The 230686-nt window shown below is 46.5% G+C and carries 169 protein-coding genes and 2 pseudogenes (2 of these 171 running past the window's edge); 34 read left to right on the forward strand and 137 right to left on the reverse strand.

The window, feature by feature from the left end:
* A protein-coding gene (locus GUA98_RS07825) for a methyl-accepting chemotaxis protein (protein ID WP_193722634.1) crosses the window boundary here: on the forward strand, window positions 1-1430 show its 3' portion. It extends 331 nt beyond the left edge of the window; the window shows 1430 of its 1761 coding nt (coding positions 332-1761); its start codon lies beyond the left edge, outside the window; the stop codon is at window positions 1428-1430.
* A gap of 115 nt (window positions 1431-1545) precedes the next feature.
* Here GUA98_RS07825 and GUA98_RS07830 read toward each other — a convergent pair whose 3' ends face one another.
* From GUA98_RS07830 to GUA98_RS07870, 9 genes are all read right to left on the reverse strand, one after another.
* Entirely contained in the window at window positions 1546-2433 is an 888-nt protein-coding gene (locus GUA98_RS07830; RefSeq protein ID WP_193722635.1) for an aldo/keto reductase, read from the reverse strand.
* Window positions 2434-2735: 302 nt separating this feature from the next.
* Window positions 2736-4409 carry a glycoside hydrolase family 13 protein gene (locus GUA98_RS07835; protein ID WP_193722636.1) on the reverse strand — a complete coding sequence of 558 codons (1674 nt, stop codon included), beginning with the start codon at window positions 4407-4409 and terminating at the stop codon, window positions 2736-2738.
* A 278-nt stretch (window positions 4410-4687) separates the two neighbouring features.
* Entirely contained in the window at window positions 4688-6316 is a 1629-nt protein-coding gene (locus GUA98_RS07840) for a glycoside hydrolase family 13 protein (protein ID WP_193722637.1), read from the reverse strand.
* A gap of 67 nt (window positions 6317-6383) precedes the next feature.
* Window positions 6384-7277: a carbohydrate ABC transporter permease gene (locus tag GUA98_RS07845; RefSeq protein WP_193722638.1), complete on the reverse strand. Its 894-nt coding sequence runs from the start codon at window positions 7275-7277 to the stop codon at window positions 6384-6386.
* A 13-nt stretch (window positions 7278-7290) separates the two neighbouring features.
* Window positions 7291-8205: an ABC transporter permease gene (locus GUA98_RS07850; protein WP_095357662.1), complete on the reverse strand. Its 915-nt coding sequence runs from the start codon at window positions 8203-8205 to the stop codon at window positions 7291-7293.
* A gap of 62 nt (window positions 8206-8267) precedes the next feature.
* Window positions 8268-10004 carry an extracellular solute-binding protein gene (locus GUA98_RS07855; protein ID WP_193722639.1) on the reverse strand — a complete coding sequence of 579 codons (1737 nt, stop codon included), beginning with the start codon at window positions 10002-10004 and terminating at the stop codon, window positions 8268-8270.
* A gap of 372 nt (window positions 10005-10376) precedes the next feature.
* Window positions 10377-11783: a response regulator gene (locus tag GUA98_RS07860; protein ID WP_193722640.1), complete on the reverse strand. Its 1407-nt coding sequence runs from the start codon at window positions 11781-11783 to the stop codon at window positions 10377-10379.
* Window positions 11780-13492: a sensor histidine kinase gene (locus GUA98_RS07865; RefSeq protein WP_127536956.1), complete on the reverse strand. Its 1713-nt coding sequence runs from the start codon at window positions 13490-13492 to the stop codon at window positions 11780-11782. Before GUA98_RS07865 ends, GUA98_RS07860 begins: the two co-directional genes overlap by 4 nt.
* A gap of 469 nt (window positions 13493-13961) precedes the next feature.
* Complete coding sequence (locus GUA98_RS07870; protein WP_193722641.1) at window positions 13962-14516, reverse strand: class I SAM-dependent methyltransferase; 555 nt, start codon at window positions 14514-14516, stop codon at window positions 13962-13964.
* Between the two features lie 458 nt (window positions 14517-14974).
* Here GUA98_RS07870 and rsgA point away from each other — a divergent pair, with 458 nt between their 5' ends.
* Complete coding sequence (gene rsgA / locus GUA98_RS07875) at window positions 14975-16048, forward strand: ribosome small subunit-dependent GTPase A (protein WP_193722642.1); 1074 nt, start codon at window positions 14975-14977, stop codon at window positions 16046-16048.
* Entirely contained in the window at window positions 16045-17055 is a 1011-nt protein-coding gene (locus GUA98_RS07880; RefSeq protein WP_193722643.1) for an aminoglycoside phosphotransferase family protein, read from the forward strand. Before rsgA ends, GUA98_RS07880 begins: the two co-directional genes overlap by 4 nt.
* Before the next feature lie 103 nt (window positions 17056-17158).
* Here GUA98_RS07880 and GUA98_RS07885 read toward each other — a convergent pair.
* The 4 genes and pseudogenes from GUA98_RS07885 to GUA98_RS07900 all read right to left on the reverse strand — a co-directional run bounded on the left by GUA98_RS07885 (window position 17159) and on the right by GUA98_RS07900 (window position 29411).
* Window positions 17159-19444 (reverse strand): annotated as a pseudogene (locus GUA98_RS07885) (DEAD/DEAH box helicase).
* A 168-nt stretch (window positions 19445-19612) separates the two neighbouring features.
* Window positions 19613-21610 (reverse strand): FUSC family protein, encoded by a 1998-nt coding sequence (locus GUA98_RS07890; protein WP_193722644.1) that lies wholly within the window; start codon window positions 21608-21610, stop codon window positions 19613-19615.
* A 407-nt stretch (window positions 21611-22017) separates the two neighbouring features.
* On the reverse strand, window positions 22018-22779 hold the full coding sequence (locus GUA98_RS07895) for a kanamycin nucleotidyltransferase C-terminal domain-containing protein (protein ID WP_193722645.1): 762 nt from the start codon (window positions 22777-22779) through the stop codon (window positions 22018-22020).
* A 248-nt stretch (window positions 22780-23027) separates the two neighbouring features.
* Window positions 23028-29411 (reverse strand): GDSL-type esterase/lipase family protein, encoded by a 6384-nt coding sequence (locus tag GUA98_RS07900; RefSeq protein ID WP_193722646.1) that lies wholly within the window; start codon window positions 29409-29411, stop codon window positions 23028-23030.
* A 321-nt stretch (window positions 29412-29732) separates the two neighbouring features.
* Here GUA98_RS07900 and GUA98_RS07905 point away from each other — a divergent pair, with 321 nt between their 5' ends.
* A complete protein-coding gene (locus tag GUA98_RS07905) occupies window positions 29733-30605 on the forward strand; it encodes a helix-turn-helix transcriptional regulator (RefSeq protein WP_193722647.1) in 873 nt (290 codons plus the stop codon).
* Here GUA98_RS07905 and GUA98_RS30270 read toward each other — a convergent pair.
* From GUA98_RS30270 to GUA98_RS07925, 4 genes are all read right to left on the reverse strand, one after another.
* A complete protein-coding gene (locus tag GUA98_RS30270; protein ID WP_415753003.1) occupies window positions 30570-30968 on the reverse strand; it encodes a DUF3888 domain-containing protein in 399 nt (132 codons plus the stop codon). The genes GUA98_RS07905 and GUA98_RS30270 overlap by 36 nt on opposite strands.
* A gap of 12 nt (window positions 30969-30980) precedes the next feature.
* On the reverse strand, window positions 30981-31214 hold the full coding sequence (locus GUA98_RS07915) for an XRE family transcriptional regulator (RefSeq protein WP_193722649.1): 234 nt from the start codon (window positions 31212-31214) through the stop codon (window positions 30981-30983).
* 102 nt (window positions 31215-31316) lie between these two features.
* Window positions 31317-31901 (reverse strand): hypothetical protein, encoded by a 585-nt coding sequence (locus tag GUA98_RS07920; protein WP_193722650.1) that lies wholly within the window; start codon window positions 31899-31901, stop codon window positions 31317-31319.
* A gap of 183 nt (window positions 31902-32084) precedes the next feature.
* Complete coding sequence (locus GUA98_RS07925; protein WP_153978798.1) at window positions 32085-32753, reverse strand: hypothetical protein; 669 nt, start codon at window positions 32751-32753, stop codon at window positions 32085-32087.
* 281 nt (window positions 32754-33034) lie between these two features.
* On the opposite strand from GUA98_RS07925, the gene GUA98_RS07930 reads away from it, so the two are divergent.
* The 3 genes from GUA98_RS07930 to GUA98_RS07940 all read left to right on the forward strand — a co-directional run bounded on the left by GUA98_RS07930 (window position 33035) and on the right by GUA98_RS07940 (window position 36305).
* Complete coding sequence (locus GUA98_RS07930; protein WP_153978799.1) at window positions 33035-33709, forward strand: response regulator transcription factor; 675 nt, start codon at window positions 33035-33037, stop codon at window positions 33707-33709.
* Window positions 33694-34791: a sensor histidine kinase gene (locus GUA98_RS07935; RefSeq protein WP_153978800.1), complete on the forward strand. Its 1098-nt coding sequence runs from the start codon at window positions 33694-33696 to the stop codon at window positions 34789-34791. Before GUA98_RS07930 ends, GUA98_RS07935 begins: the two co-directional genes overlap by 16 nt.
* A 68-nt stretch (window positions 34792-34859) precedes the next feature.
* Window positions 34860-36305: a serine hydrolase domain-containing protein gene (locus GUA98_RS07940; RefSeq protein ID WP_227779484.1), complete on the forward strand. Its 1446-nt coding sequence runs from the start codon at window positions 34860-34862 to the stop codon at window positions 36303-36305.
* A gap of 183 nt (window positions 36306-36488) precedes the next feature.
* Here GUA98_RS07940 and GUA98_RS07945 read toward each other — a convergent pair whose 3' ends face one another.
* From GUA98_RS07945 to GUA98_RS07975, 7 genes are all read right to left on the reverse strand, one after another.
* Window positions 36489-36788, reverse strand: a complete 300-nt coding sequence (locus tag GUA98_RS07945; RefSeq protein ID WP_153978801.1) for a hypothetical protein — start codon at window positions 36786-36788, stop codon at window positions 36489-36491.
* Between the two features lie 148 nt (window positions 36789-36936).
* Window positions 36937-38043 carry a peptidylprolyl isomerase gene (locus GUA98_RS07950; protein WP_193722652.1) on the reverse strand — a complete coding sequence of 369 codons (1107 nt, stop codon included), beginning with the start codon at window positions 38041-38043 and terminating at the stop codon, window positions 36937-36939.
* Between the two features lie 277 nt (window positions 38044-38320).
* Window positions 38321-39040: a GntR family transcriptional regulator gene (locus tag GUA98_RS07955; RefSeq protein ID WP_193722653.1), complete on the reverse strand. Its 720-nt coding sequence runs from the start codon at window positions 39038-39040 to the stop codon at window positions 38321-38323.
* 9 nt (window positions 39041-39049) lie between these two features.
* Window positions 39050-40063 carry a sugar kinase gene (locus GUA98_RS07960; RefSeq protein ID WP_153978804.1) on the reverse strand — a complete coding sequence of 338 codons (1014 nt, stop codon included), beginning with the start codon at window positions 40061-40063 and terminating at the stop codon, window positions 39050-39052.
* Window positions 40056-40811 carry a 2-dehydro-3-deoxy-phosphogluconate aldolase gene (gene dagF / locus GUA98_RS07965; protein ID WP_193722654.1) on the reverse strand — a complete coding sequence of 252 codons (756 nt, stop codon included), beginning with the start codon at window positions 40809-40811 and terminating at the stop codon, window positions 40056-40058. Before dagF ends, GUA98_RS07960 begins: the two co-directional genes overlap by 8 nt.
* Window positions 40808-41917 carry a DgaE family pyridoxal phosphate-dependent ammonia lyase gene (locus GUA98_RS07970; protein ID WP_193722655.1) on the reverse strand — a complete coding sequence of 370 codons (1110 nt, stop codon included), beginning with the start codon at window positions 41915-41917 and terminating at the stop codon, window positions 40808-40810. The genes dagF and GUA98_RS07970 overlap by 4 nt, the downstream gene beginning before the upstream one ends.
* Entirely contained in the window at window positions 41895-42947 is a 1053-nt protein-coding gene (locus GUA98_RS07975) for an amidohydrolase/deacetylase family metallohydrolase (RefSeq protein ID WP_265333580.1), read from the reverse strand. The genes GUA98_RS07970 and GUA98_RS07975 overlap by 23 nt, the downstream gene beginning before the upstream one ends.
* A 279-nt stretch (window positions 42948-43226) precedes the next feature.
* On the opposite strand from GUA98_RS07975, the gene GUA98_RS07980 reads away from it, so the two are divergent.
* Window positions 43227-45563, forward strand: coding sequence for a helix-turn-helix domain-containing protein (locus tag GUA98_RS07980; RefSeq protein ID WP_193722657.1), 2337 nt, complete (start codon window positions 43227-43229; stop codon window positions 45561-45563).
* Window positions 45564-45622: 59 nt separating this feature from the next.
* Here GUA98_RS07980 and GUA98_RS07985 read toward each other — a convergent pair whose 3' ends face one another.
* Genes GUA98_RS07985 through GUA98_RS08000 form a run of 4 tightly spaced genes read right to left on the reverse strand, consistent with a single transcriptional unit; the run spans window position 45623 to window position 50218 of the window.
* On the reverse strand, window positions 45623-46639 hold the full coding sequence (locus tag GUA98_RS07985; RefSeq protein WP_153978809.1) for a glycosidase: 1017 nt from the start codon (window positions 46637-46639) through the stop codon (window positions 45623-45625).
* Between the two features lie 52 nt (window positions 46640-46691).
* Window positions 46692-48302 (reverse strand): extracellular solute-binding protein, encoded by a 1611-nt coding sequence (locus GUA98_RS07990; RefSeq protein WP_153978810.1) that lies wholly within the window; start codon window positions 48300-48302, stop codon window positions 46692-46694.
* A gap of 37 nt (window positions 48303-48339) precedes the next feature.
* Window positions 48340-49251, reverse strand: coding sequence for a carbohydrate ABC transporter permease (locus GUA98_RS07995; protein ID WP_095357638.1), 912 nt, complete (start codon window positions 49249-49251; stop codon window positions 48340-48342).
* Between the two features lie 16 nt (window positions 49252-49267).
* Entirely contained in the window at window positions 49268-50218 is a 951-nt protein-coding gene (locus GUA98_RS08000) for an ABC transporter permease (protein WP_095357637.1), read from the reverse strand.
* Window positions 50219-50626: 408 nt separating this feature from the next.
* Here GUA98_RS08000 and GUA98_RS08005 point away from each other — a divergent pair, with 408 nt between their 5' ends.
* Window positions 50627-51907 carry a glycoside hydrolase family 125 protein gene (locus GUA98_RS08005; RefSeq protein ID WP_193722658.1) on the forward strand — a complete coding sequence of 427 codons (1281 nt, stop codon included), beginning with the start codon at window positions 50627-50629 and terminating at the stop codon, window positions 51905-51907.
* 289 nt (window positions 51908-52196) lie between these two features.
* Here GUA98_RS08005 and GUA98_RS08010 read toward each other — a convergent pair whose 3' ends face one another.
* Complete coding sequence (locus tag GUA98_RS08010; RefSeq protein ID WP_193722659.1) at window positions 52197-52652, reverse strand: DinB family protein; 456 nt, start codon at window positions 52650-52652, stop codon at window positions 52197-52199.
* A gap of 246 nt (window positions 52653-52898) precedes the next feature.
* Here GUA98_RS08010 and GUA98_RS08015 point away from each other — a divergent pair, with 246 nt between their 5' ends.
* Window positions 52899-53537, forward strand: a complete 639-nt coding sequence (locus tag GUA98_RS08015; RefSeq protein ID WP_193722660.1) for a nitroreductase family protein — start codon at window positions 52899-52901, stop codon at window positions 53535-53537.
* A 145-nt stretch (window positions 53538-53682) separates the two neighbouring features.
* Window positions 53683-54108: a MarR family winged helix-turn-helix transcriptional regulator gene (locus GUA98_RS08020; RefSeq protein ID WP_110823002.1), complete on the forward strand. Its 426-nt coding sequence runs from the start codon at window positions 53683-53685 to the stop codon at window positions 54106-54108.
* 625 nt (window positions 54109-54733) lie between these two features.
* Here GUA98_RS08020 and GUA98_RS08025 read toward each other — a convergent pair.
* From GUA98_RS08025 to rarD, 16 genes are all read right to left on the reverse strand, one after another.
* Window positions 54734-54925: a hypothetical protein gene (locus GUA98_RS08025; protein WP_153978816.1), complete on the reverse strand. Its 192-nt coding sequence runs from the start codon at window positions 54923-54925 to the stop codon at window positions 54734-54736.
* Between the two features lie 23 nt (window positions 54926-54948).
* Entirely contained in the window at window positions 54949-55311 is a 363-nt protein-coding gene (locus GUA98_RS08030; protein WP_193722661.1) for a hypothetical protein, read from the reverse strand.
* Window positions 55312-55465: 154 nt separating this feature from the next.
* On the reverse strand, window positions 55466-57778 hold the full coding sequence (locus GUA98_RS08035; protein WP_193722662.1) for a stalk domain-containing protein: 2313 nt from the start codon (window positions 57776-57778) through the stop codon (window positions 55466-55468).
* 209 nt (window positions 57779-57987) lie between these two features.
* On the reverse strand, window positions 57988-58392 hold the full coding sequence (locus GUA98_RS08040; protein ID WP_193722663.1) for a VOC family protein: 405 nt from the start codon (window positions 58390-58392) through the stop codon (window positions 57988-57990).
* Window positions 58393-58651: 259 nt separating this feature from the next.
* Complete coding sequence (locus tag GUA98_RS08045; protein WP_193722664.1) at window positions 58652-59932, reverse strand: MFS transporter; 1281 nt, start codon at window positions 59930-59932, stop codon at window positions 58652-58654.
* A gap of 435 nt (window positions 59933-60367) precedes the next feature.
* Window positions 60368-61159, reverse strand: a complete 792-nt coding sequence (locus GUA98_RS08050; protein WP_193722665.1) for an SDR family NAD(P)-dependent oxidoreductase — start codon at window positions 61157-61159, stop codon at window positions 60368-60370.
* A 383-nt stretch (window positions 61160-61542) separates the two neighbouring features.
* A complete protein-coding gene (locus GUA98_RS08055; RefSeq protein ID WP_415753010.1) occupies window positions 61543-62751 on the reverse strand; it encodes an MFS transporter in 1209 nt (402 codons plus the stop codon).
* A 72-nt stretch (window positions 62752-62823) separates the two neighbouring features.
* Complete coding sequence (locus GUA98_RS08060; RefSeq protein WP_193722667.1) at window positions 62824-64038, reverse strand: M24 family metallopeptidase; 1215 nt, start codon at window positions 64036-64038, stop codon at window positions 62824-62826.
* A gap of 18 nt (window positions 64039-64056) precedes the next feature.
* A complete protein-coding gene (locus GUA98_RS08065; RefSeq protein ID WP_193722668.1) occupies window positions 64057-64878 on the reverse strand; it encodes an ABC transporter permease in 822 nt (273 codons plus the stop codon).
* A gap of 64 nt (window positions 64879-64942) precedes the next feature.
* The gene (locus GUA98_RS08070) at window positions 64943-65788 is read right to left on the reverse strand and encodes an ABC transporter permease (RefSeq protein ID WP_227779486.1); all 846 of its coding nucleotides are present in this window, start codon (window positions 65786-65788) and stop codon (window positions 64943-64945) included.
* Window positions 65785-66903 carry an ABC transporter ATP-binding protein gene (locus GUA98_RS08075; protein ID WP_193722669.1) on the reverse strand — a complete coding sequence of 373 codons (1119 nt, stop codon included), beginning with the start codon at window positions 66901-66903 and terminating at the stop codon, window positions 65785-65787. Before GUA98_RS08075 ends, GUA98_RS08070 begins: the two co-directional genes overlap by 4 nt.
* A gap of 57 nt (window positions 66904-66960) precedes the next feature.
* Window positions 66961-68097: an ABC transporter substrate-binding protein gene (locus tag GUA98_RS08080; protein ID WP_193722670.1), complete on the reverse strand. Its 1137-nt coding sequence runs from the start codon at window positions 68095-68097 to the stop codon at window positions 66961-66963.
* A gap of 59 nt (window positions 68098-68156) precedes the next feature.
* Window positions 68157-70145, reverse strand: a complete 1989-nt coding sequence (locus tag GUA98_RS08085; RefSeq protein ID WP_193722671.1) for a hydantoinase B/oxoprolinase family protein — start codon at window positions 70143-70145, stop codon at window positions 68157-68159.
* The gene (locus GUA98_RS08090) at window positions 70142-72187 is read right to left on the reverse strand and encodes a hydantoinase/oxoprolinase family protein (RefSeq protein WP_193722672.1); all 2046 of its coding nucleotides are present in this window, start codon (window positions 72185-72187) and stop codon (window positions 70142-70144) included. The genes GUA98_RS08085 and GUA98_RS08090 overlap by 4 nt, the downstream gene beginning before the upstream one ends.
* A gap of 15 nt (window positions 72188-72202) precedes the next feature.
* Entirely contained in the window at window positions 72203-72955 is a 753-nt protein-coding gene (locus GUA98_RS08095) for an FCD domain-containing protein (RefSeq protein WP_193722673.1), read from the reverse strand.
* A gap of 371 nt (window positions 72956-73326) precedes the next feature.
* On the reverse strand, window positions 73327-74205 hold the full coding sequence (gene rarD, locus GUA98_RS08100; protein ID WP_193722674.1) for an EamA family transporter RarD: 879 nt from the start codon (window positions 74203-74205) through the stop codon (window positions 73327-73329).
* 178 nt (window positions 74206-74383) lie between these two features.
* On the opposite strand from rarD, the gene GUA98_RS08105 reads away from it, so the two are divergent.
* Window positions 74384-74785, forward strand: a complete 402-nt coding sequence (locus GUA98_RS08105; protein WP_193722675.1) for a VOC family protein — start codon at window positions 74384-74386, stop codon at window positions 74783-74785.
* Window positions 74786-74858: 73 nt separating this feature from the next.
* On the opposite strand, the gene GUA98_RS08110 is transcribed toward GUA98_RS08105, so the two are convergent.
* The gene (locus GUA98_RS08110; RefSeq protein WP_154894378.1) at window positions 74859-75509 is read right to left on the reverse strand and encodes a GntR family transcriptional regulator; all 651 of its coding nucleotides are present in this window, start codon (window positions 75507-75509) and stop codon (window positions 74859-74861) included.
* A gap of 292 nt (window positions 75510-75801) precedes the next feature.
* Between GUA98_RS08110 and garR the strand changes: the two genes are divergently transcribed.
* The 4 genes from garR to GUA98_RS08130 all read left to right on the forward strand — a co-directional run bounded on the left by garR (window position 75802) and on the right by GUA98_RS08130 (window position 81119).
* Window positions 75802-76710, forward strand: a complete 909-nt coding sequence (gene garR, locus GUA98_RS08115) for a 2-hydroxy-3-oxopropionate reductase (RefSeq protein ID WP_193722676.1) — start codon at window positions 75802-75804, stop codon at window positions 76708-76710.
* Entirely contained in the window at window positions 76697-78130 is a 1434-nt protein-coding gene (locus tag GUA98_RS08120; RefSeq protein ID WP_193722677.1) for a four-carbon acid sugar kinase family protein, read from the forward strand. The genes garR and GUA98_RS08120 overlap by 14 nt, the downstream gene beginning before the upstream one ends.
* A gap of 131 nt (window positions 78131-78261) precedes the next feature.
* Window positions 78262-79581 carry a gluconate:H+ symporter gene (locus GUA98_RS08125; RefSeq protein ID WP_193722678.1) on the forward strand — a complete coding sequence of 440 codons (1320 nt, stop codon included), beginning with the start codon at window positions 78262-78264 and terminating at the stop codon, window positions 79579-79581.
* Window positions 79582-79757: 176 nt separating this feature from the next.
* The gene (locus tag GUA98_RS08130; RefSeq protein WP_193722679.1) at window positions 79758-81119 is read left to right on the forward strand and encodes a PD40 domain-containing protein; all 1362 of its coding nucleotides are present in this window, start codon (window positions 79758-79760) and stop codon (window positions 81117-81119) included.
* Window positions 81120-81526: 407 nt separating this feature from the next.
* Here GUA98_RS08130 and GUA98_RS08135 read toward each other — a convergent pair whose 3' ends face one another.
* Window positions 81527-82297, reverse strand: a complete 771-nt coding sequence (locus GUA98_RS08135; RefSeq protein WP_153978839.1) for an alpha/beta hydrolase — start codon at window positions 82295-82297, stop codon at window positions 81527-81529.
* A gap of 123 nt (window positions 82298-82420) precedes the next feature.
* Between GUA98_RS08135 and GUA98_RS08140 the strand changes: the two genes are divergently transcribed.
* Window positions 82421-83038, forward strand: a complete 618-nt coding sequence (locus tag GUA98_RS08140; protein WP_193722680.1) for a TetR/AcrR family transcriptional regulator — start codon at window positions 82421-82423, stop codon at window positions 83036-83038.
* Between the two features lie 347 nt (window positions 83039-83385).
* On the opposite strand, the gene GUA98_RS08145 is transcribed toward GUA98_RS08140, so the two are convergent.
* Entirely contained in the window at window positions 83386-84612 is a 1227-nt protein-coding gene (locus tag GUA98_RS08145) for a multidrug effflux MFS transporter (protein WP_153978841.1), read from the reverse strand.
* 95 nt (window positions 84613-84707) lie between these two features.
* Window positions 84708-85001: a hypothetical protein gene (locus tag GUA98_RS08150; protein ID WP_227779488.1), complete on the reverse strand. Its 294-nt coding sequence runs from the start codon at window positions 84999-85001 to the stop codon at window positions 84708-84710.
* Between the two features lie 740 nt (window positions 85002-85741).
* Between GUA98_RS08150 and GUA98_RS08155 the strand changes: the two genes are divergently transcribed.
* The 3 genes from GUA98_RS08155 (at window position 85742) to GUA98_RS08165 (ending at window position 89235) form a co-directional block, all read left to right on the forward strand.
* Window positions 85742-87346, forward strand: a complete 1605-nt coding sequence (locus GUA98_RS08155) for an extracellular solute-binding protein (protein WP_193722682.1) — start codon at window positions 85742-85744, stop codon at window positions 87344-87346.
* Between the two features lie 93 nt (window positions 87347-87439).
* Window positions 87440-88330: an ABC transporter permease gene (locus tag GUA98_RS08160; protein ID WP_095357605.1), complete on the forward strand. Its 891-nt coding sequence runs from the start codon at window positions 87440-87442 to the stop codon at window positions 88328-88330.
* A 14-nt stretch (window positions 88331-88344) separates the two neighbouring features.
* Window positions 88345-89235 carry a carbohydrate ABC transporter permease gene (locus GUA98_RS08165; RefSeq protein WP_153978844.1) on the forward strand — a complete coding sequence of 297 codons (891 nt, stop codon included), beginning with the start codon at window positions 88345-88347 and terminating at the stop codon, window positions 89233-89235.
* Window positions 89236-89275: 40 nt separating this feature from the next.
* Here GUA98_RS08165 and GUA98_RS08170 read toward each other — a convergent pair whose 3' ends face one another.
* From GUA98_RS08170 to GUA98_RS30275, 3 genes and pseudogenes are all read right to left on the reverse strand, one after another.
* A complete protein-coding gene (locus GUA98_RS08170) occupies window positions 89276-90973 on the reverse strand; it encodes a sensor histidine kinase (RefSeq protein ID WP_227779489.1) in 1698 nt (565 codons plus the stop codon).
* Between the two features lie 62 nt (window positions 90974-91035).
* Entirely contained in the window at window positions 91036-92670 is a 1635-nt protein-coding gene (locus GUA98_RS08175) for a helix-turn-helix domain-containing protein (RefSeq protein ID WP_153978846.1), read from the reverse strand.
* A 907-nt stretch (window positions 92671-93577) separates the two neighbouring features.
* Window positions 93578-94444: pseudogene (locus tag GUA98_RS30275) on the reverse strand (collagen-like protein); the annotation flags it as partial.
* 574 nt (window positions 94445-95018) lie between these two features.
* Between GUA98_RS30275 and GUA98_RS08185 the strand changes: the two are divergent.
* Complete coding sequence (locus GUA98_RS08185) at window positions 95019-95393, forward strand: MerR family transcriptional regulator (protein WP_153978847.1); 375 nt, start codon at window positions 95019-95021, stop codon at window positions 95391-95393.
* Window positions 95394-95459: 66 nt separating this feature from the next.
* A complete protein-coding gene (locus GUA98_RS08190; RefSeq protein ID WP_153978848.1) occupies window positions 95460-96428 on the forward strand; it encodes an SDR family NAD(P)-dependent oxidoreductase in 969 nt (322 codons plus the stop codon).
* Between the two features lie 63 nt (window positions 96429-96491).
* Here GUA98_RS08190 and GUA98_RS08195 read toward each other — a convergent pair whose 3' ends face one another.
* The 23 genes from GUA98_RS08195 to GUA98_RS08305 form a co-directional block, all read right to left on the reverse strand.
* Entirely contained in the window at window positions 96492-97478 is a 987-nt protein-coding gene (locus GUA98_RS08195; RefSeq protein ID WP_153978849.1) for an alpha/beta fold hydrolase, read from the reverse strand.
* 310 nt (window positions 97479-97788) lie between these two features.
* A complete protein-coding gene (locus tag GUA98_RS08200) occupies window positions 97789-98661 on the reverse strand; it encodes a serine/threonine protein kinase (RefSeq protein WP_153978850.1) in 873 nt (290 codons plus the stop codon).
* Window positions 98662-98968: 307 nt separating this feature from the next.
* Window positions 98969-99574, reverse strand: a complete 606-nt coding sequence (locus GUA98_RS08205) for an acetylglutamate kinase (protein ID WP_153978851.1) — start codon at window positions 99572-99574, stop codon at window positions 98969-98971.
* A 158-nt stretch (window positions 99575-99732) separates the two neighbouring features.
* A complete protein-coding gene (locus GUA98_RS08210; protein WP_095286659.1) occupies window positions 99733-100620 on the reverse strand; it encodes a cation diffusion facilitator family transporter in 888 nt (295 codons plus the stop codon).
* Window positions 100621-100871: 251 nt separating this feature from the next.
* A complete protein-coding gene (locus GUA98_RS08215) occupies window positions 100872-101156 on the reverse strand; it encodes a hypothetical protein (RefSeq protein ID WP_153980727.1) in 285 nt (94 codons plus the stop codon).
* Window positions 101156-101455 (reverse strand): DUF2089 family protein, encoded by a 300-nt coding sequence (locus GUA98_RS08220; protein ID WP_095286658.1) that lies wholly within the window; start codon window positions 101453-101455, stop codon window positions 101156-101158. The genes GUA98_RS08215 and GUA98_RS08220 overlap by 1 nt, the downstream gene beginning before the upstream one ends.
* A gap of 173 nt (window positions 101456-101628) precedes the next feature.
* On the reverse strand, window positions 101629-103056 hold the full coding sequence (locus GUA98_RS08225) for a VanZ family protein (protein ID WP_162009950.1): 1428 nt from the start codon (window positions 103054-103056) through the stop codon (window positions 101629-101631).
* A 235-nt stretch (window positions 103057-103291) separates the two neighbouring features.
* The gene (locus GUA98_RS08230; RefSeq protein WP_153978853.1) at window positions 103292-104590 is read right to left on the reverse strand and encodes an NCS2 family permease; all 1299 of its coding nucleotides are present in this window, start codon (window positions 104588-104590) and stop codon (window positions 103292-103294) included.
* Window positions 104591-104960: 370 nt separating this feature from the next.
* Window positions 104961-105950: an alpha/beta hydrolase gene (locus GUA98_RS08235; protein WP_167301700.1), complete on the reverse strand. Its 990-nt coding sequence runs from the start codon at window positions 105948-105950 to the stop codon at window positions 104961-104963.
* Between the two features lie 283 nt (window positions 105951-106233).
* On the reverse strand, window positions 106234-107547 hold the full coding sequence (locus tag GUA98_RS08240) for an ABC transporter substrate-binding protein (RefSeq protein WP_153978855.1): 1314 nt from the start codon (window positions 107545-107547) through the stop codon (window positions 106234-106236).
* Window positions 107548-107578: 31 nt separating this feature from the next.
* Window positions 107579-108403, reverse strand: a complete 825-nt coding sequence (locus GUA98_RS08245) for a carbohydrate ABC transporter permease (protein WP_153978856.1) — start codon at window positions 108401-108403, stop codon at window positions 107579-107581.
* Between the two features lie 19 nt (window positions 108404-108422).
* Window positions 108423-109295: a carbohydrate ABC transporter permease gene (locus GUA98_RS08250; RefSeq protein ID WP_153978857.1), complete on the reverse strand. Its 873-nt coding sequence runs from the start codon at window positions 109293-109295 to the stop codon at window positions 108423-108425.
* The gene (locus GUA98_RS08255; protein ID WP_193722685.1) at window positions 109292-110380 is read right to left on the reverse strand and encodes an ABC transporter ATP-binding protein; all 1089 of its coding nucleotides are present in this window, start codon (window positions 110378-110380) and stop codon (window positions 109292-109294) included. Before GUA98_RS08255 ends, GUA98_RS08250 begins: the two co-directional genes overlap by 4 nt.
* Before the next feature lie 20 nt (window positions 110381-110400).
* On the reverse strand, window positions 110401-111237 hold the full coding sequence (locus GUA98_RS08260) for a metallophosphoesterase family protein (protein ID WP_193722686.1): 837 nt from the start codon (window positions 111235-111237) through the stop codon (window positions 110401-110403).
* 38 nt (window positions 111238-111275) lie between these two features.
* Entirely contained in the window at window positions 111276-112109 is an 834-nt protein-coding gene (locus tag GUA98_RS08265) for an HAD-IIA family hydrolase (RefSeq protein WP_193722687.1), read from the reverse strand.
* A gap of 18 nt (window positions 112110-112127) precedes the next feature.
* Window positions 112128-112841, reverse strand: a complete 714-nt coding sequence (locus GUA98_RS08270; RefSeq protein WP_193722688.1) for a glycerophosphodiester phosphodiesterase — start codon at window positions 112839-112841, stop codon at window positions 112128-112130.
* A 139-nt stretch (window positions 112842-112980) separates the two neighbouring features.
* The gene (locus GUA98_RS08275) at window positions 112981-113520 is read right to left on the reverse strand and encodes a glycerol-3-phosphate responsive antiterminator (protein ID WP_153978862.1); all 540 of its coding nucleotides are present in this window, start codon (window positions 113518-113520) and stop codon (window positions 112981-112983) included.
* 261 nt (window positions 113521-113781) lie between these two features.
* Window positions 113782-114666: a carbohydrate ABC transporter permease gene (locus tag GUA98_RS08280; RefSeq protein WP_193722689.1), complete on the reverse strand. Its 885-nt coding sequence runs from the start codon at window positions 114664-114666 to the stop codon at window positions 113782-113784.
* Window positions 114667-114688: 22 nt separating this feature from the next.
* Entirely contained in the window at window positions 114689-115579 is an 891-nt protein-coding gene (locus tag GUA98_RS08285) for an ABC transporter permease (RefSeq protein WP_153978864.1), read from the reverse strand.
* Window positions 115580-115664: 85 nt separating this feature from the next.
* A complete protein-coding gene (locus GUA98_RS08290) occupies window positions 115665-117344 on the reverse strand; it encodes an extracellular solute-binding protein (RefSeq protein ID WP_193722868.1) in 1680 nt (559 codons plus the stop codon).
* A 174-nt stretch (window positions 117345-117518) separates the two neighbouring features.
* Entirely contained in the window at window positions 117519-118655 is a 1137-nt protein-coding gene (locus GUA98_RS08295) for a response regulator transcription factor (RefSeq protein WP_193722690.1), read from the reverse strand.
* Complete coding sequence (locus GUA98_RS08300; RefSeq protein WP_193722691.1) at window positions 118652-120412, reverse strand: sensor histidine kinase; 1761 nt, start codon at window positions 120410-120412, stop codon at window positions 118652-118654. Before GUA98_RS08300 ends, GUA98_RS08295 begins: the two co-directional genes overlap by 4 nt.
* A gap of 161 nt (window positions 120413-120573) precedes the next feature.
* Window positions 120574-122517, reverse strand: coding sequence for a glycoside hydrolase family 127 protein (locus GUA98_RS08305; protein WP_193722692.1), 1944 nt, complete (start codon window positions 122515-122517; stop codon window positions 120574-120576).
* Between the two features lie 141 nt (window positions 122518-122658).
* Here GUA98_RS08305 and GUA98_RS08310 point away from each other — a divergent pair, with 141 nt between their 5' ends.
* On the forward strand, window positions 122659-123504 hold the full coding sequence (locus tag GUA98_RS08310; protein ID WP_193722693.1) for an AraC family transcriptional regulator: 846 nt from the start codon (window positions 122659-122661) through the stop codon (window positions 123502-123504).
* A 16-nt stretch (window positions 123505-123520) separates the two neighbouring features.
* Here the strand turns inward: GUA98_RS08310 and GUA98_RS08315 are convergent, their stop codons facing one another.
* The 19 genes from GUA98_RS08315 to GUA98_RS08405 form a co-directional block, all read right to left on the reverse strand.
* A complete protein-coding gene (locus GUA98_RS08315; protein ID WP_193722694.1) occupies window positions 123521-123979 on the reverse strand; it encodes an EVE domain-containing protein in 459 nt (152 codons plus the stop codon).
* Window positions 123979-124536, reverse strand: a complete 558-nt coding sequence (locus tag GUA98_RS08320; RefSeq protein ID WP_193722695.1) for a DinB family protein — start codon at window positions 124534-124536, stop codon at window positions 123979-123981. Before GUA98_RS08320 ends, GUA98_RS08315 begins: the two co-directional genes overlap by 1 nt.
* A 68-nt stretch (window positions 124537-124604) precedes the next feature.
* A complete protein-coding gene (locus GUA98_RS08325) occupies window positions 124605-125552 on the reverse strand; it encodes a helix-turn-helix transcriptional regulator (protein ID WP_193722696.1) in 948 nt (315 codons plus the stop codon).
* A gap of 75 nt (window positions 125553-125627) precedes the next feature.
* Window positions 125628-126641 carry an alpha/beta hydrolase family protein gene (locus tag GUA98_RS08330; RefSeq protein WP_153978871.1) on the reverse strand — a complete coding sequence of 338 codons (1014 nt, stop codon included), beginning with the start codon at window positions 126639-126641 and terminating at the stop codon, window positions 125628-125630.
* A gap of 34 nt (window positions 126642-126675) precedes the next feature.
* Window positions 126676-127311 carry a GNAT family N-acetyltransferase gene (locus GUA98_RS08335; protein ID WP_193722697.1) on the reverse strand — a complete coding sequence of 212 codons (636 nt, stop codon included), beginning with the start codon at window positions 127309-127311 and terminating at the stop codon, window positions 126676-126678.
* Window positions 127308-128108, reverse strand: a complete 801-nt coding sequence (locus GUA98_RS08340) for a MerR family transcriptional regulator (RefSeq protein ID WP_153978873.1) — start codon at window positions 128106-128108, stop codon at window positions 127308-127310. Before GUA98_RS08340 ends, GUA98_RS08335 begins: the two co-directional genes overlap by 4 nt.
* Before the next feature lie 207 nt (window positions 128109-128315).
* Window positions 128316-128777 (reverse strand): GNAT family N-acetyltransferase, encoded by a 462-nt coding sequence (locus GUA98_RS08345; protein ID WP_153978874.1) that lies wholly within the window; start codon window positions 128775-128777, stop codon window positions 128316-128318.
* Window positions 128778-128846: 69 nt separating this feature from the next.
* Entirely contained in the window at window positions 128847-129200 is a 354-nt protein-coding gene (locus GUA98_RS08350; protein ID WP_153978875.1) for a hypothetical protein, read from the reverse strand.
* A 354-nt stretch (window positions 129201-129554) separates the two neighbouring features.
* Complete coding sequence (locus GUA98_RS08355) at window positions 129555-130466, reverse strand: putative RNA methyltransferase (protein ID WP_193722869.1); 912 nt, start codon at window positions 130464-130466, stop codon at window positions 129555-129557.
* Window positions 130467-130714: 248 nt separating this feature from the next.
* Window positions 130715-132505, reverse strand: coding sequence for an L-fucose isomerase (locus GUA98_RS08360; RefSeq protein WP_193722698.1), 1791 nt, complete (start codon window positions 132503-132505; stop codon window positions 130715-130717).
* Window positions 132505-135309, reverse strand: a complete 2805-nt coding sequence (locus tag GUA98_RS08365; RefSeq protein ID WP_193722699.1) for an alpha-L-rhamnosidase — start codon at window positions 135307-135309, stop codon at window positions 132505-132507. The genes GUA98_RS08360 and GUA98_RS08365 overlap by 1 nt, the downstream gene beginning before the upstream one ends.
* A gap of 20 nt (window positions 135310-135329) precedes the next feature.
* Window positions 135330-138362: a glycoside hydrolase family 2 protein gene (locus GUA98_RS08370; protein ID WP_193722700.1), complete on the reverse strand. Its 3033-nt coding sequence runs from the start codon at window positions 138360-138362 to the stop codon at window positions 135330-135332.
* 28 nt (window positions 138363-138390) lie between these two features.
* Complete coding sequence (locus tag GUA98_RS08375) at window positions 138391-141432, reverse strand: family 78 glycoside hydrolase catalytic domain (protein WP_227779493.1); 3042 nt, start codon at window positions 141430-141432, stop codon at window positions 138391-138393.
* A 104-nt stretch (window positions 141433-141536) separates the two neighbouring features.
* Window positions 141537-143285: an extracellular solute-binding protein gene (locus tag GUA98_RS08380; RefSeq protein WP_227779494.1), complete on the reverse strand. Its 1749-nt coding sequence runs from the start codon at window positions 143283-143285 to the stop codon at window positions 141537-141539.
* A gap of 82 nt (window positions 143286-143367) precedes the next feature.
* The gene (locus GUA98_RS08385; RefSeq protein WP_227779495.1) at window positions 143368-144288 is read right to left on the reverse strand and encodes a carbohydrate ABC transporter permease; all 921 of its coding nucleotides are present in this window, start codon (window positions 144286-144288) and stop codon (window positions 143368-143370) included.
* 26 nt (window positions 144289-144314) lie between these two features.
* Complete coding sequence (locus GUA98_RS08390; protein WP_095286627.1) at window positions 144315-145256, reverse strand: ABC transporter permease; 942 nt, start codon at window positions 145254-145256, stop codon at window positions 144315-144317.
* Between the two features lie 278 nt (window positions 145257-145534).
* Window positions 145535-147358 (reverse strand): sensor histidine kinase, encoded by a 1824-nt coding sequence (locus tag GUA98_RS08395; RefSeq protein WP_193722701.1) that lies wholly within the window; start codon window positions 147356-147358, stop codon window positions 145535-145537.
* A complete protein-coding gene (locus GUA98_RS08400; protein WP_193722702.1) occupies window positions 147358-148977 on the reverse strand; it encodes a response regulator in 1620 nt (539 codons plus the stop codon). The genes GUA98_RS08395 and GUA98_RS08400 overlap by 1 nt, the downstream gene beginning before the upstream one ends.
* Before the next feature lie 3 nt (window positions 148978-148980).
* Window positions 148981-150375 carry a glycoside hydrolase family 140 protein gene (locus GUA98_RS08405; RefSeq protein ID WP_193722703.1) on the reverse strand — a complete coding sequence of 465 codons (1395 nt, stop codon included), beginning with the start codon at window positions 150373-150375 and terminating at the stop codon, window positions 148981-148983.
* Window positions 150376-150655: 280 nt separating this feature from the next.
* On the opposite strand from GUA98_RS08405, the gene GUA98_RS08410 reads away from it, so the two are divergent.
* On the forward strand, window positions 150656-154261 hold the full coding sequence (locus GUA98_RS08410) for a chitobiase/beta-hexosaminidase C-terminal domain-containing protein (RefSeq protein ID WP_193722704.1): 3606 nt from the start codon (window positions 150656-150658) through the stop codon (window positions 154259-154261).
* Between the two features lie 229 nt (window positions 154262-154490).
* On the forward strand, window positions 154491-155708 hold the full coding sequence (locus GUA98_RS08415; RefSeq protein WP_153978883.1) for an NAD(P)/FAD-dependent oxidoreductase: 1218 nt from the start codon (window positions 154491-154493) through the stop codon (window positions 155706-155708).
* A gap of 150 nt (window positions 155709-155858) precedes the next feature.
* On the opposite strand, the gene map is transcribed toward GUA98_RS08415, so the two are convergent.
* On the reverse strand, window positions 155859-156599 hold the full coding sequence (map, locus tag GUA98_RS08420) for a type I methionyl aminopeptidase (RefSeq protein WP_095286620.1): 741 nt from the start codon (window positions 156597-156599) through the stop codon (window positions 155859-155861).
* Window positions 156600-157174: 575 nt separating this feature from the next.
* Between map and GUA98_RS08425 the strand changes: the two genes are divergently transcribed.
* Window positions 157175-157630, forward strand: coding sequence for a hypothetical protein (locus GUA98_RS08425; protein ID WP_193722705.1), 456 nt, complete (start codon window positions 157175-157177; stop codon window positions 157628-157630).
* A 114-nt stretch (window positions 157631-157744) separates the two neighbouring features.
* On the opposite strand, the gene GUA98_RS08430 is transcribed toward GUA98_RS08425, so the two are convergent.
* The gene (locus GUA98_RS08430) at window positions 157745-158278 is read right to left on the reverse strand and encodes a hypothetical protein (RefSeq protein ID WP_193722706.1); all 534 of its coding nucleotides are present in this window, start codon (window positions 158276-158278) and stop codon (window positions 157745-157747) included.
* A 163-nt stretch (window positions 158279-158441) separates the two neighbouring features.
* On the reverse strand, window positions 158442-159413 hold the full coding sequence (locus tag GUA98_RS08435) for an aldo/keto reductase family protein (RefSeq protein ID WP_193722707.1): 972 nt from the start codon (window positions 159411-159413) through the stop codon (window positions 158442-158444).
* A gap of 135 nt (window positions 159414-159548) precedes the next feature.
* On the opposite strand from GUA98_RS08435, the gene GUA98_RS08440 reads away from it, so the two are divergent.
* On the forward strand, window positions 159549-159926 hold the full coding sequence (locus GUA98_RS08440) for a MerR family transcriptional regulator (RefSeq protein ID WP_095286613.1): 378 nt from the start codon (window positions 159549-159551) through the stop codon (window positions 159924-159926).
* Between the two features lie 72 nt (window positions 159927-159998).
* Here the strand turns inward: GUA98_RS08440 and GUA98_RS08445 are convergent, their stop codons facing one another.
* Both GUA98_RS08445 and GUA98_RS30280 read right to left on the reverse strand, forming a co-directional pair.
* Window positions 159999-160397, reverse strand: a complete 399-nt coding sequence (locus GUA98_RS08445) for a YkvA family protein (protein ID WP_193722708.1) — start codon at window positions 160395-160397, stop codon at window positions 159999-160001.
* Between the two features lie 411 nt (window positions 160398-160808).
* Entirely contained in the window at window positions 160809-160880 is a 72-nt protein-coding gene (locus GUA98_RS30280) for a lipoprotein (RefSeq protein WP_353057529.1), read from the reverse strand.
* On the opposite strand from GUA98_RS30280, the gene GUA98_RS08450 reads away from it, so the two are divergent.
* A complete protein-coding gene (locus tag GUA98_RS08450) occupies window positions 160858-162084 on the forward strand; it encodes an alkaline phosphatase (RefSeq protein WP_415753011.1) in 1227 nt (408 codons plus the stop codon). The two genes, GUA98_RS30280 and GUA98_RS08450, sit on opposite strands and share 23 nt — an antisense overlap.
* A gap of 122 nt (window positions 162085-162206) precedes the next feature.
* Here the strand turns inward: GUA98_RS08450 and GUA98_RS08455 are convergent, their stop codons facing one another.
* The 4 genes from GUA98_RS08455 to GUA98_RS08470 form a co-directional block, all read right to left on the reverse strand.
* Entirely contained in the window at window positions 162207-162395 is a 189-nt protein-coding gene (locus GUA98_RS08455; protein ID WP_153978892.1) for a hypothetical protein, read from the reverse strand.
* 475 nt (window positions 162396-162870) lie between these two features.
* A complete protein-coding gene (locus tag GUA98_RS08460; RefSeq protein ID WP_193722709.1) occupies window positions 162871-168963 on the reverse strand; it encodes an S-layer homology domain-containing protein in 6093 nt (2030 codons plus the stop codon).
* Window positions 168964-169198: 235 nt separating this feature from the next.
* Window positions 169199-170224, reverse strand: a complete 1026-nt coding sequence (locus GUA98_RS08465; RefSeq protein ID WP_193722710.1) for a ketopantoate reductase family protein — start codon at window positions 170222-170224, stop codon at window positions 169199-169201.
* 13 nt (window positions 170225-170237) lie between these two features.
* Window positions 170238-170984, reverse strand: coding sequence for an acetoacetate decarboxylase (locus GUA98_RS08470; protein WP_193722711.1), 747 nt, complete (start codon window positions 170982-170984; stop codon window positions 170238-170240).
* Between the two features lie 132 nt (window positions 170985-171116).
* Between GUA98_RS08470 and GUA98_RS08475 the strand changes: the two genes are divergently transcribed.
* The gene (locus tag GUA98_RS08475) at window positions 171117-172022 is read left to right on the forward strand and encodes a LysR family transcriptional regulator (protein WP_193722712.1); all 906 of its coding nucleotides are present in this window, start codon (window positions 171117-171119) and stop codon (window positions 172020-172022) included.
* Between the two features lie 66 nt (window positions 172023-172088).
* Here the strand turns inward: GUA98_RS08475 and GUA98_RS08480 are convergent, their stop codons facing one another.
* From GUA98_RS08480 to GUA98_RS08490, 3 genes are read right to left on the reverse strand one after another with little or no spacing between them, the layout of a single operon-like run.
* Complete coding sequence (locus GUA98_RS08480; RefSeq protein WP_193722713.1) at window positions 172089-176579, reverse strand: carbohydrate binding domain-containing protein; 4491 nt, start codon at window positions 176577-176579, stop codon at window positions 172089-172091.
* A gap of 42 nt (window positions 176580-176621) precedes the next feature.
* The gene (locus GUA98_RS08485; protein ID WP_193722714.1) at window positions 176622-177500 is read right to left on the reverse strand and encodes a carbohydrate ABC transporter permease; all 879 of its coding nucleotides are present in this window, start codon (window positions 177498-177500) and stop codon (window positions 176622-176624) included.
* A gap of 18 nt (window positions 177501-177518) precedes the next feature.
* The gene (locus GUA98_RS08490) at window positions 177519-178469 is read right to left on the reverse strand and encodes an ABC transporter permease (RefSeq protein ID WP_415753004.1); all 951 of its coding nucleotides are present in this window, start codon (window positions 178467-178469) and stop codon (window positions 177519-177521) included.
* A gap of 146 nt (window positions 178470-178615) precedes the next feature.
* On the opposite strand from GUA98_RS08490, the gene GUA98_RS08495 reads away from it, so the two are divergent.
* On the forward strand, window positions 178616-180325 hold the full coding sequence (locus GUA98_RS08495; RefSeq protein ID WP_153978899.1) for a sensor histidine kinase: 1710 nt from the start codon (window positions 178616-178618) through the stop codon (window positions 180323-180325).
* A gap of 9 nt (window positions 180326-180334) precedes the next feature.
* The gene (locus tag GUA98_RS08500; RefSeq protein ID WP_193722716.1) at window positions 180335-181975 is read left to right on the forward strand and encodes a response regulator; all 1641 of its coding nucleotides are present in this window, start codon (window positions 180335-180337) and stop codon (window positions 181973-181975) included.
* Window positions 181976-182093: 118 nt separating this feature from the next.
* Here the strand turns inward: GUA98_RS08500 and GUA98_RS08505 are convergent, their stop codons facing one another.
* The 6 genes from GUA98_RS08505 to GUA98_RS08530 all read right to left on the reverse strand — a co-directional run bounded on the left by GUA98_RS08505 (window position 182094) and on the right by GUA98_RS08530 (window position 188879).
* Entirely contained in the window at window positions 182094-183731 is a 1638-nt protein-coding gene (locus tag GUA98_RS08505) for an extracellular solute-binding protein (protein ID WP_415753012.1), read from the reverse strand.
* A gap of 397 nt (window positions 183732-184128) precedes the next feature.
* Window positions 184129-184842: a beta-glucanase gene (bglS, locus tag GUA98_RS08510; protein ID WP_095286599.1), complete on the reverse strand. Its 714-nt coding sequence runs from the start codon at window positions 184840-184842 to the stop codon at window positions 184129-184131.
* Window positions 184843-185092: 250 nt separating this feature from the next.
* A complete protein-coding gene (locus GUA98_RS08515; protein WP_193722717.1) occupies window positions 185093-185935 on the reverse strand; it encodes a formylglycine-generating enzyme family protein in 843 nt (280 codons plus the stop codon).
* A gap of 94 nt (window positions 185936-186029) precedes the next feature.
* Window positions 186030-186662, reverse strand: a complete 633-nt coding sequence (locus tag GUA98_RS08520) for a glycoside hydrolase family 11 protein (protein WP_095286597.1) — start codon at window positions 186660-186662, stop codon at window positions 186030-186032.
* Between the two features lie 85 nt (window positions 186663-186747).
* The gene (locus GUA98_RS08525) at window positions 186748-187515 is read right to left on the reverse strand and encodes an alpha/beta hydrolase (RefSeq protein WP_193722718.1); all 768 of its coding nucleotides are present in this window, start codon (window positions 187513-187515) and stop codon (window positions 186748-186750) included.
* Window positions 187516-187574: 59 nt separating this feature from the next.
* On the reverse strand, window positions 187575-188879 hold the full coding sequence (locus GUA98_RS08530; protein WP_227779496.1) for an SGNH/GDSL hydrolase family protein: 1305 nt from the start codon (window positions 188877-188879) through the stop codon (window positions 187575-187577).
* Between the two features lie 270 nt (window positions 188880-189149).
* Between GUA98_RS08530 and GUA98_RS08535 the strand changes: the two genes are divergently transcribed.
* Complete coding sequence (locus GUA98_RS08535; protein ID WP_193722719.1) at window positions 189150-190292, forward strand: glycosyl hydrolase family 8; 1143 nt, start codon at window positions 189150-189152, stop codon at window positions 190290-190292.
* 127 nt (window positions 190293-190419) lie between these two features.
* Here the strand turns inward: GUA98_RS08535 and GUA98_RS08540 are convergent, their stop codons facing one another.
* From GUA98_RS08540 to GUA98_RS08585, 10 genes are all read right to left on the reverse strand, one after another.
* The gene (locus tag GUA98_RS08540) at window positions 190420-192114 is read right to left on the reverse strand and encodes an RICIN domain-containing protein (RefSeq protein ID WP_227779542.1); all 1695 of its coding nucleotides are present in this window, start codon (window positions 192112-192114) and stop codon (window positions 190420-190422) included.
* A gap of 209 nt (window positions 192115-192323) precedes the next feature.
* Entirely contained in the window at window positions 192324-193268 is a 945-nt protein-coding gene (locus GUA98_RS08545; RefSeq protein ID WP_153978909.1) for a carbohydrate ABC transporter permease, read from the reverse strand.
* A 17-nt stretch (window positions 193269-193285) separates the two neighbouring features.
* On the reverse strand, window positions 193286-194131 hold the full coding sequence (locus GUA98_RS08550) for a carbohydrate ABC transporter permease (protein WP_193722721.1): 846 nt from the start codon (window positions 194129-194131) through the stop codon (window positions 193286-193288).
* Window positions 194132-194184: 53 nt separating this feature from the next.
* Window positions 194185-196767, reverse strand: coding sequence for a DUF5696 domain-containing protein (locus tag GUA98_RS08555; RefSeq protein WP_193722722.1), 2583 nt, complete (start codon window positions 196765-196767; stop codon window positions 194185-194187).
* 16 nt (window positions 196768-196783) lie between these two features.
* Complete coding sequence (locus GUA98_RS08560) at window positions 196784-197419, reverse strand: Yip1 family protein (protein ID WP_095286590.1); 636 nt, start codon at window positions 197417-197419, stop codon at window positions 196784-196786.
* On the reverse strand, window positions 197403-198866 hold the full coding sequence (locus GUA98_RS08565) for a hypothetical protein (protein ID WP_415753005.1): 1464 nt from the start codon (window positions 198864-198866) through the stop codon (window positions 197403-197405). The genes GUA98_RS08560 and GUA98_RS08565 overlap by 17 nt, the downstream gene beginning before the upstream one ends.
* Before the next feature lie 15 nt (window positions 198867-198881).
* The gene (locus GUA98_RS08570) at window positions 198882-199757 is read right to left on the reverse strand and encodes a carbohydrate ABC transporter permease (RefSeq protein WP_076288847.1); all 876 of its coding nucleotides are present in this window, start codon (window positions 199755-199757) and stop codon (window positions 198882-198884) included.
* Between the two features lie 2 nt (window positions 199758-199759).
* Window positions 199760-200677, reverse strand: a complete 918-nt coding sequence (locus GUA98_RS08575) for a carbohydrate ABC transporter permease (RefSeq protein WP_376035425.1) — start codon at window positions 200675-200677, stop codon at window positions 199760-199762.
* Window positions 200678-200735: 58 nt separating this feature from the next.
* Window positions 200736-203633, reverse strand: coding sequence for an extracellular solute-binding protein (locus GUA98_RS08580; protein WP_193722723.1), 2898 nt, complete (start codon window positions 203631-203633; stop codon window positions 200736-200738).
* Window positions 203634-203745: 112 nt separating this feature from the next.
* Window positions 203746-205101, reverse strand: coding sequence for an extracellular solute-binding protein (locus GUA98_RS08585; protein WP_193722724.1), 1356 nt, complete (start codon window positions 205099-205101; stop codon window positions 203746-203748).
* Window positions 205102-205384: 283 nt separating this feature from the next.
* On the opposite strand from GUA98_RS08585, the gene GUA98_RS08590 reads away from it, so the two are divergent.
* Entirely contained in the window at window positions 205385-206140 is a 756-nt protein-coding gene (locus tag GUA98_RS08590; RefSeq protein ID WP_227779497.1) for a helix-turn-helix transcriptional regulator, read from the forward strand.
* A gap of 197 nt (window positions 206141-206337) precedes the next feature.
* On the opposite strand, the gene GUA98_RS08595 is transcribed toward GUA98_RS08590, so the two are convergent.
* The 13 genes from GUA98_RS08595 to GUA98_RS08655 form a co-directional block, all read right to left on the reverse strand.
* Window positions 206338-207960 (reverse strand): response regulator, encoded by a 1623-nt coding sequence (locus tag GUA98_RS08595; protein ID WP_193722726.1) that lies wholly within the window; start codon window positions 207958-207960, stop codon window positions 206338-206340.
* A 3-nt stretch (window positions 207961-207963) separates the two neighbouring features.
* The gene (locus GUA98_RS08600; protein ID WP_321573846.1) at window positions 207964-209706 is read right to left on the reverse strand and encodes a sensor histidine kinase; all 1743 of its coding nucleotides are present in this window, start codon (window positions 209704-209706) and stop codon (window positions 207964-207966) included.
* Between the two features lie 43 nt (window positions 209707-209749).
* Window positions 209750-211450 carry an extracellular solute-binding protein gene (locus GUA98_RS08605; RefSeq protein WP_321573847.1) on the reverse strand — a complete coding sequence of 567 codons (1701 nt, stop codon included), beginning with the start codon at window positions 211448-211450 and terminating at the stop codon, window positions 209750-209752.
* Between the two features lie 144 nt (window positions 211451-211594).
* A complete protein-coding gene (locus GUA98_RS08610; protein ID WP_193722727.1) occupies window positions 211595-213130 on the reverse strand; it encodes a glycoside hydrolase 43 family protein in 1536 nt (511 codons plus the stop codon).
* A gap of 298 nt (window positions 213131-213428) precedes the next feature.
* The gene (locus GUA98_RS08615) at window positions 213429-214415 is read right to left on the reverse strand and encodes a glycoside hydrolase family 43 protein (protein WP_153978916.1); all 987 of its coding nucleotides are present in this window, start codon (window positions 214413-214415) and stop codon (window positions 213429-213431) included.
* Window positions 214416-214485: 70 nt separating this feature from the next.
* Entirely contained in the window at window positions 214486-215520 is a 1035-nt protein-coding gene (locus tag GUA98_RS08620; protein WP_227779498.1) for an endo-1,4-beta-xylanase, read from the reverse strand.
* 60 nt (window positions 215521-215580) lie between these two features.
* Window positions 215581-217137, reverse strand: coding sequence for a glycoside hydrolase family 43 protein (locus tag GUA98_RS08625; RefSeq protein WP_193722728.1), 1557 nt, complete (start codon window positions 217135-217137; stop codon window positions 215581-215583).
* Window positions 217138-217977 (reverse strand): carbohydrate ABC transporter permease, encoded by an 840-nt coding sequence (locus GUA98_RS08630; protein ID WP_227779547.1) that lies wholly within the window; start codon window positions 217975-217977, stop codon window positions 217138-217140.
* 112 nt (window positions 217978-218089) lie between these two features.
* A complete protein-coding gene (locus tag GUA98_RS08635) occupies window positions 218090-219055 on the reverse strand; it encodes an ABC transporter permease (protein ID WP_095286681.1) in 966 nt (321 codons plus the stop codon).
* 128 nt (window positions 219056-219183) lie between these two features.
* Window positions 219184-220860: an extracellular solute-binding protein gene (locus GUA98_RS08640; RefSeq protein ID WP_193722729.1), complete on the reverse strand. Its 1677-nt coding sequence runs from the start codon at window positions 220858-220860 to the stop codon at window positions 219184-219186.
* Window positions 220861-221036: 176 nt separating this feature from the next.
* Complete coding sequence (locus tag GUA98_RS08645; protein ID WP_193722730.1) at window positions 221037-222578, reverse strand: response regulator; 1542 nt, start codon at window positions 222576-222578, stop codon at window positions 221037-221039.
* Window positions 222568-224391: a sensor histidine kinase gene (locus tag GUA98_RS08650; protein ID WP_193722731.1), complete on the reverse strand. Its 1824-nt coding sequence runs from the start codon at window positions 224389-224391 to the stop codon at window positions 222568-222570. Before GUA98_RS08650 ends, GUA98_RS08645 begins: the two co-directional genes overlap by 11 nt.
* A 47-nt stretch (window positions 224392-224438) precedes the next feature.
* On the reverse strand, window positions 224439-225962 hold the full coding sequence (locus tag GUA98_RS08655; RefSeq protein WP_227779499.1) for a helix-turn-helix domain-containing protein: 1524 nt from the start codon (window positions 225960-225962) through the stop codon (window positions 224439-224441).
* Window positions 225963-226499: 537 nt separating this feature from the next.
* On the opposite strand from GUA98_RS08655, the gene GUA98_RS08660 reads away from it, so the two are divergent.
* A complete protein-coding gene (locus GUA98_RS08660; protein ID WP_193722733.1) occupies window positions 226500-227654 on the forward strand; it encodes a glycosyltransferase family 61 protein in 1155 nt (384 codons plus the stop codon).
* Between the two features lie 159 nt (window positions 227655-227813).
* Here the strand turns inward: GUA98_RS08660 and atzF are convergent, their stop codons facing one another.
* Window positions 227814-229568 carry an allophanate hydrolase gene (atzF, locus tag GUA98_RS08665; RefSeq protein ID WP_227779500.1) on the reverse strand — a complete coding sequence of 585 codons (1755 nt, stop codon included), beginning with the start codon at window positions 229566-229568 and terminating at the stop codon, window positions 227814-227816.
* 31 nt (window positions 229569-229599) lie between these two features.
* A protein-coding gene (locus tag GUA98_RS08670; protein ID WP_153978925.1) for a PucR family transcriptional regulator crosses the window boundary here: on the reverse strand, window positions 229600-230686 show its 3' portion. The gene runs 521 nt beyond the window's last position; 1087 of the gene's 1608 nt are visible here — the last part of the coding sequence; its start codon lies beyond the right edge, outside the window — the gene reads right to left on this strand; the stop codon is at window positions 229600-229602.

Below are 230686 nucleotides of genomic sequence, written 5' to 3' on the forward strand. Positions count from 1 at the left end.
GATATCCATGGGCTGTTGGCAAGGATGCGCGTTCCGTAATGAACCCTTCAAATGAAGGGCAGGATTTGACAGATGTCGTTACAGAAGACGGCGTATATTTGGGGAAAGAGCTCGTTAGTGTTGGTACAGCCGGAGGCGGATTTGTCACCTACAAGTGGGCTCTACCTGGTACAGGTGAGGTAGAAACGAAAGTTTCATATGTTGAAATGGACCCGCATTGGGGATGGATCATCGGTTCGGGTGCCTACTTAAGTGAGTTTAACAGTGGGGCCACACAAGTTCTGTATCTTGTTCTTATAATTATGGCTGTGGCGGTTGTTCTAGGTTCCATTATCGTTAGCATCATCTCAGGACGTCTAACGAAGCCGATCCTTATGGTCGCTAAGCGATTGAAATCCGTTGCGGACGGGGACCTAACTGTTGAAGAAGTTAAGATGAAATCCAAGGATGAGATTGGTGAGCTTTCTCAGGACTTTAACCATATGATCAAAAACATGAGAACACTTATTAGTCAAGTTGATCTCTCTACCAAACAGGTAGCCTCATCTTCCAAAGAGTTGACTCTTGGTGCGGAGCACACCAGTCAGGCAACGGAGAATATCACCATCTCGATCCAAGAATCTGCAGCAGGTGCACAAGAGCAGCAAATGATGCTTCAACGGACAACCAACTCACTCGAGGAAATATCGATCGGGATCCAGCGAATAGCGGAAAGCTCATCAACCATTGCCGATTCTTCTGTTGATGCGATGGAACTCGCGAACATAGGTGGTACAGCCGTAGAACATACGGCGAAGCAAATGAAGCTGATCAACAAGTCGGTTAATGAAACGGATGTTGTCATGAGAATGCTGGATGAACGCAGCCAGCAGATTGGTACCATGCTGCATGCCATTACGGATATTGCGAAGCAGACGAATCTTCTTGCTCTGAATGCCTCGATTGAAGCAGCCCGCGCAGGCGAAGAAGGCCGCGGTTTCTCGGTCGTTGCTGCTGAGGTGAGAAAACTTGCTGAACAATCGAACCAGTCATCTGGCCAGATTTCGACGCTGATTCAAGATATGCGTACAGATATCGAACAATCGCTCCAAACGTTGAATCGAGTTAAACAGGACGTCGACTCCGGCTTACAGATTGCTAATGAGACGGAACAACAGTTTAACAAAATCGTAGGGTCTACCAACTTTATCGCTCAACAAACAGAGGAACTTGCCAGCGTTACACAGCAGATCACGGCAAGCGTCCAGGAAATCACAGCGGGTCAAGAGCAAGTCTCCAATCTTGCACTTCAAGCTGCAGACAACTCCCAAAACATAGCTGCTTCTTCAGAAGAACAACTGGCTTCAATGGAACAAATTACGAGCCTAGCCACAACCTTGTCCGATATGTCTCAAAAGTTAGAGCGTTTGACGATTCAATTTAAGTATTAATTTTAATTCTTCTAGATCAAAAAAAGCAGCCGACCCCTTCTACTTTGGGCGGCTGCTTTCTCCGTTTTAAACTACGATTGTATAGTCCTCTGCAAACTACACTGATCAAGCTCGCTTATAATTCCAGATCTGCAGCCCGGGCATTCGCTTCAACCTGCTCTGGACTTTTACAACCTGGAATGACGCAGCTAACGGCTGGGTGCTTCAGACACCAGGCAAGAGCCCACGAGGCCATGTCGACACCTTCAGGGACTTCGTTCTTCTGGATTTCAGTGACCAGCTGCAGTTTCTCATCAATCTCTTGACGCTCGCGTCCCTTTCTGACATTGTCATCGAACACAGCGCCCGGCTTGTACTTGCCGCTCAGATAGCCGCTGGCCAGTGGGACTCTTGCGAGCACACCAAGGTCCTGCTCCTGACATGACGGGAATACCCTCTCCTCGGGCTTCTGGTCCAGACGGTTATATACGACCTGTATGGCCTTCGCGTTTAACTCGCTAGCCTTGCTCGTCTGATGCAGATTATCGTTGCTGCCAATGGAGATACCAAGATTTCGAATTTTACCGGCCTGTACCTGCTTGTCCAGCATGGTCCACAGCTCGTCGTTATCAAACACCTCATCTGATCCGGAATGGAACTGATACAGATCGATATAATCTGTTCTTAGGGCTTTCAGGGATTCTTCCAATTGAACACGGATCTGATCCACGCTCCAGGCATTGGTCCAGTGATCATGCCACTGATGACCAAACTTCGATGCGATCACCCAATCCTCACGCCGGTCACGGGATATAAAATCGCCGATAAAGCTTTCCGACATATGGTGAGGTCCGTAACATTCTGCTGTATCAATCAAATTAATACCAAGTTCTTTGGCACGGTAAAGAATATCATCGACTTCTTTCTGGGTATAGTCTTTACCCCAGTCCCCGCCAAACTGCCAGGTGCCCACACCTACGACGGATACATCCAGCTCGGTCTTGCCCAATCTTCTATACTTCACTCTACTCACCTCGAGGTTTAATATGTTGGTCAAGTGACCGAATGGTACAATAGGAATTCAATTTACGATAACGCTTTCATAATAAAGGATAATTAACAAATTATCAATCTGAAGTGTGTTCGTTTGTATACGCAGGAAGGACCCTCTCCAATGGATAGATTGAAGGCATAACAAATAGCCCCTTAGAAGTTCATTGGATAAACGGTACTTATTCCAATACCTTTTCTAAGGGGTTCACTTGTTTGATATCAGAAATTAGAAAGTAAAATCTCTGTTTGCTTCATTGGATACCTGTAGGAACATCAGACGTATTCTTTATCGCTTAAACCAACGATCGTTTCATACGGCCGCAGCACCCTTGGCAGCTTGCTATCCTCATAGTTGGTCAGCCAGATCTCGGAGAAGTTAAGGCTACGCTCTTCTTCCTTAAGCTCTACGGCTTGATCAGAGAGATTGACTACGACCAGCACCTGCTCTTCTGCCAGAGTACGTGTATAAGCAAATACACTAGGATGTTCCGGCATAAGCAGCTCATAGATACCATATGTCAGCGTGTCGTGTTCTTTTCGCAGCTGAATCATTCGTTTATAAAAGTGAAGGATGGAACGTGGGTCCTGCAGCTGTTTCTCTACATTAATATGAACGTAATTATCATTCACCTTAAGCCACGGCGTACCATTGGTAAACCCGGCTTGTTCTGCAGAAGACCACTGCATCGGCGTTCTGGAGTTATCGCGACTCGATGCCCAGATGATGTTCATGATTTCCTCATGCGACATCCCTTCTTCACGTTTAATCTGATATAGATTCCGGTCAGCTACGTCGTTATAGTCCTCTATGGAAGGATAAGCCACATTCGTCATACCTATTTCTTGTCCTTGGTATATGAACGGAGTGCCCTGCATGAAAAAGTACATGGCTCCAAGAGCTGTTGAACTTTCATACCAATACTCCGCATCATTTCCCCAGGATGAAACTTTACGTGGCTGATCGTGATTTTCAATAAACAGTGCATTCCAACCGATGCCTTCCAGCGATTTTTGCCACTTGGTCAAGACGGTTTTCAGTTTGGGAACATCGAGCTGCCGGTCAGTGCTGTTTTTCCACAGGTCAAGGTGTTCGAATTGGAAGACCATATTAAATTTGCCTCTGACTTCACAGATCCAATCGTACAGATCTTCCTGGTCCTCTACTTTTACCCCATTGGCTTCCCCAACGGTGACCACGTCATATTTGGATAACGTTTCTTCTTTCATTTCCTGCAAGTAACGCTGAATTCCTTTGACATTCATGTGCTTCTCAAACGAAGAGATGTATTTAAAGCCTTCTTTGACTGGCATATCCAGCAGGCCCTCTTCTTTGTGGATATGGCTGATTGCATCGACACGGAAACCATCAATACCTTTATCCAGCCACCAGTTCATCATTTCATATATGGATTTCCGTACGTTTTCGTTTGCCCAATTCAAATCCGGTTGTTTTTTGGAGAACAGATGAAGATAGTACTGTCCGGAGACCTCATCATATTCCCAAGCAGAACCTCCGAAGATGCTTTCCCAGTTATTCGGTTCTTCTCCGTTCTTCCCATCTCTCCAGATGTACCAGTCCCGTTTCGGACTATCCTGCGAAGATCTCGATTCGATAAACCACGGATGTTCGTCACTGGTATGATTGATCACCAAGTCCATGATGAGTTTCATGCCACGGTGATGTACTTCTTTTAATAATTGATCAAATTCAGCCATCGTGCCAAATTCATCCATAATGGAACAGTAATCACTGATATCATAACCATTATCGTCGTTAGGAGACTTATACATCGGGCAGATCCATATCAGATCAATACCGAGGTCTTGAATATAATCCAGTTTTGAAATGATTCCCTTGATGTCGCCAATACCATCCCCATTGGAATCCATAAAGCTTCTCGGATAGATTTGATAAGCTACTGCTTCTTTCCACCATACTCTTTTCATTTGATGCAATCCTTCTTTCTCAACCACGATATAAACTGCACTAATCGATCACACAAGGGCACTACGAGCACAGTACCATCTTCCGATCGCTGTTATCCCCAGATTTTTTGAATCCCCTTCTCTAAGGGGAAAATCCGGTGATAAGCGTATGCTTCCGATGCAGCTTTCCTTCAGAAAGCTTTTAGGCGAACGCTTCGCTTCTCCAGATTGGTTCTGCCTCTCCGTTAACGTGTGTCTGTTTAAGTAGTTTATATAGACTTTATTTATAGTATTATTCTTTATGCATGCATAAGGTACATTCTCGCTTCATATGGACGCAGTTCGTTCAGAGGCAGTTCACCTGCATAATTCGATATCAGCAGCTGATTCGTCTCTGCCAAGTGTTCCTGAAGCGAGAGCTCGACCATATTTCCTTTAAAATTACATACAACAAGGACTTTTGTTCCGTTCAGCGTTCGGGTATAAGCATACACCTCTGGATCATCCGGGAAAACCAGCTCATAATCTCCATACACAATCACTTCATGATCTTTTCTTAATTGGATTAACTTCCGATAGTGATGAAATATGGATTCAGGGTTATTTAAATTGTCCTGGGCATGGATATCGGTATAGTTCGGATTCACCTTGATCCAAGGTTCACCACTTGTAAACCCAGCGTTATCGGAAGAATCCCACTGCATCGGTGTTCGCGCGTTATCGCGTCCCTTGGCGAAGATCGACTCCATCACGCTGCTTTCAGGATATCCTTTCCCCATTCTTTCTTTATAGAGATTGAGCAATTCAATATCCCGATAGTCTTCAATCGCATATTGAACATTCGTCATGCCTAGTTCTTCACCCTGATAAATATAAGGTGTGCCTTGCATGCCATGAAGAAGGGTAGCCAGCATTTTAGCCGATTCAATTCTGTATTTTCCGTCATTTCCCCAACGGGAGACGATTCGAGGCAAGTCGTGGTTGTTCCAGAACAAGCTGTTCCAGGCATCGCCTTTGAGCTCTGTCTGCCATTTAGACAGCACTTTTTTCAATTCCAGCACATCCAACGGCTTGAGATCCCACTTTCCTTTGCCTTCTTGTTCATCCAAGCCGATGTGTTCAAACTGGAACACCATTGAAAACTCGCTGCCGTCCGGGTTGCTGTACAGTTTGGCAATCTCAGGAGTAGCGCCCCATGTTTCTCCAACCGTTAGCAGATCTTCTGCTTTTTGAAACGTTTCCTTGCTAAGTTCCCTGATATATTTATGCAAATTGGGCCCATTCCCCGTAATCTTCGCATCCGGCTCTTTACCGATTAAGTCGATTACATCAAGTCTAAACCCGCCGACTCCCTTGTCGATCCACCAATTGATCATATCGTAAATCTCCTGGCGAACTTTGGGATTTTCCCAGTTCAGATCTGGCTGTTTTACGGAAAAGAGATGCAAATAATATTGCCCAATTTCAGGAACCCATTGCCAGGCTGAGCCACCAAATGTGGATCCTAAATCGTTCGGAGGCGTTCCTTCCACACCATCTCTCCAGACGTAGTAGTCATGGTACGGATTGTCCTTGCCTTTTTTGGCTTCTTGAAACCAAGGATGTTCATCTGATGTGTGGTTCAATACCAGATCCATAATGATCCGAATATCTCGTTTCCCGGCTTCATGAATTAACGATTCCATATCATCCAGAGACCCGAACATTGGATCGATATCCTGATAATCGGAAATGTCATACCCAAAGTCATCTTGAGGTGACTTGCAAACAGGTGACAACCAGATCGCACCAATGCCGAGTTCCTGCAAATAATCGAGCCTTGACACAATACCCTTCAAGTCGCCGATTCCGTCTCCGTTACTATCTTGAAAACTCCGTGGATAGATTTGATATACAACGGTTTCTTTCCACCATTTTTTATTCTCCATGTCTTACAACCTTTCTACCTTCTCCAGATTGGTGTGCCTCTCCGTTAAGGTGTGGTATAACCTCTCATTATTCTTTGACTGATCCAACGACAATACCTGTTACAAAGTATTTTTGCAGCAGCGGATAAATCAACAGCAGCGGAATGACCGCGACTACAATTTTAGCCGCATTCAGGTTTTTATTCGAAATCTCAGTCAGGTTGCTGAGCTCACTGGAATTCGTTCCGGCCTGCAGCAGATCGGCAATATTTACGTTAAGGGACTGAATATAAGTCATAAGCGGATAGTTGCTGACCTTGGTCATATAGATCAAACCGCTGAAGAAGTCGTTCCATGTACCCACGATACTGAATAAGGCAACGGTCGCCAGCGCAGGTATGGACACGGGAACATACACTTGGAACAAAACTTGAAGCGGATTCGCCCCATCGATAAACGCCGCTTCTTCCAGTGCTTTAGGAACTGCAGAGAAGAAGTTCATCACAAGGATGACACTGAAAATCGGGACAGCGCCTGGCAGAACAAGTGCCCATATCGTATTGAGCATATCCAGGTTTTTGATCAGCAGGTAACTCGGAATCATGCCTCCACTGAACAACATGGCAAAAATCATGATATTCATATAGATGTTTCTGCCTTTGAATTCCCTTTTCGACTTGGATAGCGGATAAGCCATCAAAATAATCAGAATCATGTTAAGCACAAGGGCCAGCGCAACGCGCAGAACAGATATACCAAAGGAGCGCCAGAACTGTGCATCATCAATAATTTTTGAATACGCGGCTGTCGTAAAATTGACCGGAACGAGACCTACGGCATTCGCCGATACAGCCTCGCTGCTGCTGAATGAAATGGCAACAATATTCCATAATGGAAGAAGGCAAGCCAATGCCAGCATGATTACGATGGCATAGATGACAAACCGGCCAATTCGTTCTTTAACGTTTGCAGAATAGGACACGGACGTTGCCTCCTTAGAAAATTTTTCTGTCAGTATATTTTTTGGCGAGTTGATTCGCAGACAAGAGCAGCACAATGCCGATCACGGATTTGAACAATCCAACTGCCGTACCGAAGCTGTACTGTCGTCCAACGAGACCAATGCGGTACACGTAAGTATCCAGAATATCGCCCGTTTCATACACTACCGGGTTATAGAGGTTATAGATTTGATCGAAGCCCGCACTCAAAATGTTGGTCAGGCTCATTACACCCATGAGCAGAATAATAGGCAGCATACCCGGCAGCGTAATATGCCATACTTTTCTCCACCAACTGGCTCCATCCATTCCTGCCGCTTCATATAGACCGGGATCAATCGACGTAATAGCAGCCAAATAAACGATGGAACTATAACCAAATTCCTTCCAGACGTCTGTTCCTATAATCAGTGGCTGGAACCACGTGTTGCTGCCCAGGAAATTGATATGATCCAGGCCAAAGAACGCGAGCATTTGGTTCACGATTCCATCCAAACTGAACATGTTGACCACGACGGATGCGAGTACAACCCAGGATAGAAAGTGCGGCAGATAAACAATCGTCTGCACGGATTTTTTAACGTATTTAATACGAATTTCATTCAACAATACGGAAAATATGATCGCCATTAATGTTCCGAGCAGAATCTTGGCAATGGCAATGACTAGCGTATTGCTGATGACCTGAGCGATATCCGGGAGTTTGAACATATAAATAAAATGCTTCAACCCGACAAATTCGGAGCCGAACATGCCCTTGGCTGGTACATAGTCCTGAAAAGCCGTAATGACACCGACCATTGGTATATAGCTGAATACAAGCAAAAACAAAATACCCGGCAGCATCATCATATGGTACATGGCACCTGTGCCGAGCCGTCCTCTTGCTTTTAATTTCCCCTGTTTCATGGATGAACCCCTTTCCTGAAAGAAAGGCTGCATATCGCAGCCCTGCTACTGTTCATGGATGTCTATTGTTTCGATGCGATCTCGTCTTCGATTTCCTGAATGACTTGATCACCGCCTTGTTTCTTCCAGTTGCTGACGAATGTATCGAAGTAATCCAGCGGTTCGGAACCCGTTACAATTTTGATGAACGATTCCTGCTCGAGCTTCGTCAGATTGGCCCACGTTTGTTTCATGCTCGATGTCGTTCCAGAGAAAGCAGGAGTCATCCAAACGAATTTATTCTCCTGTGTCAGCTTGTCGATCAGTCCAACGCCGTTAATCCGTGAATGGTATTTGGACCAAGCAGTTACGTCATCCGTATCCATGTCGCTCAAATACGTTTTAATGCTTCCGATATTGTTCTTCGACTCGGTTGTACGAACCTCATCCAGACCAATTTCCCCTTTAATTCCACGAACGACATCAGAGTAATCATCCAGCAGCGATGTAGCGGAATTGACTTCAATGTTAAACGGTCTCGTAGAACCGTCTACCCCAGTCTCCTGATACTTGGCAGCTTCCGGCATGGTTGTTGCCACATCTTTATCATTTGCCAGTTTGTCGTAGAACAGGTTTACAATCTTCACTGCCAGTTCAGGGTGCTCATACCCTTTTCTTACCACGATAAACTGATTGGATGGATTAGCATGTGCCACGTTCACATTACCTTCTGCATCTTCCAACGTATACGCCGAAAACTTCGCATTTTTATCCATCTGCTTCACGCTGATCAATCCCCAGTCCGGGATATGCCAAGGTCCAAAAGCGATACCACTTTGACCATTGGTATAGAGTGCAGTAATGTCATCAAACGTCCGGGTTCCGAATTGCGGATCAATGATGCCGTTCTTGAACCAATCCGCCATGATTCCCAGCATTTGCTTGGTCTCTTCTGTCGTGGAACCATACACAATTTTGCCGTTTTCCCCATTCATCCAATATTGTGGGAACGCCCCCTGGGTTGAGGCAACACCAAGCATGGTATAGGCTGAGGCATTGTAATCTGTGGTATTCAGTGTGTTGACAAAAGGGATACCGACCGGATTACCGGTTTGACCAGGATCTCTTTTCAGGAATTCCTGTGCTGTCTTCTCTACTTCTTCGAGCGAGATGGCGCCATCTCCGTCTGGATCGAGTTGGATCCCCAGCAGATCCAGCCAATCTTGACGTACCCAAACCATCGTTGGTGCGGAATCCAGGGACGTCGCCGGAAGACCCATCAAACGACCATCAATCGTTGCATTATCTAAGGCACGCCCATCATAGGAATCGTAAATCTGCTTGATGTTATCTGTAGTATATTGATCGTAAATGGTTGTCAGATCCTCAATCAGGTCATTGTCCACCAGTTCTTTCAGTTCGTCTTTGGAGTCGACACGCATCATGTCAGGCAATTCCCCAGAGGCGATGGCAAGCGATACCTGGCGGCTGTAATCTTCACCATTAGCTTCAAATTGATCTGTGATTTGAGCGTTAAATGTATCTTTAACCAGTCGCGTATATGCGTTGTTCTCATAGGTATCTCCAGCCGGCAGTTTCGGATTGGCTGTAGTCACACGTCCCATGGTTACGGTGATTTCGTCTTTGTAGGCACTGAACGGATCCCCCGGAGTTACCTCATACTTACCTGCTTCCTCAGCAGTAGGAGGAGTGGATGCGCCTCCACATGCCGCGAGAGCTGTAACCATCAGCGCAGACATCGACAACACGGCCAGACGTTTCGTGAGCGGTTTGCTTTTCATGGACCATTTTGTTCTCATCTAATTCGATTCCCCTTATTCTGTTTATCATTTTTTGTTTACGCTTTCATTATAAAATGGAGTGTAGATCCACTGAGATAGGGATTGCACGTTCGTTTGGATAGAGAAATGATTACAGTTTTCGACCGCAATCGTAGAGCATTGGTTAGATCGTAAACATTTATCCTACCTGCTGACTTACATTCATCTATCTATCCTTATTTCCACTTGAAAACAAAGGCCGGCAGCTCCTCAAACCGGAAACTGTCAGCCTTCAATTTATCCATAATCGATAAAATGTCTCTTGGACCACTTCCATGACGGCCTCCAACGATCATCATGGAAACGGTCACTTTCCCTATGATGGGTGTTTGTTCAATAGGAACACATCTGCTATTTGACTCCTCTGCCTTGCTGCCGATATTCGCTTGGCAGAAGGCCTGTCGTTTCACGGAAAATCCGGCTGAAATATTTTTCATCCGTATATCCCACTCGCTCGGCAATCCAGAAAATGGTGTTGTTTGTATTGAGTAAATACTCCTTCGACTTCTCTACCCGGATGAACCTGGAATACTCATTAAAGGTTTTCCCCATCAGATCTTTGAAGCATTGACTGAAATAACTTCGGCTGATGTTGAGTTGTTGGGAAAGACCTGAAGCGGTATACGCCTGCTCCAAGTCATCCTGCATGATCATCACTGCTTTTTTCACGGCATGGATGATTTCCTGGGAATACGAAGTCTGTTCGTCGGCCTTACGAATAACTACAGCAGTCTGTTTAATCCATCTCTCAACCTCGTACCAGGAATCGAAACCATGAATCATCGAGATCCTTCCAAGCGTTGTTTGGGCAAAAAGGTGATTCCATTCCATAACGAGGGAGTATAGTAACCCCATCAACTGGCCCTTGTTTAATCGTAATGAGGTAAACTGTTCAATGAGTTGGTCGTAGTACGTGTCATGATGAGTCCATGGGGTTTGGAACCAACTGTGCTTAATCCGGTCTATGTCCTCATCCTGCGGTTCTTTTAAAAATGTCTCTTCCTCGTTCATCGAAACGGCAAGGACTCGGTGTTCGGGGTTGTACGCATAGAATAGAGATGCCTCTGTATAATTCATAATCCAGTTTTTGATTTGAGACCATGTTCTCTCTTGTACATCGGACAACAACAATAACGTACTATGAGGAACTTGATTCATGGATGCCTTCAGCTGAAGGAACAGCGGGTCCTGCTCGTCATAGGAAGCTGCCCACATCCAGCTATTCCGTTCAACCTCCCACCGGATCACATCACCATCGGTGGTCAGCTCCACTGGCCACTTCTGTTCGGATTTGCGATCTTGGGAAACGAGTGCATACACATTCGGGTAATGGACATTGATTTCATTGGTAGAAGGCATCTTTCGGATAGAACTCGTCAACCCCGTAATACGAGTATGAATCCGGTGCAGAACATGTTCGAATTGCTCTTTCTCCAGCTGGACTTTGGCTATATAATCAATGGCGCCCAGCCTCAGCGCTTCCTGGATATAATCGAAATCCTGATGCAAGGTTAACACGACAATATGAAGCTCCGGATAGAGCTGTTTTGTGGCTCGCATCAGTTCTATCCCTGACATTACCGGCATCGCAAGATCCGTCAACATGAGATCGACTGGTTGGGATTTCAGGAAATCCAATGCTTTCGCTCCGTTACTTGCTTCTCCTACAACCTCCATATTGAATTCGTTCCATGGCATCGCTGAGCTTATGCCTTTGCGTACCAGCTTATCGTCATCCACAATCAATACCTTAATCATGCTGAGATATCTTCTCCTTTAATGGGCAGTATGAGCAGAATGCTTGTCCCCGTTCCCAATTCACTCTCGATGACCAATTGTGCTTGGTCCCCATATTGTGACTTCAACATGCGATGAACGTAATTGAGTCCAATGCCCATTCCTACTTTTTGTTGTTCAGCTACACGGTTGTTCAGCAGTTTATGAATGGTTTCCTCGCTCATGCCTGCACCATTATCCTGTATCATAATGTTCAATGTTGTATTACATGTCACTTCAATTTGAATAAAACCTTCGTCACTCAATCCATGATAGAGCGAATTTTCAACCAGCGGTTGCAGAATAAAACGAGGCACAGGAATTTGAAGCACTTGTTCGTCAGCAGTAATACGGACGTCGAATTCAAAGTCATACCGAATTTGCTGCAAAATCAGATACTGTCTTAATGCATCAATCTCCTCTTCCATCGTGGATACTTGCCCTAATTTGCCCAAGTTGTAATAGAGCAGCTTGTTCAATGACTGTACCAGCTTGTCGATCTCCCCTTGTCCGTTCATGACGGCGAGCCAGTGTACCGTATCCAGTGTATTCATCAGAAAATGCGGGTTAATCTGATAGAGCAGCTTTTCCACTTCCAGGTCTGCACGAATTTTTTCTTTCTGCTGTACTTCCTTGAAGAGATCGCCAATTTGATGCTGCATGTTCGAAAATTCACCGAGTAGAAAATCAAATTCGGGTATCTGGGTGCGAGCTCGGCTCCCCGTCGTTTGTGGGTTTTTGGACATCCCGTTGATTTCCGAATGGAACAAACCAAGTGGTTTGTACACCATCTTCCACAGGAGCCAAGCCAGAAATACGGTAAAGCCGAGGAAAAATAATGCGACCAGCAATATTTGAAGTAACCACTGGTTTTTCTCCTGCTGATATTGAGCCTGCGAAATGACTGAAACGACGCTCCATTTCTGTGATGAATCCTCCTTGAACCAGTGATACCCCCGGGATATCCCGTCCTTGGCAGGATCGGCTGTCAAGCTGGAGAAATTCTCCCCGACCTTCATCGCTTCCGGTATTTCACTGTACACAATGTTGCCTTCACCATCCAGGATCAGATGAGACAGAGCCCCGTTGTACTGACTGTATCCCAAGTTATCCTGTGTGAGGCGAAAGCCTGACTCAACGTAAATGTACACGTCGTCCCTTTCAGGCAGTTGTACTCTTCGCAGAGCAGACAGAACGAGTTGGTCATCGAATCGGTTCATGCTGATATGCGGACCATAGTACTTAATGCCATAGGTCTGGAAGAGCACAGGCAGTGACTCCGGAGAAAAACGATCCTTAATCGGAAAGTTGCCAAACTGTGTAGTTCCATCCTTCTGGAAGTAATATAAGGTCAAACCAATATTCGGATTGGTAAACGTGACCACACTTAACTCACTTTTTAATTCGTCTCTCGCCTCCATCAATAGGAAGATATCCGAGGAAGGCTTCAGGAATTGATCCAGCTTTTTGCCAATGGTTCCACGGTAGGACAATTGCTGTGTAACGTGATTCAGATTGGTGATTGAATTCTCCAATGAGGATGTCACCTGCTGTAAATTGCTGCGGATGCCGTCATCGATTTTATTTGCGAAAATGGAGTCAATGGTATAGTAGGAAATCGCAAATATGCTGATAAAAGGGATAAACGCACTGAGGAAGAACAATAAAAAGATCCTTTTTTTAAGTGTCATTCTGACCTAGTCTCCTTCTGAAAATAAAAACAGCAAGCCTCCTGGTTATGGAAGCTTGCTGTGAGTATACATACAGCTATACCGAATATCGTTATCCCCATAGGCTGAGGCCTACTTTGAAGCTCGTCGGCATTTCGATCCATTCAGGCGGACACATATCAGGACACTTCGTCAGTTCCCGTCCTCGTCCAATTTCCTTCATAATTATAGATCGATATTCGAATAAGTCAAACGCTTTCATACTTCTCGCCACCAAAACCAGTGGCAGGACAAGGGGAAGTTAATACACACCCCTTCTTACATGAAGGTGAAGAATTCATATAAGTTATATCTTTCCATATCATGCAGGAGCAACAGGATACAAGCGTAAATTCATCTGAAGATTAACGAGGCTGCCGATGATATCGAAAGCCCCGCGTTCATTCATATTAAGCTTTGTTTATATTTCAGCAGAATATAAGTGCCCTTTTTACTTTTGAGCAAGGATTATATAGACAGATTGGTTGGCAATTTGGGTCGACGGGTAGATCTTATTAACAATGGTGAAGCCAGCATCAAGCATTTCCACTTCCATATCTTTGGAAGAAACTCTCGGACCCGTTGAAGTCTCTGACTTTTCTAATTCGATACATAAGAACAAGCCTCTGTCTTTCAATATTCTGTTGACCTCTTTCAAAACTGTTGCAAGAGGCTTAACCTCGTGTAAAGAAATGGATGCAATAGCTATATCAACAACCTGGTTACCTAACGGGATTTCTCTGAAGTCACCTACAACAGAGTTAATATTCGTAATACCTCTCTCCGTCGCTTGGTTTTCCAAATATTCAAGAACATCCTTATCATTGTCCAATGCAAATACGGTGTTCACTCGATCAGCAATGGACATGGAAATATAGCCAGTGCCCGCCCCAAGGTCCAATACATTGTCGGTTTTCTTGATGGGCAGCAGCTCCAATAGTTCCTCTGCAGGAAATCTTTCGATATTTTCTAAGTTGTTAATTTTCTTTTGTAATTTTGGATTCATGTTGATCTCCCCTTTAATTACAGATAAAATAACTCTTTAATAACTATAATATACTTTCTCTGTAATGTAAACGCTAATGTTCCTTAAGATTAGAGGAAGCATCGTTTTCGGTAAGTTGCATTTTTCAATTGATTTTTCTGGAAGAAAAGGGTATTTTATAAAGAGCTTAGTGATAAGCTAGTTCCTTACACGAAGGGAGATGTTTTTAATGGCAGCTACTTATATGGTGGTTTCGTCTTAAAACTGAATAGTTGGCATACATGAAAAAAGCGGGAAAACGCCCGCATTATTTGGTATGCCATCCAAAGTAACCTTTCGTGAATATTGCTGTTTGCAGATACGATGAAGGTCGTATCTTTTTTGCGTCCTGATGCCGCGCGACAGCAGCTTCTTAAGAGGCTGCTTGTCCGTGGCATTTTTGCGTCCAAAAAACAACATTAAAGGAGCTACCCAATAACATGATTGATTTGAAAACCTATGGATATACAGAGATAGATGCAGTGCAAGGCGGGTTATTGCCCGGCAGGGTGACAGAGCTTAGGCGCGAGCGCTTCACGGTCATGACCGAGCGCGGGGAAGTAACAGCGGTTCTTAAAGGAACCTTTTATCACGGCGCGGCAACACGTGTGGACTTTCCATGCGTCGGGGATTTTGTCTTGCTGCACTACAACGAGAGCGGAGACTCGCTCATCGCTACAGTACTGCCCCGCCGCTCCAAATTCTCACGCGCGGATTACTCCGGTCATGCCACGGGTTATACCAAAACCGTGTTGGAACAGGTCGTTGCAACCAACTTTGACTATGTGTTTATCCTTTCATCGCTGAATGGAGATTTCAACGTTTCCCGCATCATGCGGTACCTGACACAAGCCAGGCAGAGCGGCGGTCAGCCGGTCATCATTCTGACCAAGGCTGATCTCGCCCCAGATTATACTATCCCACTCTCCGAAGTCACAGAAAGTATTCCTGGTGTGCCGGTTCACGCAATCTGCAGTCGTACAGCCATGGGACTGAACGAACTCAATTCCTATTTCATGCCTGGCAAAACAATTGTCTTTCTCGGTATGTCTGGCGTTGGTAAATCGTCTCTCCTCAATGCATTAATGGAACAGAACGTAATGAAGGTTCAGGAGATCCGGGAGGTCGACTGCCGGGGGCGGCATACAACAACCCATCGTCAGCTGTTCATGCTTCCCTCCGGAAGTATGGTCATCGACACCCCGGGTATGCGGGAGCTTGGTCTTTTTGATGCCGATGAAGGCTTACGCACAAGTTTTACCGATGTGGAGGCATGGTTCCCTCAATGCCGATTCGCGGATTGCCGCCATCAGACCGAGCCCGGTTGTGCTGTTCTTACCGCGATTGCCGACGGTTCGTTGTATCGTGAGCGGTGGGAACATTATCTCGCCCAACTCCATGAGAACAGGTATGTCCAGGATAAAACGAGTTACCTCATGAACAAGAGGGCGAGAAGCAAAACGCTCGCCATGTATAGCAAGAACATGAAAAAAAACGGGGGTAAAAAGATATGAATATCAAATCCGAAACGCTGAACGCTGTCTTACACAGAATATTTGAGAGAGAGATCATCTCGGCCAATTACCAAACCACGCCATTACATGGCGGTACGGTGGGAAATGTAAACTTGGTGACGGGGGTTGCCGAAACACCCGAGAGCGAAAAATTGTCATACCGCATCGTGCTAAAAATTCAGAAGCAATGGAATCGTTACAATGATCCAGGCTCATGGCGCCGGGAATATGACCTCTATGCATCTGAATTGGGTGAAACCTTCTCCAATGCCTTGCGCTGGCCAACATGTTATTACGCCGAGATGAATACCGAAGAAGATGAATTCCATCTATGGCTTGAATATATTGATGGCGTATCCGGTTTAGACTTAACCGGTGACATGTATGAACAGGCCGCGCTGGAACTGGGACGCTTTCAAGGTAAACTGTATGCCAAACAACCTGCTGTGCTGCAGAGCCTGACTAACCTGAGCCATGCAAACCTCATGAAAAACACCTATCTGCACTACCGGTCATGGCCGGTTGTCTACGACTATATACGTTCAGAGGACTGCGCATTCCCGAAGCATGTGCGGCAAATGCTGATCGACATTGATGAGCACGCAGGCGAAATATTTGACCGCATCGAAAAACTCCCCCTTGTGCTATGCCATAGGGACTTCTGGGTGACCAACTTGATCTATGCTGATGGGAAAATTGCGCTCATTGATTGGGATACATCGGGATGGGGCTACTTGGGCGAAGATTTAGCAAGTCTGATTGCGGATGAAGCGGATGTTCATTCCATGGTCGATTACTACAAGCGGTGTGTTCCCGCGTATTACCAGGGATTTTCTGAATATGCAGATGCACCCCCTGTTGCAGACCATTGCGTCTATGAAATGATCCTGCTCGTCTTTGGATACAGGTTTGTGGAGAGTTATCTCCACACAGAGGATGATGAAGAGAAGATAATACTTGTTCAAATGCTCCAAAAAATCCATGAAATGAAGAGCATCACTATTTAATCTGTCCTGACAGAGAAACTCCGAAACCCTGAATGTCGTGGGCTTCGGAGTTTTTTTTGCAGCATCAATTGATTCAAATAAAATGAAATACTACTTTTAATCATTATTTTGACTTCTTATACACCGGCCATAGTGCCCATCTCAAAATTTGGCTGCCCCAAAAAGCAAAGACGGTCGTTCCAGTCCATAAGCTGCGTCTGTTTTCGCTGTACTGATCGTTGATAATATAAGTCCTTGTAGATGCAGGGCTTTTCAGACCGAGCTTTTCCCACTCCGATGGATCATTTGAATCTCCAAGTCTTAGAAGCATCTTCTGAGATGCCTGATCGATTTTAACCGAAATTTGCTCGTAGGCCTGGGTGATTTGCATATGAAATTGGTCGATTGGATTGCTGCTGGCTATGCTCTCCAAGTGGATGCTTTCGCGAAGGTAAGAAACATATGCCAGATGTTCCGCCCAGAACTCATCGATATAAAAAAGACGTATCCTCTGTTCCGAGGGGCTCATCGGTATATCGCCTTTTAAAATCTTAAGTCGTTCGGCGTATAGGATTCGCCTCTGATCTTCCACCATATCCGAATAACTGTTCAGTTCCAGATGAATATCGAAGTTCTGACCCATAATAACGCGCTGAATATGCTCGATTTTACTGAGAAGCACCGTATCATCGATAGCCTCATCCTGCCTAGGTACGTGAACCAATTTATGGATGCCGAACTGAACCATTAACTCATCTTCCAAACTTACGAAAAATACGGAGGATCCCGGGTCGCCCTGGCGGCCAGAACGCCCGCGTAGTTGATCGTCAATCCGCACGCTTTCATTCACATATGTACTGATTACGTATAAGCCTCCCAGTTTGGCGACCAATCCTGCCTGCTCAGGATTTCCGCCTCCGAGCCGAATGTCTACGCCTCGTCCTGCCATATTTGTAGAAACAGTTACGGCACCCATTTCTCCTGCTTTAGCGATAATTTCGGCTTCTTTTGCGTCGTTTTTTGCATTTAAAACATGGCAATGTACATTTACCTTCGCCAGCGCTTCCGCTAAGTCATCGGACTCCTCAACACTGGATGTACCAATGAGAATCGGACGTCCCGTCTCATGGACAGACGAAATTTCCTGTACAAGCGCTTTTCGTTTGGCTTCTATATGAGTATAAATTCGGTGCGGGTGGTCAATCCGTATATTCGGTTGGTACGGCGGAATTCGCATGACCTGCAGTGCATAGATATGTTCAAATTCCATTGCAGAAGCATGCGCTGTAGCCGTCATTCCGCAAATACCCGGATACAGGCTAATGAAGTGTTGAATAGTAATCGTGCCGAGAATTTTCCCGCCTACCGTCCACTGCAGCCCTTCTTTGGCTACAAGCGCGGCTTGCAGTCCGTCAGGTAAAAACCTGTTTTCAGCCACTCGGCCCGTATATTCGTCAATCAACTCGATTCCACCGTCTCGGACGATGTAATCGACGTCTCTTTTTAGTAACGTTTCCACATGCAGCGCACAATTTAATGACGTTAACAAATGTGTATTGTGGCTATCATACAGATTGCCGCATCTGAGCAGTGACTCTACCTTCGCTGAGCCTGCTTCATTCAAGTAAACGTTCCGTTGGAATTCATCGAATTCGTAATGCTCTCCTTGTTTGAGCTGCTAAGCCACTTTTGCGAAACGTATGTCGTCATTCTTGGAAGAGCCCGACTCTCCACTAATAACTAGCGGCACCCGTGCTTCATCAAGAAGCAGCGAATCCGCCTCGTCGACGATGACGAAGTGGAACGGACGATGAACCAGATCAACTTCGTTGAGCGCGATCGTATCGCGTAAGTAATCAAATCCTGCTTCTTTAGCTGTCACATAGGTGATATCGCTAGCGTAGGCTTTCTTTTTCTCATATAGATTCATGCCCGCTTGAACTGAGTTTACACTTAACCCAAGAAAGCGATAGATCGGTCCCATCCACTCGGCATCTCGGTTGGCCAAATAATCGTTGAACGTCAGCACATGCACGCCTTTGCCTGTCAATGCATTTAGATAAGCAGGCATAACAGCGGAGAGTGTCTTTCCTTCACCCGTGTGCTGCTCGATTAGAAATCTCTCATGCAGAGCGATGGCTGCCATGATCTGTACATCGTACGGGTTTAATCCGAGCTTTCTCTTCGCCACCTCGCAGACTAAAGCGTAAGCATCGACAAGCAGCTCATCCAGAGCTCTGCCTCCTAACGCTTCCTCTTTCAGTCGATGTGATTCCTCTTGAAGTCGTTCATCGTCCCAGGCCTCCAAATTCCTCTTTCTGATGAGTTTCACTTGGTCTCGATAACCTTTCAACTGCTGCCGGCTATCGCGATCTTTGAGTTCACTCATCAACTTGGTGACTACATTCACGGGTTGATCCCTCCTCAGTGGAAGTGCACTTCCTTTGCTCAATGAAGTGCACTTGGATTGGACAACATGAATTCTAAAAACTACTCACTATCAAAGGAATTATTGTATTCTTTTCACAAATGAGAATGTGAATGTTGGGTTACTTTCCAATTCGTTCTAATAAATATTCTAGCCGTGCAATTCCATCCCCTTCTTAAGGGATTCATTACGTATAGAATCGTGTAATTGAGCAAGATCTTCATGGATTAAAGGGTATTCAGGCAGACTTGGCACGTCCGGCACGTCAATACAGAGGTTCTCATTATCTTTGATGGAGTGTCTAAGCCTCTCGAAATAGACCTTGTACTCATGCACCCGCTCTTCCGCTACTTCTCTTGAAGGATGGCGGTACGCTGCGAGTAACATGTAACCCAGGTGCAAGCAATCCCCCACTGCAGGCCAAAGACTTGTAACCTTTACATCCCTGCGAAGGGATTCCGCTAATGCACTGTCATATACTATACGGAGCTGAAGCAATTCATGTTGGAGCTCCTGTTGTTTGAAGGCTTGAATTGGCGTATGTTCACTCTCTAACATGGAAATCAACACTTCCCCTTCTTTTTCAACAGCATCAGAAAAAACGGTAAGCAACCGTTTAGAAGAAAGCTTCCTCCATAACAACGCCGTCCCGACAATGGCCACGATGCTTCCAATAATGATATCGACGAGCCTGGCGGATATGAAATACCCGCTAGTCAGAGCTGGATTGATTGTCGTTCCAATCAGAAGGGTACTGGGAGTAATGAACATAACTGCGAGCGAATAATTTCGGGCGTAGATTAATTCCACGATAAACTGCAATCCGGCAAGTGTTAACGAAACAAACAAGCCAGCAGGTTTTAGCCATAGCAAGGCTGCCCCTATCCAAATCCCAATGATCGTGCCCACCGAACGTTGTATGCCGCGATGCAGATTACTGACATATGTCCCGCCTCCCATAACTGCAGCCGAGGATAACGGAACCCAATACGAACGGTTCAAATGGAAACCATACGCAATAGCTGCTGAAATAAAAATTATGGTTCCGTAACGGAGAGCGATAAAAGGGATAGGAGAATCCCTGCTGAACAATTTTTTAAATAGATCCGTACCACTTACATTTTTCTTCTCTTCGGCACCAGACGACGCTGGAGTAGGGCTCAAATTAACTGTCCCAGAATGTATCTCATATGCGAACATAACGTCTTCATAGAGATTTCTTAGAAAAGTACTGCTTCCTTCTTCCGATATTTGAATGTTTACATGTTTTTCCTTGTCCTTATCACGAAACTGATTGCTCATGGTGTGCAGTGATTCGGCGAGCTGATCTTCCATCTCATGCTTTTTCTCTTGCGAGACATCGAGTATAGAAAGAAATATTGCTTCAGCTTGTACGTTTAATCGTATCAATTTTGCCAAAACATCATTGTTCCGATTCCGTTCTCCGAACAACTTGGCATGGGATAATGTTCGCTCTGCCTGCTTGATGAGAAACGCCGTTTGATGCTGCCGTTCTGCATACGTATCCATTCCGATCGATGACAGAAGACTCGCCAAGCTCTGGTATACCGCCGAAACGGCCTTGTTCTCGTTACGGTGCGGATTTACAAGCACTCCTGTCATAGCAACGATCCAGGCAAAAATGGCACCCAGCAATACGCATAGCACTTTGGATCCGAGCACAGCCGGTTCATGCTGCATGGAAGTGCCAATCGCATAAGCAAGGACGATAAACAAGCCTCCAGGGCCGGCTATTTCAAAAAGCTTAAACAGCATGGTGCTCAGAAACCCAACAACTCCAAACATAAGCACCATAAGTACACCGTTATAAGAGCTTAACGCACCGAGTGCAAATGAAGCAGTTAATCCAAGCGCAATCCAGAATAATCTTACAGCACGCTGGGAATACGGTTCATTCGATACATAGAGAAAAGTAAAACCTCCGACGGAAGCTAGTATGCCAAGAGCCGGATCTCCGATCAAAAAACCGATTAAAGAAGGAATTCCCACACTGATCGCCGAGCCAATTCCCTTGAACCAATTGAGCGGAAGCGGTTTGATACGGAAGGCTTCTCTATACGTTGCTTTCTTCGGAAACGGATGTTTAGGACGTCGTCTGTTGTCATGAGTAAATTGAGTATGATCCATCTTACAAACCTCTATTTCATCCTAGTTTTGTGTATAAGCTCTTGCATTGTTCTCGATACGGGATAACAGACTGCTGAACATCGCAAACTCTTCCTTCGTAATATCTTCCAATATTTTGGCCTAAGTAGCGTGTTCCTTAACCGTAATGGTGCAGGCTCTTTTTTGAGAACAGTCTTCATGTTCTTACATCCGCTACGATCCACTTTCGAATCAGCAGTCACGTTGTAGTTAGCATAGTAAAAAAAGGACGTCCTGTTTAGGAACGTCCTTCTTTGTAGTCTAACCATAAATGTATGTAGATTTACATATTCGTGACCGAGCATGAAGAGATTTCAACTTGAAAACAAGAATTTGGGTTGTTCGTTTCCCCATCATTGAAGAAGGAATCAGAGATGCATAACAGACTGTCAGAGTTCCAGTTTTTCGCTTCGATACTCAATCCCTAACTCCTGAATTAGACGGTTCAGCCCAGACCAGAGATTTTCACAGAGCTGATAAAGCTCTTCCTTTTCAGTTAAATCTCCACTGATTACTTTTCTCGCGAGCTCAACATATCCTTCTGGCTTAATTGGTCTAGATAAAGATTCTTCGAGAGTTACCGCTCTACTGGTATAGTATTGCATGTTCAACAGACCAATTAATTTTGCATTTTGCCATGTGAAATCAAAAACAGCACGGGGTAGATAAGATAGATTATTCGTAACTCGCATATTTCGTATTTTGCCCATCGTTTCGTACGGCTCCCAAATGATAAATTCTGCGATCACTTCTCTAAATGCTTCTTCAGGTACGGAAAGTGCAGCTTCTTTCGCCCGTTCAAATATCCCTTTCGGATCATACAAAGAGGTGATGTGTAATAAGCTTCCCGCTTTAACTGCCCACCCATCGTCTACTGAACACGCTTGATCCAACCATTCCGATGTCTGCTTTGTAGAAATCTCCAATTTGAATGGATGATAGATTAATTCATGGCTAGGTATGTTCGCTCCATCTCGACAAATAACATGTAATTCTATATCTGAATAAGGGCCGTCTTTTCCTTGAGCAAGCGAACCATAGATGCCAATAGCTTCAATGTCCTCATCATATTTATCCATCAACTTGTCCTTTATCTCATACACAAAATCCAATTTTTCTTTTCGACTTGTACCGGCTGGAAAAGGCAGCATATGAACCCTCCTGTTCGATGTTATCATGGTCTCATATATTTTAACATTCACGGAACTAAGCTGCCCGTTGGATTAGATGGTTCATTGTTAATTATCCTCGGCTTAGTAAAAGATCACGTATTTTTTACGATTTCTGAAAATTAAAGAAGTGCTACTCCTCAGATGGATGAGGAATAGCACTTTTAATATACCTAATCTACTTCAGTTCTAAATCACTTGTGGTAAAGGAATACCTTAAACATTTCAGCCTACTTTTGTACGGTTACATTTAACTTGAAAGATCTGGTTTCCCCTGAAGAATTACGAAGTACAGCTTCATACTCATAGATACCAGGTGTCCTTCCAGTAATTTCCGTAACCGCAGATTGTGCATTAGGCGTATTCGATTGCAGCGACTGTGTGTCGATCAACTTACCATTTTCGTAAAGTTCGTATTCGGTTGCGTTCGTTCCCCACCACAGATTCATGCTGATATTATAGTTGCCGTCACCGTCCCAGTTGTCGTTTGATAGAACGGCTTGCCCCGGAGAAGCATCGGTAACAGTGACTGTCAGCGGAACACTCATCGTTGTGCCCAGTGAATTGATCAACTCTCCGGTATAAATGTAGGTGCCATTTTTCTTTCCGGTAATATCAACTTGAACAGACTGAGCGGATGGTGATTGATCGACCAGTGCAATTTCCTTGATCAATTCTCCATTCTCATACAGTTTGAACTGATTGCCGTTATTGCCCCACCACAAATTCATCGTGACCGTGTAGTCCCCATCTTTAAGACCCGTGTCGTAACCGTTATTGTCAGATAACACAGGCGTTCCAGGGGCCCCGTTCGCTAGTGGAGTTGCTTGATTGATCCATTCCTCCCACTTAAGCAGCACATTGGCCTGCTCATCCGTAAATACGGTTCCTCTGGCAGCTTGAACATCATTACCGTAAGATGCAAGAAGTTGACGTGCTTTTGCTCCTTCATGATTGATAGCTGCCTGGTTGGCCTGCTGTAATGTGTTCGCAAGCTGCTCAGCAAGAGCACTTGCATTAGGATCGATCGATTCATTCGCAAAGGAATTAGTCAGATGAATCAGGCTATCGAATGTAGCAATAACTCCAAAGCTATATTCTACCGTCTGTTCCCAGCCAGCCAAATCGGAGACGGTTGCCGTCACCTTGTTCAGGCCGGGTTCCAGTGTATAAGCAGGAGTGTCCAGGAGCACACCCGTCGGTTCTGCCACGCCGGATATTGAATCAGCGGCTGTATAGCCAATTTCCACCTGCTGATCAATGGTGTACTCGGTTTGACCTTGAATTTCAATGGTTGGTGGTACGAGATCAATAGACAGGGTCAGAGACTGTTCACTCTCTTGATTACCACCCACATCGACGCTCCAGTAGGTGATGGTGTGTGTACCTTCTTCACTTAGAGTCAACTGTGTGCCACTCACCGTTTCGCCACCATTGATTTGATAATAGGTTCCTTCGATCTCGGAATCTTCATCATTCGCTGTAAAGGTTACTTGTACTGGTGAAGTATACCACCCGTCATGCTCATCTCCATCCACGGATACCGTGGTATGGGGGGCAGTCTGTTCCGGTGATTCCCCATCCAGTGTGACAAAGGCTGACAGCGGTATATTCAATTCTTTCACAAGACGTGCCACAAGTTCAGATACCTTGATTGCACCGTTCATCTGTAAATGTGTATTGTCTTCCGTTGTTCCTACCCACATGAAAATCGATTTGGTTCCTTCCGTGCCAAGCTTCTGGAAATATTCCCAGCTTGCCTGGTTCAGATCGATGATGAGCGTTTCCGTCTCGTTTGCCGTTTCTTTCATCGCCTTAACATATTCCGGGAAGCTTTTGTTCAGGGTCTCTCCAGTAAAATCACGACGGTTCACTGGTGTGACCAGAACTGGAATCGCGCCTCTTTGCCGAGCTCCATCAATGTATTCTTTCAAGTATACCTTGAACTGCTCAGGCGTAAGATAACGCTCCGGACGGGACGGTGTGGAATCGTTATGAGACCACTGCATAAACAGATAATCGCCTTCATGGATGTCGAGCAGTAAATCGTTGAGATATCCACCAACCAGGAAGGTTTTACTGCTGAGACCACCGACTGCCCGGTTATCAATGCTGACTTCATCTTGATCAAAATATCCGCCCAGCGTTTCGCCCCAGCCTGCTTGAGGACGATAGTTCTCCGCGTAATTGGCTACGGTGGAATCGCTCGCTAAATAAATAACAGGCTTATCCCCCGCCCCGTTTTCAGGCAGACGTTCAATCTTCAGTGCATTAATCTTCGGTGTATTTCCAGAGAAATCAAAGTTAAATACGCCGTCAATCAGTGCAATATCCGTTGTGATTTCTTTAAAATCGCCCTTGGCAATGGTTGTGAGCGGTAGCTTCGTCATCTGCTCCACAATGACACTTGCGCTGGTCGTTTCCTCTGCATCCCCAACGGTCATCGTTACCCGATAATTGGCTGGTTCCATTTCCACCAGGAAGGAAGTTCCGTTTACCCGCGTAAAATCCTCCTTCAGCGCATCTCCGGTTTCCCGGTTTATATCTTCGGTCAGCGCAGTATCGGCAAAGCCATACCCATTGCCTTCGATGTACGCTCTCTTGGCATCTACCTTGATGTATCCATCAGCAGCGCTGCCGGAACCAAAATCAAACTTGTACTCAGTTACCTCTTCTGCTGCCTCTTTGGTCAATGAATTCTTGGCGACGGTTAACATGTTAAACGCGTGGTCAACTTGAGCCTGAGTGGCTTCGGAATTGAATATGGCCTCCGCAGCTGCCAAAGCCCGATTCACCACAGCTTTCGATGCGTCTGTATATTCCGACAGATCCAATTCTTTGATCTCATCATACAGAGCAATCAAGGCCGTTTGATCGCCACCTTCGGAAGGGAGCTGTGTGCCTTCAATTCGCACGTTATCGATCTGAGTGGTCCAGTTCAACGTGCCTCCACCGCCTTTTCTCGTACCCAAGAACCGAAGGGCTCTGACGTTGTCCGCGTAGGCACCGGAACTCATTTGGATACCTTCAATTGTCTGCGTAACTGTCGGATCCGCTAGGTTCGTTATCGTCAGATCCAGCGTTTTCTTGGCAAAATGAACGGTTGCATCGACATTGACCCACTGGTTCTTGGAGATTTCTGTAGCCGTTCCCCCTTCAGGTATCGCTGTATCGCCTGTGCCGTAGTCCGGATTATAAGCACCGACATAATAATGAATTTTGGAACTTCCGGTTTTCGTATACAGTGTGAAAAGCGCATTTTCGTTAGAATCCATGATGGTAAGATGCCCCTCTGACGGATAGGCACTTACGTTGCCCGATTGCCAATCAAACTTCACGTTTACCTGATCGCCGTTTACGGCATCGAACATACGGAACACTTTAGCCCGATGTCCTGATCCAGATCCCGTGACGGATAGTACTTTATTTCCGCTTTGTTCAACAACTGTTCCCGCCATCGTTCCTGCAATACCCGTAGCATTAACCATCGCATACTGGTAGCCTGCAGCGTCGCCTTCAAAATCCTCTTCATAGAGCTGAACTTCCGGCTCCGGTTCCGGCTCGGACATATCAGGGTCGATAACTAGAGAAGAAATACTCAACTCCATGTCCTTGACCGCACTAGCAACCAGTCCGGCAATTTTCTGCGCGCCATAACGACTGAAGTGGGTATTATCGTTGATTCCATTCGGGTATTTCGGATATTCACCCGGATTAGCGTAAAGGAACACTTTCTCCGTTGCAGCATTACCGATTTTGTCGTAGTACGCAATGCTCAGCTTACTGAGATCAATCAGCGGCACATCCAGCTCCTCCGCTACCTCTTTGGCAGCCTGCACATACGCCGGGAAGCTGACATTGAATTCCTGAGTTACGGTATTGAAATCTCTGCGTCCAACCGGAGTAAGCAATACCGGTGTTGCACCGCGCTGTTTGGCACCGTTTACATATCGAGCCAGGTATATCTTATAATCTTCAGGTGATGCATAACGGTCCGGTATACCTGCACTGGCATCATTATGACCGAAGGAAATGAAGAAGAAGTCTCCCGGCTTGATTCGCTGCAGTATCGTATCCAGACGACCATCTACCATAAACGATTTGCTGCTTCGGCCGCCGATCGCATCATTCACGATCACTGCCCCATTTGAGAAATAACGACCGAATTGCTGACCCCACCCTTCTTGTGGTGCCTGCATCTCACTGTAAGATTGCATGGTTGAATCACCGGCCATATAGATCGTCGTTGCGGCACCGGCCGATTTATTCGGATATTTCTCTATGATAATGTCTTGGATATCTATGGCTGTTCCCGTAAAGAGGAAATCAAGCTGACCATCCACCAGGGCAATGTCATAGGAATACTCCAGCGGTTCGCCCGCTTTTACATTGGTCATTGCTAGCTTCTGGACATATTCGGATTTGACGCCAACGTTGGAGTCACGCCCGTCATTACCCAGCCGCAAGGTCACCTTATAGTTGGCATCCGGCAGGTCAACAGCAAATGTCGTTCCGGTCTCGACGGAAACCTGGTCTGCCCCTACCGTAACACCACTTGTTTCTATGAATCCGTATCCCGGATCTGGTGCGTAAAGCGTATCCTGTACTGCCGTATTCCCTGACGCTGTCTCGGTACCGAAGTCAAAACGATAGACAGGATCCAGCATTTCTGCTTCTCGCGTCAGTGACAGATTGGCTTTAGGGAATGCTGTAGCTTCCGCTCCAAGATAGAAGCCGGTATGAGGCGGCTGGTTATAGGCAACATTTTGCCAGGCCACGCCAAGTCGATACACAGGATCCTGCATCAGCGTTGGGATTCGATAATCTGATGGAATGGTCGTCGTGTAGAGACGATATTCCGAGCTATCTTCGCTTCGCAGTAGAATTTCCTCACGCCAGTCACCCAAAATATCGGCCAGTAGCGCTGGATTTCCTTTGGTATGGTTGTTCGTTAACGTACCAGTTGCCCGGAAGATTTCATTCAGCTTTTTATTTTCGTAATCCCATTTGTAAATGAGTGGAATTCCTTTGGCGGTACTGTTATCCCACTGATGGTCAAACAGCTCTCGCTGAAGATCTCCGTCCCACCAGATGGCGAAGTTGGCAGTTTTGGGTCCTTCGTCCACCGTGTAGATCGCCTCTCCTGCAGCCGAATAGGTATTGGTTACAGGTACACTTTGACCGTTGGTAACGGTCGTGGCCCATGATTCGTAGCCCGGATAGTTCGGATCAATGTCCGCTGACATCCCGCGACCGGTGTCAAAACCAGTTTTCTCACCCCAGAGAATTTCACCAGTTTCTGCATCGCGCATCTCCAATCCGTATGCCGCATCCGAATGCTCGTGCACGCTTACCACCTGGTAACCATCCCGGTTCGGGTCAAGCTGGCCAGCGTGCATTGCATCACCGTGTCCAAGTCCGGTGCTGTACATAAGGCTGCCGTCATCATCGATGGCCAAGGCGCCAAACATGATCTCGTCCTTGCCGTCATTGTCGGCATCCAGCACACTTAGATTATGGTTGCCCTGTGCTTGATATTGTGAGCCTGCTTCGTTGGTGTCGAACGTCCAACGCTTGACGAGTTCCCCGCCTACATAGTCATAAGCAACAATCACAGTGCGGGTATAATAACCCCTGCTCATCACGACACTCGGTTTCGTGCCGTCCAGATAAGCAATCGCGCCAAGGAAACGGTCTACACGGTTACCATAGCCGTCACCCCAATCACTGACGTTTCCTCTTGGGGGATCATAATTAACGGTCGATATAGCCGCGCCAGTCTCACCGTCAAAAAGTGTGAGATATTCCGGCCCTGACAGTATGTATCCGCCGTCATTGCGATAATCCTTTGTCCCGTCACCAATGATCGTGCCTTGTCCGCCTTTTGTGCCATCAGCTGTTTTCACAACGACTTCGGCTTTTCCATTGCCATCCAGATCGTATACCATGAGCTGCGTATAATGGGCTCCGGCACGGATGTTGACTCCAAGGTCAATCCTCCATAGCTTCGTGCCGTCCAGTTTGATGGCGTCGATATAGACATTGCCGGTGTAACCTGCCTGAGAATTGTCCTTAGAATTGCTCGGACTCCACAGGAAGACAATTTCATATTCACCATCACCGTCCAAGTCCGCAACAGAAGCATCTCCAGCATAATAAGAGTAAGTTCCGCCGTCCTTGGTCCGACCGTCGGCCGGCTTATCAAGTGGAATAGGCAGATAATCGTTATGCCAGACCGATACAACCTCTGGCTGTATCTGCTCCTTGCCCTCAATGATGGTGGATATCTGATATTGCGAGCTGTCGAAGCCGGTTGTGTCCACATAGTTCGTCACTTCGCTGATCGGTGACGCGTTCACTTTGGTTCCATTTTTGTATATATTGAAAGCGATCCCATCAGGATCATTGTTTAAATACCTCCAGCTTAAAAAAACGCCATTGTCTACGAGAACTGCAACCAGCCCTCGGTTAAGATATTCTCCCTGGCGGCCCGTCAGGATGTCGGATGACTCTGCGCGTGCCGGAGCCGGAGGTACAGCCAATGAAATAACCATAAGGAATGCTAGAAAAGATACAAATATCGATTTCTGGATGGAAACAGTTCTTCGGTCCATTGGATTAGCTCCTCCTTTATCCAAAAATTGTTACTTCAAATCTGGGGTCAAATCTGGGGAAAGAAGTCCTTCTGTTTTAAGACAGCCCCAGGAATTCAGTTCAATCCGCCCTGCATGATGTTGTCATTCGCTGCACTTGTGCAGCACTATTCCTTTGTTGCAGGAAAACTTCTTTCGCTAACCAAAGGAACACAAACGATAGTCACCCCCTCCTTATGTTACCGCTTACAATTATCTTACAGGTGTAAAAAAAGGCAGACAATCTAAAAAATGTGACGTATTATATAAGAAAATTGACTTTTTTAGGCAGGGGATAAAAGTATGGTCCATACGGTCTCGTATGCTTTTCGTAACGACGATACATCAATCATGACACTGGACTCTATTGGATGGCAGATCGTCTCCAGCGAGCAATATCGCTGTCCAAGTGACGATAGACCAGACCCCGGCCACGTTGTTTTTCAATACACCCTTAATGGACAGGGTTATCTGGACATTGATAATCAAACGCTTCCCTTACCGAAGGGACATGCGCTGCTCGTTAAAATCTCTGGAGAGCATTGCTATTACTATAAACAAGAGAATAATGAACCTTGGGAATTTATCTGGATAAACATTCGCGGGGATGAAGCGAACCGAATCTGGGATATGATTCATGATAACGAAGGTCATGTCATTCAACGAAACGCGGATTCTCCCTTGATTCAGGAGTTATGGCAAATCATTCATTTAATTCATCAGGAGAAAGTAACGGACAAGTATCGCTTATCCATGCAAGTCTATCAGTGGCTGCTTATCTTGGTTCAGACGAGTCGGGATGCGGAGAGGGATATCGGCGTCCTTTCGATTACTACGATCGAGAAATGCAAAAAGTTCATCCGGGAGAATTATGCTGCTCCATTGACGCTGGATGTGCTGGCCAGCCACTGTGATATCAATAAGCATTACTTGTGCAGATTATTTCAGAAATCAGAGAAAACTTCACCGCTAGCCTATCTCAAAGACAGACGGATTGAAGTTGCAGTCCGACTACTCCGCACTACTGAGCTTCCAATTTCCCAAATTGGCCAACAATGCGGCTTTGAGAGTCCCAGCTATTTTGGCAAAGTTTTTCGGCAATATATGTCCATGTCACCCAAAGAATATCGCTTGAATAAGTTAGCGTTTCCTTACGAGGCCATCTATTATGAGTAGCCAAACGTCTATATGGAATGTAATCAGATCCTGACCAACACTTAAGTGAGGACCAACGTAAGGTTCAACCTTGACGCGGGCAATAATATGAGACACATGGTATTCTAACTTTAGGTCATTCCCACCCAGAAAAGGAGCAAACATAGGCTTCTCTTTCAATCGATCTATATAAAAGAGAGTTAGTTGTTCTTCTATTTTTGGACTTAAAAGAGTTAGAATCAGTCTTTGTTCCTTACAATTTGTATCGGTTTCAGCATAGGTTTTAGTAGGTTCTAATATAAGGGTCAGACAGAGAAGCGATACAAGTAATCTTCTTATCACGCTTCCAAACAAGGACTTCACCTCCGGATTGAGATAGCGCACGTCAACATTCCATCATTCTCCCTTTACTTCGAGATCACCCGGAATTAATTCATACAACGCACGAACATCACAACCGATAGAGTCGGCGATCGATATAGCAATTTTAAGCGGCATTACTCTTTTGTTTTCCATAAAGTCGTAGACACGTTCCGGTTTAAAAAGCAATTCCTTTGCCAGCCACTCTGCTGACTTTCCGGCTTCCATCAAGCGTTCATTCAGTAAGCAGCGCCCTAGTTCGAATTTCAAGAAACGATAACCTCCTGTGTAACATTATATTTTAACCTTATGCGCCCGTTTGTCAGCTTGGGTCTTTCCTTACGTATGTTTGTCTCATATGTCCAGCAAGTTTTATGGTGTATTATCGTTTTTCATCATCGAAAAGTGACTAGCCCAATCCATCATTTCCTCTTTGGTAAAGACTTTACTGTCGATTTCAATATAAGTATCGTCCTGAATCCATCGTAGGTATCCTCCTGGCATTCGGTTAGCCCACCTTTCAAATCGCCCTTCGGTTCCGTCAATGTTAATTTTCTCTCCACGTTCACTAAACTTAAAATCTTCAACAAAAGTTCTGGTAACACTTGTCTGATTTCGAAGGTCTACGTTAGTGACTTGACGTTCTGTTTTGTAGCCAACTGCTTTGTGTTCTTCTACTGCCAACAAATATGTCTGTCCGGTATCATCAAAGAAATGAAGTCTAATTTCGGAAACAGGTTGACCAGGTACATATGGATACGGATTCTTTATTTCAACCTTAACTTTCCGGTCTAAGTTATATGGTACTAGCAGTTTAAAATCGGCAGCGCGTTGTAACTCTTGCATTTCAATATCTAAAGAAACACCCTTAGAGTTAGCAGCTGCAACTAGTGGCTCCGCATTGAGCCCGAGCGATACAGTCCAAATTAAAATCAATGAAACAACCTGTTTAAACAAAGAGCACCCCCATCGTTTTTGTAGTATTGTACCCTTCGTTGAATTCAACTATCCCGTTCGTTCGCATATTGAATTTTGTTATTCTTCCACAACTAAAAAAAGTCTAATGAACGAGTTGATCACTCATTCACTAGACACTTCACTTTTCTCCCTACTACATATCAGCTCGTATGAATGGAAACTTTATCGCCTCTGTGAATCTAAAGCTTTTGAAGTGGTGATCCAGATGGACACCATGAGGATCAATTCAAATATATTGGTTACAGCTGTGCTTGCTACAGGTATTGGGAGCGCTTGACCTACAAACAATAGCAAGGTACCAACAAACAGCCATACCCATTTTTGTTTTACTAGGACGATTATACCTATTAACAACAGCAGAAAACCAACGATGATCACCATGAATGGCGGACCTGCCAGACTTTCTGACGTATACCTCAAAACCCCATATTCTTCTATGGGTATAAGGCTTTTTACTTCCTGTAAGGTTGAACTTACAATTTGGTAAATGATAAGGCCCACTGTTATTACCCACGCCGCAATATGTGTAATGATGTGTTTTGAAAACTTGACTTGCGAGCTGCGCAGGATGTAGTAGCCTACAAGTACCAACGTGGGTGTAGCAAAGGCATGAAGCCAAAATCGAACACTGCTAAGTCCCTTGAGCAGCTCTCCTTCACCTATGAAGCGACCTGCTGCAATAATTCCGTTATCGTACGCAAGACTGAACAATACAAAAATCTGGAAGATGGCGTAATTGAGCCATTGTCTTTTTCCAGATAATTGAGCAGCAATCCTGACCACAAGAAACAAATAAATTAGTGCCAGTGCCGAATAAATGACAAGATCCAAAAAGAATCACCTTCCCTTATACTTTTTTTGTGTAGCTGCTTACATTTATCAGAATTGTCAATTCCCCCGTTATTAACCCACTTATCAACATTCTTATTCAAATAAGTTAAATAGCCTTCCCTTTATATAAGCTATGGTGGAAAGGTTATTTCCAGTATGACTTTGTATTTAGAGTTCATTCTAAGATGATCCGTTTAGCGCCCACTATTCGATGGAGATTTTATTATGTATAGTTTTTTGCTATGCTGATTTAAAAATGGTTGACGGGAGACTGAGCATTGATGAACAAAATTCTAATCGTGGACGATGAAGCCGATCTTCGAAAGCTGCTGACCGATTATTTCGAAATCAATGGATATCATGTCCTAACGGCCAAGGATAGCAGTGAAGCGCTGCGGAAAGTCGAACAACAGCCCGACCTTGTTTTGCTAGATATCAACATGCCTGAACAGAACGGGCTCCAATTATGCGAGCAAATCCGTAATTTTGTCTCGTGCCCCATCTTATTTTTAACAGCTCGAATCGAAGATGCGGATAAAATAGCCGGATTTCGGGCCGGAGGTGACGACTACATCCTGAAACCTTTCAGCATTCACGAACTGGGTGCCCGGGTTGAAGCTCATTTGCGCAGGGAACAGCGTATCCACACCAAATCCTCGGTGAGATTTAATGATGGTATAGTTATTGACTATACAGCACGGGTGCTCTACTACCAGGATAAGCAAATCCCACTGGCCAAAAAAGAGTTCGAGATCATCGAGCTGCTGTCCACACATCCCAATATCGTGTTCGAAAAGGAACGCATGTACGAAAAAATTTGGGGTTGGGACAACCATGGTGATAGTAATGTAATCGCGGAACATATCAGGCGAATTCGCTCTAAATTCAAAGAGTACGGATGCGATGACCGAATCGAAACCGTTTGGGGAGTAGGATACAAATGGCCAAGCACATAAATGGACGGCTATTCAAGCGTTTTACCTTACGGCAATCTTTTATTTTACTATCTGCAGCCACTGTTATTGCTGTGCTCGCCGTAGTAACTATGGAGTTCGCCTGGGCGGAGAAGCTGCGGCAGCGTTTCGGAGAATCAGATTGGATTCTGCCCTCCCTCGTTGCGATGGTTATGCTTACGGTGGCAGCCGGGATTGTTACCATGTCCATCCTGTTTTACAGATGGAAACTAAAACGTCCGCTGGAGATACTCAAACAAGCTTCGGAGAAAATTTCGGCCAACGATCTGGATTTCCGCATCTCCTACGACAGCCGGGACGAGATGGGCGAGCTAATCGAAGCATTTGAACACATGCGCTCAACATTAGAGAAAAACGTAAGGACGCTCTGGCGATCGGTTGAGGAACGCAAGAAACTGAATGCCATTTTTGCTCATGATCTGAGAACACCGCTTTCAGTTTTAAAAGGAAACACCGAGCTACTCGCAGCCTATCTGCCGGAAAAGAAATTGTCTGAAGAAAAGGCGCTGGAACTGATCCACACCATGAATCTTCACATCGTGCGTCTCGAGAGCTATGCGGAGGCCATGAACTCGATTCAGAAACTAGAAGATGTCCCCGTACGCCGTCAGTCGATGGATATAATCACGCTTATGACGCTGCTGAACGACAGTGCCAAACAAATGGCAAGGCAATCTGGCAAAACCTTCGTCGCCTACATGGAATATGATCATGTCCAAATCAACGTAGACCCTTATATCGTCATGCAAATTTTCGAGAATATGGTGGCTAACGGAATTCGATATGCTGCCAGCCAAGTGAATGTTCACTATGACATTCAGAAAAGCTTTATGATAATTAACGTCACAGACGACGGACCGGGCTTCTCAAAAGATGCCCTAGGCAAAGCTGTCCTGCCTTTTTACCGGGGCGAAGTGTGGGATGCATCCGAACATCGTGGGCTGGGCCTATACGTTTGTAAAGTGTTTTGCGACAAACATGATGGAAGCCTGTTGATTGAAAATGGACCTCATGGCGGTGGAAGCGTCACGGCAAGTATTGGGATCGAGTTGATAAATAGTTGAAAATATTCTGATAGCATTTCCTTATCTTGAATGATGGGAGTGCTATGATGCTAAAAATGAAAAAAAGAATGTTTATTACAATCGCCTGTTCACTGTTGTTATGTTCAGTCTGGCAAAGCCAGGTTTCAGCCACAGAAGTCCGTGACAAATCAGAAATCCTGCAAGACATCGACGAATATATGCATCGGAGTATGAAAGCCAATCACATGCAGGCTGCCTCACTGTCCATTGTTAAAGAAGATGAAGTATTTTATGCAAAAGGCTACGGAACATTTGAAGATGGTCAAAAGGTTACGGGCGGCACTCATTTCCCCATTGCTTCGTTAAGCAAGTCTTTTACCGCACTCGCCATACTGCAGTTAGCGGACAACGGCCAGATTGACCTGGATGCGGCTTACGATACTTATTTTCCAAAGCATTCTGTACGGGATCCCCGCGTTCACAACATCACGATCCGCCATCTATTGAATCAGACTAGCGGTCTCAATGACAAAGTAAATCCAGATATGACGAGGAAACCGCAATTTCAGGCGCTGCATGAAGTAAACCAGCTATTAAGCGAGGTTCAACTTGCCCATAGCCCTGGAACAGCCTACAGCTATCATAATCCCAATTACGTGCTGCTGGCGAACCTCGTGGAAAATGTGAGCGGAGAGCGGTTTTCAGATTATCTGTATAACCACATTTTTAAGCCGCTAGGTATGAACCATACCTTTAGTGTCCGTACAACGCAGCAATTTTATGGAAATGAAGCTATTCCGCTAGGACATTACTTGAGTTTGGGACGGGCGGTAGGACAGAAGGAGCCGTTATGGTTTATTGAAGGCCCGGCAGGCATCGTTTCAACCGCCGAGGACATGTCCCGATGGATGCTTGCTCAATATCAAGGACAGCTACTCTCTCCTACCCTAATGAAACAATATCACGCAGCGGGGACCATTGGTTCCTACGGCATGGGCTGGCTTGCTGACCAAGAAGAATCTCACGGCCGAATCATCTCGCACAGCGGCATTTTCTGGACATACAAGTCAGAAGAAAAGATTTATTTGGACGAGGAGATGGGCATTGCGGTAATGTTCAACTCCGGGTTAAACGCTTCTGTGAATTACTCGACTTTTATTGATGACATCGCGAAGATCATGAGAGGGGAAAAACCTGAAACCTCATTTGTGAATGGTCGAAACGTGGAAATGATTATGATTGCGCTGATCATCGCTACGCTTGTATGGGGCATATATGCCTACTTTCACATCCGCCTTAGAAACAAACGCCTGACGACCAGCAAAATAATTCTGATAACGATTGGAAGGCTGACCCCGATCCTCATTCTCTTGACCCTTTCCCCATTGATGACGTTTATCGGTGGAGGACGTGTGCTGCCTTGGTTTGGTATCTGGACTATGCTGTCGACTCCAATCATCTGGCTTGTTGTATGGTCCATCGTCAATGTTGTGCATTTGTCTTGCTATTATTACGTCTATGTACAGTGTAAGAAGAACAGTCGGTTGAATTAACATCCGTTCATATGACTTCAATTCCGAAGCCATTTTTAATGCAGACTCGTTTATAATGGAGCAACGGAGACATTAAAAATGATTTTTACTTGTCATAAGGTTCATTGGAAGCCAGCCAAATAGGATCATCATCAAAGAAAGTATCGTTTTATATCAGGTGCACTACTCTTGAACCCGATGAGTCTAGCAAATAGATACCACACTGTCTCCCATAGTCCCATCTTGGTCACTCACAAGATCTATCCCGTTTTCACAGTTGATTTTCCTTTCCCACCTCACTTCGTATTGATTATTGATGTGTTTTACCGAAGTGATATCGATTGAACCAACCATACTATGATTGTTATTCTTCTCATGGTATTGCTCTACTATGAGCTTAGCTTGCTCTTCTGTAATGTTAACAACTTCGGATTTTGGTTGGCGTTGACATCCACTTAGTAAGGCGATTATTACAAGGAATAGTAAAGAAAAATTTTTATTCATATCATTTCCCCACCTTCAATGATCTCTTCCTTATTAGATTACTCTTTAATCTTTATCATTCACAAACAAGAAAAACAGCTGATAAACTCGAACCTTACAATCGAATTTGTCAGCTGTTTATATGTTACTATTCCATCTGTCGTTACTATTATTCCTTGGCAGAGGATTCTGTATCCGTAGTGGAGGCTGCAGCCGCATCCGTGCTTTCATCCGCTGGCTCAAGTGTGTTCACAATCTTTGCCTTAGAGCGCAATTCGCTCAACCAATTGGTACTAAGTTCACCGACCTGCTGGTCAACCAGTATGTTACGAATATCTTCTTTTTTGTCTTCCTCAGTTGGATTGGTTGCCTCTTTATAATCTGTCCTCTTGATAATGTGGTAACCATAATCGGACTTAATGGGTTCGCTAATCTCATCGTTTTTCATGGAGAAGGCTGCTTTCTCAAATGCTTCTACCATTTCACCTTCTCCGAAAAATCCAAGATCCCCGCCATTCGCTGCAGAGCCTGTATCTGTGGATTTTTCTTTTGCCAAGGTTGCAAAGTCTGCTCCCTCATCCAATTGTTTTTTGATTTCATCCGCTTCTTCTTTTGTCTTCACAAGGATATGAGATGCTCTCACCTGCTCCGGTGTGGCGAATGTTGCTTTGTTCTCCTTATAATAGGCACTGATATCTTCATCTTTTACAGTCGTTTTTGGTTCAAGAATTTTACGAATTTTCACTTGGACTTCCGTATTTTTCTTGAGTGAATCCATGGTCATACCCGATTGAGAAAGTGCCGTGTTAAGCCCTTCTTCACCGCCATATTGGGTTTTTAGAGTCTTGATCTCGGCATTCACATCCTGTTCAGTAACAGAGACGTTCGCTTTTGCAGCTTCCTGGTCGATCAACTTCATTGTAATCATGCTGTTTAGTGTGCTCTCGCCACCAAGTGAAACCAATTCATTATACAGCTCATCCTTAGAAATGTCCGACCCATTGACCGAAGCCACAGACTCCCTGCCCCCACCAAACGGTGGATATACAAGTACAACGATAAGTGCTGCAGCTAGAACCCCCGAGATTGCCATCCAGACCACGCTTTTTTTCCCTTTAACCACTTGTGGTTGAACCTCGGATGAATGCTGTTGATTCTCTTCTTCTTGCATTTCGGGCAGAATCGTTGTTTCTTGCTCGGTTGTTTCCCGCTCTGCGGTTAAAGAATCTTTCACTTCTTCTTCGTTGTCAGGTTGCGACGGCTTGTTGTTGTCCATTAAATTATGATCCCCCTTAGGTCTTTTCCTAAATCTACTTTTTAATTAAATATAATGTATTCGGAAAATAATACCTTAAAATAACATAAAAATTCTTAAATCCTTATTCATTCGATTCGTTTATATGTGTTCTCAATCGATTTGATTTGAATAGATAAACCCGGTAATTTTATATCCAGACAATACAATTTTTTGTTTTTAAATCGAAAAAACTATGAAGCAATCAAAAAAAGCCGCTATTAGCGACTTTTAATGCCACACGGTTCCATGGCTTAATTCAGGTGTCATAACTGACCAGATAATGATGAAGCTCTGTATTGTAGCAGCCGATACTGTGCTCTATTAGTCTTCCTTCCCCGTCATAGGAGTTACGCAGGCGCTTGAGCACATGCATCCCCGTTGGGATCTCCAGCAGGTGGCACACCTCGGGAGGTGCTGGCTCTACAAAGAAACGGTCCCTGAAGTTTTCCAGCTTAATGTCGTTCTCCTCCAGTGAGTCGTACAGCGATTGAATATCTGTATTCATTTCTTGTGTACCTGCCGGCAGGGCAGCTGCAGCCAGGAAGTGTATGAGATGGATATAAGGCCGACCGTTCAGAATGTAGAGCCTTTCAATCCGCTGGCAAAACGGACCGAAGCGGTTATATTCCTCTGTCCCTTCATCATTGGTGACTAATTGGGAGTTCAGCACTCTCTTTTCCAGTTTATGGCCCTCTTCTACGAGCAGCTCTGTAAACCGCTTTCCCTTGGAAAGCTTCTGATGGGAGGTATTGCGCATCACAATCGTGCCAACACCACTTTTTTTCTGCACATATCCTTCTTGAGATAGCTCCTGGACCGCACCGCGGACCGTCATTTTACTAACACCGAATTCCTTCTCCAGCTGCGGCTCAGATGGGATGATGCTTCCGAGAGGATATACCCCATGGAGTATTCGGTCTTTGAGAATTTTTTGAATTTGCTGATATAAAGGACCTTGCTTGCGCTTCAAGGACACTGCTGTTCACTACCTTTCAACATCTAAGGTATGGTCTGACAGCGCCCGGAGCACCTCACTCTCGCTAAAAAGCGCTGTATCGCCTGGCGTAGTATGGGCCAGCATCGCTGCCGCCACTGCCATATTAATCGTTTGCTGCTGCGGGTATTGCTGCAATTCCCCATGGATAATGGCGCTGGCAAATACATCGCCGGCTCCGATTCGGTCATATACCGGGAAGGTCAGTTTGCCGGAAAACACAAACGTACCTTCATGACAGATATAACCTGTCAGGGAATGCGTGTTGTCAGCGTTAATCTCTCGTTGGGTTCCCGCTGCCGTTCTGATGCCGAAGCGCTCCACAACTTCGGGAATCACTTGCATTAACTGTGTTATTCTATCATAATCTCCAGCACCAATGCCAAGAATATAGCGCGCATCCTTCTCATTAATCAGTGCGATGTCCGCAAGTTCGAGCAGTTCTTCATAGTGTGGACGAGCTTTGGTATAGCCATCTGTTCCCCATAACGCAGGACGGTAATTGCAATCAAAAACAACCTTTCCCCCAGCCCGCTTCACTTCTACAGCAAGTTGTTTCATCTGCTCGCGAACGCCTTCATTCATTGCCAGCGTAATGCCGCATAAATGAAGAACGTCGACTTTGGCTGCAAGAGCCGGCATATCATAGTTACTCGCCGCCGCGGTATTGAAGCTGCTGCCTAGCCTGTCTGTATAAGTGACTCTGCCGGGACGGGCTCCAAAGCCATTCTCTAGAAAGTACATTCCCAGATACTTACCGCCACGGCTGATCAGTGAAGTATCTACTCCAAGCTTTCGCAGATAAGCGATAGCTGCTTCGCCCACCGGCGTTTCCGGCAAGGTGGTTATAAGCGCACCGTTATGGCCGTATTTAGCCAGTGCAGCCGTTACATTGACCCCGCTGCCAGAGAAAGAATACTCCAGTCTGCTGCTCTGAATCAACGTTTCATAGCCCGGAACCTGCAAACGCATCATCACTTCACCAAAAGCAGCGATTTTAGGCATACCGGTCCACCAGCGATTTCATCATATCGAGTAGTCTACGAACGTCCTCCACGTTCGTATTTCCCGATTCTGGATCGATGATAGAAGAATAGACATGCGGGATAACCTGGGGCACACCTGCCTCTAACGCAATCTCCAGTATGGCTCCGAAGTTAGCCAGATCGATTCCACCCGTAGGCTCCAGTGCAAACCCGGCTTCTCCGCAGGCCTTGGCAACGGCTCGGTATTCCTCCTCCAGCTTCATCCCCTGCATGGGATAATATTTGAGTGCATTGCCACCCATATCACGAACCAGTGCAATCGCAGCATGAACCGGAACAATGGCATGCGGAGCGGTTCCTGAACTGACAGGCCCAGTGGATATATCTACATAGCCGGGTTGCCCACATGGAGAAACCAGGCTGTTAATCCAACTGTCCTTAGCTCCCAAGTTCGCACGGGTTGCCCCCACTGCCGGGAAGACCTGATTAATATGGCTTCCCGGATAACTTGCTGCAATCTCCGCCACAACAGCCGCCTGGCGATTGTCTCCGGCTCCGAGCCCAATGGATACGGCATCTTGAATATTCTGACCATATGCATTCATGGCAATTGCTGCTTCCTCCGCCGTATCGTAGTTTTTGGAGAGCACACCTATCAGTACATATCCTTCTGCAGCTTCGAATACTTCCTTAGCGTTCCCGATACTGCCAGCCAGTACATTAAGTGCGGCCCTGTTCTTATACAGTCGCTGCTGAATTTGACTCATGTACGCTCACCTCCCACGATTTCTTGTATTCTTGTGATAATCACTTGTAGATCATCACCTTGCAGCGGCCTTGGATCAATATCGAAATAACCTTGCTTAACACCATAGTCTCGTGTATATATCGCAATTTCACCTTCACGCAGCTGGTCATTCACATCCTTCGCATCCATTCCTGCAACATTGGAATCAACCTGGATGCGTCCACGGTAGATTGCTCTGCCCGCTTCATCTTGCACGATGCGAACTGAAATTCCATTGATCTCAGCGAGCACCTGAAGAGCCTCCAGTGCCTGCTTCTCCCGTTCGCTGTTATCGGTCTTGTTCTGGTATTCCTCCAGCGCCTGAAGCAGTCCGAAGGTCGTCTCTTTACCAACCTTCATACTGCGGCCGATCCCGTGCAGCTGAACCTTCAGCCATTCGGTGTATTTCTTTTTACCGGCGACAATCCCGGAGGTCGGACCCTCAATCGCTTTGGATCCGCTGTATATCGCCAGATCTGAATAATGGACATATTTGGACAGGTCTTCTTCTGCTGCGGCATCAACAATTAACGGAACCCCTCTGCGCTGTGCTGCCTCCCAGGCCTCTTCCACAGAAATCATGTTCTTTTGCACAGCGTGGTGAGATTTGACATAGAGAATAGCCGCAGTATATTCACCGATAGCCTGTTCAATATGCTCCTGCCGGCCTTCATTGGCGTATCCCACTTCCACAACCCGTCCGCCGCCAAGAAATACCATCGTTTCAACAGGTGCTCCATATTGCACGTTATGACCTTTTAGCATAATAATTTCATTTTTCATTATCGGCTCTTGGTGAAGACGAAGACTGAGCCGCGGATCACCGCCGGTCACCATGGCTGTCACCGACAGGGCTATACCGCTGGACGCCGAGTTCACAACTACTGCCCCTTCCGCACCAAGCAGGTGTGCAATATATTCACCCGATTTGTCTACAAGGTTCGCGATTTCCACGTACTGTTGTCCGCCTTGTTTCATGGCTTCCATGACCGAATCGGTAGGCGCGGAAACGCCAAGAATGCTCATTCTACCACTGGCATTTATTACACGCTTCAGTCCATATCTAGCTTGTAATGAGTGATCCATTAGCATAGACTCCTTTAACCTTAATATAGTGCTGTGCAATTCGAACATCGCCTTCCGAGTCCATCAGTTGCTTCTCACCTGCTTCCAGAGCAAACAAAGTCAGGTTCGCCTGCTGTCCCACCCTAATCTGTCCGAGCTCCGGCTTGCCGAGCCATGCTGCCGCGTTGATTGTAACTGCGCGGATGACCTCTTCCAGACTGTAGCCAAGTACGAGAAACTTGGTCAGCACATTCGACAAACTGTACACTGGCCCGTTCAGACGATTGCCGCGGTAAATATCCGTACTGATTGTATTCAGCTCAATGCCGGCCGCTTTGGCCTGTTCTGCAATCCGGAAAGAGAAGCTCGCTGTGCCATGGCCAACATCCAGATGAACTCCACGGAAAGCAGCATCAAGCAGTCCTTGTAGAGGTGTGCCGTCCTCATGGAACAGGTTGTTGGACTTGCCATTAAGGTAATGGGTAATTACATCGCCCGGCTGTAATAGCTCCAATACTTTGGAGATTGCAGGCGGAGCGGAACCAATATGAACCATGAGCGGCAGCTTCGTTTCTTCGGACAATAGGCGTGCCAGCTTGAGCGGTTCAATACCGTTGTCTTGGACGACGCTTCGGCTTATGCGTGCTTTCAGGCCAACGATAAAATCAGGATAAGCCGCTGCTGCTACCTGGGCCTTAGCCCGGTCTATCCATTCCAGCTGTGACAGCTCATCTGTCCTTTCAAGCCCGATCCTCGAAATATTCAATAGAGCAAACACCCTCGTTTCAGCCTTCAGGCTGGCAGTGTACAAGGCACCAATCCGATCTGCACCGCAGCTTCCGGCATCCACGAGCGTGGTTACTCCCTGCTTCACACCAATTTCGTCGATATCATCACCATAAGGATCAAGCTCCGGCACGGCATGCACATGCAGATCAATCCATCCGCTAGACACATATAACCCAGAACAGTCTTGACCTCTCTTTGCTTCCCCAGCCTGGCCTGACGGTGTAATGTCCGTGATGACCCCGTCCTGAATGGCGATATCCATGATCCGCCCGTCAACAAGCTGCAAATTGCGCAGCACATTCTCTGTGCCCAATCATCCCATCTCCTTCTTCGACCCAGGTATACAGGCAAAATTCAAAAATGGATTCATTTCATGAAACCTGTACCTCCTTCGATTAAAAATAAACCTGACGTGCTACTTTATTCCAAAGATTATAATGTTATAATGTTTATGCTGACTTAAGTATACTCCAGAACAGAGCATAAATTTATATTCCAGAATGACTAATTCGAACTTTTTAAATACGGGAGGGACAACTATATGGCTAATCCGGCACTCAAGCCATCCTTGCTCAACCAATTTAGACTCAGCTGGAATCATTTCAAATCAAGACTTCTTCTGAAATATGCGTTTTCCTACATCCTCATATTTCTCATTCCTCTAACAGGGGTTACTGTTTTTGTATATGAAAACGCTGTCAAGGGCCTTCGTGTCGAAATTGAACAATCCAATGTCAATCAGCTGAATCAGGTGAAGAACACCATAGATACCCGTATGAACGAACTTCAGGAAATAGCCGGGCGAATCGCTTATGACAAGTATTTGACCCCATACATGGTGAAGGATCCCTACTACAGCATGGAGGCGATACAGGCCTTGGCAAATTACAAAGCCAGCAGTAACATTGCCGAGGACCTGCTTCTGTATTTCCATAACGACTCCAATATCTATTCTCACCGTGGTCTCGCTGATCTTCATGTTACCTTCGATACGCTCTATCAATTTGAACACTGGTCCCCTGCAGAATTGCGGCAGGACTTAAATGAAACCCGACAACCGCTGGTACGTCCCGCGGAGAATGTAACCATTAATTCCCGAACGGATCCAATGCTTGTCATGCTTGTACCCATTAAACCGAATGACCCCTACCCATATGGAACGGTTGTCTATTTAATGAGAGAATCCAAGCTTACTGGTGTTATGGATTCAATTCTGAGTGACTTCACGGGGAGCAGCTATATATTCGGTCCTACCGGAGAGGTATTGACCGCAAACAGCCATGGTGTCACTCTTCCCCAGAACGAGCTTGAGAAGATATCCGGACTTGAGCCTGGAATTCATAATCTGAAGCTGGACGGGGAACAGCACTCCGTCGTTTCGGTGCAATCGGAAGAAAATGGATGGACTTATGTGACCACGATGCCAAGCTTCCAATTTTTCAGCCGTGTGGCCCATGTTCAGACGCTGATTTTAATTGTCTTTTGTATTACGGTAATCACTGGCATTGCTGCGGCACTGCTGCTGGCCAAACGGCAGTACCACCCGATCAGGGATCTGATGGAATTCGCCAAGCTGAAAAGCAGCGGCAAGGATGCTCCCAAGGTTCGCAATGAGTGGGAATGGATCCGGCAGACTATCCACGATTACAGTGCCAAAATTGATTTACAGGAGCCTTTCGTCCGCAATCAGTGTATGCTGCTGCTGCTCAAGCATGGCAAGCCGGACGACCCTGAGATCGAGCAGATGATCTTCAGTACTGGTTTCAGGCATCCTCAGGGAGAAGGCCTTTATTTCTCAGCTATACTATCCTGGGATGACACCAAGCCGGGCAGCAAGTCTTGGCAGGAACGGCATCTCCTGCAGGAGATCCTCGGCAATGTATGCTTGCCCCCTTCTGGTGCACAGATCTTTGGAGTGGAGTTTTCGGTCAAGGACCAATTTGCCCTGATCATTTCACTTCCCGAAGAGGCAGATATGTTGGCCCAGACCCAAATGGAGCAGGTTATTGAAGGCATTCAAGCGATCATTCGTGAGCACTCGCAGCTGTCCTTAAGCATCGGTGTCGGTATGGCATACAGCGACCTGAGCCTTCTTAATCAATCGTTTATCGAAGCTGCTGCAGCACTGGAGCACCGGATGATCCGTCGCAGCGGACAGGTAACCTACTTCGAGCAGCTTGCAGAGCTGAACCCTTCCGCCACCGAGAGTTTCTGGATCCCGCGCAAATCCATGTTGAAGCTGGAGCAGAGTCTGAAACAGGGCAACGAACCCGTAGCCGTCCAGATGATTGCTGATACCATCGAGATGATCAAAGACGAGCCGCTGCAGGTTCATCTGCTGCGCTGCATCTGCTTCGAACTTCTGAACGCTTTTCTGCGCACGGCTTCCGAACTTGGGATGGATAGTGTTTTCGCCAATATACCGGAATTGACCTCCTTTGAAACGCTGGAAGAGCTGGAGAACCGCCTGCTCTCTCTCGCCGCTGACATTTGCACGCAGGTTGAGCGGAACACGGAGACTAGCGAATCGTCGTTAATGGATGACATTCTGGCATACGTGGACGAGCAGTTCGCAGACTACACACTCAGCCTGGAACATGTGGCGCTCAAGTTTGCCATTTCAACCTCTTATTTGAGCCGGAGTTTCAAAGAGAAGACAGGCAGCAATTTCTCACAATATATCTGGCAAAAACGTGTGGACGAAGTGATACGGCTGTTGGAGAACACTAGCGCACCGCTCAAGGAAATTATCGAGCAGGTCGGTTATTTGGATACGCCAAATTTCATCCGCAAGTTCAAAAAAGAAATCGGCCTCACACCAGGGCAATACCGTAAAGAACACGCTATGAAGGGGACTGTTGTGAAAAGGCCCATTTAATTCCGGGCTTCCTTCTTCCCCCTGGTAAGCACCTGAATCACTAACCAAGTCAGTCCTGCTTACTGCCCTTCCCGAAGGATATGTTCTACCAATTCATCCAGTGGAACCGTGGCGAGAGCAATCGCTGTATCTGTTACTCCGTAATAGATATAGAGCAGACCGTCTTTGACCACGTTTCCGGTCGGGAAAATCACATTCGGAATCTGGAAACCAAATTTCTCGTAGTACGTCTCCGGCTCCATAATGAAATGATGAGTCCGGGCAATGATTTTCTCAGGCTGCTCCAAATCCAGCAGCATAGCTCCTACACGGTAAACGATATCTTCATCAACGCCGTGATAGAGCACCAGCCAGCCCTTGTCGGTCCGGATTGGAGGCGTCGAGCCCCCGATTTTCCGCGATTCCCAGGACAGGTTTCCGGCGGTGGCTAGCAGCTTGGGCTCTTCCCAGTTCACCAGATCCTCGGAGTAGGTAATCCACATGGCCGCCTTATCCGTACCGTAGTTTTCTCCCACATATTCCTCGGGGCGGCGCAGCAGCACGAATTTCCCGCCTATTTTTTCAGGAAACAAAATGTTGTCCCGGTCGTTAATATCAAGAGGCGTCGTATCCGCCACAAACTCCCAATCCAGGAGATTATCCGATTTCAGAATGGAGGACCGGGTCAACCAGTGTCCCTCCTCTTCGCCCCATCCGTCCGGATATTCGGGAATAGAGCGCAGGGGGACGCCTGCTCCAGTTGGATAATAGCTCATGGCACAGGGACGCAGGGCATAGTTCAGATAGAAGGTTCCCTCAATTTTGACAATACGAGGGTCCTGCACACTGCCATAAGGAAAACCCAGCATATCGGGCGTCACGATGGGCTCGTCCTTCACGTGGGTGAAGTTTACCCCGTCATCGCTCTCCAGCAGCCCCAGATAATTCTTGCATGGAGTCAGGGAGCCTGCAGTGCGCTCAATCATGTAAAATTTGCCGTTATCTATGATGACCGCCGGGTTGAAGACCGTAACCTTACGCCACTCATAGCCGCCTGGGACGACAATGGGATTATTCGGGTGTCTTGTTATTTGCATGCCTGTTCCTCCTGGGATTCATGTTCAAGGTATCGTTTGCGCAGAAGCTTGATTAGTTGGATTTCCAGCGGTCATACGCAGCCTGATTAATTTCAGCTACACGTTCTCCGCCCATTTTCTTAACGGTCGCCACATAATTGTCCCAACTGGTTAGCGGTTCTGCACCGGTGATGAACTTTGCTTCCATCTGCTTCACGTAAGTGCTCAAATCCGAATTCAAGTTGCTGATTTCCGTCTGCTCTTCCACGGTCAGGAACAGTGTTGGGAACGGAATCCGAGCGCCTTTATCAAGAAGCTTCTGCTTCGTTTCCTTCTCTACCCAGAGATCAAAGTCTGTCTTCAGCCCTTTACTAATATCATCCATGGACAGGGTTGGAGCAGGAATACCATAGTTAGGTGTCAGAGTGGCCCGATAATCTTCCATTTCCTTTCCATCCGGTACCGGCAAGTATTTCTTTACCCGGTTCTCTTTGTCGGTGTATTCCCAAAGAATGCCCTCTGGCCCTTTATTGAAAAACATCGCACCTTCATAGGAATAGAGATAATCCACCCAACGCATGGAGGCTTCCGGCGCCGGGTTGCTCTCCGTAATGGCAAAGGCACCCGTTGTAATGCCTCTGTTCTTCGCAATCGCCGGAGCAGCAACCGACTCGCTGCGGACAGGTGCAAACATCGGATCTGCCGTCGAAGGCTCTCCGCCTTTGGACATGTAGGCATGCCAGTCGGAGAAGAGGGCGACCTGGTTGTTCTGTGCCTTAGCCTTCTTTTGCTCCGCCGTCTGCGAGAAGCTCTCATGATCCAGCAGCTCTTCGGACCACAGACGGTTCATATAGGTCAAATATTCCTTATATCCTTCTTCAAGCGGTGTATAGTGCACCTTATCGTTATCGTCCACGTATATCTCTTCTTCATAAATACCGAAGGCGCCAAGCAGCCAGGTACGGATATCACGCAGGTTGGCAGCAGGTGTTGTCACCGAGGATATCGGAATTTCATCGGCGATACCGTTGCCGTTCGGATCTTCCTCCTTCACACGTTTCAGGTAGGTATACAGCTCTTCTGTCGTTTCGGGAAGCTTATCGATATTTAATGCTTTCAGGAAGTCCCCGTTGTACCACATGGGGTTGCGATACCAATGCTGACTGAGCTCGACTACCGGCAAAGAATAGATATGCCCGTCCGGCGCTGTAATGGATTTGCGGACATCCGGATTCTCATCCAGCAACGCCTTGAAGTTCGGAGCGTATTCCTCAATCAGATCCTCCAGAGGAACGAGGATACCCTGCTCTCCATAATTCATCTGCTCCGCAGTGGTCAAACCGGCAGCATAGAGAATATCCGGGTAATCTCCGCTGGCGAGCACCAGATTCTTCTTGGTCTCGAAGCTGTCCTTCGGTGCATTCCTGTATTCCAGCTTAATGCCTGTCTTCTCCTGCATCTGCTGGAGCACTTTCATGTTCTCCCAGTTCTGAATCCCTACATCCGGCGCCATCAGCGTAAGAGTCACAGATTCATTGACAATCGGGAAACCCTCTTTATTCACAGCAACAGCTCCGGTACTGTTATCTCCTGCCCCTTTGTCTGCATTGCTGCAGCCTGCCAGCAGTGTAAGAACTAGAGCCGACGACAACAGAAGCTTCCATGGTTTGCGTGTGGTCTGCATGAATAATTCCTCCTTGTTATATAGACATTCTAATGGTTCAACCTTTAACTGAGCCAATCATGACCCCTTGGACAAAGTAACGCTGCAGGAATGGATAGACCGCCACGATCGGCAGCGTGGAGACCACAATGACTCCATATTTGATTAGTGATGCTGTTTCAGCCTTATTGTTCATGGCAGTCGCCACCTCGCTATTGATCGAAGCGCCCGTCGTTTCGGCCGACATCTCCTGAAGGACAAGGATCTGGCGCAGAACCATCTGCAGCGGATACTTGGCTTCATCATTCAAATAAATCAGGGACGGGAAATAACTGTTCCAGTGGCCTACGCCATAGAATAGAGCCATAACGGCTATAATGGGTGCCGACAGCGGCAGAATAATGCGAATGAACAGCTTCAGATTCGTACAGCCGTCCATGTGAGCCGCTTCCTGCAGTTCTTTTGGGATGGTCGTCTGAAAAAAGGTGCGGGCCACGACAATATTCCAAACTGAAGCAGCCACCGGCAGAATCAATGCCCACATGCTGTTAATGAGTCCGAGGTTTTTGACCAGCAGATACGTTGGCACGAGCCCGCCGCTGAAAAACATCGTAAACAGAATGAGACCCATAAACAGATTGCGCCCGACAAAATCGGATCTGCTGAGCGCATACGCAGCTGGCAGCGTAACGGCGAGATTGACCAGTGTCCCTACCACCGTATAAATAATCGTGTTCAAATAACCATTCCATATCTTCGGGTTTTCGAAAACAAGCTTGTAGCCATCCAGTGTCACATTCTTCGGAAACAGCCACATGGCTCCCGAATTGACGTCCTTCGGCGAACTGATAGAAGCACTGAGAATATAGATCAGCGGATAGAGAACAACGAGCAGTGCAAGAACCAAATAAATATAGGTGCAAATCACAAACAGCTTGTCTCCTCTGGACTCTTTCATGGCGGTAACCAAAGACCTCAACTCCTTTCTACCAAAGGCTATTCTCACTGGTACGTTTGGCAATCTGATTAACAGTAACAAGTAAAATCACGTTGATGACAGAGTTAAACAAGCCAACAGCGGTTGAGAAGCTGTACTGGGCATCCACCAGACCGGCGCGATAGACATAGGTGGAGATTACATCGGAGGCTTCCATATTGAGTGAATTCTGCAGCAGCAAAATTTTCTCGAAGCCAAGGCCCAGTATATTCCCCATATTTAAGATCAGCATGATTGTAATCGTGGGCACAATGGTTGGCAGATTGATGTGCAGCATCCGTTTAATCCGGCTCGCTCCATCCATAATGGCCGCTTCATGCAGCTGGGGATCTACGCCAGACAGAGCCGCGAGATAAATAATCGTCCCCCACCCGGTACTCTGCCAGACCCCCGAGAAAACATAAATTGTCTTAAACCAGGCCGGGTCTGTTAGAAATTGTGCTGGTTGAAAGCCCAGGAATTCGATGAACCGGACGATCATTCCACTGGAAGGCGACAGAAAGGTAATGATCATGCCTGCCATAACAACGACGGAAATAAAATGCGGAGCATAGGTTACTGTCTGTACCGATTTCTTGAACGGACCGTTCCGCACCTCATTGAAGGCTAGCGCCAGAATAATCGGAAGTGGAAACCCGATCGCAAGTTCATAGAAGCTGATGCTGAACGTGTTCCAGAGCAGATCCCAAAAGAAATAGGAATTGAAGAATCGTTCAAAATGGTCAAAGCCAACCCATTCACTGCCTGTAATTCCTTTTGAAGGTACGAAATTCTTGAAAGCAATCTGAATGCCGTACATCGGGCCGTAATGAAAAACGAGGAAATACAACAACGCGGGAAGCATGAACAAATAAAGCTCCCAATTTTTCCAGATTCTTTTGCCAAGGGATTTGTTCTTCAATGAAGGTTTTACGGATACTGCAGCATGACTCACCTTCATTCTCCCACTCCTCTCTATGTTTTTTTCGTTACATAAAATAAATTTGTATCCGCTTCGCACTTCTAGCTGATCCCTTTTATGCTAGCGCTTACAATTCAAATTGTAATGAAACCTAGCTGACACCGTAAATATGTAGGTTGTGCATTGTCATGTTAGCAAGCGCGTAAAACCCTGCTGCTGCGGTACTTTTCGGCTTGCCGTGATGTAAATACCCCCAGAATAATGATGGCTATAATGTGTGAATTATGAACCTTTCTTTAAGCTGCAAAAGTTACATATTGTGATCAACGGGCAAGTATGCAAACATTTGCTACGAATGCCAAGGCTACCACACGGACTGATGATATCAGAAGACTTCTATTATGAGCCGTGCAACTTTACCCTAACGATGTAGGAGGAGTTATGACTATGAATCTGCCACCTTCCATTACCGAGTACTTGAATGAAGCCGACGAACGGCTTGCCCATCATCCCAAATTGCAAAAGCTGTTCCGCAACTGCTTCCCCAATACACTTGAAACGACAACCAAGCTGCTTGAAGACGGCACCACATTTGTATTTACTGGCGATATCCCCGCCATGTGGCTGCGCGATTCTACGGAGCAGGTGCGCCACTACATTCCGTTTGCCAAAAACGACTCGGAGCTTCAGCGGATTCTCCGCGGCCTGATTGCCCGGCAGATGTTCTATGTGAATATCGACCCGTACACGAATGCATTTAATGAAACAGCAAACGACAAGCATTACCGGGCTACGGATGATTGCAATTTAAATCCCTGGATGTGGGAGCGCAAATACGAGCTGGATTCCCTCTGTTTTGTCGTTCAGCTGGCTTATATGTACTGGAAGGAAGCGGAGCAGACGGATATCTTCGATGCCGCATGCTACCAAGCACTCAGCTCCATTGTGAACGTTATTGAAACGGAGCAGTATCACGGGGAGAAATCGCCCTACCATTTTATCCGGCAGACGCTTCAGGATACGGAGACGTTATACAATAATGGACGCGGCATGCCTGTCAACTACACCGGCATGAGCTGGTCGGGCTTCCGCCCGAGTGATGACAGCTGCGAATTCGGCTACAACATTCCCTCCAACATGTTCGCTGTGGTGATTCTGGAGTATATCCGGGAGATTGCCAGCGTTATTTATAAGGACAAAAGGCTGGCTGCCCGAGCAGCGAAGCTGCGCAAGGAAATTGACTTCGGCATCCGGACGTACGGGATTGTGAATCATCCGAAATACGGCCGAATCTACGCCTATGAAACGGATGGATTCGGGAACTATTCACTGATGGATGATGCCGGCACACCGGGATTGCTATCTATTCCTTATATTGGTTATGTAGGGGTGGAGGATGAAATCTATCAAAACACGCGCCGATTTGCTCTCAGTTTCGATAACCCATTCTACTTCGAGGGTAAATATGCCAAAGGCATTGGCAGTCCGCATACGCCAGGGGGTTATGTGTGGCATATGGCACTATCTATGCAGGCACTAACAGCGGATAATGATGAGGAAACGAAAGAATTAATCGATATGCTGATCAGGACTGATGCTGATACCGGGTATATGCATGAAGGCTTCCACCCCGATGATCCCTCCGACTTTTCACGTGAGTGGTTCGCCTGGTCTAACAGCCTTTTTGCTACGCTGATTGGCAAAGCGATGGACAAGGGAATTGTCTAATCTCTTCCCGCTGATCTTGGCATTCTGAAGAAACACGATCTTCAAAAAATATGATTATGCAAATAAAAAAACCGCTGTGCAGCTTAGATTAGAAGGCTGGCTCAGTCGATTTTGGAGTAAAGATCGTTTACCTAAGCAAGGAGCTAGCAGCAGAAGCTCCTTGCTTTTTTTCAAACCGCTAAGCTGTAGGCTGTCATTTCCGGTAAATCTTCTCGTTTTTATTCAGCTACCGCTAATCGATATGTTAAAAACCCAATTCCCTACACACTCTTCTGAGTGTTAGCACCCCTCACAGTCTTGCAAACGTGATGTAATCGATTTGGACAGGCTCTGCTGATTCAATTCGAAGCATTTGGTTGATCTGTCCCCGGTGATATTGACCATGTAAGATAACCTGAGACAGGATGTCCCGGACAGATGTTTGAAAAAGAACCCTGCTCTGGTTCGCGTAGTCAAGCATCTCGTCCAACCGGGATTCTTCAAGTCCTTCCACATAGACGCGATATTGCTTGGCGTTTTCTTCGAACATCGCCCGGATCACTGAGAGGTCTTCTGCCTCCTCCCACAATGAATACTGCCCGCTATCCTTGCCGAGCAATCGGGTGAGCCAAACTCGTTCTGCAACCGCAACATGCCTAACCAGCTTTAACAGGTCTTTGTTCCTCGTTTCACTTTTCTGAAGAGCGTCCAGGATTCGTTCGTCAGCCCAGTACAGATGCTCCATCATAGCCTTAATTGTCTTCATTTCGACATTCCCCTCTTCCTCTCATACTTTAAATTCGCCAAATCAATTCTAATCAACCACATTCGACAAACGCTTATTTTCTAATTGTGCAATTGAACAATGCATTAGTTCATCTCATATTTTGTAATATTTTAACATAATAAAAAGGTTGCAATGTTTCATGAATTTAATTATATTTGACATATCAACTATTGACTAGTCAAATATTGATGCATCAACTAAATAGACAAAGGGAGAGAAATGATTATGAAACCATCTCAAAAAACAAACGATTTTAATGAAATTATATACGGACGCCGCTCAATTAAGACGTATGATCCATCCGTCAAAATTTCCAGAGAAGAAATGACTCAAATGATCAACGAAGCGAGCACTGCTCCTTCCTCCATTAACATGCAGCCTTGGCGTTTCCTTGTTGTGGATACACCAGAGGGTAAAGACAAACTCGTACCGCTGTCCCGCTTCAACAAAGAAAAAGTGGCTCAAGCTTCAGCTGTTATTGCCGTGTTTGCGGACAAAAACAACTTCGATTATGCCGAAAACATTTATGGGAAAGCCGTTGAGCTCGGATTAATGCCACAGGATGTGAAGGACTTTCAGTTGAATGCATTTAAACCGATCTATAGTAGCATGTCTGATGCTGAAATGAACGATGTCATTATGCTTGATTCCGGTCTGGTTTCCATGCAATTGATGCTGGTTGCCCGTGCGCATGGATATGATACCAATCCAATTGGCGGATATGAAAAGGATCAAATTGCCGAAGTGTTTGGATTGGATAAAGAGCGTTATGTTCCAGTCATGCTGCTGACCATCGGTAAAGCTGCGAGCGAGGGATATACCTCCTACCGCCTGCCAGCAGAAGAAACGACATTCTGGGCTTAAATCAAATAAGATGCATGCCATGATGCGAGCAGCCATCACATTATGATATAGTTGCCTTTAGCTGCTGAATGTCTTGGAAGGGATGTGCCTTGGTAATCAGGCTGTTCTTCCAAGACATTCGGCACCATTCAAGGAGGGGCACAACATGAATTGTTCTTTGGAGCAAGAAAACCTATTAATTCTACTTAAAAATATAAGCAATCAGCTAAAACCCAAATTTGAACGTTGTACGGGGATCAGTTCCTCACGATATGTTCTGCTGTATCATCTCTATATTCATGAAGAGGTGACTCAAAGCCATTTGCAAAAAGCCATTCACATCGATAGTGCTGCCATTACACGCCATTTGAAGCAGCTGGAAGCCGATGGACTCGTATCAAGAAGACGAAATCCCATTGACCAAAGAGAAACCTTCGTTCGGTTAACGGAACAAGGACTCACGCATATAGCCAACTTCAAACAGGATCGTAACCAGTTCGTTCATCAGATGCTGCTTGACTTCAGTGAGGAAGAAGTTGCCATGATGACAGACATGCTCGCACGTATGCAATTCAATATGAAAGATATGTAACATGTAAGGGAAACGGTCTGGAACTGCAGAGCTTGATCATCTTATGGAGATCCTTACGTCCTATTAGTGAGCTATATAGACCGTTTTCAATCCTGTTCTTCTTCACATGAAATCCTTGGATTTCTTTAACCACTGCAGTACCTTACTTGCCTTTTCTTGTATCAAATCCGGATCATGCGTCTTTTCCAATTGAGGAAAGGATTCAGCATATCTAGCTAAGTATTCACTAACAGACCAACGGACTGCCCAATTGCTATCTGTGGAACATGGAATCCACTTGGATACTTCTGATTCATTCGTATTTTGTAACAATCCGTGCGCATACCAACCGCGCACTCCTTCCTAGCTTTCCTCGCTTAATCGTTTCCAATAGAGCCTTCTCTCATATTCGTCGTCTGGTTTAGCTAAGGCGTAGACTGCAATTTTCCTTATTACATCCGATTCATCTTCAGCATACTTCCATAGTTCTTGTCGAGTTACGATTTGTTGTTGAACAAGTTTGGATAAAGCTAACCCCTTTCAATATTATCCGAAGATTCTATAGAATGATCGTGGCCAGCAATACGGACACACGATACACATTGGTTTGCTTTTTTCAGGTTGACCTGCATTTCTAAACTATGAATTACATTGCCTCTGGAGCTAGAATATCTGGCCTGAAATGACCATCTCCATTCTTGCCAAACGGCTCATCGGGATAAGGCAAATGAAGGTGGCGCTCCGCCTTCCCACGATCATTGAAGCCGCCCACAGTGAAGTATTCGATAGGCGGCATAATGTTGCCCAATCTGGTATTACCGTTTGAACAGATGACCATCAAACCTCTTTCGACTGCAGAATTTAAAGCTCACCTTCTCTGAAAGCACCATGGTCAAGCACAATGAAGTTTGCAGCAGGAGAAAGACCTACATGTTTTTTTCCATCTAAAAAGAAAGGTTGATGAGACAGGTTTAATATGGTCATCAAGCCATGTCCACCGACTTCCTCATCTACCTCACCCGAAGATTGGAATGCAATATTATTGCAATTTATAGTTAAATCATTTTCGACAGTTACGTGCTTCATTCGGTCACCCAAGTGGCGAATTGTATGATGGGGTTTCATTTTATCAATGATTACTACTCCAATATTATGGCCGGAATTATGAAAATTCGGTGGTTCCATAAATCCTAACCTTGCCCATGTTGGATCAGGAAACGCCATCGTTGTTATCCCCCTAAATCGTTCGTAATAGAGATAATTCCAGTTCTTTTAACAGCGATTGTTTAACAGAAAAGACTCCCTAAGGGGAGTCCTTCTTTCAATGCTTAAGCAACATAAATTATTTGTTTTCACTCTGGTCATAAGATCAACTACACTACTTCTCCATTGGGAGCGGTGTGAAGAGCAGGTTAACTGGCAGGTTGCTTCCTGGCGCGGCTGAGAAAAGGATGGTTACACTCTCCGAAGAGGATCCTGTTCGGTAAAGTACGCTTTGTTCACTGGACGTGTTGATCGATATACTACCATCGACAATCTGTACAACTTGACCGTTCACAAGAGCTACTCCAAAGTACTTTCCTCCACGTGGGTTAAACGAGATCAGTGTACGCGGAGCAACATTGCTTAACGTGATTTTGTATAACACCCCAAAGTTACCTGCATTGGATGCATCGGTGTAAGCCATCGGATCCGTTCCAACCAAATTCGGGTCACTGGCATTGTCTCCAAGGGGCAATCGCGCTGGTGTGGCTCCCACTTGCTGGTCGTAGGTTATAACACGAGTTGCATTCGGGTATGTGCCACGGTTGTGCACACCGTCACGATCGAGTACAGGCAGCGTTGGTAACGCTTCGAACGGGTCTTTATTTTCTTCAACCAGAATAACGTTATAATCCAGGGAATAATCGCTGAATGCATCCGAATACAGTGAGATTACTTGTCCTTCTTTCATCGGAGTTTTATTGAGTTCGGTCAAAATCAGTTTACTTTCCCCTGGTTCAAAATATTCTTTCTTTTGATCCGCTCCAGTCTGTATCGACTTGAACCATTTATCAATAGACAATTTGCCGGCTACAGTAGCAAACGGTGTCGGTCCTGCGAAGCCCATATTTTGCTGCTCGAATACTGCTGGATATGGGTTGTTATTTGTTGCAATAACATACATTTTTACTTTTTTGCCTGTATTGTTTACATGGTGAATCATGAAGCGCGTTTGCCCTGAAGAAGACTCCTGGTACACAATGCCTTCCGTATTAACCGTTTCCGGACTGTTGCTGCGAATGAGCAGACTTGCCTCATCCCTATACGTATAAGGTACTTTCTCCATGGAAGTCACTTCGCCACCATTGAAGGTAAATTTCTGTCCAACCGGTGTGAAAAGTAAATTAAAATCCGAAACATTATATAACGTCTCATTGGTTATGTTTATGACTTTGGAATACGTATCAGTAGCCCCATGGTTATCTGTGACGGTCAAGGTTACCGTTTTGGGTCCAGGTTCAAAGAATGCAAGCGGATTGTTATCCCAAACCGTTTTCTCAATCTTGCCTTCATCATCTGTACTTTGATCCAAATACGTTATTTTTTCGCCCATTTTATATTGGTCCTTGTCCGTTGTGAACATGGCTACAGGTGGAAGATTAGGCTGCAAAACTTGAATGGTAACCGAATAGGGATCACTCCACTGGCCGTTTGAATCCTGAACTTGATATGAAATGGTATATGTACCCGCTTGATCAAATGAATCCTGACGACCTGTCCAGCGTTCGCTCGTGATCTCCAGACCGTTTGGAGAACTATAGGAAGTCACATAATCCACAGTATCTCCCGCAAAAATTTCCTTTTGGGAAATCACAAAGCTTGCAACAGGTTTCTTATGTAGATTGAGCACAACGGTTTTTGCCGACTGATTCACTTTATAGGAAATGTTCAGCGCTTGAGTAATGGAAGTTAACGGCACCATAAACGTATTTTTTTGCTGATACGCAGGGCCTTTCATCGTTCTGGACTCACCATTAACGGTATAAACCTTGCTGTTTGTTTTGAATCGGAGCTCATTGTCACCACTGATAATGATGGTCTCCTTGGTTTTGTTATCGTATTTAACTCCGTATCCCACACGATCCACCAATGCACGAATCGCAACATAGGATACACCGTTTTTGACAGTCATTGGCTGGCCTGCAAGATACGACTTTCCATCCTGCTCCATTTTATTGCTGTTCATATACAATGTAAGGTCTCCACCTGATGTAACAGTAGCGGAATCTCCTGTTGCAGGTTGTTGCTCGACTTGAGCTGGAGCAGCTGGAGTAGCAGGCGTCTTATCATCCTCGGAAGTTCCTTCCTGGATCGCGGAACCCTCCTCGGATTCATTCGTTGTTGCTGCTTTATCAGTAGTACCCGGATCATTTTCTGCCGCCTGTGTTGTCTCCACGACTGCTGATTTGGAGGCTTCCGTATCTTCTTCAGAAGATTCAGCTTTTGATGATGCTGTGCTGCTTTTGATTTCCACTACATTCTCGGTATGCTGCTGTTCTTTCTTCATAACCTCTACGGATTCTACTTTTGCAGGCGTTACAACTGCCACATCCCCCTGATCCACGGGTTGTGCGCTCGCCGAACCAACTGTAAATGCTTGAAGCACAGCTACAGCGGTAACTATGGACATATTCCTCTTCAGATTCATTCTTCGTTTCTTCCCCTTTCGTTTCCTAGCAAATTTGATTCTATTAAAAGTCATACTATTAAACGCTCGAATACGGAAAAAGTTACTAAATAAATTGAATATTATGGATTTGGTGAAGCTATTTTCAATAGGGATGCTATTCAGATAACAAGATTATTAAGTCAACTCCAGCTCAGACGCTATCCTTTCGTTAGGTTAGAAGTAAACCTTCAACCTCGACTGCTAAACCGTTTAATCGCTTCCTCGCTCACTGGCTGGAAGAGGTTAATGAGATTGCCGTCGGGATCACGGAACAATATCGCACGATTCCCCCACGGCATCGTGGTCGGTTCTTTCACCCAGTCATCAACAACGGGCTTTAAGCGCTCGTATTCAGCATCGACATCGTGAACACGGAACTCGAGGATGACACTGCGATTATCGGCAGCCACGGCGGAACCAACACCGAACAGTGGTACCGTCTGGGAGTGACCTATAGCCAGAGTGCACGAAGGCAGAACGAGTTCGGCAAAAACTGGCGCGGGACGTTCCGCTGTTATACCCATGACTTCCTCATAGAACTCGACAAGACGATCCACGTCGTCAGTAATCACACGTACAGAAGTAAAATTCATAAAAGTACATCCTTTCTACAATAGAAGATACAATGCCAAATCATCTTTTGGTGTTTGAACAAGCTTCCACCCTTGTAAATCATAAAAGAACGCTACTGACCACGGTATGTCAGTAGCGTTTACACCTCATAACTTAAATTCTTAAATCATTCATACCGATTCAAATTTTATGTATTAAAAAAGGCAGACTGCCATTCCGCAGACTGCCCGTGATTTTTTATTAATGTTATCGTTTCTTAATCATGGTACATAGCATCAATTACCCGCTTATATGGGTATGATTGGCTTGGTCCCGGAAAGCCCGGTAGCTCAGCAAACCTACCAAGAGTGCTAGAATGGTTAGTCCGGCCGCGAACAAATAGAGATTCACAATCCCGATGTATTCGGCAAGTCCAGCCATGCCCAGTAGCGAAATACAGAATACGAGATGCATAAGTGAAGCTTGAGCAGATAACACCTTGGGCAGCAGCTGTTTGTCTACACTATGCTGAATCAATGTACGGCGGTTAATCACGGAGAGTTCCGCGAAGGGCCCCATGAACATGACTAAAATAAGAGCAACAACAGGCAGCGTGTTAAGTGCGTAGAGCGCAGTCAGCACTCCATATCCAGCCATGCCAATCATCATCACCAGTACATAACGGTTACCGATGGTCCGTGCCAATGCCAGTACCAGCAAACCACCACCTATGGTCCCTGCAAAATAAGCGGCATTAATAAATCCCCACCATTCTTCGCCTTGACCAAGTGCAACTTGTACAAAAGCAAGGGTAAATGCACCTACCCAAATGGATGCCCCGAGCATGTCGATCATGTCCATAAAGGTTAGCACCCTCAGGCGAGGCGTTTCCCATATCATTTTCCAGCCTTCAGTTAACGTATGCCATTTGGATGTGCCAATTTCCGATATGGCATTAGAAGAAAGTGCATCTAATTCCTTTTCTACCACTTCCGATCTCACGGGTTCCTTGACACCCAGCGTAAATACCGCGGCCAGACCATAAATAACAGCAGTGAGCAATAAAGTGGGGCTAGCTCCCATAAATGCAACGATGATCCCGCTTAGTCCCCAGCCTGCAAATTGCACGATCTGATCGCTGACGCTAAGCAGTCCGTTGGCTTTGAGCAGACCTTGCTCACGCAATACCAAACGCGGAACCAGTGCATTACGAGCCGGAGTTGTCCATCCATCGAGAAAAGACATCACGAATACTAGCAAAAATACTAAAACAAGTGATGAAGCCTCTCCGTTAAACTGCAAATAAACCGCCAGGCCAATGAATAACAAAAATTGTCCCACTTGCGACATTAGTAGAAGGTTGGACAACTTGAAACGATTAATCAGTAATGGTGCAATCAAACTGCTCAACATCTGGGCTCCGCTGCGCATTAGCGGCATCAGTGCTGCCGACACAAGAGAGTCAGTTCGATCAAGGACCAGCACTGTAAGTGCCATGATGTAAAGCACGTCTGCTGCATTCGCAGCAGTCTGGGTCGTCCATAAAAAGTAAAATGGACGGGTTAAATCAGATGACTTCATCGAAGCTTATTCTCCATTTCTCCATAAGTTACTTCATAAAACAATATAATTGATATTACAATCAAAATAAGATTACGGCACTTAAAACTGTTTTACAACTAAAATCAACATAAAAAAACATAGATTTTAAGAGCAAGTCACCATATAGGTGGTACACCTTATTCCATTGCATGGAGGTCACCTTCCTATCTAACTGTCTTGTCAAAACAAAAAAAGCCGCAAAAGCGACTTCCAACAACTTGCTAAGGTACGATCAGAAAAAGGCCGTTAATTATGAGACATGGATATCTTCTTGATCAGCGATAGGATACTCTTTCAAACTGTTTATACTACAAAAACGGTACAGTGAGACTGTACCAACATCCGATCATTGAAAACGAACCATACCCGCAACCGAGAATAACAGTTTTCACTTCATTTCTAAGCCGTGCATGTTCAGTAAATCGTAGGAACCATTCCTCCATCCATACGAATCGGTGAACCTTTAAATGGCGCTGCATAAGGGCTGCATACGAATGTAGCAAGTCTGCCGATCTCGCTCGGTCTGATGAAACGCTGCAGCTCGGATTGCGGAAGATTCGCAGCCATGAATGTTTTTTCTTTTTCCTCAAAAGTCAGGTTTTCATCCTGATAGACGCTCTCGATGATCTGTTGTACATTCTCCGAAATTGTTGGTCCAGGCATGATTGTATTGACCGTTACTTCCGTTCCCACTGTCAGCTTGGACAAACTCTTCGATAACGAAAGCAGCATGGACTTGGTGACGGCATATTGCGGCATATGACCTGGCATCACGGCTTCTTCACTCGCTATAAAGACGATCCGGCCAAATCCGTCGTTCAGCATAGCGGGCATATAAAATTTGGTTAATGCATTTGCAGAAAGCACATTGGTCTGAATGTATTTTTCCCACACGGCCTCATCTACATCGTAATAAGACATGATCTCATAAATTCCAGTGTTATTTACCAAAATATCAACCTGCGGGAACTTTGCGAACAATGCTTCGCGCTCAGCAACATTCACGATATCAGCTGCCGCATTTTGAGGCGAAGTATTTGGATACGCAGACTTGATTTCTCCGACAACACGTTCAACATCCTCATGATTTCGTCCATTAATCAGTACGTTGACCCCTTCTTTGGCCAACTCGATGGCAATCGCTTTGCCTATTCCTTTCGTGGAACCTGTTACCAACGCTGTTTTGTTATTTAAACCCATATCCATAATGCATTTCTCCTCTGTTCTGGTTGATTAATGAATATTCATTCTTTCTGAAGGCATATCTACTGCACGGATCTAATGATACGCTCCACAATTCGATGTGTAACTAGCAGAGAGCGACAACAAACTAGCAGATCACGCCTTTCTCGAATGATACATTCCAGAAAACAAACCAGGAGATCTGGGCACTGAATCCACTTGTTTACAGATCAAAGGTACACATCAAAAAACCGTTGATCTGTATACAGATCAACGGTTCAAATATCATATTTACATTCTCATAACGGTTATGTTCTTCAAGAATCTATAAACGACCCTTCATAATCGAATCACTATGGATTTCATTTGTGAATGGCGTTCTGACCTTTGACATTTCGAGTTGTCTCTCAGTATATCGGAGTGCCGGTCGTCTGTTGTTTTTGCCCGATCAGGAGAAAACGGCACAGTGCAAAGCCTGCCACGGCGTACGCGCCGATCATGCCTACAATGCCGATCCATCCAAAATGGCTGTACAGATATCCCCCGCCAGTTCCACTCACACTGGAACCAACATAATAAAAGAATAAATACAGGGCGTTTGCCTGCGACTTATGATGGGCCGCAACAAGACCGACCCAGCTGCTGGCGATGGAATGCCCACCAAAGAAGCCGAAGGCGAACAAACCGAGACCCACAATTTTGATCCACAATGCCGGATGCATGGTGCAGATGGCACCCGCCAGAATGATCGCAATGGTAATGCTAAGTACATGGGACCGTCCATAACGGTCGGCAAGCCTGCCCATCCAGGTACTGCTGACTGTGCCCATAAGATACACAACGAAAAGACTTCCTACCAAGGATTGGCTGAGATGATACGGAGCACCGGTCAGTTCAAAACCGATGTAATTAAACAGTGTAACAAAGCCGCCCATTAATAAGAAGCCGAGCCCATACAAACTGAGAAGCCGCGGGTTCCGGCATTGTGACCATAGTAGAGGCAGTGCCTTGGTTAATCCCGGAGAAGTCTTGATAAAATTCCGTGAGGGCGGAATGACCAACCAGAAGACAACAGCTGCACACAGGCCAAGCAGACCGATAAATCCAATGGCTGCCCGCCAACTGAACCAGTCCGTGATAACTCCACTTATAAACCGCCCTGCCAGACCCCCGATGGAGTTGCCACTAATGTACAGCCCCATCGCGTACCCCAAACTAACAGGTTCAATCTCTTCCGACAAATACGTCATCGCCGTGGCAGGCAGACCCGCAAGTGCCACGCCTTGCAGGACGCGGAGCAGCAGCAAATCTGAATATCCCTGGCTGAATGCGCTTAGAATAGCGATGATGGAAGATAGCACCAAGGATGCCGTCATGATAAATCGCCGCCCCAGGGCATCAGACAACGTGCCGATAAACAACATGGTAATAGCCATGGCCACCGTTGAAACGGAAAGCGTCAGGCTCGATTGTGCCGGAGTAATATCAAATGCATTACTAATCTCCGGCATAAGAGGTTGGAGACTGTATAACAACGCAAACGTAACGAATCCTGCGGCAAACAACGCAAGGCTAATGTTTCGAAACGTCTTGGTTCCCTGCTGAATCATTGAAATTCCAACTTTCTCGGCAGGAAAGCTCCTGATCGGCAGCTGCCTGATCGCTTGCTCGAAGCCTTCCGGGATTCGTTATTTAATGAATAATTTGCGTTCCATATGTGTCAGAAACTCATATCCGTCCGGCGTCACGACAACCGTATCTTCGATTTGGAAGCCCCCTGCGCCAAGCTCGTAATAAGGGACTTCCACGCAAAGAACCATACCAGGCTCCAGTATGTGCTGGTCACCCGGGGAAATGGTCAAGTCGTCATACAGCTCGAGGCCGATCGCATGGCCCACATGCTGTCTCCGGTAATGAGGGATGCCTTCCCGCTGTACGCGGGACACCGCCGCATGAAATACATCCGATGCTCTGACGCCAGGTCGTACCGCTTCTAAGGCAGTTTCCCAACCGCTCTTCACCGCATTAAAATGTTTTTTCATCCAGGCCGTTGGTTCACCCGCAACGACGGTACGGCCCGTATCTCCCCAGTACCCGTCCAACTGCATGCATAGATCGAAGCGGATCTGGTCACCCTGCTCGATCGTGTGGAAATAATTTTCGATCAGCGGCAGGGCACTGCGCGGTCCTGCTCCCACGGCTGTCATCGCTGGTGTACCGCCCGCACGCATCACGGCGATCCGGTAATGATCGGCGAGTTCCTTCTCGTGCACGCCTGCAGCGATCAGATGAATCAGCTCCTGTTCGATTCGTTCATTGACCTCTGCAGCGCGGCGCAGCCGTTCGATTTCGAATGGTGTTTTGACTAGTCGAATATGCCTGAACAATTTATAAGCAGGTACAACAGCTCCATCTGGCAATGCGTCCTGGACCCGTGCCATAATATCCGGCGCAATCCGCATTTCGTCGATACCAATAGGCTGATTCTCGATGCCAAGGTGTTTCAGCGCAGCAAACAAGGCATCTGCTGCCCCTTGGTGAATCACAGTCGTTTGCAGCAAGGAATAGAACAGATCGATGTCTGCGGTGGATGGTTTGCCTTCAATCGTTCCCTCAACGAAGAAATCGCTATAAGCAAAAATGTCAACGTTGGTGATACCAAACTGAGCAACGACGCCCAGACGATTCGTGGGAATGACGATGCACGGCCTTGCAGAAGGGTCAGCGGGCAGTATGGCATAGATCTGCATCGTCCAATTGCTGGCACGCAATTGCGAGCCGATGACATACTGGATATTTTCCGGCGTCGTTGCGATCAGGGCTTTTAGTCCCTTCGCTTTCATTACTTCATCTGCACGGTCCCTATTTAAGCCTGAACCTTCGGATGGTTGCTGTGAATTCATGTTTTCGATTCCTCCCTTTTATTTTTTTCGGCTTCCAAACCATCCTTCGAATCCCGGAATGGAGCGAAGCACCAGCTTGATCGCCAAGAATAGTGCCAAGGCGCCAACAATCAATACAACCGAAACGGCTGCGATCGTTGGATCCTGCCACTTCTCCATGTAGAGGAATAGCTGAATCGGCAGTGTATAGCTGTCCTGACGAAGCAGCAGCAATGCAGCTTCGACCTGATCAAACGTAAATACAAAAGCGATCGATCCGGACAACAGTAGGGCGAATTTGAGCTGAGGCAGCGTAATGGTAAAAAAGATCCGCCAGGGGCTTGCCCCCAGATCCGCCGCAGCTTCCCGATGGACTGGCTTCAGGTTGGCCAGTGCACTGCCCACGATGGTGAGTACAAACGGCAGCACAATGACGGCTTCGCCTAGTACAAGTCCAAATAATCCGCCTGCGATGTGCATTTTGGAGAACAGAATCAGATATGCGATACCCAGTGTGATTTTGGGCATGACCATTGGAGATACAAAGAAAGCTCGCAGCAATCCCGCACCCGGGAAAGGATACTGCACGATGGCTACCGCAGCGAGCGTGCCCGTCACCAATGCCAAAATGACAGCTCCTGCTGAAGCAATCAAGCTGTTTTTGAAAGCATCAAGAAACTGCGTTTGTTCCTTCAGGTTGGCGTACCATTCCAAGGTGAACCCTTGAGGCGGAAATTTGCTTGCTGAGCCCGAGCCTATGGAAGTAAATGCAATCATTAATAATGGAAGCAGCAAGTATATGGCGACCGCTCCAACGAACACCGTAAGAAGCCACTTTGTCACACGTCCCGATTTAACCATGTGCACGTCCTCCTTCCCGGGAACGGCGGAACATAAGCCACTCCGCTCCTTTGTTGACCAGCAGCTATACCACGACGGACGACACCAGCAGGAATAAGCTGGCCACTGCCGCCATCGGCCAGTTGGTGTCCAATGTTCGCTGGTAGATGAAGACCGGCAGCGTCATGACCCTTCCCCCGCCGATTAGCTGAGGGGTCGTGAACGCCGTCAGGCACAAGGTAAATACGATTTGGATTCCGCTTGCAATACCTCTGGCCGACAACGGCAATGTTATGGTAAAAAAGGTCCGCCAGCTTCCGGCTCCGAGATCATGTGCAGCTGCTTTGAGTGAAGCATCACTCTGGGAGAGCACGTTCAGAATCGGAAAGACCATAAAGGGCAGGAAGATGTGTACGAGTGCAATGACTACGCCAGTCTCGTTGTTCATCATATTGAAGCCTTCCTCGGTCATGTCCAGATGAATGAACAGCCAGTTCATGAAACCCTGCTTGGACAGAAGCAGCTGCCAGCCATAGGAACGCACGACCGCGCTCACGAGCAGAGGCAGAAACGTAAGCAGCAGCAAAAACTGCTTCCATCCCGGCTTATTCAAGCCCGCGATGCAATATGCGAGCGGATAAGCGAGCAGCAAACTCCACGCGGTTACCTTGAACGCAATGCGGAACGTATTTCCGATCAGTTTCCAATAATACGGGTCTGTTAGAAAAGCCCGGTATGTGCTCCAGTCCCATCCGCGAACCAGCTTGCCATTGTCGTATATGTCGAAGCTGTATCTTCCGAATATCAGCAACCCGCCGAGATACACGATGCCCATCAACAGCAGCGCGGGTAAAAGCAGAAGCAATTGGGTCGTCCATTTGCGATTGCCGGACGAGTATACATTGACGACTTTGTCGGTAATCCGGCTCATGATGCCGCACCCGTGCCTGAGTCTGCGAGCAGCAGAGCATCATCCGCGTCAAAACCAAGCTGAACAGATTCGCCCGGGGAATATCGTGTTCCTCCACGTTGATGTGGTACACTCGCCTGAATGCGAAGATGATCCAGCGTTTCGATGACATAACGGATACTTGCCCCGCCATATACACTCTCCATAACGCGACCTTGCAGCTGGTTTGCACAATGAGCTGCCTCTTCCCCGAGACGAATATACTCGTAACGGATGGATAAGGAATGTTTCGCCCCTGGCCGAAATGAAGCAGGTTCTTCATTGCTTCCGGCGAGCAGCGAATGTCCCAAAATGCTTACACGTATTCCATTTGAATCCGGCTCGACAACCGAAACCTCCAAAAGGTTGGTATCCCCGATGAACTTGGCTACAAAGCTGTCGGCAGGTCTTTCATATATTTCATCCGGCGTTGCGTATTGAAGCAGCCGACCTGCACGCATAACGCCGATGCGGTCAGACATGTTCATCGCTTCACTCTGATCGTGTGTGACGAAGATGAAGGTACCGCCGAATTCCCGCTGGATGCGTTTCAACTCGCGCTGCATATCAAGACGCAGCTGCATGTCCAGCGCGGAGAGCGGTTCATCCAGCAGCAGCACTTCCGGTTTGTTGATTAATGCTCTCGCAATCGCTACACGCTGTGCCTGTCCGCCAGATAGCTGAGACACGGCTCTTCTGCTGTAGTCTCCGAGTTGTACGAGTTCCAGCATCTCGTGGACCTGACGTTTGATCTCTGTTTTTGGGGTCTTCTTCACCTTGAGTCCATAAGCGATGTTGTTGAATACATCCATATGCGGAAACAGCGCCAACTGCTGGAAAATCATATTGCTGTTCCGGCCGTATGCCGGAACACCCGTGACATCTTGCCCACCGAGCAGAATGATTCCGTCGTCGGGTTGTTCGAGCCCACCCAGCATTCGAAGCAGCGTTGTTTTGCCGCAACCGCTCGGACCGAGAAGGGAGACGAACTCTCCCTTGTTGACCTGAAGCGTGACTTGATCGACGGCAGCCCGTCCGTCATAGATTTTTGTAACATGCTTTGCCTCAATCGAGACGGATTGGTGCTCATTGCTCATCTCGGATCCTCCTATTCCTGCCTGGTAACCATCTCGTCTATGTTCCAGGCGACCATGTTATTGAAGATTGGTTTTCACAAGACGATCCCACAGGTCCTTCCATGCGGAGCTGTTCTGAGCGAGTACGTCCCAATCCGGATTGATGCCATTGCTCTGGGTCTCAACAGAGAACGATGGATCATCCTTGTATTTATCCGGTACAGCAGCGGCTGTGCTGGTCACTGGTGTTCCGGTTGCTTCGGCGTAACGTGTCAGCGCGTCTGCACTCAGCAGCTCATTGATAATTTCATTGGCCACGCGTGTTTGTTCGGGTGTTGAACCTTTAACAACCTGGAGCGAGTACGGAAACGAGATTGCCCCTTCTTCCGGATAAGCTACAGCCAGCGGTGAACCACCATCGATCCAGGTTTGAGCGACTTGCGCACTGAATGGTGCAATAAGGGCATCACCGGATTCGAGCAATGCTTTCAACTGGTCGTTGGATGTAACGAGCGTGCCGACTTGATCACTGTGGTCAGCCCAATATTGAAATGCAGGTTCAGGATTGTCGTAGGATGCGCCGATTTCCTCACCTTTGGTTGCAATCAGAGGGGAAATATAGGAATAGAACATGTAATCCCATAATGCGGTTTTACCTTTGAATTGCTCGTTATCCCACAGATCATTCCAACTGGTTGGCGGCGTAGTTACCAGATCTTTGTTGTAAACCAGGCCGAAGCTGGATACGCCCCATACAACGCCCTTGTTGTCAGGCTGGTGAAATTGTTCAGGAATGTCCTTGATGTTTGTTACGATGCTGGTATCCAGGGGCTCCCACATATCATCGTTTACGCCTTTGGCTGTTGCATCTGCATTAAAGTAACCGAAGTTGACGACCGGATTGTTCGGATCGGCTTGTTTGCCCGCTACCATTTTGGGATACATGATTGCATTGGAGGATTCCTCGAAAGTAACTTCAACGTTAGGGTGTTCCTTGACATATTCCGCAACCACTTCTTTAGGTACGACGTCCTGATTGGAGCCTGCCCAGATAAACATGGTCAGCTTGATTTTGTCGCCGCTGCTATCCGAAGTGCCCCCATTCTCTGAAGCGGTTCCCGAGCTGCTTGCTCCGCCGCAGGCTGAAAGAATAAGTGAAGCAGTAAGCGTTAATGAGGCCAAGCTGAAAAAACGTTTGCGCTTTGATTTAAACATACGAATTCCCCCATAAGATTAGTTGGTTTAATACCCATACACGTTCACATTTTGCAGGCTTACGTGCGACCTGTTCCCTGCAGTCCGATGCTGTTCCTTAATCCGCTCACGGTGGAGGCAATTTCCTCGGTTGTCACGGACAGTCCATTGGCATGCCTTTGTTCCAAGATATCCATCGAACGACGCTTCAGGTAATCCCGAAGAGCAAGTGGATATTCCTTTAATGCTTGTCCCAACGTCAGCTGCATCTCATCGCTCCAGATGGCTTCGAATTGATCTCTGGTTGGACCATACCTGAAATCTTCCACATTGATCTGCATCGTCGCCCGCAGTGATTGCGTTTCGGACTCGTCAACATTCGTGCCCTTCACCACGACGCCATAAAGTTCACGTGCTTTTGCCATGGAAAGCAAACCGCTTCGAACGTCTGCGAGCACGGACTGGGCTTTTCGATTTAATGGATCACCATATCCTCCTCCTCCTTGGGACAGGAAGGTCACCGTATCCCCAGGTTGCAGCAGCAGTTCGTCGATTCGGCCAAGGTTTCTTTCATCGGGAAGCCCCTCGTTTAGAATAGCCTCTCCATGCATTCCGACATCGCCGCCCATTCGGCCCCAAGGCTGAAATTCCATGCGCTCCATGTTGCGTGCCGTCATAACCGTGTCTGGTGTGACGATTCTAACCCGCAAGGCGATCCCGCTTCCGCCGCGATATTCCCCGGCGCCCGCGGAGTCTTCGCGAAGCCCGTAATGCTCAATGAGGACTGGCATTTCCGCCTCCACCGTTTCTGCCGGAATGTTGCGCAGATGACCAACAGCGAAATCCATACCGTCAATGCCGTCTTTCATTGGTCTTGCTCCGGAACCACCGCAGATTGGCTGGATAACCCCAACTTTTTTCTTTCCGTCATTTGCATCCGTCATTGCCATCATGACGATACAGGCTTGTCCTGCTCCAGCCGCAGGCACTTTACTGACCTCGGCTTTGCTAAGAGCACCCGTGATCACGTCCATCAGACGGATAAACGTGGCTGCACGTGCGCCGACAGCAGCCATCGGTTCCGGATTCAGCACCGAGGCTGGTGGCGCGTAATTGCTCACCATACGGATCATGCCGGAGTTCCATGGAATTGTCGGGTCCAAGGTGCGGAAATATCGAATCAACGCAGGTACTAGCATGTAGTGGCCTTGCTGATTATGCGTAGGGATATTAAACGAAGCCCGGACTTGAGGGTCGGTTCCGCTGAAATCGAGATGAATGTTGCTATCTTCGACTGTCATTTTGCAACGTAAACGGATTGGATATCCTCCGGGTCCCTTCTCGAGATAATCCCAGAAATCGTAAGCTCCATCCGGAATTTCACGAACGATGGCACGAGCCTTCATTTCGGCATATTCAAGCAATTGCTCGATGCCCTGCTCAATCCGTTCCGCGCCATAACGCGCGATCAGCTCGGCAAGCCGCTGTTCACCCCGATTCAAGGCTGCCATCAGCGCTTTGAGATCCCCAAGGTTTTGCTCTGGAATCCGGCTGTTATCCAGAAACATTCGCATAACCTGCTCGTTCAACACGCCTGCTTCATATAACTTGACTGGGGCGATGCGTATGCCTTCCATATGAATATCGTATGCACTTGGAGAGACACTTCCAGGTACCTTACCGCCAACATCGGATGAGTGAACGAAACACATCCCATAGGCAATAATGCGCCCCTCGTGGAAGTAGGGCTTGATGAGATGAATGTCAGGCAGATGGGTTACCATGCCTTTGGTCGCATAAGGATCATTGCAGATAACCAAGTCCCCTTCCTGCCAATCCTCAATGCTGCGTATCGTTGCTTCTGCTGGAATACCGAGCGAAAGGTTATACCCTGTTTCCAGCGGTGAACCAAACGTCTCTCCGGAAGGAGACAATAGATAAGTACCGAAATCACCGGTCTCTTTGACAAAAGCGGTAAATCCCGTTCGGAGAACGACGTTAGCCATCTCTTCGACCGCCGCTTGGATTCGATTATTGAAAATTTCCAGAAATACCTTATCTGCGATCATTCCGCCGCCTCCCCGATCAGATTGCCGTGCGCATCCCTTCTTACGTTATAACCTGGAGGAACAAAAATGGTCGTATCGTATTCCTCCACAATGACTGGACCCGGAATACTTGCTTCCAGCGGGATCTGTTCCCTAGTCAGCACTTTCGCCGTTCTCCGCGCATGATCGAACGTTATCATTCGTTCCTCTGCTCCTCCGCCATGACTGACTTGAGCATACGAATCCACGCTTCCATGGCTTGGTACGATGCCGACAATTGTCGCCCGCAGGCTGATGAACATCACTTCGGATTCCGGCTGGCTGATTCCAAAGACATTTTGATAGAACGCATGGAACTTCTCCTTGGCCTGTTCAGGATCGGCAATCTCTTCCTGCGTTAGGGCAATCTCCAAATCAAAGGCCTGTCCTTCATATCGCATATCGGCACTGTAGAGACAGTAGACGCTCTCGAGTTCAACACCGCCCCGGGCCTCTATCTCTACCCAGCTTCGCCCCTGCTGCTCCAGATCTGCATAATAGGAGGCCAATTCTCCACTGGCTAATGCATGGCTGCTCTTGTGCAGTGATAGGACAAAGTCGTTTCGAAGATTTGCCACCGTGCAGCCCATGGCACAAAGTGTTCCAGGAGCAGGTGGCACGAGTACACGCCGGATCCCGACTTCCCGAGCCATCAGAAACGCATGCATTGGTCCCGCTCCTCCGTAAGCCAGCAGTGTGAAATCACGCGGATCGACACCCTTACGAGCCATTAGAGGCGAAAATTGCGCGTACATGTTCGCTGTGGCCACATCCAGAATCGCTTGTGCGGTCTGTGATGCGTCAAGCCCCAGCTTCGTGCCGACCGTGTTCAGTGCACGTTCCGCGAGCTCTGGATGAAGTCTCATCTGACCACCAAGGAAACGATCTGCCTGCAAAATGCCAAGCTGCAGGTAAGCATCCGTCGTTGTCGGTTCCTCGCCTCCTCGGCCGTAACATGCAGGTCCCGGATAGGCTCCGGCGCTGCGTGGACCAACCTTGAGTACACCGACGCTGTCGAGCCATGCAATCGATCCACCTCCTGCGCCAATCGCCGTAACATCAACTGCCGGCAAAATGACCGGAAAATCACCGACCTTGTTTTCCGTGGAATACGCTGGCTCCTTGTCGATTAAAGCCACATCCACACTTGTGCCGCCCATGTCGAACGTAATGACTTGATCAATGCCGGCCTTCCAGGCAATATGCGTCGCTGCAATAACACCCGAAGCCGGACCCGAGAGCAGGGTGCGAACAGGTTCACTCGCTGCGCTTGCCGCTGTCATAATGCCGCCGTTGGACATCGTGGAGAGCAGATTTGCTTTTAAACCGTACTGATGAATACCTTCCTGCAGCCTAACAAAGTACGAACCCATGCGTTCACCCACATATGCATTCATGGCCGTTGCGAGTGTCCGTTCGAATTCACGCTGCTGCGGCCAGATGGCACTACTGCGGCAAATAAACAACTGCGGATACCGTTCCTTGATCATCTCTTCGGCTTCCTTCTCATGAGCAGGGTTAGCGTAAGAGTGCATAAAGCTGATCGCCAGTGCGGTAATGCCTTCGTTCACCAATTCGTCAACTGCCTGTACCAGCTGATCTTTGTTGAGAGGTTGCAGCACGTCTCCACTAGCTAGCGCCCGTTCTTCAATTTCTTTGACGAGATATCTCGGTACGAGCGCCTCCGTTTTATCACCGTACAGGTTCGTCGTATCCTCCAGGCGAAGTCTTCGAATTTCAAGAATGTCCCGAAAGCCCTGGGTTACGAGCAGCCCGGTTACAGCTCCATTGCGTTCAATCAACGTGTTCACACCAAGCGTCGTGCCATGCACGAACATATCGATATCGCCAATGTCGACACCTTGTTCCTGAAGCTGATCCAATGCATTAAAAATAGCCTGTTCTGGCGCTTCTGCGATAGATGGCGTTTTCAGTGCAGCCACCATTCTGCCTTGCCGATCCGTCACCAGCGCGTCCGTGAACGTGCCCCCGATGTCGATACCCAAGCGATAGTTTTTGTCCACAAGTTCATCTCCTTTTTAACGCGCTTCCTCGATGTTTAATATCTGGTTTTTTATAGCAAAATAACGTTTGACATCTTCGATCATCTGATTGATATGATTGACCATCGCGGCTTCGGCTTCTTCCGGGGACCGTGATATGATGGCATCCAGGATCTGGCGATGATCCACCACCAATTCACTCCCAACCGTGCGCCGAATGTACGCAGTCTCCAGAAAGTCTCTGCTGGTGTCCCATACCAATTCCACGGCATGACGCAAAAACTGGTTTTGGGCTGCAAAGGCGAGCAACCGGTGGAATTCCCGATCTTCCTCATAAGGTATGATATTTTGCTCCAATTTCCGATGCTGCTCCTTAATCGATTGTTCGAGCAGATGGATATATTCTTTTGTGGCATGCTCCGCTGCCAAGGAAGCAATCTCCCGTTCAAGTGCTTTTCGTGCAACGAGAATGTCGAGCAGCGCCTTTTCCCCAGAATGGTTCAGCGTCTGCATCAGGCGTGAGTTCGCATTTTTTTGCTGCAGCTCCCGTTCAATTAACTTCAGCCGTTCTGAACCCGCTTCGGTCAAAATACGACCTTTCCTGCCTTCCAGTGCCGTGTACCCTTCAACGTCCATCTCCATAAGCCGTCTGCCTATAGTTGCCTGGCTTAATCCATATTTTTTGCCTAAGGTATGAACGAGCGTACTTGCACCGATAGGAGCAGTTGCATCCTGAAGCTGCTTGAGCAGGTCGTACTCCAATTCCAATTCATATAACTCTGGAGCCACATGTTCCCCTCCTATATATGTAAGTTTCACTATCTTGTTACTCACTGATGATTAACGTAATAAACAGAAGTATAACTTCTATCGAACATAATATCAATCATTCTGACCAAATTAGTATGAATTGATTTTTTAAATGACATTTTATCTGATAAGATCATGGATAGACTCCGAAAATAAACAATCATCTATATTTTTCATCCTTACGGAAGAAGGATTACTTCTATAGTACGAATCACTCATTTGCGTTGTTCATGATGATTTGAATATGCAAATTTTGTTAGAAGGGATTAAATTGAAACAAAATAGCAAAAGGACATTACCATCCATTGGATAGTAATGCCCCAGATGACAAAACCAAATCTCCCCTGCCGTCAGCTCGCTTTCGCGAGTTTCGTGCCACGTACGGACGATATCGCATATACGATCAGTGAAGTCCAGATCAACGCAAACCCAACAAGGAGAACCGGCGATACGGATTCCTTAAATACGAATATGCTTAGGAACAGCATGATGGTTGGCCCGATGTATTGTACGAATCCGAGTGTGGACAGCGACATCCGTGCAGCAGCACGAGCAAAAAATAAGAGCGGCAGCGCCGTTACTACGCCAGAAAGAAGCAGGCCGATAAACATAGACGAAGACAGCGTCCATGCAGTCGATTCTCCTACGACCGCCAAATAGATCCAATAGCCCAGTGCGATGGGCAGCACTACTGCCGTCTCCGACAGCAAGCCTACAGAAGCGTCTTGAACCGTCTTTTTCTTCGCAAGTCCATACAAGCCAAACGATGCAGCCAGCGAGATCGCGACCCACGGAAATCGACCATAGTCGATGGCGATAATGAGTACTGCGACAGCAGCAATAGCAATGGCGAGCCACTGGCCGCGGTTTGGCTTCTCATGGAGGAAAACAACGGCTAGCAGTACGTTAAGCAGTGGGTTCAAATAGTAACCAAGACTTGTCTCAACAACGTGCCCATTGTTGACGGCCCAGATGAAAATAAGCCAATTCACTGCAATCAACAGTCCACTTGTGGCGAGCGATAGCAGCTGTGACCGATTAGCAGCAATTCGCTTCATATCACCCCAGCGGCGCTGGACAGCCACGAGAATACCCATGAAGACAAACGACCAGACGACACGGTGGGACAGAATCTCGCCTGCGGGCACATCATTGAACAATTTCCAATAGAGCGGGAGAACCCCCCACATGATATAAGCAATAATAGCGTTGACTAACCCGTTATTCATGAATCCAATTCTCCTCTTCTCTCTCTCTGATGTCTGAACGGATTATACGCCTTGATCCTAACCTAAGTAAAGGAAATAATCAGGCATGTATGAAGCCACGCTCAATTCGAACTGTCTTGGGAAGCTGCAGTAAAGTATAGTAAGTTTAGTTCGAACTATATTCCAGGAGGCTACAGCCATGTCACAGGATATTTGGATTAACCTTCCAGTCAAAGACGTTGAGAAATCTACTGCTTTTTTCAATGAGATTGGATTCCATGCGGTAAGCGTTGGTAGCGAAAGAGCCAGGCTTACCATCGGTCAAACCACAATTCTGCTGTTCCCGGATGCGTCGTTTGAGAAATTTACAGGTTCAACCATCGCAGATACTTCCCATAGCGCAGAAGTCATATTCTCAATTGGTGCTAACAGCAGAGAAGAAGTTGATGCTTTTATTCAGAAAGTTGAAGTTGCCGGAGGAAGTATCTTTGGAAAACCAGCTGAAAATGAAGGCTGGATGTACGGTGCAGGATTTGCTGACCTCGACGGTCACCGGTGGAACCTGCTATATATGGATGAGAGCAAAATGCCGAAACGCTAATTAAAAACGCCGGTAACCTTATTAAGGTCACCGGCGTTTTCGTTATACCTCTTCACTCTTACCCTCTTGCCTCTTACTGATTACTCATGACATGTAGATAAAAGTTCAGATCGTTCTCTAGGTGCTTTTTCATCAACTCTTCGGCTTTCTCGCCATCTCTGGACTTGATTGCATTATAAATTTCTTCATGCTCATCAATCAGATGAGGACGATTGTAGATGACAACGGTTTTCCTGAACAGATAAATAATAGCCTGCATCCGGTCTATAATATCGATCATGAGTGGATTATTACTCGCTTTTACAATGTCATTATGGAAGCTTTCATTCGCGGACATAATCTCATCCTTGGTCCCCGATCTCCCGATTTCCACATACTTGTACAGTTCCTCAATCTCGTTGTCTTTCAGGAAATTCGCCGCGCATTTAGCTGAATACCCTTCCAACAATATCCGAACATTGAACAAATTACGTAAGTCCTTTTCCGTTGGCTTGACCACTTTCTTTTGAACAATTAATCCTTCGTTCTCCAGTTTTCGTATGGAATCCCTTATGGGCGTTCTGCTAACTCCAAGCTCTGCCGCTAGTTTCTCTTCAACGATCTTTGTACCGCTAGGAAGCTCACCGTTTAAGATCTTGTCTCGGAGAATTTCGTAACACTGATGATACGCCGGTCGTGAGCTATTATTGTCATGCACTAACTTCACCTCAGTTTCATTTCTCATCATAAATATAGTACCAAATTATGTTCATAAAATCATTCCAATAAACGATGCCTCGCAATAAAAGTATACGTTAATTCATTAATTGTATACAATTTTATATTTTAATGTATACAATTTTTAATTTTTAGTATACAATGAAAACGCAAACAACGATGTAAGCGGTTGCTGAAGCAATCATTTTATATTCCGTAACTTAAGTTCACTTCAACGTTGTTTGAATCTAATCTGTGTACAGCAATCAATTCATAGGCATATAAGCCTTTCTTAGAAAAGTTATTAGGAGGAAAACATCATGGCAAAAAAAGTTGGCTTTATTGGACTCGGCATCATGGGGAAACCGATGGCTTTAAACCTCAGAAAAAAAGGACACGAATTAACCGTTAATGATCTGAATCAGGAAGCGGTACAAATATTGGTAGAATCGGGTGCAGCTGCTGCCGCCTCACCTAGAGAAGTCGCTGAAAACTGTGAAATCATCATCACGATGCTCCCTGCATCTCAACATGTGCAAGCTGTTGTTCTGGGTGAACAAGGCATTTTATCCGGAGCCAAAGAAGGCTCGATTATTATCGATATGAGTTCCATTACTCCTGCTGTTTCCATTGCTCTTGCAGAAGAAGCTGCGAAAAAAGGCGTCGGCTTTTTGGATGCCCCCGTTAGCGGCGGAGAACCTAAAGCCATTGATGGTACATTAGCCATTATGGTGGGCGGTAAAGAAAGCGTATTCGAACAAGCCAAGTCCGTATTGTTTGATATGGGGACGGCTGTTACCTTGGTTGGAGATAGCGGTTGCGGAGTTACAGCAAAGCTCGCGAATCAAATTATCGTTAACTTAAATATCGCTGCGATGTCCGAAGCCCTTGTCCTGGCTGCGAAAGCGGGTATCGATATTGAGAAAATGTATCAGGCCATCCGAGGCGGATTAGCAGGCAGTGCTGTTCTTGATGCCAAAGTTCCGCTCATTCTGGACAGAAACTTTGCCCCAGGAGGCACGATTGCTATCAATATGAAGGATATTGCCAATGTCATGGATACAGCTCATGAAATTGGAGTACCTCTTCCCCTTTCCAGTCACCTGTTGGAAATATTCCATGCCTTAAAAGTGGACGGGAAATTAATGGACGATCACGGCGGAATCGTACAATACTATGAAAAATTAGCAAATGTTGAAGTTAGGGGTCTTGGCCATGAAAACGAATAAACGCTCTGTTGAAGAAGTGTTCAGTAACATTCCTTCTGTGGATACCAGCCTTGTCCAGGAAATGATCGATAAAGAGCTTCAACGCTTTAATCACAAAATTATCGTGTTGGATGATGATCCAACCGGTGTTCAAACGGTACATGGTGTATCGGTCTATACGGATTGGTCATTGGAGAGCATCGACAGGGGGTTTAAGGAAGAGAATTCGATGTTCTTTGTTCTCACCAACTCACGCGGATTTACGGCTGCGGAAACGACAAAAGCACACCAGGACATTGCTGCAAATATCGTAGCAGCTGCCAAGAAAAACAACCGCGAGTTCACCATTATTAGTCGTGGAGATTCTACACTCAGAGGTCACTACCCGCTGGAAACGGAAGTATTGAAGGATACCGTGGAAGCACAGTCGGATATCCGATTTGACGGTGAGATCATCCTTCCTTTCTTCAAAGAAGGCGGACGCTTCACGATCGATAATATTCACTATGTGCAATATGATACGGAACTGGTTCCTGCCGGAGAAACCGAATTTGCCAAGGACCGCACCTTTGGTTACACCAAATCCCATTTGGGTGAGTGGGCTGAGGAAAAATCGAATGGTCAGTATAAAGCTGAACACATGACTTACATTTCGCTTGAAAGCCTGCGTGCCATGAACTTGGATCTGATTGAACAGCAGCTGTTGAGCGTTGAAGGTTTTAACAAAGTTATTGTAAATGCGGTCGACTATGTCGATGTACAGATCTTCACCATTGCTTTAATTCGAGCCATCAACCAAGGTAAACACTTTATGTTTAGAAGTGCTGCTGCCCTTACCAAGGTTATGGGTGGCGTTAGTGACAAAAGTCTGCTCACGCGTGAAGAGATGATGAGTGATCACACAAACCATGGCGGATTAGTCATCATCGGATCCCATGTTAAGAAAACAACGGAACAGTTTGAAGAATTGAAGAAATCCGGTGCAGTAGAATTTGTTGAATTTAATGTTCACCTTGTTCTGGAGCCCGATCAATTCGAGAACGAGCTTGATAGAGTTGTGGAGACTACCAACCAATTCATTCTTCAAGGTAAAAATGTGGCTGTCTACACTCGAAGAGAACGCTTGGATCTTGGAGAAGACCGAAAAGAAGAGGAATTAAAACTTTCCGTCAAAATTTCGGATGCCGTCACGAGTATTGTCAAACGTTTGGAAGTAAGACCATCGTATATCATTGCTAAAGGTGGAATTACCTCGAGCGATATTGGAACGAACGGTCTGGAAGTAAAACGAGCTACTGTTGCTGGACAGATTCGTCCAGGTATCCCTGTGTGGACAACAGGCAGTGAAAGTAAATTCCCGGGGATTTCCTATGTCATCTTCCCTGGTAACGTCGGTACCAAAACGGATTTGAGAGAAGTCGTTGAGATGTTGAGTTCGTAATCATTCTAATTCAATTCAATATGACCAGACTGTAAGGAGTAACGCTGATAACGAAGTGATACCAAAATCAATCGTGCACTCCTTACAATAGGGTCTCCTTAATCAAGCCAATAAAGAAAAGAGGAAAATACATGCCAATTATCTCTGTTACCATTGGGGTCATTTTACTGCTCATATTAATGATGGCTTTTAAGTTAAACGCTTTCATATCACTCATTATTGTATCCCTGGCCGTTGGCGTACTGGAAGGAATGACACCGATTCAGGCTGTCGAATCTATTGAATCCGGTCTGGGCGGAACGTTAGGACATTTAACGATGATTATTATTTTCGGAGGTATCCTCGGAAAACTGATGACCGATTCCGGTGGTGCGCAGCGTATTGCGACAACCATGATCGGTGCCTTCGGTCAAAAACGGACTCAGCTAGCAGCAGTTATTACAGCGGCTATTGTTGGAATCGCTTTATTCTTTGAAACAGGAGTGGTGGTATTAATTCCATTGGTATTTACCATTGCGAGAGCTGCACGTGTTCCAGTTCTATATCTGGGAATGCCCGTTATTGCAGCCCTTATCACCATGCACGGATTCGTCCCTCCGCATCCTGGACCGACAGCGGTTGCTAACGTTTTTGGAGCCAATATCGGATTAACGATGATCCTGGGTATAATTATTGCGATCCCTGCCTTTATCCTTGCGGGTCCGGTTTACACCAAGTTGTTCAAAAAAGAAGCATTACAGATCGATATCCCTAAAGGTCTGTTTAATCCGAAGGAATTCAAAGAAGAAGAACTTCCTAAATTCGGAATCAGTCTTTTTACAGCTCTTCTACCGGTCATTTTGATCGCACTTCAGACCGTTGTTGAGATTTTTGCTCCTGATTCAGCAATTTCGCCAGTAACGGACTTTATCGGTAATGCAAATGTGGCTCTGTTAATTTCAGTTATTGTGGCTATCTTTACTTTTGGGTTAAATCTGGGCAAAAAAATGCCTGAGATTATGACCTCACTGAGCGAATCTGTAAGCGGAATCGGAATGATCCTTTTAATCATCGCTGGTGGTGGTGCGTTTAAGCAAGTTTTGATCGACAGTCATATTGACCAATATATTTCTGACCTTATGTCAGGTTCGACCCTCTCTCCACTCTTGTTAACCTGGCTGATCGCAGCAATCTTAAGAATTGCCGTCGGTTCTGCAACCGTAGCCGGTATGACAGCAGCTGGTATAGCCGCACCTCTGGTTGCTGCAACGGGCGTAAGTCCCGAATTGATGGTTCTCGCAGCGGGTGCCGGTAGCGTTACCTTCTCTCATGTCAATGATGCAGGATTCTGGATCTACAAGGAGTATTTCAATCTTAGTATCGGTAAAACGATAAAAACCTGGTCGGTCATGGTAACGATAATCTCACTTGTGGGACTTGCTGGTGTCCTGATAATGGATATGTTCATGTAAATCGTTAATAGGTAACGAAGTAATAAAGGCACGTTCTTATCAGAACGATGCCTTTATTTTTTGATTGAGATATTAGAGACTGCGCTTTGATATTGTCCGACTATGATATCTGTTATTCGCCCATTTTCCATTCTTGAATATATTGTAGGAATTCGAATGGAAGGACGGATTGGCATATGAACCGTATTGATCGTGAAGCAATCCTTTTTAATTCTAATGTTGGGGATGGATCTTATGACATTTGGCTTTATCACGTTTCAACAGGTCGGACCATGAAGTTAACCCAGAATCTTGGTGAAGAATTCTCAACTCCATATTGGTCTCCAGATCTTCAGCACATCGCCTTTATCGGCAAAAATAATATGGTGATGGTATTGAATCTTAACAGTAGAACATGGGCACAGATTGATCAGATTAAGCCTTATACTTTACTGAGCTGGTCACCGGATAGTCATTACTTGGCTTATGTCAAGGACCATCGGATTGTGATCTACAATATCTACACGCATGCCAGTGGCTCGATCATTCAATATGGAGTCTCCGATGTTCAATGGTTTCCCTCTGGAGAAGCTTTCCTAATTGCAGCACCGGATGAAGCAGGCATCACTCAACTATATAAGATCAACCGGGATGGCATGAACAAACAGCAATTAACGCGTAATACGGAGGGGCCACTCCACAATGTCAAAATATCTCCTAATGGAGAGTTTGCTCTGTATACATCTCCAGGAGCCAGCATTTCCTTAATCACTACCGTGAATTTATCTACAGGATTGAGCTACCAGCTCCAAGGTGGACCTCAGGCCAAGAACTATTTTCCCGAATGGTCTCCAGACTCGGCGACAGTCGCATACAGTGCCACAGATATCGTGAATAATCAATACGTTTCATTCATCCAAACTGACAGCCGAGCTGGCGGGCAGCAAAAAACATGGGCGGTCTCCACCTGTTTCTCCACCCCTCTTAGTTGGTCTCCGGACGGGAAACGACTTGCCTACTTATCAGGATGCAGCAATCAAGAACAAGCAGACGAAATTTGGGTTATTGATTTAGATCACCCTAATCATCCGACCAAGGTTGTTCAAGCCAAATGGATTACATCTCTAGCTTGGTCACCACAATTCGATGAACATGATTCCTATAAATTATACCTAAACCAGGTATACAAGGTATCCTTCTACTATCCACAAAACTGGCGCAAAGTAACCGAAGAACGATTCGAAGGATCGGACGGATTTTTTCAAATATCGGCCATATCTTCCGAAGAGGAGCTTCACGCAGTATGCAGAGCGGAAGCCTTCCATGTCCTGCAACCCTATGGAACCAATCCTCGAATCTTCCCTGCTTTGGTTCAAGCACAGGAAGCCTGTTTCATATTTCCTTCTGAAGACCAACCCGTAGAGATGAGAAATCAGGCTGCACTTATTGTCAAATATCCTACTCCTGTTGTGATTCAAGGAAGTACGTATTCCTACTTCATCTTGTGGGCCGATCAGGATCACTTAATCTCACTGGTAAAGACTTTGACTTTCATTTAATCGAAAAAGAAAAGCCGCCTTGTAATAGGCGGCTGTTTTCTGTGAGGCATGTGATATGATCTACCTGGTGTACCTTTCAATATCGTTTATCTCCGAATGCGACTCTCTTCGATAATGATCTTCGTACTGACGAACATCATTCTTCAACTTTATTACGAATCCCCATCCCATTAAGGCAAGTAAAAGTACAGTAATCAAGGCATAAGCGAAACTGAATAAATTCATGAAAAAATTAATAAATATTGCGCCCAGTATGAATCCTAAAATCCATAATACCCATTTTGTGCTCTTTTTCAACCATCTTCCTCCTTGAATCGATTCCTTATTTTCCCTTCTATGTATCATAGTACATACGAAGGTAATTATAAATAGTTTCAAATCAAGAAATGAGGATTCACAACTAGATATTAGCGATTTATTAGGTTAAACCATCCTTCGAGTCCAGCTACTACTTCCTCCAATTGCTGTTCCTCCGTGATTGCTGGTGCATGATCTCCTTTTTGTTCCCCGTACGAACCAAACTGTCCATGATTACCGCCTTTGATGCTTACATATGTCGTGCTTTGCGGAAGATTTATTTTGGATTCTTCCCATCGTTCGACATTCAGCACTCCATCATCTGTACCTGTGATCTGTAAGGCGGACAAGTCCGTCTCCTTCAAGCTTCCACTCTCGTCAGCGTAGGACGCTAAGTAAAAGACACCTTCCAGCGTGTCTGTATGCTGCGCAGCATACCGTGATGCAAAGACACCTCCCAGCGAATGCCCACCAATTACAAATGCTTCGTCAGGATGTTCCTCAATAAAAGAATCCGCCTTGTTTTCCCCAAACATGGCTAAATTTAAAGGCATTTCGGCAATATAGACTCTATGTCCTTCTTCTGCTAATTTTCTGGCAAACGGAGCATAACTGGCTGGTTCCACTAGACCTCCCGGATAAAAAATGATGTTGGGTTCCACGATCTCTGTACCCTCCGGTTCAAAGCGATAGCCATTTTTGATCTTATTGATGCTAACCTGACCATCCGGGTTCATGGCTGCTTCGGCTCTTTCCGACGGACTATACGTGACAGATTGGAGATAAACGAAAAGTCCAATCACAACTATAATTACGGATAGACAAGACCAAATGAGGACCTTTTTCCACTTGTTACTGCGTTTTGCTGTCTTCAACTTCATTCCACCTTTATTCATTACTCGTTTTAGTTTCATATAAATTATACTTACCGGTAAGTATAATTACAAGTTGATTTTGCTTATGAACGAGGTTTGTCATAAAATATTCAAGGAGGAGAGTGTGCAATGCCAGATAAATCACCCAAACGTTTACCCGGAAGACCCAAGCAAGCGGATACCCAAATTTCCGTGCAGCAAACGATCATTTTAACGGCTTCCAAATTGTTCATGGAATACGGCTACGAAACTGTCACGCTCCAACAAATTGGAAAACGATGCAATGTGTCTAAGCCGACCATATATTATCACTTTGCTAGCAAGCCTGAACTTTTCAAGGTAGCTATGATAACCATGTTCCAGAATGTACGCCGAGTAACTTCAGACTTTCTTGATCAGTCTGAACATCTGGAGGATGGACTTATACGGCTGGCCGAAGCAAGGCTGGCCAACCCGCATGCAGAGGTTGAAACCATGATTAGAGAAGCTGAGCCTTTTCTTGAGAAAAATCAAATTCAGGAAATCAGAGAAGCCGAGGCTCGCATTCATGACGTATTGGCGTCTCATTTCCAATTGGCCATGGACCAGCAAATACTCCGCGAAGACGACCCCATGTTTTTAGCTGAGACTTTTTCGACCCTGATGTTAATGGGGAATCGGGAGAACACCACACAAAAGTATGAATCTAATCTTGCACTGGGTCAAAGGTTAGTAGGTATCTTTCTGAGAGGTGCAAAATCAACTTAAGTCTTTGTCTCACCAGTGTATTTTATGTTTTTTTGATTTCCTGAGGAACTGTTGCAGATCAGTTCATGAACTGCATTATTAGATTGTTACCCGCAGTCGAGCTTAAGTCTTGGCTGCGGTTTTACATACTGTGTTGTAGAAAATAACGAACAATATAATTACCTACTTTATGCTGTTGGTGATTTTCAATTTTCTGATTATTTATTTTAGTACGTTCTCTACAGGTATAGCTATTCGTACACGTTCTTATTCCTTCATCAGAACTGGGCTCTGGTCCCTACATATAAAAAAAGCCGCTAAATGGTATTAGCGACTTTTCGAAGTACAATGTTTTAGGACTCGGTTAACTACATGTTGAGATCGGACTGAACCTCTTGAGTATGATCGGGTACCTTTCTAACGAGTACGAAGTAAGTGATAATCGCAACAATACTCGTCCCTAACAAAGTAAGGCCCAATGGAACAGCCGTATCTTCACCGGCAATCCCCACCAACGGAGCGACCAACGCGCCAAGCAAGAAGGGAACAACCCCAAGCAATGCTGCGGCACTTCCGGCACTTTTGGCTTGACTCTCCATGGCTAGTGGAAATGCTGCTGTTGACGTAATCCCGATAGAACATACAAAGAAGAACAGCGGTATAACCAGAGCAAATAGAGGGCCATGAGCCAGAGTCACCATCAAGGCAGCAATACTTGCCACAAGCGCAAGCCATAGTCCCGATAATAAGAGCGTCTGCTCAGAGATTCGCTGTGCCAACCGGCCTACAAGCTGAGAGCCAATGATCAGGCTGATCCCGTTGGAAGCAAATAATATAGCAAAAACGGTCGGCGTGACTCCATATATATTTTGATAGATAAAAGGTGTGCCTGCTACATATGCAAAAACCCCAGCCGTCATAATTCCCTGTGCCAGCATGTAACCTACGAACTTCCGGTCACGTAGAAGCTGTCCATAGTTCCGTAACTGAAGTTTAAAGTTAGGAGCAACGCGTCGTTCAGGCGGGTTTGTCTCTTTCAGACGCCACTTGGTCATTGCCCATAAGAACACTCCCAGAACAGAGAGTGAAATGAATACACCAATCCATGTCGTAAATGAAAGAACGCCACTGCCTGCGATCGGTGCTGCCAAAGGCCCCAAATTTCCTACAAGCAGTAATAAGGAGAAGAACTTGGTAAGCTCATGTCCACTGTACAAGTCGCGAGCTATCGCGCGGGAAATAACGATCCCTGCTGAAGCCGAGAAGCCTTGAGTGAAGCGAAACAAAATCAACAGACCAATATTCGGAGCGTAGGCGCACGCCAATGAACAAATGATATAGGCGGCCATGGAAATCAATAACGGTGTACGTCTTCCATAAGCATCGCTCAGTGGTCCCATGACCAGTTGTCCCGCACCTAGCCCTAGCAAGCAAGCAGTAAGACTGAACTGAACAAGTGAAGCGTTCGTGTTGAACGTTGCTGCAATCTCAGGGAATGCTGGTAAATACATGTCGATCGTGAATGGGCCCAAGGTTGAAAACAAACCCAATAATAAGGCCAGGCCTGCAACATTCCATTTGTTGCTTTTAATCATTGATCCATACCTCTCTCTAAAAATTACTTTAAACCTTTAGACAGTATAGCTCTTAGAGTTAACTTTAGGTCAAGCTATATTTGAACGTTCATGATTCAAGCATTGTACGAACTGCTATTAGTTAGCCATGCTTCATGTATTAAACCAAGTAAAATAAAACCGTTAATCATTTTAGATTCACGGTTTTTATCTTTTACTGTTCGTTTGACATAACCTTTAACCACAAACAACACAAAAAAAGCCGCCCATATACACGGCAGCTTCGTTGCTTTTATTTCAATATAACGTTGGGACCGGAGAACAATTGTAGGAACGAATCTCACGCAATCCAATTGAATACTGATTCCATCTCCCGCCAAAAAATCTGTAGCCATAAGCTCTTGATTCACCGACCGCTGTCAGGAAAAACCAGAAGTTGTCTCCATTTCGAAGCCACATATACGTGAAATGATAAATGCAATTTTGAAGTCCCACTGGATTAACAGGATAGGGAAACATGGATTGTGGATAAGCCATATTGTCAGATTCACTCCTTATAGGTAATTGACCTAACACCACTTTATGCCCAGAGTTGCGATTTGGGTTGGGTGTGAGCCCAGGAGATCTGCTGTTTTAAAACATTCAATTTGCATATTAGCTTTCATCCTTGAAATGAAAATGTTCATGATAAATCGCATCCATCCCAACCAACTTACCACTCTTTTTTATGAGAATAGGCGAAGTTTTGATTTAACGGCATTCGAAGTACTTGATAATTCCGATCTCGTGGTAGAGCATTAACTCCGTTCAAAGCTAATTCACGTGTAGTGTAGATACCTATTGGAAAAAAATTAGGAAAAGCTGCTGTTCTATCAGCAACGAAAATTCCCCATACATAATCATTCGTCAGATCCTTCACCTCCTTCTACTTCCATATTGAAAAAACAAAAACCTAATTCCTGAGTAAAAAAAGGATTAGGCTTAAGTAAAATAAGTGCACCTTCCCTTCTTCTCCATTCTCCTCTCAGCTTCAAAAGTAAAAAAACGAACGCGTTCTCGTCAATAACTTTGATATCGCGTTATCCCTTTCTAGATTACAATATTTTCAAGAATAGATTTGCTGAAATATTGCTAATAAGGGGGCAAAGAAATGAACAAGAAGAGCAAATTGGTCATGTTGTCATTATGCATCTCATCCTTATTACTGGCTGCGTGCACGAGTGATGGCAGCGCCGGGAAAAGTCCAACGAACAACGACTCAGACACCAATGAGGCTGGAACGGTAACCATTCACACGGTAACCTCTGAATACACTTCGGCCAAATACCCCAAGGGTGATGATATCACCAACAATGTGTGGATCAGGAGATACAAAGAGAAACTTAATATTGATGTAAAAACAGACTGGGTCAGTGATGAATACGAGACCAAACTGAATCTGGCCATATCATCGAACGATCTTCCTGACGTCTTTCGGGTGAACCCCTCACAATTACGACAGTTAATTGAAGCAGATATGGTCATGGATCTTACGGATGCATTTGATCAGTACGCCTCCGACCGCCTCAAAGGATATATGAAAGCGGATGCAGACAGTTTCGAATCGGGTAAAAAGGACGGCCAATTGTACGGGATACCTCAGATGCACTGGGGTTTAATTGATCAACCGGACTTCGTCTGGATCAGGAACGACTGGAAGGAAGAACTGGGGCTCGAAAATCCAAAATCCGTGGCAGACATCAAGAATATCGCACTGAAATTTATGGAAAAGCACGGTGGTTATGGTATAGCGGTAGATCAATCGCTGGATTATCTGAATCTGCTTGCCATCGCATGGAACGCTCATCCGGATATTTGGATCGAGGATAGCAGCGGAGAGCTCGCATATGGCTCAATTCAACCGGAGATGAAAGCAGCACTGGCTGAATGGGCCGAATGGTATAAGCTTGGCATCATTGATCCGGAATTCGCGATCAAAGACTTTAATGCCATGAATGCCGATATTGTCGCCGGCAAAGTGGGCATGCAGCCTTACTATCAATGGTGGGGCTATAACCCTGGAGTGGATACGGTAGCCAATTTGGGCAAGGACGCCATCTTCTATCCGTATATCATCCCCACAATCGACGGGAAGGAAGCCAAACAATCGATCTCTTTCGCGAACGGCAACTATATTGTCATGAAAAAGGGATTTGAACATGCTGAAGAAGTCATTAAAATCCTGAACGACTATGCTTATATCGTTGATGAAGGCCAAGGCAAGGAATCGCAAGAAACGTTATCCGCCTTACTGGACAACGATATCGCTCACGTGGTTGGGGCCTTCCGTGTACTTAATCCGAACTCGGACTATGAGCAGTTTGAGGCGGTATCCGCAGCACTTCAGTCCAAGGACACCAGCGGGCTCACCACTTCGGGAATGTGGCAAAAATATAATAACAGTATTGAATTCATGGAAAATGCAACGCCAGGAGCAGTCGGTGACTATTTGCAGCAAGGGGCTCCTAAGAATGCTTATGGTCTTGCGAAAAAAGTGCTCGATAGCGAGAACTATGTCAAGACAGGTTTATGGGGAGTAACCCCAGAAGCGCTGGCGAGCTACGGCACAACTCTGGATGATATTCTGACCGAAGGATTCACCAAGATCATTATGGGTACGGAAAGTATCGATTACTTCGATGTGATTGTTCAGAACTGGAGAGCTGCCGGTGGGGATGAAGCGACTCGCGCAGTCAATGAAGCTTACGGGAAATAAATAGGTTTGGTAGCGGGGATGAGGAATTTTAACTTCTCTCCCCTTTTATTTTGCCGGAGATTCAATCTTATTACCGTGAACGGAGGAAAATGAATGCTGAGAAAATTAAAACAGCAGAGTCCTTACCATTTAATGTTGATACCTAGCCTAATTTTGGTTTTCATCTTCAGTTACATCCCATTCTACGGACTCGTTATTGCCTTTCAGAAATACAATCCGGGGCTGGGGTTCAACTCTCCATGGGTAGGATGGGACAATTTCTCGCACGTGTTTAATCAGCCCAATTTCGTTAGGACAATCTGGAACACGCTGTATATGTCAGTCTTCAAAATCATCGGCGGCATTATTGTGCCTGTTATCTTCGCCTTACTGCTCAACGAGGTCGTAAGAAGCGCAGTCAAACGCACCTTCCAAACCCTTGTTTATATCCCTAACTTCCTCTCCTGGGTTATCATGGCTGGCATTATGCTGGATATTCTTAGCGCAGATGGCATCGTCAATTCATTTTTAGGGGTATTCGGGATAGAGAAAATCTCATTTCTAGGCACACCATCCATTTTTCCTTGGACCATGATTATAAGTGATATTTGGAAGGGCTTTGGCTTTGGTACCGTTGTTTATCTGGCAGCCCTAACCAGTATCGATCCCGGGCTATATGAAGCTGCTGTGATTGATGGAGCCAAACGGTGGAAGCAGACCATATATATTACTCTGCCGCTTCTTATGCCCACCATTGTGCTGATGACCGTGTTGTCCCTTGGAAATGTACTTAATGCCGGCTTTGATCAAATTTATAACCTATACTCCCCTGTCGTCTATCAAACAGGCGATATTATCGATACCTATGTGTATCGTTTAGGGATTCAACAGGCGCAATATTCCATCGGTACCGCTGTCGGATTATTCAAATCCATCATATCCACCATACTGATGGCCCTATCTTATTTCCTAGCGTATAGGGTAGCAGGCTATCGCATCTTCTAAGGAGGGCTATCCCTATGATCAACGATAAAAGTATAGGTAGACGTCTGTTTCATATCATAAACTACACCATATTGATGATCATCTCTCTACTATGCATTCTGCCATTTATCAACCTGCTTGCCGTTTCATTTAGCAGCAGCGCAGCAGTGTCTGCAGGCAGTGTTACCTTCTGGCCCGTAGAATTTACGACAAAAGCGTATGAATTTGCATTATCCGGCGGGGCATTCTATTCTTCCCTTTGGGTAGCCGTCAAACGTACCCTGCTAGGGACACTCGTTAATCTTGTCCTGATTGTGCTTACGGCTTATCCGCTCTCGAAAACAAAACAAAAACTAATGGGACGGAATGTATATATGGGGTTTTTCATCGTGACCATGCTATTTAACGGAGGATTAATCCCTACCTATCTCGTGGTAGTCAAAATGGGACTGATCGATTCGATCTGGTCACTGATATTACCTGGCGCTCTTCCTGTCTTCAGTATGGTCATTCTCATGAACTTCATCAGGGGATTGCCAGAAGAGATCGAAGAATCCGCAATTATCGATGGTGCGGGTCCTTTACAAGTCCTTGTCCGTATTTTACTCCCCCTTCTCAAACCTGCTCTCGCAACGGTTGGATTGTTTAGTATCGTTGCCCATTGGAATTCCTGGTTCGACGGAATTATCTATATGAACAATCCGGACAATTATCCATTACAGAGCTATCTGCAGACGCTCCTGCAGAGCTTTGAACAAATCATGCTGAAATCAGGCTCAGATTACACTCAGCTGCTCTCCATGATGAACGCCAGAACCGGGCGTGCCGCCCAGATGTTTTTGGGTGCCATTCCGATCTTGCTCGTTTATCCGTTTCTACAGAAGTATTTTACGAAGGGTTTGGTACTTGGTAGTGTCAAAGGATAACGCAAGAGGCTTGCAGGTTCACCTGCAAGCCTCTATTTTTTTACTCAGGTACACTCGCAATAGCAGGCAGCAGGATGGAGAAAATCGTACCTTCTCCCACCTTGCTCTCCACCCGTACTCCATAGGGTTTGCCAAAATGCAGTTGAATGCGCCGCTGCACATTATGAAGACCGATTCCATTAGAACCATTGCCCGGATCGACCCTTCCTTCCATAAAACTTCGAATGGCATGATATTCCATACCGACACCATTATCACAGACTTCTATTGAAATATTATCACCCTGCGGCTGAATCCGAATCGTAATTACACCGTCTTCTTCGATTTCGGCCAGACCGTGAAAGATGGCATTTTCAATTATGGGCTGTAGAATCATTTTGGGCATAAGATAATCCAGCAGATCATTTTCAATCTCATACCTCATCTGAATAGACCCATAATATCTGACGTTCTGTATGGTTGCGTAATTCATGATATTATCCACTTCCTCACGAATGGTTACCAGGGTTCCATCCGACTTGGTCGCATAGCGAAGCATCGAAATAAGTGCATCTGTCATTTCCACGATTTTGTCGGCTTGCTGCATGGAGGCAATCCATTTTACGGATCCAAGTGTATTGTACAGAAAGTGAGGGTTGATCTGGTCATGAAGTGCTCGCATCTCGGCGGTCGCTTTCTCTATTTCTTCTTTTTGCATTCGCTCAACCATACGTTTCAGTTCATACGACATCTTATTGAAGCGAACGGATAAATGTCCGATCTCGTCTCGAGATCGAACCTCTTCCACCTGTTCAAACTGCCCTTTTTCAACCAGCGCGATATTACGTAAAAGTTTCTTGATGGGACGTGTGATCACATGCGAGAGAAAAATCGAAATAATGGCAGCAAACAGGGACATGACGATAGCCAGCATGATGAGATTACGACCCAGTATTTTGCCATCCGCAGTCAGCTCATCCAAAGGCATATATAAATAAGTGGTCCACTTTTGCTGACTTAGCGGGCTGGTTACGACAATATTCAATGATTCTACTGGACGAACGTTATCACGGAACAAGGTCCCAATCAGCTGGTCATTTACGTTGTATACAATTTTGTCATCCTCATCCACGATCATGAATCTGGAGCGAAGTCCTTCCTGCAAGTTACGATTAACGATCTCTATAAATCTGATATCGATACTGACGACGATCACTCCGAGCAGTTTTCCATTAGTCACATCATGAATCTTGCGTGCGTGTGATACGGCCAGAATTTTATTTTCCAATTGCTTATCAATCCTGGTGGTCAACGTAATCGTTCGATCATCGGAATGCATAAACTTTTTAAACCATAATTCGTTCGCCATCTTAAAGTTGGGGTCTATGGGCTGGTGTGGACTAACGAACAGATCCTGTCCTCCGTTCAAGTTATAGAGGTAAATGGAAAATACGCGGTCCTTCATCATGATGTAATTCATTAGCAGATTATAGGCCGCAATCTCATTCTGCTCCTTACCATCCCGCAGGAAATCCTGGATCGGAAAGCTTCCATCATGTGTCGCAGACAAACTGTCGTTAAGACCATTACTGGCCAGCAGTGAGATTTTCTCGATTTCTTTGAGAAACTCGTCAATACGAATATTGGTCTGCTTGGCCAGATCGCTCAGCAGCTTGGTATAATTCTGTGCCAACAAGCGTTCAGAAGAGTAATATGAATTAATGGTCATTACGAATACCGGAAGGATAATCACTGTCATACAAATCACCAAAATTTTGTACTTGATACGGAAGAGTCCTGGACGCTTCATATGCTGCACCTCTATTCACGGGATAACCTGGACTCCAGCTCTAGCTCACGGTATTCCTCTGGAGTTACACCTACTGACTTTTTAAAAATCTTACTGAAATACGTGTAATTGTGGTACCCCACCGCATCTGCGATCTCATATACTTTTAATTCGCGGCTTAATAGATAAGTCTTGGCATGTTCGATTCGAACCCGTGTCAAGTAGGAGATAAAGTTCTCTCCTTTTTCCTGCTTAAACATTCTGCTAAGATACGACGGATTCACATTAATCTGACCAGCGACGCTTTGCAAAGAAATGTCCTCGGCATAATACTTGTCAATGATTTGAATGGCCAGATCTGCATACGTAAGCTCCTGCATGATTTGGGAATCGGCTTGAAAGCAATATGCGATATGCGTCAGCATTTCCTGATGAATGTCCTCCCAATATTCTCCTCTTAGAACCCTTTCATAGGGCGACTCTTCCTTTAAGTAAGGCTTGCTGCCTCGTGTATCGCGTGTCATATGAGAGTGGAGCATTTCCATTATCGTGATATATTGCTTACGAATACTGTTCTCATCCCCCCGCTTTGCTTCCAGATCCGATCGCACCATTTCAAGAAACTTCTCCGCCTCTTTGACGTCTTTGCTTACCCACAACTTATGAATGTCTTTTTGTTGCTGCGGACTCAGCATCCCATTTATTTCGTATCGTGCCGGTGCTTGAGCCAGACTCTCGTAAAACAATACTCTGTTGCTACCTGTAAAGAAACTCTCCCTTAGCGCGGACTCTGCCTCTTGACATGCCTTCCTAAGAAAGCGAAATCCGGAAACCGTTGTACTTACACCAGCCGTTAGTGATAGATTCATGAAATCCTTGATCGAGGATAGAAGCTTGCTGCACAGTTTATTAATATCGACCTGGCTGGACCCACTGCCAGAAGGGAGATTGACGATAACCCAATATTCGGATGAACTTTCAACTAAGATCTCTTTGTTCCACTTGGATGGAATGATCTCCTCCATAATATTCACGATCGAAAAGCGGAGCAGCTTCTCTCCTTTCTCAATATATTTCCTCTTCACTTGCTCGTAATAGTTCACGACAAACTTGATCACCACAAGCCTGTCAGACCGTATGCGAAAATGCAGTTCTTCGGCTTTGGTAATCATATCTTTTTCACTTATGAATCCGCTTACAATATCCTGGAAGAAACTATCCTTGAGATGTCTTAAACTCTTCGAATAATCATGCTGCACCAATGGTACATTGGTCAGACTGTTCTGTTCGCTTTGCAGTTTCTGCCTGATCTTCGTAAGCAGTTCGATCAGGGATGTTTCTGTAATTTCACTTTTGATCAAGTAGTCTACCGCACCCAGCTTTAATGCTTCCTTCACATAATGGAGTTCATCAAAATTACTCAGAATGACATACTTGCAATTTTTCAGTACTACAGATGCTTCTTTTATTAGCTTAAGACCATCCATAATCGGCATTTTGATATCCGTAATGATCAGATCGGGAGAAGCTTCGAGTGCAAGCTCCAATCCTTCCTTACCATTTCCTGCTTCACCGACAACACAAAAGTCAAATTCCTCCCAGTTCAGCATGGAACGAATTCCAACGCGCATCAACAATTCGTCGTCCACAATCATCAGTTTATACATGAGAACCCCCAGTTTACGTTATTTCGTGATGAACCCTATTCTATTGATTTTGCTGAAAAATGTGAAAGCACTGGAGCTTTTTAGCTATTTTACCATTGCAAAGAGAACGAGCCTATCTCCTTCAGAACTAAAATTCTGGTCCATATGTAAAGCCCGGAGCTTGTCTACTTCTCTTACAGCCACATCACCCAACAGCAAGAGATCTGTTGAAACCTGTATTTGCGGAGATTGAATCCTTGGAAAAGGTTCCCCGGTAAACAAAACAATGGAGCACCTACGACTGACAAGCTGCTCCATTACGGCTCTCTCTATTCTTATCAAAATGAACTGGTATTCAATACGCTTGAAACAAGCTATTCCTCGATTCTTCTACAAAGCAATAAAGCCGATGGTTGGATATCGGCTATACTAATCCAGCGACCCATGGGGATAACAGCAAACTGACATCACTGGTATTAATAAGATCACCAACCGCTAAACCTGTAAGATTTTGAACTCTGAAATTGATTGGAATAGCGTCATCTACAGTCCCTGTTCCTGTAGTACGGCCACCTATGGATGAACCGTTAATTTGGTTATAAACAGCTAAGTAATAGACTATATTACCTGAAAGGGTCACTGGTGCAGTTAATGGCAATATGAACAGGCCTGGTGTTATGGTTGTTGCTACCGTAGTGACACCAATGACGCTTGCTGTGGTGCCAGTGACTGGCTCCAGCACGGCCATCTGAAAGGTACCTGTATTTGTACCCATTTGTGTAACAAACGCTGCAAGTCTGCTGATCGTAGAGTCTTGACCATCAAAAGCCAGTGCCCCAATGGCCTGATTATTTCCGCTCCCAGCATTAAATGGGATTAACGTATCGATGTCTCCTATTTTGAGAGTTTCAATAAACGGTGAATCGATGCCAGCAATTCCAGTCGCCCCAGTCACACCGGTTACTCCCGTTGAACCTGTAACGCCCGTTGCACCCGTTAAACCTGTGGCACCGGTTGGGCCAGTAGCTCCTGTAGCGCCTGTTGCTCCAGTGACTCCCTGCGCACCCGCTGCACCTACGCCTCCGGTGGCTCCAGTTGGACCTGTGGCTCCGGTTGCTCCGGTGACTCCCTGCGCACCCGCTGTACCCACGCCTCCAGTTGCTCCAGTCGGACCTGTTGGACCTGTTGCTCCAGTTGCTCCCTGCGCACCCGCTGCACCTGCGCCTCCGGTGGCTCCTGTCGCTCCTGTAGCGCCTGTTGCTCCAGTGACTCCCTGCGCACCCGCTGCACCTACGCCTCCGGTGGCTCCAGTTGGACCTGTGGCTCCGGTTGCTCCAGTGGCTCCCTGCGCACCCGCTGCACCTGCGCCTCCGCTTACTCCGGTTGGACCTGTAGCACCTGTTGCTCCAGTGGCTCCCTGCGCACCGGCTGCACCTGCGCCTCCACTTGCTCCGGTTGGACCTGTGGCTCCGGTTGCTCCGGTGACTCCCTGAACACCCGCTGCACCTACGCCTCCGCTTACTCCGGTTAGACCTGTTGCTCCGGTGACTCCGGTAACGCCTGTCGCTTCTGCTGCACCCACGCCTCCGGTGGCTCCCGTTGGACCTGTGTTGCCTGTTGCACCGGTAACTCCTTGCGCACCCGCTGCACCCACGCCTCCAGTTGCTCCCGTAATTCCTGTAGCGCCCATTGTTCCGGTGACTCCCTGCGCACCCGCTGGACCAACACTCCCGGCTGCGCCTCTATCTCCTTTTACACCTCTATATCCTCGTGGTCCTCTCCAACCTGTACATCCTCTTTTACACTTTCTGCTCTTCTTTTTCTTATTATATTTCTTAGCATTGGCATCTCTACTACAGTATGGTTTATGATCTTTTGGAGACTCATGATTTGGAATCTGGCTATAACAAGGTTTTGTCTTCTTCAGTTTCTTCTTCGTCGAAGAGCGATGGCTGGCCTTTTTCGGGTGCTTACGCAAAGCGTTTTCTTTTATGCGAGTAATCTGATTCAGCTCCAATGAAAAGGTCAACTATTACACACCTCCTTATGCCTAAGATATGCGATGGTTGAAAACTGGGACTAGGTAAAGTCACCAATATATATAGCCTATCGTCATAAAGGCAAATGCTCCTAGTAACCAAATCCCATACGTAGGTCAAGCCAAATATGCAAAAACCTGAAATGCAATACTATGTATAACTGGGCTCTACCCGTAAGTCTAGACTCCATGAATTTCACTAGAGTTAGCTCCCTTCTCGCTTTCGACCAAACGGTTATTTTGTTAGTCTACGAATACCTTGATATATTTATATGAAGAGCTATTAGTCAGATATATAAAAATTGGAGTTCAAGTTTGTGAGGTGAAGCACGTGTATACCATAAGTGAAATGCAATCTATATTGAATATCAATGCTTCGACTCTCAGATATTACGAAAAAGAGGGGATTCTCCCCGAAATTGAACGTAATGATGGCGGAAGACGGGTTTACAGGGAAGAACATGTACTGCTGATGAAATTTCTCCTCTGCTTAAAAGAAACGGGAATGAGCATTGAAGACCTGAAAGCCTATATGAACTTAGGCTATCAGGTGGAGACTATGCTTGAAGACCGAAGAGATATTTTAATCCAACACAAAAAAAGCGTGGAAGAGCAGATCTCCCAAATCCAATCCAATCTGGAACGCATCAATCAAAAAATTGGATTCTATGATGATTTGATTTCGAAGAAGAACCTTCCCGAGTAGGATGCTTGACTTAAAGTTAACTTTAAGATGTATGTTATGTACACATCACGAAAAGGAGAATTACACATGCACTCAAACAAAACTTATCGTCGTACTCCTCAGGAGCCCATTACATCAGGTTACGGGAAACATTCCACAGCAAAAGAAACGCTCCAAGAAATCAATTTAAGCGATAAAATTTGTATTGTAACTGGTGGATACTCTGGCATTGGACTGGAGACCACACGTGCTTTGGCAGAAGCCGGTGCTACAGTCATTGTGCCTGCACGAACCATAGAGAAGGCTCGTACGGCTCTAGCCGATATCCCTCATGTTGAGATAGAAGAGCTTGATCTCATGGACCCTGCTTCCATTGATGCCTTCGCCAAGCGTTTCCTGGATTCGCAACGCCAACTTGATATTCTTATTAACAATGCTGGTATAATGGTTCCTCCTCTGACCCGGGATTTCCGTGGGTATGAATCCCAATTTGCTACCAATCATCTGGGACATTTCCAGCTCACTGCACGTTTGTGGCCTGCCCTTAAACAAGCTGGAAGCGCTAGAGTGGTATCGGTCTCCTCATCAGGCATTGTGTTTGGCGGAGTAAACTTTGAAGACCCGAATTTCGAACAAGAGCAATATGAGAAATGGAGAGCTTACGGACAGTCCAAATCTGCAAACTCCCTTTTTGCCGTTTCATTAGATGAATTCGGCTATGATTATGGCATTCGGGCATTCGCTGTCCATCCTGGTGCAATCTATACCGATTTGTCCCGCTTTCTGTCGGAGGAAGAATTGAATAGTCTGGACTTTGGCATGGATCTCAAGACAGAAGAGCAAGGAGCAGCAACGAGTGTATGGTGTGCCACAAGTCCGACGCTGGAAGGTCAAGGCGGTGTTTACTGTTTAGATGTGAACATTGCCAGAGCTGTACCTACGGTGCAGGATATGCCAGGTGTACTGCCTTGGGCCATTGACTCTGACTCAGCACAACGGTTGTGGGAGCTTAGCGAGAAATTAACTGGTGTGAAGTTTGATTTGGGACAGGTGTAAACAACAAGAAGCGAGCCGTGCATTGATTGCACAAGCTCGCTTCTTTTTATCCTATGACTACTTTTATTTTAATTCAGTAGTGAACTCCTTAATTTTTTCAGAGATTTCTTGGGGATGGGAGCGATACAAGTAATGTCCCGCATCCATTAGGACCATTTCTGCATGTGTAGCATCCTTTATTTGCTTCTCATGTTCGGGAACCCATCGATCCGTTGCCGCGTTATTCGCTTGAACAAAGAGAAGAACAGGTAAGTTTTGAGGGAACGATAGCTTCTCAGCTTCAGTAAAGTTGGTATACATGTGCTCTGCCTCGTTCAACTGCGTGTTGTTATACATGTTTTTACGTATGAAGATGTCTATTTGCTCTTTGGTTTGTTGATCATATGACAGTCCTTCATAAGGGTCCGTGCTCAATTTTAACTGTATGCGGTGGAAGCCCAGGTTCCGAAACCATTTAATCGGAGTGGTCACTGATGAATCAATGGTCTGTTCTTCTTTCAGCGTTGGAACACTGCTATCCAGCCCAATAAACGCTCTCACCTCGTCTGGATATTGGTTCACATAATCCAAGCTATAGATTCCTGATATGGAATGAGCCATGAGAATGTACCGGTCAATATCGAGGCTTTGTAATGCTTCATGAATTTCACTTACGATATTTGCAGTGCTGCGCTCCTTCTCGGTCTGATCGCTCAATCCGTAACCAAAAGGCTCAACGACGACGACTTTGTAAAATGGCGATAGCTCTGTGATGAGCGGTTTAAAATCAAGCGCAGGTGCCGCAGTTCCATAACCGGGTAACAGGACGACCGTCTCTTCGCCTTTCCCTTGAATCGAGACATTCATCTGCTTCCCATCCACAGATACAAGCTGACCGTAAGGTTCTGTTCTTTTTTGTTCTGAATAACGGCTAACCTGGTTAAATGTATACACGCTGGCTACAAAAAGCAGGATGGCTATTACGATTGCAGCGATGATTTTAAGTAAAATATGTAACACATTCTTGAATAATGTACGTTTCCTTACTTTCTTTGCTGCTTGTTGTGTCAATCTCTTTCAGCTCCTCTTGTCATCTTGTACAATGGCTTTCCGGTCCACTGATGCTAGTCTAACCAACCAAGTTGTCCTCTGAATGAATACAATATGAACGGAGTATGAACAAGAAGATGCAAAGGATAAAGCTCCTAAATTCCTTCCAGGCGTAAAAAATCAGACCATGTAATTAAAAAAAAGCCGCTAAATAGCGACTTTTCGTCAGAAAATGTTCAATTGTTATAACCCATTAAGCTCACGTAACTCGGAAAAAAAGAACATGACTTTGAAGCTCCTAAGCTTCTTCTAAGCTGCTATAGTCCACTGACTACTTTTTAGCTGCATTCCAAGCATTGAAGAATTCACGGACACTTCTGTATCGTTGATCACGTTCCTGACTAACCGCTCGTAAAGCGACTTCATATAGCGATCTGTTTGCTTCCCATTTTGCAAATGAATGATCCATCTCACCACCCAGCAGCCCGAATGCAATGGCTCCCATGGTAAACACATTCGTTCTCGCATCAATAGGCGCACCCCGTATGAACTCTTCCGGTGCCTTTGAGCGCGCTGCTCCCCAAAAGTTCTCTCCCATGTCATTGACTGAAGGAGCCGTTCTGTAAAAGTCAATGTCACAGATCTTCGTTTCACCCGTTGTAAAATCATATAGTATACTACCGTCATAAAAGTCAACAGCAACGTATCCTTTGGATTCCACGTGTTGATGAAACTCAAATATTTTATCCAGTGAATGCTGTCTCTGCTCGGCAGATAGCTGTCTATATTTATAAAAAGGCGATTCCGGATGACTTTGTTTCGCTTCACCTGCAAATAACCAGTGTGAATGCAGGCATTCGCCAGTAAACCATTCAAAAATGACAGCATACCCATTTGCCGTTTCAAAATGCTCTATACGTTCAATGAGATTGGGATGAGCCAGGGTTTTGTACAGCGGCATGGCACTCTTTAATCTGGCAATTGCATCTCCGGGATTTCCTGAAAAAGCCATGGGTCTGCATCCCGCATATTTAACAAATCGCTTCTTGCCGTTAATCTCAACTCCAAAACTGATGTTACCCGAATCCTGCTGGTCAAACACGCTAAAAACGGTACCAAGCGCTTGCAGCCATGTGAAATCATGTTCTTCTTGAAGTTCGAATGTTACACGATCCATCTTGAATGAAATCGATTTTTGATCCATAGTATTGTCCCCTCACCATTTGGGGAATCACGCCGTTTATAGGGCTACTTAAACGTGTTTACCCTTTTTTGATCTGCCCTGTTATCGTATAAATGTCTTCTCATAAGACATCACTCCTCTCATATGCTGTACCACTATTATCCATCTAAATGGTATTATTGCAAACCTCCATCAGGTGAGGAAACTCCCCTTAGTTTACTTAATCACTGAAAATCAAAAAAAGTCGCTTTAGTTAGCGACTTATTGTTCAAACAATCTTATTTAACTATTCTGAAAAAATTCAATTGGATGCCTTCATGCATTTTGATTAATACTGAAACACCGTCGGGAATTGTTGTACAATTCCCATTGTCATCATATCCGCCATCTCTAACGCCTGTTGTTGAATGGGATCACTTATTGCAACATTTCTAACGTAATCTTTCGCTATCCGCGTTGCCACCTCTTCCGTGAGGAGACGTAAATGTTCATGCATCATACGTTGCCATTCGATTTGAGACCAGTATGGATTAATTTGGGCCAGAAAGGCTGCAATTGCATCTGCATTCGCATACCACCGTTTCTGAGCATCTTCTGCAGCTGCTGTGTTACCAGACTTCAAGTTACTAACAAGTTCGGCCGCAATGGTTAAATGTTCTCTGAACAATGTTTCAAATTGCTTGGCAATAGCCGTCCCATACAACGGTTCAAGCACCATGGCGAAATCACTTGGATTGCGTAAAAGTCTTGCGGTTGTTGGCTGGACATCCTCAAGCCCATCGACGATACTGTTTACGGTTAATCTCGTCCAGAACACATGCTGTTCCCATAGTGATCTGAGCTTCCTGTTCAGATCGACACTGGCTGGCGTCCAGCTCAAATGATCTGATTTTCGATAGACAGGATAATAGTAGGTTGGAATATAATTCATCATGATCCGTCAGCTCCTTTTCTACAACAATATATAGGCAATAGCCTTCATTGGTGCATTCGGATGAGCGAAGTTGATTCTTTTGTCATTCCTGATATTTATCAAAAAAATAAAAACCAATGAACGAGTGAACGTCCACTGGTTTACATCTTCAATATCGTTTACACGGATTCTTCCCACATCTCGGGTTCAACATGTACATGTACAGTATACACATCGTGTTCTCGAAGCAATTCGTCTTCAACATCGGTGCATATATCGTGTGCTTGGTGCATGTCCAGGTCAGAACGAACCGTAATAACGACGTCTACAACCGCATTATTGCCGTAGCTTCTCGCTCTTACATCTTTCACCGTCTCTACCCCATCAATCGTGGCAATGGTTTTTCTGTACTCCCGAATAAGCTCCACATCAAAACCGTCTGTTAAATGGTGAGTAGCCTCTTTGAAAATATCCCATGCTGTTTTACAAATGAGGAAACCTACGATGACTGCTGTTACGGGGTCAAGCCAAGGCAGTCCAAATTGCGAGCCTGCAATTCCAATCACAGTACCTATACTTACCCAAGCATCAGATATATTATCACGAGCTGCGGCCATGACAGCCTGGCTTTTAATTTTGGTAGCGAGTCGTTTATTAAACCGATAGACCAAGTACATCACAACTGCACAGAAAATGCCTGTATATGCGGCAATCAGATCCGGGGATTCACTTTCCCCTTGAAAAACGGAACCAATGGCTTCGAACAAAACCTGTAAACCAACAGCCATCATAATGAACGAAGCCACTAACGATGCTACGGTCTCCGCTTTCCAGTGACCATATGTATGATCCTTGTCTGCTGGCCGTTGAGCAAGCCGGAGTCCAATAAGGACAGCGATCGAGGCCACAATATCGGTTGCGTTATTCAACCCATCTGCTTTGAGCGCTTCTGAGCCTGCGATCGAACCGATAACCAGTTTTAATGCGGTCAGGCATATATAAGCAATGATGCTAATAATGGCTCCTCGTTCACCCATTTTTAAATTGTCGTACTTCAGTTGATCCACGAAAAAAATCCTCCTGCATTCCCCAGTCTTCTAGCACGTTTTTGATAGTATCATCGAGAGATTATGTGGGTCTAGAGAAACGTTTTGGGCACAGTGAAACATAATCTGAACACGGCAAGACTGTTATAACGAACTAAAAGAATTGGAGTGGGTAAACTTTTCCCGTGTGTAGAACTACAATTAGAAAAAGCGAGCTGTTTGCTCGCTTTTGTACAACCCTGCATCTCATCCCATTTTTGTTCTTCGCGTATCTAGTTCATGTCGTGAGTCTTCATCTTGGCTAATTCCTTATTTCTCTTCAGTTGAAGTGATTTTCTTCCCGCACTCCATTCAGCAATCAGGAAGAGCAATCCTAGTAGTAGATACAGGATAAAACCAAGAGTACTTTCAATACGTTCTGTAACAAACATCCATGTGGAGATTCCAATATAAGCTACGGGTACAATTGCACCCCAATAAACGTTGCTTCTGGTTGAAAAAAAGTACTGAACTGCCAGTATTCCTACAATGATCAATAATCTGTAAACATCGTTCATCATTCACTTTTCCTCTCTTGTTTATATTTCTGAATAATTAGTTTGGCATCATCTACGCTTATCCGGTCATCAATAGATAAATTCTTAATGAATTTAATAAAATCTTCGTTATCCTCTGCTTCATTGACCTTTATTTTCTCAATAAGCCGATCGAGCTTAATTCTTACGGTTGGATACGAGACTTCATATATCTTCGCAATTTCTTTTAATGATCCTGAGTTTAGAACAAATTTTCGGATAAACTCCATATCCTCATTTTCCAAAGCTAAAACCCAATTAGGCACGTCTTTAATATCCATATTCCCCCTCCTTTTATACATATAATAACCAAATAATTAAATAAAATCAAATTTTATTTTAATAATATTAAACATAAAGTTGATTTAATTATAAATATTATAAAAACTAAAGAAACAAACACAAAAAACCATTGAGCTCATCACAAGCTCAACGGTCCTTTTCATACTCTTAGTCAATTCTTCAAGGCTGGTATCTGAGTGCTCCACTCTTCCCCGTTGACGGTTCCCTTGAATTGGTAGACGGGCTGGTAATACCCTTTTGAATCGTAGACATAGGTCAGTTCATAATCGGTCACAATCAATTCGTCGTTTTTTTGCAGATCATTATACATGTAGAAATTCCCTCTAAGAACTTCTTCATACGCGTCCGCCGGACTGCTCACATCTACGGTACGTATATATTTATTCTTATTCATGGCATAGAACAAATCTTGTGGAATAAGACCTTCTGCCGCAGGAACAATGATGATCATCCCATGATCTACGTCTCGCTGTTCTGTTGCCATTTCGGAGTTGGACATATGCAAATCCCATCGAACGGTATCTTCATTTTGTGTACTAAATTCAGCTTCCTTAGGCAGTAATCCTTGCTGACTTAGCCACTTACCATAGGCAGTTCCTTTTTCCTCCAAAACCTCCGCCTGCATTGAGTTCGTCGCATACTGATTAGGTGCCAACGACCAATTGCCACTATTCACGTTGTAATTAAAGGTGTAATCGGTTCCTCCGCTGTCATACAGATTCCAGATCCGGTTGAATCCGTCAATGGAGATGTGACCTCTCTGCTGCAGTTGAAAATGATCACTCAGTAATGAAACCATCTGCTTGGCATACTCCATGTTATGAATCTCAAAGCTTCGATATAGTGCTACGGGTTCAGCGTGGTCGGGCAGTTTTGTGTCTAGCGTCACATGGACCTGATTCATTTTCTGCGATGTGGCTGGACGAATGGCAAGATTCCCGAGCTCTTGGCTGGAATACATCATGAGTGCCCCTGTAAATAACAGTACAAAGGTCAAAGGAATGCAGAGGGCACGAAACATCGCTTTGAGGGATATTCTCTTTTGCTGCCTGATATCAAGGATTGCACTCATCAACCCGTATCCTGCTAAACTGCCGAGCGTATTGTGCAATATGTCATCCAGTTCAAATATCCCTCTGCCTGTCGCCATTTGAAATGTTTCTATACCAATTGTGATCATTAGCGATATGATTAATATCGATTTGAAGCCACGTGTCTTCTTTCCCAGAAGTGGAAGCAGGAAGCCTAGGGGTGCAAACATCAACATATTGAAAATAATAAGCTGGAATTCACTCAGCGACCATTGGTTCCATGCATTTACATAGCCGCTGAACAACTCCAGGTTTACCCATCCGCTATAGTTAGCCCCTCTGCTAAATGTTGTTAACATCATGACCATGATCAGCCAGCCCATCAATGAAAATGAGGCTATAAACTGCCATAATTTTATGATGCGTTTTCCTCCTCTTTTTCTATACAACCTATACGCCAATAACACGATTCCAAAGGCTATGAGACCGACTATTAATGCAACACCCGCAACAGGTAATAGTTTCTGTACCACTTGAATGAAATCCATCTGTATCTCCTCCATCATGATTGGCTGCACTGCGCAACTTTTAATAGTTCAAGTATACTGACAGTGGAAAAAAGCTCCTATCTATCAAGCTTTCATGAATCTTTCAATCGTGTAAGATTGTACTTGAGATCCTAAGTAATAAATTTGGTTTCAATTCTGAAAAGGTGTTTAAATACCAAAAAGGAGAGCCGCTTGTACAATTACAAGCAGCTCTCCTTCTATTATAAATCGTTTTTTAGTGATCCAAAAATACAAGCTGGATGAAGAACAATACCGCAAACACGTAGAATACCGGATGAACATCCTTGCCTTTACCACGAAGCAGCTTCAGAACCGGATAGAAGATGAATCCTACGCCAATACCCGTCGCAATACTGTGCGTTAGTGGAGTAAGGATGATAATCAGGAAAGCAGGAAATGTTTCTTCGAGATCCTTCCAGTTGATTTTGCTGATAACGCTGATCATGAAGTACCCGACAATAATCAGTGCCGGAGAAGTAATCGCTGGAATACCGGATATTACGCTTACGATAGGTGTGAAGAACAGCGTAAGCGCAAGCAGCACACTTACCGTTACTGCCGTCAGTCCCGTTCTTCCTCCTGCAGCTACCCCTGTGCTGGACTCGATATAAGCCGATGTTGGGCTGGTTCCGAGCAAGGCGCCGGTCGTTGTTCCTACGGCATCTGCCAAGAGCGCACCGCGTGAGCGAGGGAATTTCCCGTCTTTCAGGAGTCCTGCTTGTTCAGCAACACCCAGCATCGTTCCCGTTGTATCAAATAGCGTAATTAACAGGAAGGTGAAGATGATCGTATACAAGCCATTTGAGAATACACCTGACAAATCCAGTTGGAAAGCCGTTGCTGTAAGCCCTTCCGGCATGGATACGATGGATTCCGGCATTTGAAATAGCCCCATTATCCAGGCCAGAATCGCTGTAACCACCATTCCGATGAACAGATAACCTTTTACATTGTAAGCCATCAACACAACCGTAATAATCAACCCAATAATCGTCAGGTAGGTCATTGGTTCTGCCAAATTCCCGATGGTAATCAAATTCGACTCCGAATCGGCAATAATTCCTGCATTTTGCAAGCCTACCGTCGTAATAAACAGACCGATCCCTGCTGTAATCGCGTGCTTAAGACTCGCCGGAATGGCATCGAGCAGCATGTAACGGAAGGAAGTAAGTGATAAAACAATAAACAAAAGCCCTGCGATAAATACCGCACCTAGTGCAACCTGCCAGGACACACCATATCCTGCAACTACACTGTAGGCAAAAAATGCATTCAGACCCATACCCGGCGCGATAACGATCGGATAGTTGGACCATATCCCCATAATCAGCGTTGCCACAATGCTCGCCAGTACTGTTGCAATGAATACCCCGTTGAACTCCATTCCCGTGCTGCTGAGTATTCCCGGGTTTACGATCACTATGTATACCATCGTGAAGAATGTCGTGATCCCTGCGATGATTTCGGTTGAAACACTCGTGCCTCTTTCTTTCAGTTTGAACCAATTGTTCATGGTAAAGCCAGCCTCCAACTTTCAATTATTTCTGGATTAGATAAAAACAAAAAAATCCTAATCTTCGTATAGGATTGTAATATTACCGCTCCTATATTCGTCATTAGGATTGAACAGCTAAGCTTAGAGATTCAAAAAGTGATCCTCATATCTGTTATAACCTGATGTCCATTTCGTATTTTAATAAAAGTAACACGCATTGTCAACGAATCAACCGATTTGTTCACAGTTAATTACGAACTATAACTATGGATTGCAATTAATTCATTCGTTTTTCGGGTAGAGATACATTCCCTTTCTGATCATCCGTAATCGGAAATGCATAACAAAAAAAACGGCACCCATTATGGTACCGCAGTTTTATGATCAACTAACCTACTCGATTTGTTTTCATATACTCTCTAAATTCCTCAGCAATTTCTCGGTATTTCGTATGATGCAGGTAGTGTGAACCTTCCATCGGGATCATCTTGCCCTGGGCAGATTGTGCGGCTTGCTCCGCATGCAGCGGAACCCACTGCGGATTGTTCTCATTATTCGATTGAACAAAAAGAAGCACGGGCAGATCAGCAGGATAAGTGAGCTGTTCTCCATTTTTGAAGTTGGAGCCGAGATGCCTTAGCTCATCCAACAGCGTCGGATTGGTCGCAACCTGATTCGAAATCAATTCCATCTGCTCTTTGGTATGTTCATCGAAATCAAGAGATGCATAAGGATCTGCACTCACTGCTTTCATGAATCTCATCCAACCTGAATCCTGAAGGAACTGCATCAATCCCAGAGGCAATTGCACATCCATGCCGGGTTGATTGGGAACACTGCTGTCAATGCCGACAAAAGCAAGAACTTCATCCGGATATGTCTTCACATAGGATACTCCATAAAGTCCTGTGATTGAATGCCCCATCAGAATGTAACGGTCAATACCAAGCTGCTGTACAGCTTCGTGATATTCGCTGATAATATTCTCTGTTGTTCTCGCCTTCTCCGTTTCGTCACTCAACCCATAACCAAAGGGCTCAATGGCTACGACTCTGTAATCGGGAGACAATTCATCAATCAACAATTTGAAGTCAAGCACCGGCGATGGAGTACCTTGTCCCGGAAGCAGAACAATCGTCTGCTCACCCTCTCCTTGAATATATACATTCATCTTTTTCCCATCCACATGGACATACTGGCCATACGGTTCGATTTTCTTTTTCTCGACTCCGTTACTGATGGCATTCACTACAAATACGATGCCCATGCACAGTACAAGTCCACCGGCGATACCTCCGATTATTTTCAACCATAAGCTTCGTTTCTTACGGATTTTCGTTCCCGTTGTTTGTATTTCCACCGTTTTTGCCACATTCATCTTCTCCTGTCTTCGCTTCTGAAGCGTCGCCTTGGCGACATAGTTGAAGTGTAACCAAGCAAGATGTCTACTTCGTGACGGCAGTATGAACTGAATATGAACAAGTCAAAATCAAGTGATGTCATTGTTAAATCAACGTAACTGGAGAATACGATTCACATCCCTTGGGCCTGGTTTTGTCCTCGTTATGAAGCGCTAAGCCCGATTCTCTCCATTTCCCAGGGACATAACAAAGGGGCTAGCGGAAAATTACCGTCTAACCCCTTTGCACTTTCATCTTGTTCTACTTACTCAACAAGGCATCAGCCTTCTTCGCTGCTTCGGCTATTGCTGCTTCTGCCGTAACGGACGAATCAACAACTGCACGAAGAATCTCATCCTTAATCATCTCACCAATTTCAGGATAAACCTTCTGCATCGGACGAGGACCTGCATATTCCAGTTGGTCTACCGCTACTTTAAACAGCGGCTTCTCTTCATAAAGCTTCTTCATTTCATCACTTTCCACCGCGCTGATTCGGCTAGGCAAATATCCCGTGAAGGAGCTCGCATAGATCGTTTGCTCTTTCGAGGTCATCCACTTGATAAACTTCCACGCCGCTTCCTGCTTTTCGGGGGACAGGCCAGAGGTCATGACCAGGTTTGCACCACCCGTTGGCACACCAAACGTATCATTTGCAGGCATAAATGTCGTTCCAAGTTCAAAGCCCTGCTCTTCTGCAACCTTCATATTATTGGTCAGGTCTGCAGTGGAAGCGAACAGCATCGCTGAACGCTGATTGTGGAAATCCGTCTTGGCTTGCGTACCCGCGTCATCCGTCGTACCGATGCTCATGATGCCTTCATCCTTCATCTTCAGCCACAACTTCACAGGTGCAATTCCCGTTTCATTATTGAATGCCGCACTTTTCCCATCTTCACTAATCATCGTTCCTCCGCTCTGTCTTACAAAAGCTTCATAGAACCAAATATCGACAGGCATCGAGATGCCATAGCGCTGATCCTTAATCGTTAGCTTGCGTGCATAATCTTCAAATTCAGTCCAATTCTTCGGTCCTGCAGGATCAAGTCCCGCCTCCTCCAGCATCGTACGGTTGAAGTACAGGATAGGTGTACTGCGTAAATAAGGCAGAGCATACAGCTTGTCATTCACGTAGGAATTTCCCATCAGACCTGGAATGAAATCATCCATATCAAGCTGATCCTTCTCTACAAAAGAAGTCAACTCCTGCGTCATGCCGGATTCGGCAAATACACCAACCGAAGCAATTTCATTTTGCCATACTTCGGGAGCATTGCCCGCTGCAAAAGCAGCCTGTGCCTTGGAATGCTGATCTGCATACGATCCCTGATATTCTGCCTTCACAATTACTTCATCCTGGGATTCATTAAACATTTTCACCAGGTTCTCATTGTTCTCGGCAATCTTGTCCCCCCATGAGTACCAATATGTAATCTCTACCGGTTTGTTCGCCGTGCCGTTCGAACTCCCAGAAGCAGCAGCATTATCGCTTGAACCCGCAGAATTGGAATCACCACAACCAGCTAAAGCAAGTGCAAGCGTTCCTGCTAACAAAAGTGAACCAAACTTCTTCATGAATAAACCCTCCTACGAATAATGGATTGAATTATTTCACACCCGAATAAACAAATGCTTTAATAATTTGCCGTTGTCCAAATAAGAAAACAATCAGAATCGGAACGACCAAAATCATGTTTCCAGCCATCAAAATGTGCCATGCCGCCCCTCCGTCCACCTCGCGAAGCTTGGAAATCCCAATCGGAAGTGTTCTGGCTGCATCCGAGGTGGTCATCACAAGCGGCCAAAAATAATCGTTCCAGTGTGCAATGAAGCTGAATAATGCAAAGGTTACCAGCGTCGGACGGGCCATCGGCACCATAATCCTAAGGATGATCTTCCATTCAGGTGTCTGGTCAAGCCGTGCAGCTTCAATAAGTTCTTCCTGTACCTGCTTGAATGACTGCCTGAGCATGAAGATCCCAAAGGCGCTGGAAGCGAAGGGCAGAATAAGTGCCAGCAGATTGTTAATGAGTCCCCACTTGCTGAGTAACAAATACACGGGCAAAAAGATGAGCTGACCTGGAATCATTAAAGTGACCATCGTAATTCCAAATAACAGCTTGTCTCCTTTGAAGGAGTATCTGGCAAACGCATAAGCTGCCAATATAATGGTCGTAAATTGAAGAAGAAGGATACTGATGGATACAACAACACTGTTCATTAGATATTTCAAGAAAGGTCCAGATTCCCATGCCGCCTGGAAATTGCTCCACATCACCTTGGATGGAATCCATTTGGGGGGAAAGATCACGGTCTCCGGATACGACTTCAATGATGTTGAGATCATCCATAGAAAAGGGATAGCAAAAATCGCAACCAGGACGATCGTCCCCGTGACGTTCAGAGCACGCAGAATTGACTTACTTGCCATGACATTTCCCTTCTCCTTTCTATTGGTAGTGAACCTTGCGGCTTAGCAGCTTGAAGTAGACTAATGTAAGCAAACCAACAACAACAAGCAGGATAACTCCCGCTGCCGAAGCGTAACCGATCTTGAAGTAGCGGAATCCGTACTCATAGATGTAAAAGACGAGCGTATTCGTTGAATTGATCGGACCTCCATTGGTCATGATGGCTATGGTTTCAAACACCTGGAACGAACTGATCAGATTAATGATAATTAGGAAGAAAAGGGTTGGTGAGAGCATTGGCAGCGTAATCTTGTAGAACTTCCTCCACCAATTGGCCTCGTCCAGAGCTGAAGCTTCATACACATCCTTTGGAATACTTTGAAGCCCAGCGATGAAGATGAGCGCGTTGTAACCCACTCCCTTCCAGACCGAAACAAGCACAAGTGACAGTAATGAACTGTCTGGACTGCTGAGCCACTCCAGCTTGGGCAAGCCCATCATGTCGAGTAATCCGTTAAGTAAACCGAATTTGGGATCCATCAGCCACATCCACACCAGGGATACCGATACAAGAGAAACAATATGTGGACTAAATAGCGCACCCTGAACGAATCCGTACCATGCGCCTTCCCGATTCAGCCATATGGCTAGCAGCAGTGATATTACAATGGATAAAGATACGGAAAGAAGCGTATAGTTCAAGGAATTGCCCAGGACTTGTAGAAACGCACGATCCTTAAATAACTCGGTAAAGTTGTTGAAGCCTACAAACTCCTTGACCGGATTAATGAAATCCCAGTTATAAAAACTCAGGAAGATCATATAGAAGATCGGATAGATGAAAAAGATCGAAAATATGACGATCGAGGGAGCCACCATGACATAGGGACGAAATTTGGACCAAACGGTCATGAATATTTCCCTCCCAGGACAATAAGCTCTCTCTCTACGGATCTCTCATGCTGACGAGCACGGACTCCGTTGCGATCGAAGTAGTACAGGTCCTGCATGGAGACCGTGATGTTCACCTCGGAAGCTGTCTCCAATGGCTTCAAATAACTCTTCACAGACACAAGTCCAAGCGCAGATTCCAGTTGATAGATGATTTCTGCACCTAGTGTCTCACGTGTCATGATCCGCCCTGGGAAATGAACAAGTCCGGACTGCGGCCGATTCTCAAGCGTCATCGTTGCTTTCTCCGGTCTGAAACCAACCTGCCCAATGTTGTCATGCAGCTGCCCACTCAAGTATGGCAGGATACGTTCACGATCAATCACATTCATCGGCGGTGTACCAATAAACTGGGCTGTGAACACATTATCGGGATCGTCGTAGATTTTTATTGGACCATCTGCTTGTTGAATCAATCCTTTGTTCATGATGACGATCCGATCTCCCATCGACATCGCCTCAACCTGATCATGTGTAACAAAGACAAAGGTTGCACCCAGCCGTTTGTGAAGCTGAATTAACTCCGTTCGCATTTGATGACGAAGCTTGGCATCGAGATTCGACAACGGTTCGTCCATCAAGAAGACTGCAGGACTCTTCACCATGGCCCGTGCCAAGGCAACCCGCTGGCGCTGACCTCCAGACAGAGCTTGCGGCTTCTTGTGCAGATACTCTGCCAGACCGACGACCTCCGTGATTTCCTTAACGAGGCGCTCGCGTTCGGGCCGGGGCACCTTGCGATTCACGAGTCCAAATTCAATGTTCTCCTTGACTGTCATCATTGGATATAATGCATAGTTCTGGAATACCATGGCCACATTGCGCTTGCCTGGTTCTACACCATTGACACATTGATCTCCAATCCAAATTTCTCCGCCCGTTTCTTTCTCGAGCCCTGCGATCATGCGGAGTGTCGTCGATTTTCCACAGCCAGAGGGGCCGACCAATACCGTAAATGAACCATCCTCAATGGTCAGATCCAGACCCGCTATGACTTTATCCTGCTTGAAGCTTTTTTCAATCTGCTTCAGCACAATTTGTGCCATGAGCTTCACTCCTCTTTTATTTATTGAGCGGCCGATGCGAATTGAACCGATAAAATAAGGTCGCTTTCTTCTCCTAATGCACCCGTGACAGGGCCAAAGCCTGGCATATCACAGCAAAAGCGCTGAATATCATCGAGGAGACCCGCTCCCTGTATCGGATGGTGAGTTATCTCTACCTGGCCCTCATGGACTTCGATAACACGGTATGCCGGCACATCCAGACAAGCTGCGGTCTGAACATAGTGCCACTTCCCCTGCTTCACGATGGAGTTTATGTGATTATGTCCGCAGAAATAGATGCCGCCTTCCGGTTGATTATTGAAGATGCTCTTCAGTTCATCCTGTGGACGAATGTACAGCTTATCGAGCGTCGAGCGTGCAGTGGTATCAAATACCGGATGGTGCCCGAAAAGGAGTACTTGCTTGTCGTATGAATTAGTAAGCTCTCCTTTGAGCCATGCCAGCTGTTCTACGTCCAGCTCCCCACCCCAATCTGCAGGATTCATTTCCTGGGTTGTGTCCAGAAAAATCAGCTTGGCATGAGGCGTGTCAATCGCCCGATAGCGATCTTGACCGGTTAATTTGGAGATTTCATGCTTTGGTATCGAATACGTGTCATGATTGCCAAGCACATGAATGAAGTTCCGTTCACTCCTGGAAAGGAAGGAGAACATCGATCTGAATTCCTGAGCCGTTCCTTCATGCGTCAAATCGCCAATAGAGATATGAAAGTCCGCCTCAACCTCCAAAAAAGCCTTGAGCATATGTTCATAAGCTCGAACTCTTGCAGCTTTCATCTCTTCCGTTCCGTGACTCATGCATGAATAGTGATAATCACCAAGTAACGCTAAACGCATGAACTCCACCTCCATTATTTTTCAGAACTTACTGCTATTTAAATTCTCTTCATTTGCAGCACCATTGAGTGCTTGGATTGGCTATCCTGCTCCATGATGCATTCGTTGAAAGAAGACCATATATAGTCCGGAATAATCCCTGTTTCCTCGATATCCTCTCTTGAGGAGATGCCTGTGAGCACGAGGGCCGTCTTCATTCCATTCTGTTGACCAAATAAAATATCGGTCTCCAGCCGATCGCCTATCATAAGGCATCTGCTGTTGTTCACATTCAAGAGCTGGATTGCCTTCTCTGCATAGTAACGGGAGGGTTTACCAATCACGACGGATGTTTTCTGCTGGCTGGCTGCCTCAATCGAGCTTAGAATCGAGCCGGTATCCGGAATGATATCTCCCTGGACGGGACAGCAGCTGTCCGGATTCGTTGCGATGAGAACTGCTCCATGGCGAACTGCTTTTGCCGCCAGATGAAGCTTGTCGTAATGGAACTGCCGATCCATTCCGACTAATACATGCGTTGATTGAGTTGGATCTTCCGTCATACTGATCCCAATCGCTCGAAGTTCACTCCGCAAAGCCTCTTCACCTACAACCAGTACCTGGGCATCAGGCGCATACTCTGCAAAATACATCCCTGACACGTATCCCGCGGTCAGAATTTCGTCAAGCGCGCATGGTACACCCAAACTCAGCAGCCTCTTGTAGCAATCCTCCCTCGTATGTACGGGAGTATTCGTTAAGAACAACAGACGCTTGCCTTGGGATCTCAAGCTGCTTATGAAGCTGTTTACACCAGGAAGGATCATCTGGCTAACATAAATCGTTCCGTCTAGATCGAAGCAATACGCATCGTAATCATATACATTTTCCATAACCTTACCCTTGCCCACTCATACTGAGCTGGACAGCTCCAACACATCCACGAAGGATTCGAGCTCGTCTGTACAGACCCACACGGACGGGTAATCCTGAAATTTCTTCATGACGGAGGTATCGTTAATTGTCCAGGCCATCAGTTGAATCCCCAGCTCTTGACATCGATGAATATAATGCTCGGTCACAAAAGCATAATGCATGGACAAGAACGTGGCTCCGATCTCTACAGACCAGTCAAGAATAGCCTTCGAACAACCAAAGGTAATCAGACCGATGCGTACCTCACTAGATAATTGTCTGATTCTCTCCAAGGCGTCAAAATCAAATGACGTAATGACGACCTGATCCAGCATGCTGAATTCCTTAATCACTTCAAGTACCTTCTCCTCGAGCTGAGGATAGTAAGTCCCCATCTGCTTAAGCTCAATGTTAAGTCCAATTTTCCCCTTCAAAGCTCGAAGCACCTCTTCAAGGGTTGGTATGTGCTCACCTTGTTTTATGTGGAACGATTGCAGTTCCGAAGCAGTATAATCAGCTACTCTGCCCGTTCCATTCGTCATGCGGTCAACCGTATGATCATGAATGACAACCGGGATACCATCCTGGCTGAGATGTACATCCAGTTCGAGATGGGTGAACCCAAGTTCCACCGCTTTTAAAAAGGAAGACAACGTATTTTCAGGATATTTCTTTGGATAGCCTCGATGTGCGACTGCTTGAATGATCATGCTCCATTACCTCCTGTTGTATTTTTTGGACAACACAAAAAACCCAGCAGCAAATCACCCTCCTTCAACATCAAGGTTGTATTGATTTACTTACCACCGGGTTTTCTCGTCGTCTCCACCCAAGGATAAATGTATGAAATTAAGTCCAGAATTTCTCATGGCCTATCGATACAAAATCTGCCCCACTCTTTAGGGCTTGCTGTATCTCTTCCTCATGCCGGATCAGCCCACCAACAATTAACGGCTGTGTGATGCGCTCATTCAGCTCTTGGATGACTCGCGGCATCAGCCCCGGCATCAGTTCAACCTCATCCGGCTTGTAGCTCTTAATCATTCGCACGGCAGTCTCAATGGCTGCTGAATCAATGGCAAATATGCGCTGAATGCTCCGTATGCCTGCTTGCTTGGCCGCAGAAACCGCATTACTCTTCGTTGTCACGATACCATCCACTTTAAACACATCGGCAAGATATTGTATGGCCGAGGCATCTCGTCCAATCCCGGATACCATCTCGGTATGTACATAGGCCTGTTTGCCGCTCTGATGCAGCCTGTCTATAATGGATCCAAGATTTGTAATGTTTCCTGTCATCAGAATAACTCGCTTCACATCGCTTGCTATAGCCTGTGCAATCTGTTCATCTACCGTAATGGAGGCGATGATCGGATAGTTCTTCATGATTCAGTCCTCATTCCCTCATTTGTCATCTTAAATGTTAAAGCTGAAATATTTCTTTTGTTTCATGTTCATGTAAACGGGTTGTTAATTTCACGACTCAACATTCACCATTCGGAGACATCCTAAATGCTAGATTAAATTTGGTTCGGAGCAACTCAAGTTAACTGAACGCTTTAATAAAAATAGGTCCGTATCGACGAAATCGACTACAGACCTATTCAGTCACGCTATTCGTTTGTTCTTAGGCTATGTCTAATGCAGCTACTCCTTCACCGAACCCAGTGTAATACCGTGAATGAAAAAGCGCTGCAGGAACGGATAGACAATAAGTACAGGAAGCATAGCAATGAAAATTTTTGCGGCATTCAGGGTTTGATTCGATAACTCGTTCATCCGTTTATATTGGTCTTCCGTCATGTTGGACGCGTCGATGACCACAACGAATTGCTGGATTAATGTTTGCAGCGGATAGTGATCCTGCCCTGAAGTCAGCACCAATCCATGGAAGAACTCATTCCAATGGTAGACGATAGTGAACAATGTGACCGTAGCCAGTACCGGTACGGCCAGCGGTACATAAATGGTGATTATCATTCGCCACGGCCCGGCCCCGTCCACAAGAGCAGCCTCGTCCAGTTCCTTGGGCAGGTTACGGAAATAGTTCACGATCAGAATGACGTTGAATACCGGCACTCCCCCGCCAAGAACAAGTGCCCAGATGGTATCATACAGCCCAATCGCCTTCACCGTCATGTACCATGGAATCAGTCCGCCGTTGAACAGCAGCGTGAACACGAGAATCCACATGAACACATTGCGCATGCGGAATTCGCGTGGGCTTCGTGAGAGCGGATAAGCCATCATCGTTGTCACCACAAACGTAATTGTCGCACCAAGCACAACCCGTTGAATGGAAATCCAGAAGGAGTTGAAAAAGGAACGATCGCCGATAATTTGTTGATATGAATTGAAGTTGAAGCCAACGGGCCATAACCATACTTTTCCGGCAGCCGCCGCTGATTTTTCGCTTAAGGATACGGCCAGCGTATACCAGAGGGGCAGTATGCACAGGAATGCAATCAGGAGCAGCACAACCAGAAGCGTGACATCAAACACCCTGGATCGCAGCGTTGTTTCTCTTATCATCTCGCTCGACTCCTTCTCCTTATCAGAATATGCGGTAATTGGCGAACTTCGAAGCCAGCAGATACGAAACGATAATGAGCACAAAACTGACCACTGACTTCAGCAAACCAACTGCGGTTGCAAGTCCGTACTGCATGTTTAGCAGCCCTTCGCGGTATACCCAAGTATCGATAATGTCACCCGTGGAGTAGAGCAGCGGGTTGTACAGGTTGAAAATCTGATCAAAACCTGCATTCAGTACATTCCCCAGGCTTAACACTGCCAAAAGCACAATTGTGGTACGCAAGCCGGGCAGCGTCACATGCCAGATTCTACGCATCCGGGTTGCTCCGTCAATTGAAGCGGCTTCGTACAGGGATGGACTGATGCCCGTCAGTGCAGCCAAGTAGATGATCGTGTTGAAGCCGAACTCCTTCCATACATCACTTCCGACGACAATAAATGGAAACAAGTCTGCCCGGGCGAAGAACAACACCGGTTCAATCCCAACGATGTTCAGTAATCCGTTGACAGGACCCGTGTACGAAAACACATCGAGCAATATGCCTGACAGGATAACCCAGGACAAAAAGTGCGGAAGGTACACGATCGTTTGAACCCAGCGCTTAATCACCATAAGACGAAGTTCATTCAGCATGATCGCAAAGACTAATGGCACAATCAGGTTACCCGCAATTTTCATGACGGCAATGTACACGGTATTGAAGAAAATGGTCTTGGTATCATTCAGGCTAAACATATATTCGAAGTTCTCCAGCCCGATCCAGGTCGATTTCCAAATGCCCTGGCCCGGGTTAAAGTCCTGAAAGGCAATGGCAATCCCGAACATGGGAATGATGCTGATAAACAGCAGCCATACCATTCCGGGCAATAACATAATGTAGTAATGTTTGATGAAACTTCGGTTTCGCATCCAGTGTTCCTCCTCCGCAATCTCCCATCCCTGATCTTCTCAAGAAGAAGCGCCGGATGACCGACCCGGCGCTCTGGACAGCTGCCTACTTGACGTACTCCTTCACTTCCTCAGTGATTTTGTCGCCGCCTTGCTTTTTCCAATCGTTTACAAACGTATCGAATGTATCCAGAGGTGCAGCTCCCATGATGATTTTCAGGAAGGTTTCATCCTCCAGCTTCTTCAGATTGGACCAGCGGCTTTCCATGGTGCGGGTCTGGGAATAGAGAAGGCTATACACCTTGTTATAGTCCTGCTGCAAGGATGATGATCCGACCAGCAGTGAATAGATGCGGCTCCATACGCCAAGGTCAGCCTGAGGATCCCAATACTGGATGTCCATATTGTCATACGGCTCTTTCTTTACCTTTTTGACGTTCTGAATGTCTGCAGCAAGCAATTTGTAGCCTGGATCGGTGAAGTCTTCCGGTTTTTTCGTGCCAGCAAGTACTTCCTGCAAAGCCTTCGCTGAATATTCGCTCTCATCCATATAGGACATCGGTACACGCAGCGGATAGTGACCTACAGGCACAGAGATATCAAACTTCGATTCATCCCGAATGAGCAGATTCAGCATTTTGATGACTGCTTCGGGATGTTCATATCCTTTGCGCACAACAACGAATACGGTAGAAGGGGCGCCCATATGAGCATTAAATTGTCCATCAGCATCCAGCGGCAGCAAATATGCCTGCCAGTTGGCTTTCGGATCGTTTTTAATCGCATCGGGAAGAGGTCCGTATCCCATCCACCATGGTGCGAAGAAAATACCAGCATTACCGTTGACTACAGACTCGGACGCTGCTTTGCGAATGCCGAGTTCCTTGTCGATTAGCCCATTCGCATACATGTCGCGCAGTTTGGCGAGCGCTTCCTTCGTTTCTGGCAGAATGGAACCGTAGACCGGGTTGCCTGCATTATCTTTTAACCAGAAACCAGGATAGGCCTTATAAGCCCCGAAGATCGGATCAAGTCCATACGTGTTATTTGTTGATTCCAGGAAATTCGCATATAACCGGCTGCCGTTCTGCTGCCCTGCAATCCCAATCGTATCGTTCTTGCCGTTGCCGTCCGGGTCTTGTTCCACGAATGCTTTCGCCACGTTCTCCAGTTCTTCCATTGTTTTGGGCGGTTCAAGTCCCAGCTTGTCGAGCCAGTCTTTGCGTATCCACATTTGGTGAACACCATCGGATTGTACTTGTATACTGGGAATAGCGTACATTTTCCCGTCAAATGTAACTGCCTGGGCAGACACACCGTTTGTTTTCTCCATATAACTCTTCATGGCTGGTGATGCATATCGATTAAATGCATCGGTCAGGTCTTCCAGCTGGCCCGCCTTCACCATCGCCCGCAGCTGGGTATCCTTGACCACGAGTGCATCGGGTAAATCATTGCTTGAAATCGCGAGGTTCACTTTCTGCTCATAGTTGGTTCCGGTTGCCGCTTGCCAGGTGACTTTGGTGTCAATATTCAGATTATCCTTCACATAACGGGAATACTGGTTGTTCTCCGGTGTGTCCCCGGCAGGCAAACTTTTGTCTGTTGGATCGACCTCTTTGCCATACCTTAGTGTAATCGTCTGGTCGTACTTACCGAATGGATCTGCCGGCCCTTCTTCTACAACGCCAGGCGTAGTATTATTTTCCGCCGTTTCATCCTCGTTGCCCGCGTCGCTGCAGGCGCTAGTGAATGCGAGCAACAGCATCATTGCCACCATGACCATTTTTTTGCCCAAATGGATGCTCCCCCTTTAATGGAATGTCCTTCGCGTCCAGCACCAACAATATAACACGGCCGGAAAACGTTTATGGATAGAGAGCCGAACGAAGAACAGGAGGTGAAACGTCTGTTTTTGTTAACGCTTACAATTCATTCATCCTACCTTCTCTCCATTCGTCTACCCTCTTCTTGGTGCATTGCGGTACTCGCTTGGCAGCATGCCTACCTGCTCACGGAAAATCCGGCTGAAGTATTTTTCGTCCGCGTAGCCTGTATGTTCCGCGATCCAGACAATCGGTTTGGCCGTTTGAGTCAGATAGTCCTTCGCCTTGTCGATCCGAATTTTGCGGAGATATTCGTTAAACGAATAACCCATCATTTCCTTGAAGCATTGATTGAAATAACTTCGGCTGAGGTTGACCCGCTTCGATACATCGCTGGCGAATAGTGGATTCTGCAGCTCGTCATGTATGATTTTGACGGCGGTCATGATACTGCTGCTGACTTCCTTGCGCAGATACTGCCCACCCGATAAACGTAGTGCTTCTGTCCGAAAGTTCGCCATCCATTCCACCACATCGTTCCATGATGCAAAATGTACAGGTATTGTCATTTCCGTGCTGACGATATTTTTAAACGTGCGGTTCCAGTCTTCCGTTACGCCGTACAGCAACTGCATCAATCGGGGGACAGGTAATCTCATGGTTTTCAAATCATCTAGAAGTTCAACCATATAAGACTCTTCATGCACCCAGCGAAACGAATGCAACTTGTCCTTAACACTCACATCGCTCGCTTCAACGACTGATGACCCGGGCCGTCCACGTTCACAGCGCGACTCATCGAACGATGGAGTTTCTTTTCCTTGCTCCCCATAAAATAACGCATCCTTTCCGGATTCCATCGTGGCTTCGTCATTGAATCGTTTTCGCCTGTCGGCCTGAATACGGTCATGAATGCGCCCAAGCACTTCCTCGAACCGTTCTTTCTCAAGCTGCACTTTGGCAATGTAATCGATGGCACCCAGACGGAGTGCCTCCTGAATGTATTCAAAATCCTGATGAAGGGTCAGAACCGCAATTAGCAGATCCGGGTATAGCTTACGAGTGGTGCGGATTAACTCGATCCCTGACATGACAGGCATGGCCAGATCCGTAATCAATAGATCGACGTGGTTTTCAGACAGAAATTCAAGCGCCTTCTCTCCGTTTCCCGCTTCGCCAACAATCCTCATATCAAATCTGTCCCAAGGCATTGCGAGCATAAGCCCTTTGCGCACAAGTTGATCGTCATCGACGATGAGTACGTCAATCATGATTTTCCCTCTCCTTCACAGTGAATTGGCAGCTCAATGACAATCCAGGTTCCTTGCCCCGACTCGCTGGATACGTTCATACTGGCTTGGCCTTCATAATAAGACTCCAGCATGCGCTTAACATAATTCATGCCAATCCCCATTCCGACCCGATGACGCTCGGCCTGTTCTTGTTCCAGCAGCGCTTTGATCTTTTCTTCGGAGATTCCCCTGCCGTTGTCTCTGATCGAAATTTCAAGCCGGTCGTTGTGCCTGCTTACTTCAACTTCGATTCTTCCTTTGTCATCCAGTCCATGGTACAGCGAATTTTCAACGAGCGGCTGCAAAATAAACCTCGGCACGGGCACGTTAAGCAGCTTGTCATCGATATGAATGCCAACATCGAATTGAAAATTATAGCGAATCTGCTGCAGGATCAGATACTGCTTGAGCGAATCAATCTCCTCCCGTATGGTTGAGCTCTGACCGCCCAAGCGCAAATTATAATACAGCAGCTTGTTCAGCGAAGTAACCAGCCGATCGATCTCCTCCTGTCCATTCATGACGGCCAGCCAGTGCGCAGTGTCGAGCGTATTCATCAGAAAATGTGGATTGATCTGGTAGAGCAGCTTTTCAATTTCCAGGTCTGCCCTGCGCTTCTCCTTTAACTCCACTTCGGAATACAACCTTGCAATGTGGGACTTCATTCGTCCGAATTGTGTGAGCAGCATCTCAAATTCAGGTATGCGCGAATTCGCGTCGACCCCGTCGAAGTTGCTGTTCAGCATCTGCTTCATTTCCCGGTGGAATTGGGACAACGGCCGATATACCATTTTCCACAGCAACCAGCCGATGGCCAAGCTGACTGCGGCGGATAACACGGTTAACAGAACCATCTGCATGATCCAGCGGTTTTTCTCCTGATCATAATCTGCTTTGGACACGAGCGACACAACACTCCATCCCTGGTTGCTGTATTGCTGGTACCAGTAATAGCCCGAAGCGATTCCCGAAGTTGTAGAAGGTTCAGAGAGCTGGCCGGAAACTGGGAAATTTGCGTTTTCAGGGAAAGCGTCCCTTAACTCACTGTAAGAGATGCGTCCGTGATTATCCAAAATGAGGTGGGCCGTATTTTTACTGACATCATCCAGATCAAGAATGCTCTGTGTCAGATTAAACCCGGTTTCAATGTATACATACGCATCGTCCCGTTCAGGCAGGTCCACCTTTCGCAGCGCAGAAAGAACATATTGATCGTTAAACCTGTCGTTACTGATATGAGGCCCGAAATACGTGATTCCGTAATAACTCGCCATGATCGGCAAATTCTCCGGATCGAATGAGTCTTTCACCCCCATAGTTTCAAAGAGATAGGTGTCGTCTTCACGAAAATAGTACATCGATAACCCGATATTGGGATTGGTAAACGCAATCAGGTTCAGCTGATTTTTGATCTGGTCGGTCAAATAACTGCGGTCATATGGTTGATCCGCAAGCATGAGTTGCTCCAGCTGTTTACCAATGCTCCCCTCGAAGGCGAGCTGCTGAGACACATGATTCAGGTTGCTGAGTGTGTTTTCCAAGGAAAGGGTCACCTGTTTCAGGTTACTTTGGATCCCGGATTGCAATTTGGTCGTCAAAATGGAATGGATTGTTCGGTAGGATAGACAGCAGGATAAAAGGAAAGGAATGAGGGCTACGGCCGCAAAAAGGAAAAGAATTCGATTTTTGAGCGTAATTCGTTCGATACGGGATTTTCGTACATGTTCTGGTTTCATGCATTCATCTCCGCTTCCGGGTTACAAAAAAGGCCAGACACGGCGGAAGTCCCCCGTTAATATACGAGGGACCTTCTGTCCTGCCAATATTGAAACCACGCGTTATGTTCAGTTGCCATTCAACCTCTTCAAACGATGGAGTTGCTTCGAGGACCCACGCTTCAACTGCCCAGCCAGACGCTCATTTCACCCGGTTCACGGTTCCCCCACAGATAATAAGGAATGGCGGTAAAACGTACCGGAATGCGAGGTTTGCGAATCGGTTGGTACAGTTGATCCTCTGGCCATGCTGACCCATCTGCAGTCAGTCCGTCGCCCTCCACAACAACGCAGCCGCCAAGTAAATTCGGTGCATCGCGCTCTGTTAAATTGGCTGCTTCGGCAATGGATAATGAAGCCAGCGGCGCTCCGTTATCCGCCTCTTCCACGCAATACACAAGTGGTCCACGCTGAATGGCTGCTTTGCCTGCATCAGCTCGAATCTGTGGATGAGCTTCAATCAAGTGCGTTTCAAGTGGCAGTAACCACTCCAATGCATCTCCTTCCGACCATATTCCTTGGATATGAGCATAACCATTGTTCAATGTATATGCCTGTTCTTCGCCATTCACTCGCAAAACAGGCTGCCCACTCTGGAACCAGTTTGGAATTCTGAGCGCCAGTGTAAATGCAGCACCCTCTGAGCTGTCTGGAGCAAGCGAGATGTTGAAGTTGATTTTTCCGTTCCAAGGAAGCTCCGAATCTTGACTCAGCTTGACTGCCCGGCCTTCCGCAGACGTGAATTCTACCGTACTGCCAATGTATAAATGTACATGAACCACATTCTCTTCTGGAGAGACATCGTAGATATAATCGTTCAGCGAGCTGAGCAAGCGAGCGACGTTTGGCGGGCAGCAGGAACAGCCGAACCACTTCTGACGGACCGGTTTTACATGATGTTTGTCCGGATTGCGCAAGCTGGCCTCTGGCCATACTTCAAGCGGGTTGACATAGAAAAAGTGTTTGCCGTCCTTGGACATGCTGCCAAGCACGTTGTTGTACAGCGCACGTTCCATCACGTCCGCATACTCACTCTTCGCCTCCAGACGAAGCATGCGGCGCGCCCAGAAGATCAGTCCGATGGATGCGCAAGTTTCCGCGTACACCGCGTCATTCGGCAGATCATAATCGAAAGTGAACGCCTCGCCCAAATGTGTCGCTCCGATGCCTCCCGTAATGTACATCTGTTTGCGAGTTGTATTGGCCCACAGCCGTTCGCACGCCGCTCGCAAGCTGTCATCCTTCGTCAAACGGGCGAGATCGGCCATAGCCGTATACATGTAAACGGCACGTACGGAGTGTCCAACGGCTGCTGTCTGTTCCCGTACCGGAAGATGGGATTGGTACATTTCCAAGTCCGGCGAACCTTGCGACCAGATGTTTGTTCTGTCTCCCCGTTCCCATTCCTGGATGAAATAACTCGGGCTGCTGCCCCGCTCATCAATGAAATATTGGCTAAGATTCAAATAACGTTCCTCACCGGTTGCATGATATAACTTGACGAGAGCCAGTTCAATCTCCTGGTGCCCGCAGTATGCCCGTTTCTGGTTCTCTCCCGTACCGAAGAGCTTGTCGATTAAGTCAGCGAAACGACATGCAATGTCAAGAAGCTTACGTTTGCCCGTTGCGTCAGCGTAGGCCACCGCAGCTTCGATCAGGTGTCCGGCACAGTACAGTTCATGGGCCTCATACATATTTGTCCACTCTTTGCCCGGTTCCTTGATTGTAAAATAAGTATTGATATATCCGTCACCCCGCTGTGCCTGCCCAATGAGGTCGATTGCTCCATCTGCGGTGTTCTCCAATTCGGGATCAGGATAACTCCGCAGTGAATAAGCAACCGCTTCCAACCATTTATATAAATCGCTATCCTGAAACACCCATCCGCCGAATTCGCCCTGTTCCAGACCGGCAGCAATTCGAAAATTGTGAATGGCATAGCTGGGTTCCGCTCCTTCGATACGATCATTCAATGCCTCCCATTGATAGGGTATGACTGTTTGACGTACCAGTGTGGAATAATCCTCCCAAAATGAGTCCCGGATATGAACCTGTGTTGTCTGCATCAGTAGTACCTCCTATATTAATTGACTCTTTACGAACTCAATTATATGCTTGGTATAACCGACTTAATAGGAATGGAATGAACCATTTTCTATAAAATATGACACAAGCGAAAGGATGCGAACGTTCTGGGTGAAGACACCATGATTGAACTTCATATGCCCCCACTCCCCTATTATTTGGGATCGGGCCTGACAGAGTATAGGAGCGGGGATCAGCATCCCCATCGCAGCAACATCGGGGCGTATGATTTGCTGATCCTTGTCCGCGGAGAGATGTACATCGGCGAGAACGGATCACAATGGACACTAACCGAGGGAGACATGCTGCTGCTGCTGCCTGATGGAGAACACTATCCGATCCGACCTTGCGATCAGGATACCGTTTTTTACTGGGTTCACTTTGAGCATGCACCAAGGCGTGATGCATCAGTGGCAGAGGAAGTGGAGAACAATACATCCCCTTACACAACCAGACCATTTATTAACCCTTACACGCTGCGATTGCCAAAATACATGCATTTGACTGACTCACGTACGGTGTTCGGTATGGTAGAACAGCTGCTCACCCAGCCGTCTACGCTTTCCTTTTGGCAGGAACAGCAGCTTCTTGGAGAACTCCTCAGCTTGCTTGAAGAAGAATGTTTCGGCCGAACAGATTCGGTGGCTTCCCGTTTGGCTGAACGGACAGTAGCTTACCTTCAAGCTAACTATCGGGAGAAAGTCACCAATGAAGCCATCGCGTCAGCCCTGCACTTTCATCCAAACTATATTGTACGATGCATGAAGTCGAGATACGGATGTACGCCATCCGATTATCTGCAGCAGTTTCGGCTGGAGCGGGCCAAACGCCTCCTGGTCACAACCGACTGGTCCATTGATCGGGTCGCCGAGGAAGTGGGTTTCCGTTATTCCCCGTATTTTTCGTCCTGCTTCAAACAGGAATTCGGCTCTTCTCCGCTGCAATTTCGCAAGCAATACTTAAAATAGAATTGAGCTTTCATCCCTAACAGGTTTGGAAGTTTTCATGATCAATCATGGAGGCAGCGATTGTCATGAAATCTTCGGCTCCAATTTCAAAATGACCTTTGCGGAAGGTAAATCCCCAATTTCGATTTCCGCGTGTAAAGTTAAGTTCGTTTAATAGAGAGGCAATCTTTACTTCCCGACACGGAACATAACGGATATCCCGGCGGAAGGGTACAAATGATTCCGTCATCTGATATTTATAGACTGGGCTGTCCTTCACCTGGCCGATAGCGGTAAATGCCTGGAGCGGCTTCCCTGTCGACATGTCTGTGCGCGGAGAATAGTATATCAGCCAGTCACCTGGGGACATCAGACGCAATGATACTGCCTTGCCATGACACAACTGTGCAAATCCGCCTTCTACGGCTGTATGGACATGAGAAGCAGAAACAACGCCAATCCAATATCTGCTTGTCTGATTTGTTATAACCGACACTAGATTTCCCCTTCTCTCTGCCCAATGCCTAATTCCATCTTCAAACGATTCAGTTGCAAAAAGTGATGTCTATAATGCATTTCAATCAATAAAAACCATTCCTGGGCGTCCAGTGCCCCAAGTCTTGGGTGAATGACTTTATCCGTTGCTGGCGATGGACGTAAAACAGCTTCCATGTCTCTCATTTCTTCAATGACTTGATGCAGCCCTTCAACCAGCTGCTCCTTGTTCTCCGGTGACTTCGGAGTGTATTGCGGTGAAGCAGGGACTTTAACACGAGTGGCCGGAAATTGTTCTTGCTCGAACACGCTTTCCCCCAGCTCCGTTTTTCCCTTATTCGAATGTACCGATGGTACACTGTGAACCAAACATTGTTTTATATTAGGCAGGTGCATGAAGAGCGCTGATTGAATCAAATGCATATACATCTGTCCTAGGGACCATTCCTCCTCATCCGTCTTTCTGTGTAATTGCTCCATATTTAGCTGTTTCAATTCAGCCAAATACCTCTCTACCGCATTTTCAAAAGATTTTAATACCTGAAGTGTGTTTTTCATTCTTCCAGCAACCCCTTTTCATCTTAGATATAATCAAAGTATAAAAAAACACTACTGACAGGGGTATGTCAGTAGTGTTTTAAGATATTTTTCGCAGCTTCTTGAATTCGCAAGCGCAGAGACTCCGGCTCAATCACTTGAATATCCCCACCCCAGCCAAGCAAATGATGCAATAGTTCTTCCGTATGCCGGACACGAAGATGAAAATTCACACCGTCCACATGATCTTCTATGGCTTCGATATAGAAGTTGACTCCCTCTATAATCTTGTCTGCTATCTCAGGGTTAGCCCTGATTAGTACCCGTACATTCCGATCATCAGACGGCCGATATTTGCTTAGGTCAAAATTATCCGGTAAAAGGAAGCGATCCTCCAATACTTGAAGTTCCGTCATTCGGGACAGTCGGAAATGACGAATGTCTTGTCGCATATCGCAGTGCGCGATTAAAACCCAATGTTCATGCAAAAGGGATAATCCATATGGAGAAACCTCCCGGAGATTGCTTCGATTCCCGTCTGGCCCCGGCATTTTTTTACGGTACATAAAACGAATCTTTTGCTTTTCCAAAATGGCGCTGCGTATTTGCTTAAGGTACGTTTTAACCGTCTCTCCAGCTAAGGGATCACTTCCATGAAGGAGTCGCATGGTTTCCCGAACTCGTGTAGATTCATTTCGAACGGATTCTGGTAAAATTGCTTCAATTTTACGTTGAGCCGACTTGGCTTCATGTGCGTATGTATGATCCAATCTCTGTTCGATAAAATCAGCCCCCATGAGCAGGGCTACGGCTTCTTCGGCTGTAAAGCTAACTGGGGGGAGAAAATATCCTTCCATAAGAGAGTAACCCTGACCAGGTGCTCCTATTATTGGCACCCCAGCTTCGCTTAGTGCTTGCATATCCCGATATATCGTTCGTACACTTGTCTCAAACCGGGAAGCCAGATCTTCTGCCCTTAGCGTTTTGCTGCGCTGTAACTCAAGGGTAATTGCAAGATGCCGCTCCGTTTTATTCATACTTCTATCCTCCGCTTATCCATCATCCAAACTGCATTAATTCTATCATAGTAAGACGTGCAGAGAATTCTTTCTTTAATTTGGAGTAATGGATCGGAGAAAATCCTCAATTTCATCCATATATCCCTTCACTGTAATGTTACGCGGGGCAAACAAACTGATCAATAATGCACGCCAAGGTGATTCGGCCGTAGAGACGGACAGCATGGAGTGCTCCGTGTCTGGCAGGAGTTTGACTCGTAATAATTCCGATGGCGATACATGCTCCCTGTAAACCCTCTCCGTTTCCTGCACGTCGACGTTTATATCCTGATCGCCGAGCAGTAGCAGGACAGGGGACTCAAAATTCGCGATATCGTTTGTTGCATCGGCAGTGTAGTTGCGGCTCACGAATCTCCAGCGTTCTCTGGACATGGCATCTTCTTGCCCGGCGAGGCTCACATATTCTTCATAGGAACTGCCTGCGATCAGCAGCTTCTTAATACGGTTATTCTCTTTAACCTGTTGCTCAATCTCATTCATGGAGCGCCCTTCCTTAGCCATTTCACTCCGTGTGTTGTACTCTCCCTGCGACAGCCAGTTGATTGCCGGAGAGACCAGAATGCTGAAGGCTAGCCGTTCTTTGCCAGCCAGCTTGGGAATGACCCATCCTGCCTGACTTGCGCCCCATACGCCTATGCGACTCGCGTCGATTTCCGGTTGCTGCCTCGCCCACGCCAGCGCCTGCCGTGCTTCCTCTACCCGATCTTCCATGCGCTGGTCAAGCCAGCTGCCTTCCGATCCGCCGATTCCTCTCTTGTCCAGCGACAGTGAAGCATAACCAAGCCCAGCAAGCCGCTCCCACAGCGGTTTATAGCCGTCGTTGTGTGTCGCGTCGATCGGCCCGTCGCCATGAATGAATAATACTAAACCCACTTTGCCACTGTATTTGGCGGGAAGCGTTAACACCCCCGTCAATTGACCTTGGGGCGTTTCTATTTGCACAGCTCGTTGGACCATATCAAAGCTATTTTGCCATAAAATAATTGTACCCGTCCCTCCTATCAGCAGCAGGATAACCAAGAGCATCGTTCCCCATTTTTTCTTCACGCTTTTTTCTACATCCCTTCCTCGTTAAAAATGACTATCCTTCATGGATCATGTAATTCCATTCCGGTTCGTCAAACAACCATGTCATGAGGGAGCTGCGCTGTACTTCAAGCGTGCGGAATCCCATTCGCTCATACAGCCGTTTGGCTCCGAGGTTACTACCTGACACATGCAAGCTCGCATATCGGACTCCCGGTCTTGTAGATGCTTCGCGAAGGGTCCATTCCAGCATCGCTCTGCCTACTCCTGTTCCCCGAAACCGTTGATGGACGGTTAGATCAGCAATATACATTTCTCCACGTACCGGACGATGGCTCAAACATGCCAATCGTAGGACAAAACTGAGTGCTCTCCGCCACCCAACGTCTTGAATTCCTTTCCACAAGGGAAGCAGTTCTGTTACTGTAATACTCGAACGGAGCTCACCTGACCGAGCCTTTAACTGAAGGCTCAAGCTGCCAAGGACTGCGTCTTTCTTCATGGCAACGAAGCGCTCGCTTTTCCCCTGTCGTTCATCCAGCGCGAGACACGTTTCAAACAACATCATCATTTGTGCGTTATTCAAATTTGCACCAAATTTACTGCAAAACCCTTGAAATAACAGTTGGCTGACTGAAGCTTGATGTTCCTCTTTCATTCGCTCCATCTGAACGACAGGATGGATGATCATCGCTTTCCGTCACCATCCACTGTATTGCCGCCGATATGTTCAATACGTGCAAACATTTCATAATATAAGCTTTCTTGGGTAAACAGCGACAGGTATGACTTCTCCGCCAGAATCCGTGAACCATGTAGTATGAGGCCCCTGCGGTCAGCAAAGGCCTGGAATTGACTGAAGTACTGCTCCAGTTCTTCTTCGCCATGTACTGTAAACCGGTAAGATAAGTATTCACCTGCTGGAAAAGCGATATCGCCTTTCACGTCATGCACTTCCGTGCACAGCATTACACGGTCGTCTCCCTCATATACGTAATGAATGTCCGCTTCAAATAACTCTGGCAGCGGATCCCCCTCCTGAACCAACATTCGAGCATCCAATTCACTCTCCATGTGCGTCTCGAACCATGTAGTCAGGACAAGCTGATCACGTTGAATAACCTGAAAGGAAGTGCCCTCCTGTCCGTAGTGCTCGTTCTCGTCCAGCACCTTGCGAATAAAGTCGCTTAACGATCGCAGCCTGTCTATTTCAGCTTCCAGCTTGGAAACCGATTGTACAAGCAATCGCTGCATATCATCCGGGGTACCTTCTTCACTCCATTCCCGGATGGCTCTTACCGACAGCCCAACTTTACGAAGAAGTAAAATATGCGCCAAGCGGTAAATCTCATTCATCCCATACATGCGATATTGATTGTCATCGATATACGACGGCATCAATATGCCTTTTTCCTCAAAATAACGAATTTGATGGACCGACACGCCCATCAGTTTCGCTAACTCGCTGATCGTAATTTCCTTTTTCAAGTGCTTACCCCCTCTGATACGTGGAATACGAACTAAGCATATACCTTAGGTCAGACCTAAGGTCAAGTCATGAGAGATACCCTGAACTAAGACTGCCTCGGATTGCAAACGTCCTGATGTTTCATAGAGCTGCTACTCCAATATAAAAAGACCATCATAAGATGGCCCCACATTACGATTTATAGTATTTTTACTATTTTTTCAGAATTACTCTGTTCGCTTCTCGTATTTGAATAAAATCAGTTTTTGTGCAAGCTGAACCTCTTTAGTCTTTTGGTACCCAAACTTTTCGTAAAAGTAATGATTACGGAAGCTTAAATGCGGTGTATATAAGGTCCATAATTTTGTATTCGGAAATTGGGATTCCACAAATTGAATTGCTGCAGTACCTACGCCCTTACTTTGATTACATGGAGAAATGAACACCTTATCAATGTGCATGCGCTCATCGTTGCCTCTTACATCAATCGCACCTATAATTGTTTTTCCCTCTAAAATGGTAAAGTGTTGATATTTTCTAATATTTTCAGCCAATTTTCCATAGGTTTCACATGCTGGATTTGTTTCAGAGTCTTCGTACTTTTCCAAATCCTCTTGAAACGCTGCTTTTTGAAGAAGAAGCAATGTTTCAATATCTTCTAGGGTTGATTTCTTAAATGTTATGGACATCTTTTATTCTCCTTTTCCACAAGAAAGCCAGTATGCTTATCGCATGTCTAAAAGAGCATAGAGGTTCACTTAAGTATGAATTGTACCTAGCTGTGATCGACATACATCCAAGGCACGATAGGCGGAGCGTTCCATGAATGCCAAGATCTCGTCTATCGAAAAAACACTCATCTCCTGCTGGACATGTTCTACTGGATAGTTAAAGTCCTCCAGCGCCTGTTTCTTCAATACGAATACATTCTTCTCATCAAGTTCATCCATAATTGGTATGTACACTGCTGAATTTAGCGCTTCGTAAAGTCCTTCAGAAATAAACATCTCATTCAGCTTCGCATTGCACAATCGAAAGTCATGTTGATAGCGATCATACAGTGTAGGCTCCTTTTTCAGTCGTTCTTCAAAACCGCTAAAGTAAGATTTCATAGCCCAAAACTTCATCCGCTACCAAATGAGTTAAATAGCCCAGTATGAAAGGCTCAGTTATACGCTCCTTATATTTAGTGATGAAACGCCCGTATTTCCATCGCCTGTTGACGCCATACTTGAATTGATCTCCCAGAAAATGGGTATCCCCTTTTTCGGAGTTTGCATCTGGCGCTATGGCGCCAAGGAGCATATCACCACGCTGCTTGATAGACTCATCCCCTTGATCATTTCAGATGTTCTTATTTCAATGATAGTACCACATATTGGGATTAACGCTCAAAAAAACAGCCGATCCATTGATCGGCTGCCTTGATGGAGGCTTTGGTATTAGTTAATCATAAATGCAGACCACTAATTCTGTGATGGTTTCATACCCACTAAAATCTTAAAGTCCATCGTAATTTGTCTCAAATCCATCTGTAAAATCTGTTCTCTGGCCTCTTGTGAAGCCCCCCAAGATAACGGAGTCATCCCAAGCAAAGGTGGAATGAGGTGCTCACTGAGGCTAACTTGATATTGAATATCTTCAACCGCTATTAAATCGAACCGTTCGTTAAAATAACGAATGGTAGGTGTATTGGAATAGACCTGTTTATCTGTTCCTTTGTAGAGGATATCTCTGATTTCTTTTAGATAATGCTGCTCTGGAACCACTTTAATCACCAAACCGTCATCTGTGAGCAATCTCTGAAACTCGGAATAATTGGCTGGGGATAGCATGTTTATGATGAAATTAAATTGCTGGTTAGCTAGTGGGATGTTTGCAATGTCTGCAACACACCACACGGCATTTGAATATTCCGCTGCTGCAAGACTGATCCCCTCTTTTGAAATATCCATTCCTACAGCCAATATAGCGTTACGTTTTCTCTGATTTATTGTAGTTTGTATGCTGTTCAAATGAGAACCTTCTCCGCAACCTGCATCCAGTAAACGTATGGGTTCTTTGCTCTTGTTTTGACTCAAGATTATTTCACTTACGGCCGCCTGCAAGGGATGGAATAGCCCGCTCTGACTAATTATTCTTCTGGTTTCGAAGGTTTGTCTATCATACTTAGATTTAGTAGAGCGAGAGGATAGATTGATATATCCTTGCTTGGCAATATCGAAACAATGCTGATTCATGCAGATTAAGCTCTGCAAGTGAATCAAGCTCATCGGTTTACTGCATAACGGGCAACGAAACATCTCTTGCGACTCCCTGATTCTCTCAATACTCATCTGCTTTTTACTTTTGTTGAACACAAAAAAGCACCCTTTCATTCGTTTTAGGTTAACGAAAAAAGGCACAGTCAAACAAACCCCGCTTCTTGTTCTAAAAATTCCGGGGTATGTGAGCTGTACCTGTCATTACCTTAAACGAATGAATTGGATGATCATATTTAAGCGCTCCTTATCATGATAACTATAAAGCACTTAAATACTACCATGTTTCTCTTGTGTGGGGAACGATTACATTCTCTTATTTAACTTACTAGCAATTTCACGTGTACAGACAATGCGTATGCTGCTCATCCATAGAGCGGCCCATACACGGAACAAGCTCTGAAGTCCGCTCCCTCCAGGTCTTTTGTTCCAAATGCAGACCAGGCGCTGGGCCGGAAAATGCGATCTGCTTCAATATTGTGCATATTAACCGGAATACGAAGCATGCTCGCAAGGGTAATTAAATCTGCACCGATATGCCCGTAACTTACAGCGCAGTGATTCGATCCCCATGCTTCCATCACACCATAGACGTCATCAAAGACGGGGTCACCCGCCAGCCGCTTGGGTACAAACCACGTGGTCGGCCATGTTGGCGTAGTTCGCAGATCCAATTGACGATGCACGTCTTCCGGCAACTCCACGGTGTAACCTTCCGCAAGCTGGAGCACAGGTCCCAAGCCCGCAACCAGGTTGATCCGTGCCATCGTGACGGGCATGCCACCTCGCGTTGTGAAGTCGGTTGAATACCCGCCCCCTGCAAACTGATCCATATAGGTTGGTCGCCAGCTTACAGCATCCAGGCACGCTTGAACCTCTTGATCCTCAATCTCCCAATGTGGTTTCATCACTGGCTTACCTTCACGTTTCTGTTCCCCTGTCCCGTCGAGTGCAGCGGGCCCCGAATTGATCAGGTGAATGAAACCAGCCGCGGCCAAGCCGTCAGGCTGCCAGCCAGTAACCCGTTTCACTGCCTCTGGACTCCAGAATGCACGCACATCAGCAAAAATCTGAGCGGTATGCGACAAGTAGTGATTGAACAGCATCGTGACTGCGTTTAGATTGTCATTCTCCGTTGCAACCATGTAAGGCTCACGAATGCCATTCCAGTCGAAGGAACTGCACAGGATAGCTTCCAAGACATCTGCACTGGGCTGGTAATCGGTCCACTCACGTTGACCCTGAAATCCCGATGCAATGGCGTTATAACCATATGCTTCTTCCTCGTATCCCATCTCGGCAAGTTTTGGGTTGCCAATCATCAGATCACGTACGATCAGTGTCATGCCAATGGAGATTTCCCAGTTTTTCTTTTTGATCTCTGGATCAATCTGTACCGATTCCGGATTGGGATCCGGTCCTTCCTTGCAGTGCTGTACAGCCCAGGCTAATGCTGACTGTAATTCCTGCTTGTCGTAGATATGATTCTCCAGCCTACGGCTGACTTCGGTCATGTCGACGTAGGCGTTGCGCATCCCCAGATAACGCTGGTAGAAATGTTCGTCAACAATACAGCCTGCGATGCCCATGGAAATGGAGCCGATGGACAGGTAGGATTTGCCTCGCAGCAGTGCAGCGGCCATGCCCGCTCGGGCGAACCGGATCAGCTGATCGCGCACGTCCTCTGGAAGCTTCCGTTCATCCTGGTCCTGTATATGCTTGCCATAGATCTTGAATATGGGCAGCCCTTTCTGATTATGTGCCGCTTGGAGTGCAGCCAGGTAGACCGCACCGGGTCGTTCCGTGCCGTTAAAGCCCCAGACCGCGTGCGGCAGGGTTGGATCGGTCTCCATGGTTTCAAGCGGATAACACCAGCCGCTCGCAACAGTGACAAGCACGCCAACACCTTCCTTGCGAAATTGCTCAGCGCAGCGAGCAGCTTCGGTCATTCCGGAAATGCATGGTTCAAAAATGACAACTTGCACTGGCGAGCCATCTGGATTGCGAAGAACGGAGGTGATCTCGGCCGCAGCCTCACGGGCAAGTTCCAGCGTACTTTCCGCCAACGCAGCCTTTACTAGCTTGCGGCGATCCACGATTGGACGAATACCGATTTTGGGAAATCCGCCTTCATAGCGATGTGTCATCTCAAGCATCACGTTGACTCCTTTACTGTATTTTTAGTCAATGGTTCACAGGAAATGGAGAAGGAGTGTCGTCCGGGGTTCAACTCGTGAACACGAGGCTGCTTAGCTGCTGTTACCAGATCATGTGGCAAGACAAGCGTAGCAGCGGTACCTTCAGGAATCACGGTCTGAATATGCAGACTCCCGTGTTCCTTTTTCCAGGCTACTTCGATCGCTCCATATGCTGTCCTGAGCGAAGCACGTACCGCATCCAGTTTGGAAGGAATTACAGGTTCAATCCTTATCCTTTCATAACCAGGGGAGTCTGATCTGATGCCTGCTAGTCGGGTATAAAAGGAAGTACTTATACCTCCAAACATTGCATGATCGTGGGAATGCATGCCGCCCTTCTCGCTCCATTGTTCCCAGAGTGTGGTGGCTCCGCGTTCTATTTGATAGCCGAATCCGGGATACTCCTTCTTGTTCAAAAGCTCCAGAGCAACATCGATATGTCCATGATCAGCCAAAACGTCCATCAGATATCTCGTGCCATAAATGCCTGTGTGAAGATGACCGCCTTTTTCCGCAATAGCTTGCACTAGACGGTCCACGGCAAAAACGCGTTGTTCTTCTGGCACCATGCCGAGAGCGAGCGGCATCAGCTGAGCAGTCTGGGAACCACTGCCGTAGACGCCTTCCCCGGAGTACCAACGACGATGGAAGGCATGATTAATCTGCTGGGCCAGTTCGTTATAATAATCACGATCTGCATGGATATCCAGAATTGCAGCCGTTTCGGCAACAATGGAAGTGATTTTGTAATAGATACTGGTATTTACAAGTTCGACTTCATGAAAGTAGTTCTCCCAACCATCGTCGTTAGGAGGACACCAGTCTCCAAAGCCATCTTTTACTTCGTGGTCAGGCCATCGCTCATGCAGGTGGTCAATGTAGTCCTTCATGAATGGATAACTTTTACGTAACGTATTCAAGTCGTTATAGTACATATAGAGATGCCAGGGAAGAGAGACCTTGTCTCCGCTCCAATCCGGATTGGACATGCTGTCTTCGATATCTCCAAGCCACTTACGGTAATAACGATGCATGTTGAAATGGTGCATCCCCGCTTCCTCAACTACAGCAGAATCCATAAGACATGGGGTGCGCTCATCACGCTGGCAGCAGTCCGTTGGTATGCTCACCAAATTATTAAGATAGGACCACCGAATGTTGCTGTATAGTCTATTGATGCCCTGATCAGAGCATTCAAAGGTACCTGCCTGCTCTACATCTGCATGAATCGGAACAGCCTGTATGGAAAGCTGAGTTGTCTCCCCGCTGACCTCCACATAACGAAATCCATGATATGTAAAGCGCGGTTCATAGCACTCCCCTTCTTCCCCGTTAAGGATATATACATCCGTCGCTTTGGCGTTTCGATTCGTCCAAGAGTCGATGTTGCCTTGTTCATCTACCAGCTCACTGTATCTCAGCCGAACTTCACTACCTGACTGACCTGTTACCTGAATACGGACCCAGCCTGCCATGTTTTGACCAAAATCATAAACATTCACACCAGGTACCGGGTTATACATGGCAACAGGTTGTATCGGGTCGGATGGTATGACAGGAGGTTGATGATTCGGCTCCAACTCACCCACTGGTGGGTCAGCGATTACTGCCATTGACCAGTCTCCGTCTTCCAGAAAGTTGGACTCATCCCAACCTAGAGGCATCTGCCTGGCATCATAAGTCTCACCGTCATAGATATCGTTGACAAGAATCGGGCTTGCCGCAGATGACCAGGATTCGTCGGTTATGATTGTCCACGTGCTGCCGTCCTCCAGCCTAAGATCCAACTGCATGATAAATGCCTTATCCCGGTTCCACTTCCATCCCCAGCGGGAATAGTTAAAATGGTACCCGTTGCCCAGCCATACGCCCAGTGCATTTTCTCCATCGTGAAGCAAATGGGTCACGTCGTACGTGTCATAAAGCATCCTGCGTGGGTATGGTGTGTTGGCTGGTGCCAAAACTCGGGTGTCTGCCCGAACTCCATTAATGCGAAGCTCATACCAGCCTATCGAATAGATGCGGAGCCTGGCTTGGAGTAGGGACGTGGGAATGTCAAACGTTTTCCGAAACAACGGACTGTCTACCGAAATCGGAGTCTCACAAATGGACAGCATATCTCCCTCGACCACCAGCCCATTACCCGAAGGATGAATGGCACCCGCTGTGAAATGAGTTGTTTTCGGATCATAAAACCGGTTGGAATACATCATGCGTCCATCTTTTCCAGTAAGCCTCAAGTCGCGGAAAACAGCCTTCTGTCCACCTGTTGTGCGAAAACCCACCGTTCCCTGATAATCCGCTGCCATGCAGCGAGACGTGTGCTGTTGATTTAGCGTGAGTTCCCACTCCCCGCCTTCCTTCGTCACTTTGAGTGTGATGTGTTCAGGCTGCTTTTGGGATGCAGGAAGGGTGATTTTCTGCAAAGTGTGGCGCATACCGGATTCCATCCGAAAAATGTATGCCCGTATCTGCCGTACAGCTCCTTCATTCGGATCGCCCTCACTCAGTTCTATACCGCAATGATGATCTTCGTCCTGATAACCGAAAAGAAAGGCCGCGCCTCCTTCTTCCACGGTAATCACAACCTCTGCCTGATACGAAGTCCAATCTTGAGGAAGGGATGTTGACCGGGTGATCCACTTGGCAATCCATTGATCTGAGGTGAAGATTCCCTTGTGTTCCCCCATCTCCTTTGAATCCTGTACTTTCTTCATTACCTTCGTTGAATTTTGTGGTTTGGCTGCCTTCGATGATGTCATATCGCTGCTCCTCCTGTCATTCAATCCACATGTTTGCCATGGATAAGGCTCACTTCTGAACAACTCCCCTGCACCTCGGGAGCGTTCCAGGCGCTTACAGTCATTCCGGATAGCAGAACTTCGGATCCTGCTTCAAATGGAATACATCTCTCTTCCCCTGGCTGTATTCCAAAATCGTTATCCTCCAGATAACAGCTCCAATCATCAGGAAAATGGTGAATGATGACCCGAATTGCAGGCACACTCCCGGTATTGCGAATGGTCATAATACCGCCGTTATCTTGTCGCTCGATAGACCATTCAAGCATGGTAGAGGGAAGCTCCCGAAGCGGTGCAGCAGGGAGATCAGCGTATAATGAAAACGCCTGCTTGGCTCGATCCCCCGGATACTCGTTTGCTTCATGCTGATGTTCTCTCTCGAACGCCAGCAGCTCTGCTGTCTTCGGCTGGGCATTAAACCAATACCACTGATCGGAGATGAGAGCTCCGCTGCTCGCATAGAGCATGATGGCTATCAGGAACGGCTGAATCGCTTCTTTTTCCGGCAAGTTTACTGCCAGCTGATCGATGCAGGCCGCCAGCCCTGGCTTCACATTCAACGCAGGGTACTCCCAAGTCATCACCTCGGTTAATTGGCTGTTATACATCAAGACTTGAACGTACGCATTGTTAAGAGATTCACGTGAATCGTTCACCACATGCAATTCTGCGTGGAATCGTTCACCTGGCTCCCAGGTATTCAGCTTGGGGCTGGTGATAAAGGCATTTTGCGGCCGTGAAGCTTGCTTGGCGCGATAATAAGACAACTTGGCTGTGCCGTAATAATCGACCACTGCCCACGAATGTCCTGGAAAACAATCCGAGAATTTGTAATACCAGAAACCACTCTTATCTCTCCCTGTTCCCGCTCGCTGTATATCAGCAGTCCAACGAATGGCATCGCCTTGAGCTGTTTGGGAATACGTGATGTAATCCTGCCAGTTTCGGATCGGTCCGTAGGCTGCATATCGCATGACTTTAATAACATCCTTCAAACCGAACTGGTGAAAATGTGACTTCCAGCCCCTGCTTTCTTCGGTTGGGGGAAACAACTCGAGTGCTTCCTCTGGCATATAGCGGAGACAGCTTGAAACGTTCGTCTGGCTTGGAATGCCAAATTCGCCATAGAATTTCGAAGGCATCGCCAGAATTGCCTCATCCAACGGTTCCCCGCCATGGTAGACGTTCCAGTTATGTGCGCTGCCACCCCATGGATCGGTTCGATGGAATGGACGGGATGGATCAAACTCACGACATCTTTTTCCGACCAAAAAGAGACCTTCATCTGCACCGCCATGCTTGCCATTTTCGTTACCTCCGCCCCACATGACCAACGAAGGATGATTTCTCAGTCTTTTTACCGAAAGTACAGTCTGACGATCAAGGACACCGAGGTCCGTCAGGGGAGAATCGGGTGGACCCCAGCAGAGCGGAAATTCCTGATAGACCATAATGCCTTTTTCGTCACACAACTTGTAAAATTCATCACTTTCCACCAGTCCTCCGCCCCAAGCCCGGAGCATTTGCACATTTCCGCGGCGAGCCAGCTCCAGAAGCCGTTCATACTGTCCTTCATGCTGTGTCAGCATGACATCAGGCCAGCACCAATTGGCGCCTTTAATAAACATGGGTTCTCCATTGATAACAAATTGCCAGCGGTATTCGGTTTCCGGCGTTGTACCCGGCATGGGACGCATCTCAACCGTTCGGATGCCAAACGACGTGCGGACTTCGCCCACCTTAATGAAATCGGGTACTGAACTGGTCGCAGAGGCAGATTCAGTGTCAGATTCCATGTCCTGTGGAAATTCAGTTGTAGAGGTGCCTTGCAGCACGAGCTCATACAGCGGCTGTTCGCCGTAACCTGAAGGCCACCACACTTCCGGATTGGCCAGCCTAATCACGGTGCTGAATTTGCTCCGACCATACGGCACCTCAATAGAAAAGGTAAAGTGTGCATCCTTTTCCCTGTCCCCAATGGTATTTGAGTCAGTATTTGAGTCAAAAGAGTTCATACCCCTCTCCGATTGTTTCAGCCGAATCAATCCCTCGATAGCTAATGAGGACCGATCGGTAAGATGGCTCTCTACTGTAAATTCCAATTGAAGCAGAGCTTGATCGGAGGTGTATGACTGTGTTGCTATATAAGGATCCAGCAAAGCAATATCCGGCTGAGCTACAATCCTCACATCCTTCCAGATGCCGAGTGAGATGAGGTGCCCATAATGCCAGCCAAAACCTGGACTTGGCTTCATCAGACCATTCCAGCTTTGAGGTGCAGGATCGATTCGGACAACAAGCACATTGGATTCATTCCATTGAACCAGTTCTGTGATGTCGTGAACCGGGCCACCGAACATTCCTTGATGGTGCCCCAGTGATGAACCATTGATAAAGACCGTGCCCGAATAGTCAATGCCATCGAACTCCAGGGTAAGCCTTCTTCCTTGCCACTCATCCGGCAGCTCGAACGTTACAGCGAACCACCATTCCTTGCATTCTACACGTGTCCTGCGGAACCAGACTGGGGTTTCTTCCGGTGTGCCATGCTGTTCCAGTTCATCGATGGTGTTGGTGTTCCAGTGGGGATCGTCCATCTGCCCCAGATCCATCAGAGCTCTCTGCACCGTTGTGGGTACGCTAACCACAAGCCAATCCTCTCGATTGTGATCGGGTTCGTACCACCGTTCCTGCATGCCTTCGCTTGCCCGGGCTTTTCGTCCAAACCAACCGGTTGCAGGCGCCGGATCTCCAGCATCGGCAGGTTCGCCTCCCTTCATTCGCCAAACGCCGGACAACAGCAATGTATCCTTGGTCAAGGATTGGTTATCTGAACCACCATGCCGAATGTCTAGTGAATTCTGTCCTTCATTCGTTATGTAATGGACAGGCATACGGCTCTCCATCTCCACCCATGCGTCTCCATGCAGCGAGGATCGGGAGTAGGCTTCGTCTTGAACTTCATCCAGATACCGCTTGTCTGTATCGGGATGATAATATGAGATATGCTTCATGAACCTGAACCTCCGCTCTTAAACGAATTCATAATGTTTGGTGTATAAGCACTGGCCGAAATCCTTCAGGAGCCTCCATCACAATCGTAATTTCCTTCGGTGCACATACCTCCAGTTGAAATACAAGCTCTCCTTCTTCTTCACGAATCTGCCAGGCAACATCAACTCTTCCATCACCGGGAAGCGGCACGGCCCCTTTCGCCCATTGCAAATCACCAGGCTGCGGAGCAACACGAATTCGTGTCCAACCATCTGCAATGGGACGAACCCCGAGTACGGATGCCCCCAAAAAGTACCCCGGTGCTGCCGACCAGGCGTGACAATGACTGCGTGTCAAATCTTTGGGATTCGCCCGATTCTCGGTAAATCCCGGGTACATTTCCCAGCAGGTGGTTGCTTCGTGTTTCACCATTTCGCCGAATTGCTTCCTCATGTCCTGCAGCATATAATCCGTCTCACCGCTCATCACGAGAGCTTCATAATAGAAGAACGTCATAAACGGACTTCCGATAGCCACAAAATTCTCAGGCGGCAAGGTTAAATACGAAATAAGCTTTTCCCTGCGTTCTCCTGCTGCTATTCCGGTAACCAGTGCCATCACCTGGGTCTGCATGCTAAAGATGCTTGAACAAGCACCATTCGCATGGATGCAGTCCACATAAGCCTGATGCTCTTCACTCCACAAATGGCTATTTATCGCACGGGTTAAACTTTCGGATGCGGAAAAATAAAATAGACTCTCTTCTGTACATCCTGCCATTTCGGACAATTGGGCTGCATCTGCCAGCGTGCGCGCAAATATTGTATTTTGATGCGTGACCGTCCCGTCGTTGGGCTGCTCCATTGGTGCCCAGTCCAGCAGATTCCAGGCTTTAATGGTAAAGAGTCCTTTGGCATCGATATGCTGCAAATAATGATCCAGCGTGAACTTCACTTTGGGCCAGATCGTCGCTGCAAATTCCCTGCTCCCGGTATAGCGGGCATATTCGAGGCAAGCGGTGACCCAGAAAAAGGTCCAGTTCGGAATCACACTGCTCCAGCCGCTGGGCACCTGATTCACATAGAGCGGCGTTTGGCGGCTTGATCCAGGAACGAGCTGCAGACAATGTCGTACGATATCGGTTGCACCGAACACATAATAGTTGACAAGCGCTTCATTGCGGCTGTCGCCAACCCAGAAAACCTGTTCATAAGTGGGGCAATCCACAAAAGTATCCTCCATGCACAGCCGGGTGGTATGCTTGCTGATCTCCCAGATGTCATTCAAAAGAGAATCGGAACAATGGAATCGACCAATCTCGGCCACTGGATAATTGCTCTGCGCAAAGGTAACACCAAACAGCCGCACGGGTCTCGTATTCCCGTGTATGGTAAGCATCAGATACCGCAGCCCTCTCCTTACTGGTGATTCATAGCTTTGTCTTCCGTCACGGCAAACGTAACGCAGCGTATTATCAACGCCAAAGGTATCCTGACGCCACATACCCTCCATATACTCAAAACCATATGCATCAATAATGGTGCCTTCCGAAGCATCCACTTCGAATCGAAGGTAACCGGACCATTCACGGCCAAAGTCCAGAATCAGCTCGGTGCTTCTCCCGGCAGTGCTTGTCGGTACGATGGCAGGCTGTCGATTGGCGAAGCATACTTGCTGCAAATCCGCAGGAACGGGACGTGCTTGCTCCTGACTCTTCCAGATGCTGGACGTAAAGATTGAAGCATCCGAGCTGAGTCTCTCGGGAAACGGCTTTATCCAGGCCCGGTATGGAGCAAGTTCAGAGACGGAGGTCAAATTTCGGCATCGTAGGTACACTTCTGCATCCGGAAAGGCATTTCCATCCAAAGGTTGATTACCGCCAAATCCCTGATATGCCCGGATGGGATCATGATCCGGCTGATGGTCGATATGCACGAGAGTCGCAAATGGACCTATCAAGGCAAAGGGTGTTTTGCTCGCTTGTAATTCATCAAGAGGCGGTACAACTGTAAAAGGAACGTCGCAGTCGATTCCAAAGTGCAGCCCGCCGCCATGATCCGGTCCAGCCAGCTCGACCAGCAGCAGATTGTCTCCTGGCTGCAGCGTAACACGCTGAATTCTACGTGGATGTTCCCCGCTCATCGCTGTCGCTGGATAATGTGTACCGTTGAGCGTTATGCCATGCAGCGCATGAAAAGCGCTGAAAAATCCAATAACAGCTTCAGCTTCGCCACTTGCCCGAATAACTGCTGCAGCATATCCGGCAAAGGATACGGGATTCGCATGCATCCTGCTCCCCGGATCCATCGCTTCTCGCACATCCAGCACATGCGTCCAGGATACGAGAGACACTTCTTTGACTGATTCCACTCGAACAGGCCATACTTCTTGCTCAGTCAGTTCGGGTATGTCACTCGGAATCAAGTTCTCCCAAGGCGCAATGCCTGGTGTGCCAATGATCCGTGCAGCAGTCCAGCCATCATCCTCAGGATAAGAGAACGCTTCTGCTCCAACCCAGCCTTCGTCCCAGCGGGATGCATCCACTTGTTCAGCAAAGCCAAGCTGACAGGACATGCGTGCTGACCGCCGTTCATAACCGGCATGAAGTGCCGTCTGCCAGGATTCATCCGAACCCAGGATAAACTCTCTTCGCGACAGAATACCGTCCGAGGCACGGTGTACCGATTCCAGTTGGGCGAGAAGTCCTCCCCTCCCCGGCAGATATGTGAACGTAGCCACGCCATAGCTGATTACCAGAACTGCGAGAACATTACGCCCTGTCCGAAGCAGATGGCCAACTTCATGCACATGGTAGTTCAGTTCAAAAGGCCAGGAGCGATTAGGTCCTCTGCCACACAGCACACCGTTGACATATAAGACATATCTAGCATCAGCCGTAATGATTACCTCAGCGCTTCCATACTCCCATTCCTGCAATTCGAATTCCCGCCGAAAACAACGCCATTCGTTACGCGGCCAATCCTCGCCTTCTCCCCAGATCCATGAAGCTCGCCATGTAAATGCCTCTTCAGCGGTGACTTTCCGTGCTGCTGGCATGTCACTCCCGCCAGTTGATAAAATGTGATTCATATCTGCATCAACTCCTGTCAATCCGAATGTTCAAAAGAAAAAGGAGCTAAAACTTCACAGCTCTAGCTCCCCACTCTGCCGCTTACTTTTACAGCCAAGTCTTATTACAGCCCATGAGCTTGACGAAGCCGCTGAACTTCAGTGTTGTACCAGGCAGAAAACTCATCTGCGCCAGCTTTTTTGAATGCCGCAAGTGCAGCTTGTTTGTTCGCTTCGAATGCCTGATCATCCTTGGAAAGAATGATTTTGGCGGCCTCGCGTGCTGCCAACTCTTTGAGCTCTGACTCCTGTTTCTTCAGTTTGTCATCCAAGGTTACGCCTGGAACGGTATTGCGCTGCACAATCTCTTCGTCCGACATGCCGTTCATCCAGGTGGTAAACGTGTTCAATTTGCCTTCATCAATCAACTGTTTGAACACCTCTCCCGAGTAAGAAGCGCCATAGTATTCGGCAAAGTCCTTTTCAAGCGGTGTGGCCGCTTTGGATAACGCTTCCTCTGAAGTAAAGAGGTCGACCGGCATCTTGTCATTCGGATTGATCATGTTGCCACCGAGCCCAATGATGTTGCGGTCCAGCGACAGTCCGGTGGCTTCATACGGTGCACCGCCTGCTGCTTTGAGAGAGAGCGTTTCGTCTGTAAGTGTCGGTTTGCCGTCCACGGTCTTCCAGTGCTTGCCTTCCACACCGTTATACATGGTTCGTGCTCCCTCATAAGAGTAAATATAATTCAGGAATTCCATCGCTTTTTCAGGATTTTTGGACGTTTTCGAAATGCTGTAGGCTTTATCCTGCCATCCAAGCGGATTGACTGCTCCCGTCCATGCAATTTTACCGGCAGGTACAACCAGATATCCCTTGCCCTCGCTTGAATGCTGTGCATTGAAATCACCCATTGCCCAAGTGGCTGGACCAACAACGATCTGTCCTGCAGTGGCTTTCGCCATATAGTCATTGTTTTTCATCGTAAGGGAGTCCGGATCAAGCAAGCCTCTACGTTGAGCCTTGTTATAGAAATTCAATGCTGTCCAGAAATTGGAGGACTCGTCGGTCAAATTGCTGATGAACTCGCTGCCGCCAACCTGGGATGCTGTCAGGTCGCTTGTAGCGCTTGCACTTTCAGTGAAGATGACGGGTGGAATGGTATAAGGCCAGAGCCCCCAATCCTGCCACATGGACACGCCGTAAACTTTTTTCCCGTCTTCGGTCTGCGGGTGTTTCTCCACAATTTTTGCTACAACGTCCAGCAGGTCATCCATAGTACCAATTTCCGGTGCACCGATTTCCTTATACCAGTCCCAACGTATCGTAGGACCAATCGTTATGGGGGCGATGGACGTACCTGGTTTGGATTGTACTTGCGGAGGCAGAAAATAAAGTTTGCCCGTACCGTTACTCCAGTTCTGTTTGCTGTATTCAACTACTGTTCCGATGTTCGCCGTAATATCTTTGCCTGATGTGGCTAGCAACTCGTCAAGTGGAACGATGAGATCTCCCTCAATTAGCTGCTTCTGGTATTTGTTCACATCCGTACGCACCAGGTCAGGCAGATCGCCGCCAGCCAGCAATACATTGAATTTATTCTCGTCTGCTTCAACGTATTCAATCTTGACACCGATCTTCTCCGCAATAGCCTGTGCCACCTCGTTATTCTGTTGTGTATTCCATTTGGAGCCAGTTTCCATTATGAGTACCCGAAGTGTCACGAGTCCTTTGTCCGAGCCGGTGTCTGATGAACCCGCTCCCCCCGTATCCGTCTGGCCTGTTCCCGAGCCGCCACCTGTACAGGCTGCCAGCAGCATAGACGTCATGATAAACAGTGCCATTACACGGCGAAACGATTTTTTAGTTCTCATGTCATAACCCCTCCTGTTTATTCTTCTATGATTATCGGCAGATGCCGGATAATCCGGTTTTGATTGCAGATTCATTTAAACCTCAACCCTTCACGGCACCCATCATGATGCCTTTGACGAAGTAACGCTGCAGCATCGGGTACACCAGGACGATGGGCAGCGTGACGAGCATCGTAATCGTCATGCGAATGGACTGTGGTGTCAGTGATCGGACAACGTCCCCACGGGTCAGTTCTTCGGTCGTCATATTGGACAGATTGCTCGACTGATTCAAGAAATTGTACAGCACGAGCTGCAGCGTTTGCAGCTTCGGATTTTCCACCAGAAAGAAGTTGTCGAACCAGGTATTCCACTGACCAACGGCTGAGAACACCGCAATGGTGGCTATGATAGGCATCGACAGCGGAAAAATAATGCTGCGATAGATTCTGAAGTACCCTGCCCCGTCGATCTTGGCCGATTCCTCCAGTGATGCGGGCAGCTGTTCAATGAACGTTTTGATCAAAATAATATTAAATCCAGACATCGCACTTGGGATAATGTATAACAAGAAATTGTTTTGCAAGCCGTAAGTTTTCATGGTCAGATACCACGGAATAAAGCCAGCATTGAAGTACATGGTGATCAGAACAAAACGGTAAATGATTTTGCGGTACGGCATCTCTTCCTTGGTAATGAGGTAGGCAAAGAATGAACAGCTGAAGACCGTAATCAGTGTACCCAGCACCGTACGTGAGACACTTACAATGGCTGCGTCAAGGATGCCTGGCAGCTGAACTGTCGCTCTGTATGCTTCAAGAGAGAAGCCAGCTGGCCAGAGGTATACCCCTTTTTGAACCTCAATGGGATCACTGATGGAATAGATGAGGATATAATAAAACGGATATATGGTGATGATGACAAGCAGTGACAGCATGATGTAATTAAACAGGGTGAACGTCAGATCTTTCCAATCCGTGTGGCGTACCGGACGAAGCATCTGTCCTGCGGGTTGTGTACGCATCTCTGTATGTCTCCTTTCCCTGCGTGTCAGACAATGCCTTGACCGCGAACTTTCTTGGATAGAATGTTAACACTGAAGAGCAGCAGGACACTGATGACGGTTTTGAAAATGCCCACTGCTGTGGAGTACGAGTAATCCCCGGTCACAAGGCCGAGCCGATATACATAAAGGTCAAGCACTTCAATCCGGTCTGCTATCATGACATTGCTGAATACGAGATATTGCTCGAATCCCGCAGAGAGCAGGTTACTGACCGAGAGCAGCAAAAGCACAATGAAGGTCGGCATAATGCTCGGCAGTGTAATATGCCAAATGGTGCGCATGCGTCCCGCGCCATCCACCTTCGCTGCATCATACTGCTCGCTGTCGATGCCAACGATGGCGGCTAGATAGATAATGGCGCTCCAGCCTGCAGATTTCCACAGCAGCAGCAACGTTTGTACCGTCCAGACACGGTCATAGTTGCCCAGGATATCAACTGGGGGGCTGCCGATACCCGTTTTTAACATGATCGAATTGACGGCCCCCTCGGTGCTAAACATGCTGAATGCTAGAGAGAATACGATAATCCAGCTGATATAATTCGGAAGTGTGGACACGGTCTGCACCAGCCGTTTGAACCAGCCGGAACGAACCTCCGAAATCAGGATGGCAAGCAGCATCGGTATGGGGGCTGTTGCAATGGACAACAGGCTCAGTGCCAGCGTATTGGCCAGTACGGGTCCCATCCGCGGATCATCGAACATGTTGCGGAAATTTTCCAGTCCCAAAAACGGAGTTTGTTGAAGCGGAATGCCTGGTTTGTAATCAAAGAATGCATAGATCCATCCGAATAAAGGGACATAACTGAAGGCCAGCGTAAACAGGACGAACGGTGTGGCTAGTAGCAGGAGGTGTATGCCGTCCTTGCGGTTCAACTTGCCAGCTCTTTGCTTCACAGAGCTGTTCAGGGTCTCGGTACGTTGCATATGAATTTCTCCTTTGTGCGTTTGCTTTCGTTTGTGCTTATTCATATGGTAACGCTTTCTTTTCTTCGCTTGAATGAAGAATCCCTTGATCTGCTTGAAAAAAACAATGCTGCCTCACCAGCTCACTTGAAAAATTTAAGACTTTTGCTTGAACAAATCCACCACCACACTATAAAAAAACGCCCTCATGGGCTGCCTTCCGGCCAAGCTCACGAGAGCATCGATCATTTTGTGTTCGAATGTTGCTGTACCATCATATCCAGACATAAGCTCCTGTTTTACAGTCGGTGAACCGGCAATGTAACGATCGCCTTGGCCCCCTGCTCAGCAGGAACGAAGTGAATGCCGAAGTCCGGACCATAATATAATCGAATCCGTTTATTGACGTTATTGAGCCCGATTCCACTTCCGCCAACGGTGGATTTGGGTGATTCACCGCTTGCCAGCTTTTCGTTGAGTGCTTTGATGCTCTCCCTATCCATGCCAATGCCGGAATCTGTGATGCATAACATCAGACATTCATGGTCGCCAGAGACACTGATCCTGATCTGGATGGCAAAGTCATCACTCTGTCTGCCTGATGCAATGGAATTTTCCAGCAGCGGCTGCAGAATAAAGCGCGGAACCTGACAATCCATCCACTGCTCATCCACGTCTATCGTGAACGTAATGTTATTGTTGAATCGCATGTTGATGATTTTCAAATAGTTGTCCACATACGACAGCTCGTCACGCAGGGAACACATCGAATCTTTGCTGGAGAATACAGGACGCAGAATATTGCCGAGAGCCACAATCGTATTAACAATGTTGTCAGCCTTCACGATAACAGCCATCCAGCGGATCATATTCAGCGTGTTATACAAGAAATGGGGATTAATCTGATATTGCAATGCCTCCAGCTCAAGCTCCCTCTTCTTCTCTTGAATCTCATTGTTTTTATCCACCAGCTCAACCATGCTGAGCGACATCTCGTTAAAGCGGCGGATAACCGTGCCCAGCTCATTATTCGGAACATGATCCACGGTGACCCCGAGTTCACCGCGACTCATATCTTTCATTTTGCTGGACAATTGGTTCAGTGGTTTGATGATTTTGCGCAACCAGAAGTATGAGGCGATAAATATGGCGAGCACGCTAATCGAGAATACCAGTACCAGCATTCGTTGAACACCCAGGATCTGATCGGCATACTGGCTGAGCGGAATTTCCTTCAGGAGATACCAGCCGCCGTCATGGAGTTTGTAATATACAACCTGCATGCTGCGTCCACCTTTTTCGTCATCCAAACTTCCGTAAGCTCCGTCCGCCAGCTCCACACCGGGTTTCAAGTGACTCTGCGTACCTACCCGATCCGCCTCACTGGCCGATAAAACCGTTCCCTCAGCGTTCGCGATATACATGTCTCCTTCTTCGCTGTTCAGCGCTGTAGAGTAGATGGATGACAGATAGCGTTCATCAATATTGATGATCAGTGTGGCACTTGTTGTTGGATCATAGATTGCACGAGTTCCCCGCATCAGACTGATTAGATAGCCGTCATCTTTGCCGGTGAGATAAGGGTTGTAGAATGATTTTTTGATCCCGGAATGGATAATCAGCTGAGGATACTGTTCAAGCGTCTGAAGGAAGGGTTCGGAGGTGAAGAAACTCTTCTGCCATGCATCCCGATCGTAAACGAGCGTCCGCTTCTGGCTTCCTCCAACCGCTCCCAGGTTGTTCGCCGTAATATAGATGGAATCGATATAATTGTAGTTGTCAATAAAATCCGCAATGACACGCTGCACATCGTTTTTGGATTCGAGGAATTCCTCTTCCGTTTTCTCCGAAATTTTGTACAAAAACCGCTGAATGTGTTCATCTCGCAGAAAAAGCATGGATAACCGATCAATCTCCTTCACCAGTCCGCCGATATTATGGTCAAGCTGCTGAAACTGCTGGTAGAGCAGGCGTTCATTTTGAATCTTGATCATGTTTTGCATAAAGGAATAAATAAAATAAGAAGCCCCAGCCAGTACGGCGAGGCTGATGACCATAATATAGAGAATTAGCTGGGTTCTCAGCTGTCTGAAATCAAAAAGCGATTGGAGGGATTTCTTCATTAGGGCACCCTCTTGTCTTTGTTCGTCGTTTGTCTGCGATATTCATTCGGATTAAGACCGGTGATTTTTTTGAAAACCTTACTGAAATACGTGTACTCCGGCGAAAATCCGACCAATGCCGGCACATCGGAAGAACGCAGCTGACTTTGGGTAAGCAGCTCCTTTGCCCGTTCAATTCGGTATCGGTTTACATAATCGATATACGTAATCTGCAGCTCTCGGCGGAACAGGTTACTAAGGTATCCCGGGCTTAATCCAACATGATCTGCAACCATTTGAAGACTAATGTTCTCCGTGTAATGTCGCTTGACGTACTCAATGGCCCGGGTGATCTCATCGCTCATTTGTAAGCGTTTGCTAATCAAGTCAACCAACGTATCCATATATACGAGTACCTGGTCGAGCATATCTGGCATCGTGTCACAGGTCTCCAGATTCTCAGTCATGCTGAGCAGCAGCGTTTTTTCGTTGTTATGATCATATACATGCGTATTGACCCACTGCACGAACTGGTAGATGGTGATCTCCATGGATTTTCGCTCCTGGTTCATGCCACGTTCGATCTCATCCAGCCACTCATCATATTCTTTCTCTTTGAGTTTCGGCAGCAATTCCCGAATGGATGTGTGATTTCGAATCTGTTCAAGCCTGGCAAGCACACCAGTATAGTCAGCCCGCCCGGTTCCTTGATGCTGCTGTCCGGAGCCTGTGATGAATTTGCGCTGCAATGCCCGTTGTGCTTCGGCGTATTGTCTGGGAAGGGAATCATACCCTCCGTTGACACTGCTGATCCCAAATGAAACGGTACTGTTAAAATAATGGCGAATGGTATCCTGAATATGTTCGAGCAGTTGACGAATTTCCTGCACGATGGCTTGTTCGGACAGCAGATCAGCAAAATGCAGTACAAGTGCGTAGTGCCGGTCGTTGATCTGAACTGCTTCTCCTCGTTTGTAACCGGACATAATCTCGCTTAATATGTTTAACAGCGACATCTTGACCAGATGACCATGCTCATCCCGGAAACGTTCCTTGAGCGAAACATACCGGTCCACTTCCATCACGCAAACGACCAAGCGAACAGGCGAGAGCCGAAGGCCGCTGTCTGTAATGAAACTGGCGAATTCTTCGGATGAAAAAATACGATAAAACATAAAATCCTTAAACATCTTTTCCTTCACAAGCTCCATATCCGGGGATGCTGCAGCTGCTCTGGCTTGAACATGCGTTGAGTTATGCTGCTGATCCAGCTCTTCAATGACCCCGGTCAACACTTGCTCAATCTCTTCTTCCGTCATCGTCAGCTTCAGAATATAACTGGATACGTCCAGTGTCAGTGCTTTGCGGGCAAGCTCGAACTCTTCCAAACAAGATAGCACAACGACACGCGTATATTTGTCCTGCTTGCGGATGTTGGAGATCAGCTCCATGCCATCCATTCTCGGCATACTGATATCGGTAATGACCACATCGGGTTTCTCGCGCTCATAATAGTCCCATGCAGATTGGCCATCCGGAAAATCGGCGGACACCTCAAGCCCAAATTTGCTCCATTCGACGGAATTTTTCAGTCCGATGCGAACCAGCATTTCATCCTCGACAATCATTACCTTATACATGCATCAAACCCCTTTCAAAATCAAAATCCAGTCGTTCCCTCTTCCGCTGGTTGGGGCTGTGAAACGTTTAATGCCTTGGTTCGGTATTGTAGAATCTGTAGAAACTTCGGTCGTGCCTCCTGTTCTGGGGCAAAACCACATGGCTTTGACTTGTTTGCCCTCAATATACCCCATGACCACGTCAACATACAAGCCACTGGGCAGATATATGTAAGCGTTATATTTATTCTGTGCAGCAACAGCGTAATTGGCACCTGTACGGTTGAGGTGAATCAGTTGTGAATTGGGTCTCCAATCCGGACCGATCTCTTCTTCAAGCAGAGTACGAGCATGACGCATCTGTTCCGCTCCTGGACGATGCAGTGCTTCACGCCAGGATATGATGAAATAATCGCCCATGCTGTTTGATTCAGCCAGATCATCCGTTCCCTGATACATAGACCATATCGAATGATGACCATATGTGTGACCCAGCGCGCCTGAGAATAACGCATAATATGCAGCTCTTCTCACATCGGCTGCATCGAAATAGCCTTGTTCACCCCTGAACCCGACGGGAATATCCTCGTAGCATGGCTCCGCATCCAGCGTCGGTTTCACGGGCACACGTTCATAATCTTGTTGTACACGCCTGTTGTTGGTAATCTCTCGCTCTCCATGTCCAGACTGAATCATATTAAAATCCAGCCAGGACTCATCATGAAGCTGGCGGGAAGATGAATCACAACCGGGCGGATGGAAGGTCATAAGTTGCCATGCACCACCTTGTTTGAGCCCTTGTGCCATGGACGTGACAATTTCAAAATGACGTTTCGTTTCCAGTGGACGGTCCCCTCCCAGCACCCAAACGATCTGAGGGTAATCAGCATATCTCTCTCCTAGCCATTTCCCGTAAATAAACGCAGTTTCAGGTGTGAATATCTCCGGACCTTTCCCCCACTTCTTATTAAACTTGTCACCCCAAGTCGGCAGCAGTGCCACATAGAGTCCAAGGCTATCTGCAAGGTCAAGTATGTAATCCACATGAGCCCAATAGGAGTAAGTTCCCTCGGTATCCGGTCGGGTTGGATCAGGTTCACCTATTCCACTCATATACAAGGGCAGTCTGCCCTGTGCGTTTTCCGTTGTGACACCACTAAACTCTGCAAGCAGCACGGTCTGAATGACGGTGAAGCCCTGTGCTGCCCTTGTACGTAAATACAGCTCACTCTCTTCCTGATTCAGGCGATGAAGCAATTCCCAAGCCGTGTCTCCCAGCCAGAAAAAAGGAACACCCTGTGATGTCTCCAGATAACGACCGTTCGCAGCAACCCGAAGGGCAGCTAGGGTACGATTTTTATTTTCCAAGTTTAATGGATTGAATCGTTCGCTGTTCGCTTCACTGTTTGACGTATTCATAGCATGTGTCACCTTCCTGACGTTTGTTCTCTTATCAAGAGCATAGAATGCATATTTCGTTTCGTAAAGGCCGTTTCCGAGCAAAATCGTTCAACTGTGCTTTGTTTTGTTCAACCTGAGCGACTTTTTTTCAACCGTTTCAGTGGATAATTCAAATCCGCATTTTATTGAAAACGCTATCATTTTAATTGCCGCAAGCAGATTGGCGTACTGAAGGTCTACATGAGATCCTGGCTTCTACATTCGATCTTGCGGTATACCACAATAAAGGAGAGCTGAGATGAAAAGTAAATCTGGTTATCGAACCTCAAGGTGGGGGATTTCGCTCCTCATTACCACGATGCTCACTTCGTTAATTCCCGTTTCTCCCCAAGCATATGCAGCAGTTCAGAGCCAGAATGAGAACAGCACCACTACCAGTCATACCATAACAATTGATACGAATGATGTCATTCAGGATGATTTTCTCGGAGTTGGAGTCAATACCATTCCAACAGCACTCATGCCCGGCCAGACTCAATATGGGTATACGGAAGCCCACTGGGAGGTGGATAAAAAGCGAATACAGACCATTGAACCCAAGGTTGCCAGAGTATGGTTCCAGATCGACTGGATGGAGCCTACGAAAGGTACGTACACATGGGACAGTGCCAAAATGAAAGCTTTTTATAAATATCTCGACGCCTTTAAAACCGCTGGAACGGAAGTCGAATTGAACTTCGGCTGGAAAGTCGGATCGACCGTACACGATTGGTTCCCGATACCGGGAATTGATCCGTGGACAAGTGCACCGGCTGATCTGGATGCTTATGCGGCTTCCGCATCCGCCCTGCTTGAGGAATTGATTCAGAACCGAGGATATGACAATGTGAAGTACCTGACGTTTTATAATGAGCCTAACGGAAGTTGGGACTTTGAAGCTCCCGGTGATCAGAAAGCCTATTACGCCGAGATGGTCAATAAAACAAGTGCCAGACTGACTGCGGACGGACTCCGCGATCTGATCGAAATCTGGGGGCCCGAAGAGACAGGCGCTCCTGCCTGGATTGAGTACATGAAAGAGCATGCGGATGACGCCATTGATGGATACAGCTTTCACGTTTATGGAGAATCCTACGATGGACTGGGCAGCGCCTTCGCGCAGCGGAAAGAATACGTGGGGGATAAACCGCTCCATTTAACCGAATTTGGCTGGGCAGACGACAACGCCAGCAACTGGGATGCCGGATATGCAAATTCAGTGATTCAGACAGCCAATATGGGTGTGAAATCAGCTCTGATGTGGCAGTTAAATGGGGTATGGACCAACGATCCTACAGGTGGAACGAACGGTACGTATACGATGTGGGATGCATTGCCCCTGGGGCTGAACCCTCGCAAAACATTTTACATCGCTGGCATGCTGAACCGCTATATTCCTGAGCACAGTGAGGTTTTGGCTGTAGATACGAACGGCTCAACCGACGTTCGCGCAGCAGCATTCAGAGACAACGATGGCCATTATACCATACTTGTCGAAGCAAAAGCAGGTACGGAAAAAGAAATTACCCTGGATTTTGGCAGTACTGCGGTAAACAACACGATCCGTAAAATGGTATACAAAAACGATATCCTTCAAGAACCTAATGCGATCCTTCCTCCTGTAACAGCAACTTTTCCTGGGGGAGCTATGTTAAGAGATAGCAATGTGAGCGATGATTACAATGTTATCATTTATACGACCCAGCCTGCAGAGACGCAAGTCAAGCTGGATAACGTAAATCCTACCGTCCGCTCGGGGGATTCCATCACGCTTGGAGCAGAGGTCATTGATAACATCGGAAGTGTGACTTGGAGCGTCGTTGGACAAGACAATGGCACCATTAACAGTACTAGCGGCCTATATCAAGCACCTCAAGTGACAGACGAAACGTTAATTGCAGTTCGCGCAACGAGTACAGCCGATCCGTCGGCATATGGTGTCGTTCTCGTACGCGTCCTGCCTTCGTCACTGGCCGGCAAAGTTGAAGTTCCAACCTTTAGCCTAGACCGTCACGTGTTCCCGAGCTCCGAAGTGCTCTATCTGGAGACAGCGACGAGCGGAGCTCAAATCCGTTATACAACCGACGGCAGCGAACCTACAGCTCAGTCGTTCCTTTACGTGAGACCCATTATTCTGAACGAAGGTTCACTCGCACTCTACAAGGCCAAAGCGTTCAAAACGGGGATGCAGCCTTCGGGCACCGTATCCTCCCTGTATCAAATCGGACAGATCAGCAGTTCACCAGACGGGTACAAACTCTGCATGGTTGAAAATGGCGGTGATTGTTATTTTCAGGGAAAAGCCGTTGTTTCCTACGGCGCAGATGGGTTATTTAATTATTCCATTCAGGAAGATGGTGTTGCCTGCACAAGCGCCATTCTGGGTGATCCCATTCCAGGTGTAAACAAACGCTGCTATGTAAACCCTGAAATTCCGGATGAACTTCCCGTGGTTACTTTCTTCAATGCTGGCTTTGAGAAACCTGGTACCACTTCAGCCCGGCCGGGTCCCTTGACCAACGGATGGGTGTTCGACAGCCGCTCCGGTGTGCAGCACAATAATGGTCCATTTCAGGCCCCTGCCGCGCCTCAAGGGGTACAAACAGGCTATCTGAAAACGGATGGCGGTGTATCGGGCACGCTAAGTCAATCCATCCATTTCAAGCCAGGAACATATCAAATGTCATTTGAGGCGGCTAAACGGACCAGCTTTGGGGGGACCCAATCCTTTGATGTTTATTTTGATGATCAGGTGATAGGTTCATATCAGCCCGAGTCCGGCAGCTTCGAAACGTTCAGAACAGATGCCTTCGAGACAACGGGTGGAAAACATACAATCCAATTTGTGGCGACTACGACTCAAGGGGACAACACCGCCTTTATCGATGACGTTAGAATTACACTGCCACTAACCCCTGAGGACCCCTATATCAGTAATTCAAGCTTTGAGTCACCTGTGGTTACTCATCCGACAGGTGTGTTGAGCGGGATTACTGCGGATTGGAGTTTTAATGATCAGTCCGGTATCCTGCGCAATGGCAGCAGCATGACCTCCATGAATGCACCCACCGGGCTGCAGGCTGCTTTTGTTCGAAGCCAGAATGGTGTTCAAGGTTCAATTCATCAGTCCGTAACGTTCCCGGCAGGAAGTTACGTCTTAAACCTGAAAGCAGCTGCACAGACTGCTGAGCAACCTCAGCCCGTGCAAATTCAAGTGGGCGGTCAGACAGTTGGTACCATTACCCCATCCAGCAGTACATACCAATCCTTCACGACGGATTGGTTTACCGTTGCCGATGGCTCGCATACGATCACCCTTACTGCAACGGGAACAGGCACCCATGCAACCTTTATCGATCAGATCACCGTGGAGGAAGTTGATGTACCGGATCAGGCTGTTTTGCAAAATAATGGCTTCGAACATCCGGCTATCACATCTCAGAATGGTGTAGCTGTGGGCAGCGGCGAGGCCTGGAGCTTCAAGAATAACGCGGGCAGAATTCGCAATGGCAGCGTGTTTGGCGCCTCTGATGCACCCGAAGGCACGCAGGCTGCGTATTTGCAAACCCTAAATGGTAAGCAGGGTGAATTCAGCCAATCCCTGATCTTCCCTGCGGGCAGCTATGTCATTCAGTTTCAGGCAGCCAAGCGGACCAGCTTTGGTGGACAACAGTCCTTTGATGTCTATTTGGATGATCAGTCGATCGGTTCCTTTACACCTGGAAGCGGATCTTACACTGCTTACACCAGCAATCCCTTCCAAATCACGAAGCCGGGGAAACACCAAATCCGGTTTGTGGGAACTTCAGGTACCGGCGACAATACGGGATTTATCGATGATATCGTGATTACACCGAATCCATAAAAGGTAAATCAAGCAGAAACGTACCTGTATGATCCTATAAAAAAGTGACTGCCCAATAATCTATAACTATATGAAGAGAGGATAGGCAAAAAAGCCTGTCCTCTCTTCATCATTTCCGATCTTATTTTCGATGAAATACAGGAATCGCTGTTTATTGGTCTGAATCCTGCATCGAGTTCCAGTGAGTTGCCCATACTACGTACCGAATATATATAAGGGAGAGACTCGAATGGATCTGCAGAGCGGTAAGTTATATTGGCCGACAACAATAGCTAACCCCCCCTCTTACCCTAAGTTGGAGGAGGACATATCCTGTGATGTGCTCATTATCGGCGCTGGCAGCTCCGGAGCTCAGTGTGCAAATTTCCTATGTGACCAGGGTGTATCTGTCGTTATTGTCGACAAGAGAAAAGTTGGAGAAGGCAGTACCAGCACCAACACGGCCTTGATTCAGTATGCAGGTGAGAAGAGTTTTGTATCGCTCAGCCACTCGTTTGGTGAAGAAATAGCTGCTCGTCACCTAAAGCTGTGCGAGCAATCTATTAATCATATTGAGCAAGTAAGCGGACAATTACCCATCAATCCTGATTTTATAAGACGTGATAGCCTCTATTACGCAAGCTATGAAGAGGATGTTTCCGCTTTGAATGAAGAATATGCCCTTCTACAGAAGTACGGATTCAAGGTAGATCTGTGGAATGAAGAGCACATATCCGGCTCGTACCCATTCCGGAAAAAGGCAGCACTGTACTATCATGACGATGCAGAAATGAACCCCTTAAAATTCGTATATGGACTTCTTGAGAAAGCAAAAGCTCAGGGAGGAAAGATCTATGAGAACACGGAGATAACAGGCAGACGATTCGAACAGGATTATGCCGTCTTCTACACCAAGGAACGTCGCGAAATCCGAGCCAAACATGTAATTATTGCAGCCGGGTATGAAGATAGTGATTTTAAATCCGAAAAGAATGCTACGCTGGCAAGCTCCTATGCCGTCATTACGAAGCCGATTAACGACTTTTCAAGCTGGCACAAACGAACATTGATCTGGGAAACTGCACGCCCATATGTGTATATGCGTACAACCCCGGACAATCGGGTTATTATCGGCGGAATGGATAAGGATACTTCCTTCGCTTCAACCCGTGATTCCAAAATTCTGGCGAGCAAGGACAAGCTCATTCAAGAGTTTAACAAGCTATTTCCTGACATTCCGGCCGAGCCTGAATACTACCTGGGCGCCTTCTACGGAGGCACGCATGACGGATTGCCTGTCCTCGGCCAATACGAGACATATCCCCACTGTTATATTTTGATGGCATACGGAGATAACGGAACGGTGTATAACGGTGTCCTGGCCAAAATTGTTTCGGATCAGATTCTTAATGGGTCGAGTTCGGATCTCGATATCTACCTGCAAACCAGACCGCTTAACTCCAGATAATCCAAGATAAAAACGAACTTCACGGCAAATGGATGGGTATAAACCTTAAAGTACATGCTCAGGTTCTCGTTCGCCTGGAACAAGAACCTGAGACACAAAAAAAGCCGATTTCACAATGGAAATCGACCTTCAACAACGCTCTTGTTCCCGTTACTCCGTAATAATAATTGGACCATTTTTGGTCAGGATAATCGTATGTTCGATTTGAGCCACATAGCTGTTTTTGGTAGCAAAGGTCCATCCGTCATTTTTTTGGAATACTTCTTCTTCAGAAGTTGAAATAAACGGTTCAAACGCAATAACCATTCCATCCTTCAGCAATTCGTCATCCGATGTATCGTTGTAATTATAAATATGATCGGGTGCTTCATGAATTGTACGTCCAATACCATGTCCTGTAAGATTTTTGATAACCGTTAATTCATGCTGCTTGGCAGTTTGAAACACCGCTTTTCCGATACCGCTTTTTTTGGAGCCGGGTTTTGCTTTTTTAAGCCCTGCTTCAAATGCTTTTTTTGCAACGTCGCATATTTTGGTTAATACTTCTTCACCCTCGCCAACTACAAAGGAGATTCCCGTATCTGCAAAATAGCTGTTCTTGGAGCCGGATACATCTATGTTTACGATGTCACCTTCCTGAATAACGCGCTGCCCAGGAATACCATGCGCTACTTCATCATTAACACTGATACAAGTGTACCCCGGAAAATCATATTCACTTTTTGGAGCTGACACGGCCCCTTCTTTGGCAAACAGCTCTCCGGCTATGTCATCAAGTTCTTTCGTCGTTATACCCGGAACTGTCCGCTGCACCAATTCATCCCGAATGGCGGCTACGATCTTACCGATTTCCTTCAAACCATTAAAGTCTTCTTCTGTCTTTGCAATCATTTTTTTCTACCTCACTATCTTTTATCATCGGTGCACTTCATTCATGCTATTCTCACGAATAACTCAGACCATGTAAATGAGTAACCATACCTTTAACTAAACTAACCTGACCGATTGTTGGATGTGCCGCCTCATTATAATCTCTCCAAAATCATCGGTGTTCAGAAGTGGAACACTCGGCTATTTGTGACCACATTTATTTATAATAACGCAAAGAAGCGATATTAACTATCCTGTCAATACGAAATTTAATGCCTAAACAACATAATTTCTGCAAATTGGTTCATCCTATAAATAGAAAACTAAGTACTTTCCAGAGAGAAGGGTATCCGAGATTGAATGGGATCAATGAATGGCTCAGGCAGATCGCACATAATTACGTACTGATTGTTATTGCGGCAATCTTATTTTTTGCTGTTAAAGCTTTAATCGGGTTTGTTACATATAAGCATTATGATAATCAATTAAAAACAGTAAACCAGAAGCTCAATACCCTACTTGAGGATAAAAATAATAGGGACTAATGGTTAAACTGACTTTGTGCTAATGGTCGTTGAACCTGAGGAGTGATCAACATGTTGGAAAATATTATTTGGGGTTTTGTGATCCCTGTTCTCATTGGTGGTTGGATTTTACGAAGACAGCCCAAAATTCTTTTCATTTTTTATCCATTGGGCATAGCAGCCTCTGCTTGCATCAACGGAGTGGGTTTCAACTTTTTCTGGAACATACTCCCTAACTCCAATAATCAGTCCTATACCGCTCTTCCAATGGATCTGGGCATCTACCCTATCTCAGGATGTCTTATGATGTATGCCATTATCAAAAAAGGCGCAAAACCCTGGCTCGCCATAGTCACTACATCCGTAGTGCTTACCCTCATTGAGTGGCTGGCCAAAGAAATGGGCAGAGTCGTGTACTTCAATGGATGGAACATCTACTGGACCTCCCTTTCCTACCTTCTGCCTTTAGTTTTAGCATACGGTTACTGGCTTCTTTTCAGGAAGCAGTTCATACAGTCAGAACGATAGGAAGGGATCTACATGTCCGCCTTCTCCATTTCTGATTTCTGTTCACCCGGAACACCAATCCTCTATGTCCAAAAGGAAAAGCCCCTTACATCTGTCAAAGGGGCTTTGAGTATATTATGCTTCTTCCTGTTCAGCTTGATTAGGCCCGGCCATAAGACCCTGGACAGCGCCCATGAACGGCTTGATGGACTTAATCATACCGTAGCCCATTTTTACGACGGGCACGAATTGCTGGATCATGCCGAATAATCGCATTCCTCCGCCAAGTAGCCCTCCAACACCACCAGCTGCAGCCCCGCCACCGAGCCCGCCAAACAAGGAACCCATCATGGGTAGAAAGGACGAAACCTGCGCTTGCGACATTTGGCGCGAACGTGTAGACGGCTTACGTGTGCCTTTGCCCTGTTTTCTTTTGTGAGAGGAGACCACCTTACTGCCTGAAACAGCCTTTCGGTTCCGGTTGGAACGATGGGAACTGTCTCCTGATGTCGGTGTGCTCAAAGCGGTTCCTCCACCAGTTAGCACCATTCCACCGTTATTCACTTCAGCGATATAACCAATGTATGTTTCACCATTATGAAGAGTCACGCAGACGGGTTTGGCTTTATATCGCTTTGCCTTTAGGCGTATATCGTTGATTTTAGCCATAGAATTCACCTCGCTCTACTGAATCTCCTGTAGTTTACGCAATAAATGGACGGCTTGCCTGTGCGAATGGGGCATATGTAAGGTATTCTCAAGCCCCCATACGTTTGTTATTCAGTTCTCCATCTTCTACGTTGTCTGCCACTTATAACCGATTTCTCACTATCTATCTCAGAGGTGCAAAATGGCTGATGGTCGATAGAATCTTCTCCGTTCGTTCGATGATCTCAGAAGGTAGTTCCAGTTCGGTTGATTTGATGTTCTCTTCTATTTGTGTCGGTCTACTGGAGCCGATGATGGCCGAACTTACAGCAGACTGACGCAGAATCCATGCCAGAGCAAACTGGGATAACGTTGCCCCAAGCTCATTGGCCAGTTCCGACAGCTGTGAAGTACATTGTAGCACATCTTCACGTAAGTAACTGTTGATAACTCCATTGGTCTGATCATTGGAAGCCCTTGTTCCTTGTGGAATCTGCTGTCCAGGTTTGTATTTGCCCGTCAACACACCTTGTGCTAATGGAGAAAATACGATAAGTCCCAGTCCTTCCTGCTCACATTGTTCAATAATACCTTCTCTCTCGATATAACGTTCAAACATGTTGTAAATCGGCTGATTGGATATGATTGGACGCAGATTCAGGCGTTTGCCGATCCCGGAGGTTTCCGCAATCTGTGCTGCGGTCCATTCGCTGACACCCGCATACAATATTTTGCCCTGTGCCTGCAAGTCATCTAAAGCTCTCAGCGTTTCATCAATGGGTGTTTCGGAATCAAAGCGGTGGCATTGATACAAATCAATATAATCGGTACCTAATCGCTTTAAGCTCGCTTCGCACTGCTCCATAATATGTTTGCGGGACAATCCACGATCGTTTGGACCCGGTCCTTGTGGGAAAAAGAGCTTTGTAGCCAGTACGTAACTGCTGCGTGGATACTGTTTCAATGTACTGCCCATTACCTGCTCCGCACCGGGATAGGAATTGGATGTATCGAAAAAGTTAATGCCCAGTTCATATGCCTGATGCATGCAGGCACGTGCAGCTTCCTCCGATGTAGCCGATCCGTAGGTCAGCCAGCTCCCCAATCCGATTTCGCTCACTTTCAATCCGCTTCTGCCCAGTCTTCTGTACTTCAACCCAATCACTCCTTCATTGAATGTTAAAATGAGAGCTTATCTCCTGAAAACGCTCTATTGAACAATCTTAGGATAGTGGTTAAACTTAGGTTTAAGTCAAGCCATTCAATCGATTTTTTTGAAAGGAAGATTTGTTTGGAATTTACGATTAAACAAGTCGCGGAACGCACCCAATTACCGCCTTCCACGTTACGCTTCTATGACAGGGCAGGTTTAATGCCTTTGTTGAAAAAGACAGAATACGGCACCCGCCAATATTCCGAAATGGATATCTGCTGGCTGGAGTTAGTCCGCTGCCTGAAGGACAGCGGCATGTCCCTTGAGGATATCAAAGCATTTATGCTGTTATGCCTGGAGGGTTCTTCCACGAGTGAACAGCGAAAGGTTATGCTGGAGCAGCATCGACAAAATATACTGAAACAACTGGATGTGCTGAACTGCAGTCTTGGTACCATTGACTATAAGCTGGAGCATTATAATGAAATTGGCATCTTTCACATCGACTCCAAATAGCATATCGATTGCTTCATATTTTATAAAAAAAGAGGCCCATCTGAATCTGCTGGTTCAGGTGGGCCTCTTCATTTAGGTGAAAAATTTATAGCAGATCGAACCAATCCAGACGGCAAAGACGATCCACACAAGGATAAACAATCCTCCTGTAATCCAATTCGTGGGTTTACCTTTCTTTCGGATCTCCTCCGCTTTATCCCTACAATCCCGGATGACTTCTTGAGGAATCAGCTTCAGTGCCATTGTAATGCCGAGCGGCATTATAATCAGGTCATCAAGATACCCAAGTACAGGTATAAAATCAGGGATCAGGTCTATTGGACTGAAGGCATAAGCTACTACGCCGACCGCAAATAATTTTGCATACCAAGATACCCGAGGATCCTTGTACGCCAGGTACAAGACGAATACATTTCGTTTGATCTCCCTTGCCATGGCTTTTACTTTATTGATCCATTTTATTTGTTTCATCTTCTGCCCTCGCCGTTTGTCATCGTAATGAATTGATCATAAACCATTCACCCCCGGTTTGATAGCAAATTATGAGTATACTTCACGCATGAAACCCTCGCAACATTTCTCCGCAGAGCTTCCTTCCATCCTCTGTTTTTAGAATAACGTTTTTATACTAGGATATATTGGGGATCTGCACATGCAGGTCCTCTTTTTTGTAAATTATTTTACACAACGAATACAGAGGACTGGGACTTCTTTTACAGTCGAATGATAATCTTCATATTGAAGGACAAATGAATAAAGCTACATATGTTCATGTTTAATAATAAAAGGAGGAATTATCGTGAAATTATCCAAAAAAGTACTTCCTGCAGCTGCACTCAGCCTGGTCTTTGCCGCTTCTACCGTCTTGTCTGCCGGTCAAGCTCACGCGGTACAAGCCGTTAGTGTAGAGACAAAAAAAATCAAGAATATCATCTTCCTCATCGGTGATGGCATGGGAACGGCTTATACTTCCGCTTACCGTTATATGAAGGATGACCCTTCGACTAAGATCATGGAGAAAACGGTATTTGATCCTTATCTTGTGGGCGCTCAAATGACCTATCCAGACGACGACACACAAAACGTAACGGATTCGGCTTCCGCGGCGACCGCAATGTCTGCTGGTGTGAAAACGTATAATGCAGCTATTGCTGTCGATAATGACCATACTGAAGTGAAAACGGTACTGGAGCAAGCCAAGGAAAATGGAAAGTCCACCGGACTTGTAGCTACCTCAGAGATCACTCATGCAACACCTGCTGCCTTCGGCGCTCATGACATAAGCAGGAAGAACATGGATGCCATCGCAGATGATTATTATGATGAATTGATTAATGGCGAGCACAAAGTTGATGTACTTTTAGGTGGAGGAAAAAGCAATTTTGTACGTGATGATCGTGACTTGACCCATGAGTTTGAACAAGCCGGTTTTAGCTACGTGACTGATCGCAGTGCCCTTCTCAAGGATACAAATAAACAGATTCTCGGATTATTTGCTGACGGAGGAATGGACAAGTTGATTGACCGTACTAGTGAAACGCCTTCGCTGGCTGAGATGACAACTACAGCCATTGATCGCCTGAGCTCAAACGAAAATGGATTTTTCCTCATGGTTGAAGGAAGCCAGATTGACTGGGCGGGCCATGATAATGACATCGTTGGTGCTATGAGCGAAATGGAGGATTTTGCTGCAGCATTCGAGGCGGCTATTGATTTTGCCAAAGAAGATGGAGAGACACTTGTGGTAGCAACCGCTGACCATTCCACTGGTGGACTTACGCTCGGGAAAGACGGAGAATATAACTTTTTCGTAGATCCGATTAAAGCCGCTGTACGCACTCCTGACTTCATGGCAGCTCAAATCGCTAAAGGGGCTTCCGTGGAAGAAACACTGAAGAGCTATCTCAAACTTGAGTTAACTTCCGAGGAGATTCAATCGGTTAAAGATGCAGCTAAAGACGCAGATGTCACGACGATCGACAATGCCATCGAAGCCATTATTGATAACCGCTCGTTCACTGGCTGGACGACAGGCGGACATACGGGAGACGACGTGCCAGTCTACGCTTACGGTCCGGCAAGTCATCGATTCTCCGGCCTGATCGACAATACGAATAATGCAGAGATCATTTTTGATATCTTGAAGAAGCATAAATAATAATCTGCCTCTCACCAGCAGCCCTTCTCTTTATCCGTCAGGAAAAGGAGAGGGGCTTTTCTGTTTTAATCTAAGTTACCTGAGTGAAAGAATGGTTACTAAGAAGAAATATGCAGCTGATGTTATTGGTTTAACTTTTCCGGGTTCTTCACTTTGATCGACACCACTTCTCCGCAGTCCAAACAAACGGTATAAACCTTTTCAGACCCAATCGCCAGTTTCTTATCCACTGGACGGAGATTGATGAAGTCTGAAGCTTGTACAAATGAATTCCCTCCACAATCATGACATCTCTTTTCCGCTGCTTCCATATCGACTGATTCCTCCTAGTCATTTACTTTGCTCACCCTTATGAATGGAACTTCCTGTATTATAGGAAATCAAGCACTTTCAATATTACCGTATTAGCCAAATAAGGACAATATTAACACATGCCATAACTGACAATAACACTGCGTTTGTAATCTAAATCTAAAAGGATTTAAAAAATCATGAAGCAGCGTCTCCCGCGAGTTCTTGTCTATCTCAAGCTTCCCACGAACAAGGCCAGGTGCTCATTGAACATTTGCAGGGAGTCCATGGGCAAATCATTGATCTACAGATGGATGTGTACTTCTCATTCATGGACAGAAGATGAACTGGGCTCACCTGTCGCTCGTTTGATTTTAAAGCTCGCCGACTAGAGACCGAGTGAGGATAAATAGTTGATCCGATAAAACAAAAAAAGCCGCCATTCAGGCGACTTCCTCTGTGTGAATTACATGTGCTAGTTGCATGGCAGGATCATTATTCATGAATCAGCATATACACTATTTTAGCCATTTCTGCCCGTGTGACTTTGCCTTTCGGATCAAAGCGAAGGTTCGCTTTGCCTGTCATCAGTCCATGAGCATTCACATGCTCTACAGCAGCTTGAGCCCAAGCAGATACCTGGCCTTGGTCAGAGAATTCTGCTCTTACCGTGGATTCCTGCTTTTCCATAAACAATACTTGCTGTGCTTTCATCAACATCACGGCTGCCTCTTCGCGGCTGATTGAATCCTTCGGCCTGAAGAGATTTCCGTTTCCTTGTATAATACCTAGTTCGGTCGCCTGAGCAACGGCTGCTGCATAATATGCATTCGCTGGTACATCGGCATACACCTCGGTTTTCCCCGAAGAATTCAGCCCTGCTGCGCGCATGATCAGGGTAATGAAGTCGCCTCGGCTTACCTGCAAGGCAGGACCGTAGTTCTCAGTGTCCATCCCCTGAATCAGATGTTTTGCCGCCAACGAGTAGACATAACGTTCAGCCCAGGAGTCTTTCATATCCTTGAATGGTTTATGATATTCCAAGATTGCGTACAATCCTGGCTGCTGCGCCTCAAACGTCACTGTTCCAGCTGCGAAGCGACCACCTTGATATTCCATTCCTTGCCCAAGCAGATATACGCCTGCATATTCAGATTGAATCTGTTTCTGCTGTTCAGCCGTCAAGATTCGATCCACCTCGACCGGACTGCCGAACTTCGTAATTTCCGTCTCGTTCTCTCCCTGGATGAAGAACATACGAAGCGATTGTACTAACTCCGTGAGGGAGTAATGCTGGTATCCCGATAGACTATTATCCAATAGCTGCTTCGCACTTTCGTTATACGCAGTACTGAAACGCAGAAGCAGCTGTTCTGTCTCTCCCCATTCTTGCGGCAGGGAACCAGCCGGGAGCGTGACTTTTAATACAGGTGATGAGATCTCTATGGAGAGCCCGTCTGTTTTCACTTTTTTCACCGCACTGGCAGGTAGGTATACATCAAACTCCCCGTTATCGTTCTGCTCTTGTATGCCAGCAAGTGTAATAACTACTTTCCCTCCACTCGCTGAACTGGCAGCTTGCTCCAGCGCTTCTGCTTCAGCACGATAAGTACCGTCCGAAGCTGGATTAAGCACAAATTGACCATTGCTGATCGGTGCTGCTGGCATCGTCACACTATTATTTTCTGCAGGAGCTGCCGGATTACTGCTACCTGAGCCTCCTCCAGTACCTGGAGTCTGTCCCCCAGGCGCCGAGCTCCCTGTAGAGAATCCCCAAATATCGGACAGAGCACTTCCACTATGCTCATCTTCTGCTTTGGCATACCATTGATAGTAGCTTGCGTTAGAGAGTCCCTTCCATACCACAGAGGCTTCTTGTCCACTCGCTACGTTCGTTTTTGAGCCTATCTTCTCATCCGTATAAACTTTAATCCCGATGTAATCCGTGGCTACTCGCTTGGTTGCTGGTGCCAAACCAAGATCCAGGCTAAACTCATCTTTGCCTTGTTCGGTCTCTGGATCGTAATAGTTGTAGTCATCCAGATAAGGTGAATACGTTTTGATATGGAGCTTGTTGTTTGCCATGTCAAACTGCATAAGCCGAATATAACCAAGCCCTCCTTCAGGAGCACCTTGGTAATCTGCCAGCATTTGATACACGTTACGGTCAGGAATGCCATCTCCGTTATCATCCAGCTGATCGACCTTAAGCTCGGCATCGTGATAGTGCCCGGAAAGGGCAGCAATCACGTTTTTGTTCGGTTTTACAACCTTCTCAAAAATTTGATCGGCGATCGGTGAACGGTTGTTGGATACGAGCAGATACTCATGCAGACAGAGAATGGCTTTACGTTCCGGATACTTGGAAACGATGTCGTTCATCCATTCAATCTCTTTCTCACCAAGTCCCCATCCCATATACACAATGACAAAGTCATTACCGTTCGCTGAAACCAAATCATAGTGTCCACGGTTATTCTCATATGAACCGCTAAATACCTGATTATTGATGAACCGGTCGGCTCCAAAGTACTGCTGGAACTTCGCGTAATCGTTATCCTGGTGTCCCACGTCGTGATTTCCTGCCAGTACTCCATAAGGTATCGAAGCATCCTCAAGTACCTTCATGTTTTTGTCTGCTTCAATCCATTGGTATTCCTGATCTGCTTTGTCGACGACATCCCCGGTATGAATAACGTATTTGATGTTCATATCTTCCTTTTGCCCGGCGATCCAGTTGACGATGTTTTGATAAATTAGGGGATAACTCTGGGAATAGTACTGCGTATCCGACATCCAAACAAATGAAAAGTCGTACGGGTCCTGTGACTCCGGTGTGGGCTTATTGCCTGCAGCAGCAGCTGTTTCCGCTAGTTCGTCCTGCACCATAATCTGGATGACATCTTTGTTTTCATAATCACCTGCCTGTACCACAGCCTTTAATTCAAAATCTTCTGTACCGGCAATCACCTGATCCAGTTGATTCCATTTTTGCTCGCTTATGCTCCAGGCATACAAGCTTACTTTTCTTCCTTCTAGCGACTTGCCCTGCCATTCGATTTCAACACGATCTGTACTTTTCACGGTTGGATCAAGCTTCACCTCGAAGCGTTGGTAAGGAAACTGCTCAACCGAATCATTGACCAGATATGTCCCATCGATTGCAGCAATTTTTTGGTAATCCTCTGCATTCATGGCTTTTTCTCCGGAAGGAACCATTTCTCTAGGCGGCTCCGTAACTGAAGTATTCAAGTACCCTGCAAAACCTTCGGCCCGAGTTGCATCGTATTTATACCCTTTATAAAAGGTCACATTCATATTGTCTTTGCTTGGGTCCTGAACTTTAACTGTCAGGTTGGCGTCTGTACCAACATTGGTTTGATTTTGCTTAGGCGCCATCAATTCCGGTGGTAGCGGGTTCTCATCGGGCACTTCAAACTTTACCGTGCTCTCCGCAACGTTACCCACCTTATCCGTTGCCTGAATGTGCAGGACATGATTCCCACCTTGCATCTCTCCCGATGAGGTTCTTAACGGAAGAGTAATTACTTTGTCATCCAGCTTCACATCAACCTTGTCTACGCCGGCTATCGCATCCTGGATTTCAGCATCGATGATGAATTCACTACGATAGGTTTTGCCTTCTTCTACGGTTGGCTTGATAACTGGTGGTGTATTGTCCACCATGACTTTGGCCGTTAACTGCTCTTGACCATCGGTTAGAGCAACTTGATGTGCTCCATCGCTGATACGAGTGGTGTCCCATGCATAGGCTTTAGCCGTAAGATGTTCCGGCTTCAATTCAAAATGGAAGCCGATCGATTCGCTTTTTCCGGCAGAATCGCCCATTTTAATCTGTTTTTCTTTTTCAGCGTAGGCCGGATCCCATATTTCGGTTCCGTCAGCCAGAAGCAAGCGAACGTTTTTGACTTCAAAGTCATCTTTGTTCTCCTCCGGTCGCTGATCAAACGGCGAGGTTTTGGAACCTGCCCGGATGCAGATCACATTATCCCCCTGAAGCAAACGTTCCGAATCAATAGGAAAGGATAATGTCGTATAGCTTGTAATTGGGTTCATGAACGTATAGAGAATCGATTCGTCCCCCAGTTCCGACGGACCCATCGTTACTGCGTTTTTGAAATAATAATCGACGTTAACTGCCTCGAATACGAAGTATGCATCATGTTCAAGCGCAGCGAAGGTTTCACCTTCGGGTAAAGCTTTGCCGTCGATGGTAAGGCGAGCATCCATACCCTCCGTTTGCGAGGTTCCTTTAATTGTATGGACACCTTGAATGATATCCTCATCTTTAACATTCAGGCGAAGCGGTTCATCGCTCACTCCTCCGGTCACGGATATAACTGCTGGCTCGGTTCTCGTTTCGTTAGTACCGTCCGAAGCAACGAAATAGTACTCCATCGTTTTGCGTCCGATGAGATCGGCCGGTGACATGTTATAGTGGTACATTAGGTCATCGTAATCTTCCGTCAAACGATGTGCCGTAAATTCAGCCTGTTTATCTGAACGAACGAATACCTCCACAGATGTTATCTCACGGTTATCTTTGGCATCGACGATCAGCTCTAATCCCTTCGATTGATCCGCTTCGGTCGCTTTCGTCATATCCTGAACGGTTGGCGGAACGGTATCCAGCTCGATATGGACGGGCACGGAAGGAACTTGTTCCGGCAAGATGCTGCCTGGCGATGGTGTTTCCATGCCGGAACTTGACTTGATCATCATTGTGCTGCCGTTTCTCGGATAGGTATAAGTGATCGCTTTATCTTCCTTCGTTTCATCACTCTTGGTTCCATTTTCATAAGTCTGATCAGCATCGTAATAGGCAGAGGATATTTCCTTGCCTGTATTTGTTTTGATCACGAGCGCTCTGCGGCCGGAATTCGCCATGCCATCACTCTGGATCGAGTGCAGCGTAACATTGGGGATGAGGTTGGTTTGATAAAATTGGTTGAAATCTTCCTCGGTATAAGCAGTGTTCATGCTATTTTTGATCCAAAATACAACCGATTGCTGCGCAGGAATAACAAAATCGGGATGAACTGCCCCCCATTCCACATCCGCGCTTGGTCCTTTGTCAGGATAACGATAGTACAGGCTGTAATTTTTAAAGTTAACCGGTTGGTCTGTATTGTTATAGATCTCGATATACTCATAGGCATCCGAGGACGTACCCGGTACATTCGTTGTATTCGGCACAAGCTCAGTGATAAGCAGCGTAGGTGCTTTGTTCGGATCGAATGCATCCCATTGAACCTGTGCCGAATATGGCTTGTCCATATTGCCTGCTCGTATCCGGTATTGCAATTCAGGCTCGGTAAGTGCCGACGCGGGAATCGTTGCTGTATACTCGTTTGTTTCACGTATATTCGTCATGACTGTAACACTGTATCTGTGCTGGGAAGGCGTCTTGTACAATAACTCCACCGCAGGCTTGCTTCCATCTGCATTTGTACCCAGATTCTTGATCTGCGCCTTGATCTCAACATCCTGAATAGCCAAGGCGTCAGTTGGAGCCGTATGCATAATTTCGATCTGGGACCCTTCTTCCACAACTGGCGGAACAGCCTGTGCCGGATCAATGGATCCTGGTGTGGCTGAGATTTTCCCGGAATTCTCCACAACACTCATCTGGGTGCTTCCAGCTGCCGGATGTTTGAAGAATATCCCCATATTCGCTTTAACCTGAGCCGGTTCATAAGCTGCTGAAACGATACTCTCGTTGGCTTGATTTTTGATCACAAGTGACCTAGCACTTCCATTCGCCATACCAGCTCCACCCTGTATACGGAATAAGTGCTCCCCTTCGGTCAGAGATGTTCCATAATTTTGATTAAATTGCTCAGCCGTAAGATCGTTATTGCTTCCGTTCATAATCCAGAATACGACCGGACTGTGAGCAGGAATCAGGATGTCCACATCTTCTTCTGTCTTCCAGGTATCCTTATTATTGTAGAAGAAAGTGTAGTCTTTAAAATTAATCTCATGATCCGTGTTGTTATACACCTCAACAAACTCATACGCATCCGTACTGAGGTTTGGCAGATTGGTCGTGTCTGGTACCATCTCGGTAATCAGCAGATCAGGTCCTGTGGACTGCTGCATTAGAGACATGGATGGCCTAATGGAAGTCGAATATCCTGTCGATTGAATGATTTTTCCTTTCTCATCCAGGATGTCAATGGCATAGTTTAACTCACTGCCGGTCAAATTCTCACCTGGAATGTTCCCCACATAGGTATCGGGACTCTGCTCTAAGGGTACAAGCTCCACCGGAGCATACATTTGGCCGTCTACCGAATAAGAGATACGCCCGTTCCATGACTGGTCGGTGCCATATACCGTTGCAGTAACCGTGTAATCCTGCATTTCGTAAATCCAATCCGCCGGGACGTGGCCTACCTTAACGTTCACAGCTTGAGTAACTTGTGTCTGTTCCTGGCTGTCTTCCTGCGGCAGGCTTTCTGCATGAACTGCGGACAGTGATGCGAGAGGCATCCCGGTTGTCAAGATCATACTGCTTAATAAAGCGATTGCAACACTTCGCTGAAGAATCCTTCTTCTGTTCAATTTAACCCGCATCTCCTTTAATTCCATTTTTGCTTGCTCCACTTTGACAAACATTGTTTTATCATAAGTGGGATTTGTTAGGAGAGTGCGTTCCCTAGGTAAATGGAAAGTTAACAATAGTACTCTGTCTCAATAACTAGAGTTGAACAGACACAACAAAAAAAGCCGCAAATCGCGGCTTTTCATGGAATTCTATTCTCTATCAGGCAAGGAATTGATATCAACAAAATTAACGTCAGTCTACCAGATGTTTAAATTCTTCAATGTTTGTCTGAAAATCAGGAACCGTTTGTGTCTCTTCAGCAGCTTGGACCAGCTTCACAACCAAGTCATTATACGGTGTCGCAATTCCTGTACCTTCCGCTTTGCTCGAAACGACTCCATTAATGTAATCAATCTCGGTTTTGCGTTTTTTCTCCAGATCTTGAAGCATGCTTGCTTTGAGCAGCCGGGAAGGTTCCATCACATATCGTAACGTTTTAATCCGTTCAGGAATATCTTGTTCACTTTGGAGTTCAAGGGAGGCGATATCGAATCCGTTCATTTTGACAAATTCAACCCCGTTCGCATGTCCGACCTTGATCGTTTCGTCCGCGATATGAACGGCACTTACAATACCGACTTCATCATCCAGAATATCTCCGTATTCTCCGTTCAATGCCGCAGACAGACCACTGAATGCATTATTGATCAGCAGCTTGGACCATTTGGTCCCCACTAAGTTGTCGGAAATGTGTGTTCCACCTACCAGATCCAAAACCGTTTTTACACGCTGAATGCGATCGGACGTTTTTCCATTTAATTCGCCAATCTGAAATGCATACTTCTTGAATTGAGTGTACTCTGTTGTGAGGCTTGATACACCTGGTTCCATGAACGTAGCGCCGAACTCTACGGACCCGGCAATAACGCGCTCAGCGCCCACAATAGAAGCCACGTTTTCTTCAGGAATCCCGTTCTGCAAGGAACATACGATACTCTCCTCATGTAAGAACGGAAGCAACTCCCGAAGGATAGTACCGTTGGATAATTGTTTGGTCAATAGCAGCACAAGATCATATGTCCCAGATTTTTGGTCAGGAGTGATGGCTTTAACTTTTGCATGAAACTCCGTTGTACCGACCACTTTAGCTCCCGTTTGATTCAAGGCATCGACATGCTCCTGATATGCATCAATTAACTCCACATCCATGCCGCCATCCGCCAGGTATGCTCCTACGATGGTTCCTAAAGAGCCTGCTCCTAGTATTGCAATTCTCATTGTAATTTCCTCCTTATTTCTGCTCAAGATAGTTATATACAGGCTGTGCTGCGTTTAAAGTCAGGTCTGTCAGGATATGTGAAGCTGAAACAACTTCCAATACAGGCAAGTCGGCAAGGGGTGCGAGTGCATGTTCAAAAAGCTGAAGCCGTGCTGGGCCCGTCCATGCTTCCTTCACTTCGATATCCGTAATTTGGGTTCGGATCAAATCACATATTCTTAAATTCCCACTGTAATCCGTAGCAATTTTCATCATAAAGTTAGGCCGGCAGATTTCATTTCTGGCGAGTTCCTTATCCATTGGAACATGCTTATAGCCCATCGTTGCATTTGCAACACGAAGCGTTCCGTAATCAAGCGTACCCACAAGTGTATCTGAATCAATATATAGTTTGGGTGCACCTAACTTTTTGGGATACGCCGTAAGCTCTCTGCCACTGGCAATCGCAGGAAAGTTATCCACGTACATGGAATGCACATAGTCACCATCCTCACCATTGAATCGCACAGGGATAACCTGCCCAGCTTCGGTATATGCACCTAATCCGGAGACATCCGGCATCCACATCACTTCAAATTTTACCAGCGGTTCAACAATTTCCAGTGGTTCAGGTACCGCTGCCCGTAAAGCTTTTTCATCCGTTCGATAAATAATGTTTAAGTATTCCCGATTCACAAATTTATAGGGTGGCATGGGGTAAGCCGGTGCCGTTAGGGGTGTATTCAGATTTTTGGCTATGTTATTCACATCGATTTTCATGAAGGACACCTACCTTTTACGTTATGTTTTTAGCTCTCTCACAAATAAAATTCTACATTAATAATTAAATTTAATATAATACATAATAAGTACTATATATATTTATTGAAATAAATAAGGGGTGCGAAACGAATGGAATTGCTGCAGCTCAAATATTTTCAAACCGTTGCCTATACCGAACATATCTCCAAAGCAGCTCAACAACTGAATATTGCTCAGCCCTCCTTAAGCCTGACGATCAAAAGACTGGAGGATGAGCTTGGTACAACCTTGTTTGATCGAAAAGGAAGAAACATTCAATTGAATTCGTCAGGGAAAATTCTGTTGAAACATGTTAATCGGATTTTTACCGAAATTGAAAATGCACAACTGGAGATCCAATCGGAAGAACAACACGTTTCTAACATCATTCGAATCTCGATCACGAATCCAAGATTCCTTACCGGGCTGATTAGCGAATATATTAATGGGAATCAGCAAACCCAGATTCATCAAGGCATTGGAACGAAGAGCGAAATCATCACAAGCTTGCAAAAAGGGGACATCGATGTAGGAATAACAGGTCATCCGATCCAGGATGAGGAGATTGAGAGTTGTGTGCTGGTTAATGAGGATATTGTTCTTGTTGTACCTTCCCATCATCCGTACGCTGGAAAAGCAAACATCTCGTTACATCTTGTTGCAAACGAACCCTTCATATCTCTTGCCGATAATGTGGAGTATAGCAACTTTACCACCATGCTCTGCGGGAAAGCAGGCTTCGTACCCAATCAGGCCTTTGAAGTGGATTCACACACACTGCTTGAAATCATCAAGCTTGATCAGGGAGTTGCTTTGTTACCTGTTTCCGTATGTAAAAAACTGGGGTTGCACTATATAAAAATAACCGATGATTCAGCGATCTACCCCATTAGTTTATCCTGGACGAAACAAAAATCATTGTCTCCTTCGGTTCAACATTTTCGCGATTTTATCTCTATGTATTATGAATTGAATGCTGACCTCTTTACGGTGGTTAAGAACAGAAAGAATTCATGACAAAAAGGCAGCGGGATTCACCCGTCTGCCTTTCTTCATTTTTACCCATCTTCCATTAATGATCATTTAATCAGCTACGGCTGTCTGCACCGGGCCAAGATTGGTCAGGCTGACACCAGACAACGTAATTGTGGTGTTACCATCTTCGACACCTGTAATATTACCCATGTCAAACACGATACGGCTGTTTGCATAGCTTGGCTCGGTTGTATCGAATGTGAAGGTGTACTCTTGTTCTTCCGTGGATAAGCTCACTTGCTGTCCATAAAATCCATGCCACGCGTATCCAGCGGGAACATCCACCCAGCCGATACCAACCCCCATTTTGCGCGCTTTATCCGCTTTGGCTTTGAACGTCAGCTTATACTTGGTTCCCTGCTGCATTGCAAAACCTTCATTAATAACCTGCCGATCCCACGGATTCGTTCCCGCCTGACCGATCACAGCTTGCAGCTGCTGATTCTCAACATGAATCGCAAGGTCAGACTCAACACCCGCTGCATATTTGAACCAGCCTTCGATTCCCTTGGCAAAGTCCCCATTCGGGATCAGATTGACGTGTACCGGCTGTCCCCCCTGATCCGCACCCGGGTTCACCTCGAACAACATCACATTTTGAATGGATACACTGTGCTCTTCCGCTAGCGGTCTGCCAAGACCAAAGTTCAGTAAGGCCGCCGCATCCGCTGTTTCTCCCATTGTAAATGTGAAGGTGTATGGCTGCTTGATTTCAGTCAGGTCTACCTTTTCATCCATATACTTGGCTTCGCCACCATTACCTTGCGAGACCACAGCCTGTATTGATTTAGGTGCAGAGGCTGAAGCTTCAAAGCTCAGACGATAGGTTTTGTCAGCCTCAAGAGCAATCGAACCCTGCTGCAAAAACGAATCCCACTCATCGTCGGTTGCAGCTGGCAACGTAATATTAATTCCATGGTCTTTCCCATACGTAGCCGAGAGCACGTCGGGAATTAGCGCCCAATTCGTTCCATCTGCGGTCAGTTCGCCATTGCTTACTTTATTCTGTGAAACATCCAACCAACGTGTATTATATTCGTTTCCTTCAAAATTCACATAATATGATGTTCCGGCTTTCAGTGAAACTGCTGGCAGATATACCGTCTTATAGGATTGCCATCCCCCCGTATCTCCAAGCAAAAGTTCGGAGCTTGCAACCGTTGTGCCTTGTTCATCCTGCACACTGAATCGGACTTTTGAATCGGCTTTGGCACTTGCCATCCTTGTGGAGAACGCATAAACGCCATCATTTGCTGCATCGATTTTGAATTGCAGCAGATCACCTTCGTCCATGTAGCTGACATGTTTGCCGCCTTCATCGGAATTTTCGAGCTGCAGACCTTGCATCATCCATGCATCCGTAGCAGGAATATGAGTATAGCCTTGAATTGTTACCGGCTTACCTCGTTTGGTCAGCTTCACATTGTCGATGTAGACCTTCCCTTCAGAACTGCCGAATAAAAGCTTCAGTTCGGCTGTTACCGTTGATGCTGTCGTTGCGTTCTGTCCAATCACAATTTCACCCGAATAATTCTTGAGTTCCTGACCAAGTTGGATCTGCTGCCCTTGATTCACCTGCACATCATGCCCCTCTGCGGTAGACAAATCCAAATCCATCGTACGTGGCGTATCTGCCTTTGCATCAAAAGAGAATCCATAGGTAGTGCCCGCTTCCAGCTTCATTCCCGGCTGTACCACAGCCACCTGATCAGAATGGCCGTTCGTTCGCAAAACGTCGACCACGAGCTGCCGTTCCATGATCGGGAACTTCAGGAAGTTGTTCACGGTAATCTGCGCTTCAGCATCAGACTGAACCTGTTTGGACCAGAAGCCTAGGCGATCCTTCCCTTGATCAAATGTGCCATTAAAGACATAGTTTCCATCCGGCAGTGCTTTGCGTTCCACTGGAAGAGAGTCGGCTTCACCGATATCTGTTAACTGCACATTGGTCACCGTAACTTCCCCTTCATTCAATCCCAGATTGAATTCAAACCTTGCATTATTGTCTGCCCCATTCCGCATGTTGAAGGTGTATTCATATGGTTGCCAATCTGTAGTTAATGAGAAGCTCTGATCCTCGGAGTAATTTGTCCAGCTTTTTTCAAACTGCGTCACTTTCGAACGGATGACTCGATCCGCAGATGCCTTGGCATCGAACTGCACCTTGTATTTTCTATTTTTCTTCATATACATCGGCATTTGTGTCAGTTGTACGGAATAACTTTCGGTTCCGGCTTGTGAGATCGTTACTTTCGCTGCCTTGCCCTTCTGCACATCATCAATAACCTCTACCTTACCAGCCCCGCCTGCATTCGTGATGAAGTTCCATTCGTTTGGTACACCATCTACATCCACCCCTTCAGAAAAGCGTTCATTGTAGATCTGGTTTCCATCCGCTTGCGGTTCTCTCTGCCATTCAGGTTCGATCGGATTAGATGTTACGTCCGGCCATTCGCTCAATTTCTTGTACTCGTAAACCCGAACGAAATCAACATTCATCTTCTCAGAGACAAAATCACTTTCCGGCGATCCAGGCCAGTCTCCCCCAACGGCAAGGTTGAGTATTAAATAGAACGGACGGTCAAACGGAGCAGGAAAAGTGTAACTCTCCGGCTGTCCCGCTGCAGTCGTCTCCCAGTTATTTACCTGATGATGCAGTTTGCCGTCAACATAGAAACGAATCATGCCAGGCAGCCATTCCACCTGAAAATCATGATAATCATCAGCGAACGATTCACCTTGTGGCAAGCTAAACTTGCCTTGATCATGCCCGTGTGAACCGTCTGGTTTTGGGGAATCGTAATGGATCGTGCTGTATACTTCATGATCTTTGTTTGTACCTCCAATCAACTCCATAATGTCGATTTCCCCGGAAGCAGGCCATCCTCCATAATGAGCTTCGTTCGTAGGCATCATCCAGATTGCTGGCCACATGCCCTGTTGGATGGGAAGTTTGGCCCTCACTACCACTTTTCCATATGTCCAGTCGCCCTTCTCTTTCGTAATCAGTTTACCGGAAGTATAATTTTTGCTGCCCTTCTGCTCCCGCTTTGCTTCAATCTGCAATACATTGCGGTTGCCATCCTTAACTATACGTGTGTTATTCGGGCTGTAATATTGTAACTCATTGTTGTACACAAGCTCCGTATCCTGGACGGTCCATTTGGATGCATCCACGGAAGGCGCATTGAATTCATCATTCCAAACCATTTCCCAATGCTCATCCGGAATCGTCGTTGCAGGAATCGGTTTTTCACCTGAAGGATTGCCCGGTACGGATGGTGTCGTTCCGCCTGAATTGGAAGAGCCGCCCCCACCTGTACTAGAATTATTGCCACCGTTAGAAGTACCTGGTGTAGCAGGGTTTGGTTGCTCGGACTGTCCTGTCCCAGGCATAGTGCTATCCTTGTATTGTCCTAGTGCAACCGCTTTCCCATTAAGCAATACGTTGTCTGCATCTACGTCCAGCTGATTGATTTTACCTTTGCTGTCAATTATGGTATTACGGGCTTTGCTGCTTACTTTTAATGTATTAATCGTACTCTCGGCAGACAACTCAACTGTAGCCTTTTGTTCAATAAACAAGTTTTCAATTTGAGTTGTGCCTGTGATCTTCACATGTACCGGACTGGTGTTTTTGTCTACCACAACTCGATTTAGTTTGGAGTTATGAATATCGATCGAGTGGCTTCCTCCGCCTTTCACGATTACACTTCCAGTGACCGTTACTCCGTCGAGCTTCACTGTACCTTCTCCAATGGCTTCTGTAAGGAGCAAGTTGCCGTTAACTGTTGTATTTTTCAGTGTCACATCTGTTGAGCGAACAATCAGATTTCCATCTACGTTGGATTCATAGGTGCCGGGTTTGCTTTGAATATCTGCTATCAACGTAGACATGATCGTAGCAGCTTCTGCTCTCGTAATGTTGGATGCAGGTGCAAGATTCCCGTTGTATCCGTTTACAATTTTATTATTTATAAAGTAGTTCATCGCATTTCTTGCATAGTCAGCTACATCTTTGTCGTCTTTAAACGCAGAACCGAGCGATTGATTCTCACTACCTGTCGATAACTGAAACGCACGATCTGCCATCACGACAGCATCCTGCCGGGTAATCGGAAGCTGGGGGGATAGATGTGTTGCATCCGTTCCCTGAATGATGCCAGATCCACTTGCTCGTGTAATCGCATCATAATACCAGTCTTTTTCACTAATATCTGTGTATGACACCGCTCCGGGGCCTCCAGCGAATCCGAACACCCGATCGAGTATTACAACAAATTCGGCACGGCTGATACGTTCACTCGGTCTGAATGTGCCATCTGCATAGCCTTTAGTTAGCGCCATATCCTGCATACGCATCACTGCATTTTCAGCCCAATGTCCCTGCAAATCTTTGTACGGTGCCCGAGGCAGGCTTGACGCCTGCTCCTGCTCCGTTACCGTTTGCTGTTTCATCTGTTCTGCCCCGACTACGGCCGGAGCTGCCAGTGAAACGATCATGCTTCCTGCTATGAGACAAGCCAACCCTTTTTTCACTCATATTCCTCCCTAGAATGTGTGGTCACTTGCAGGGCAGTACTACTCTTTTACTGCCCCAATGACGATACCTTTAACGAAAAAGCGTTGCAAGAATGGATATATGACCAAAATCGGCAATGCCCCGATGAAAATCTGTGCTGCGCGAACCGTACGCTGGGAAACATTCTCCAGCATGGATGGGTCTACGTTGATTTTACTGAGGTCTTGCTGCACGATAATGGTTTGTAGCAAGGAAGCCAGTGGGTAATTTTTGACATCGGACATATAGATCATGCCATCGAACCAAGAGTTCCACTGACCTACCATGGTAAACAATGACAAGGTTGCAATCGCAGGCATGGATAGGGGTACATATACCAGTGCCAGCGTTTTAATGTGACCTGCTCCATCCAGATAAGCTGCTTCCTCCAGCTCTTTAGGCAAACCACGGAAGAAGTTCATCATCAGAATAACATTCCACACGGACAGTGCACCTGGAAGCACCAGTGCCCAGATCGTATCCATCAGTCCTAGTTTCTGGACCAAGATATAACTTGGAATTAGACCTCCGCTGAACAAAATCGTAAATACAAAGAACCAGGTGTAGATCGAACGGCCTTTGAAATTAATATCTTCCTTCGACAGAGGAAATGCTGTCAGAAGCATAATCACCATACCGATCACCGTAGCAATGACGGTTCGTTTAACCGAAACCAGCAAGGAATTAATGAAATTTGAATTGCCGAACGTTTTGACATATGCATCTGTCGTAAAGCCAATCGGCCAGAAGCCGACAAGATTGGCTGAGGCCGGTGCCATGCTGCTGAACGAAACGGCCAAAATATGAATAATAGGCAGAATGCAGAGCAGTGATAATACGCCCAGAAAAATATAATTCACAACGCTGAATATTCGATAGCCTTTTGTTTTGTAATACAAGCCCTTTTCTCCTCTCTACTAGAACACGCGGTAATTCGCCAATTTGTAAGCCATGCGATATGAGATAACGATCAGAATGGTTGCCACGACCGATTTGAACAATCCTACAGCCGTTGCGAAGCTCATTTTGCCGTTCAAGATACCAAGACGGTATACGAAGGTATCGATGATATCACCTTTGTCATAAACGAGCGGATTGTACAGATTGAACACCTGATCGAACCCTGCATTCAAAATGTTTCCGATGGAGAGTGTCATGAGTACAATCGTGATCGGCATCAGGGCTGGAATCGTAATGTGCAGCGTTTGTTTGAACCGGTTTGCACCGTCCACTTCCGCAGCTTCATACAGTGCCGGGTTAATACCGGACAGAGAAGCCAGAAATACAATCGTGCCAAAGCCAAATTCTTTCCACACATCACTAACTATCAGTGTTATCCGAAACCAAGTTCCATCCCCCAGGAAAAAGATCGGATCTCCGCCTAGTGCAACGACCAGTTTGTTCACCATACCGCCCTGCGGCGATAGAATATCAAGCAATATTCCGCCCAGGATAACCCATGACAGAAAGTGCGGCAGATATACCAGTGTTTGACTGACCCTTTTAAAAGCAGTTAAACGAACTTCATTCAACAAAATCGCAAACAGGAATGGAGCAATTAAACCTGCGATTATTTTGAAAAATGCAATCACCAGTGTGTTCCAGATGACCTGGCCTACGTCCGGGTATAAGAATAAATACTTGAAATTATCCCAACCTACCCATTTGGATTCGGTAAATCCAAGGTATGGTTTAAAATCCTGGAAAGCAATCACAATCCCGCCCATTGGTATGTACTGAAATATAATTGCCAGCAAAACCGCTGGTACGAGCATCAAATGCAAGGACCAATTCCGCTGCATGTTCCAGCGCTGTTTCGCTTTGATGGCACGCCCCTTGCGAGGCGTTTCTAACGTATGTTCCTTCACCCCTACATCCCCCATGTTCTAAAAATTTGTATTTTACAAGTGGATATGAACTTGTATATTAAAATTATAGCAACGGTTATTAGCAATCTATATCCTAATATTGCAACAACGATAACAATATTTTAATGAGTTTAGGAGGCCCAGCATTGTTCGCACGTCTGAACGTCTTCACCAAAATTACACTGTTGTTTGTAGCACTGCTTGTCCTGGTTTTGTTCCTGTACACCTATTCAAACCGGGAAAGTGTACGTGTAATCGAACACGAAATTCAGAACAATACCATGAATCATTTGTCCACTTTTGCTGACTCTGTAGAATCTAATATTTACCAACTTTCTCTCTACGGAATGTCTATTGGACAAGATTCGAGTATACAGGAATATCAGCGTCCGGATTACAAAGATGTGCCATATGAACGTGTCAAAGTTGGAAGTGCCATTCTTGAAAAAATGAATCTGTATAACGCAGCCAGCAAATGGCATTCGACCATCACACTCTATTTTCCTAGGTTGCAAAAAGTCATTTCCACGGATTATTATGCTTATATCCCGTATGCGGAGGATGAATTTTCCAAGCCACTTTCGAAATCATGGGCATATAAGCAGAATCAATTTGTGTGGTACACGACCGATCCGACGACAGCGATCGACACCCCTGGGAAGTCGAGACTCATTACCAAGATCAGCTTTCCAGTGCATCATTTGATCAGTATGCTGGATCAGAACAAATTGAATAACAAAGGTGACCCTTTTATGTTCCATCCCGAGTTTGGCTTAATTAGCAACACCAGTGGAAATGGCACATTAACTGCGATTCAGTCCAAGCTGAAAGAGATGCCTTTGCAGGAAAAAGGCGGATTCACCACGACGCTTGACCGCACAGAATACTATGTTTCGTACATACAGTCAGGCAGTCTGGGATGGTACTATGTAGACTACGTGCCTATGCAGCAAATTCTAGGGCCGATCACAAATAGTCGTAATCTCTTCTACGCTTCCATAGCCGTTCTAATTGCCATGAGTGTTGTGGTTTTGTATGTGCTGTATCGTAGCGTGCAGCTCCCATTGCTTCAACTGGTCAAGGGAACGAACCGTTTGTCGACTGGAGATTTCTCTGTTCGATTACATCATTCTTCACGTAATGAATTCAGTTTATTGTTTGCACGATTTAACATCATGGCACAGCGAATTCAGGAGTTGATTGAGAACGTCTACGAAGAACAACTCCGAAGACGTGAGGCCACATTGAAGCAGTTGCAATCACAGATTAATCCGCATTTCCTATACAACTGCCTCTTTTACATCAAAAATATGGCGAGGATGAAAAATGAGAAAGCCGTTGTGGCGATGGCGCTTAATTTAGGTGAGTATTATCGGTACATCACCAGATCCGAGAATGATCAGGCCACCGTCAAAGAAGAATTGAACATGGTGAAAAATTACCTGGAAATCCAGGCACTCCGGCTGGAACGCATGCATTTTACCATCGATGTACCGGATGATATGCTTCATAAAACGTTACCGCGTTTAAGCTTACAACCTATCGTTGAGAACGCTATCATTCATGGCATTGAACCCCGTACTGAAGACGGTCATATCAATATAACAGGTTATCATACGGATGAATGGTGTACGATAACCGTCGAGGACAGCGGGCTGGGAATGACGGAGAATCAGATGCAAGAATTGGTTGATAATCTTAACAAACCGCTCGATGGCAACATGGGATGTGGAACTTGGAATGTTCATCAGCGTTTGTCTTTTTTGTATGGTGAAGACGCGGGTCTAAGCTATGAACATACGCCTGGCGGAGGCGTTAAGGTAAGCATTACATGGTACAACAATATCAATGAGTAGGTGAAGTACATGTTACAGTTGTTGTTAGTTGATGATGAACGTTCCGTTGTAGAAACGCTGGCGGAAACCATTCCGTGGGAAAGCTGCGGAATCGGCACTGTACACGAAGCTTTGTCAGGTGCCGTAGCACTGGAAATTATGGAGAATCATGATATTGATATTGTAATCACGGATATTCGCATGCCGGAGATGTCCGGTATTGAGTTAATCACGGCAATTCACGAGAAATGGTCGCATGTGCAGACTATTTTACTCTCGGGCTATGCTGACTTCGAATACGCCAAACAAGCGATGGCTCAGGAAAGCTTTGATTATTTGCTGAAACCTGTAAGTGATGAGGATCTAATCGAAACCGTACAGCGGCTTGTTGACCGGATCAAACAAAAATGGGAAGCGGCTGCCTCCTATCAACGTGCCTTGCATGCATTCCAGGATAACTTGCCTTTATTGCAATCTACGATGCTCCATGAATTGCTGACAGGCAAAACCTATTCTCCCTCAACGCTCGCAGACAAGCTCGAATTACTACATCTGCCCTATTCGGTTGGTGAGGAGCTGGGCATGCTTGTTATTCGAATGGAAGAGCATCTATCCGAAATGGCTGACCATGATCTTTCGCTGATGCAGTATGCCATTAGCAACATTATCAGCGAGGTGACGCAGCAGCATTTTCATATGTGGCATACGCGGGATGTCCATGATTATCTGGTTGTGCTGGTTAGTGTCAAAAAAGGCGGCACACAAAGTGTGAGCAAAGAGGAAAAACCTCAAGTGCTGCTGGAACATTACGCTGCCCAAATTCAGACAAACGTTCAGTTATATTTAAAAGGGGCTATTTCAATCGCTGTGTCTCACTGGGGTAAGTTTCCTAATGAGATTGGAGAGATTTATGAGAGTGCCGTCCGATCTATGCGGAAGCGTATGGGACATGCTCAAGGCTTGTTCATTACGGCATCAGATGATAAGGATGTACATCCCCTTCCTGCCATCCGCTCTCTGTACAAGCCCCCAACCCTCATCAGTCTTCTGGAAGCTGGCCGCTTTGAGGATGTGGAACAAAAGATTAATGTCATTTTCGAGGAATTGCTCGAATCGGCGCAGCATCATGATATCGCGGAAACGACAATTGAGGTTTATCATGCTTTGGCAGGGGCTTTTGCTTATATCATCCATAAGAATGGGAAACAAATCTCTTCTGTCCTCCCTGCCGAAATGTATAAATACTTTCAAGCTCCAAGCTATGCTACTGCCCAGCAGTTGAAAGACTGGTCGATCCGCACACTGCATTCCATCAGTGATGACGCAGAACAGGAGCTGAAGGACAATCACAGTACCATCGTTCGCAGTGTCAAAAGCTTTGTGGATCTGCATCTGGCTTCCGATGTTTCCTTACCGGCTATTGCCGAGCATGTCCACCTGCACCCAGTGTATCTATCCAAGGTATACAAGGCGGAGACAGGAGAAGCGCTGACGGCCTATGTCTATCGGTTACGGATGGAGAAAGCAGCGTATTATTTGCGTTCGTCCAGCGCCAAAGTATTCGAAATTGCGGAGCTTGTCGGCTACAACAACACGGCGTATTTTATTCGGGTATTTAAAAAGTTTTACGATCTGACACCGCAGGAATATAGAGAGAATCTGCCGGTTTGAAGCAAAAAGGCCTCGCTGGAATGATTTCCAGCAAGGCCTTTTCTTTGTACTTTCCCACCTGCTTTAGCAGCTTGGTTAGAACGAAATAACGGATAAGATTTAATTACTTGGCTCGTACTTACTTTCCGCTCGTAACGGATTGGTACCACTCATTAACTTCCATCGTATTTTGATCTCCACCGGAAGACTTCCACTTCTCTACAAACGTATCAAAAGCATCGATCGGAGCTTTACCATAGATGATTTGCGAGAACAGGTCCTTCTCCATTTTGGTTAAGATGTCGTTGTTCATTTGCATTGACATCGTTGGTGCACCTGTGAACATCTGTTTTAAAGCGATATCTTTTTGATCCTGAACAATCTTGGCCGCTTCCACCATGGGTACCGGTACACCAGACTTAAGTTTTTTCTCGAAAGGTGTTGTGGCTTCTTCACCGTTAGCAAACTTCGCAAGCGTAGCCATGTTCAGACTTGGGATACGTGCACCATCAAACGTTAATGTGTATTTCTCAGGTGCATAACCGCCTGTCACACTAGCATCCGTTGTTACTTTGCCGTCTTTCATTGCCCAGTCATATCCTTCAGCGAAGCCATTTTCGAATTCATCGCCTGCTTTTGGATTAGCATAGTGATCAAATAGATAGTTTTGATATGTGAAAAAGACTTCAGGGTTCTTCATATCTTTGTTAATCAGAATTACACCGTTGTCGTTCGCGGTACCTCGTCTGCCTGCCTTTCCATCAGGTCCAGATGGAATCGGGTAAGCTTTGTACTCCGCTTCCGGATGGTTTTTCTTCACATCTTCAAGCGGCCATGACGGCATCCAGTGAGGGCCCACAACAATCCCTGCTTTACCTGCTGTAAACTCTTCCGCTGCTTTGGTTTCATCATATACCCCAGCTTCTTCTGGAATATATCCTTTTTTCATCCAGTCAGCCAGTGTTGCCAAAGCTTGTTTTGCTCCTGGATTTACTGAACCGTACTCCAGTTTGCCTTCTGCATTCAGATTCCACTGGTTTGGCATCGTGCCGTAGGCTCCGAAGACCCAACCAGCATCAGACATCCATGTGCTGAGCCAGTTTTTGAATCCGATGGTCAGGCCGTAAGTGTCTTTTTTACCATTGCCATCCGGGTCTTTATTCGTAAACGTTTCCATAATCACTTCAAGATCAGCTAGCGTTTCAGGTGCCTTCAAATTAAACTTCTTCATCCAATCCTCGCGAATCCACATCACTGGATCACTATTGTAGGAGTAATCCAGAATCGGAATACCAATCCGTTTACCATCCTGCATGTACGGATACCATACGGAAGGATCTTCATTCACGGCAGCTTTCCAGGTATCACTTGCATATTGATCAAACAATTCACCAGCATCAACGAACTTGCCCGTTTCAATCAGCTCACGTGCCAGATTGAAATCGCCGCGATACGAAATGATGTCCGGCATTTCTGCATTGGAAGCCAGCGACAGGCGCAGCTTCGTTTCAAACGCATTGTTGGTGGACGGTGATACCCACTGATTTTTTAATTCAATGCCGAGCTTGTCTTTTGCCCATTTGGTGTGCACGTTATTGTCCTGATCTTCACCAGATTTGAATTTGATTTCGGGTCCCCAGGGACGTAAATAAGTAAGTGTTACGGGTGGATCATACTTCCCGTCCTTCAATTCCAGTGCAGTACTCGGTGTGCTCGGTGCAGCCTCTTTGCTTGCTCCACTGTTACATCCGCTAAGAACTGCTGTAAGCGCCAACATTCCTGCCAAAGCCAAACCGCCAATCTTTCTTTTCTTGATTGTTTTCAACTTGTGAGTCCCCCTGTATGTAGTGATGTTGTCTACAGAGTCCATCATAATGAATGAACCATATGAATGCCCATACTAATATTGCAACATTTATTGTATTAATTTAGGATATTAAAAAGTGAATATGGATGTTGTATTAGTACAACGTCTTACTCTTGTCTCTCTTGTTTATCAGGGTGACCGAAAGGTTCCAGCGAGTTCATTCCCACCCTTTTCCCTCATCATCTTACGTTACGATTGTTCTGTAAAGGTTGAAAATGATCATAAAAAAACAGAGGATTGCGGAAGTAATCCGCTCCTCTGTTTCTTTCAGTTTATTGCACTAGTTGGACCTGATCGTGAGTTTCTGTTAATTACTCGTATATTTCACCCAATCATATTCGGCATGCAATGGATTAGCACCATTATAAGGCCCGAGCCAGCTGTCCACACCCGTTCCATTCCAGATATTCATCATAATTTTACCTGGTGTTTTCGGAATATTGGTTGTGGCTGTATGTTTCAGCACGCCATCGACGTACCACTTAATGTGACCTGGCTGCCAATCAAACGCATACGTGTGGAATCCCTGGGACGCATCGAAGCCCAGATTTACGATCTTCTCATGATTTCCAACGCCGTTTGTATAATAATTGAATTGTACTTTTGTTGTGTCTTTGCCAAGGAACTCGATATCAATCTCATCCCATTGTGTGCCATCAGAAGGACCGGTATAGGTGAAAAAAGAGGATACAATTCCTGTATTTTTAGCAGGCTTCATACTTACTTCATAGAGACCATAGCCGTAAGTATTCGTTGACCGATATTCTCCACAATCAAACTTGTTGTATGAAGGACTTGTCAGACTCAAGCGCAGCTTGCCATCATTCGTAAAATTAGCATTATTCGCCCGCCACGTGCAGTTGAACATGGAACCGTTGGAATACCCATCTGCCTTCTGCCAGGTACTTGCATTGTGATACGTCAGCGGTTCCCAAAACACCCACCCAGCAAAAGCGCTTACCGAAATAAATAATGAAACCACTCCAGATACCATCAATGTGAACCAAGTCTTCCTCTTCATCAATACACCTCCATTTCGTATTCCAACCGTGTAAACAATTTTCTGAAACTCCCTTCGCTCCTAGATTCAACAGCCAGTGCTTGTTTTAATCATTTCATAAAAGCGCTTACATTGGTTGGTATTTCCATTTTATATGGTCCATAATGGGTGAACTATAGCAAAGTTTAAAGAAAACATATTCATTTTTTAAGATCGTTCTTCCTTTTTCAGTTGTCATGTATAAAAGCCCATTTTAAAAGAATGGGCCTCGTTATTTACTACGTACGACTCGTAATCCCTGATCGGGACCAATGCCATTCGCATCGAATTTTCCTGGATAGGAAATCTCTGCTGTATTTACACTACTGACCCAGCCCCCACCCTTGCTGACTCTCCAGGTGGTGTCCGGGGTCTCCGGATGGCTGTGCCATTCCCAGCACCATTCTCTAACATTACCAGACATATCATAGATACCAAGTTCATTGGCCTTCTGCTGACCTACTGGCTTGGTTTGATTCCGATTGTTTTCAATGGCTGGCCAGTTCCAGTCTCCTGTTAACGGCTTTTCACCGGCATTCATCCAGTACCACGCCACTTCGTCTGGATTGTTGCCTCCGCTATAAGTAAAATTCTCACTCTTTTGTCCGCCACTTGCGGCATATTCCCACTCTTCTGCCGTTGGCAGACGATATCCATTCGCATCTTCATTGATGGTTACAGTCCATTTAACATTATCATTTTCATTCTTATTATTCGGATCCAGCGTTTCTTTATCAATGGTGTAATACGGTTTAAGGTTTTCCTTCATGCTGCGTGCATTACAGTATTCGATCGCATCATACCAGCTCACCCTTTCAACGGGCCGTTCTTCCCCTTTAAAACCAGAGGGATTGTCTCCCATAACGTCAGCCCATTGTTTCTGGGTCACTTCATATTTGCCGATATAAAAATCAGACAGTATGATGTCTTTGCCACTATAATTGCTCTTACTGCTCTTGAATGCCCCACCCTCAACCAATACAAGATCATCACTCACGGTAGTACTGCTGCCTGTCGAACAAGCACTTAATCCAACAAAAGCTGCGATGAGCAGAAATATCATCCACTTTCTCATCTGTAGGTCTCCTTTAAAACGGGAATGAAGAGCAAGACAGATCCATAGACCTGCCTTGCCTAAGGTTTAGACTAGCCGATTGAAAAGAGAGCGCTTACCAAACAGTCACATTCGAACTACCGCTACTTTGATATCCTTCGGTGGCCATCACTTGATAGGACCAGCTGTTACCCAAGTACATGCCCTTGCTCGCCCACGCATTTACGTGATTCTGGAACGTAATTTGGGAATTTACACCGATTGGACGTTTGGATTGTCTAACACTCCAGTATTGCGGGAATGTTGAATACCCGTCAATGGATGGCTGATTGTATCTCATCGTAGTATAGATGTCATATGTGCCACCATCACTGGTTACTGTGCCTTTGTATGTTCCGGTTGGCCGGTATGTTCCCCAGTTATCCACCACGTAGTATTCAATAAGTGCATTCCGTGTCCACCCGTAAAACGTCAAATATCCGTTGCCGGATGGAGAGAATACACCCGCATTGTAATTCACTACACGATTAGGTGTACCGTAAGTCCACCCTTTACCGACAACAAAGTTCCCCGTGTTCTGCCAGTTTACACTGTAGTTTCCTCCCGAACCGTTCACGGCATTAACAGTACCCCCGCCATCTGTCCAGTTCTGCCAGTAATCTGTAGCACCTGTCGTAGCGGCGAATACACCAAAACTCATGGAAGCGGCAAGGACAACAGTTAACAATTTTTTTCCGAATTTAAACATGGTAAAAACCTCCTGATATTTGGATTAGGTTTTGAATAATTCGGTACTTTTTGGGTAGGCACTGGAGTCGGAGTTGAATTGGTATTTATTTGAATAGACGTTTGGAAAACAGATACAGATCATTTTTCCACACTGGCCAGTCATGACCTCCGCTCTCTTCATACCAGATGTGCGGTACGCCCTGCTGTTCCAAATATTGATGTACGTCAACGCTAATTTGGATAAGATTATCCTGATCGCCACAGGAGATCCAAAGGAGCGACAAAAGCGAGATTGCTTCCTGCGGATTAGGAAGGAGCAGCTCTGGCGCTTTGGTGTTTGGAGCGGGAGAGAAGGCACCGACCCAAGCGAAATGGTTGAGATTGCCCAGCCCTATGTTCAAGGACTGTCCTCCGCCCATGGATAAGCCGGCGATTGCCCTATTATCCCTGGTTGTACTTGCGGGATAATTGGATTCAATATAAGGAATAAGATCATGAATCAAGTCGGATTCAAATCGCTCAAAGGCTTTTATTTTCTCCGGGTCAAATAGATCTCCCTCGGCTCGATCCTTGGGCATGGCGCGACCGTTGGGCAAAACAACAATCATGGGCTCCAGCAGGTTATCGTTGTACAGGTTGTCCAAGATGATCTGCGGGCTACCGTGCTGCTGCCATTCCATCTCATCTCCACCGATCCCGTGAAGCAAGTAAAGAACAGGGTATGTGTTTTCGGAAGAAAATCCTGGAGGGGTGTACACCAGCGCTTTCCGTGTATTCCCTACCGTAGTGGAATCATACTCTATCGTCTCTATTGCTCCGCGAGGTATATCATTGCGGTATTGGTCAAATCCAGCCGGTGCTGAAGATATCATGTACAGTACTCCCTTCATAGGTGCATTTAGCTATTGGATTAATCTCCGGCCTTTTTTTGTTAGCTGACATAGCCAAAACCAAGAATCGTGAAACGTTTATCCTCGTGCCCGTCTGCCATTTCGATCTCGATCGTATGCTCGCTGACGTGCTTCTCTTGAATCAGGAGCATGGCATGACAGCGTGTCCAATTTACTTCATGCGGATCGGCAGTTTTGGTGAGAACACCATCCACTTTGATCCGGGCTGTTCCGAACTCGTCGCTTCCGGAGTCTTTGAAGATTAAAAGAAGACTTCTGCAACGCATTTGCAGCTTGAACTTTTGTGCTTCGGCCCTCTCACCGCGGGTATACATCCAATTGTGCGGAAAGAGCGGCGTAGCATAATCGTGATCATCCATCTCAGCCATCTGCAGGTCAATATCCGTCTGCGCGAAGCACCCAGGGTCGATTTTGGCAAGCTGATTGCCATTTTTCCGATCCAGAAGTTTCACGTAGACGAAATCGTCCCCAATCAGAGGCGGCCTTCTCAGATCATGATCGTCCTGGTCCAGTTCGGCATGATTCACTGCATCAAACAGGTGACCCAGGGCATCGGCCATGATCTGATGTCCCAGGTTGGTCGGATGATATATATCATGAAAATATTGCTCTTTGGTTACGACGTTACCTTCTTGCTTGGTCTTGTGGAATTGCTCGACAAGAGCATCCTTCATGCTCACCATGGGCAGATTGTAATGCCAGCCCACCGGAGCTAGGCGATCCTGTAGATTCCAGTCGTTCTCAAAGACACTGAACAAAAGGATGACTGCAGGCTTGTTATCTGCAGCAAGCGCTTTCAATATTAAACTTTCGTAACAGTTCCCCCGGGTTTCATCGTCCGCATCATTAACTGCAAACTCAATAACGACGATATCCGGTTGAATTTGACCATCTCCAAGCACATCACGATCATAGCGTATCATTCCCAGTTCGGAAGGCGTTCCGCCTACTCCGGCTTTAACCAGCTGAATGGAACGACTGTCTGATGGAGCAAACATCGCCTTGAACCGCTCATACGATCGATAGGCGTAACTACGGAGATGAATAGGGATTGCGCCAGCGCCGTGTGTGATAGATCCACCGATATAAGCCATAACAACAGGTTCACCCTGCCCAGCCTTTTGAATCGCCCGTTTTAATCTGGCATTGTGACCTTTGTTCAAAAGAGATTGGCTAATCATGTTGTGATATTCAGGGGAGCAGTAATCGAACGTTACCTCGTTATTCGTCTCCTTCACTCCAACGGGATCGCGCGGTGCAGTTACCCCTTGGTGTATATCTGCTCCTGGTGTATCTCCTGCATCGCGAACCATGTTTACCACCATCCTTTCTTCAATCATAAAGTTTCATGGTCATTTTGAAGGACCAAACGGGTAAAACTTTATGCTTGGTGGGTCCTTCTTCACGAGTGTAACACTTACATAATTTTACAGATACCCGATAAAGTATAGGACTTGCAGCAATCATATCATTTCAATTTGACGGTGAAAATCCAAAGAAGGAAAGAACTAAGATTTCCAATGTAAACGCTTTAATTTGTACACATTTACCGTGATATAATGGGTTTAACGTTTGCAATAAAAGGAGGAAAACCTATGAATATCACAGGTCAAGGCGCCTATGATACAAATACATATAACAATCTCTTTCACAAGTTTGGTTATGAGGAACAGGAAATAAATGCACGGCTGGAGGCGTCATGGAATGAGCTGTTTTATGGAGAAGAGAATACACGAATCTATTACCCGATGGGTGAGGACAAAGGCTATTTACTCGACACCGGTAATAACGATGTTCGCTCCGAAGGCATGTCTTATGGCATGATGATGGCTGTGCAGATGGACAAAAAAGAAGAATTCGATCGGCTCTGGAATTATTCTCATACGTTCATGCAGCATGCTGAAGGTCGATACAAGGATTATTTTGCCTGGCACTGCAAACCCGATGGAACCCGCTTATCTCAAGGTCCTGCACCTGATGGTGAGGAGTTTTTCGCGATGGCTCTGTTCTTCGCTTCTAACCGCTGGGGTGATGGAGATGCCCCTTATAACTATAAGGAACAAGCCAGAAGAATTCTCCGTGCATGCATTCATCAAGGGGAAAATGGCGAGGGAGATCCCATGTGGGACCCGGAAACCAAGCTGATCAAATTTGTACCGGAATCACCATTCAGTGATCCATCCTACCATCTCCCCCATTTCTATGAGTTGTTTGCATTATATGCGGATGAAGACGATCAAGCCTTCTGGAGAGATGCAGCGGCGGCAAGTCGAGCTTATCTGCATACCGCCTGTCATCCTGTAACCGGGCTTTCGCCTGAATATGCAAACTATGACGGATCACCCGCTCCTGTTCAGCCGCATGGTGATTTTAGACACTTTTACAGCGATGCTTACCGGGTTGCCGCGAATATTGCTCTGGACTGGGAATGGTTCGGCAAGGATCCCTGGCAGGTGGAGCAATCCAATCGAATTCAGTCCTTCTTCAGCAGCATTGATGTTGCCGAGTATCGCAGATATACCATTGAAGGTGAACCGTTCGATGAACCTTCCTTGCATCCGATTGGTCTGCTCGCTACCAACGCCATGGCCTCACTGGCTGCAGATGGTCCACATGTGGAACATTTTGTACGCCTCTTTTGGAACACCCCCCTGCGCCAGGGTGAGCGCCGCTATTACGATAACTGTCTGTATTTTTTCAGCTTGCTGGCTCTAAGCGGCAGATATCGGATATATTAATTACTCTACAATGAGTCATCGTACAAACGGAGTCCTATGCATTACAGCGCATCTCACAGACTGAATCTCAACGAAAAGAGGACCTTTCCGGCGATAACAGCCGTGGAGGTCCTTTTGTGCAATAATGTTAATTGCTAACCGCGATAAATTTCCATTGTTGATTCGTTGCACCCGTGTACGTATTCTGCTGCAGCTTGGCACCATCAGATGTGGAAGCGTTTTCTACTTCAATTGCTTTGTTGCTGTTTACGTTAATGATACTCCAGTATCCATTCCCCAGATCGTTGACTTTGAAATGCTGTGCGGTCGTGTTCAGATTGCTCATGAGTTGAACCGCTTCACCGTTCGTGAGAGTACCGTTGCGAATATCAATAACTTTGTCCGGTGAGTTCACGCTGGTTAGTGTATAGCTGCCACCTCCGATGGAGGTCAGAACCCACTTCTGAGGATTGCCACCCAGATCGCTCCATTGCTGAAGCTGAAGATTGTTTTGATTTTGCCCCCCAGGAACGTCAATGACCTTATTGGAATGTCTGGCCACAATTTTGTAGGTTGCACCTGACACTAGCCCGGTTGTGGGTCCACCACCATTTCCACCCGGGTACGATTGAGCACGTTCATGGTACCAGTTGAACAGGAACCGTCCCATGGCACTTCGTGAAGCATCGCCATCCCATTTCAGTCCAGCCGTTGGATCGGCAAAAGAACTGCGCTGCCCTGGCTCAAGAATGAAGCCGTTCATGTGAGCCGCAATACTAACGTTTCCAGCCGCGTTGAAGATGGTTTTAGTATTGGTACCGAAACCTTCGTTGCTGCCATTAAACAGGTTCCAATAAGCCGAATCACCAGGTTTATTCTTAAACCAGGTTACTTCCGTGATATTGATCGGATACTTGTCTGCAGCTGCTTTCACATTGGTATTCCACTGATCTTGCAAAATGGAGAAGTTATCATACGCGCCGTAACCCGGATACCAGTGAACCGCATATCCGTAGTTGTTCAGGGGATCCGTCAATGGATGGCTTGCCGTCAGACTGTAGAACTGGTTATACCCCAGACCTGCAGCCCAGATGACGTTATCGGCACCCTGGCTACGAATCGTGGAGATGATGGAGTTCTGGAAATTGCGCAGGTCATTCCAGTGATCCACAAAATCATTTTCCCCGTTGTATCCGCCCCAATGTCCATTCGCATACGATTTCACTGGCTCGTTAATGAGCTCAAAGTGAACATTATCGGCACTTTTAATCTCGGGACGAGATGCAAGATATCCCCAGATTTGATTGAATTTCTGCAGGTTGGAAGCGGTGGTTGCCTGGTCATCCTTCAATGTAAAGTCGAGTCCCAGGACGACATACACACCTTTGGTTTTGGCATATTGAATGTATGGGATAATGACGTTCTGCGTAACGGTCTGCACACCGGCAAAATTGTATGTACCCGCCGCCACATCACCCATGTCCTCGCGATCAATGAACAGACGTACCTGATTCATGTTCCATCCATGATTGCTGCCATATTTCGGACTTGTGTCCGCAAATGTATCGGTAATGTCTTTCAGGTAGGCCAGTGTAGCCGCATGACGATTGTTGCCGTGCAGATTAAGATAATAATTGCTGCTCTGATACGTCCAGTAGGCACCTGAAGGTTGATGCCAACCGCTCAGAAGCACAGGCTGATTGTTGCTGTTCACCAGATTCTTGCCACTTACGTGAAGCTTGCCCATAGGCATGCCAACCCACGCCTCAGCGCGGCTTCCTCCCCATGGAGCAATCGTAATCAGTAAAGCCAAAACGAGTAAAAGTTTACAAGACATCCACATCTTTTTCACTTTATATCCTCCTGTCATGATCGATTGCTTATCTTCAATGCAATATCCGATGAGTTGCAGCAAAGTCTAAAAGTAGACTAAACATCGGTTGGCGCACGCTTCCGCAGCCCGTTCCATACGTTCAGGCGCAAGACTCCTCCTCCTCTCTTCAGATCGTACCGATCTGTCTCGGATCTTCCTTCACAGTTAAGCGTAACGTTTTAGCCAACAATTCCTGTACGTTCTACACTTTCCACGAAATAACGCTGCACGAAGAGATAGATGACAATCAAAGGCAGAATGGCGAGCAATATTCCCGTATCCTGAATCATGCTTAGATAAAAAGGATCCGCCTTAGAGGCTCCATCACTTACTTGTTGGGCCAGATTATACGGAAGCGAAGACAGTTGGGTCGACATGACCTTACTTGAAGTCAGATAGGTGGTCGTGTAGAAGCTATCATTCCACTGCCATACAAAGGAAAACAGCATTACGGTCACCATGGATGGAATGGCATTCGGCAGCATGATACGGGCAAAGGTCCGCCCAATACCTGCCCCGTCCACATATGCCGCCTCTTCCACTTCCTTCGGAATGCCGCGGAAGAACTGACGAAAGATGAAAATATACAATCCGGCTTTAAGCGAATTGGCCGTAATGGCGGTCAAAATGAACGGCCAGTAGGTATTCAGCAGATTTACCGGTTTGCCGGCAATCAGTGTCATCAAGCCCATCAGGTCGAAGCTTTTCAGATTGAGATACACCGGAATCAAAATCGTCGTGGGCGGCACGAGAATCGTGAGAATCACACCTGCGAACAGCAAATTGCTCCCCTTGAACTTCAAACGGGCAAAACCATACCCTGCAAGGGCACAGGACGCTGTCGTTAACAGTGTTGTTGTCGCTGACAGCGCGAAGGTATTGAACAGAGTCGCCCAGTAATCCATAACCCGGATAGCCTGCTGGAAGTTATCGATTGAGAAATTCTGGGGAATCCATACTACCACTGCGGAATACAGGTCACCCTTATCTTTGATGGACGTTGAGATTTTCTGAAATATCGGAAAGAGGATAACAAAGGAAAGTCCAGTAATCAGTACGAAGCGAATCACAGACCAGAGCCAGCCTTTCCAGTGTTCCAGCGATAATAATCGAGAAGTCGTCACGCTGAACGTCCTCCTTTCTAATCTTGATAGAAGACTCGTTTCGAGAAAATTATGGATACAATCACGAGAATGATGGCAATCGCCAGAAAATACACCCATGCCATCGCTGAGCTGAGGCCAAAGTCAAATTTCACGAATCCGGTATCCCGGATCAGTTCAGTCATGGCGTTATTGGCAAACGAGTCGATAATGGTGTAGATCGCATTGACAAAGATCAGCGGACTGACCATCGGGAATGTAATCTTCCAGAATGCTTCGTACCCGGTAGCACCTTCCATTTTGGATGCCTCATAGAGCTGAGGCGAAATGGTCTGGATGCCAGCCAAAAAGATCAAAATCTGCACGCCCGACTGGCTGACAATCTGATAGATCCGATCCACGGCACTGCTCAGATACGTCACGATCCATTCGCTCACCCCGGCATCCAGCATCAGATTCTCAAGCTCAAATGTACCTAGTGCACTTCCTCCAGTACTGTTCTGATTAACAGCATCAATCAAGCTGGTGCTCTCCAGAGACATGATGACACCGGATGCCAAAATAACGGGCAAGAAGAATATGGAACGTGCCACAGCCCGGCCTCTGAACTTCTGGTTCAGGATGACGGCGAGAAACAGACTAAATATGACAATAAGAGGCACATTGACAAGCACATCGGTAATCGACTCGATCAACGCCCGGTTAAAACTGGTATTGACGGTGAGCGCCTGAATATAGTTGGCGACCCCGGTGAATTGAATGGCAATGCCTTCCGCATTGGCCTGAATCGTGCTCATGCTGTAACGCAGTGACGCGAGCAGCGGGATGAAGAAAAACAATACAAATCCGACCAGCCATGGAAGCACGTAGATGATGCCCCACATGGCTTTCTGCTGAGCATACGTACGACTTCCCGATTTCCATTTCAGGAGTGTCTTCAGAGCTGCTCACCACCCGTCGCATAACCTTGGGCTTCCACGGATTGGCCCTCAACCTCTACAGGAAAATCATTATAATTCACGATCACGAAGCCACCGCCATCATAGGTTGTTCGGTACACACCTTCCGCCAATGCTTCATGCGATTTCATGGAACGCCCAGCGAATGGAAGATTGGTCTGATTGACCTCGTTGTACATCTCGGCAGCCAGATCTACCCACTGCTCGTAATTTGCCGCGTACAGATCGTCATAATCGGTCTGTTTGACTACATGATTAGGCGCATTAAACCAGGCAAAGTACGGACTTGCACCATATTCAATCAGCTTCAGCACATATTGTCTTGGGTTCGTATACGTCGAGAGATTGTAGGGAGATCCCGTGTAACTAATATTTCCATGAACCACCAATTGAAAGAACGGAATTTCCTCATCCTCCAGTTTGAACTGACTGCTGCTCATTGGAGCATCTGTCAGTCCGGTAACATAAGGAAGCGCGTAGCCATTTCCACCTTCGGCCACAACGGAGCCTGCCTGCTGTTTGATCTGTTCCAGGGATTTGGTAACTACGCCCAGCGCTTCCGTTCGATCCAGCTGCTTCTTGGGATTCATGTCGCTGTTCAGCTGTTCAGCCAGATCCTGCAGGCTCAGTGATTGCGCTTGCTCTGCTTTTGAAATAGACTTCATCTCATCCAGCATATCTGTGGTAACCTGATCCAGCTTGTTGGGCGAAAGTACATAGGATGGTGACCTTTCCCGGTCACGGCGCTGTAGGGCTTGATTCATCGGATACACAACAGCCGGTTCCTGGGTTAACGTTCGTGAAGCCTCTTTATTCGGTTTGAACCCTTTCTTCGACTGCACATTCAGCAGAGCTATATCCGGATAAAATCCGATACCCGCTTCCCGTGCGTAATCACTAAATTCGCGCATGCCCTTCTTGCCACCAATGGCTCCATCCACCGAAATGGAATCCGGCAGTCGGTGGTGCAATCCATCATTGAACCATCCGGCGTAGCGAACCTGAATGTTGGATACATTTTTCTCCGTCAGCGTGGACAGAATCTGCTTGGCTTCCTCAAAGGTCGTAAGCGCCTCAGTCGAATCATAAGGGATACCCAGCATATGCTGCCGGGTTGTCATCCCGCCGAACAATTTCAGATAAAATGGAATGCCCGCATGTTCTTTCCCCGCTTGCTGCTCGGGAAGTCCGCCAGTTTGCAGCAGATAATTCCGATAGACTTCCGCCAGCCCTGAATAGGAAGCCTTCTCCCCGCCGACAAAGGCGTAACGGACAACAAAGTCTGATGCTGTCGGTTTTTTCTGGAATTTGGGGAGTGTTCGCACCATGTCACTTGCCTGAAGTGTTACATCGCTCTTATTCATGACATAGAAGCTTGGATATACGTTGTTATAGCTGTTCAGCTTGCCGCTGATATCCGCATTCACCACTGCCACAGCGTCCCCTTCCTCGATAATGCCAAGGAAAGCTCCCTCTTTGCGAATCAGTCCAAAGACCGGCAACCGGGCTTTCGCTTCTGCCGAGCCGGCTTCTCTCAACTTCATCGTCAAATCCGGGCCGTAAACATCTTGTTGATAACCGGGATACTGGAGCTTGCCATTGTTAAAATGGATTAGTGCTCCCGAGCCGTCCGGTACAAATATCGAGCCCTCTTCATTCGTCCCTCCGGCCCCGAAATATTCCAGTACGGATATGGTGTTGATCGGATATTCTTCCGGAAAATGAATGCCGGATGCAGGAACACGCACCAGCAGGTTCTCACCATCCAGTTCGTATTCCAGCGTCAACATGAAGAGCCGCGGTCCACTTCGCTCCTGATCGATCCCGTGCTCGGCATGGTCCTGTGCCAGGTCTTCTTCCGTATAACCGGCCGTGTCAAATGCCTTGAGAGCACGAGACAGCTGAAGTCCCTGCAGAGCCTTGTCGATTCGAACATAAACACCTTCTTCTTTGTCTTCGGTATACCCGATCTTCAAGGCGCGTTCTCCTGCCTTGTCGAGCTGTGCTAACAGCTTTTGCTCAAATCGTTCCTTGCTGATTTTGACCGGCAAATCTTCAATGGAGCGTTCGGTGCTCCCGAACTGATAGTGAACCCGGACCCCGCTTGGCATAGCCTCATAGCTAACCTGTTTATGACCGATACTATCCGTATAAGAGTTCACCGTACTGCTCTGTCCCTGGTTGTTGAAAAAGCTAAGTCTGGCTTGGGATGACAGAAGATCTTTGTTAATGCCGGCCGCAATCCCGTCCTGCTCTCGATCTGCCGGATTGCTGCGCCAGATCTGTCCGCTCTCGCTGTCCAGGACAGCAATCTCTGCCGTTTTTTCATCGATAAACAGCTGCAAGGCTTCATTCCTGGCAATACCAATCATGTCTTGCAGGCGAGGATCGCTGAAAGAAGATTTCAGTTGTTCTCCGGGAGGCAGGGAGGGAAGATCCGCCTGATCTACAACTGCTGCTGCCTCACGAGCTTGCGGTGATAGCGAGACCTGGCAACCACTTAGAAGCAGACTGCCAATCAGCAGCATTCCGGTTATTTTTTTTGCTACAGCATATTTCACTGGATGTCCTCCTTCCTTAGCCCCGAAGCACGATTTCTTGATAGATGGTTACGACAAACGATACGATCTGCTGCACCAGACTGAAGAAAAGCAAGCACAGAAAAGCCATAAAAGCCATGGCTACAAGGGTAAGCAGCATCGTAAGCACCGTCTTAGCCGGTGTGTACTGATGAACGGTCATGTTGCCCACGAATAACAGATACACCGTCCAAGCCACAGCAAGTGCATTGGAGAAATAATAAAAGGCTGTCTCCTGCGCGGAAATGACGAGACTCAGCCAAATCCACGGGAAATGAATCAGGAGAAGCGGCACCAGTGCAAAACACGTCGACATAAAAATCTCCGAAAACTTGCCTTCTCCGTCCATCAGGGTCGTTAGCGACCAGTTGGCCACACACCAGAACAATACCGGGATCATGACGTACAACACTTCAAGCAGGCTGTTCAGATACTTGGGATTGTTAAAATTAATGAGAAAACCGCTGTACTGGGCATGCAAAATCTTGGTAACCGTCAGCAGCAGCATAATCATACAGGCAATCAGCAATGTCGTTCGTTGATTACGTTCATATTTCAGTTCCCAGTACCCATCGAACGGGTGAAAAATGAGGTGAAGCGGATACTGGTAAAGCTGCTTACTTGGCGCTTGCATTTGTTGTCCTCCTTTTCTGCCTGCGAACAATGACGACGGTAACAAACGCAGCAACAGCAAGGAATAGACCGGACATCATCCACGAAAAATGCTCACGCATCAGCTCCTTGCGGAACAAGAGAAAAGCTTTGGAGTAACCCTGCCGCTCCATGCTCCGTTTGAAATATTGCGCAGATTCGGCATAATCCTTCTGGCGAAGCAGCGACTTGCCAATACCCGCATAGGCATACTCCAGGTTCGCATTCATCTCGGCGGCCTTGGCGAACAGCACCGAGGATTGATCTTCATCCCCGTTGTAATAACTGCGCACCGCTTCGTGCAGCGTGCGCCCGTATTCGGTAATCTCGAATACCGTAATCTCACCGAGCGCCTTATCCAGCACAAGCATTCGGTCTCCTGCACGTTCCAGTGCAACTGGTGTGTTAAACTGGCCTAACCGATTGCCTATCCCCCCAAAAATATGGAGCAGGTACCCATCCCCGTTATAGGTGAATATTCTCCCTCTGCTGGAGTCAAGCACCGAATACATGTCACTGTCTCCCACGTCTACATCAATCAGGCGCGATGGCCCTGCTTCATTCGTGTACATCAGATCACCTTGTGGGTAATGATAACCTTGTCTGCGCAAGATATCGGTCCCCTGGGCATTCAGCTTCTTGATTGGATCTTTGCCGCGGTCACCGCTCGTGGCATAGATGAATCCCTCTTCATCCATATCCAGGTTGGTGAATTCCGTCGGCGTGAACATGACCATCTGACTGCGCTGCTCGCGCGTGGCAAATCGTTTCCACAAATACTCTACCGGGTCAACTTGAACCCTGTTCGCTCCGATAAAGGAGGAAAATGTACCGTCGGCACTGAATTCCATGAATCCGTCAAATACACCCGCTGCCATGACGTAAATGCGGTCTCCTTTATCCATGACAACCCGAACGGGTTTGAATTGAAAATCCGCTTGTAACAGATCCGATTTCGGCTCAGCCACAACCTTGACCAATTGGCCTTGTTCATTCAGATGAACGACGCGTTGATTGTCGGTATCCGCAATGAGAAGATCCCCTTTTTCACTTACATACAGCCCTTGCGGGTTATTGAATTGCTCCTTCTTTCCCTCACGTTCAAAGGAATCAATCGTCCGGACCAGCTTCAAATTACGATCCATTTCCACAATGCGACCATTGCCGGAATCCAGTACGAACACCCGCTGATCCGCTGTGACATGCATGTCACTTGGTTCCTTGAATGCCCCAGCGTTCACTTTTTTTCCCGTAATGATGGACGTGGCCTCGTATGCTGCAGGAGCCGGAACGGAATCGCCCCAGTAGGAATATTGGTAAGCATCCTGCTTGCCATCTGCACTCACGGGTGCTGCCTCCTGGCTGAACCACAGGAGGCAGACCATGCCCATGATGATCCAGCCCTGCTTGTTCCATGTGCTTATCCGCACCTCGCTGCCTCCTTTCTACTCTTTCATGCCCGAAGTAGCCATCGTCTGCATGACACTGCTCTGGGAGATGATGAACAGCGTAATCGGTACGATCATAAGCAGCAGTGCAACCGCTGCACCAACCCCCGCTCTCGCTATTCCTCCCTGAACAATCTGGCTGAGCGCGTAATGCAATGTTTTAAGATTTTCACTGTAAATAAAACTTCCACCGTCTGTTCCCCAGAGGGCCGGAAACTGCAAAATCATCAAAGTGAGCCATGCCGGCTTCACATTAGGCATCACAATACTCCAGAAAATCCGGTATTCATTCGCGCCATCAATTTTCGCTGCCTCCAGCAGTGCATCCGGGATCTGTTCCATGAACTGTTTCATCAGAAACAGTCCCAACGAGAACGCTAGGGATGGCACGATAATCGAAGCATGACTGTTAATCCAGCCGAGCCAGGACATCACCATGTAGTTCGGGATGGCAGTGACATGCGGCGAAAACATGAGGGACAGAATGACAATTGTGAACAGCACCTTTGAACCCGGAAAACGATATTTCGCCAGTGGATACGCCGCAGCTGAGGCCAGAAGGATATGTCCTGCTGTTCCCAGGATCGTAATGAGCAATGTATTGGCAATATAGCGCGATAACGGTACCCACGAATTGCCCATCAGATTGATCAGATCCGCGAAATTCTCCGTTGTCGGATTGTTCACCCAGAAGCGCGGTGGAAAAATAAACAATTCATCCAGTGGCTTAAATGCGTTGTTAACAGCATAGATGAGAGGTAACACCATAAATGATCCAAATACGGCCAGCAGGGCAAACAGCATCAGGCTGACGGTAAATGACCGATTCAGTCTTTTGGGCATGCCGAACACGGCACGTACTTTGCTGGTCATTGTCATTCACCTATCTTTCTCAGCATTTTTTGCGTCAAGACGTTCGTACCAAGCATCAGTGCAAACAGCACCGTTGCAATGGCCGAGGCATATCCCATCTCGAAGCGAATGGTGCCGAAGTCCATCAAGTGAGTAACGACCGTATGCGCTGCATAGTTAACACTTGGGAAACCGGCCAGGGCAATCGAAATTTCGGCTACCGCAAATGAAGCCGTAATCTGCATGACGGCGCCAAACATGAGTTGGGGTCTCATCGATGGCAGGGTAATATACCAGAGCTCCTGCCAGCGATTTTTGATCCCATCTACGGTACCGGCTTCCACCAGCGAGCGGTCAATCGTCTGCAAACCTGCGATAAAAGCCAGGAAGCTGGTTCCGAGACTGAGCCATAGTTGCACGATAATGACGATGGCCAGCACGTATCTCTCATCTGCGAGCCACTGGATGGGTTCTAGGGTGACGCCCAGACGCATCAGGAAGCCATTCATGTACCCGTAGCTGTCACCTGAGAAGATGATCAGCCAGATGAAAAATACGTTACCGGATATGGACGGAGCGTAGAATACCAGCGTCATAACTGCCCGGATTTTGGGCGATAGTTCATTGATAATCCACGCAAACAAAAAGCAGGCAATATAACTGACTGGGCCGGTGATGACGGCAAACAGCAGCGTATTTTTCAGAGCAATTAAAAAGACATCGTCCCCCAGGAACAAGCGTGAATAGTTCTGCCAGCCGATAAAACGCGGCAGCTCCAGCATATTGAAATGGAAAAAGCTGAGCCCAAGCGAAATGCCGACCGGAATGACAGTGAACATAAAAAAGATCAACATAAACGGTGCCATCAATACGTAATAATGTCTGCTGAGATACAGATCCCTTTTCAAAAGGGACCACCTGCCCGCTGGACGCGTATGGATGGCAGGAGCGGCTGCTGTCTTGGCTGTTTTGGCTTGCAACCGTTACCCTCCCTTCCTTCTACTTCAGATTGAATTCCTTGCGCTTTAACTCGATTTCGTCATCGATATACAGGACATAGTCCGACAGGGCCTCACGCGGGTTTTCGTTGGCGTTGACCACTTTACGGAATGCATTGTCCAGATGCCTGCCTGTGAAATAACCTCCTGGCAGCTGCGGGATACCTTGTACCCATTTCCATTGTTTCTCGAGATTTTGATAATCCTTCACGGGCCAAGGCAGCTGCTGCAGTGCCTTAATATTGGCCGTCGGATAGCGGGCAGCTGCCCCCATCAAGCCTTCCATTTCTCTTCCGTATTCGATCTGGGTCTGCTCATCGGTCCACCATTTCATGAACTTCCATGCAGCTTCCTTGTTGCCTGCATTTTCGAGCATCATCACGGCGCTGGTCGCACTGGCTACCTCATGCCGTATCGAACCGTCCGGAAGCTCCGTACCCGGAACAATGGTAAAATCCCAGAGGTTGCGAATTTCCGGTGCCATAACCGTCAGCATGTTGTACGTGGTATAATCGGCGATGCCAATCGGCATTTCCCCAGTACGGAACCGGTTTGGAAAGTCTGCCTTGAGCGGAAATTTGTAATTGGTATAGAACTGGGTCCAGCGTTTAAATGCATCCATTGAAATCTCCGAATCCAGTGCACTCTTCTTCTGATCTTCCGTATAGAAGGTGCCATCATTCTGATACAACAGCATGGCAAAAGTGGAATTCGGTACAAGGTTTGCATTGTTCAGCGTATCCTCGATCGGCAGATAGAACTCCATGTTGTGTTTTTGGAGCACCGCGATGGCGTTATAGACGTCCTGCCATGTCTTCGGCGGTTCAAGGCCAAGCTCATTCAGGATATCTTTCCGGTAAAAAAGCATCGGGAAGTGCTGCTGTTCCGGCAGAGCGTAAACCCCGTCATTATAACGGTAAGGCGTCAGTCCGCTTTCACGGAACCGTTCGGAAATCTCTTCGAAGTCCGGGAACTTGCTCAGATCCGCTGCCGCATTTCTCATCGCATAGTTCACGGGAATGTCCTCACCCATCTGCATGGCTACGTCCGGTCCTTCCCCCGAAAGCGTTGCAGGCAGCAGAATGTTGGGCGGAACAAGGCGCAATTGTACCGAGACATCGGTATCCGGGGTAAACGAATCATCGATCAGACCCTTAAGCACCTGGGCTTGGTCCCGTCCAGTTGTAATCCAGACGGTAATCGCGTCTTTCTTTTGCTCCACGTTGCCGATACTGTCGTAATCTTCCGTATAGGAAGCCACATAGGCTCCCAGTTCATGCTTTACTTGCTGGATGGCCGAAGAATTTGCATCCGGCAGTGACCCACCTGGCTGGGATACGACAAGGTAATCCATCGTAATGGGCTGCTCTCGTACGGTCAGAATCCAGGTACCAAGTCCGCCCACGTTAATTTTGAATGTATCCAATCGTTTCGGTACCGTCTCCGGTCTGGCCACCATATCCCTAAGCTGAACGACCATGGCATTCAGAATCGCGACTTTATCGCTCTGCTCACCCGTGGCCTCCTCCAGATAGGCTGCAACCGAGCTAAGTGTTTCAGCCTGTCGTTCAAACACCTCGGTCATCTCCGGTATACGCCGTTCGAGCTGATAATCCCGCAGCGGATCGGGCTGGTTCGAAGTGATCATTAATATTTTGCGGTACATCTCGTTCAGTTCCAGCACGCTGGACTCCACCGTACGGAGCAGCGGGGCAATATCACCCAGTGTGACCGTCATCCGAATGCGGTGTTTCCCTTTTTCAAGATGGAACTGATAGGGCTGTTCTTCTCCGGCTCCGAGGACTTGCGTTTGCCAGGAAGGACTGTAATTAAAACGAATGCGTTTCATTTCCTTGAACGGTACCTTACCGTCAATGGTGAGACTACGGGTGGCATAAATGCCGCGCAGTTGGTCCTGCTTCACCTTCAGCGCGATCTGATATAACCCGTCTTCCGGCACATCAATCTCCCACTCAATCCATTCACCCGGCAGTTTCCAGTTTATTCCTCCAATAGCGTTAATCCGAATCTTCGAAACGTGATATGGCTCCAGTGAAGGACTGGATCGATCCGAGATGGGTGAAAGTGTCGGCGAGGACTTGCTCGCTGCCTGCTCTGCCTGAACCTTAAGCATGACAGGAGTAGCCGGTTTCAAGCCGCGTGTCTCATAACTTGCCTGCAAATCCGCATAGGAAGGGACGTCCTCTTCCTGATACAGTTCGATATAATCAATGGCCATACTCTCTCTTAGCGAGGTGAGCATTAAATCCTGTGTACCCTTTTCAAAATAAAATTGGAACGGCTCCTCGAAGTAACCTGCGCTATCCCTGAAGGAAGCGAGCTGCCACTCGGGCTGTTCCACCTGTCTCGGCCTGAGATCGTTGCCGCGGTCATCCCGCCTGATGTCTTCTTCCCGATTGCCCCACACCCTGTCGAACAGCAGGACGTCAGCCCCCCTGAATGGAACCTGCCCGTTTAGCTCCAGCCTGCGTTCAATCCCTGAACTCTTGCCTTCAACGGGATAATAATGGATGCGGACATGGTACAGACCACTCGCTTGAACAGGCACATCCCAGCGAATGCTTCCGGTTTCAGGCGTAATGACGGCTTTGCCATCCAATCCTTCATATCCCTGTACAACTTCGAATGCTCCGCCTTCGGCCTGAACATAAGATTCGCCTTCAATTCGTATGACGTTATCCGGCTTGGCGCTGCTGGCATGCATACTCAGATAATGTTCATAGCTGCTTTCATCGTCCGTGTTCGAGACCGCTTCAAAATCTTCGAGCGCATGTACCGTTCCCGTGCTTTGATCACGCGATGGATAGATCGTCCAGATCGAGAACACTAAGGCCAGGACAAGCACCAGAATCAGTCCCATTTTCTTACGTGACCGCATGTTCGAATGTATCCCCTTTCCTGTAAGCGTAGCGACCATAAAACGGTTGACTAACTAACCCGGACAGACCACACCGATACTGATGCGTTCTGCCCGTGTATAGTGTAGGTGCTTATTTATATACCTCATCAATCGCTGCCTGGAAGGGAGCCTTGTATTTCTCAATCAGCGTAGATACGGATACGCCCTCTTTAAGCTCTGCATCAAAGTCCCAGAATGGCAGGGACGGGAATGTATTGTGGTCAAGTACAAGCATGCCCTCTGCAACCTCTCTGGCGTTATTGATGTCCGCCTCATCCGTCAGGTGTGTCTCCAGCGTGGATTGGCCGGGATACTCGTAGATCGAATCGATCTCGTTAATTTTCTCCCAGATGTACATCAGTTGTTCCGGGTTCTCCACCGCTTTAGGAATAGTAATTGCTTGGTAGCGTGATTCACCGGAGTGATATGCCGAAGCACTTGGTCCTTTGGGAAAAGGTACAAAGCCGATATCATAATCCTTCATATCCGTCATAATGCCTTCCACCTCGTACATTGCCCCTGCGTACATCAGCGTATTACCTTGACGGAAGAAGGTGGATGGTTCTGTCCAGTCGCCGCCTTCTGAAGCTCTGCCGACTTTCTCGGTTGCCATTTTGGACAGGAAGTTCAGCGCTTCTTTGGTCTTCGGATCCTCCAGGTTCTGCTTATCTTCTTTGGTCAGAGAAGCTTCGTTGGAATACAAAACGGGTTCAAGAAGACCTGTCTGAGCAAGTCCCCACGTATCCAGCTTGCCATCGTTGTTTCGATCCTTGTTTGCTTCCTTTGCGACGCTGAGGAATGTATCCCAGTTCCATTCATCGGCATCCACATATTCCTGCAATGGCTTCAATCCCAGTTCCTGCATAAGGGTCCGGTTGTAGAAAATGCCATTAATGAACGAAGATTGATCTTCGGTAAACCCGTATCCCTTGCCTTCGTACTGCATGTATTCCTTGGTCGTTTTCTGGTTGAATACCTTGTCGTTTTTGATATAGTCATCCACTGGCCACAACAGATCCTGTTTGGTCAGTGCAGGGATGGCGTAATCCTTACCGAGCCTTACAAAGTCCCCAAGCGGTTCACCTGCCATCAGGGAAGCCACTACTTTCTCCTGATACTCACCAAAGTCGATGGAAACATATTCGATGTTAAAGTTGTGTTTTTTCTTCAGTGCTTCCAGATTTTCGAGGCGCTGAATATTGTCCGGGTTATTGTCCTGAATCTCCATGTCCCACCAAGCAACCACTTTGATGGTCCGGCCGCCCATATCAAAATCCATCTCCGGCGTGGAGTTTGGATTCTCGGGCTCCGTTTCGGCAGGTTGTTGTTCCTCCTGAGGTGCCGGTTTCTCCGGTTCAGGTTGTGCGGTTGGCGTAGAACTGCATGCAGCAATGAACAGCATGACCGCGAATACCAGGCTCAGTAGCATAAACTTGTTTTTTCTCATCGTCTTCCCCCCTGATTGTCGTTTGCTCCCACAGTGTATCTCTCGGATGAAAGCGTAAACAACCTGATGAAACTTAGATATTTACCCTGTCAAATTATAGAAAGGCATGGTTTTGAAAAGATACGCTGGCTTTTTAATATGAATTGGTAAAGAAATGCACTATCTGCAAAAAGTTGCACATTGTATGCGCTTTCTTTTATTCCCATAATAAAATTATGCCTTTATTCAGAGATGAAACGCCCGCACGAAATTCAGGAAGGTGAGGTCATGCTTCTTGTACAATATGCTGCTTGTCGATTACAGTCGCCGTTGGTGCAGAGAACTTCAGCAACTGCTGACCCATAACAAATCGCAGTATGCGATCGGTGAATGTGTCCATTCTGCTCCTGCAGCCCTGACTGCTTTGTCTGAACAGCAATTTGCCATTGTAGTTGTATTTACGGAGCGGTGTGATACGGCTGGGCTGTGGTTATGTCACCACATACGGAAAACAAGTGATATTCCAATCCTTCTGCTAGGTGGAAGAGATCACTACCGACTTGTGAGAAAAGCGCTGGCTTATCAGGTAAATGACTATTTGTCCGGTCCAGTCCGGCCCTCTGATCTGCTGAATAGTTTACTTGGAATGCAGAACAGGCTGAGCTCGGAACCAGTCAAACAAAGTCTGCCTAGTAAATCCCCTATTCCAATCTACGGAAAAGCAATGAACTCCAGTCATGTCATCCGCCTGGTCAAAGCCTATATCCGGGATCATCTGGGGGATGAAATCACGTTAAGGAAAATTTCCGATATGCTGCATTTCAATTGCGCTTACCTGGGCCAGAAGTTCAAGCTGGAGGAAAATATGTCTTTCACGGATTACTTGCTTCAGCAGCGTATGGAGAAAGCCATGCAGCTTCTATCCTCTACCAGTTTGCGAATCTACGAAATAGCTGTAGAGGTCGGTTATAAGGATATTGATTGGTTCTACAAAAAGTTCAAATCGTATACCGGTTCAAGTCCCAATGCCTACCGCAGACAGAAAACCCATACAGCATAGGTATGAATTAATCTGTTTGCCATTTGGAACTCGGCTACTCCTAACCAAAAAACGCAGGAGCAACTGCTCCTGCGTTTTTATCATATCCGGATCTTTATGACATTTGATGAAGACAGTAAACCTATCGTCAATGTACGGAAGCATACTTGACTCTTGAAATCTGTCTCAGCCAATCATTTCTGTTTCTTACACTTCTCCTATCGAACCAATAAGGATTCGCGATATTCCTGCGGCGTCATACCTGTCAGCTTCTTGAACAGACGTGTAAACGAATGAGCTGCTTCATAACCGACTTGCAGCGCAATCTCCCGCACCATAAGATCCGTATGGGCCAGCAGCTCCTTGGCTTTTCGAATGCGGCAATCGTCAATAAATTCGGACAAGTTGATCCCGGTTTCCTGTTTGAAGAACCGTGAGAGATAGGATGGGTTGAAATGATTCATTTCAGCCAGTCGGACCAAGGATAAATCCTTCTCCAGATTGTTTTTGATGTACGTGCATATCGTTTGGGTCACCAAATTAGCCCGTTCCGCTTCATTGGCCTGTTTGAATTGAACCAACTGATCAGCAGCTTGGTACAGGTTGTGTACGGCCTCCCTTATACTTCGATAATCTCCGAGATGAAGAAGGCGTCGCTGATCAGGGATTTTATGCGGAAGCCCCCAACGATTGAATGTGGTGTACAGCATCAGTGCCAAGTGATAGTACGTCTCCATCGCTCGCTCCATGATCATGTCCTGCTGCAGCAATTCGTTGATCAGCTCTTCAAAGACGTCATAAAAAGCCTGGAACCTGCCGGTTTCCAAATAACCGATCATTAATTCAATACGGCTTGAAATGCGGATGTGATCCTTGGAAGCCCCCACTGCAGGTTCTTCGGTTCTATCTGTTAACACCATGGATACCCCGTCCCCGATCTTCATCCATTGCAGGAGACGCAGACGTTCGTATTGTCTTGGAATTTGCGACCATGGACAGCCTTGTCCGCTTAATGCGAATGCAATGGATACACCCAAGGAAGACTGGCAAGCTTCTTGTACAAGTTCCAATGTACCTTCGACATAGGTGACAAAATGATCGTCCAGGCTGACGTTCTCTCTATTCGGTTGAATCAGCCAGACCGCATCGCCATAATGATCGGTTACGCTGGCAGATGTCGCATGTTCACGGATAAGCGAAGAGCCGATCACTCGAATGGAGGCCTGAAGATGTTCGAGATCAGCCGGGTTTACTGGCATCGTGTTGAATCGACCAAGCACCAGGAACACCGGGGAATCGGCTTGCAATTCAATGTTTCTTCGCGTCAGTTCAGCTTGAATCTCATCTGCTGAACCTGCCGGCTTACACTGCTGAAGAAGCTTACGCACATATTCCTCCTGCTGCAGCGCGGCTAATCTGGAAGTAATCTCATCAGACTGTTCCAGCACTTCATTCATGGTATGACTTTGCCGAATCTCTTCGATGACCTGTTCGACGACGGTCATCACTTTGTCATAGCCCTCCGTTTTGAGTAAATACCTTACGTTGCCCATTTGAAAAGCCTTGTAGGCATAATCAAAATCACTGTGTCCTGTCAAGAAAATAACGCGGCATTGCGGCCATCGGGCCTGAATCTCCTCGGTCAGCTCCAGACCGCTTGTGCCCGGCATGCGAATATCTGTCAGAACAATGTCGATCCTGGAGCGCCGCATCCAAGATAATGCCTCCGCAGCTGAATAGGCTTTGCACACGTCAAGGCTGTCTGGCATATATCTGGCAAACGTCTCATACAGACTATCCGTTATAATCTCCTCATCGTCCACGATTAAAAGTCTATACATTCGTTATTCGTCTCCCCTTCCTTCCGTTTGAATCCGAACAGCGACTCTGAGCCCCTGCAGCTCACTCTTGGCGAGAAAAAGACCGCTTTTTTCCCCATAGGTCAGTCTAAGGCGCCGGTGTATATTCATTAATCCGGTCATTTCATCTGTACTTGTTTCATTTAGCAGCCGTTCTTGGAGGAGCTCAATATCTTCCATGCGCAGCTCGTTACCATTGTCTTCCACGACAAATTCGATAAAGGATTCCTCCATATTGAAATGTACGCGCAAGAGACCCATATCTGTATTTTTTTCAAGACTGTGCTCGTAAGCATTCTCAATAATCGGCTGAATAATCAGCCTGGGCACCTGAATCTGTTCCATTTCCAGGGGTACTTGCCCGAAGTCCACCTTGATGCGTCTGGAGAATCGCAGCTGCTGAATTTCCGTATAGATTCGCGAATGCTCCACCTCCTCCTTCAAGGGAACATGATCTGTCCCGTTTCGGGTGATGAAGCGGAAATACTCGCCGAGCATGTTCGTAAATTGTTCAATACGATCCGTATCTCCTGTTCTGGCGAGGGAATTTAGAATAAAGAAGCTATTGTACAGAAAATGTGGATTAATCTGGGATTGAAGCTGTTTTAATTCGGCCCGCTGCATCATCATGGTCATTTTGAAATCACGGTCAATCAGCTGCCGAAGATTTTCGATCATAAGATTGAAACGGCTGTACAAAAAACCGAATTCGTCTTTTCGATGATGGTTGATTGGAATGTCCAGCACCCCTCCCTCCATTTTCTTGAACCTTTTGACAAGCAGCAGCAGCGGCATGTGGATCAGCTTGTAGCTGGAATACAGATACGCCGCGATGGCGATGAATGAAGTGATGGCAAAAATCCAGGCCCATTGAACAAATCTGCTGAGAGGTTTGGTTACGATTTCCTCCGGCAAATAGGTGGCTACGGACAAGCCCAGCGTACTTATATGGAGCTGGTTCACATGATACACGGTATCGTCCACACTCACCTGAAAGTTACTTTGCGAATTCGCAAGGCTGGACTTGCTGTGACTGGACAGAATGGCGTCACGCCGCTGGTCCGAGATGGCAAGCCCCGTTTGATCCTCAATCAGCAATGTTGCGCTCTCAGGATAAAGATTGAGCTGTGACAATTCATTCTGAACTTCAGTGTTATCCAGTTCCACTTGGACAACGAACAGCGGTTCCTCACCTCTTTGGCCTGTTAGTCTCACAGCGCTAAGATTCAGGTTGTCATCTTTTACAGTAAAGCGAATCCCTTTTTCTTCTCGGGTTGAGCTAAAGTAGCTAAAGGATTCCTGATCAAAGTCATCAATGCCCTGCACGGCCGATACACTCTTGTTGACTGAAGGGATATGTACGTAAACGTTCCGGATGTAAGCACTGCTGTTTTTGAAAGCAGCCAATCGTTCCGATAAATAATTCAACGTTTCACGTCGTTCCACTTGATCCATCATATCCCATAGAATGGCAAGCCGGTTCAGTTTGCGGTCTTCCGCGATGTCGAACTGCTGCAGCTCCATCCATTCGATCTCCCTGTTCAGCTCCATGGCAAATTGGTTCAAGCGCCGATCTGTCGACAAGGATATTTCCTGGCTTGCAGTGTCATAACTCCAGTGATATAGATATACGCCGAGAAGAATCAGCGGAATGACAAAAGCCAGGTAGGTCATAATTAGTCTTGCAAATATGCTATTGAGCCACGACTGGGCAGGGATCCTAAACAACCCTTTCACCTCCTGTGAGCCAAACCGCGAAAAGGTTTGTGAATTAATTCGAAGATGCCAACGAGCCGTGATTCCCTCCACCATTGGTTCTGAACCACGCATTCACCTCCGATGTAATTTCTTCCCCACCCAACTTGTACCAATCGTCGACGAACCGATCAAACTCTTCGAGGGGTGAACCAAGGATAATATTCATGTAGGCTTCAAGCTGGAGATCTCGAAGAATAATTTGCCGGTCAACCATGCTTTCAGTTATCCCACCCGTATATTCGTCGTACATCAACTGTCCGTTCAAGTCATAGGCATCGGCAATGCTAAAAGCACCCGAAGGGCCATAGGTCTGTTTCCATCCCCATCCACTCTTTACGCCTTCGGAGTCATAAGCAACTATTCGTTTGTGGATCGCAAGTGCTTCATTCTCCAGGCTGGAGTAGTCTCCTTTTTCTGTGGCGTCACGAATATCTCTGTAAGCATCTATGTTTTTGGTTCCTGGAAACGGAGTTACTGGCGAAAGCTTCCACACGGCAAGTGAGTCATCATTGTAATACTTTTCATACTCAGCTTGTTCACCCCAGTTTTTGTCCAGATGCAGATTCATAAGCTTAACGATGACCTCAGGATGGGCAAATCCTTTTTTAACGGCAAAATATTGTCCTGTATTGGAACGCAGCGGGACCCGTATGTCTTTTCCAGACTCGGCCACAAGAGGGTATGCTTGCCACTCCGCGTCTGGGTCCTTATCGCGCGTAGTCTGAAGCATGAATGGGGTCCACTGTTCACCATAAAGCATGCCTATTTTACCGTCCTGAACTAGTCGAGACTCCTTGCTTCCGTTTTTATAGGCAAACTCGGGATCAACCTGGCCATTAAGGTATAAGTTTTGCAGCTTCTCAAGCGCTTGTTTGACCTCTGGTTGTATGCCACCGTAAACAAGATTCCCCTTCTTGTCCTTGATCCAGATATTCGGATAAGCCTCGTAACCCGCCATGAATCCGGATATGCCCATGACGGGATCCCACAAATAACTCGTCATCGCCATTCCATAGGTGTCGTTTTTCCCGTTACCATCGGGGTCTCCTTCGGTGAACGCTTCCGATATGTTCAGGACATCCTCCATCGTTTTGGGCGGCTGTAGGTCCAATTTATCCAGCCAATCCTTTCTGATCCATAGATACTGCGCCGTTTCAATGGAAGATGACGATTCAGGGATGGCCATCAGTCTACCGTTTATGGTAGCAGCGTCGAATGCACCTCTTCCCTCAGCCTCCAATATTTTTTTGGTAAGAGGAGTGGCTTGCGTCTGGTACACTTCGGTCAGATCTTCAATCAATCCGGCATTGCTTAACTGCCTGAGCTGGTATGGGTTTACTTTGACAACGTCAGGGAAACGGCCTGAAGCAAGGGCTACCCCCAGCTTCTGATTATAAACGTCACCCGTGGCGATCCAGTCATAACGAATCTGAATACCGAGTTCTTCTTCATACAAGCGTGTCCAGCGATTATCTATCAGACTTTCACCCGGTAAATCCTCAACCATTCGCTCCAGTTCATCCCCTGTTTCCCTGACAAAAGTGACTTGTATGGACGGAACATATTTCCCTTCATCCTCATAAGGCTCCCCCTGCTGCCCCGTGGGTAACGGTTGCGTCTGCTCCGACATTCCTTGCATAAGGCTTACAGGCATGAGCACCGCAAGGAGCAGAATTAAGGTCCATCTTGTTCTGTACTTCCATCGATTAGACACGGCAACTTGCCCCTTTTCTATTGGAATGAATCATGCCATTTATTTTATGGATCATTCGGAATTCAATCATTCGATATTCAATGATCTGTAGGCGTACAAAAAGTCGCCACCAGGCGACTTTATATACCATTGTGTATTTGTTGCCTAGACGACCTGGTATTCAAAATTGGAGAAATCGGCCATTCCTCCGATAACCTTCGTTGAGTAGAAGAATAAGCCAATCCGGCAGCCCATAAAATGGTCCAATTTATAGAACATTTTGTGAGGGATGCCAATAGCCTTCCACTCCGTATCATCAAGATAGGCAAATGAACACTCATCCTGATTATTCACAAAATGACCTGACGCCTGGAGCGTTACGACCGGCCCGGCTACGGGGATTCGTGCATGTTCCGTCGCCGGCTCCTCATCAATTAAATTCCCGAATATGCTGGAATCCTCACTTTCCCGTGCTTGCATGACAAGGTAAAACTGTCCCTCGTCCCTAGTTAAAGCAATCAAACCGTAGGTTCCTATTAAAAAACATATTCCTGCATAATCACCATCGTTTAATCCGCTGCCATCCAGTGTCACGTTAACCGTACATGCAGGTCCCATCGCGCGCTGAGTTAATGTATTCACGGCAAACGTTAAGTTCGGACTGAGCTGACCGCTCCGAATACGATATGTACCAGGCTTCTCGGTTACAGTCCAAAGCTCATCATGGGGTGTATGATTCCACTGCCAAAAATCACGCAGGCGTACTCTACCGTCTTCTCCAATGTGATAACTGAAATCGTCGCTGCCTACCAGTGGGCTGTATTGATAACCCGGCCTTGTGCTAGGAATATCGATTTCTCTTGGTGCCTTGCTTGCAAAAACGGGTATACTGCCTTCAAAATGCATGGGAACAAGTACTGGAATACGACCCACAGCACCATGATCCTGAAACAGCATGGCATACCATTCTCCATCCGGTGTATCAACAATCCCACCTTGCGCAACACCTGAATTGAAATAACCCATATCATCGTTAAAAACTTCCCCACCGACAAATTCACCGTCTATCGTATCCGCCATGAAGTAAGCCTGTGTTCTTCGGCCCGCCTCTTTCGAAATGTGAATCAGGAACACATAATACTTCCCATTGATTTTATAGAAATGGGCTCCTTCGTAACCCAGGTGGAAAGGCTCTCGCTCTTTAACGATTAATCGCTGCAATCCCCCCGGTTTAGGTCCTGACAGATCAGCCTTTAACTCGATCAGATGAATTTCGGTATTGCCATGTACCAGATATACCCGGTCGTCATCGTCAAAGAAAAGAGAGCAATCATGATAAAAGCCCTCAACAATGCGTTTGTTCCATGGCCCCAATATAGATGAAGAGGTGTACAAATACGTCTTACGCGTATCGTTGGCTACAAAGATGACATAATAAGTCCCTTGGTGATACCGAAGTGAAGCTGCCCACATTCCTTTACTATAAATCTGCTTGCCGTCTTCCAGTCTTTGGGCTGGCGTGTCATCCAGTCTATCATACACATGAGTTGCCACTTCCCACTGCATCAGATCATATGAACGCAGGATGACACATCCTGGCATCATATGCATCGTCGTACTCACCATGTAATACGTATCTTCTACGCGGATAACATCGAGATCTGGATAATCGGCCCATAGAATCGGATTGTGATGAACCATGCCTTAATACACCCCGCTTATTTATGAATAGTTTAAAAATATCGTTAAAATTAGCAATTCAAACATTGACTCTTCAGTCAAAATCATTTTACATGTTTTAATCCAGAAGCGACAGAAAAAAATAACATCTTTCTCCATTATGATGAAGGTTGACTCCGCGAGTTAAGCGCTTTCAAAAATAGATAAGCTAAGTGATCCTCTCTTTACAACCAAATGCAACCTCAAAGAAAGATTTCAAGGGCGGCTTCAAGGTATGATTATATAACTAGGGAGGCCCGTGAGGCCCCCCTTAAACTTGTTATTTTTCCGGGTATGGATCAATCATGCGAATGGTTCCATCGGAGTTATACGTCAGTTCGGCAAATTTGACACAGCGTTTGTAATCGACACCGCCGGACAGGGAACAGTCATGATAAAATAAATACCATTTATCCTCAAATTGAACAATGGAATGATGTGTCGTCCATCCCAAAACAGGCGGTAATATGGTGCCCTGGAACGTGAATGGTCCCATAGGATTGTCACCTGTAGCATATACCAGCTTGTGCGTTGTTCCCGTGGAGTAAGACAAGTAATACTTGCCATTATACTTGTGCATCCATGGGCCTTCGAAATATCTGCATTCTTCGTTGCTCGCGGTAAGCGGCTTGCCTTCCTGATCCAGGATCACAATTTCCAATGCTTCTGTAGACATAGAGAGCATATCCTCGCTGAGCTTGGCAATTCGTGGGCCAAGGGCAGGCGCATCCGGAGCAGGACCTTCAGCATCTTCCACGTAGCTTCCCGTCTGCCACTTCTCCAACTGACCGCCCCACAGGCCGCCAAAGAGCATGTAGGCTTCGTTGTCCTCATCAATGAATACGGCAGGGTCAATGCTGAAGCTGCCTGGAATGTACTGCTCCTCTGGTTGGAATGGACCTTGAGGAGAAGAGCTTGTTGCTACACCGATCCGGAAGATGCCATCATGATCGCGTGCAGGGAAAAACAGATAATATTTTCCGTTTTTGTACGCTGCATCTGGCGCCCACATCTGACTGGATGCCCACGGGACATCCTTAACGTGCAGCACTTCACCATGATCCACGACCGGTGAGTTCAGATCGGCCATGGACAATACATGATAATCCTCCATTTTGTATTGGTCTCCGTTGTCATTTACCGGACCGTCATGATCCAGATCATGAGATGGATAGATATAGATCCGATCTTCAAAAACATGAGCTGATGGATCTGCAGTATAGATGTGGGTGACTAACGGTTGATGCGGTTTAGGCACTTCAGACATTCAAATACTCCCTTTCAAAAGAGATGATTCAATTCCAAATTTATTTTCGGACACTTTAACGATATCAATCTCACTTTTTCTCCATTGCAGCTTGCTTCGGAATCTGCACGACGCGCTCATAAGCCGGTTTGGGAGCATGTGATTCATCGAACAAAAATGGCCAATTTTTTCTGCCTCTGACCGGGAAATGATCAAGCCAGGTATAATCATCGGCTGCTCCCCAGAATGTGACGGCACTGATGTGTTCACGATATTCGTAAAGGAGACGGAAAATGGATTCATAACGCTCGGCTTGCAGTTCCAGCATTCCCTTCTCAGGACGAGTCAGGTCCGTACGTCGGTCGTCAAAGCGAAATACCGATACGTCAAGCTCAGTCAGCTGAAGCTGAAGGCCAAGCTGGGCATAACGCTCAATGGCAGCACGCATGTCGTCCAGCGTGGGGTCGTATAAATTCCAGTGTGCCTGCAAACCTACCCCATGAATCGGTAAGCCTTGATCCAGCAGTGAACGAACAAGTCGGTAGATGCGCTCCCGCTTCTGCGGGTTGGACTCGTTATAGTCGTTATAAAACAAGAGAGCCTGTGGATCTGCTTCATGAGCAAACTCGAATGCTTTGGCAATAAAGTCCTCCCCGGCAATATCCAGCCATTTGGAAGGCCGCAGAAATGCACTTTCATCATTCTCATCAGAGATGACCTCATTCACAACATCCCAGCAGTAGATAACATCCTTATATCTGCCAACGACAGTCTGAATATGCGAGCGAAGCCGTTCAAGCAATACATCCCGCTCCGCTTTTCCGCCCGTTTTGTTTTCGAACAGCCAATCGGGAGTCTGATTATGCCAGACCAGCGTATGTCCTCGCAGTGCCATACCTTGTTCTCTGGCAAATGACGCTATGACGTCTGCGTTCTCGAACGTGTACAGATTCTCCTCCGGGTGTAGGCTTGAAAATTTCATTTCATTCTCTGCTGTCAAGCTGTTGAAGTGGTAGGCCAGCAGCGAGCGCTGGCTGTCGATCGTCAGGGGGTTAACCGCTGCACCGATATGAAAAGCATCCTTATATAAAGCCTTCAATGATTCCTCTTCACGCCTGGATTCCATAATTCCCCTCCTCCTGATTACCGAATAAGTAATATTAGTTCGTCTCGTTAGATCAGTTAGCTAGATTTCATAATCAAACCAATCGAAGCGTGCAGGTGTACGACTTGCCTGGCCGTTGCCAGTGGCATATAACCCGACTACCGCTCCGGTAAAGCACATTTTATGCACAAAGTCCTCCGGAGAGATGCCCCGTGCTGAACCCGTTCCAAGACTTACCCAGTCCTGTTCATTCAAGGAGCAGCTCAGTTTGTAATCCGTCTCCGTTGATTCAATCCGAAGGAACAGCTGCTCTGCTTCTGTCTCATTCTCGTACACGACTTTCGACTCTCCACGTACCGTCAGACGGGCAAAAATGAGGTTGCGTCCTTCCGACCTTTTAACACCAAGCTCATAATGCGCATCCTCATCCCGGCGAATACACATGCCCGCTTCTTCTCCATCAGCAGTCGGCACAAATGTCATGCTGGTTGTATAGCAAGCCTGAAGATGCTGCTGTCTACGGCCAATAAACGTAATCTGACCAACGTCGCTGAGATTTGCCTCCTGCCCGTAAAGTGTCAACGAACCCGGATGTTCCGTTATGGAGCATGCTCCTTCTGACGGATTGCGCACAAACATCCACTGCGGACCCAGTTCTTCATTGAAGTCATCCCGGCCTGCAACAATGGCTGCATTACCATCCACTTGAGAAGGAACTGACATCGGCTTACGCTGAATCGTCATGTCCAGGCTTACTGTGCCTTCATTGTTGTCAATGTGCGGCCAGCCCTCATTCCAGACAACCGGCGCAAGGAATGTTTCGCGTCCAAGCACGCTATATCCGTCTTCTGTCAAGCGGACACCAAGGAATACAGCCCACCATTCTCCGTGATGATCCTCCACCAGATCGGCATGGCCCAAATACTGGATAGGGTGGTCCAAATGGCGGTGAGTCAGAATAGGCTCTGGATACCGTTCGAACGGACCATACGGATGTTCGCTGCGACCGATGATTTCGCGATGCTCCTTGGCGGTCCCTCCAGAAGCAGACATCATATAATACATCCCGTTGATTTTGTACAAGTGCGGCCCCTCGGTCCACGGTCCTCCGTCTCCGTGCCATACTACCTGAGGTTCGGATAACGCCTTCCCTGTCGTGATGTCGATCTCATATTGAATGGCATGAGAATCGTAGTCCGCTCCTTGCTGAGCGGTGACATACACTTTCCCGTCATCGTCAAAAAACAGAGAGGGGTCGATTCCCCCATATGGAATGCGAATCGGATCAGACCATGGTCCGGCAGGGTTGGTTGCCGTAACATAGAAGTTCCCGATACCTCTAACATCTGTCGTAATCATATAAAACGTACCTTCGTGGTATCGCAGCGCAGGGGCATAAATTCCGTCCGAGCTCTTCTGACCAGTCAAATCAAGCTGGCTTACCCGATCCAATACGTTGCCGATCTGCTCCCAGTGAATTAGATCCGGGCTCCGAAAAATCGGAACCCCCGGAAAATACTCAAACGAACTGCAAACAAGGTAAAAGTAATCCTCTGCCTTCACAATGCTCGGATCCGGATAGAATCCGGGAAGAATCGGGTTCGCATAGCGAATTTGTTGTACTTGAAGCTGTGACATTTATTCCTTCACACTCCCTACATTAAGTCCTACGACAAAGTATTTTTGCATGAACGGGTATACAAGCAAAATCGGAACGGAAGCCACAATGGTCACGGCCGCACGAATGGAAATCGGGGTTACCTGAGTCGAATGCTCTGCCCCTATACCATTGGCAACGGAAGGATTGCTGTTGGCGTTCATGCTGGAAGACAACAATTTCATCAATTCATATTGCAGCGTGCTGAGCTCTTGACGAGACGACGTGTACAGAAATGCATCAAACCAGGAGTTCCAAGCCCCGACGGCAACGAAGAGCGCAATGGTCGCCAGTACAGGTTTACATAGCGGGAAAATAATCTTCCAGAAAATCCGGAAATCTCCTGCACCGTCTATTTTCGCAGATTCAATCAAGCTTTCAGGTATCGTGTAAATATAAGTACGAATGACGATCAGGTTAAACGCACTTACCAGTGATGGCAGGACATACACCCAGAAGGAGTTAATCAAATGCAAATCCTTCATAAGGAAGTATCCCGGAATCAGACCAGCGTTGAAATACATGGTCAGTACAAAAACAGTTGTAATCAGCTTACGGAAGATATAATCGCGCCGGCTCAGCGTATAGGCCAGCATGGTGGTCAAGAAAATATTAAGCAGTGTAGAAAGTACGGTCCGCGCAACTGAAACCAAAAACGCATTATAGATCGTGCCTGAAGCAAAAACTGCTTTGTAATTCTGCAAGGTGAAATCACGAGGCCATAAATATAAGCCTCCCCGAATGGTGTCATTACCTGCATTAAACGAAACTACAATGGTGTTTAAAAATGGATACAGCGTCACAATTACGAGCACGATCATGAAGATCGTGTTAAAGGTGCCGAACAGAAACGGTTCAAGGCCTCTGGCACCAGGACGGCGTACAGAAAGCGCCGATGTATTTCCTAAACCGGACAATGGTGTTTTTTTCATCTTATAAGAGCCTCTCTTCCCCAAGCCGCTTGGCTGTCCAATTCGCTACAAGCAACATCGTAATGCTGACCACGGTCTTGAATATACCGCCTGCAGTCGCAAGCGAATAGTTACCCTGTGCAATCCCGTATTTGAGCACAAAGATATCAATCGTTTCTGCCCAGTCAACAACCAATCCGTTACCCAGCAAATATTGAACCTCGAAACCGGCCTCTAGAATATGCCCGATCGACATAATCAACAGGATGACAATGGTAGGCTTGATTCCAGGCAAGGTGACATTCCACATTTTTTGATAACGGTTAGCTCCATCAATGTCGGCAGCTTCGTACTGTGCCGGGTCAATCGAGGCCATGGCCGCCAAATAAATGATGGTACTCCATCCAACCTCTTTCCAAATGTGGGAGCTTGCAACAACGCCCCAGAAATACTTACCTTCCGTCAGCCATAGAATAGGCTCATCAATTAAATGCAATTTCATCAGGATATCGTTGACAATACCGTCAGAAGCAAGCGATGTCGCTACGATTCCGGTAACGATAATCCATGATAAGAAGTGAGGCAGATACGAGATCGTCTGTACCGTCCGCTTCCATAGGACCTTCTTGATCTCATTAAGCAGCAAAGCAAGAACAATAGCGGTTACAAAACCCAGAATCATGTTGATGACACTCATGGCTAGCGTATTGCGAAGCACTCGCAAAAAATTGTCATCGGTAAATAAAAATTGGAAATGCTTAAATCCTACCCACGTCTGCTGCGAGAAACTCCGGGCCGGTTTATAATCCTGAAAGGCCATCGTCCAACCCCATACAGGTACATACGCAAAGACAATAATGTACGCAAGCAGAGGAACAGACATCCAAATGAGTTGTCTCTGTGCTTTAATATTCTGCCAAGTAATCCGCCTGATTTTCGGTTTTTTCTTCGGGCGGAGCGGCTTGGTACCCACTACAATTTCCTCCATAATATCAAGCTCCCTATCCATCTTTATAATCAAAGGAAAACGTCGTAACAACCAGAACACATCTGCCATAACCATGTTTCAAAAGAATCAGGAAGGAAGGTTTTCTTCCTTCCTGACATAAGTTGTTTTTATTTCACAGACCAGTTATCAATTCTCCACTGCAACACTTCATTGATACGATCTTCATATGCCTTGATGTCAAGCTTTTGAATCTCGGAAACGTATTCGTTCCAAACATTGTCAAACTCTGATGTACCGGCCAAGATGGCTTTTGGCAAATATTTGGTCGACAATTCGTTCAGCTTCGTATTGGCAATCTTGGCTGGAGATCCCTCTACCACGTCGACAGACCAAGCAGGGTAAGTCACGGGATTTTCCGGTGGAGCACTGAAGAAATCGATATAGCTGTTGAAACCATATGCATCCAAAACTTCCTTATCAAACGGTTTCAGGCTTGCTTGGTATTCTTCTGGCTGATTACTTGCCGAAGTTGCGTTGCCATCGCTAAAGTAACCTTCCATTTTCGGTGCAGTTCCATAAAATGCATCTGCCTTGTTAGCAAGCTTCCAAGCAGCATCCGCTGCCTTGTCGCGTTGTTCTTGTGTCTTCATGAAGCGGCCTTCTTCATTGACATAATAGTCTTCATCCACAATGCCCCAAGTGAGTGTTTTCTGCCATTCTTCCTCCATCAGTTTATCGAGCACTTTGAGGATTTTTACAGGGTCTTTGGCACTCACGGTAATACCGAAACCATTGTTGAGATTCAGTGCTGCGCGGTCACGATAATAGTCTTTGGTGCTGCTGTCATACACAAGCGGGAAACCTACATAAGTGCGTTCGATTTTGTCTTGTGTGATAAGGGAATCTTCAGCGCTTTGGAAGTTCCAATGTTGATCGAACATGCCGAGTACGGAACCACTGGACAATTTGGCCATATATTGGTCGTAGTTCTGTGCAAACGCTTCCTTATCAAGCAAGCCTTGCGCATTGATTTCATTTAGCTTCTGGTAGTACTGTTTGGCATAATCCTTATCGGCGAAGATCTCCGCCTTGCCATCGTTGACGACCACTCCGCCATCATTTGGATGACCGATCAAATGCTGAGGCGGGTTCAACAAGCCCCAGTTTTTCCAGTCATAGTTCAGGACTTCAAAACCGATGGTTGGCTTGCCGTCAATAGTCGGATATTTCTCTTTGTATTTCGCGATCAGCTCGAAGTATTCATCCAGTGTTTTTGGAGTCGGGTAACCGAACTCTTTCAGTACGGCTTTTTGAATCCAGAACGCGGGACCGCTGTAATAGGTGTCTGCTACTTCGCCGTTATATGCACCATAGTTTGGCAGGTAGTAAATATGTCCATCATTCGGGTCCTTCATTTGATTCCAGTACTTCTCGTAATGTTTTTTCAAATTCGGGGCGTGTTCTTCAATCAAATCTTCAAGCGGAATGACTGAACCTGCAGCTGTCAGTTTGGTATCAGCTGAGATCAGGTCTGGATAATCCCCACCAGCAATCATAACGCCAAGCTTTTGGTTTTTGTCACCGGCGAGAAATTCGAACTTGAATGATACGCCAAGCTCATCCTTCATTTTCTTGTAAATCTTGTTGTCAGCGGTTGGCTGCTGTCCGGCCTCGTTAAGGAATACCGAGATTTCTATCGGATTGTCAGGCCCTACCTCTGTACCGCTTCCCTCTTCTCCGCTGCCTGGGTCACTTGTACCGCCGGAACAACCAGCCAGTACAACGCTCAGTGACAACAACATGGTTGCCCCCATACGGAAAAACTTCTTTTTACTTTCCCCCATAAAGCACCTCCAAAGTTTGATTACGCCTTCATGAAAGCCCTTTCATTTGAATAATTTCATTATAAATTTAATGGTAAATGGAAAATACACCCGAATTATAGCTCTTTCCGAGAAAAACTCAGGTTTTCAATCTATAATCTATAGATTCAACCGTACACATTTTATAAAAGGTTTTCTTAGACATGTTTCTTATACTCATTCGGAGACATGTCCAGCCTTTTCTCAAACTGCTTCAAAAAATGATGGTAGGTGGAATATCCAACTTTTTCGGAGACCTCACTATTTTTGAATTGATTCATTTGGAGTAAACGGCAAGCTTCCTCAATCCTCAAATTATGTAACAGTTCATTGAAACCAATGCCATTTTTTCGTATAAGCAGCTGTCCCAGGTAGGCTGGGTGCAAGAAGAAACGCTCAGCAAGCATTTTAATGCTCAACCCTTCCCGGTAGTGCTCATGAATGTAATCGTTGATATCCTGTACTATACCCTGCGCTTCGGAAGCATTCTCCTTAAGCAAAAGTTCAAAACACACTCGCCCGCACGACTGCAGCATGTCAATCAGATCGTTCCATGTCAGCAGGCGTTCATCCAGATTGGGGATATCGAACAGACGATTTGGAGCACCGGAATCCTGTGCCAGTTCGCCTCGCATATATGCTCGAATCTCATGAAGCAGGTAGATCACGTATTTGCGCGCCTCCTCCGGGTGAACTCGTAACTGGCGAAAAGATTGCTCAATATAATCCACTGCTGACTTGTAGGCATCGTGGTCGATGAGTTGAAATGCCCCCAGGATTCTCGCCGTGAGTTCTACCTGATCATCATGTCTTTGGAACGTAAGATCCTTAAGGCTCTCATAGTCCATCACGCCGTTCCTATTCGTTTCATAAAAGGTATGCAGGAGCGCTTTTTCTGCTGTGACCCTGGACTGATTAATGAAAAGAAGTGAAGACGCCGCTTCACCAATGGCCATAAATGCGCGAAAGTCCACCAAACGGCGCGCCAGTTCCTCCAATCGCTGTCTAGCCCTACTGCTCGTGCCATGGGAGGCTGATTCAGCACTCCCAAACACGATGGAAACCAGATCATTTCGCAAGCGAATCACATACATGGCTTGTGACCTGTCCAAAAATTCCGCAGCAACCGTGCTCCACCTGCAATAATCCTCTGCCGCGATCTGAACGAGGCATACATTCCAAACATGAGAGGAGCTCGACAAGGACTCCAGTACAACAGCGGCTTCTGTTGACAATTCTTTACCTGTTAGAGCCTCCTTCATGGCCAGATTTTCCTTCTCTCTCTGTGCCACCTGCCCGACGTATAGTTGTTCCCGCTCCTTAGCCAGTTCCTGTCCCACCTGACGGATCTCCAGCTCGGCCTGTTCCTCATCCAGCGGTTTAAGCAAATAACGAGAGACTCTATATTTGAGCGCCTTTCGTGCATAATCAAAATCACTGTACCCTGTCAGGATAATGAATTTGGTAGACTCGTTGCCCCTGCGTCTCCACTCCTCAATCATCTCCAGGCCGTTCATCACCGGCATATGAATATCAACCATGACCAGATCGGGCTTCAGCTCCTCCATTTGCTTCAGGCCCTCCGAACCGTTTCCGCAGACCCCGCATACCTCAAAGCCAAGGTTCTCCCATGGTATCCATAACTGAAGGCCCTCAAGCGCCAAAGGCTCATCGTCAATTAACAACACTTTAAATGCCATCGTCCACGCCTCCCTTTACATCCTGACGTTCCAGCAATTGCAACGGGATTTCAAAGGATACCTCAGTCCCCTCCCCGATCCTGCTTACCAGGTTAAAATTCACTCTATCGTCGTAGTACAATTCAAGACGGCGATATACATTTCGAATTCCAATATTGTTTCCGCCGCTCTCTTCCTTGCTTCGCATGTGATACAGAACCTCTTGAAGCCGTTCCTTGTCCATACCCTTCCCATTGTCAGATACGACAACACGCAGATGCTCATTCACAATTTCAGCTTGAATCTTCACATAGCCGAGCCCCTCAATGGCCTGAATGCCATGTTTGCATGCATTTTCCGCCAGCTGTTGGATACTCATTTTGGGTATTTTATATCGCCTTGCCTCTTCAGTGATGTCAATATAGTATTCAAACTTGTCCCGGAAACGGAATTTCTCAATACCCAGGTACATGACTGTAAAGCTCATTTCCTCCTCCAGCGTGACCACATCGTCCTTCCAGTTCAACAGACGGCGAAGCAGCTTGGAGAGATCCTTGATGATATCCTTCACGTCCGCATAGTTATTCTTGGTACTAACCACAAGCAGCGCATTCAACGTATTGAATAAAAAGTGAGGATTCATCTGACTTTGCAGCAGATTAAGCTCAGCTCGAATGCGCTCAGCCTCCTGGCTCCGCTGCTGAATTTCAAGCTTGTACACGTTGTTGATCAATGAATGGATTCGTGCAGTCATCATATTGAAATTGCTAATCAAATGCCCAATCTCGTCATGCCCACCATCCATGTTGATTAGTTCGAATTTCTCGTTACCCACTTTCTGCATATGTCTCGACAGCCGCTTAACACGATAATTGTAGGAACGGAGCATGACATAAATGAAAATGGAAGTGATCAGCGTAATAATCCCGGCCAGCATCCCAAAATAAAGCTGCATCGATAACATCGCTTGTTTGACACGTGTTTCCTGAGGAACACCAATCAGCTTCCAGCCTTTTACATAACTAGCACTACCGATAGGGACAATATGCAAGTCTTTGTCTGCCGCTTTGCTCATATCAAACAAAGCATAGCTACTCTCCATCTCGCCCTGATACTTGTCATCCGCAGATACAATAATTTGATTCTGGGCATTCACCAGATACAGATCCAGAGAACTCTTTTCTCTGGCAATCACATCATAGAAGCGACTAACGTAGAAATCGATGCGTACCAATTTCTGATATGAGTTGTCGGCATTATAGTAATCCATTTTCTCGATCACACTTAAATACGAAGAGGTTGCAGCACGATCATTCGTTGCCTGATCACGGTACGCAAGCACTTTCAGCGTTTCCCCAGCCGCCTTCCACTGCTCGAACCAGGTTCCGGAGCGTACGTCGTTGTCCAGAACATAATAATCCCCGCCAGGCACAATGGTCGGATTTTCGGTGTAAACCCCTATTCGCTGAATTTGGTTGTTCACAGGAATATAGGAAGTCACCCGATGACGAAGCTGATCATCGAGTGTGTTATAGAAATCCAGTTGACTTTCATACACACGATCCATGGATTCGGTCAACAACTTGTCCGTAATCAAGGCATGACTGACGGCAACGCCGCCATCAATCATGGTGTGAATATCCTTTCTTGCACGCTCCAGTGAGATTTGTAAATTCTGCTCTTCCCGTTCCTTGATTAATCCAGACATACGATCCATAAACAAAACATTGCTTACAAAGATAGGAAGCAAAATACCAATGACATATATCAATATAAATTTGTAATTCAAGGGTATATCGTTCACGATGCTGCGAAAACGGATTGTTCTGAACATGTTTGCTATCGCCATCCTTCATTCGTACTTCTCATCTCTTGGGGGATCTATTGCTGCTTACGATATGCAGAAGGTGCCATGCCCGTCATTCGCTTGAACTGACTTACAAAATAGTCTGCATTCGGATAACCAGACTGTACCGCAATGTCAGCGACGCATGCGCAGCTTTGGCGTAATAGCCTTTTCGCTTCCTCAATCCGTTTATCATTTAAATATTCCCGAAACGTTTTGCCCGTCTGCTGTTTGAATGCCTGCCCCAAATAATTGGCGTTCATATGAAATTGATGTGCGAGCTCCTGAAGCTGCAGCTTCTTACGGAATTCCTGATTGACATATTGCACCACACGAAAAATGGTGCTGCATTCCTTTTCTTTTCTTTGCTGCTGCAGCGCCTCCAAAGCGTTCAAACATAACACACGTGCATAATCCTGAAATGCTGGATAGGAGTCGATTTTCGTAATGCCGCCTGCCTTATTTTGAACGTGAAGCATAAAACTGCCCATATCTCCATCCAGCTCTTTCAACTCCTTGAGAATACTCATTTCAAGAGCAAGCAATTGAACCCGGACATATTCCATATTGGAGAAAGGCAATCCCAAGTCAGGATCAGCAAGAAGTGCTTGAATCTTTCCTTCCAACCGATCCTGTTCACCAGAAAGAATGACTTCCATTAGACTGGCTAAAGCTTTTTGATTCACACTGGCCAATGGGTCACTCTGCGGCAGATCCTGATGATGAACAAATCCGCCCCCTCCTTGATAACGCTTCCATCTCAGAGCAAACAAAGCTTTCTCGTAGGCTGATCGCATACCGAACGCTGTGCCCGAATGATGTCCAACGGCGACAATCATGGATGAATGACCAGCATAGGTCTCCACGATATTTCTGCCCATTGACTCAAGGAGCTTCAAGGAATTATCGATATCGGCAGCGAACACTCCGAGGTTTCCTTCAGCATCCACAAAAGGTTCGGACCAATGGGAACCACCAAAAGCTTTTATTCGCTCTTTCACGTCATCGTTACTAATATCCGTGGCAATTAGAAGACAGGCCATATTCTCTTGACCATCCATTTGCAGCATGGTATTCACTTCGTCCCGAAGCCCCATGCTGTCTTCCCCTTGAATCAGCCGATCAAACAAACAATTCACATACAGGGCACGATCACGCTGGTGTATTTCAGCCGAAATCTGTTCTTCCTGAATTTTACGCCCCATCTGATCCAACACGTTTTCGATCTCGATCTCATCAATGGGCTTGAGCAAGTAGTCCTCGACTCTCTGCTCCAGCGCTGTTTTTACATACTCAAAGCTATCATATCCACTTAATATAACGAATCGGGGTGATTTGGCCAGCTCATGCTTGGAACGGTCGATCAGTTCCAGGCCACTCACAGAAGGCATATGAATATCTGTAAACACCAGATCCGGTTGAAGACTTTCGATCATGGACCAGGCGGCATTGCCATTCTCCGCCTCACCACAGATGCGAAAACCGTATTTGTCCCAATTCACCATGGTTCTCAGACCTTCGAGCACCCACGGCTCATCATCCACTAATAGAACTTTCATCATTTGTGTTCCCCCTCCCAGCTAATGAAGTTTGTATGATGTTTGAGAGCGATTTCATCATATTTTATCATATGAACAGCACCATTAGGGCCAGCCAATGTAAAGCAATAAATTATCATACACAGAAAAAGTGTACCATTACAATTATCTTGAGTTTTCAATCCTTACACAATAAACAATACTTGATATAACAACCAAAGCTTTACTCTTTTATAATAAATATAATAATATGAGATGCGCAAAACATTAATCAAGATATTTAGTTGCCGTCTAATGGAACGGATGTTTTCTCTGTTGAAATGTTGAAACTCCCCATACAAAAGAGAAAAAGCATAATAATATGCTCATCTCTTGAAATAACTCTATCAAAATTGATTCTCCGAACACATCTGCTTTTATTAAATTAATCCGACATTCGGAAAGCAAGGTTCCAATCCATATCCTGCCTGTAACCCATTTTTCTTGTCTTCGTGCCCTTCGGGAAACCTCTAAGCATACATTAGCTTCATAAGCAGCAAATCATTACGGAGGTATAAAATGAATGAACCATGTAGAAATGCCAAATCGACATGCATAGAGTCAAATATGTACGGTTTCTACAGGGACATTTGGGAATGGGAGGCTTCCGTTTGCTCCGTCATTAATGAAAAGGTCTCTCCTTTTGATTTTGGTGAAGCCGCTAAATACGAGATCCCGAAAACCCTTGAAACGGAAATTCACCATTATTTGACGCCCTATACCCTTCATCCCAAAGGCGGATATGTTGCATACTTATCGAATGGACGTGTTTGGGGATCATCAGGTTCTATCCTTACATCGGAAGGAAAGCTGATCTTCGATCTTTCTCCAGAATACGATGGTAAACGAAACAGAATGCTGACACTGGAAGAGCACCCCGCTTTGGATCAAAGAAAGATGAAGGAAGAGCTGCAAATCCAAGGAACAGCTGCCGCTCTGACTTTTTGTGGGAGTCATAATTATTTTCATTGGTTGTATGATGTACTGCCGCGGCTCGGTATGCTGCGGATTTTGAATATTCCTTTTCAATATCTAATCATGAATCCGAATCCTCATGGAACATTTGTGAAGGAAACGTTATCTATGTTTGGCGTATCGGAATCGTCCGTGATTCGTACCGGAGATGATCGTGAAATTCGGGCCGATCGATTGGTCGTGCCTTCTGTAATGATGAACTCCCATTATCCGCCTTGGACGACATCTATCCTTCGCACGTTTATGCTGCCCGGACGCGATACAGCGGCGCATTCACCTAGTCGCATTTTCATTTCCCGGAGTAAAGCCTCTGTGAGACACATAGTTAACGAGGGTGAAGTAATCCGTCTATTAGAAGCATATGGGTTCATTCTAGTTTGTCTGGAAGATTGGAGCATTGCCCAGCAAATACAGCTCTTTGCTTCCGCAAAAGCAATCGTTTCACCGCATGGAGCCGGGCTGTCCAATCTCGCTTTCTGTAAGAAGGGAACGTTGGTCGTCGAAATTTTCCATATCAGGCATGTAGTCCCCACTTATTGGATGATCAGCAATCATAATAAACTCGATTATTACATGATGTATGGGCAAGGCGCCGGGACAACACAAGATTTTTTTGCAGGATTGGAGGACTTCGTGGTCGATCTGGATCGGCTGGAGCAAACGCTCCGTCTGGCCGGGTTAAGCAAGCAGGTTACCTAAGCAACTCATCCGACCACACCTTGGCGGCAAGTGGAACCAGGTTTCGATACAACGCTACTCACTTATTAACCATGACTTATGCTGCATCTAATACAAGAAGTTGTTCTAGGTTAGAGGACAGCAAAAAGGACTGGTTCCATGAACCAGTCCTTTTCGAATCTATGGTATGTTTCTCCAGCCTCCGTAAGCAGAGATATCCTCTGCTTCTTCTTCAGCATAACCTTCGCATATAAATCCGGGTACTTCTGTCCCGTCTGCCAATTCAATTTTGCCTATACCTAGCGGGGCCGGAATTAATGCAGCGAACGCGCCAAAATTAGCAACAGGCATCTGCCACAATTCAAGCGTAAAACTGCTGCCGCCTGCCTTCTTCTTCAGCAGTCCAGGCTTAGCTGGTATGGTAGGCAGCTTCACCATTTGATACTTCTCCGCGGTTTGCGACTCACCTATGAACCGACTCCCGTGCTCCAGCATTTGCTTCTCCAGTGGATAACCCCTCATGTGCAGGCCGCAGACGGCAACCAGCATTGTTTCTTGTCTGTTTGCTTCCAGAGGCGGCAAATTCACTTCAAGAAACGAGGCCGCAGCGTTTTCCATCAAGTGCTCATTTCCAGATAGCGAAAATAACGTTATTCCAAAGGGCATCTGAGACGCTGCATCCCCTGCCGGTACAGCCACCGCGCATAAATCCAGGAGATTGCAATGGTTCGTGTATCGTCCCATGTCCGAATTCGTGGTTATTGGGTCCGCTTCAACCTGACCTCTCGTCCATGTGCCTCCACAGGTCGGCATGATAAGAACCGCTTCCTGGAGAAGCTCGTTGCTTATCATTCGCAGCTCCTGAAGCTTATGCATCGCGGTGAATACGGAAGCTGCATCATATTTGTCTGATCCACCTGATCGCAAGACTTGTTCCGTCACCGGGAAAGTGACTCCTGGATTTAATTCGATGAATTCACCTACACTGGCCCAGCGCTCAGCTACCCAAGGTCCACCATACAGAAGTGCGGCAGCCTCCTCAAAAACATCGTAATCGATATACTCGAGTGGAAGCTCCAACTGTTCGATCCTCTGGACGACTGAATCCCATGCCTTGCTGTATTCCTCTGCCAACAGACCAAAAAACGTTAATGGTTTTTCAGGAAGATACAACTTTTTGGGAAGCGTATCGACCCATCGGGGTAATTCCTTGGACCATGGGTCTGATGATTCAAGGCCCCGTAATTGCATATCGACAATCCTTGCTTCGTGTATAGAACGGGTAAATACAGTTACACAGTCCAGACTGGCACAAGCGGGAACAACACCTTTTGTCGACCAGGCTCCAAGACTCGGTTTATAGCCGATGAGACGGTTCAGCGCTGCAGGAACCCTTCCAGAGCCCGCTGTATCCGTGCCCAGGGCGAATGCCGCCTGCCCCCTCGCTACCGCTACGGCAGATCCCGAACTGGACCCGCCGCTTATCCATTCAGCGCTCAGCGCGTTGTGAGTCTCACCGTATGGACTCCGGGTGCCTACAAGCCCTGTTGCGAATTGATCCATATTGGTTTTACCTACAGGAATCGCTCCGGCGTTTAACAATCGTTCTACAACTGCAGCATGCCTGTCTGGAACATATGCATATTCGGGACAGCCAGCCGTTGTTGGTGTGCCAGCCAAATCGATGTTGTCCTTAATGGCAAAGGGTACACCCCACAGCGGCAAGGAAGTATCCATTGTTTGGAGACGGTCCAAATACGGCTTGATTCTCTCCAGCACAGGCGGAGTGATCCAAATATTCATCCCTTCGTCCTCACGGGAACGGCGGATGATCTCTTCAATGACCTGCTCCGGCTTGAGCTTCCCGCTCCCATATTGCGCTTGCAGCCAGTCTATTGTCAGTTCACACGGTATTTTCATATCGAGCTTACTCATCTGTCATCCCTCCTTGACGCGTACATATCAATCAGGCTGGTCTCATTTCGTTCAGCTTCATCGCTAGATGCAGCTGCAGCACATCATCGCCATGATCCATGCTGATCCCCAGCAATTCACACACCCGCTCCACACGATAGGAAACGGTATTATAATGGGTAAAAAGCTCCGCCGACGTCTTTTTCACATTACGATTATGCTTAAAGTATACCTTCAACGTTTCAAACAGCTGGGAATTATGCTTCGCATCATAGGCAAGCAAGGGCAGAATGAATCGATCGCGGTACTCCTGAACCTCCTCTGTATCAGGCAGATGGTATAAAAGCTGAAACACGCCTAGCTTCATATAGTCCACATAAGGTTCACGGTAATCGCAAATGGAGCTGATATGATGAATCTTTTTGGCATCGTTATAGCTTTCGTACACCTTCTCCGCAGCTTCGGTTCGATTACCGACACAGAGAGAATAGCTCTCAGCAGGAAAAACCACCTTCATATCAGCGAGAATGGCTTCCAGCGCCACATTCCGAATCCCATGCATTTCTTCTGCGAAAAGAAGGACCAGCTCTCCCTCCAGTATGGTTGCCTGAAGCCCCACACATCTGGATTTGGTTCTCAATCTTTTAATCGCCTGCTGCATGGTCCTGATGCTAGGTTTGACGTTCAAAAATCGCACTAACGCGACATGCCGCGTTTGATCATCATCAAGCGGATGCCCGCACGCTTCCGCTCGCAGCCTCAAATCCTCAATAGTCACAATTCGGCCTGTAACCCAGTCCTGCAGAAACTGATCAACATACTTCAGCTCTACTTCCCGCCTGGCGTTGGCGTTAATCATCTCGAGTCCTACCAAAACACCTACGCGGTCAATCGTCAGTCGATCGACAACCGAGTGCTCCTGATTCCATTCCAGCAGAACCAGCAAGCATTTGTCGTATTGCTTGTCATTAACGGCTGATACATATACACGAATTCGGCGCTCGCCCAATGTTATGAAACTCACACCGAGGCTGCTCTCCTCCCGCAGACTGGACCACAGTATCGGATTATCTGCCTCCACAATCTCCTCTGCCTGGGGAGATAAGAACAGATGATTGGAGTCATCAAGCAATACAATG

This window comes from Paenibacillus sp. P13VS (assembly GCF_015143645.1).
Classification (GTDB): domain Bacteria; phylum Bacillota; class Bacilli; order Paenibacillales; family Paenibacillaceae; genus Paenibacillus; species Paenibacillus xylanilyticus_A.

Excerpts from the sequence above, each read along its gene's own strand:
- GUA98_RS08215 (WP_153980727.1), bottom strand. The coding sequence starts at position 101,156 with ATGAACGATGTTTACAGATTATTGATCATTGTAGGAATACTGGCAGTT.
- GUA98_RS08270 (WP_193722688.1), bottom strand. The coding sequence starts at position 112,841 with ATGATCATTCAAGCAGTCGCACATCGAGGCTATCCAAAGAAATATCCT.
- GUA98_RS08580 (WP_193722723.1), bottom strand. The coding sequence starts at position 203,633 with ATGCGGTCACGTAAGAAAATGGGACTGATTCTGGTGCTTGTCCTGGCC.
- GUA98_RS08200 (WP_153978850.1), bottom strand. The coding sequence starts at position 98,661 with ATGGATCAAAAATCGATTTCATTCAAGATGGATCGTGTAACATTCGAA.
- GUA98_RS07940 (WP_227779484.1), top strand. The coding sequence starts at position 34,860 with ATGTTTATTACAATCGCCTGTTCACTGTTGTTATGTTCAGTCTGGCAA.
- GUA98_RS07990 (WP_153978810.1), bottom strand. The coding sequence starts at position 48,302 with ATGCAGACCACACGCAAACCATGGAAGCTTCTGTTGTCGTCGGCTCTA.
- garR (WP_193722676.1), top strand. The coding sequence starts at position 75,802 with ATGGCAAAAAAAGTTGGCTTTATTGGACTCGGCATCATGGGGAAACCG.
- GUA98_RS08525 (WP_193722718.1), bottom strand. The coding sequence starts at position 187,515 with ATGATATCTTCAGCACCGGCTGGATTTGACCAATACCGCAATGATATA.
- GUA98_RS08475 (WP_193722712.1), top strand. The coding sequence starts at position 171,117 with ATGGAATTGCTGCAGCTCAAATATTTTCAAACCGTTGCCTATACCGAA.
- GUA98_RS07840 (WP_193722637.1), bottom strand. The coding sequence starts at position 6,316 with ATGGAGAATAAAAAATGGTGGAAAGAAACCGTTGTATATCAAATCTAT.
- GUA98_RS08020 (WP_110823002.1), top strand. The coding sequence starts at position 53,683 with ATGAATTGTTCTTTGGAGCAAGAAAACCTATTAATTCTACTTAAAAAT.
- GUA98_RS08425 (WP_193722705.1), top strand. The coding sequence starts at position 157,175 with ATGTTGGAAAATATTATTTGGGGTTTTGTGATCCCTGTTCTCATTGGT.
- GUA98_RS08635 (WP_095286681.1), bottom strand. The coding sequence starts at position 219,055 with ATGGAGGAAATTGTAGTGGGTACCAAGCCGCTCCGCCCGAAGAAAAAA.
- GUA98_RS08245 (WP_153978856.1), bottom strand. The coding sequence starts at position 108,403 with ATGGCAAGTAAGTCAATTCTGCGTGCTCTGAACGTCACGGGGACGATC.
- GUA98_RS07935 (WP_153978800.1), top strand. The coding sequence starts at position 33,694 with ATGGCCAAGCACATAAATGGACGGCTATTCAAGCGTTTTACCTTACGG.
- GUA98_RS08465 (WP_193722710.1), bottom strand. The coding sequence starts at position 170,224 with ATGAGAATTGCAATACTAGGAGCAGGCTCTTTAGGAACCATCGTAGGA.
- bglS (WP_095286599.1), bottom strand. The coding sequence starts at position 184,842 with ATGAAGAGGAAGACTTGGTTCACATTGATGGTATCTGGAGTGGTTTCA.
- GUA98_RS08560 (WP_095286590.1), bottom strand. The coding sequence starts at position 197,419 with ATGCAAGCGCCAAGTAAGCAGCTTTACCAGTATCCGCTTCACCTCATT.
- GUA98_RS08290 (WP_193722868.1), bottom strand. The coding sequence starts at position 117,344 with ATGGTCATGGTGGCAATGATGCTGTTGCTCGCATTCACTAGCGCCTGC.
- GUA98_RS08365 (WP_193722699.1), bottom strand. The coding sequence starts at position 135,309 with ATGACATCATCGAAGGCAGCCAAACCACAAAATTCAACGAAGGTAATG.
- GUA98_RS08005 (WP_193722658.1), top strand. The coding sequence starts at position 50,627 with ATGAATCTGCCACCTTCCATTACCGAGTACTTGAATGAAGCCGACGAA.
- GUA98_RS08015 (WP_193722660.1), top strand. The coding sequence starts at position 52,899 with ATGAAACCATCTCAAAAAACAAACGATTTTAATGAAATTATATACGGA.
- GUA98_RS08220 (WP_095286658.1), bottom strand. The coding sequence starts at position 101,455 with ATGGATATTAAAGACGTGCCTAATTGGGTTTTAGCTTTGGAAAATGAG.
- GUA98_RS08010 (WP_193722659.1), bottom strand. The coding sequence starts at position 52,652 with ATGAAGACAATTAAGGCTATGATGGAGCATCTGTACTGGGCTGACGAA.
- GUA98_RS08355 (WP_193722869.1), bottom strand. The coding sequence starts at position 130,466 with ATGAAAGGGTGCTTTTTTGTGTTCAACAAAAGTAAAAAGCAGATGAGT.
- GUA98_RS08305 (WP_193722692.1), bottom strand. The coding sequence starts at position 122,517 with ATGCAGACAACACAGGTTCATATCCGGGACTCATTTTGGGAGGATTAT.
- GUA98_RS08205 (WP_153978851.1), bottom strand. The coding sequence starts at position 99,574 with ATGATGAATTATATTCCAACCTACTATTATCCTGTCTATCGAAAATCA.
- GUA98_RS08655 (WP_227779499.1), bottom strand. The coding sequence starts at position 225,962 with ATGAAAGTTCTATTAGTGGATGATGAGCCGTGGGTGCTCGAAGGTCTG.
- GUA98_RS08520 (WP_095286597.1), bottom strand. The coding sequence starts at position 186,662 with ATGTTTAAATTCGGAAAAAAATTGTTAACTGTTGTCCTTGCCGCTTCC.
- GUA98_RS07905 (WP_193722647.1), top strand. The coding sequence starts at position 29,733 with ATGGTCCATACGGTCTCGTATGCTTTTCGTAACGACGATACATCAATC.
- GUA98_RS07860 (WP_193722640.1), bottom strand. The coding sequence starts at position 11,783 with ATGATTAAGGTATTGATTGTGGATGACGATAAGCTGGTACGCAAAGGC.
- GUA98_RS08145 (WP_153978841.1), bottom strand. The coding sequence starts at position 84,612 with ATGATTAAAAGCAACAAATGGAATGTTGCAGGCCTGGCCTTATTATTG.
- GUA98_RS07835 (WP_193722636.1), bottom strand. The coding sequence starts at position 4,409 with ATGAAAAGAGTATGGTGGAAAGAAGCAGTAGCTTATCAAATCTATCCG.
- GUA98_RS08470 (WP_193722711.1), bottom strand. The coding sequence starts at position 170,984 with ATGAAAATCGATGTGAATAACATAGCCAAAAATCTGAATACACCCCTA.
- GUA98_RS08230 (WP_153978853.1), bottom strand. The coding sequence starts at position 104,590 with ATGAACAATTGGTTCAAACTGAAAGAAAGAGGCACGAGTGTTTCAACC.
- GUA98_RS08325 (WP_193722696.1), bottom strand. The coding sequence starts at position 125,552 with ATGAATAAAACGGAGCGGCATCTTGCAATTACCCTTGAGTTACAGCGC.
- GUA98_RS08445 (WP_193722708.1), bottom strand. The coding sequence starts at position 160,397 with ATGAAACAAATAAAATGGATCAATAAAGTAAAAGCCATGGCAAGGGAG.
- GUA98_RS07895 (WP_193722645.1), bottom strand. The coding sequence starts at position 22,779 with ATGCTGCCTTTTCCAGCCGGTACAAGTCGAAAAGAAAAATTGGATTTT.
- GUA98_RS08400 (WP_193722702.1), bottom strand. The coding sequence starts at position 148,977 with ATGTATAAGGTAATGATTGTCGAGGATGAAATGCTGGTTCGCATCGGA.
- GUA98_RS08235 (WP_167301700.1), bottom strand. The coding sequence starts at position 105,950 with ATGAATGTGGCAAAAACGGTGGAAATACAAACAACGGGAACGAAAATC.
- GUA98_RS08335 (WP_193722697.1), bottom strand. The coding sequence starts at position 127,311 with ATGATCATCCATCCTGTCGTTCAGATGGAGCGAATGAAAGAGGAACAT.
- GUA98_RS08160 (WP_095357605.1), top strand. The coding sequence starts at position 87,440 with ATGCTGAGAAAATTAAAACAGCAGAGTCCTTACCATTTAATGTTGATA.
- GUA98_RS08275 (WP_153978862.1), bottom strand. The coding sequence starts at position 113,520 with ATGAAGAACTATCCGATCATCGCCTCCATTACGGTAGATGAACAGATT.
- GUA98_RS08190 (WP_153978848.1), top strand. The coding sequence starts at position 95,460 with ATGCACTCAAACAAAACTTATCGTCGTACTCCTCAGGAGCCCATTACA.
- dagF (WP_193722654.1), bottom strand. The coding sequence starts at position 40,811 with ATGAGTCAAATTCAGCAGCGACTGTATAAGAACAGGGCCGCACTTAAT.
- GUA98_RS08615 (WP_153978916.1), bottom strand. The coding sequence starts at position 214,415 with ATGTCTGAAGTGCCTAAACCGCATCAACCGTTAGTCACCCACATCTAT.
- GUA98_RS08540 (WP_227779542.1), bottom strand. The coding sequence starts at position 192,114 with ATGTGGATGTCTTGTAAACTTTTACTCGTTTTGGCTTTACTGATTACG.
- GUA98_RS07945 (WP_153978801.1), bottom strand. The coding sequence starts at position 36,788 with ATGAATAAAAATTTTTCTTTACTATTCCTTGTAATAATCGCCTTACTA.
- GUA98_RS07880 (WP_193722643.1), top strand. The coding sequence starts at position 16,045 with ATGAATATCAAATCCGAAACGCTGAACGCTGTCTTACACAGAATATTT.
- GUA98_RS08415 (WP_153978883.1), top strand. The coding sequence starts at position 154,491 with ATGGATCTGCAGAGCGGTAAGTTATATTGGCCGACAACAATAGCTAAC.
- GUA98_RS08085 (WP_193722671.1), bottom strand. The coding sequence starts at position 70,145 with ATGATCGCAGATAAGGTATTTCTGGAAATTTTCAATAATCGAATCCAA.
- GUA98_RS08320 (WP_193722695.1), bottom strand. The coding sequence starts at position 124,536 with ATGAAAAACACACTTCAGGTATTAAAATCTTTTGAAAATGCGGTAGAG.
- GUA98_RS07900 (WP_193722646.1), bottom strand. The coding sequence starts at position 29,411 with ATGGACCGAAGAACTGTTTCCATCCAGAAATCGATATTTGTATCTTTT.
- GUA98_RS08170 (WP_227779489.1), bottom strand. The coding sequence starts at position 90,973 with ATGACAGTGATTATCCTTCCGGTATTCGTAATGACCATTAATTCATAT.
- GUA98_RS08455 (WP_153978892.1), bottom strand. The coding sequence starts at position 162,395 with ATGGAAGCAGCGGAAAAGAGATGTCATGATTGTGGAGGGAATTCATTT.
- GUA98_RS08280 (WP_193722689.1), bottom strand. The coding sequence starts at position 114,666 with ATGATAAGAGAAACAACGCTGCGATCCAGGGTGTTTGATGTCACGCTT.
- GUA98_RS08045 (WP_193722664.1), bottom strand. The coding sequence starts at position 59,932 with ATGAAGTCATCTGATTTAACCCGTCCATTTTACTTTTTATGGACGACC.
- GUA98_RS08620 (WP_227779498.1), bottom strand. The coding sequence starts at position 215,520 with ATGGAATCCAGGCGTGAAGAGGAATCATTGAAGGCTTTATATAAGGAT.
- GUA98_RS08135 (WP_153978839.1), bottom strand. The coding sequence starts at position 82,297 with ATGAAGTTGAAGACAGCAAAACGCAGTAACAAGTGGAAAAAGGTCCTC.
- GUA98_RS08380 (WP_227779494.1), bottom strand. The coding sequence starts at position 143,285 with ATGAGAACTAAAAAATCGTTTCGCCGTGTAATGGCACTGTTTATCATG.
- GUA98_RS08165 (WP_153978844.1), top strand. The coding sequence starts at position 88,345 with ATGATCAACGATAAAAGTATAGGTAGACGTCTGTTTCATATCATAAAC.
- GUA98_RS07890 (WP_193722644.1), bottom strand. The coding sequence starts at position 21,610 with ATGGATCATACTCAATTTACTCATGACAACAGACGACGTCCTAAACAT.
- GUA98_RS08535 (WP_193722719.1), top strand. The coding sequence starts at position 189,150 with ATGAATATCACAGGTCAAGGCGCCTATGATACAAATACATATAACAAT.
- GUA98_RS07950 (WP_193722652.1), bottom strand. The coding sequence starts at position 38,043 with ATGGACAACAACAAGCCGTCGCAACCTGACAACGAAGAAGAAGTGAAA.
- GUA98_RS08375 (WP_227779493.1), bottom strand. The coding sequence starts at position 141,432 with ATGAATCACATTTTATCAACTGGCGGGAGTGACATGCCAGCAGCACGG.
- GUA98_RS08255 (WP_193722685.1), bottom strand. The coding sequence starts at position 110,380 with ATGGCACAAATTGTGCTGAAGCAGATTGAAAAAAGCTTCAAGCAGGAT.
- GUA98_RS08390 (WP_095286627.1), bottom strand. The coding sequence starts at position 145,256 with ATGCAACGTACCGAGACCCTGAACAGCTCTGTGAAGCAAAGAGCTGGC.
- GUA98_RS08650 (WP_193722731.1), bottom strand. The coding sequence starts at position 224,391 with ATGTTCAGAACAATCCGTTTTCGCAGCATCGTGAACGATATACCCTTG.
- GUA98_RS08065 (WP_193722668.1), bottom strand. The coding sequence starts at position 64,878 with ATGGTTAAATCGGGACGTGTGACAAAGTGGCTTCTTACGGTGTTCGTT.
- GUA98_RS08530 (WP_227779496.1), bottom strand. The coding sequence starts at position 188,879 with ATGGTGGTAAACATGGTTCGCGATGCAGGAGATACACCAGGAGCAGAT.
- GUA98_RS08050 (WP_193722665.1), bottom strand. The coding sequence starts at position 61,159 with ATGGATATGGGTTTAAATAACAAAACAGCGTTGGTAACAGGTTCCACG.
- GUA98_RS08550 (WP_193722721.1), bottom strand. The coding sequence starts at position 194,131 with ATGTGGGGCATCATCTACGTGCTTCCATGGCTGGTCGGATTTGTATTG.
- GUA98_RS08080 (WP_193722670.1), bottom strand. The coding sequence starts at position 68,097 with ATGTTTAAATCAAAGCGCAAACGTTTTTTCAGCTTGGCCTCATTAACG.
- GUA98_RS08360 (WP_193722698.1), bottom strand. The coding sequence starts at position 132,505 with ATGCTTGAGATGACACATCGCTATGAAGGCGGATTTCCCAAAATCGGT.
- GUA98_RS08295 (WP_193722690.1), bottom strand. The coding sequence starts at position 118,655 with ATGATTGACGTACTCATCGTCGATGACGATCAACTTGTGCGCAAAGGG.
- GUA98_RS07850 (WP_095357662.1), bottom strand. The coding sequence starts at position 8,205 with ATGAAACAGGGGAAATTAAAAGCAAGAGGACGGCTCGGCACAGGTGCC.
- GUA98_RS08140 (WP_193722680.1), top strand. The coding sequence starts at position 82,421 with ATGCCAGATAAATCACCCAAACGTTTACCCGGAAGACCCAAGCAAGCG.
- GUA98_RS07930 (WP_153978799.1), top strand. The coding sequence starts at position 33,035 with ATGAACAAAATTCTAATCGTGGACGATGAAGCCGATCTTCGAAAGCTG.
- GUA98_RS08225 (WP_162009950.1), bottom strand. The coding sequence starts at position 103,056 with ATGGATTTCATTCAAGTGGTACAGAAACTATTACCTGTTGCGGGTGTT.
- GUA98_RS08310 (WP_193722693.1), top strand. The coding sequence starts at position 122,659 with ATGATTGAACTTCATATGCCCCCACTCCCCTATTATTTGGGATCGGGC.
- GUA98_RS08640 (WP_193722729.1), bottom strand. The coding sequence starts at position 220,860 with ATGGGGGAAAGTAAAAAGAAGTTTTTCCGTATGGGGGCAACCATGTTG.
- GUA98_RS07975 (WP_265333580.1), bottom strand. The coding sequence starts at position 42,947 with ATGGATATCGCCATTCAGGACGGGGTCATCACGGACATTACACCGTCA.
- GUA98_RS08175 (WP_153978846.1), bottom strand. The coding sequence starts at position 92,670 with ATGTATAAACTGATGATTGTGGACGACGAATTGTTGATGCGCGTTGGA.
- GUA98_RS08405 (WP_193722703.1), bottom strand. The coding sequence starts at position 150,375 with ATGAATACGTCAAACAGTGAAGCGAACAGCGAACGATTCAATCCATTA.
- GUA98_RS08660 (WP_193722733.1), top strand. The coding sequence starts at position 226,500 with ATGAATGAACCATGTAGAAATGCCAAATCGACATGCATAGAGTCAAAT.
- GUA98_RS08595 (WP_193722726.1), bottom strand. The coding sequence starts at position 207,960 with ATGTATAGACTTTTAATCGTGGACGATGAGGAGATTATAACGGATAGT.
- GUA98_RS08585 (WP_193722724.1), bottom strand. The coding sequence starts at position 205,101 with ATGAGAAAAAACAAGTTTATGCTACTGAGCCTGGTATTCGCGGTCATG.
- GUA98_RS08260 (WP_193722686.1), bottom strand. The coding sequence starts at position 111,237 with ATGCGTTTAGCGTTACTTGGTGATTATCACTATTCATGCATGAGTCAC.
- GUA98_RS08515 (WP_193722717.1), bottom strand. The coding sequence starts at position 185,935 with ATGAGAAAGTGGATGATATTTCTGCTCATCGCAGCTTTTGTTGGATTA.
- GUA98_RS08345 (WP_153978874.1), bottom strand. The coding sequence starts at position 128,777 with ATGTCCATAACATTTAAGAAATCAACCCTAGAAGATATTGAAACATTG.
- GUA98_RS08625 (WP_193722728.1), bottom strand. The coding sequence starts at position 217,137 with ATGTCACAGCTTCAAGTACAACAAATTCGCTATGCGAACCCGATTCTT.
- GUA98_RS08060 (WP_193722667.1), bottom strand. The coding sequence starts at position 64,038 with ATGAATTCACAGCAACCATCCGAAGGTTCAGGCTTAAATAGGGACCGT.
- GUA98_RS08350 (WP_153978875.1), bottom strand. The coding sequence starts at position 129,200 with ATGAAATCTTACTTTAGCGGTTTTGAAGAACGACTGAAAAAGGAGCCT.
- GUA98_RS08240 (WP_153978855.1), bottom strand. The coding sequence starts at position 107,547 with ATGAAGAAGTTTGGTTCACTTTTGTTAGCAGGAACGCTTGCACTTGCT.
- GUA98_RS08385 (WP_227779495.1), bottom strand. The coding sequence starts at position 144,288 with ATGCGTACACAACCCGCAGGACAGATGCTTCGTCCGGTACGCCACACG.
- GUA98_RS08120 (WP_193722677.1), top strand. The coding sequence starts at position 76,697 with ATGAAAACGAATAAACGCTCTGTTGAAGAAGTGTTCAGTAACATTCCT.
- GUA98_RS08370 (WP_193722700.1), bottom strand. The coding sequence starts at position 138,362 with ATGAAGCATATCTCATATTATCATCCCGATACAGACAAGCGGTATCTG.
- GUA98_RS08395 (WP_193722701.1), bottom strand. The coding sequence starts at position 147,358 with ATGAAGAAATCCCTCCAATCGCTTTTTGATTTCAGACAGCTGAGAACC.
- GUA98_RS08030 (WP_193722661.1), bottom strand. The coding sequence starts at position 55,311 with ATGGCGTTTCCTGATCCAACATGGGCAAGGTTAGGATTTATGGAACCA.
- GUA98_RS08610 (WP_193722727.1), bottom strand. The coding sequence starts at position 213,130 with ATGGTTCATCACAATCCGATTCTATGGGCCGATTATCCAGATCTCGAT.
- GUA98_RS07870 (WP_193722641.1), bottom strand. The coding sequence starts at position 14,516 with ATGAATCCAAAATTACAAAAGAAAATTAACAACTTAGAAAATATCGAA.
- GUA98_RS08300 (WP_193722691.1), bottom strand. The coding sequence starts at position 120,412 with ATGAAACCAGAACATGTACGAAAATCCCGTATCGAACGAATTACGCTC.
- map (WP_095286620.1), bottom strand. The coding sequence starts at position 156,599 with ATGATTGCAAAGACAGAAGAAGACTTTAATGGTTTGAAGGAAATCGGT.
- GUA98_RS08645 (WP_193722730.1), bottom strand. The coding sequence starts at position 222,578 with ATGGCATTTAAAGTGTTGTTAATTGACGATGAGCCTTTGGCGCTTGAG.
- GUA98_RS08040 (WP_193722663.1), bottom strand. The coding sequence starts at position 58,392 with ATGAATTTTACTTCTGTACGTGTGATTACTGACGACGTGGATCGTCTT.
- GUA98_RS08265 (WP_193722687.1), bottom strand. The coding sequence starts at position 112,109 with ATGGAAAATGTATATGATTACGATGCGTATTGCTTCGATCTAGACGGA.
- rsgA (WP_193722642.1), top strand. The coding sequence starts at position 14,975 with ATGATTGATTTGAAAACCTATGGATATACAGAGATAGATGCAGTGCAA.
- GUA98_RS07865 (WP_127536956.1), bottom strand. The coding sequence starts at position 13,492 with ATGACACTTAAAAAAAGGATCTTTTTATTGTTCTTCCTCAGTGCGTTT.
- GUA98_RS08130 (WP_193722679.1), top strand. The coding sequence starts at position 79,758 with ATGAACCGTATTGATCGTGAAGCAATCCTTTTTAATTCTAATGTTGGG.
- GUA98_RS08025 (WP_153978816.1), bottom strand. The coding sequence starts at position 54,925 with ATGGTCATCTGTTCAAACGGTAATACCAGATTGGGCAACATTATGCCG.
- GUA98_RS07855 (WP_193722639.1), bottom strand. The coding sequence starts at position 10,004 with ATGAGAACAAAATGGTCCATGAAAAGCAAACCGCTCACGAAACGTCTG.
- rarD (WP_193722674.1), bottom strand. The coding sequence starts at position 74,205 with ATGAATAACGGGTTAGTCAACGCTATTATTGCTTATATCATGTGGGGG.
- GUA98_RS08630 (WP_227779547.1), bottom strand. The coding sequence starts at position 217,977 with ATGATCGTGCTCGTAATTGTGACGCTGTATCCATTTTTAAACACCATT.
- GUA98_RS08105 (WP_193722675.1), top strand. The coding sequence starts at position 74,384 with ATGTCACAGGATATTTGGATTAACCTTCCAGTCAAAGACGTTGAGAAA.
- GUA98_RS08125 (WP_193722678.1), top strand. The coding sequence starts at position 78,262 with ATGCCAATTATCTCTGTTACCATTGGGGTCATTTTACTGCTCATATTA.
- GUA98_RS08110 (WP_154894378.1), bottom strand. The coding sequence starts at position 75,509 with ATGAGAAATGAAACTGAGGTGAAGTTAGTGCATGACAATAATAGCTCA.
- GUA98_RS07980 (WP_193722657.1), top strand. The coding sequence starts at position 43,227 with ATGGCTAATCCGGCACTCAAGCCATCCTTGCTCAACCAATTTAGACTC.
- GUA98_RS08000 (WP_095357637.1), bottom strand. The coding sequence starts at position 50,218 with ATGAAGGTGAGTCATGCTGCAGTATCCGTAAAACCTTCATTGAAGAAC.
- GUA98_RS08075 (WP_193722669.1), bottom strand. The coding sequence starts at position 66,903 with ATGAGCAATGAGCACCAATCCGTCTCGATTGAGGCAAAGCATGTTACA.
- GUA98_RS08035 (WP_193722662.1), bottom strand. The coding sequence starts at position 57,778 with ATGAATCTGAAGAGGAATATGTCCATAGTTACCGCTGTAGCTGTGCTT.
- GUA98_RS08070 (WP_227779486.1), bottom strand. The coding sequence starts at position 65,788 with ATGAGCCGGATTACCGACAAAGTCGTCAATGTATACTCGTCCGGCAAT.
- GUA98_RS08285 (WP_153978864.1), bottom strand. The coding sequence starts at position 115,579 with ATGCGAAACCGAAGTTTCATCAAACATTACTACATTATGTTATTGCCC.
- GUA98_RS08155 (WP_193722682.1), top strand. The coding sequence starts at position 85,742 with ATGAACAAGAAGAGCAAATTGGTCATGTTGTCATTATGCATCTCATCC.
- GUA98_RS08250 (WP_153978857.1), bottom strand. The coding sequence starts at position 109,295 with ATGACCGTTTGGTCCAAATTTCGTCCCTATGTCATGGTGGCTCCCTCG.
- GUA98_RS08500 (WP_193722716.1), top strand. The coding sequence starts at position 180,335 with ATGTTACAGTTGTTGTTAGTTGATGATGAACGTTCCGTTGTAGAAACG.
- GUA98_RS08590 (WP_227779497.1), top strand. The coding sequence starts at position 205,385 with ATGCTGCTTGTCGATTACAGTCGCCGTTGGTGCAGAGAACTTCAGCAA.
- GUA98_RS07960 (WP_153978804.1), bottom strand. The coding sequence starts at position 40,063 with ATGCCTAAAATCGCTGCTTTTGGTGAAGTGATGATGCGTTTGCAGGTT.
- atzF (WP_227779500.1), bottom strand. The coding sequence starts at position 229,568 with ATGAGTAAGCTCGATATGAAAATACCGTGTGAACTGACAATAGACTGG.
- GUA98_RS07970 (WP_193722655.1), bottom strand. The coding sequence starts at position 41,917 with ATGGATCACTCATTACAAGCTAGATATGGACTGAAGCGTGTAATAAAT.
- GUA98_RS08505 (WP_415753012.1), bottom strand. The coding sequence starts at position 183,731 with ATGTTGGCGCTTACAGCAGTTCTTAGCGGATGTAACAGTGGAGCAAGC.
- GUA98_RS08430 (WP_193722706.1), bottom strand. The coding sequence starts at position 158,278 with ATGGCTAAAATCAACGATATACGCCTAAAGGCAAAGCGATATAAAGCC.
- GUA98_RS08570 (WP_076288847.1), bottom strand. The coding sequence starts at position 199,757 with ATGACCAGCAAAGTACGTGCCGTGTTCGGCATGCCCAAAAGACTGAAT.
- GUA98_RS07985 (WP_153978809.1), bottom strand. The coding sequence starts at position 46,639 with ATGCAAATAACAAGACACCCGAATAATCCCATTGTCGTCCCAGGCGGC.
- GUA98_RS08410 (WP_193722704.1), top strand. The coding sequence starts at position 150,656 with ATGAAAAGTAAATCTGGTTATCGAACCTCAAGGTGGGGGATTTCGCTC.